The following is a 230,686-nucleotide window of genomic DNA, read 5'->3' on the forward strand; positions in this document are numbered from 1 at the left end:
GGCCCACCTTCCCGATGCTCGCCGGACTCCAGTTCGCGCATCCCGCCCGCAGCGCCAATCCACCCGCCTTCGACACCGTGCTCGACCTGCTGCGCGAGCGCGGCCTCGACACCGGCACCCTCAGCGCGCCCGACGACCGCGCGGTGCTGGCCGCGGTCGCCGCGGGCACCTGTTTCGGCCTCACCGCCACCCCGCCCACGCCGACGCCGGGCGTGGCCTGGCTGACGCTCGCGCCACAGTCGGTGGCTTTGCGGGTCAGGATCATTCGCCGCCCCGACGCCGCCGACCACGCCGACGCCCTGGACCGGGTGCTCTACCGCGAGCGCCTGCGATGAGCGTCACCGACCGGATCCGCGCCGTGTTCGCCGACGCGGGCTGCACCGGATGGCTGCATGCCCGCCGCTGCGACGACTCCCCCGCCGAGCTGTCGGTCGGCGGCCGTGAGCGGGTGGTCACCGCGTCGGTGTACAAACTGCTGCTGTTCGTCGCGTTCTGCCGGCAGGTCGACGACGGGCTGCTCGACCCCACCGCGCCGATCACCGTCGACCCCGCCGAGTGCACCCCCGGCCCGACCGGCCTCGCGGCGCTGCACGACCCGGTCACCCTGAGCCGCCGCGACCTGGCCACGTCCATGATGACGGTGTCCGACAACGCCGCCGCCGACGTGCTGCTCGGCGAACTGGGCTTGGCCGCGGTGACCGATCTCGTCGACGCGCTCGGCCTCACCGAGACCCGCGTCCTCGGCGGCACCGCCGATCAGCACCGCAGTCTCGTGCGCGATACCGACACCCACACCACCGCCGAGGCTTTCGCCGCGCTCGCCGACAACGACGAGGCCTGGACGGTCTCGGCCTACGACCCCGCCTACGCCAGCGCCACCACGCCCGAGGAGATGACCCGCTTCCTGCGCCTGCTCTGGCGCGGCGACGTGTTGTCCACGGCGAGTACCGAATTCACTCGTACCGTGATGAGCAGGCAGATCTGGCCGCACCGGATCGCGGCCGCCTTCCCGCATCGCGGGGTCGTCGTCGCGGGCAAGACCGGCACCATCGGCATCATCCGCAACGAGGTCGCCGTCGTCGAGTTCCCCGGCGAAACCCCCGTCGCGGTAGCGGTTTTCACCCGCGCCGCCCGCGCCGACCCGACCCTGCCCGTCGTCGACGCCGCCATCGGCGAAGCCGCCCGCCTCGCCGTCACCGAACTCCGCCGCCCCCACTGACCGACCCCGACGCGGCCGGATATGGCTAGCATCGTCGGTCGTGGGTGGAGATTCTTCCGGTGTCGGCCGGGTGCGGATGGTCGGGATCGTTGCGGGGGTCGTCGGGGTGGCGCTGGCGGTGGCGGCTCCGCTGCTGCCGGTGCGACAGGAGCGGGCGAGCCTGGACTGGCCGCAGCCGCAGTCGATGCAGCTGAGCGCGCCGCTGGTGGACTATGTGCCGTTGTCGCTGGAGCTCAGCGTGCCGTGCACGGCACTGCGGGACCTGACCGGGGCGACGGTGCTGGCGACGGTTCCGCCGCAGGCCCCGCGCGCGGGGTCGAAGGGACTGGTGGCGCGGATCGAGGACCGCCCGGAAACCGGCCGCACCCTCGCGGTCGTCCTGCGCGATCGACTGCTGCTGAGCGCGTCGCTGGCGGAGATCGCCGGTGGTGCGCCGCTCAGCGGTGGACCGGGCTCGTCCGAGAGCCGACCGTCGGGTACCGACCCCTCCGGCAGCACTCCCCCTTCCGGCACCGCCCCACCACCCGGCACCTCGCCTCCCCCCGGCGCGACACCGCCACCCCCCGGGGCAGCACGGTCGGATGCTCCGGCCGGACCCGCAGCCGGTTCGCAGAACGACGCGCCTGCCGGATCGACACCGACCGGCCAGGGCACACCCACCGGGCCTGCTGCACCCGTGCCCAACGCTCCGCAGTCCGGCGCTCCCTCCGGGTCCGGCCCCGGCGCAACGAACGGACCGACCGGGTCGACACCTCCACCGGCCGGGGCGCCGGGTGGTGGAAACCCGAGCGGCGCACCGCAGAACGGGCAGACGGCCGGGTGCGGTGCATTGACGGTCGTGTCGACGGCGACGAGGACGACCGCCGAACTCACCGGGCTGACAAAGCCCGACGGGTCGCCGCTGCGGACCACCATCGATGCCGATGTGCGCCCGCAGCTGGTCGGGGTCTATACCGAGCTGGACCGGGCGCGGGCGGGCGATGCGCGCCTGCACGCCGAGATCGATGCGCGGTTCTCGTCGAGTCCGAGCGGCTGGAAGCTGGCGGCGATCCTCGGTGCGGTGTTGTGCACGCTGATCGCGCTGATCTGCCTGCATCGCGGTGACATCCGCGACCGGCGGCGCGCACGACGCGTCCTGCCCGCGCGCTGGTGGCGCGTCACCGGCCTGGACGCGACGGTCGCGGGCACGCTGATGGTCTGGCATGTGATCGGCGCGAACAGCTCCGACGACGGCTACATCCTGACCATGGCGCGCGCCGCCAGGGAAGCCGGCTACACCGCCAACTATTACCGATGGTTCCAGGTCGCCGAGGCGCCGTTCGGCTGGCCCTACGAGGTCCTCGCCCAGCTCACCCGGATCAGCGACGCCGGACTGTGGATGCGCGTGCCCGCGCTGCTGGCCGCCCTGGTGTGCTGGCTGGTGCTGAGCCGGGAAGTGCTGCCACGCCTGGGTTCCCGCGTCGCCGCGAGCGCACCCGCCCGCTGGAGCGCCGCCCTGCTGTTCCTGGCCCTGTGGCTGCCCTACAACAACGGCCTGCGCCCGGAACCGCTGATCGCGGTCGGCGCGCTGCTCACCTGGTGCTCGATGGAGCGGGCGATCGCCACCCGCCGGCTGCTGCCCGCCGCCGTCGCGGTGCTGATCGCGGCGTTCTCCCTCGCCGCCGGTCCCACCGGTCTCATCTGCCTGGCCGCCCTGCTGGCCGGATCACGGCCGGTGCTGCGCACGATCATCGCCCGCGCGAGGACGGGCTCGGGACCGGCGCTGCCGCGCTACGCCGCGGTGCTGGCGCCGATCGCCGCCGCGGGCACACTCGTGCTCGTCGTCGTCTTCGCCGACCAGACCTTCGCGACGGTGCTGGAGGCCACCCGGGTCCGCCAGCTGGTCGGCCCCGACATGTCCTGGTTCGAGGAACGCACCCGCTGGGATTCGCTGCTCTCGGTGAATCCCGACGGCTCGCTGGCCCGGCGCTTCGGCGTGCTGGCCATGCTGCTGTGCCTGGCCGTCGGTGTCCTGGTGACCCTGCGTCGCGGCGGGCGCATCCCGTCCACCGCCCGTGGCCCGGTCACCCGCATGCTCGCGGTGACCTTCCTGGCCCTGCTTCTGATGATGTTCACCCCCACCAAGTGGACCCACCACTTCGGTGTCTACGCGGGTCTGGCGGGCGCGCTGGCCGCGGTGACCGCTGTCGCGCTGAGCCGCAGCGTCCTTCGGGCGGCCTACCTGCGCACCGTGTTCGCGGCGGCGGTGCTGTTCCTGCTCGCCGTCTGCTGCACCGGCTCCAACGGATACTGGTACGTCTCCGGCTACGGCGTCCCGTGGCCGGACCGGGCCCCGACCGTCGGCGGCATCGAGGTCTCCACCCTCTTCCTCGTGGCCACCGCCCTCACCCTGCTGGTCGCCCTGTGGCAGTACTACCGTGCCGCGCCCGAAGGAACCGAAACGAGCTCGCGCAGCTCCACACCCAGCGTTGCCGGCTCGCCGCACCCAACGGCCGACGACGCGGCCACCGCCACCGCATCCACGGGCGAGCCCGCGACGCTGCCCGGAACCGATGCCGGGGCCGCGAGCACGCCCAGGGCCGCCGGGCGATTCCGACTGCCGGTGATCGCGCCGCTCACCGTCGCCGCGGCGGCGATCGTGCTGTTCGACGTGGGATCGCTGGCTACCGCGGCCCTCGCGCAGTACCCCGCCTATTCGGTCGGTCTGTCGAATCTGCGGACGATGACCGGCGACTCCTGCGCGCTGGCCGACGCCGTACTGGTGGAAACCGATACGGCCGACTCGCTGCTGACTCCCTACACCGGCACCGTCGCCGACGGACTGTCCGCCGAGAACATCGGCTTCACCCCGAACGGCCTCGGCAGTCTCGCCCCCGACCCGGGCCCCGGCCAATCCTCCGCGCCCCCTTCGGGTTCGGGTCCGACCCCCGGCGGCCCTGGCGACGCAGGACCGGGCATCGCGGGTCCGGGCGGCAGCTCGGGGCCGGGTGGCGCAGCTCCCGGCGGAGCTGGGCCCGGCGGCTCAGGCGCAGACCCAGGCGGCGCGGCACCCGGCGGTCCCGGTGGGCCCGCGGGCGGTCCCGGCGCCACCCCCGGCGTGAACGGCAGCACCGTCGCCCTCCCGTTCGGCCTCGTCCCCGAACGCACCCCGGTCCTGGGCAGCTACTCCACCGGCGCGCCCCAACGCACTCAGCTGACCACCCAGTGGTATCGCTTGGACCTCGCTGCCGCACAACAGGATTCGGCGTACCGGGTGTTGATCCTCACCGTGGCGGGCCGCATCGAATCCGTGGCCCCCGACGGCAGCCCCCTGCCGGGACAGCGCTTGCGGGTCGAGTTCGCACGCCGCGCGGACGACGGAACCGTCACGCCCACCGGCGAACTCACCCCGCCCACGGTCGGCGGCGCGCCCGGCTGGCGGAACCTGCCGATCGACCTGGACGAGATTCCCGTCGGCACCACGGCGGTCCGGCTCGTCGCCGCGGCGGGCGAACCCGATCCGATGCAGTGGCTGGCGGTCACGCCCCCGCGCCTGCCGAAACTCTCGTCGCTGAACACCGTGGTCGGCACCACGGCTCCGGTGCTCGGGGATTTCCAGGTGGGACTGGCCTTCCCGTGCCAGCGGCCGTTCGATCACCGCAGCGGTGTCGCGGAGATGCCGATCTGGCGGATCCTGCCGGACAAGCTCAACGCGCAGGTCTCCGAGACCTGGCAGGGCGACACCGGCGGCGGCCCGCTGGGCTGGACGGGGCTGCTCATGCAGTCGCGCACCCTCCCGGCTTACCTCGCCGAGGACTGGACCAGGGACTGGGGCGAACTCCAGCGCCTCACCCGCCTGATCGCCGCACCGACGGCGGAGATCACGGTCCGCGCCGACGACCGGTGGGGCTGGACGAACGAAAGCCCCATCAGGACAAGCTGATTCGGTGAAAAAGAAACCGCCGTTGCCTCCATGGAGACAACGGCGGTTTCGCGCAGGAAAGACTACTTCGGCGGCTCACCCGCGGGCGGCTGGCCACCGGCGGGCGGCTGCCCCGGCGCACCGGCCGGCGGCTCCCCACCGGCGGGCGGCGCACCGGCGGGCAGCGGCTTGCCGATATTGCGCGCCATGTCCGGCATCAACCGGATGGCGACCTGCTCCCAGGTGCCCCAGTTGTGGATGCCGATGTCGGGGAAGTCGTAGCTGACGTTGGTGTATCCCAGTGCGGTGAGCCGCTTCTCGAACGAGCGGGTGTTGGCCAGCGCGATCGCCTCGAGCGGCATGCCCTGGGTGATCGCGTCGATCGAGGACAGGTCCTGATCGGCCGGCTTGGCGCTGCCCGCGGAGATGTAGAGGCGGGTGTTGTTGGCGATCAGTTTCTCGGCGAACCCGTAGGGGTCCATCCGCTTCCACTTCTCGCTGCCCGCGGGCGCCATCGCCTCGATGTTGTAGCCACCACTGGCGATCATCGCGCCGGCCAGCGCCTCACGCATGCCCGGCATGGACATGTGCAGGTAGCCCGACAGCGAGCCGGCGTAGGTGAACTGCTCGGGGTGGTAGGCCGCCATCAACAGTGCCGCGCTGCCACCGCTGGACAGCCCGACCACGCCGTTGCGGCTGTTGCTGAAGCCCAGCCGGGACTTCAGCGCGTCCGGCAGGGTCTTGGTGATGAAGGTTTCCCACTGATAGGTGTTGGTCTTGCCCTGGGTGTCCTCCCAGCCGCCGATGGCCGAACCGGAGTCGGCGCTGGGCAGCAGGGACCCGTCGGGGTTGACGCCGTTGAAGCTGCTCGGCTGGTCCCAGTCGGCGTAGAAGCTGGACTGACCGCCGACCGGCATCACCACGTTGATGTTGAACTTGGCGATCTGGGCGGGGATGGAGGTGTGCTTCTCCCAGCCGTTCAGGTCGTCCTCGGCGCGTTCACCGTCGAGCAGGTAGACCACCCGGTCGGTGTTGCCGTCGGCCGCCCGCAGGATGCGGGTGTTGATGGTGCCCATCGAGGAGTCGACCGGGAAGTCGATCGCCGCCGGGTCGGCGTCGGCTGCCGCCGGAGCGACCGTGGCCACCGACGCGCCGAACGGCAGCAACGCGGCCACCGCGGCACTCGCCAGGAGTCTGCTCGTGCGGTGTCGGCGCTCCTGCGCCCCTCCCACAGTTACGCCACGCATGATCGTGTTCGGACCTTTCCGTTGTGCGGCCGAGCCGCTCCCCACTCCATCCGGCCGCGGCGAGACAGCCTGCGGACGGATCCTGCCGGGCAGCATAGCGCGCCCCCGATCCGAGGGGCATATCGAAAACCGATGTGACGCAGTTCTCTTCGGCGCGCGCGCTCACCCGGTCGCGTCGACGCGGGAGACACAGAATCCGTCGGTGCCGTGGTCGAGGGTGAGATACACCTGCTTCGAGACGCCATCGGCGCTGGTCACCGGCGCGCTGACGGTGACGGCCGAACCGGTCGAGCCACGCACCGTGAGCGCCTTGTCGTCGAAGCGCTTCGCCCCCGACAACGCGGTGCCCAGCTGGGCGCCGGTGCACAGCAGCGGATAGTCGGGTTCCACGTCGGCCGGATTCACCGGATACCCGACCACCCGGCTCAGATACCGCTCGGCGGTGTAGCGGGCCTGTTCGTCGGTGAGCCGCGTCGCCGACCGGTCGCTGACGATCGGGCAGCCGTAGCCGGACCGCAACTCGCTGGGGCGCAGGCTCACCTTCAGCACGTCGTTCTGCCAGTACGGACCGAACTGGCCGAGGACGCCGGGGCGGCGCACCGCGTCGGTGATCTGTTCCACGTCGCCGTACATCCGGGGGATCTCGACCGGCGACTGGGTCCAGCACTTGCGGATCAACGCGGCGATGTCACCGGCGCGGACGTCGTCGAGCCAGGGCCGCAGCACCGTCGCCGCGGTCGGGCTGTCGGGAACCGCGCCGATCTGCGCCGCCTGTGCCGGTCCCGGCGCGTTCGAATTACCGGGCGAGACAAAATCTTTGGCGGTGAGCACGGCGATCGCGGTAAGTCCGGCGACGGCGGCGGCCGCGCCGACGCCGACCAGGATCGACCGTGTCCGCGACCGGGGCCTGTCCGCGGGTCCCGGCAGCTCGGCCGACCGGGACACCAGCGTCTGGGCCGACAGCGCGGTGTCCGGCATGGTGCCCGCCAGCGCCGCGACCGCCGCGTCGGCGAGCTCGCCGCACGAAGCGAACCGGTCGCGCGGATTCTTCGCCATGGCCCGCGCGATCACCGCGTCCATGGCGGGCGGCAGCGCCGGGTTGCCCGCCGACGGACGTGGCGGCGCTTCGATCAGGTGCGCGCTGATCATCGCGGCCGGGCTGTCGCGCTGGAACGGCACGAAGCCGGTGAGCAGCTCGTAGAGGGTGCCGCCGAGCGCGTACACATCGGTGCGGACGTCGAGCGGTTCGCCTTCGAGCTGCTCGGGCGCCGCGTAGGCCAGGGTGCCGAGCACCGAGCCTGCCGAGGTGAGGCTGGTCGTCTCGCCCATGCTGCGGGCGATCCCGAAATCGGTGACCAGCACCTCGTCGGCGCCGTCGTCGGTGCGGGCGATCAGCAGGTTCGCCGGCTTGATGTCGCGATGCAGCAGCCCCTGCCGGTGCGCGTAGTCCAGACCCTTGGCCGCCTCGGCGACGATCCGCACCGCCCGCTCGGGGGTGAGGATCGCCAGGCCGTGGCGCAGCAGCTGAGCCGCGTCGAGGCCGTCCACGAACTGCATGGCGATCCACAACCGGTCGCCGTCGACGCCACGGTCGAAGATCTGCACCACGTTCGGATGCCGCAGCCGCGCGGCCAGATCCGCCTCCCGCTCGAAGCGGGCGCGGAAGGTCGGTTCCACCGCGAGCCGCGCGTCGAGCACCTTCAGCGCGTCCCGGCGCGGCAGCCGGGGATGTCGCGCCAGATACACCGCGCCCATGCCCCCGCCGCCGAGCCTGCGTTCGATGCGGTATCCCGCAAGGCTCGCCCCTGGCCCGAACTCCATCACCCGGTCAGGCTAACGGCTGTCTTCCGGCGCCGCCGCCGGCTGGATCGGACTGCGCCGGTTCATCGGTGGTGGGCGGCGAAGAAGTCCCAGATCAGCCTGGTCGCGTCGAGGGGGCCGCGCTGGTCGGCGCCGGGCCATTCGTGTCCCGCACCGGCCACCGTGACGAGGTCGACCGCACGGCCGTCCCGGCAGGTCGCGCGCAGGGTCGTCACCCGATCGCCGGCCGTGGCGACCGGTGCCGCGCAGGCGTCGACCATCCGCCAGAACGCGTTCAGCTCCGGCACCGCCGGCCCGTCGATTCGCGCTGCGCCGCTGCCGGGCGCACCGTCGTAGCGAATGTTCTCGTCGTCGGTGCCGTGCACATGGATCACCGAAGCGGGCGCCGGATGCTCGCAGTCGCCGAGCTGGGTACCCGCGACCGCACCGACGGCGGCGGCGAGCGCGGTGCGGCACGCCATCGCGTAGGCCATCATGGCGCCGTTGCTCATGCCGGTGAAGTAGATCCGCTCGTGGTCGATCGGCAGGGCGCGGGCGATCTCCGCGAGCATTCCGGTCAGGAAGCCGACGTCGTCCACGCCGGTCCGGCCGGGAGTACCGCAGCAGTCACCGCCGGCGTTCCAGGCCCGGCCGATTCCGTCGGGATAGGCGACGACGAAACCGGCGTCGTCGGCGGCGGCGTCCCAGCCGTAGGCGCGCTGCGCCTGCGCACCGGAGCCGAGGCCGCCGTGCAGCACGACCACCAGCGGCGCACGCGCCGGCAGCACTGCGGGCCGGTAGACACGGTAGCTCCTGGTGCGGCCGTCGTGCGCGAGCTCGTGCGACGAGGTCACGGCGCCGACCGGCGTCGCGCTCCCCGGATCCTCCCGGAGTACGACGATGCCCGCGACGAGCAGCACCGCGGCGACAGCCGCCGCGGTGAGCGTAGCGATCCGCATGGCACCAGTGAACCGGCCCACGCGCCGCCGGGCAACAGGGCGGCAGATCCGGCGGCGCTAGGCTGGATGATCTATTCGTGGCCGCGACCTCACCCGGCGGCCCTGCGCAGGACGGGACCCCGTGAGACTCGCTGTACGCCTGATGTTGATGCTGTTGATTCCGGCGGTGCTGTTCGCGCTGCCCTGGTGGACGCTGGTCGCGGCACCGTCCGGCGGCACCGGCACGCTGTTCTGGGTCGGGACCGCGGTGTGCGTCCTCGGGTATCTGTGCCTGCCCGCCACGATGTTCCTCGGCCACGGTCCGGCCCAGTCCGATCCGGCGGTGATCGTCGGCGACACCCTGCTCGGGGTGCTGTGGGTGGTGTTCTCGTGGTCGGTGCTCGGCGTATTCGTGCGCGGTGGACTGGCCGTCGCCGGGGTACAGGGCCTGCTCGCCGCGCGGATCGTGGCGCTCGGGGTACTGATCGTCTCGGTCGCGCTGATCGCCTGGGGTGTCTACGAGGCGCGCCGGGTGCCGCGGGTCCGCACCGTCGACGTCGCCCTCCGCGGCCTGGCCGCGGGCCTGGACGGACTGCGCGTCGTGGTCGTCACCGACACCCACTTCGCCGCGCTCGACCGGCAGCGCTGGTCGGAGCGCGTGGTCGACGTGGTCAATGCCCAGCGCCCCGATATCGCCTGCCACGCCGGCGATCTCGCGGACGGCTCGGTGGTGAAGCGGCGCGCCCAGGTCGACCCGCTGGCCCGTGTCGAAGCCCCGCTGGGCCGGTTCTACATCACCGGCAACCACGAGTACTTCGGTGACGCGCAGGGCTGGATCGACCACATGGCCTCGATCGGCTGGCAGCCGCTGCACAACGCGCACCGAACCGTCGACCGGGACGGCGACCGCCTGGTCGTCGCCGGGATCGACGATCCCACCGGCGCGGGCCTGCCCGGCCACGGCCCCGACCTGCCCGCCGCGCTCGCCGGCGCCGACCCCGCGCTGCCGGTGATGCTGCTGGCCCATCAGCCCAAGCAGATCACCGACAGCGTCGCGGCCGGGGTGGCGCTGCAGATCTCCGGACACACCCACGGCGGGCAGATCTGGCCCTTCCACTACCTGGTGCGCCTGGACCAGCCGGTGGTCGCCGGCCTGAGCAGGCACGCGAACCACACTCAGCTCTACACCAGCCGCGGCACCGGCTTCTGGGGTCCGCAACTGCGGGTGTTCGCGCCCAGCGAGATCACCGTGCTGGTGCTGCACCCGGAGCCGGTCTAGCGGTGCGGCTGGGTCACTTCCGCCGGAAGCGGCCCGCTCATCACGACCTTCGAGCCGTTCCAGGTGTAATGGATCGCCACCGGGCCGCCCTGCGGGGCGGCGAACGGCTCGTCGCCGGCCAGCCACTTGTACTCGACGGTCACGGTGGTGTCGGTGTAGCCCACCACCGAGGTGAAGGCGTAGGCCTCGGACGTGGCTGTGCCCAACCACTTCCCGTCGTGGAAGAACAGCACATGGATCGGCGCGCCGGCGGAGTTGCCGCCGACCGCGCGCACCCACAGCAGCTGGGCGCACTGGCCCGGTAGGTCCGCCGAGGCCTGCTGGGCGACCCAGCTGCCGTCGAGGCGAGCCAGCGCGTTGCGCACACCGGCCGAGCCGGGGTCGATGCAGCGTCCCGGACCGCTGATGTCGTTGGCCGGCTGCGGTTTCGTGGTCGCCTGCGTCGTGCCGGGCGCCACGGTCACGTCGGGTGCCTCGGTGACGGCGGGGACCTCGGTGCCCGCGGGCGCCCCGGTGCCGCCGGGAGCCTCGGTCGCCTGCGGCTGCTCCCCCGGAGTCCGCGGCGCGCTCGCCGCGACCGTGGTCGTCGCCCGGCTCGTCGACGGCGAGGTGGCCGAACCGTTTTCCGCGTCGCACCCCGCCACCGCCACCGCCGCCGCGGCGACGGCGATCAGCGCACTCATCCGAACTGCGTTCTTCATGATCCCTCGACTCCTGTCCGCCGCGCCGGTAGCGCGTTCTGCTGACTCCATCGGGACCCTGAACAGCCCTGTTAGGCGTACATCGGCGATCATCACCCTAGGGTGCGAAATCATCACCCTTGCTGAGGAAATCCCCTGCGGGGTAGAGCGATCCGCGACACGGACACCCGAAGAGCCTGCCGCACACACAGATCCGGCCGAGGGCGCACCCTCGGCCGGATCGTGGGCGATCAGACGATGTCGGTGGTCCCCGAGCAGGTCACGACCGGCACCGGCACGGGGCCGGTGTTGACGACCGACAGGTCGATCCGCACCGGCCCGGTCCCGGTCGGCACATCGGTGAAGTACACCGTGCCGCCGGTGCCGAAGAACGAGGAGATGTTCGTGTGCCCGGTGAGCGAGCCCGATGCCCCGGTGGCCAGATTGGTCCAGGTGAGCGTGGGGTGGGTCTGGTAGCCCCAGATGCTGGCCCCGGAATGCACGGTGAACGACGGCAATCCCGACTGGTCGTACAGGTAGGAGACGATCACCTGGTTGCTGTAGGGCACATCGACGATATTGGGGCTCAGCCCGAGGCAGTTGATGCCGACCAGGCTGCTCGGCAGCGCGTTCGCCGCCCCCGCTCCGGCGACCATCGTCCCCGCCACCACCGCGGCGCCCGCCGCGAGACCGGCGATCGTGGACCTCACTCGCATAGTCATACAGATCCTTCCACTCGTGTCGTTTCACCCCGCGTATCCCACCGGGACGCCACATTGTTACCGAACGAAAGCATCCTTCGAGGTCCGACACACCCCATACCTAGGTCTGCTAGGTTATGACCTAGCGGTTCTAGGTATAGGAGTGCGATGCGGATAGACAAAGACCTGGTGGCGGCCTCGGCGACCCCGCTGGTGCTCGGCATTCTCGCCGAGGGCGAGTCGTACGGGTACGCGATTCTGGAGCAGGTCAACGCCCTGTCGCGGGGCCGGATGCAGTGGACCGACGGCATGCTCTACCCCCTGCTGCACCGCCTGGAACGGCAGGGCCACGTGACCTCGACCTGGCGCACCGCCGACAGCGGACGACGGCGCAAGCACTACCTGATCACCGACTCCGGCCGGGCGGCCCTCGCCGAGCGCCGCGCGCAGTGGGCCGTCGTGGCCGAGGCGCTCGACCAGGTCTGGCGCGACGCCACGACACCACCCATCGTGACGAAAGGATGGGCGTGATGGACGCCGAGACGCAGTTGCAGACCAACATCGAGCAGTGGCGCGGATACGTCCAGCGCCACCGCGCGATCTCGGTCGCCGACGTCGACGAGATGGAAGATCATCTGCGCGAACAGGTCTCGTCCCTCCAAGACGCGGGACTGTCGGCCGACGAGGCGTTCCTGGTCGCGGTGAAGCGGATGGGTAGCCTGGACGCGCTGTCGCGCGAGTTCGCGATCGAGCACTCCGAAAGGCTCTGGAAGCAGCTGGTTCTGCTGCCCGCCGAGTCCGACGAGACCGGGCGGCAGAGCAATCGGGAACTGGTGGTCGTCCTGTCGCTGGCAATCGGCGCCGCCCTGTCGCTGAAGGCCGGCTTCGCCTGGCTGCGCGGTTCGGCCGTGGGCGTGAACGCGGCCCTGCTCGTCCTTCCGTTCCTCGCCGCCTATTTCGCCTGGAAACGACAGGTGACCGCGAAGGTCGCCGCCACGCTGATCGTGCCGTTCGTGCTCGTGGCACTGGTGCTGAATCTCTTTCCCTTCGAGCCCGACGGCGCGACCGAGGTGATCGCCGCGATCCACGCGCCGATCGCGCTGTGGTTCGTGATCGGCCTGGCCTATGTCGGCGGCGACTGGCGATCGGACCGGCGCCGGATGGACTTCATCCGGTTCACCGGCGAGTGGTTCGTCTATCTCACCCTGCTGGCGCTGGGCGGCGGCGTCCTGATCGGGTTGACGGTCGGCGCGTTCGGCACGCTCGATCTGAACATCGAGCCGTTCATCGAGGACTGGGTGCTGCCGTTCGGCGTCGCGGGCGCGGTGATCGTCGCCGCCTGGCTCGTCGAGGCCAAGCAGAACGTCGTGGAGAACATCGCGCCCGTGCTCACCCGGGTGTTCACGCCGCTGACCATCCTCATGCTGCTGGCCCTGCTCGCCGCGTTCGCCACGACTCCCAGCGTGATCGACGTCGACCGCACCCTGCTCATCCAGATGGACCTGATCCTGGTGCTGGTCCTGGGCCTGCTGCTGTATTCGATCTCCGCGCGCGACCCGCTGGCCCCGCCCGGCTTCTTCGACCGGGTCCAGCTGGTCCTGGTGCTCAGTGCCCTCGCGGTCGATGTGGTGATGCTGACCGCCATGCTCACCCGCATCGCGGAGTTCGGATGGTCGCCGAACAAGATCGTCGCCCTCGGCCTGAACGTCGTGCTGCTGGTGAACCTGGTGTGGTCGGTCCGGCTGGGCATCGGATTCCTGCGCGGCCGTCAGGGATTCGCCGAGCTGGAACGGTGGCAGACCCACTATCTGCCCGTGTACGGGATCTGGGCCGCCGCCGTCGTGATCGCCGTTCCGCCCGCGTTCGACTTCGTCTGAGCCCGAACCAGCGCGAGTAGACTCGGGGGATGCACGCGGCGTCGGCGTGCCCGGCGCCGCGGTCCACGGGAGTGGCGGATGAGCGCTGGTGACGGGTCGGAGCGGATACCCCGGACGTGGCGACTGCTACTGACGGCAGTCGTGGTGCTCTTCCTGTCCCTGCTCGTCGTACCCCGGCTGATCGGCCTGTACGTCAACTGGTTGTGGTTCGGCGAGGTCGGCTACCGCGGCGTCTGGTCGACGGTGCTGCTCACCCGGCTGACGCTGTTCGCGGTGATCGCGACGATCCTCGGCGCCGCCCTGTTCACGGCCATGTGGCTGGCCTACCGATCGCGCCCGGCCTTCTTCCCCGGCGGGCGCGACGACGACCCGATCACCCCCTATCGCACGGCGGTGAGCCGGTGGCCGTTGCGGTTCGGGCTCGGCATCGCCGCGGCCTTCGGTCTGCTCTGTGGCCTGGCCGGGCAGTCGCGCTGGCAGACGGTACAGCTGTTCCTGCGGGGCGGCTCCTTCGGCGAACGTGACCCCCAGTTCGATCTCGACGTGGGCTTCTACGTCTTCGACCTGCCGTTCTACCGGCTCGTGCTCAGCTGGCTGTTCGTCGTCGTGTTCGTCGCCTTCCTGGCCTGCCTGGCGACCCACTATCTGTTCGGCGGAGTGCGGCTGTCCGGGAAGTCGATCGGCATCACCGCGGCGGCGCGCTGTCACCTCGCGGTGCTGGTCGGCGTGTTCTTCGTGCTGAAGGCGGGCGCGTACTGGCTGGACCGCTACGCGCTGCTGTCGAGCGGGCGGCGCGAGCCCACCTTCGCCGGCGCGGGCTACACCGACATCAACGCCGTGCTGCCCGCCCGCTTCATCATGTTCGCCATCGCGCTGATCTGCGCCGCCGCGGTGTTCTCGGCGGTCGTGGTGCGTGATCTGCGGGTGCCCGCCATGGCCGCGGCTCTGCTGTTGCTGTCGTCGATCGTGGCGGGCGGGGTGTGGCCGCTGGTCGTCGAGCAGTTCTCGGTGCGCCCGAACGCCGCCGACCTGGAGAGCCCCTACATCGAGCGCAATATCGCCGCGACCAGGCAGGCCTATGGGATCGGCGCGGATCGGGTCCACTACCAGCCCTATCCCGGTGTCGGCACCGCGCCGCCACCGGAAGTCCCCGCGGACGCGACCACGATCGCCAACCTGCGCCTGCTCGACCCGCACGTGCTCTCGCGCACCTTCACCCAGCAGCAACAGCTCAAGAACTTCTACAGCTTCCCCGACAACCTGGACCTGGATCGCTACCGGGTCGACGGGCAGCTGCGCGACTACGTCGTCACCGCCAGGGAACTGACCCCCGCCGCGCTCAGCGGCAACCAGGGGCACTGGGTCAACCGGCACACCGTCTACACCCACGGTGACGGGTTCGTCGCCGCCCCCGCCAACCGGGTCAACGCGGCGGTCGTCGACGCCGCGAGCGACAGCGCCGCGGGCAACAGCGGATACCCGATCTACGCGGTCAGCGATATCGCCACCCAGCACACCGGGCACCAGGTGATCCCGGTCGACCAGCCCCGCGTCTACTACGGCGAGGTGATCGCCAGGGGCGAGCCCGACTACGCCATCGTCGGCGGCGGCACCGAACCCCGCGAATACGACACCGACAGCACCAAATACACCTACGCGGGCAAAGGCGGTGTGCCGATCGGGAACTGGCTGAACCGGCTCGCCTTCGCCACCGTCTACACCGAGCGCAACATCGTGTTCTCGACCGCGATCGGCGCCGATTCCAAGATCATTTTCCACCGTGCTCCCGGTGAGCGGGTCGAGCTGGTCGCGCCGTGGCTGACCACCGACGGCAATCCCTATCCCGCCGTCGTGGGCGGGCGCATCGTCTGGATCGTGGACGCCTACACCACGATCGACGGCTACCCCTACGCCGCGCGCAGCTCGCTCGCGCCGCTCGGCGCGGTCGAGGACCAGGGGTTGCGCGAACCCGGCGAGATCTCCTACATCCGCAACTCGGTCAAGGCCACCGTCGACGCCTACGACGGCACGGTCACGCTGTATCAGGTCGACGAGCAGGACCCGATCCTGGCCGCCTGGATGCGCGTGTTCCCCGGCACCGTCGAACCGCCGTCGGCGATCAGCGACGAGCTGCGCGCCCACTTCCGCTATCCCGAAGACCTTTTCGTCATCCAGCGCGACATGCTCGCCCGCTACCACGTCGACGAACCACGAGAGTTCTTCACCAACAACGCGTTCTGGTCGGTACCCAGCGACCCGACCGTCGAGACCAACCCGCACCAGGCCCCGTTCTACGTGCTGGTCGGCGATCCCCGGACCGCCGAGGCCTCGTTCCGGCTGGCCGGCGCGATGGTCGGCTTCCGCCGGGAGTTCCTGTCGGCCTACATCTCCGTGCATTCCGACCCCGAGAACTACGGCGAGTTCAGCATTCTCCAACTGCCCACCGACACCCTCACCCAGGGACCACAGCAGATCCAGAATTCGATGATCTCCGACACCAGGGTGGCCTCCGAACGCACGCTGCTGGAACGCTCCAACCGCATCCAGTACGGCAACCTGCTCACCCTGCCGATCGCCGACGGCGGCGTGCTGTACGTGGAACCGCTGTTCACCGAACGGATTTCGACCGCTCCCAACGGGTCGACCTTCCCGCAGCTGGCCCGCGTGCTGGTCAGCTACCGCGAACCCGGTACCGGCGGTGTCCGGGTCGGGTACGCGCCGACGCTGGCCGAGGCCCTCGACCAGGTGTACGGCCCGGCCACCGGCGATCTCGCCACCGCCCCCGGCGGCAGCCCCGGCGCCCCGCCACCCCCGGGCCGACGTCCACCGGCGCAGGCCCCGCCGCCGTCGGCCACTCAGGCACCGCTGGACGAGGACGCGATCGCCCGCATCGAAGCCGAACTCGACGCGGCCAGGGCCGCCCTGGAACGGCTCGAACAACAGCTGGGCATTCTGCGCGGCCCGGACAAGTGAGCCTCACCGATCACACGCGACTCAGAGCTGGGCGAGCACCAGCGCGACACCACCGATCAGCGGCGGAACCAGCTGGATCGATGCCGCCCGCGCCTTGTCCGGCGAGGACACCAGCAGCACCACCCCCGCCGCCACCATCGACCCGGCACCCGCCAGCACCAGCGACACGCCGATCCCGGTGTCGCCGAACACGGTGAACCCCATGCCGACCGCCGCGACGACGGCCAGGAACAGGTTGTAGAACCCCTGATTGAACGCCATCTCCCGGGTCGCCTCGGCCTGCTCCGCCGAGATCCCGAACGTCGCCCTCGTTCGCGGACGCGTCCATTGCAGCGACTCCAGCACGAAGATGTACCCGTGCAACAGCACGGCGATCCCGACGAACACCAACGCCACGACCGTCATCGCGCCACCTCCAGAAGGGCAGGGCCCGCACCGGGCTTGCCGCGATTATCACCCACCACCCCGCCGCGCACGCCCTCGCCGGGCCGGGTTCTCGCCCCGGAAAACCGCTGGCCCGCCATCGACGGCCGCCGAATCGCTCCCTTCGCTGTCGGCGGCGGGGAGCACGAGTTGCGCGGGCGTGGCGTGGCCGCCCGCGCCGATCGAGGTGCGGGTGGCTAGCCGACGGGTGCGGGTGCGCGGACCTGGCGGCCGACCTCGTCGAGATGGCCCAGGGCCTGGGCGTAGGACTCGAGCAGCGACGTCTCGCAGTAGGGGACCCCGATTTCGGCGCAGAAGTCCGCGACGATGGGCTGGGCCCGACGCAGGTTGGGGCGGGGCATGGACGGGAACAGGTGGTGCTCGATCTGGTAGTTCAGGCCGCCCAGGGCCGTGTCGACGAGGAAGCTGCCGCGGACATTGCGGGAGGTGAGCACCTGACGGCGGAGGAAGTCGGTGTTGTCGCCCTCGGGCAGCACCTCCATCCCCTTGTGATTGGGGGCGAAGGTCGATCCCATGTAGAGGCCGAACAAGCCCTGCTGAACAGCGATGAACACCAACGCTTTCCCCGGCGACAGCACCAGGAACACCGTGCCCAGATAGGCGCAGGCGTGCGCGGCGAGCGTCAGGCCTTCGACGAGCCGGTTCGGGATCGGCCAGCGCAGCACCGCTCGCACGCTGGCGAAGTGCAGGCTGCCGCCCTCGAGCAGCAGCATCGGGAAGAACAGCCAGGCCTGGTAGCGGAAAATGAAGCGCCGCCATCCTTTTCCGGCCCGGGCCCGCTCCGCCGAGAACGCCAGGACGCCCATGGCATCGGGATCGGCGCCCTCGGTGTTGGGGTGGGCGTGGTGGCGATTGTGATTGCTGGTCCACCAGCCGATACTCAGCCCGATCGCGAGATTGCCCGCGATCAGCCCGTAGAGGTAGTTGGCGCGCCGGGACACGAAGATCTGCTTGTGTCCCGCGTCGTGCCCGAGGAACGCGATCTGCGAGAACACCGCGGCCAGGAACACCCCGAGCCCCACCGCCCACCACGAATCCCCGAGAGCGATCAACGCGACCCACCCGCCGAGGAACGCCGTCGCGGTGAGCGCGCTCTTCCACCCGTAGTACGGCAGGTCACGGTCCAACAGGCCCGCCGCCCTGATCCGGCGCAACAAGATCGAATACTCGCTGCCGCGCACCGGGGCGACATCAGACACGACTACCACCGCACCAGCATGACGGATGCAGGCCACCACCAGGTGAACTCGGCGCATCTGCGCGAGATCGCCCTACGGCGCGTCGCTTCGAGAACGCTCCGTGTCCAACGCCGTGAAGGCCGCGGCGGCGAGAATCAGCACCGCCGACACCACCAGAGCCACGTCGAGCCCGTGATGGAACGCCACCTTGCCCTCGTCGAGCACCTCCGACACCTTCGACAGGTACTTCAGATAGGGCCCGATGTCGACGCCCTCGGGGATGCGGCCACGTTCCACCGCTTGAATCGCGTCGGGCTGCAACGTGGTGGGCAGCCCCAATTCGTCCATCTTCTGCTTCAGGTCGGCCGAGAGGAACGAGCTCACCAGGACACCGAGCACGGCGACACCGAACGCCGAACCGACCTGGCGCATCGTATTGGTCACCGCGGCCGCCATGCCCGAATGCTCGGCCGGGACGCCCGACATCACCGCCGAGGTCAACGGCACCACCGCGATGCCGAAGCCGAGCCCGGCCACGCCCATCGCGGCGGCGATCCACGGATCGTGCAACGTCCCCGACAGCGCCTGGCGGGTCAGCAGGATGCCACCCGCGCCGAGCACGCACCCGAGGATCATCGGCACCCGCGCGCCGCGACGCGACACCCAGTAGCCCGCCACCAGGGAGCCGATCACGATCGCGACGGCCATCGGGACGAAGACCGCGGCCGTGCGCGCGGCCGAATACGACTGCATCACTTGCAGATACAGCGCCGTGAAGAAGAAGATCGAGAAGATGCCGAAGTAGACCGCGAAGGCGACCACCAGCGCCCCGCGCACGGCCCGCAGGCGCAAATAGCGGAAGTCGAGCATCGGTGCGCGCGCCCGCTTCTCGACGACGACGAACGCGGCGAACGCGATCGCCCCCAGCGCGAACAGCCCCAGCACCGACGGTGCCGTGTAACCCCGATCCTGGCCGACGGTCGCGGCGTAGATCACCGCGCCGAACGCCGTGGCGCCGAGCACCGCGCCGGCCCAGTCGACCGGCGCCTGCTGCGGGTCCGCGCTCTCCGGCACCGACCACCACGCGACGACCATCGCCACCGCGCCGATCACCAGGTTGAACCAGAAGATCGAACGCCACCCGTACAGATCGACCAGCACACCGCCGAGCACCGGCCCCGCCGCCAGCGCCAGCCCCGACACCGCCGCCCACACACCGAGCGCCTTGGCTCGCGCGCGCTCACCCGGGAAGATGTGGCGCAGCACCGACAGGGTGCCCGGCTCCGACGCCGCGGCACCGAGTCCCATGATCGCGCGGCCCGCGATGAGCAGCGCGACGCTGCTCGCGAGCGCGGAGACCACCGATCCGGCGCAGAAGATCACCAACCCGACGATCATGACCTTCTTGCGTCCCCACCGGTCACCGAGCGATCCGCCCGCCAACATCAGCCCGGCGAAGACCACCGTGTAGGCGTTGACCACCCACTGCAGCAGGGTCACATCGGTACTCAACTCACGTCGGATATCGCCGAGCGCAACGCTGACCACGGTGGTGTCCAAGAAGGTCACGAATACCACTGCCACGACTGCTGCCAGAGCGACACCCGGCCGCGCCGGTGTGCCCGGCGCTGTGTCCATCGGTCTCACGGGCACAGGTTACTGGCGAGTTCCCCCGGACGCCGACCCAACCTCACCGCCTGAGCGAACACACCGGAGTTCGACGGTTCCCGTTGGGCGAGCCGACGTCTCGCCGTCACCAGTCGTAGTACGAGCGGACCGACGGCTGCCCCGTGTATCCCGGCCCGGCGGCGTCGTCGGCCCCCAGGTAGGTCGCGGGGAACCGGGGCGAGCGTGGACCCTCGCCGCGCACGCGACGCGTGCGCCGGTCGAAGCTCATCCCGCTCGCCCGCAGGGCCGCGAGGACGGCGGCGCTCGCGGCGGACCCGTCGGCGCGGCGGATCTCGTCGGGATCGAAGTCCGCGGTGAATCGGCCGCCCGGCGCGACCCAACCGGCCATGGCGGTGATCGCGGCGAGTTTGTCGCCGAGATAGTGCAGCCCGTGGACGCAGGTGACCAGGTCGGATTCCGTGGTCACCCCACCATTCTGGTCCGCCTACGACGCGTTCAGCTCGACAGCCGCCCGCACCAGCCTCTTGAATCCCTCTTCATCGAGCGCGTCCCCCTCGCGCAGATCGATCACCCGCCGGGTATTGCCCTCCAGCCCGGAGTTGAAAACCCCACGCGGATCGGGCAATCGAGCCCCTTTGGCAAAGGTGACCTTCACGATCTCCTGGTACGTCTCCCCCGTACACACCATCCCGTCGTGGTACCACACCGGGACCCCGCGCCATTTCCACTCTTCGACGATCCCCGGATCCGCCTCGTGCACGAGCTCCCGAATCCGCGCCAGCAACTCCCCGCGCCAATCCCCCAACTCCGCGATCCGCTCATCGATCCGCCGTGCAGCCGAACCCTGATCACCCGTCACAGTCATCACCGGTCGCTCTCGTCGTCGCGCGCCTGAACCCCGAGTATCCCCCGCGCCCCGGGCAAACTCCGTCAGGCTTGCTCGAGCATGTCGAACGGTACCGTCACCACGATCGGCGAAAGACGATCCTGCCGACTCGGGTGGGGATGACGATGGGCCCGCAGGAGTTGGCTCGCACGGCGCACCCGATCGCGGTGAACAGGGACCGAACGAGCGCGGCGAAGCCGGTACCCAACGAACCGCTGCCCGAACCCGCAGTGGCCTCCGCGGCGGCGGGACCAGCGGCGACGGCGAGTCCGGCGGTCACCGCGAGGGCTACGGCACCGGTGCGCGATACCCGACGGGCCCTCCTCACGCAGGGCGGGCGAAGCGGCGCCGACCACGTGCGCCGATCACCCGCATGATCGCGTACACCGCGCGAAAGCTGGTTTTCGAATAGGGGAACCAGATCAGGGGCGGCATGGGCAGTCGCGGCTCGGTGATCGCTTGTGCCCGGCAGTATTTGCGCAACCCCGCGGCACCACCGAAGCGGGTACCGACGCCGGATTGTTTCCAGCCGCCCATCGGCAGCGCGAAGCTGAACAGGTTCGCGATGGCGTCGTTGATGTTCACCGCGCCTGCCTCCAGTCGCGCGGCGATTCGCCTGCCACGCGCGAGATCACCGGTCCACACCGTGGCGGAAAGGCCGTAGACGCTGTCGTTGGCCAGCGCGACGGCCTCGTTCTCATCGCGCACCTTGATCACCGGCAGCACGGGTCCGAAGGTCTCCTCGGTGACCACCGCCATGGTGTGGTCCACGTCCACGAGCACGGTGGGTTCGAAGAAGGTTCCGGTACCGGTGGGCTTGCCGCCGGTGAGTGCCCGCGCGCCCGCGCCGACGGCGGCCTCGACATGCCGGGCGACCAGATCGCGTTGCGCGGCGGTGGCCATTGCCCCGATGTCGAACCGGTAGTCCCGATCGTCGTGCCCCTGCCGAAGCTCGCGCACGTGCGCGACGAGCTTGCTCACGAACTCGTCGTAGACGGACTCCTCGACATACACCCGCTCGATGGCCACGCAGGTCTGCCCGGAGTTGAACAGCCCGCCCCACGCGATGCCGCGCGCGGCGTGGTCCAGGTCGGCGTCGGCCAGCACGATCGCCGGGTCCTTGCCGCCGAGTTCCAGGCTGTAGGGCGTCCACGTCCGAACACACTGGGCGGCGACGGCCGCACCGGTCCGCGTGGACCCGGTGAACTGCACGTAGTCGGCGGCCTCGACCACCGCGCTGCCGACCGCGCCGGCCCCGGTGGCCACCGCGAACACCGGCGGCGCGCCGATCTCGGCCCACCCGCGCGCCAGGGCGAGCGCCGAGAGCGGCGTCACCTCGGAAGGTTTGTGCAGCACGGCGGCTCCCGCCAGCAGCGCGGCCGGAATGTCGAGCGCGCCCATGGCCAGCGGATAGTTCCACGGGGTGATCACGCCGACCAGCGGGTACGGCCGGTAGGTCACGCTCAGCCGCTTCACCGCACCGAGTGGGCTGTGCGGCGCGGGGTGCTGCTCGGCGAGGAACTTCGCCGCGTTGCCGGCGTAGTAGTTGATGACATCGATCCAGGCGGCGGGCTCCAGCTCCGCCTCGGGCCGGGCCTTTCCGCTCTCGGACTGCACGATGTCGGCCAGCTCGGCACGGTGATCGACGACCCAATCCTGCAGGGCGAACAGCCATTCGGCGCGCTCGCCGGGCCCCGCGGCGGCCCACGCCGGTTGCGCGGCCCGCAGCGATGTGGCCAGCGCGGCCACCTCGGCGGCGGATTGCTCGGCCGCCGTGCCGACCGATCGGCCGTCCGCGGGGTTGCGTACCTCGAAATACCCTGCGGGTAGGGAGGTTTCGTCGATCATCGCGTGTCCTCATCCTGGTCGGCTCCGGCCGGGACGAAGGCAGTGCCCGCCGTCGCCACGCCGTCGACGTGGTCGGCCACGCCGCCCTCGACTGTAGGCAGCCGAATTCGCTTCCCGCCGTGACCGAATCTCTCGGCTCGTTGACCGAAACGCTCAGCCGTCGATGAGGCGGACGAGCTCGGCGCGCGTACTCGGCCAGCGATCGCGGGCACGGTCGGCCCGATGTGGCTCGAACCGCGCGGCCAGGGCCAAGCCGCGCATCGTGTCGATGGCCACACCCAGTCTGCGCGACCACGTTCGGTCGCCGGCCAGGTGTGGCGTGAGGTCGGCGACCACGGCGGCGATCGCGGTGGACAGCTGTTCCTCGTTCGGGGCCAGGGCGGCGTAGAGCTCGGGATCGTCCGCGGCGGCCGACCACACCTTGACCCACACCTGAAAGAGGTTTCCGTCGAAGAGCTGCCACAGCAGGTCGAGCAGCTGGGCGGTCCGCGGCGGCCCGTCGTCGCCGAGGGCGGCCGCGCGCCGGGCCAGCTCGGTCACCGCTCGCCGGCCGACCTCGTCGAGGGCGGCGGCGATCAGCTCGTTCCGGCCGGCGAACTGATGCGACATCGCGCCGAGCGAGGCGCCCGCGCGGTCCACGATGGCGCGATTGGTGGCCGCGTGGAAACCCGAGTGCTCGATCGTCGCGATGGTCGCCTCGATCAACGCGGAGCGCGTCTGTTCCCGGCGCTGGCTCTGGGTTCGCCGGACGGGCCGGTCGGTGGCTGTCACGGAGTTCACCCTACACATACAGATCACTTGTTCTGTATGCTGAATTTACAGATCACTTGATCTGCAAATAGGAAGGTTTCTCCATGTCGACATCTCCGCCCGCGCTCGCCGAACTGACCGAGCAGCAGCTGATCGAGGTGATCAACGCGGGTATCGAGCACACGATCCCGCCGATGCACGGCCTCGGCATCCATGTCGTCGAGCTGACCGCGCGCCGGGCGGTCGCCGCCGCGCCGCTGGCAGGCAACGCCAACCACCTCGGCACCATGTACGCGGCGACGATCTTCGGCACGGCCGAAATGCTGGGCGGGGCATTGTTCTTCCCGACCTTCGACCCGCAGCGGTACTACCCGACGGTCAAGTCTCTCCAGATCGACTACCACCGCCCGGCCACCTCCGACATCCGTGCGACCGCCGAGTTCGACGACGCCACCTGGGCGCGGCTGCCAGTGGAACTCGCCGCCGCGGGCAAGGTGGAATTCGTGCTGGCCGCGAAGGTCACCGACGACACCGGCACCGTCGTGGCGACGACCAGCGGGATCTACCAGATCCGGTCGCGCTGACGCCTCGGCCGTGACGGCCTGGCGTGATCCGACGATCGGCGGGGTGCCCGACACCGGGCGGCCCGCCGATCCGGCCGGGACCGACGGGCGGTCCGCAGCGGACCGGCGGCCGGACTACTTGATCGGCAGCGCGCCGTTCATGCCGCCGACGTCGGTGATCTTCCAATCCGCGCCGCGATCCACCGACACGGTGTAGGTGACGGTGCTCTGGCCGCCCTCCGGCGCCTGGGCGCTGGTGGAGGTGACATTGACGAACACGTTCACCTGATAGAGGCCGTTCGCCTCCGACATCACCTTGGCGGTGATGGGAGTGGAGTTGGAGGTCCACTTCAGCGGGACCAGGATCTCCCGCAACGCCGGGGCCGTGGCGTCGAATTTGTTCGCCAGCGCGGGGGCGGTATTCGACTTCAGCTCGGCGAACCAGGGATTGAGATCCTGATAGTTGATGGTGGAGGCGCCGACCGCGTAATCAGCGGCGATCTGTTCGGCCCGCCGCTGATCGTCGGCCGTCGCCCGCTGGGCCGCGAGCTCGGCCCGAGCCGACCACAGCAGCCCGCCGAGCGTCACCATGATCGCCACGGCGGCCACCGCGGCGGCCACGCCGATCACGGCGTTGAGCGAGAAGGACACGCTGCGTGGTCTACGCCTCGGTTCGGTGGCGGGCCTGGTGGGCGCGTCGGCGGCGGTCGTGGTCTGCTCGGGGGTTTCGACGGACATGGTGACTCCTGCAAGCTCGAGGGTGAAGGGCGTTACTTGACGTGGATCTGCACGCGCAGCCTCCCGTCCTCGCCGACAGCCTCCAGCGCCTGCGAGATCAAACTGCCCAGGTCGATCCGGCGCAGCGCCGACGTCGAGTTCTGGGCCAGCGGAGCGAGCACGGGAACCAGCGCCGACAATTCGGGGCCGACGCGGTCGACCCGGTCCCGTAGCTGGTCGAGGAACGGCACCAGTCCGGTCCCGGTGGTGTAGTCGGCGGGAACGTCGCCGATGTTCGCCCAGGCCGCGACAGCCTCGGCCGCATCGTCGAAAGTGCCGCCGAGCGCGCCCCATTCGGGCCCGGCGTCGGCCAGCGCGGCTCCGGTCCAGTCCATCTCGCCGCCGAGGGTCTGCAGGTCGGTGAGCAGGGCGCGGATCTTGTGGGTGCGGCTGAGCAAGGTGGCGGCGAGCAAACTGGTCGACCGCGCCAACTGGGGCATGATCGCTTCGGTGCCCGCCAAGCCCTGGCTGAACGTGTCGATGAGGGAGCGAATCGTGCTGGGGTCGAGTTGGTTCAGCAGTTCGGTCACCCGGCGGGCGACCTCGGGAAGAGAGGTCGGGGTGCGCACCGCGCGGGTCTCGATGGTCTGGCCGTCGGCCAGGTAGGGCGCGACCGCCCGGGTCGGGACGAACTGGACGTAGGGCTCGCCGAGCGCCGACAGGTTCTCGATGACGGCGGTGCTGGCCACCGGAATCCGGTACTCGTCGTCGACGCGCAGGGCCACCTCCACGCCCGTGGCGACGGTACGTACGCCGGTGACCTCACCGACCCGGATGCCCGACAGCAGCACCGGCGACCGCGGGCCGAGGCTGCCGGAATCGGCGAGCACCATGGTCAACCGGGTGTACCGGGTGAACCAGTCCACCCCGACCACGCTGAAGGTCAGGTAGCTGATGCCGATCAGCAGCACGCCGGCGAGGGCGGCCAGGGAGGCGGTGACGCCGCGGGTCATCGTAGAAGTCCGATCATGCGCAGGGTGTCGACGATGCGGGCGGTCTGCTCGGCGCGGTCGCCGGTGGCACCGAGCACGGGCACCACGTCGACCTTCGCCCCGCGTTCGAGGAACGGCAGCAACCGATCGCGGATCAGCGACACCAGGGTGTTCAGGTTGGACGGCGCGTTCGGGTCCAGCGGCCGGTCGGTGAACAGCATCGGCAGCAGCGCCTTGGCCGCGGCGTCGCCCGCGACGACGGTCGGGCCCAGCCATTCCAGGCTGTGCGCGACGGTGCCGAGCGCCCCGAAAGCACCGAGGACCAGGATGATCGAGCGCACCGCCTCGGTGACGTGGGTCGCGCCGGTCTCGGAGAGCAGTTCGCTCAACGCGCGGCGATTGTCCACCAGCACTTGCGTATTGGCGTGCACGCCGTCGAGCAGCGCGCCGACACCGTCGAGGTGCGCGGCGGCGTCGGTGAGATCTCGGCCGAGAACCTCGGCGATGCGGGCGCTGTCGGCCGGTTCGGCGGGCAGCACCGTGTTCATCCGGTTGACGATGTCCTGGAACTGATGCACGGCACCGCCCTGCACGAACGTCGCCAGCCCGGCCAGCGCGTCCTCGACCTGCAGCGCCGGTTCACTGCGCGCCAGCGGGATGGTGCCGTTGTCGGGGAGCGACACCGCTTGGCCCGTCGGCGCGGACAGCGCGATGAACACGTCGCCGAGCAGCGTGTTCTGGCGCAGTTGCGCGCGGGTGTCCACCGGCAGGCGGACCGCGCGGCTGATCTCGACATCGGCGATCACGTAGCCCGCGCTGCTCGGCGTCGGATCGACGACCGTGACGGCGCGCAGGTCGCCGACCTGGACGCCATTGGCCACCACCTGCGCTCGGGCAGGCAGGTTCAGCGCGTCGGCGAATTCGATGTGCAGCCGGTAGGTCGGCCCGTCGACCCCGGCTCCGGGCGGGGTGAGCGCGGAGGGATCGAACGCGCAACCGGCCAGCGCCGCGGTCACCGTCAGCGCGGACAAGCTCTTGGCGACAGCGTGTCTCATCGCGCACCCCCGGCACCGAGAATCAGACGGGTCAGGTCGATATCGGCCATCGCGGCGCCGCTGTTCGCGCAGCCGCCGGGCGTGAGCGCGTTGATCGCGGCGCAGACCTGGTCGGCCTCGGGCTGCGCGACGGTGAGTTTCGGTGGCGCGTAGTCGATTGCGGTCAATCCTGTCTCGGGATCGGCGGACTTGCGAAAGGCCGCGGTGATCGGCGGGATCATGTCGACGAGCTCGTGCAGTGAGCCCACGTTGGCGCTGAGCAGACGGACCAGCGGAACCGTGGCGTCGAGGCCGTCGAGCAGGGCGCCACCGAAGGTACGGGTGAGGTCGTTGAACCAGATCAGGATCACTTTCAGGCGGTTGATGGCATCGACCACCACGGGGAGCAGCTCGCCGTTGACGTAGCGCAGGGTCTCGCCCAGCCGGGTCAGCGTCTGTTCCACCGCGCCCCAGTGGGTTCCGAGTTTCGCGGCCAGTTCGGACATCGCATCGATCAGCGCGCCGATGTTGCCGATGGCGGCGTCGGGCGAATCCAGGGCCGAGCCGAGTGCGCGGATCAGCGTGTTCAAGGAGGGGCCGGTGCCCGCGGTGGCCCGGTCGAAGGCGGCCAGGCCGCGGCCGAGTAGTTGGCGCTCGGCCGGATCCTCGCCCGCGGTGAGCGCGCCGGACAGCTTCTCCAGTGCCGCCATCGTCTGCGTCATGCTCTTGGGGGTGAGGGTGTCGGTGACGCAGGCGCGCTGGTCCCACTCGGACGCGCCGGCGCCCTCGGTGAGCACGGCCAGGTCCCGGTCGGCGACCAGGGTGTCCGACACGGTGACGGCGGAAACCGCCCCGCGCAGCGGATGATCCGCGTCTACCCGGAAGTCCACCCGCACTCCCGTGCCCTCGGGGCGCAGTGCCGACACCGCGCCCACCCGCACACCGCGCAGCGTCACGTGACTGCCCGGATACAACCCGATGGCGTCGGGCATCAGGGCACAGTAGGCGCGTGTCGGCCGTCCCGCATCGGTGGCGACGGCATACCCGCCCACGACAGCTGTGGTGACGAGTACGACACCGGAGACCGACAGGAATCCCCGGGAAGCGAAGAGTCGCCGCAACATCAGCAGGTCCTTCCCGGTACCGGAACGCACACTCCGCCGGTGCGTACGGCCGCGGTCGAATGGTCGATCGCGAGCCCGTCCGGCCCGCTGAGTTCGCCCAGCCGCGCGATCGTGTCGCGCAACGACCCGATCAGACCGTCGAACCGATCGCCCAGCGACCGCAGTTCCGGTAGCGCGCGGGCGAGTTCGGCGGCCATCGGCTTCAGGGTGTTCGCGTAGGCCGGCTCCAGCGCGGCGATGCGGGAGAAGACGTTGTCGAGCAACTGGATCGACACCGCGATCTCCGACTTCTTGTCCAGCAGCAGCGTTTCCACCAGGCTCAACTCCGCGTTGAGCCGCCCGTAGAGCTGCGAGGTGGCGTTGATCGAGGTGAGATATTCGCCGGCGATCGACAGCGCCTGGGAGACGTCCTGGTTCTGTCGATCGAGGATGTCGACGACCGCGTCGATGCTGGTACCCAGCTGCCGCAGACCGTCCGGGCTGCGATCCAGCGACTGTTGCAGGGCGGCGAAATTCTTGCGCACGGTGTCGCCGTCGACCTGGGCGATCGGTCGAGCCGCGTCCTGGAACGCCTGCCCGAGGCTGTAGGGCAATCGCACCCGATCCGCCGGAATCGGTGTGCTGCCCAGGGGTTCGGTGCCCGCCGGGGACACGGCCAGATAGTGGCCGCCCGCTACCGTGAGCATCCGAACGGCCAAGGTCGTCTTGTCGCCGAGCCGCACCGCGTCGTCGACGGTGAAGGTCATTCGCACCCGGTCATCGCGCAGTACGAGCGAGGTCACGCTGCCCACCGGGATGCCCGCGATTCGCACATCGTCGCCGGGACGGATGGCGCCGGACTCGGTCAGCTCCGCGGTGTATTCGGCGCGCCCGACCGGGGCGACGTAGAGGATCGTGCCCGCAGCGAGCAGTGTCACCACCGCCAGGGCGCCGCCGAGTCCCCAGCGCAGTTCCCGCCGCGCGAGCGTCGCCTCGTCGGGTTGTCCCGGGGCACGCCTGCGCCACTTGTCCTTCATCGGTTGCAAATCGAGATCCTCCGGCCATCGATCAGGACGGCGACGACGCCGGGAACCTCGGCTCGGCCGCGCGAGCAGGTGAGGTCGACGCCGGGGCCGGTCGCCGGGATGAGGGTGTTGAGCGACTGCAACAACCCGGGCAGCCGCCCGAGCGCCTGAACCGCCGTGTCCGGATCCGGAATGGCGGTCCGGATCAGCGCGTCGGCGTCGGCGTTGTAGCCCACGTTCAGGCCGAGCGTGGCCGCCAGACTGTCGATCGGGCCGAGTACACCGGGGGCGGTGACCGCGAAGTCGACCAACCCGTACACCTTCTGCTCCAGCACCGTGAACAAGTCGGTGAGTCCGGCGATCAACGTCTCGAGATGGGGTGATCGCCCGCCCAGCTGTCCGGCGATGTCGCCGAGATTGCGCACCAGCGCCGAGATCACGGTCTGCCGATCGGTGACGTAGCGACTGAGCCGTTCGATGGCGTCGAGCGCGGGCCCGATGCCGGTGCCGTTGCCCTCGACCACGGCCAGCACGCTCTGCGCCAGCTGATTCAGCGCGGCGGGCGAGAAGTCGGCCAGCACCGGCTGCAGTCCGTTGAACAGCGTGGTGATGTCGAAGGACGGGACCGTGTGCTCGGTGCCGATCGTGGTCCCGGTGGTCAGCCGGTGCCCGGCGACGGCGGGCTGGCGGATGTCGAGGTAGCGCTGGCCCGTCAGTGACTGGTACCGGATGACCAGGGTGCTGGTGTCGTACACCGGATGCGAGCGCTGCACGCTCATCCGCACCTCGGCCTGCCCGCCGCTGAGCCCGATCTCGCCGACCTTGCCCACCTGCACGCCGAACATGCGCACGTCGTCGCCGGTTTTCAGGCCGTTGGCGTCGGTGAACATCGCGGTGAAGGTGTCGGTGTCGCCGGGCACCGGACGGGTGATGGCGCTGATCACCCCGACCAGCAGCACCACCATGCCGACGGCGAAGAGCCCCAGCCGGACGCTCACTCCCGCAATGGATGTCATCGCTGACCACCACCCAGCACCGGCGCGAGCACCGGAATCGTGCTTACGACGACCTCGAGTCGCAGCACCGGCCCCTCGGGGGTGTCGACGAAGGAGCGATCGACACCCGCCAGCAGCGCGCGTACCTCCGCACTCGATCGTCGCGGGTCGGCGACGGTCGCGGCGGCGGCCGTGAGCAGGGGTGTCAGGATCTCGGCGTAGCCGCCCAGGTGCTGTCGCAGGCTCAGCGCGAGCTCGGAGACACCGGGCACGAAGAGCTGCTCGACGATCATCTGGATGCCGCCGTCGAAGGCCCGTCGGTCACCGCGCAGCGCCTCGATGTTGTTGATCCGGTCGAGCAGTTCGATGGTGCCCGCGCTGAATCGCGCGGCGCCGGCGAGGGTGTCGGCGTACCGGCCGATCAGGTACGAGGGGTCCAGCCGCTGGGTGTCGGCCACCGAACGCCCGAGCATGACCACCGCCTCCAGGATCGGCGTGAAGGCTTTCAGATCGCCGGCCAGGCGGGTGAGCAAATCGGTCAGCCGTGGTGTGAGCACCTGGTCGGTGGTCGCCGCGAGCGAGCGCATCAGCGCGCCCATGGTGGCGTCGGAGACCCGGTGCGCCTCGGCGCCGGCGAGATCGACCACCGCGCCGTCGCGCAGCGGCGCTCCGCCGGGCCCGCGCCGCAGCTCGACCTCGCTGATGCCGAACATGTTCGACGGCGCGTAGTCCACGAGCAGGCTGTCGGTCAGACCGGCGAGCTGGGTATCGTCCAATCGGAGCGTGAGGCGCGGCGAACCGCGCTCGTCGACGGCGATGTCGGCGATCCGGCCGACCGTGACCCCGTCGAGGCGGACGTCGGCTCCGGTGACCACGCCGTCCCCGACCAGCGGAGTGCGCAGCACCACCTCGATGCCCGCCTCCGCGCGCAGGGACTGGATGCCCAGCCCCGCCGCCGTGACCACCGCCGCGACCACGAGGGCCGCGAATCCCGCTCTGCGCGAGACCCGTTCATCGACGGCGACGCCGGGCATTCCGTATTTCGGCATCTGTCTACCCCGTGAAAGTGATCGACGAGTGGAAGCCCCACAGCATGATGCTCAGCACCATGTCGAGGGCGATGATGGCGACGAAACTGGCGCGGACGGCCCGCCCGGAGGCGATACCGACGCCCTCGGGCCCGCCGGTGGCGAAGAACCCCTGATAGCTGTGGATCAGGATCACCGCCAGCCCGAACACCAGCACCTTGCCCACCGCCGCCAGGACGTCGCCGCCGCTGACGAACTGGTCGAAGTAGTGCGCGTAGACCCCCGCCGCCTGCCCGTGCACGCTGACCACCACGGCGGCACACGACAGATACGCCAGGATCAGCGTCACCACGAAGCACGGCACCAGCACCAGCACCCCGGCGATGACCCGGGTCGTCACGACGAACGGCACCGACCGCAAGCCCAGGCATTCGATGGCATCGATCTCCTCGGAGATGCGCATGGAACCGATCTCGGCGGTCATCCGGCACCCCGCCTGCGCGGCGAAGCCGATGGCGGCGATGATGGGCGCGAGTTCGCGGGTGCTGGCGAAGGCGGACACGATGCCGGTGAGCGGTCCGAGCCCGATCATGTTCAGCGTCGCGAACGCTTCGATCCCCATGCCGGCACCGAGCACGATGCCCAACACCACCAGCATGGGCAGGGTGCCACCGCCGACGATGAGTGAGCCACGGCCCCAAGTCAATTCGGCGGTGGTGCGCAGGGTCTGCGCGCGATAGTGCCGTAGGGTCAGGGGAATCGAGGACAGCACCTGCCAGACGAAACCGAGGACGAACCCGGCCGAGTCGATCGGCGCGAGGGCCCGCTCGCGATGGCGCACGATCCGGTAGACGTGCCGTAACCCTCTGGGCGCGTAGGGAGTCGCCGCCATCACGCCAGCCTCGTCGGCGCGAACATGGTGACCAGCTGCGTGATCACCAGGTTCACCACCAGGATCGCCACCACCGACAACACGACCGAGGCGTTGACCGCGTCGGACACCCCGCGCGGCCCGCCCCGCGCCTCCAATCCGCGCTGGCAGGCGATCATCACGACGATGAACCCGAACAACACCGCCTTGAACAGCGAGATCGCGATATCGGTCACCGTGGTGAAGGAACCGAAAGTGGCCCAGTAGCTGCCGGATACCGCACCCTGGGTGCCGACCGCGACCGTGAAGCCCGCGACCACACCGGTGACGATGATCAAGATGTTGAGCAGCGGCGCGATCAGCACCATGGCCGCCATGCGCGGAATCACCAGCCGATGTACCGGACTGATGCCCATCACCCGCAGCGCGTCGACTTCCTCGCGGATGGTGCGCGCGCCGAGATCGGCCGCGATGGCCGCCGCACCCGCGCCGCCCAGCAGCAGCCCGGTGGCGATGGGCGCCCCCTGCTTGATCACCCCGAGCCCGCTGGCCGCGCCGAGCAGTGAGTCGGCGCCGAGTTGATGGATCAGGTTTCCGATCTGCACGGACACGATGACGCCGAACGGCACGGCCATGAGGACCGCGGGCAAGGTCGTGACGGTGATCAGGTACCAGGCCTGCCGCAACATCTCCTGCCAGGGGAATCGACGGCGGACGGTATCGCTCGCGGCCCCACTCACCGATTCGCTCGACAGCCGGACCAGGCGGCCCGTGGTGCGCAATCCCGACACCACGGTATCGGTGAAGTTCTTGCGCAAGACGGCCGACAGCGGCGCTTGCTCGGTGGTCGCTCCGGCCGGCGACCTTCCTACTGCTGATCGGGCCCTCATCGTGTCCTCGCCCCGATCGAGCAAGCGGACGACAGGCGTTGAGCGAGTCCGAACATGCCGACGAACATCGAATTCCCCTATCAGCAGGCAGTGCGCATAAACGTAGATTCGTGAGTGCGGGCCGACCATGATCGCGCCGCTCACACCCTTGACCCGAACGCTCGCGACATCCCTCACATGTCGTCGCGCAGCGGGATCCCGGCCAGTCCGCCCCAGCACAGCTCGGCGGTGAGCCGCACCGCGACCGCCTTGGGGATCTCGCGGTTCGATTCGACCCAGTGCGCGGCACCGGAGCGGCTGGCCCCGACCATGCCGACGGCGAGCATGCGGGCGCGGAAAGGATCGAGGTCGCCATCGTGGGCGATGAGATCGGCGGCCGCGGTCACGCAGGCGTCGATGGCGTTGCCGACGCGCCACTGGACGGAGGGTTCGATCGTGGCGTCCGATTCGAAGATCAGGTGGTAGCCCACGGAGTTGTGGTCGACGAAGTCGAAATAGGCGGCGACCACCGCGTGCACCCGCGCGCGATTGCCCGTGGTCGAACGCAGGGCGGTGCGCACCACCTCGATCAGGTCGTCGATGTGGTTCTGCAGAACCTCGAGATAGAGCGCGAGCTTGCTCGGGAATTGCACGTAGACCGTCGGTTTGCTGAAGCCGGCGCGGTGGGCGATCTCGTCCATGGTCGCCGCGTGGTAGCCCTGCCGGGCGAACACCTCGCCCGCGGCCGCGAGCAGATGCCTGCGGCGGCGGGCGCGCAGGACCGCGCGCGGTGGGTCGGCGGCGAGACTATCGATAGAGGTCATCGATGGTGGCGCGGTAGTCGGTGGCGATGGGTTTGCGCTTGAGCTTGCCGGTGGGGGTCAGGTACGCGCTGCCCGGTTCCCACGTCTCGGTCAAGACGGTGAACTTCTTGATCTGTTCCACCCGGGCGAGTTTCGCGTTCGCGGTGTCCACGCCGGCCTGCAAGGCCTTGCGGACGACGGGGTGGCCCGCCAGCGTGGCGACCGCGGTGTCCGCGAGATCGTGTTTGGCGGCGAAGGCCGCGGCGGCGTCGGGGTCCAGGCAGATCAGCGCCACGTTGTAGGGGCGTTGATCGCCGATCACGACGGCGGCGCCCACCAGCGGGCTGTTGGCGGCGAGCGTGTTCTCGATATTGGTCGGCGACATGTTCTTGCCTGCCGCGTTGATGATGAGTTCCTTCTTGCGGTCGACGATCCGCAGATAGCCGTCGGCGTCGATCTCGCCGATGTCGCCGGTGCGCAGCCAGCCGTCGGCGTCGATCGTCTCCGCCGTCTTCTCGGGATCGGCGCGGTAGCCGCGCATGACCATGGGGCCGCGGGCGAGCACCTCACCGTCCTCGGCGATGCGGATCTCGGCCCCCGGCACCGGGGTTCCCACGGTGCCGAGCTTGATGCGCTCGAGCCGGTTGACCGTGATGGCGGCCGTGCATTCACTCATTCCCCAGCCCTCACTGAGCGGAACTCCGAGTGCCAGCACGAATTCGTGCACCTCGGGCGGGATCGGCGCGGCCCCGGTGACACCGATCCGCAGTCGGTCCATGCCCAGCTTCGCCCGCACGCGCGACAGCACCACCCGATCGGCGATCGCGTACCGCACCGCGTCCAGCGCGCTCGGCGAGCGGCCCGCCGACGCCAGCCGGGCGCGGTGGCGGCCGACCTCGATCGCCCACCACGCCAACCGCCGCCGGAGCGCGCTCGGCTCCTCGTCGAGCCCGGCCTCGATCGCCGCCTTGAGCTTCACCCAGACGCGCGGAACGCCGAGGAACAGGGTGGGCCGCACCTCGGTCAGCGCGGCGAGAATCGTCTTCATGTCCGCGACCGTGGTGACCTGAGCACCGGACAGGATGCCGCCGTAGTGGGCGAACCAGCGGTTGGCGGCATGCGCGTCCGGCAGATACGAGATGGCCCGATCGGCCGCCCCGATGCCACCGAATTCCGCCATGACGCGCGCGTTCTCGATGAAGTTGCGATGGGTCAGCTCGACGCCCTTCGGCGGGCCGGTGGTGCCGGAGGTGTACACGATGGTGAGCAGGTCCTCCGGACCCACCGCCCGCCAGGCCGCGTCGAAGTCGAAACCGTCGGCCGGGGCCGCGACGAGGTCGTCGAGGGTGAGCACGCCGGCGGCGGCATCACCGGCCGGGAACTCCTCGTCGGCGTCGTCGACGCACACCACGCGCTCGACCGCGCCGCCGAGCTCGCGGGCGGCCAGCACCGTCGGCAGGAACTGGCGCTCGCAGACCACCACCCGGTTGCCCGCGTTCTCGAACAGATACGCCAGCATGTCGGCCGGGTTGGTGTTGTACATCGAGAACGGGGTCGCGCCGAGGTGCAGGACCGCGGTATCACACACGTGGAACTCGGGTCGGTTGGTGAGCATGAGCGCCACGGTGTCGCCCGGGGCGACGCCCAGCCCCGCCAGGCCCGCCGCGACCCTGCGCACCTGATCCGCGTACTGCCGCCAGGTGAGGGTGACCGCGCCACCCACCGTGCGCAGCGCGACCTCGTCCGGGTAGCGGCGCACCGTCTCTTGAAACGCCTCGCACATGGTGGCGGGCTGGGGGTCTGTGGACCGATTCGTCATTGCTGGCGTCCTCGTGTGATCGAACGATGGTGTCGTACGGGCTGATCAGTCGCCCTGCGCGCGGGCACGCTCTTCGTAGGCCCGGCGCTGCACCGGATCGACGTCATCGGTGAAGACATGCTCACCGCCCAGCAATCGGGTCAGCGCCTCGCCGACCCGGCGCGGCAGGAACTTCTGTGCCACGACCGCCGCGCCGAACACCCGGCTGACGCGCAGCTTGGGGCGCGGACGTGCGATGAGCGAGAGAATGCCCGCGGCGATGTCCTCGGGTTCGGCGTTACGAAAACCCCGGATGCCCTTGGTGCCCGCGGTCAGCTCGGTGTTCACGAACGACGGCAGCATGAGCGAGAAGTCGAGTCCGCTCCCGCGATGCTCCACGCGCACCGACTCGGTGAAACCGATCACGGCGTACTTGCTGGCGCAGTAGGTGGACAGGCCCGCCGTGTACGTCTCGCCCGCCATCGACGACACATTGATCACCTGGCCGCGGCCGCGCGGAAGCATCCGCCGCACAGCCGCTTTCGTTCCGACGATGACGCCGTAGGTGTTGATGTCGAGAATGCGCCGGGTCACCGCGTCCGGCTCGTCGGCGATCAGGCCGACGGGCATGATGCCCGCGTTGTTCACCAGCACGTCGACCGGTCCGAGCCGGGTCTGCACCTCGTCGAGGAAGGCCTCGAACGAATCCGGGTCGGTCACATCGAGTGTCGCGTACACGTCGAGTCCGAGCGACTTCCCGGACGCCCGTACCGCCTGCTCGTCGATGTCGCCGATCGCGACGTGCGCGCCCAGCCGGTGCAGGGCGGTGGCGGTCGCCAGCCCGATGCCGCGGGCGCCGCCGGTGATCGCGACAACCTTGCCGCGTACCGCGGCCGCTGTATCCGTCATGGTTGTTCCTCACTGATCGCAGATCGAAGTCACGCGGTGCCGGCGTGTGCGGTGTGCATCGGTCCCGCGAGTTCGGTCGCCAGCGCGACGATGTCGTCGGGGGCGTCCAGATGCGGGCAGTGGCCGATGCCGTCGAGCAGGACGAGACGGCTGCCCGGTGTCGCCGCGTGCAGATTGCGGCTGGCGGCCGGGGCGACCACCAGATCGCGCCGACCGTGCACCACGATGGTGGGACAGGCGATGTCGCCGGTCCGGGCGGCCGCCGACACCTCCGCCTTCAAGCGGGTGGCGAGACGGGCCAGCTCGCGTCGCCGAGTGCGGGTGGAGAACTGGTCGGCCAGCATCCGCACCATCGCCGGGTCGGCCGCGCGGGGATCGCCGTACAGCAGCCGGGCCACCAGCCGCCGCGACGCGGAGCCTTGCAGCAGCCGGGGCAGCGGCAGTCCGGCCGCCGCCGTGAAGGCCCGACCGTCGGCGACCAGCAGCGTCTTCACCAGCGGAGTCCACTGGTCGGTGGCGATATCGAGGGCCACCAGTCCGCGGACCGGCAGTCCCGGCACGGTGTCGAGCATGCGCACCGCCGTGGCGGCACCGAGCGAATTGCCCACCAGCACCACGGGCGCGCTCGCCCCCTGGGCGGTGACGACGGCCTCGAGAAAGCGAACCAGCTGGGGCAGCGCCGGTCCGGGCGCCAGCGGGTCCGCCAGCCCGAAGCCGGGCAGATCGATCGCGACGGCCGGCCGGTGGGCACGGGCGCAGCGCTCCAGGACCGGCCGCCAACAGGGTGCGGGGTGGCCGAAGCCGTGCACCAGCACCAGCTTCGGCCCCGCGCCTTCGACAAACAGCTCACGGGTGCGATATCCGGCGTAACCCGCACGCCGTTCGCCGATCACTACTCGGCCTTGGACCAGTGGTTCAGCTGCGCGGGCAGCTTGTCCAGCAGCCAGGGCCCGTCGGTCTCCACCGTCTCCTTGGTGGTCCAGCCCTGCAGCAGCGAGATGGCGCCACCCTGCACCGCCAGCACCTTGCCGGTGAGCGGGCAGTCGGTGCCGGCCAGGTAGGCGACGACCGGCGCGATGTTGGCCGGGCTGAACGCGTCGAACTCGCCCTCGTCCACTTCCTCGGCGAAGATCGCGCCCATGCCGGGGGTGGCCAGGGTGAGCCGGGTCCGCGCGACCGGCGCGATGGCGTTCACCCGCACGCCGTAGCGCTCCAGCTCCACCGCGGCGACCTCGGTGAGCGCGGCGATGCCCGCCTTGGCGGCGCCGTAGTTCGCCTGTCCCGGGTTGGGCATGAAGGTGCCCGACGCGGAGGCGGTGTTGATCACCGCGGCGTTGACCGGCGTGCCCGCCTTGCTCTGGTCCTTCCAGTAGGCGGCGGCGTGGTGGAGCACCGCGAAGTGTCCCTTGAGATGGACCGCGATGACCGAATCCCATTGCGCCTCATCCATACCCGCGACGAAGCCATCGCGCAGGATGCCCGCGTTGTTCACCACGATGTCGAGGCCGCCGAATTCCGAGATCGCCTGCTGCACCAGATTCTGCGCGCCGGCCCAGGTCGCGATGTTGTCGGTGTTGGCGACGGCCGACCCACCCGCGGCGCGGATCTCGGCCACCACCTCCTGGGCCGGACCGGTGTCGGTGCCGCTGCCGTCGTTTCCGCCGCCGAGATCGTTGACGACCACGCTCGCGCCCTCGCGGGCGAGCAGCAGGGCGTGCTCACGGCCGATGCCGCGTCCCGCGCCGGTGACCACGGCGACACGGTTCTCCATTGAACCCATGGGTTTCTCCGTCTGTGTAGAAGGTGCGGGGACTCAGCCGACGAGCGCGGCGAGCTTGTCCAGCGAGGCGGTCAGTTCCTTGGTGGTGGCGCGCTCGATCGCGCCGCCGATCGCGCCGACCATCATCTGGCTGATGAACTCGGCGTCGATGGTGGCGGTGGACGCGTCGGCGCCGTCGGCCGCCACGGACAGGGTGAAGCTGATCTTCGCGCCCGCCATCCCGGTGCCGGAGAACTTCGTGGTGTGGGGAGCGTCGTAGGTCTCGACCGTGAAATCGATGGTGTTGGCCATCCCCATGATGGTCAGCACCTCGGCCATGGTCGCGCCCTGCGAGAGCTGGGCCGGCGGCTCGGACTTCCACTTGGTGTGCACCGTCAGCCATTCCTCGAACCGGCGCGGGTCGGAGATCGCCGCCCACAGCTTGTCCTGTGCGACGGGGAATTCCTTGGAAACGTTGGCCTTGGCCATGATCTTTTCTCCTGATGCGTTGTGATGGAACGGATCTGTGGTGCCGCGACCGCGCGTCAGCGGTTCGCGGGGCGGTAGGCGGTGACGAAGGACGCGCCACCGAGCCCGATGTTGTGCGCCAGCGCGACACCGGAGGCGGCGGCGGCCGAGACCACCTGCCGCTGTTCGGCCTCACCGCGCAACTGCCAGGTCATCTCGGCGCACTGCGCCAGGCCGGTCGCGCCGAGCGGGTGGCCCTTCGAGATCAGGCCGCCGGAGGGATTGACCACCCAGCGACCGCCGTAGGTGGTGTCGCCGTTGTCGATGAGCTTGTGGCCCTCGCCCTCGGCCGCCAGCCCCAGCGCCTCGTAGGTGAGCAGTTCGTTGGGCGCGAAGCAGTCGTGCAGTTCGATGACGTCGACGTCCTCGGGCCCGATTCCGGCCTGCTCGTACACCTGGCGCGCGGCGGCCGCGGTCATGTCGATGCCGACCAGCGCGCGGGCGGTCTTGGCGGTGAAACTGGATTCCAGGTCGGTGACCACGGCCTGGCCGACGATCTCGACCGCCCGATCGCCGAGCCCGTGCTCGTCGACGAAACGCTCACTGGCGAGCACGGCGGCGGCGGAGCCGTCGGAGGTCGGTGAGCACATCAACCGGGTCATCCCCAGCGGCTCGTAGACCATCTTCGCCTCGCGCACCTCGTCGAGGGTGTACACGTCCTGGAACTGCGCGTACGGATTGTTGGCCGAGTGCCGGTGGTTCTTCTCGGCGATCTTGGCGTAGTGCTCGGGCGTTGAGCCGTAGGTTTCCATATGCTCGACACCCGCCGCGCCGAACATCCACGGCGCCACCGGCATGGCGAAGTCCCGCAGTTCGGCCAGCGCCTGGATGTGGTTCATGAGCGGCTGTTCACGGTCGTTCCACTGCGACTCCAGGGAACCGGTCTGCATCTTCTCGAAGCCGATGGCCAGCGAGCAGTCCACGAAACCGCCCCGGATGGCCCTGGCCGCGAGGTAGAGCGCGGTGGATCCGGTGGAACAGTTGTTGTTGACGTTCACGATCGGGATGCCGGTCATCCCGAGTTCGTAGATCGCGCGCTGGCCGCTGGTCGAGTCGCCGTAGCAATAGCCCGCGGCGGCCTCGCCCACCGCGCGGTACTCGATTCCGGCGTCCGCGAGCGCCTTGGTGCCGGATTCCTTGGCCATGGCCGGGTAGTCCCAGCCCTCCCGGCGGCCCGGCTTCTCGAACTTCGTCATGCCGACGCCGACGACGAACACTCTGTTGGACATGATCACTCCTGAAAGTTGGCGCGGCTCAGGCGGTGGCGAACTCGGCCAGGCCGTCGGTGATGAGGAACTTGCCCGGCTTCTCGTCGCCCGCCGTCTCGTAGGCGTAGACCTCGCGGTCGCCCACCACTCCCTTGCGCCACACGCTGGTGGTGATGGTCTCCAGCGGCAGACCGGGTTTGGTCAGTCGCACCGCCAGACGCTTGAGCCGCGTCGGGTCCTGCGGGCTGATCTCGGTGATCAGCGCGTGCGAGGTGAACGCGATCGTGCACAGACCGTGAATGATGATGCCGGGCAACCCCATCGCCCGCGCGAAGTCGTCGTCGAGGTGGATCGGCATCGGATCCTCGGCGGGCCCGGAGTAGCGGAAGGTCTGGTCCTCGTCGAACTTCTGCACCGTGGTGAAGTCGGCCTCGCGGGCGCGCAGTGATTCGTCGAAGGCGTGGTCCGGACTGGCTGTTCCGACAGACCCCTCGAACTGTCCGCCCCGGAAGAACCCGATGAAGTACTGCTCGTTGACCAGATCACCGCTTTCGCCGCGGGTCTCCATCAGCGTGGTCACCACGACGCCCGACGACTTGCCCTCCACGCCGATCGGCTTGGCGCGCACCGTCAGGGTCTCGCCGGGCACGATCGGCCGGTGGAGCCGGAAGTCGTGCTCCCCGTGCAGGATTCGCATCATCAGTTCGTCGGGGACCACCGACATGGTGGCGTCGGCCATCATGACCATCGCGGGAACCACCGCGAAGACCGGCGGCGCGTAGGTACCGTCCAGGTGCTGCGCGATGGGGTCGTTGGTGGCTTCGGCGTACGCGATGGTCTGCTCGGCGTCGACCTTGAACCGCTGTTCCTCGCCCCAAGTGTCTAGGTGATCGAGGTTGAAACCCTCGTTGTCGGCCACGGCTGTCTCTCCTGTGCGCGTCGTTGGGCAGTGCCTGACTCGACGGTAGGGAGCGCGCACCCCTGGCTGCGATGACCGAATCTCTCTGCGCGTTGACCGAAACGCTCGACCTGACCGTCGCGCCCGGATTCGATTGATACGGTCTGGCCCGTGCCCTCCTCCGACGCCCAGAACACCCTGCCCATCGGCCGGGTGCGCGCCATGGTCGACCTGGCCGCGCACCGCGGCTGGGACGTGGACGCGCTCCTGGCGCAGGCCGGTATCCCGCCCACCCTGCTGTCGGAGGAACGCTCCCGGGTCACCTGGGAACAGGGCGCCGAGCTGGTGCGGCGGGTGTGGTTGGCCACCGATGACGACCTGCTCGGTCTCGGCCTGCAGCCCGTCCCGCGCGGAATGTTCCGGGTGGTGTGCTTCGGCTTGATCAGCGCGCCCACCCTCGGCGCGGGCATCCGCCGCTTCGAGAGCTTCGAACGGTCGCTGCCCGGGTTCCCGGCGATCGTGTTCACCGAGGCCGAGGACGAAGCGCGGCTGGCCTTCGATATCAGCGCCATCGCCCACCCGATCGCCATTCTCGTCGACACCATGCTGGCCACCACGCACCGCTTCCTCGGCTGGATGATCGGCAGGCGGTTACGGCTGCTGCGGGTGGAGCTCCCGTATCCGCAGGACCCCGAGATCGACGACTACGACATCATCTTCGGTGCGCCCGTGGTCTTTTCGGCGGGGGCGCCGACACTCGTCTTCGACGCCGCGCAGCTGGACGCGCCGATCGTGCGCACCGAGGACGACCTGACCGCCTTCCTGCGCGACGCCCCGTCGGGTGTGATCGGTACCCGCAGCTATTCGGTATCGCTGGCCGCGCAGGTGCGGCGCATCCTCGAACGTGGCCTCTCGGGCCGATGGCCGACCGTCGACGACATCGCGCGGGAACTGCTGATGAGCCCGCAGACCCTGCGCCGCAGGCTGCAGGAGGAGCACACCACGCCGCGCGATATCCGCGAGGAGATCCTGCGCGACGCCGCGATCGCGAGCCTGGTTCGCGGCGAGGAGACCGTGGCCGCGCTCTCCCGCCGCCTCGGCTTCTCCGAACCCAGCGCGTTCTCCCGCGCTTTCCGCCGCTGGACCGGCAGCCCGCCCGGGTCGTATCAGCACCCGCCCGCCGAGTGAGCGATCTGGTCAAGCCCGCGATCGACCGGGTCATCGCCGCCGGCGCGGCACCGCCCTAGCGTCACAGCGGAGCCGACAAGAACAGAGGAGTTCACTCGTGGCCCTGCACCGATCGCCGTGGATGGATGAAGACCTGGACGCGCTGAGGGACCTCGCGCGCCGGTTCTTCGAGAAGGAATGCGCCCCCAACGAGGACCGCTGGGCGCGGCAACATCACATCGATCGCGACATCTGGAACAGGGCGGGCGAACTGGGGCTGCTGTGCCCCAGCATCCCGGAACAGTACGGCGGTGGCGGCGGCACGTTCGCCCACGAGGCCGTCATCCTGGTCGAGCAGATCCGCGCGCTGGCCCCGAGCCTGGGCAACCCCGTGCACAGCGGGATCGTCGCGCACTACCTCAACACCTACGGCACCGAGGAGCAGAAGCTCGCCTGGCTGCCCGGGATGGCCGCAGGCGAGCTCGTCGGCGCGATCGCCATGACCGAGCCCGGCACCGGCTCGGACCTGCAGAACATCAAGACCAAGGCGGTCACCGACGGTGACGACTACGTCATCACCGGGGCCAAGACCTTCATCACCAACGGCTACCTGTCCGACCTGGTGATCGTCGCCTGCAAGACCGCCGACGGCAAAGGGGCCGACTCGGTGTCGCTGATCGTGGTGGAAACCGAGCGAGACGGATTCCGGCGTGGGCGCAACCTGGAGAAGATCGGCCAGCACGGCCAGGACACCTGCGAGCTGTTCTTCGACGGCGTCCGGGTGCCGCGGTCGAATCTGCTGGGGACGACCGAGGGGCTGGGCTTCATCCAGCTCATGCAGCAGCTGCCGCAGGAACGGCTGATCATCGGTGCCATCGCCGCCGCGGCGATCGAGCAGACCGTCGAGATGACCCTCGCCTACACCAAGGAACGCGAAGCCTTCGGCAAGCCGCTGTTCGCGTTCCAGAACACCCAGTTCACCCTCGCCGAGTGCGACACCATCAAGACCATCGCGTGGTCGTTCCTGGACGACTGCATCACCAAGCACCTGCGCGGCGAACTCGACGTACCCACCGCGGCCAAGGCCAAGTGGTGGCTCACCGAGCAGCAGTGCCGGGTCGCCGACGAATGCCTCCAGATGTTCGGCGGCTACGGCTATATGGCCGAGTACCCGATCTCCCGGATGTACGCCGACGCCCGGATCCAGAAGATCTACGGCGGCGCGAACGAGGTCATGAAGCTCATCATCGGACGCTCGCTGTGAATGCCGGACCGCTGCGCGGGGTGAAGGTCGTCGAGATGGCGGGGCTGGCACCCGCTCCGTTCGGCTGCATGATCCTCGCCGACCTGGGCGCCGAGGTGCTGCGCGTCGATCGCGGCGGCGCACCCGGCGCTGGACTCACTCCGCCGGAGGGTCCGCTGGACCGCGGCAAACACTCCGTGGCGCTGAACGTCAAAGACCCCGCCGACCGCGAAACCCTCTACGCGCTGATCAACCGGGCCGATGTGTTCGTCGAAGGCTATCGACCCGGCGTCGCCGAGCGCCTCGGCATCGGGCCGGAGGATCTCGCCGCGCGCAATCCGCGGCTGGTCTACGGCCGCATGACCGGGTGGGGCCAGGACGGCCCGCTGGCGTCTCGGGCCGGACACGACATCAACTACATCGCCCTCTCCGGCGCGCTCCACCTGATCGGCCGCGCGGGCGAACGCCCGGTGCCGCCGGGCAATATCCTCGGCGACTTCGCCGGTGGCGGAATGCTTTTGGCGCTCGGTGTGATATCCGCACTCTACGAACGCGCTCGGTCCGGGCAAGGCCAGGTCGTGGACGCGGCGATGGTGGACGGCTCGGCGCTGTTCACCGCGTTCATGCACGGCATGCACCAGGCCGGCCTGTGGAACGCTCCGCGCGGGGAAAATCCGCTCGACGGCGGCGCGGCGTTCTACGACACCTACGAATGCGCCGATGGCGGGTACGTGGCGGTCGGGTGCGTCGAAACGCAGTTCTACGCGCAGCTTCTCACCATCCTCGAGATCGACGATCCAGCGCTCCCCTTCCAGCTGGACCCGACCGGATGGCCGCGTCTGAAGGAGGTCATCGGCGCGAAATTCAAGGAGCGAACCCGCGACGAATGGGCCGCCCGCTTCGCCGACTCCGACGCCTGCGTCACCCCCGTCCTCACCCCGTGGGAAGCCCACGAGCACCCCCACAACCAGGCCCGCCACGCCTTCATCGACATCGACGGCCTCCGCCAGCCCGCCCCCGCCCCGCGGTTCACCCGCACCCCCACTACCACCCCGGCGGCACTGACGAAGGATCCCGAACAGATCCGAAAGCTGCTGTCCGCCTGGGGAGTCCCGGAGGAGACGGTCTCTCGTCTCACTTAGGCCGCGATGGGCGCAGTCAGCGACTGCGCGAAAGCCGCAAGTCGTCCCCGCTCCCATTTCGATGCGCCCCGCCGAGGCCATCACTTTGCGACAACGGTTTCCGCAGGTCAGAACATTCTCGAGCCTGTGTTCTCCCGCGCGAGGCCGACGCTGAACTCAAAGTCCCAGGTGCGATGACATCGTCGCCACCGAGATCACATCCATTTCTTGCGGCGGAAGATGACGAAGAGGACGGCACCGAATGCAATCATCATGCCGATAGCGAGCGGGTATCCGAGCATCCAATGCAGCTCCGGCATGTGGTCGAAGTTCATCCCGTAAACGGAGCCGATGAGGGTGGGGGCGAACAGGATCGCCGCCCACCCGGAAATCTTCTTCATGTCCTCGTTTTGCCGCTGCGCGACCAGTGTCGCGTTGACGTTCAGGATCTGCGCGAGAGCATCGCGGTACTCCGATACTCGTATGTCGACTCGGGTGAGATGATCGGCTACGTCTTGCAGATAAGCCTGCAGCGGCTCAGGGATCCCGTAGCGGGTGAATCCTCTCCGAAGAGCGTCGAGCACTTCGCTGAGCGAGCTAGTCGTTTGCTGCAGATCGATGACTTCCTCGCTGAGCCGGTAGATCCGTTCTGCGACGGCAGCGTCACCACCGAATACCTGTCGCTCGATCTGCTCCTTGTCGACAGCGAGCCCACGAAGCACCGGAGCGTAGCCGTCGACAATGGCATCGAGCAGCCGATAGAGAATCGCTTCGGGCCCGAGGTCGAGAAGATGCTCGTCGTCGAGCAGCGTGTGACTGCTGCGGTCGGCCACGGCTGCCGCGTCGCCTAGAAGTTCGGTTGCGTCGGCGCCGTCTATCCATCGCCCGTCCTGGCATAGCACCGCCACCGCGTGCGGACGCACCAGGACATGGAACTCGGAGAAGTCGACATCCTCTGTCTCGTCGATATACCGCGCGGAGCGGACGACGAGGAACAGGACCTCGCCGTAGCGCTCGAGCTTCGGACGCTGGCCGGCATGCAGCAGGTCCTCGGCGAGCACGGGGTGCAGCGCCCACGCCTGTGCCAGTTCGTGAACATCCTTCGGAACCGGCGCGGGGAAGAGGTAGATCACCGTTCGGTCCGGGCTGTCCTGCGCGTAACTCAGCGATTCGGAGATCGTCGCGTCGTGCGGTCCATCCGAGAGGCGCCCGCTGATCACATATCTGGTTCGCCGCGTCGATACCACCGCGGAGCGGAGACCGGCGGGGTTTCGACGTTGGAACAGACCTGTCCGATGCGATGTCGAATCATCATCAGGGCGTCGAGACATGGTTTCCCTCCTCGTTCTCGAAGCCGGCATACACCGGTCGGCTACCGGCTGTTCAACCGCGCCCATCCGTCGGCTTTGCAGTCGAAACCTCTGCGTTGGACTGAGATCGGAAAGATCTATTCGGCGTCGCTGTCGGACAACGCTGCTGAGCCTGCCACCACGACGCGCGCGAGCCGCGCGGGCAGGGCGGCGTCCAGAGGAGTGCGGGTAAGCAACGTGCGGAAATGCAATGGAGCGATATACATTTCCAAGAGCAGGTCGGCATTCACCGTCTCTGGCAGTTCGCCACGTGCGATTGCGCGCGTAACCATATCGCGAGCGGCGGAAAACCGCGTGCGCCAGAAGTCGACCCGCATCCGCTCGACTTCCCCGCTGTCACTCGCCGCAGCGACCAACGCCCTATCGATCGCGATGCCGAGTGGTTGTGACAGGTTGGCCACGAGTTCAGTGCCGAAGGCGGTCAGATCGCCGAGCAAAGTCCCGGTATCCGGTATCGGCAGATGCTTGTCGCTATGACTGAGCAACGCATCGAGAATGAGCTGCTCGCGCGTCCCCCATCGTCGGCGAATAGACGTCTCGTGAACGTCGGCACGCGCGGCGATCTCGGCCAGGCTCGGCTCTCGTTCGCCATCCTCGAACAACAGAGCGAGCGTTGCGTCGAGTACTGCGCGGCGCACCCGCGCCGACCGGCCTCCTGGACGGCGACGAATCTGAGGATCGATCACACCATCATCATAAAGGCATGATTTCAAGCGTTATTGATCCTCGAACAGCTGCTCGACAACGGTTACACGCGATGATCGACAGCACCCTTCCGTTCCGGGTCCGAAGACGACCGTTGGACGGCGTGTATCTCATCAAGTTTCGGCGCACGGCCACGAATTCTGTGGCGCGGGGTGCCGTCAGCTCGCAATCCGTCCAGAGCGAGGTCGAGATAACGCCGCCACGCGTCGGGGTCGATAGGTGAGACCCGCTCGCCCACAGCGTCGATCATCACCGTCAGCACGTAGAGATCGCCGATGCCCACACCATCGCGCACAGCGCCCGCGGCACGGGCGCGCTCGATCAGTCGTACGAGCGCGGCCTCGAGCGAATCTCTAGTCTCACGCAGGTCGTCGTGAGTCACGATGAGCAGCTGCGCCAGCCCGCGATCAGGAGCGGCGTATTCGAAAGCGGCATCGAAGAACTCGACGATGCCCTGCCACGGATCCGGGTTTACGGCGGCGGCTTCGGCATGTGACACCAAGTCCGCCAGGACGTCCTCGAAGGCATCGTGGATCAGGTCTTGCTTCGTTGAGAAGTGTCGGTAGACCGTACCGACCCCGAGTGCGGCCTTATGGGCGACCTGATCGAGGCTGACGGCCAGACCGCGTTCTGCGAACAGTTCCCGGGCGGCGACCAGGATGTGACGGCGGTTGCGTAGCGCATCCGCTCGAATCGGCCTTTTGCGGGGAAGTCGATCGCGGCCCACACGTTGTGTGTACCGACTCGGTCCCTCGTCAGGTGTATCCGACGAGCGGAAAGCGCCATTGATCCTATTCTGCATGCGTCAATACTCGATTCCAGCCGTTCGGGTTACTGGTCGGACCTCCGCTGGTGGGCGAAAGATTGCCCGTACGAACCGGTTTCGCGGGGCTGTGTGCGAGATCACCGTGGGCACCGAATTGCGAGGGCATCGTTTGGTCCAGGATCGTGCACTCGACCTGATCCGGCGCGAGCCCTGCCCTGCGCAGCGCGCCGGATCAGGTCGGAACCCGATGGTCTATCAACGCCCCCGGTAGGCGTCCCACCGGATCCGCGCCCCAGCGACGATGACGGACCGGCGATCCATTGTCATTCTGCCCCTCGCAGGTCGATGATCAGGTCGGTACCGGTCGCGGCCCTCACCTGCTCGGTACTGACATCGGGTGCGAGTTGGCGCAGCACCAGGCCCTGATTCGCGACATCGATCACCGCCAGGTCGGTGATGATGCGATGCACCACTGCTTTGCCGGTGAGTGGAAGCGAGCACCGTTCAACGATCTTGGGATCACCGGCACGATCGGTGTGCTCCATGACGACGATGACGCGACGAGCACCATGCACCAGGTCCATGGCACCGCCCATCCCCTTGACCATTTTTCCCGGCACCATCCAGTTCGCGAGATCACCCGTGCGTGACACCTGCATGCCGCCGAGGACCGCGGTGTCGATGTGTCGGCCGCGGATCATTCCGAACGACAACGCCGAGTCGAAGAATGCCGCCCCAGGGTTGACGGTCACTGTCTCCTTGCCGGCATTGATCAGGTCGGGGTCGACCTCCGCCTCGGTTGGGTACGGTCCAGTGCCTAGGATCCCGTTCTCGGAGTGCAGGGTGACCTTCACGCCTGGCGGCAGGTAGTTGGGAATCAGCGTCGGCAGACCGATACCGAGGTTGACGTATTCACCGTCGATCATCTCAGCGGCAGCCCGGGTCGCCATCTGCGCTCGTGACCAGCTCATGCCGACACCGTCCGCTTCTCGATTCGCTTGTCCGGGACGCCGGTGGGCACTACCCGCTGGACGAACACACCGGGAACATGGACCTGCGCGGGATCGATGTCGCCCGGATCCACCAGGTGCTCGACCTCAGCGATGGTGATCCGCCCTGCCATCGCCGCCAGGGGGTTGAAGTTCATCGCAGTCTTGTTGAAGACGAGATTGCCCTCGGCGTCGCCGAACTCGGCGTGCACGAGAGCGAAGTCGGCCACGATCGACTCCTCGAGCACGTAGGTTCTGCCACCGAAGACGCGGGTTTCCTTGGCAGGAGACGCGACGGCGACAGATCCGTCAGTGCGATACCGCCACGGCAGACCGCCCTCGGACACCGGCGTATCGACACCGGCTGGGGTGTAGAAGGCAGGGATTCCGGTACCACCGGCCCGCAAACGCTCAGCGAGGGTACCTTGCGGGGTCAGCTCCACTTCCAATTCACCCGACAGGTATTGCCGTGCGAATTCCTTGTTCTCTCCCACATACGATGCCGTGATTCGGCGAATTCGACCGGCTGACAGCAAGACTCCCAAGCCGAAGTCATCGACACCGCAGTTGTTCGAATACACCTCGAGGTCGCTCACGCCGCCATCCAGGAGCGCGGCGATCAGCTCACTCGGGATGCCGCACAAGCCGAAACCTCCTACCGCTAAAGACGATCCATGCCCGATACAAGAAACGGCCTCGCTCGCCGTGGCGAATACTTTGTTCACGGGTGGACGCTTCCGATCGTGGGTGCCGCGATCACTTGCCCGCCTTCGTCAGCTCGGTCAGCCCGAGCATCCGGGCCGTTTGCTCAACGGTGGCGATATCGCGATCGAGACCGCGAGCCAGGGTGACGGCACGCTCGACGAGCGGATTGTTGCCGGGGCTGAGTTCGCCCTTGCGAAGGTACAGACTGTCTTCGAGACCAGCACGAGCGTTGCCGCCGAGAGCGAGACCGATGGCTGTGAGCTCGAGGTTGCGGCGGCCGATCGCGATGACTTGCCAGACCGCGTCCTCGGGCAGTCGCCGAACCAGGGTCAGTAGATTGTCCGGAGTCGCGGCCATGCCTCCGGCGACGCCGAGAACGATGGAGAACTGCATCGGCTTGTCGCTGAGCAGTCCCTCATCACGCAGGCGCAGGCAGGCGTCGAGGTGGCCGGTGTCGTAGATTTCGAGTTCAGGTTTCACACCGAGGTCGCGCATGCGCGCGGCAAGTCGACGGACATCGGCGGGCGGATTGCGGAACTCCGATGGCCCGAAGCTCATGCTGCACGGGTTCAGAGTGGCCATGGGTGGCTGGAGTTCGACGAGTGCAGCGCGTTGTTCGAACGGGACATCCAGCCCGACACCGGTCGAGAGCTGGATCAGGATCGGACAGCGATCAGCGATCAGGTCCATAGTGCGCCGGGCGATGTCGAGATCGGCGGTGGGTCGGTCTGCTCCATCCCGCAGATGGATGTGGGCGACCGAGGCTCCGGCCAGGTAGGCGCGGGCGACAGCATCGGCGATCTCCTCGGGCTGCGTCGGCAACTGCGGATTGTCGGATTTCGCGGCGATAGGTCCGGTGGGTGCCACCGTGATGACGACGCTCATGGAGTGTCTCCTTTTGTGGTGTTCAGGATTTCGCAGGGTTGCCGAGATCCGAGTCCAGTTGATCGACGGCCCGCGTCCCGCGAACGGAAGCGAGGCGTGTTGGGAGGCCCGCCACGTTTCGTCCACGTACATCCAGCGGCTCCGGTGCGCCCTGGAGTTCGAGCGCGACAACGTCGAGCCGAGGTGGAGCAGATCCAGCGGGGCGATCGCATCAGCACTGTTTGCTTCGATGACGACCCGCCGGAAAAGTGCCGGGCATTGTTACGGCTGTTGTGGCGCCGCCCGAACAGGGTCGGGCGCCGATGACCACGTCGATTTCCAGCGGCACCTCACGCCACTAACGCAAGTCAACTGCGTTTAGGTTAGCGCGGCGACTCGCCAAACGCAATACCTCAAGACTTAACACAATCTAAGCTTCGGGCAGCGACGTAGCGCGACCGGGGCGGAGACCGCAAGCTGGTGAGCGCGGTACCCGGCGACCGCGGTCGAGGGCAGTCGCGACCACCGGATGCTTCCGGCGCGTAGCCGCGACCGGCTACTCGGTGTCCGCGCCGAGCGCCTTCTGGACGACGCGCATGGCTGAGAGAGCGGCGGGCGCCCCGCAGTATCCGGCACAGTGCACGATGGCTTCGGTGATTTCCTCGTGTGTCAGGCCGTTTGCGAGGGCTCCACGCACATGCCCGGCCAGCTCTTCGTGTGCTCGCAGAGCCGTCAAGATGCCGATGGTGAGCAGGCTGCGGCTGCGCCGGTCCAGACCGGGTCGCGTCCAGACCGCACCCCAGACGTTCTCGGTGACGAACCGTTGCAGTTCGCCCGACTCGGTACCATCGGCGCGGCCGAGCGCCTGGTCGACGAACCGCTCCCCCATCACCTCCTTGCGAATGGTCAAGCCGGCGACGAAGGCCTCAGAAGGGTCTTGGTCAAAGGAATTGCGGCGCTGGGCCATGGGTCATCTCCATCCAGTCCGACGAGGACTTGTCCTCAGTGTTCGATGGTCGCGCCGCTGGGCGATCGGACAGCACGGCTGTGATACGACGCCCAGACCTGCGGATCGCACGAAATGCTGTGTGCGGCTCGCGGCCAGGGGAATCAGCGCGATGGCGTCGCAATACCGCTACTCCGCCGCTTCGGCGTCGCGGAGCGCGTACTTGACGATCTTGCCGGTCGAGGTGCGGGGCAGCTCGTCGAGGAACACGATTTCGTCGGGCAGCTTGAACTTGGCGAGGAATTCCCTTGCGTGCTCGATGAGTTCGTCCTGGCTCACTGTCGCACCGGGCCTGACGCTGACGAACGCTTTCGGTCGCTCGCCCCACCGCGTGTTCGGCACTCCTACCACTGCGACGTCGAGCACCGCCGGATGAGCGATGAGCACCTGTTCGATTTCTACCGTGGAGATGTTCTCGCCGCCGGAGATGACGATGTCCTTGGCGCGGTCTTTGATCTGGATGTAGCCGTCGGCGTGCATGACGCCCAGGTCACCGGTGTGGAACCAACCACCTGCGAAAGCTTGGGCGGTGGCATCAGGATCTCGGTAGTAGCCGCTCATCACATTGTTGCCCCGCAGAACGATCTCGCCCATGGTCTGCGCGTCGGCGGGAACATCGACCATGTCCTGATCGACGACCCGTGCGGTGTCGGACTGCGTCATGGCCACTCCTTGTCGAGACAACAGCGCGGCACGTTCGGCTGGGGGCTTGTCCGCCCAGGAATCCTGGTACTCGCAAATCGTGTAGGGCCCGTACACCTCGGTCAGTCCGTAGACGTGCACCACCTGGATTCCCAGGGCTTCCAGTGCCGCGATGACCGTCGGTGACGGCGGTGCGCCGGCGGTGGTGATGCGCAGGTTGTGTACTGGATGTGCCTGCGGAGATTCAGCGATGACCGAGCACACGGTCGGCGCACCGCACAGGTGCGTGACACCGAGCTCGTCGATCGCAGCCCAGATGGCGGCACCGCGGACCGCGCGTAGGCAGATGTGGGTACCGGAGGCCTGGGTCACCGCCCAAGTGGTGCACCAGCCGTTGCAGTGGAACATCGGCAACGTCCACAGGTACTTGGTATGTCCATCGAACCCGTTGTGGAAGGTTTCGCCGAGAGCGTTGAGATAGGTGCCACGGTGGGTGTACATGACCCCTTTCGGCTTACCGGTGGTGCCGGAGGTGTAGTTGATCGAGATCACCTGGTTCTCGTCTTCCACACCCCAGTGCAGCAGCGACTGATCGTCGTCACCAGCGGCAAGGAAGTCCGCATAGGGTTCGACGTCGGCGTCTGCCTTCCGTGGCCGCACGGGGATCGTCGAATCGACGATCTCGATCACGTCCGTCGAGTTCGGTACAGCACCCGACGGCTCGGCGACTACATCCGTCAGCTCGGAATCGACGAAGAGGATCCTCGCCTCGCAGTGGTCGAGGATGTAGTGCAGTTCGTGCCCGGCCAGCCGTGAGTTGAGCGCGACCAGCACGCCGCCTGCCAGCGGCACCGCGTAGTGGGCGAAGAGCATCTCCGGGGTGTTCGGGGACAGGAAGGCCACTCGGTCTCCCGGATCGATCCGGCTACGCAGGGCGCGCGCAAGGCGTTCGACCTCCTCGTGGAACTCTCGGTAGGTCAGTCGCTTGTCGCCGTGGATGATTGCGACCCGGTCGGGAAATACGCGGGCAGACCTTTCCAGGAACGACAGGGGGCTCAGCGGGGTGTTGTTGACTGCGAGGCGATGATCTGTGGACATGGTTGGATCTCCAGTTTTCGGCATGGTGACGAGCAGGGGGCTGAAGCCGCTCCGCAGGAGCTGATGTTGTGAGGCCGGGAAAGTGGCGATCAGATTCGACGCCAAACCCATTCCCAGACAGCTGTATTGGCAGTGCCGGTGCGGTGGTCCGCGACTGTCGGCCGGACCGGTTGTGCGCCGAAACGCAGACCAACGACCTCCCCGGCCAGCTGGAGAAGATCCAGGCGCTTGCCCGTCTCTCCGACCGGATGGCTCGATGAGAGCACGGCTTCGGTCGCACCGGGTTTTCGTTCGATCTGCCGGCTCGACCTGGAAAAGGCAGCGGCACTCGAACTCGCCGTTCGATCGCCCGTCGAGCTCGTAATACCCTGCAGCGCGGAGTGTTCAGTGGTCACAGTGCGTTTTCCCGTTGTGCCCAACGGAGGTCGAACGTGTCCCCACATCATGAAGCAGCTCGAGTTGGTCGCCTTCGTCCGGCTGTGGCGGCGGGTTCGGTCCGGAATCAGGGTGCCGGTTCTCATGTCGCCTGGTCGATGATCGCCACCGCGCGTGTCCATCCCGCTGAGGCTTGATGGATTTTCACGGGGAAGCAAGCAATGTCGAAGCCGTGCGACGGGATGCTCTCGAGGTTGCCCAGTTTCTCGATGTGGCAGTAGCCGATGTCGCGGCCTGCGCGATGCCCTTCCCACACGACTGCGGGGTCGCGGTCGACGGCATAGCGTTGAGCCGTGTAGTGGAACGGCGCATCCCAGCTCCAGGCATCGGTTCCGGTTACCCGCACGCCCTGCCGTAGCAGGTGCAGCGTCGCGTCGCGCCCCATCCCGCAGCCGGTGGTCACGTAATCGTCGGAGCCGTATCGGCTGCCTGCCCGGGTATTGACGACCACGATGTCGAGTGGAGCGAGGGTGAACCCGATTCGGTCCAGCTCTGCATCGATGTCGGCGGGGGTGACGACGTATCCGTCTGCGAAATGACGGAAATCGAGCTTGACTCCGCGACCGAAGCACCATTCCAAGGGAACCTCGTCGATGGTGATGGCACGCTTGGCGCCATCCATCGTCGCCGAGTAGTGATACGGCGCGTCGAGGTGTGTGCCGTTGTGGGTGGACACACGAACCTTCTCGATAGCCCAGCCCTCCCCGTCGGGCAAGTCGTCGACCTGCATCCCAGGAAAGAACTGCAGCAGATCGCCACGCGTGGCTTGGTGGTCGAGGTAGTCGATTTCCGGTAGATGCCCGGGCGGGTCGGAAGCTATCCCTGCTCGCAACGAGACCGACAGGTCAACAATCTTTCGCATCAGCACTCCTGATCGCGGGGCGGTAGGTAGCAGACAGCGCGACGCGCCCCGCTGTCGGCCGCAGCCGGGTCAGCATGCGGGGATAACCGGCAGCAACAGCGAGCTTCCCGCGCCCGGTCCGGTGTGCAGCGTGGTCGTTCCGTCGAACACACCAGCGGGGCGATCGTCTGGATCGTCGTGAACGAAGACACCGTTGCCGCGCTGTTCGATGCCGTACACCACCGGCCATGGGCCGTCGCCAGGTATCTGGAAGTCGCGCCCCGAAATGGTCACCCCGAGTCGGTATCCCTGTGGTACGACGATGGATGTGGGCCAGATCTCGACATCGAGATCGACGATTTGCCCGGGGGTGAGCGGCAGGGTGCGGGTATGCGGATGCCAGGGCCGATACGGCAGACTCGCGGCCTCGTCGAGTTCACGATGCGAGGCTCGCAGCCAACCCACCGCGATCACGCCATGTTCGTCGATCGCCGACACCAGTGAGATCTCCCGGTTCTCGGGATCGCGAACGCGAAGTGTCACAAACAAGTCGGCGTCGGCGGTCGAGGAGGCGACCCGAATCCGCGCCGAGGCCGGGCCGGTGATCTCGAGGGGCTCGGCCAATGGCGCGGTCCAGAATTCGGCACCGGGTCCCAGCGCTGCGAAACCGACGGTGCACTGGGCGACCGGAGGCGTCGGGGCCAACGTCGCGGAACCGGCATCGAGGTAGAAACGCGTCCACTGGGTGCGCGCAAGGGGCCATTCTCGCTCGTCGCGGCCCTCGAACGTGCCGTCGACGTGCCGAATGTTCAGCCGCACCGGCGGTTGCTCGCCCCAGCCCGTGGCCTCGTTCTTGAGGAAGTGGCCGAAGAATCGCTTCTGCAGGTCCACGCCATAGTCGGTGTAGAACTCGGCATAGTGCTCATGGCCGTGTACCTCCAGCCATTTCCGTGTGGAAGATACCTTGTCCCAGCCGTCGAAATTGCCTCGTGTGTGCAGGTGATGGGCCCAGTTGGCTGCGGAGAGGACTGGCACCTCGATCCGCGTCAGATCCGGGGTGCGCGCTCGGCTGAACTCGTCGAGCAGCACTCGGCGCTTGGTCTCTGCGATCGTCTCGACCCTGTTGGCCGCGAGCTCTTCGTCGCTCAGCGTCTCGGGACCGGCGACGAGATCACCGGTGTTGGGGTTACGGCGGCCGCGCTCTCCGACGCCGTGCTGCACGGTAAAGATCTGGTATTCCTGCCATGCCGTTCCGAATCGGCTGAATATCCCGCCGTGTCGGCTCAGATCTCGATAGAAGTCCGTGAACCCCTCCCACGGGCAGATCGCCGCCAGGTGCGGCGGACGTAGCGCCGCGACCAGCCATTGGTTGGCCGCATAGTACGAGATGCCCAGCAACCCGACCCGGCCGTTCGACCAACCCCGCGTGCCCGCCCACTCGATCGCCTCGTAGTAGTCGCGGGCCTCCTGCGGGCTCAGCATGTCCAGCAGTCCGGCTGAGCGCCCCGCTCCGCGGGAGTCGACCCTGACGCAGATGTATCCGTCGGGTATCCACTTCTCCGGATCGGGTGTTTCCCACACTTGATAGCGGTTGCTCGACCCTGCGACCGCGTCGGGGTACGCAGCGGACAAGCGCTGCCACATCGGGGCGAATCCCTCTTGGAATGCCAGCCCCTTGCCGTAGGGCCCGAAGGTCATCAGGACCGGATAGACGCCATCGTCGTCCGGCCGGAAGACGTCGGCGCGCAGCACCGCGCCATCCGTCATCGGCACTGGCACATCCCAGTCGATCCGCATCCCCTGTACAGATTCACTGCGTTCGGTGATCTGCGCACCGACACTCGACGTCATGCCCGAACCCTGCTGGAGCGAGCTTGCCGCCGACCGGACTGCGCCGTGGTCGCCCTTTGCTGAGACATCAATGTCTCCCTTCCAAACGCTAGTAAGTTGCGTTAGCAGTATGCGCCGCGTCACATCACTAACGCAAGACCCTTGCGTTAGAATCGTGGAATGGGTGAAAACGGGACTCAACGCCGCCCCGGCGGGCGCTCCACCCGCGTCCGTCGTGCCGTGCTCGAAGCCACACAGGCCTTGCTCCACACCCACGGAATGAACTCACTGTCCGTGGCCGACGTCGCCGCCCACGCCGGCGTGCACGAAACGTCGATATATCGACGCTGGGGCACCCGGGAAAACCTGATGATCGACGCGCTGCTCGAAGAGGCCGAGCAGCAACTCCCGGTACCCGACACCGGCTCGCTCCGCGAGGACCTGATCGTCTACGGCACTTCGCTCGCGACATACCTGGCCGGCCCCGCAGGCAACGCACTGGATCGCGCATTGGCCGCTGGGGGCGACGACCCCGCCACCACCCAGGCACGACAGCAGTACTGGAACACACGGTATTCGCGCTCGACCCAAATGATCACCCGCGCCATCGCCCGGGGCGAGATCCCCGCCGAGACCGACCCACGGCTGGCAGTCGAAATGCTCGGCGCGCCGCTGCATTTCAAAGTCGTGCTCACACGGGAACCACTGGACCCGAATCAAGTCCATCTCATCGTCGACCTGCTCTTGTTCGGTCTCACGAACGGTCACGGCGGAGTACGTCCCGACGCAGGCGACGGCAACCTCGCTCATCGAGCAGGTCATGCCCCGATTGCCGCAGGGGGACCGGACGGCGTTCCCAAGTGACGACACGACCGTCTCGGTACAGACGTCCGGGCGGCTATCGAGTCGGTGCTCGTGAAGTTCACCCGTGGAGAGCTGGAAGTGGTGCTGGCGGATGCGCTGAAGGTGCCCTGGACACAGGATGATTCATCGGGCCCCTCCTACTCCAAGCGCGGCCTTGTCCAGGACTACACCGATGAGGATTGACCTTCCGTCATCTGATCGCACGATGGAGAGCCAACAGTGAAGGTCCAAGAGATCGAGGCGACCAGGCGGTGGGACTGTCGCTCTACACCGCCGACTGACCGCAAGTCTCGCAGGAAACGACGCGAAGCGACTGATTTTCACCACCGACGGTGAGCAGTATGCGAAGTTCGGGTTCGGCACTCCAGGATTGATCCGCAGGTCTCCCCCGTAGGCCCACCACCGGCCAAACAGAATTCAGTAACCAAAAACGGGGGACCAGACATGAAAACAGGTCAGGCCCGGTCATTGACCGGGCCTGACCTGTCTTTTCTGTGGAGCTAAGGGGACTCGAACCCCTGACCCCCACACTGCCAGTGTGGTGCGCTACCAGCTGCGCCATAGCCCCATGTTCTTTTGTTTCAGCCGCTCTCGCTGCTGCCTGAATGAAGTTACACCATGCATCTCGGCGACAACAAATCGGCTGGTAGACGGCAGAAAAGTGGGGTTCTGGGCGGGGCGGGAGTGGCGTGGGKGGGAGGCGGGGAGGGTGGGGGCGGAGTAGAATGTGCCGAACCTCACGTAGGGGTGTCAGGGGGCCAGGTTCACAACCCAGTTCGCGTCGGTCCAGTCGATCTTGGTAGTGCCGTCGTAGATGGCGGGGGTGGCGGCCTTGTTGCCGGTGCGGGCGTCGAGGTCGTCGAGGTTCTTCTTGGCGGCGGCGCGGGCGGCGTCGAGCTGGGTGCCGTTGGTGATGCACGGGCCGACCGACTCGGGGGCGCCGGATTCGATGGCCAGGGCGGCCAGGGCGGGGTTGCTCAGGTCGTCGCCGCCCTCCTCGGGCTGCTTGGTGGTGAACAGCGCCTCGTGGAACTTGCTGTAGGTGGGGCCCGAACCGGCCTGGGCGACACAGAGATTCGCGGCGAACGCGCGGGTGGAGTAGTCCTTGCTCTTGGACTGGGGGTCGAGGAACGTCACGAAGTGGTAGTTCACCGCCAGTTTGCCCTCGTCGATCTTCTGGGCGAGTTCCTGACCGAAAGTCGTCTCCATGACGCCGCAGGCGGGGCAGATCGGGTCCTCGAAGATGTCGATCGTCTTCGTCACGTCGGGCTTGCCCAGGCGGATGACACCCTCCGGCGTGGTCGTGACCTGCACGGCGGCGTCGCGCACGGCACCGTAGCCGTCGTTGCGGACCTCGGTGGGCGCCTGCTTGGTCCACTTGAACGCGGCGAACACGAGGAGCCCGATCACGACGACAGCCACCGCGGCCAAGGCGTAGGTGGTGTTGCTGGAAACAGGACGGGGATTGTGCTGGGAACCGGCGCTACTCACCCGTCCACAATGCCTCGAGTGCTCGGCGACGCGCCGCCGGGGCGGTCGATCGTGCCGCTGACCTGGGGATCTATCGGGTCGGCGTGTCGGAGTCGAGCGGCTTGCGCAGCGGAACCAGCCCCGCGCGCACCACCGGCACGCCGTCGGGACAGCCGTCACAGCTGCATTGCGGGTCCAGGCCGTCGCCGGCGTGGTCGAGATGCTCCGGGTCCTCGGGGTGGCGGATGCGTGACGGCTCGGGCGTCAGCACCCAGACCGTCGCCGAGACCGCGAGCACACCGCCGGTGACGGCCATGCCCACCCCGAACGAGGTGTGCTCGGCGATCCAGCCGATCCCGATCGGCCCGAGCACCGTGCCCAGGTCCGCCGCCATCTGGAACGCCGCCAGCACCGGTCCGCCGCGCGAGCGGGTCCCGATCACATCGGCCAGCGCCGCCTGCTGGGCGGGGCTGAACATGCCGGACCCGACCCCGGCCACGAACGAGGCCACCAGGAACCAGGGCAGCGACGGCGCGAACCCGAGCACGCCGGTGCCGAGCGCGCAGATCGCCGACCCGGCGATCAGGAACGGCTTGCGGCCGAACCGGTCCGACAGGCGGCCCGCGACGAACAGCACGGCGGCATTGCCCGCCGCGAACACCGTCAGCGCCACGCCCGCCATGCCCGACTCCTGGTGCAGGGTCTCCACGACCAGCAGCGGGACGAAGGCCATGCGCACGCCGAACACGGCGATGCCACCGGCGAAACTCGACAGCAGGATCGCGCGGTAGGCGGGTTCGGACCACGCGTGCCGGAAGGTGAACGCCGGTGCCGCCGCGCTCTCCTCGGCCGCCAGCACCGGCGACTCCCGCAGACCGAGGAACACGATGAGGCACACGATCAGCAGGGCGGCAGCGTAGATGAGGAAGGGCGCGCGCAGCCCGAGCCCAGCCAGCGCGCCGCCGACCAGCGGACCGAGCAGCGAGCCGATCAGGAAGCTGGTGGAGTACACCCCGGAGACCCGGCCGCGCGCGGCGGGCGGGGACACCCGGATGATCAGCGCCATCGACGACACCGTGAACATCGTCGAGCCGACGCCGCCGAGCGAACGCAGCACCAGCAGTTGCCAATACGTCTGCGCCAGCGCGCACGCACCCGTCGACAGCGCGACGATCAGGATGCCCGCCAGGTACACCCTGCGCTCGCCCAGCTTCTGCACCAGCCGCCCGCTGGCCGGCGCGAACAGCAGCCGCATCAGGGCGAACGCGCTGACGATCGCCGAAGCCGCCGCGATGCCGACGCCGAACTCGCGCGCGTACTGCGGCAGCACCGGGGCGACCAGCCCGAAGCCGAGCGCGATGACGAACGCCGCCGCGATCAGGACCCAGATCTCGGCGGGTAGCCGGACCTTGGCGGGTGCGCTCACTCGCTCAGCGCCTGGGTCACCATCTCCTCGGCGGCGGCCTGCACCTGGGTGAGGTGCTCGGCGCCGAGGAAGGACTCGGCGTAGATCTTGTACTTGTCCTCGGTGCCCGACGGGCGGGCCGCGAACCAGGCGTTCTCGGTGGTCACCTTCAGCCCGCCCAGCGACGCGCCGTTGCCGCGCGCGGTGGTGAGGATGCCGGTGATCTCCTCACCCGCGATCGCGGTGCCGGTGATGGCCTCCGGGGTCAGCGCGGCGAGCTTGGCCTTCTGCGGGCCGGTGGCCGCGGCGTCGATGCGGGCATAGGCGGGGCTGCCGTACTGGCGCTCGAGCTCGCCGTAGCGGGCCGACGGGGTCTGCCCGGTGACGGCGGCGATCTCGGCGGCCAGCAGCGCCAGCAGGATGCCGTCCTTGTCGGTGGTCCACACGGTGCCGTCCATCCGCAGGAACGACGCGCCCGCGCTCTCCTCACCGCCGAACGCCAGGCTGCCGCTGAACAATCCGGGCACGAACCACTTGAAGCCGACCGGGACCTCGTAGACGTCGCGGCCGAGCACATTGACGACCCGGTCGATCATCGACGAGCTCACCACCGTCTTGCCGATCTTGGTCAGCGCGTCCCACCACATCCGGTTGGCGACCAGGTATTCGATCGCCACCGCCAGGAAGTGGTTGGGGTTCATCAGGCCACCGTCGGGGGTGACGATGCCGTGCCGGTCGGCGTCGGCGTCGTTGCCGGTGGAGATGTCGTAGTCGTCCTTGATGCCGACCAGCGCCGCCATCGCGTGCCGGGAGGACGGGTCCATCCGGATCTGGCCGTCGCTGTCGAGGGTCATGAAGCGCCAGGTCGGGTCGACGAACGGGTTGACCACCTCGAGTTCGAGATCGAACCGCTGCCCGATCTCCTCCCAGTAGTCGACGCTCGCGCCGCCCATCGGGTCGGCGCCCATCCGGATGCCCGCGCCCCGGATCGCGTCCAGGTTCAACGCGTTCGGCAGGTCGGCGACGTAGTGGTCGAGGTAGTCGTAGCGCTCGACGTGGGTGCTCAGTGCCTGCACCAGCGGCACCCGCTTGACCTCGGCCAGGCCGCCGCGCAGCAGTTCGTTGGCGCGCGCGGCGATCGCGTCGGTGGCCTTGGTGTCGGCCGGGCCGCCGTGCGGCGGGTTGTATTTGAAGCCGCCGTCGCGCGGCGGGTTGTGCGACGGGGTGACCACGATGCCGTCGGCCTGGTGCTTGGTGCCGCCCCGATTGTGGCGCAGCACAGCGTGACTGAGTGCCGGGGTCGGGGTGTAGCGGTCGCGCGCGTCGACCACCGCGGTGACGTCGTTGCCCGCGAGCACCTCGAGCGCGGTCGTCCAGGCCGGCTCCGACAGCGCGTGGGTGTCGCGCGCCAGGTAGACCGGGCCGGTGATCCCGCGGGTGGCGCGATACTCGACGATCGCCTGGGTGATCGCCATGATGTGCGCCTCGTTGAACGCGCAATCCTCGCTCGAGCCGCGGTGTCCCGAGGTGCCGAACACGACCTGCTGGCTCGGTTCGGCCGGATCGGGCACCCGGCTGTAGTACGCGGTGACCAGGTGGGCGATGTCCACCAGGTCGGTCGGGCGGGCGGGCCGTCCGGCGCGATCGTGGGCCATGGTGGGTGTTCCCTTCCGTGTCGGCTGCGCGCGGCTGGTCATGAGGATCATGCGCACAACCACTGGGTAAGGGACGCGGCGGCGTATACCGCGGCCAGGCTCGCCGCGACACTGATCACGACGTTGCCCACGGCATACACGTAGGCGCCCTCGGTCACCAGACGGATCGTCTCGTAACCGAACGTGCTGAACGTGGTCAGCGCACCACAGCAGCCGGTTCCCGCGAAGGCGAGCAGCGTACTGCCCGCACTCGCGCCGATCAGACCGCCGATCAACGCCGAACCGACAATGTTAACGGCAAGCGTGCCCCACGGCAGCCCAGTGGGAAAGCGCGCGGACACCGACCGATCGACCAGGTAACGCGCCGGTGCGCCGAGCATTCCGCCCGCCAGGACCAGTGCCGTCGTCATGCCCGGCCTCCCCGTCCCCGCGCCCACATCTCGATCATCGGATGGCACCTTCCGTCGTCGGATTCATGTGGTCCGCCCCGCCACCCACCTGGTCGCGCCCATGGCCACGACGACAGCGCCGAGCCCGGCGAGCATCGACAGCCCGAGATAGGCCACCGCCGTGGCCGCCGCGCCGGCGTCGATCAGTCTACGAAGCTCGAGGGCGAAGGTGGAGAAAGTCGTGAACCCGCCCAGCACACCGATTCCCAGGAACGGGCGCACCAGCTTCGGCGCCGCCCACAGTTCGGTGACCGTCACCATCAGCACACCGATGGCGAAGCAGCCGACCACGTTGACCGCCAGCGTCGACCACGGGAACTCCCCCGGCCGGACCGGCCACCACTGCGCGACGCCGAAACGCGCGGTCGCACCGAGGCCACCACCCACCGAGATCGCCGCCAGGACGGCCGGATCGAGCGCCGGGGGCCGCGATGCCATGCGCTGCCCTCCCCTGCCGATCCGATGATGGTCGTTGCTCATGGTATCGAGAAGCACCGACAGCCGGACGGGCGGTCGCCCGCAACGACGGCGCGAGCGCGGACTCGGGCAAACTTCCAGCACCCACGCGGCGGCACCCGCCGGGAACGCGAAACACGACGGCCCGGACCGATCTCGGTCCGGGCCGTCGTGGCGTTTCCGGCAGGTCAGTGCGCGAGCACCGGCTCGCCTTCGGCGGGCGCGGGCACCGTGTTCGGCATGAGCAGACCGATCACGATCGCGCCCAGCACGAACGTCGCTGTCGCCCACCAGAAGCTGGTGGTGTAGCTCTCGATCGCGCCCTGCGCCATGGTCAGCGGGCCGGGCTGGTGCGAGGACACGTAGTCGGTCATCGCCGAGGCCGCGATCGTGCTCAGCAGCGCGGTGCCGATGGAACCGCCGACCTGCTGGCTGGTGTTGACCATCGCCGAGGCCACGCCCGCGTCGTCGTGGTGCACACCGGCGGTCGCGCCCTGGAACGCCACCGACATCGCGCCACCGAGGCCGAGGCCCAGCAGGATCAGCGCGGGCAGGATGTGGGTGACGTAGCCGGTGTCGAGACCGATCCGGGTCAGCCACAGCATGCCCGCCGCGGCGACCAGGAAGCCGCCGCTGATGACGACCTTCGGCCCGACCTTCGGCAGCAGCAGCGAGGGCGCGGTGGTCGAGGAAGCCACCATGCCCGCGACCATCGGCAGGAACGCGACGCCGGTCATGATCGGCGAGTAGCCCAGGGTCAGCTGCATGTAGTAGGTGAGGAACAGGAAGATCGCGAACATCCCGATGCCCATGATGAACACGGTCAGGTAGGACGCGCCACGAGTGCGGTCGGCCACGATGCGCAGCGGCAGCAGCGGATGCGCGACCCGGGTCTCGATCCAGGCGAACGCGGCCAGCAGCACGGTGCCACCGATCAGGAAGGCCAGGGTCGACGGCGCGGTCCAGCCCTCGGTCTCGGCCTGCGAGAAGCCGTAGACGATGCCGAACAGCGCGGCGGTGACGGCGATCGTGCCCGGCCAGTCGAGCTTGGGCCGGGTGGTCGAGACGTGCTTGGCCAGCAACAGCACGGCACCGACCAGGGCGACCGCGGCGAAGATCAGGTTGACGTACATCGCCCAGCGCCACGACGCCCACTCGGTGAGCGCGCCGCCGAGCAGCAGGCCGATGGCGCCGCCGGCACCGGCGACCGCGCCGAAGATGCCGAAGGCCTTGGCCCGCTCACCGGGTTCGGTGAAGGTGACCGTCAGCAGCGACAGCGCGGCGGGGGCGAGCAGCGCGCCGAAGACACCCTGGCCGACACGGGCCGCGACGAGCATCTCGAAGCTGGTGGCCGCGCCACCGATGGCCGAGGCCAGCGCGAAGCCGATCAGGCCGATGATGAAGGTGTTGCGGCGGCCGAACAGGTCGCTGAGCCTGCCGCCGAGCAGCAGGAGGCTGCCGAAGGCCAGGGCGTAGCCGGTGATGACCCACTGCCGGTCACCGTCGCCGAAGCCGAGGTCGGCCTGGGCCGCGGGCAGGGCGATGTTCACGATCGTCGCGTCCAGCACGACCATCAGCTGGGCGATGCCGAGAACGGCAAGCACCCACCAGCGCAGGGCGTGGGACCCGCGGCGGCCGGTGTCCGCGGCCGCGGGACTCTTCGTCCCGGTCTCGAGTGTGGTGGTCATAACTCCCCTTGTAGGTCGGCTGGGTTCGGTGCGAGTGGCATAATCGGAGATACCGCCTCCGCTTCATTCGAAGCTACCAGATTAACGGAGAAACCACCTCCGCTTAATCCCGTCGATTGGTAGGATGTACCTGTGAATCACGCCACCACGACCGCCTCACCGCCCCGCCGACTGCGTGCCGACGCCGCCCGCAATCAGGCGCGCATCGTCGCGGCCGCGCGTGAACTATTCGCCGATCACGGCCTGGAGATCACCCTCGACGACGTCGCCGAGCGCGCCGGCGTCGGCGTCGGCACCGTCTACCGGCGCTTCGCGAACAAGAAGGAACTGATCGCCGAGGTCTTCGACCAGCACATGGTCGACTTCGCCGACGCCGCCGACGCGGCGATGAACAACCCCGATCCATGGCTGGGCCTGGTGGAGTTCTTCGAGGACGCCTGCCGGCACCTGGCGACCAATCGTGGCTTCGGCGAGGTGATGCTCGAACTCGAGGAGGACCCGGCCCGCTTCGCCGAACTGCGCGACCGGATCCGCCCCTCGGTCACCGCGATCATCGATCGCGCCCGCGACGCGGGTGCCGTGCACCCCGACGTCACCACCACCGATTTCTTCGCGCTGATCCACATGGTGAACGCCTTCGCCGAGTTCGCCGGCCCGGTGAATTCCGAAGTGTGGCAGCGCTATATGGCGATCACCCTCAATGGCGTGCGCACCGACGCGGTACCGCGCAGGCCGCTGCTCGTGGCCCCGCTGACCGATGACGAGGTCGAGCGCGCCAAGGCGGCCGGCTGCCTCGGCCGACGCCGCTGAGCAGTACTTCTTCCCGCGACGAGTAGCGCGCGTCACAGTCCATCCTCTACAGTTGGACACATGACCAAGAGCACCTGGGTGAACTGGGCGGGCGAGCAGCGCTGCTCACCCGCCGTCGTCGCCGCACCACGCGACGTCGAGGAACTGGCCGAGATCGTCACCGCGTCCGCCGCCGCGGGCCGGACCGTGCGCGTCGCCGGATCGGGCCATTCGTTCACCGATGCCGTGCTCACCGACGGCACCCTGCTCGATCTCGGCGGCCTGGACCGCGTGCTCGACGTCGACACCGCCACCGGCCGCGTCCGGGTCGAAGCGGGCTTGACCCTGCACGCGGCGAGCCCGCTGCTGCACTCGCACGGCCTGGCCTTCCCCAACCTGGGCGATATCGACACCCAGACCATCGCGGGCGCGACCGCCACCGGCACCCACGGCACCGGCGCCAAACTGCGCAATATTTCCGCCGCGCTGCACTCGGTGCAGATCCTGCGCGCCGACGGCACCACGGTCGAGCTCGACGAGGAGACCGATCCCGACGGCTGGCGCGCGGCGCGGGTCAGCATCGGCGCGCTCGGCATCGTCACCGCAGTCACCCTGCAGCTGGAGCCGTCGTTCGTGCTCGACCTCGTCGAGCGACCGGTCCCGATCGCCGACGTACTCGCGAATCTCGACGAATTCGCCGACGGCAGCGATCATTTCGAGTTCTTCGCCTTCGCGCACGCCGAGGTGGCGATGACCAAGTCGAGCAACCGCAGCGTCGAGCCCGAGCAGCCGCGCGGCAAGGCGGGCGCCTGGCTCAACGACGTCCTGCTCTCGAATCATCTGTACGACACCATGTGCAAACTGGGCAGACGGGTCCCCGCCACAGTCCCGGCGATCCACCGGCTCGCGACCAAGGCGGGCAGCAACAATCGCAAGATCGACCGGTCCTACCGCGTCTTCGCGACCCCGCGCCTGGTGAAGTTCAACGAGATGGAATACGCCATCCCGCGCGAGCACGCGCGGGCCGCGATCGGCGAGATCCTCGACGTGACCAAGCGATTCGGCACCCCGATGCCGATCGAGGTGCGCTGGGTGGCCCCCGACGACGCGCTGCTGTCCCCCGCGGGCGGACGCGAGACCTGCTACATCGCCGTGCACCAGTACGAGGGCATGGTGTGGGAACCGTATTTCCGCGCGTGCGAAGCGGTGTTCGACCGGTACCAGGGCAGGCCGCACTGGGGTAAGCGGCACTTCCAGACCGCCGAGACGCTGCGCACCCGCTACCCCGAATGGGACCGGTTCGCCGAGGTGCGCCGCCGGTTCGATCCCACCGGCGTGTTCGCCAACGACTACGTGAACCGGGTACTCGGCCCGCTGAGCTGACGCGGCCGAGGCGGACATCCGCCGGACAACAGTGTCGCCGGTCGGCCCCACACCCACCGTGACGGATGGAATGATGGTCGGCGATACCCGAAGCGCCACAAGCACTTCGCCCCTGCGCCGAAAGGGCGACCATGGCCCACACTCCCAGCGTGTTGTTCGTCTGCGTCCACAATGCGGGTAGATCGCAGATGGCGGCAGGTTTCCTACGGGCGATGGCGGGCGACCGGATCGACGTCCGGACCGCGGGCAGCGACCCGGCGGCGGCGCTGAACCCCGCCGCCGTCGCGGTGATGGCCGAGATCGGCATCGACATCGCCGGGGAACGGCCCAAGCCCCTCACCGACGACGCCGTCGGCCTGTCCGATGTGGTGGTCACCATGGGCTGCGGCGAGGTGTGTCCGTACTTCCCGGGGATCAGCTACCGGGACTGGGTGCTCGCCGATCCGGCCGGGCAGCCGATCGAGGTGGTCCGCAGTATTCGCGATCACCTGCGGATCCTGATCGGCAATCTCATCGCCGAACTGGTGCCGGTGCCTGCCCGCTGAGATCGTCGGCGGCGACGTCCGATTCGTTCAAGACGACTCCCCACGACGGTGTCTACGCTGCGGATATGACTCCTCAGCTCGATGTCGTCTCGATCGTCGTCTCCGATATGGCCGCCTCGGTGGCCTTCTACCGCAAACTGGGGCTCGTGTTCCCCGAGGGCGCCGAGTCCGAGGTCCACGCCGAGGCCCACGTCGGCAATGGCCTGCGGCTGGCATTGGACACCGAACAGGTGATCGCCTCGTTCACTCCCGGCTGGCAGCCGCCGACCGGCTCCGGCCGCAGCGGCATCGCGTTCCGCTGCGCCGACCCGGCCGAGGTCGACAAGCTCTGGGCCGAACTCGTCGACGCCGGCTACCACGGTGAACTCGCGCCGTGGGACGCCGTCTGGGGCCAGCGCTACGCCACGCTCGCCGACCCCGACGGCCAGGGCATCGACCTCTACGCCCCGTTGCCCAGCGAATAGGCCGACCAGCCGCCCGGGTCGCGCCGACGCTGCTGATAGCGGCCCAGGATCTCGCGGACCTCGTCGCTGACCGGTGGTTCGCCGGTCAGCCTGGTCCACAGGTGGGTGTCGTGGTCGGCGAGCGTCACCGGCCCGGTCGCGGCGACATCGACGACGAAGGTGAACTGGCGGGTGCGCGCGCCACCACCGGACAGATAGTCGAATTCGCCCAGGTAGTCACTGATCCCGGTGACCTCGAGACCGGTCTCCTCGAAGACCTCGCGCGCCACCGCGTCGTCGAGCGACTCCCCCGGCTCCACGACCCCACTCGGCAGTTCCCAGCGACCACTCAGCGAATCCGATCGTCGGCGGCGGAGGATGAGCACCCGGTTGTGGCGGACGACGACCGCTCCGACGACAAGTCGACGGACTTCGTCTCTTTCGGCCTCGATACGGAGCGTGGAGTACACGGATACGTCGATCATCGGGTTCACATCCTCTCGTCGGTGGTTCGGACTTGCCTGGCACATACGACGGGGCGTGCCCTCTGAGCGTAACTCGCCGGTACGACCTTGCCGAATGAGACTTTCCGGGCGCCGACGGCGCGATCACCCCGCCTGCAGCGCGCGAACTGAACATCCGGCCAGGTCACGGACCTCCCGGGACAGATGCGCCTGGTCGGCGAACCCGGTGACCGCGGCGGTCTCGGCCGCCGGAACACCAGCGCGCACCGCCGCCAGCGCCCGCTGGAACCGCAGAATACGGGCCAGCGTCTTGGGTCCGTAGCCGAAAGCGGCCAGTGAGCGCCGGTGCAGCAAACGCGCGGACATCCCCGCCGCGGCCGCCGTCCGCGCCACCGACGCGCCCGCGGCGATGGAGTCGACGATCCCGGCGAGCGCCGGATCGGGCGGTGCCGTCTCGGCGGCGAATCGCAACGCGATCGATTCCAAGGCCGCAACGCGGTCGGGCGCGTTGTCCACCCGGTCGACCAGGGTGCGGACCCGGCGGCCGGGGAACAGCTCGGCCAGGTCGACCCGTCGATCGAGCAGTTCGACGGCGGGAGTGCCGAGCAGCGCGGGCGCGATACCCGGCGCGAACCGGATACCGACGAACTCCGCGGCCCTGGCGGTGGGCACGCGGACGGCGCGACTGTCCGGACCGGCCACCATCAGCGTGCCCTCGGTCCAGATCAGGTCCATGCAGCCGTCGGGGAACACCGTGACCGGGCCGCTCGGGGCGGTCACCGCGCGCGTCCAGACCACGGCCCGATCCAGCCGCGCGGCGCGTTCCCGGTACTCCGTCACGCTTCGACGGTAACCCCGGCCACCGACGAACCGCTCCGCCGCGCGCCCGCCGTCGATACCCTGACGGCGTCGGGACAGTGAGGTCCCGTTTCGCGAAAGGACGCGGCCCATGCCCGCAGACGACTTGGTCGACACCGTCAACAGCGCCATCGAGGTGGCCGTGCCCGTGGCCGCGACCATGGGCGTCCGGGCGCTCGAGGTGCGGCGCGGTTACGCCGTCACCACCGTGCCGAGCGAGGGCAACGGCAATCACTTCGGCGCCATCTACGCGGGCGTGCAGTTCACCGTCGCCGAGGTGCTCGGCGGTGCGATCACCGCGGGCAGTTTCGACACCTCGGCGTTCTATCCGCTGGTGAAGTCGTTCGACATCGCGTTCCGGGCGATGGCCCGCAGCGATCTGCGCGCGGAGGCCACCCTGAGCGAGGACGAGATCGCGCGCGTCAGCGCCGAGGCCGCGGCCAACGGCAAAGCCGATTTCGTGCTCGAGGCCGTCGTCACCGATGCCGCGGGCACCACGGTCGCCACCTCGCGCGGGCTCTACCAGCTGCGAGCCTTCGGGCGCTGAACTCGTAGGGTCGCGGCATGACCGTGCTGCGCTCTGTCCTGCTGTTCGTGCTGGCCGCCGTCGCCGAGATCGGCGGCGCCTGGCTGATCTGGCAGGGTGTGCGCGAGCACCGGGGCGTGGCATGGATCGGTGCGGGCGTGCTGGCGCTCGGCCTGTACGGCTTCGTCGCGACCCTGCAACCCGACGCCCACTTCGGCCGCATCCTGGCGGCCTACGGCGGAGTGTTCGTCGCGGGATCGCTGCTGTGGGCGATGGCGCTGGACGGGTTCCGGCCCGACCGCTGGGATGTCCTCGGCGCGCTGGTCTGCCTGGTCGGGGTCGCCATCATCATGTACGTGCCGCGCGCGGCGAGCTAGGCGTGTCCCCGCGGCCGACCAGGCCTGACTGCCGCCCGGCGCGGAATCGGTCGTAAGATCTGGCGGCACAACGTTTCGGCTCGGCGGAGGGGTGGCTCCATGCAACCGGCAGGATCAGTGCAGCGGCCGCGCGTCGCGGGCTTTCCCGGCCCCGACATCGACGACGAACCCGACGTCTGGTCGGGCGCGGCGATCGACGACGACCGGATCAGAGCACTCGCCGTCGGCGCCTACTACGGGCGCAGCTGGGGCGCGTACTGCGACGGCGTCGCGTTCCTGCCCGAGGAGGACGACAGCACCTCGACCCGGCGCGAGACCGCGATCGAGGGCCTGCACGAATCGTGGGGCGTCGACAACGCCGACGACGCGCGCGACACCATCCGCAGGCTGCTCGCCGGCATGCACGCGCCGCTGTTCGAGCTGGTCCACCCGCTGGCGGTGGCCGCGGCCACCGAGGCCGGCCGGGTCGACCGCGCGGGCCTGGCCGACGAACATCGCGAATTTTTGCACACGCTCTCGGGTTTCCGCGGCTACCGCGGCCCCGCCGGCATCGACCGCGACTACGACGCCTGGCTGCAGGCCATCAAACTCGGCATCACCGAGAGCCTGCCGACGCCGCTGCAGACCGACGCCACCGCCTGGGACCTGGCGCGGCTGGTCTTCATCGCCCGCGCCGCCTGCACCGCCGGGTATCTCACCGAGGACGAGGCCTGGGAACACATGCTGACCGGCCTGGATCGCGCCCGGCAGCACTACCGCAACTGGCGTCAGTTCGGCGACGGTTTCCTCACCGGCGCCATCTTCTGGGCCGCCGCGCAGGATCTCTCGGCCGCCAGGACCCAGATCGCCGAACGCCGGCGGATGATCGCCGGACTGCACCTGCGCCCGTCGAGCCCGTGGCGGCGGGTGGCCCTGCACCGGGGCGCGCCGGTGTTCAGCCCGGCATCGCCAGCATGATGCCCACGGCCTGACGCCGGAACGGATCGTCGGCGACCATCCCCAGCTTGCGCCGCTCCACCAGCAGCTGCCATTCACCGAACAGATCGGCTGAGGACGGCAGCGACGGCGAGATCGACCCGTCGACGTGCTCGATCTCGCAGGCCAGCCGCAGCGCCTCGGCGACCCGGCCGAAATCCTCGGGCTCCCAATCCAGGAAGTCCAGGTCGCTGCCCGCGCCCGACACGCGCAGCGTCACCACCTGTCCCGGCACGGTGCGCACCTCGGCGCCGGTGAGCACGGCGACCGGGAACTCGTAGATCGCCCACGCCGAGACGAACAGCAACCGCAGCGTGGTGATCGCGACCAGTCCCGGCGCACCCTCGTGCCCCGCCTGAGCCAGTTCGAGCACGTATTCGTCCGGGCGTGCGCAGCTGTGCAGGATGTCGATCTCGCGGACCGAGTTGCCCGCGAAGCGCATTCGGCCCGCCGCGGCCGAGACGTCCGGGCGCCGCGGACCGTTCGGGCCGGGAACCGGGCGCGGCGGCACGAGATTCGGGCGCGGCGGGAACACCCGGCGCAAACTGATCAGATCGCGTTCGACCGCCCTGATCAGCACCTGCGCCTGCTCGCGTAGCCCGGTCTCGAGGAACACCGGCACCGGATGCCGGTCGGTCGCCGACCCGTTGACGCGAAACTCCGACGATCGGAAGAACAGCAGCATCGCCAACTGCTCGTCGTCGGTCGTCGCGAGCGCGATCCGAGCCAGCTCGGCCACGCCGACATCGAGCGCGGCCTCGTTGTCGGCCCGCAGCGGTGTCGTCACCAGCCTGCCGTCCGCGTATCGCACCGCGACGCGCGCACCCCACACCTCGATCACAGCCACATCCCTCCTGGCCCGCCCCGCCTCGCAGGATCCTACCGATGGGCTGTCGCGGCGGAAGGGGGCGGCGTAGATTCGACTGCGCTGCTCGGGTGAGTTTTCTTCCACGAAGGGATCGCCGTCATGAGCGTGTCACCCCGGTATCGGGGGCACCGCGGAGCGTCCGCGGTGCTCGCGTTCCTGCTCGTCCTGGCCGCCGCGGCGTGCGGGTCCGACAGCGAATCCGGGTCGTCGACCGCGCCGCCGGACAGTCCCGAGACCACGGCGATCACCGATATCGTGCGCGGCAAGGTAACCGAGCTCGGCGTCAGTTCCGCCGTCTACGGCGTCTGGCGGGGTGAGGAACAGCTCGCGCTCGGCGCGTTCGGCGGCTCACCGCTGGGCGTCCCCGCGACCCCCGACATGAAAGTGCGCGTCGGCCAGCCGATGGAGCCGATGCTGTCGACCGTGCTGTGGCGCCTCGACGGCGACGGCGTGCTGAAAATGGACGAACCGATCGCCCGCTGGCTGCCCGATTTCCCCCGCGCGGACAAGATCACCCCGCGCATGCTCGCCGACAGCACCTCCGGCATCGCCGACTACGTGACCGATCCGGAGTTCCTGAAGATCTTCGCCGAGAACCCGATCCGCGAGTGGACCGCGACTCAGCTGTTCGAACGCGCCAACGCCCGTCCACCGCTGTTCGAGCCCGGCACCGACTTCGGCTACGCGCACAGTGATCTCGTCGCCCTCGGCGAGGTCTTGCAGAACGCGACCGGCAAACCCCTGGGCGAGTTGATCGCCGAGCACATCCTCATCCCGCTCGGCATGCACAACAGCAAGGTCGTCCTGAATCCCGCGATCGACGAGCCGTACCTGCACGGCTACACCAACGAACGCAACGGCTTCGAGGACTCCACTTTCTGGAACCCGACCGCCTTCCTGCACAGCGGCAACATGAACGCCCCCGTCGCCGACATCGGCCGCTGGGTCCGCGCCCTGGCCACCGGCGAACGCCTCACCCCCGACCAGTTCCAGCAGATGATGGGCCCCTCCACCGCGGGCCTCGGCCCGTTCACCCCCGAGAAGTACTTCGCCTTCGGCGTGGTCCACCTCGCCGACTGGCTCTACATGAACCCCGCCTACGGCGGCTACGACGGCATCGCCCTCCACGACACCAAGACCCAGACCACGATCATCGTCTACACCACCCACGGCCCCACCTCCCCCGCCACCAACAACGCCATCCCCATCGGCACCGCACTGGCCACCCACCTCGTCCCCGACCGCCCACCCGCGATTCCCGGATGACCGCCTCGCCCTCAGCCACCGATCCGGACGAACCCCGGGGCGATCACCGTCCCCCACCGGCGGACGGGCCGTTCACTCTGAACGTCGACGACGAGATCTTCACTGTCACGATCTCGCCGGACGGTCGCTCGGGTTATGCCTGGGACTCCGGCCCCAACCCCGGCTACGGATTCGACGGCTTCGCACCGCGGTTCACCCACCCGCCCGACGGCTATCGGCCGAGTGCCGAGCCGATCCGATTCCCGACGTTCGAGGAGCACCGCCGGTCCATCCGCACTTTCCTCGACCAGGTCGACCCATCGACCGGCTACATCGAAGAATGAGCCGAGTCCCACCGAGGAACGGCGGGCGTTGCGCGGCCGGGGATTCGAAGATCACCCGGAGGTGGCAGGCTGTGCTGATGGCCGACGAACTAGAACCCGCCACCGAACACTCCGGTGGCGAAGCAACCGAGTCGCAGGAAGATGCGACCAAGCGGAAGTTCCGCGAAGCACTCGAGCGAAAGAACGGAAAGGCCGGCGTCGGCGGGGCCGCGCACAACGCCGCCAAGGTCCGCGGCACCCAGTCCGCGGCAGGTGGCAAGCGCACCTTCCGCCGCCGCGCGGGCGGCTAGCCGATACGACAAAGCCCCTCACCTGGATGCCAGGTGAGGGGCCTCGAGTGGAGCTGCCGGGAAGTTACTCGAAACACGTCGACCTCCTGCGAAGCCTTTGCGAGCTGGGCGAACGACTGCACGCATGCGGATCACGGAGTTCAACGGATCCGGAGCCTCGAACCTCCAGGGGCGCGAAGAAGCACTTGAAGCCCGAGGAAGTCGCCGAGATTGTGGCCAAGTACGAGGCCGGCGCGTCCATGACTCAGCTGATGGTCGAGCATCAGATGGCGAAGCGGACCGTAGCGAGAACGCTGCGAGAAGCTGGCGTCGCCATCAGAGCGGCAGGCGGACAGCGAGGTCGGCAACCCCGATCGCCGGAAGGGGACGGAACGACCACCTCCAACGGATACACTGCGTAAGCCTCACCGACGGTTCGCAGCCATGGGTCAACAGCCACGCCGTTAGATGGGCGTTCGAAAACCCCGATCTGGAGAATGCTTGCCAGCAACAGCGGGCGCAGGACTCTCCTCCACCTCGGTAGCACAAGATCCCAAGCCTTCAAAAAGCATTCACCGTGTACCCGCGAAACTGCGCAGCCCTCCTCTTACCGGGTCAGCTTCTCGGCGAGTGAAATTGTGAACCGGATCGTGTTCGCCAATTGCTCGTCAGTCATGGATTCTGCGGGCGACTGGCCGATTTCGAATCCCGCCACGTGGTCGTTGAGGTAGACCTCGACTCTCACCTCGGACACTTCCTGCGCGCCCGGGCGCCGGTCGTAGACCCAGGTCGGATAGCCATACCCGTCGACCTGCCTGTAACCTTGCCCGGTCTTCACGTTGGCATTGTCTGTGCGAACCCTCTCGCGTTCTGCCGGTGGCAGTTTGCTGTCTTTGTCCTCGAACAGGGACGCCGCCATACCCCCGCTGCCTGGCCAATCGAAGGTGCACGTCCTGTGACCCACGCCGCCTTTCTCCATCTTGAATCTCGGATCCTGGGTCCCACCGGTAACACCGGCTATATGGAGTTCGTTCACGAGGTAGTCGTTCCACGGAATGCACAGCTCCGACAGGGCCGTAGCGGTTGCTGGCTCCTCATCTGTAGAGCAGCCAGCGGTCAGTCCCACCGTCAGCGCAACTGCGAGGGCAGACACAGCTATCCGGTTCATCGGACCGACCCCAATCCTTGGCCGTATTGGATGTGATAGTCCTGCAAGTGGTCATGGAATATTCCGCCACGATGGTTGTTCAGCACATTCGTCAGGTTGCCATTGACCGTGTGATGGTCGCCGCCCTTGGCTGCGAGAAGTTCGTCGTAGCTTTTCAATGTGCCATCGCCGTTGAACATGTAATTGTATGTCGGGCTATGGTCGAGCGCCCCGTGGGATTGGAGCGCTTGCGCGATCTGATAATTCTGACGCGAGGCGTCGTAGGTGTCGTAGCTGACGGTCGTCGCCGGAGTATCGGGCGGCAGATACACGCCGACGATACTGTTCTTGGCAACGGTGTTGTAAGCATCAACCGCTGGCGCCCACACATCTTTGACGACTGGCGTATATTTCATTCCGGTACTCAGTGCAGACTTTATTCCGTCATAGGCCTCACCCTTGTTGGCGAAGCTGTTGGCACCGTGCGCTTTTGCGTCTTTTCCTCGCTCTTCGGCTTCGGCCGTGAGGCCCTGGTCGATCAGCCCCCGGATCACCCCAGCACGACTGGCGAGCTCGCCATTCGGTTCCTCCGGATTGGCGACTGCCGAATTGGCCCACGCCTGCTGCAGCTCCGACGTTGTCATGAATGCCTGGGCATTGAAATAGGTCGCCGTGTCCTTGTCGGTATCCATGACCGTGAAGACACTCAGAGCTTTGGAGTGATCGTCGTCAGTACCCCAGTAGAAGTTGCGAGTTGCCGTCTTATCGTCAGCAACCCCGGCCATATCAGCGATATACGGACTGAGCGCCGAGGCGATGCCTTGCGTTGCGCGTGGGTTGGCGGCACCGATCGATTCCGAATACGGGCCGTTGACGTTGAGTAGTTCGTCCTTGTGGCCCGCGACGTAGTTGGCCAAACCGGACGCCGCCGCACCGGCGCGATCGGCAACGGCCGTGTCGGGCGACGTGGCGTCGCCCTCTATCCAGCTGAGCATGTCTTGGACTGCGGCACCGTCATCCTTGCTGTACTCGTTCGTCAGCAGCGGGCCGAAAATGTCTTCTCGCTTACCCGGGTCAGCCAGCACCTCGGTGACGGCGATCTTGTCTTCCCCGGCCGTTTCGACCATCGACTGGACAAGATCACTCACGAGACCGTCTTCGGTTTCTCTGGTGACGTTGTGCCCACTCTTGTCAACGAGATCACCGGCAGTATTGAGGAGCTCGCGGTTGATGTCGCTGCCAGGCGCGGTCATCTTGTCGCCGAGCGCCAGCATCGACGTAACCTGCTTGAGCTCGCCACCGTCGATGTTCGAGTGGTGGGTGCGGTTGCCATCTCGAAGTGAGTAGTCACGGGTCAAGACGTTGGAGATCCCGGACGGGATCTGGTTGAGGCCGCCTTGCAGTTGCATCGGGTTCCCGGTGGGACCGATACCGGTGGCACCGACGTTGGGGTTGGCCAGCGTATTGAGTCCATTGACCACGCTCGCGGCATGCACGGTATCGCCGCCGGTGCTCATCTGCTCGGTCATCCAGACCAACCCGTCCTTACCTGCGGTGTTGTAGAACGAATGCAGGTAGGCGAACTGGGCCTCGGTCAGATCGACCTTCTTGCCGGAGTTGATATCCGCGATGTCCTGTGCCGTGAGTCCGGCCTCGGCGAGGCGATCTGCGATGAGCCGCATCTGAGCCGGAGTCGCATTGCGGTCGGCGACAAGCAGACCGTCCTGCACTCCGGTGTTGCCGGAGTCGATGGTGTCCATCGTCCAGGACCCGAGCCCTGCCTCACCCGCGGCTTTCTGCACCATGTCGAGCAGTTCCTGCCCGGCAGCCTGGGCCAGAGCGAGGTCTTCAGCGTTGAATTGGTTGACCAGACCTTTCACCCTGGTCGATGCCTCGACCGCGTAGGTGGCGAGCTGCTCAGCGCTCATCGGGATCGTCTGTCCGGGCGCAGCGCCAGGAATGTCTTTCTTACCCGCCGGGACGGTCACCGTGCCGTCGTCGGCGACATCGAAGCCTTGCCGCAGATAGTCGTCGGCCGCCTTGACCGCGGCCGAGCAGTAGCCATCCATCGCCGAGCCGTGCTTGCGGTAGGCCGCGGCGATGTCGTCGAGTTCGCCGATCAAGGTGTTGCCGGCCACCCGCTCGCCGAGCGCTCGCTGGTTCGCCGCTGTCGCCGCAGCTCCTTTCCAGTTGTCCTGGCTGGCATCGACTTTGACGTACATGTCGTTCATGTGCGTGCTGAACGTAGCGACGAGCGCGTCGATCGCACCGGCCACAGCGTGTGTAGTGGCTTCGGGATGGAAGCCGCGCATGGCGGCCAGACCGACGGTCACGAGTACACGCCTTCCCCAAGATTGCCCAGCAGACCGGCGAACGCCTTGTCGGCTTCCTCGTAGTTCATGCAGCACCTGATTGCCGCGCCGCCCATCGCATTGATCCGCGAGGCGACCGAGGTCAGGGCCGTCTTGACCTGATCACTGGCTGCTGCCGAAACAGCTGCGGTCGCTGTGCCTTTCAGATCGTCGACCCCGACCCGAAAGGGTTCCGTGGTGTCCATTCCCTCGACGGCAGCACCGACGCGCGATAGCTCCATACCGAGTGTGATGAGCACTTCTTTGTTGACATCCAGACCGGTCATAACTCCTGGCCCCTCCCTGATTCAGCAACTCGCTACATGACGTGTCATACGGTGCCGCTTCTAGCTCACCGGTGGCAGTGCGGCTTCTACGGCTCGGGCTGCCTCTTCGCGCGTCTTACTCAGCACTGCTGTCACGCTCCCCGCCTGCCATCCCGCCAGCCTCCGCCGTCATCACACCCATTCACTTCGTAGGACGCATCTCGGCCCGGATCGGTTCCCCCATCTTCAGAAAGTCGGCGGACCATGGTGGACGGGCGAATGATGCTCCGTCCGCCGATTGCTAAGGGTTGTCCCGTAAGTCCGGGAGAGCTACGTCAGACCCAGTACCCCGTGTCCGCGCTAGGCAGTGTCCTCAAAGCCACATGACCCAGCGTGGCCAGATCCAGCATGCCGTGGAACGAGAGGGACTGCTCCAGGACCCCTACTACGCGGGATGGGTCATCGTCGACGAACAGCTCCGACCGGGTAGGCCGACGCTATCGTCACCCAAGAATTGTTCGATCGGGTTCAGGATGTCCGAGACGTGCGAAGCCGCCGCGGGCAGCGGGATCGCGTGCTTCAGCACTATCTCGAGGGCGACCTGTCTGTGGTCGCTGTCGAGGCGACGGCAGGACCTCGCGATTCATCTACACCGAAGCTCGTGGGCGCAATGGCAAGCGGTACAGCTACTTCTTGTGCCGGGGTCGCCAGGAAGGCGTGTGCGATTTGCCTCACCTCCCCGCTGATCGCGTCGAAGATGCCATCGTCGAGCACTACGGGACGCTCCGCATCCCAGAGGGGTTCCAGACGACGGCGCGTGAGCTCCTCGGCCAGGTCATGACAGACGAACAGGCCAGCGTCCGTCAGATGCACAGCAGTATGACCAAGCAGCTCAAAGACCTCGACGCCAAGGAAGAGCGACTGCTCGACCTGGCCGCCGACGGCACGCTGCCACAAACCAAGATCAAAGATCGCCTGCGGAAGATTCACGCCGATCGGGCGGCTGTCGAAGCCGGTCTCACCGCGACGAACGCTGAACTCGCTGTTGGGTGGAGATCCTCGAACGAGGGCTCGACCTCCTGGCCGATCCGTGGGATCTGTACCGAACCCGCACCGATGAGGTCCGACGCCACCTCAACAGGGCGTTCTTCGAACGCCTCTACCTCGACATCGACGGGGTCGTCGCCGACGAGCTGCAGCAACCATTCGCCGACCTTCATACTGTGGCCGGAGCCAGGATGACCTGCGGAAATCCTTCGATACGACCAGCGCCCAGGAACGGGAAAAGCGGCCCTACTCTCGGCGGGGTCCTTTCGGACCCCGTCTCGAGTAAGACCGCTCTTGTGGAGCTGCCGGGAATCGAACCCGGGTCCTCCGCCGCGTCTTCAGGGCTTCTCCGTGTGCAGTTCGCTAGGTCTCTGCTCGGATCTCCGAGTCTCGCGAACAAGCCCGGATGACGATCCCAGTCGCTGTTGGATGTCCCGTCCGACTCCGCGACCGAGCCGAACGGTAATTCCCTCTAGCTGATGCCAGGGTCCGGGTCGAGGGACGAACCCGGTCTGACAGAGACGACCTGCTACTTAGGCAGCGAGGGCGTACTCGCGCTGATTGGAATCGGCGCTTAATTGGTTGCAGCGACGCTTACGGTGGTCTCTTGCCTGCACCGACACGCTTCCCCTGAATCAACGTACGCAGTCGAAACCGTTCAGCCCCGTACGTGCCCGCACCGTGCGGGCTAGTCATGTTAACACTGCCGTCGCCGGGAATCTTCCCGATATTTCTGCCAGCGCGCGGTGTCGCCGATGTGACTCGTCAGCGAACCACACTTATTCGCACCGCCGATCCGGGGAGATGCGCCGGTCGACCGGGGTACTGTTCTCGATCGGCTGGACCGGGACGCGCGAGATCCCGTGTGCGGCTGGAACAAGGAGTTACCTCATGGCATTCACCAGCCGGCTGCGCCGGTCGGCCGCCGTGCCCGTCGTGGCCGGCCTCCTCCTCGCCGCGGCGTGCTCCGCCGGCGATTCGACCGCCGGGCCGGGAGTCACCAGCGCACCGTGTCCCGGATCGACGCACAAGGACCGCGGGTGCATCTATCTCGGCGTCCTGTCGGACCTGGCGAACGGCCCGTTCTCCGCCCTCGGCTCGTCGATGAACGAAGGCCAGCTGGCGTTCTGGAACCAGGTGAACCAGGCGGGCGGCATCGGCGGCTACGACATCGACATCACCACCAACGCCCGCAACACCTCCCTCGACCCACGCACGCATCGCACCGCCTACGCCGAGATCGAGCCGCACGTGCTCGCGCTGGCGATGAGCTTCGGCACCGCCCAGACCATCGCGATGCTCAATCAGATGGACGCCGACGACATGGTCAGCGTGGCGGCCACCCAGTGGTCAGGCTGGAACTATCGCAGCGCCGACCGCAATCTGGTGCTCAGCGCGGGCTATTCCTACTGCACGGAGGCGGTGACCGGCCTGGACTGGTTCACCCGCACCCACTACGCCCCGCGCAATATCGCCATCGTCGCCTACCGCGGCAATTACGGCGGCGACTACGCCAGCGGCGCGCTGAAGTGGGCGGTCGCCAACGGTGCCACCATCGCCGACCGGGTCGACACCGGCCCCAACGGCGAGGTCGGCAACCAGGACGGACCGGTCGAGGAGGTCCTGGCCGCCGATCCCGACCTGGTCATGCTGGCCACCGGTCCCGCCGAGACCGCCGAGATCGTCGGCAAGCTGGTGAAGTCGGGCTACACCGGCCGCTTCCTCGGCTCGCTGCCGACCTGGAACGCCGCGCTGTTGCAGACCGCCGCGGCCCCCGCGCTGACGGCGCTCTACAACTACACGACCCCGGTCGACAGCTGGAACGGCGACAGCGTCGGCGCCCGGCACGCCCGCGCCGCCGTCGATCGCGCACCGGCGAACTTCGGCTATTCGCTGGGCTGGGCGATCTCCTATCCGCTCAAGGCCCTGCTCATCGCCGCGGCCGAAGAGGGCGAGCTGACCCGGGCCGGGTTGCGCCGCACGATCGAGGACCTGCGACCCGATGGCGAGGGCATGGTCGTCATCCATCCGGCGGGCGCGGTCCAACCCGATCTGAGCGGTGAGTGGACCTCGGTGTTCGAACCGGACAAGGCCGCGCCGATGGGCGCCAGGGCGATCGAGGTCGGCTATCAGGGCGAGACCCTGGGCAAGCTGGACCTGCACGAGCCCTGCACCCGGCTGTAGTGGCCTCAGCTCGCGGCGATCATGGCGACCGCCGCGAGCGCGAGCACCATGCCCACCTTCTGCGTCCCGCTGATCCGTTCGCCGAGCAGCACCATCGCCAGCAGCACGGTCGCGGCCGGATACAGCGAGCCGATCACGCTGACCACCGACAGCAGCGACCCGTGGAAGGCGTACAGCAGCGCCGCGTTGGCGATCACATCGAGGACGCCGACCGCCAGCGCCAGCCGCAAGGGTTCCCCGCGCAGGCCGCGGAACTGGCCCGCGGCCAGCGCGGAGGTCCACACGACGGCCGTCGCGGCGGCGCGCTGACCGAGCAATGGCCACAGCCCGGCGCTCGCGCTGGTCTCGTGCAGGAAGAAGAACGCGAAGCCGAACGCGGCGCCCGAGCCGACGGTGAGCAGCGCGACCCGACGGGTGAAACGCAGTTCCCGGCCGCCGATGATCTCCTCGGTCGTCTCGTCCGGCGCTTCCCGGCTGACCAGCACCACCGCGACCAGCGCGAGCGCGATTCCCGCGATCGCGGCGGGCCCCGGTCGCTCGCCGAGGAAGAACCCGGCGATCACCGGGATGCCGGCGACCAGCACCGCGGTCACCGGCGACACCACCGACATCGGACCGTCGGCGAGCGCGGCGTAGAACCACCACACCGCCAGTCCGCTGGCCACGCCCGCGGCCAGGCCCCACAGCATCGATGCCGCGTCCGCGTGCCCACCGACCAGCGGCGCGATCAGCAGGACCAGCAGCACCGACCACGGGTAGGACACGACGACCACCCGCAACGCGGTGACCCGCCGGGCGGCGATCCCGCCGAAGAAATCGCTGACTCCGTACCCCGCCGCCGCCACGAGGGCGAGCAGGACGGAGATCAACGCATGCCTTTGACCCGCCGACCGATCTCGCGCGTGACCTCACGCTCGGCCTGCCTGCGGGCGAGGTCCTGACGCTTGTCGTAGTCCTGCTTGCCCTTGGCGAGCGCGAGCTCGACCTTCACCTTGCCGTCGGAGAAGTACATCGACAGCGGCACCAGCGTCTGGTTGCCCTCCCTGGACTTGCCGACCAGGTGCTCGATCTCGCGCTTGTGCAGCAGCAGCTTGCGGGTGCGCCGCGGCGAATGGTTGGTCCACGTGCCGTGGCTGAACTCCGGAATGTGCAGGCCGCGCAGCCAGACCTCGCCGTTGTCGACGGTCGCGAAGGCGTCGACGAGAGACGCCTTGCCTTCGCGCAAGCTCTTGACTTCGGTGCCGACCAGCGCGATCCCCGCCTCATAGGTGTCGAGGATCGTGTAGTTGTGCCGCGCCCGGCGGTTGGTCGCGATGACCTTCCTGCCCTTTTCCTTCATAACGGTCAACTCTAAGTGACCGCGCCAGCCGTTTCTTCCAAGGTCCGTCCCACCCTCAGCTCGCCGCGCGCTCGAGGGCGCGGGCCAGGGCCCGGTCGCGTTGTTCCTCGAATCGGGTCGCCTTGGCCTCGAGGTCGAGCAGGTAGGCGTGCAGCTCGTCGCGGGCGCGTTCGCCCTCGTCGCCGAGATCGGTGCGGTCGAAGACCTTCCAGGTGCGCAGCACCGGCTCGAGCACGACGTCGAGGTGCTGGCGCAGGTCGTAGACGCCGTGCTTGGCCAGCATGACCGCGTTGCGACGGAAGTTCGGCTGGTTCAGGCCGGGCATCTGGAAGCGCACGACGACGTCGGTGATGGCGCGCATCGTCGCGTCGGGGGTGAGGTCGAGGGCGGCCGCGCACAGCTTGCGATAGAAGATCATGTGCAGGTTCTCGTCGGTCGCGATGCGCGCGAGCATGCGGTCGGCGATCGGGTCGTCGCACAGCCTGCCGGTGTTGCGGTGGCTGATCCTGGTCGCCAGTTCCTGGAAGGTGACGTAGGCGACGCCCTTGAGGAACTGCGAACCCTTCTCCGGCTTGGCGATGCCGGCGGTCATGTGCGCCATCCTGGCTTCCTCGAGCGCGACCGGGTCGACCGCGCGGGTCACCACCAGGTAGTCGCGCATGACGATGCCGTGGCGGTTCTCCTCGGCGGTCCAGCGCCCGACCCAGGTGCCCCAGGCGTTGTCGAAGCCGAAGGTGTCGGCGAGCTCGCGGTGGTAGGAGGGCAGGTTGTCCTCGGTGAGCAGGTTGGTGATCATGGCCGCCTTGGCCACCTCGCTGAGTCGCGACTGCTCCGGGTCCCAGTCGATCCCGCCCATCGCGGCGAAGTTGCGGCCCTCGTCCCACGGCACGTAGTCGTGCGGGTGCCAGTCCTTGGCCTTGGCCAAGTGGTCGTTCAGGTTCGCTTCGGCGGTCGGTTCGAGCTCGGCCAGGATGTCGCTGTCGGAGAGCTGGAGCGTCAAGATGTCACCTCGGAGTTGGCGGGCGGGAAAGGCGGACCCCCCTGCGCCCACCATGCTGTGTGGACGCGTCCGCGGCGGTCACATGACGAAACACTGTGTTCGCTCACAGGAACCGACCCGTCCGGGCTAGGCGGGCGGTAGTGCCGGACCGAACTGATCGATACGCAGGGGCAGGGCGGGCCACGGGGTGCGGTCGGGGGTCAGCTCGCCGACGACCAGCACGCCCGCGGCGTCGAAGGCGGCCCTGGCCCGGTCGAGGTGGTCACCCGAGGTCACCAGCACCGCGGCGCGCAGCTGGTGCTCGGCCATCAGCGCCGCCGTGAAGCGGGCATTGGCCACGGTCGAATCGGCCTGCGGCTCACGCAGGATCCGCGCCGGGTCGATGCCCGCCGCCACCAGCCAATCGGCCATCGCGTCCGCCTCGCTCAGCCCGGCCCGTGGATTGCCGCCCGTAACGATGATCGGCGACCACGGCGCGAACACCGCCTGCACGAGGCCGGCCCGTAACCGCCGGACCAGTTCCGGGCGCACGGTGCCCTCTGGCGTCAGGCCGTAGCCCAGGATCACCACGGCGGTGTCCTCGCCGTAGGTGCCGGGCAGCGACGGCGTCAGAAGGCGGGGCAGGTCTCGCACGCCGATCGGCGACGAGGGCTCCGCGCTGCCCGATGGTGCTGCCGCACAGACGATTCCGGTCGCGGTCAGGACCGCGCACACCCCTCGCGTCACCCAGGCCACCCACACCGTTCCCGTCGCCTCCTCGGGCCGGGACCGATCGCCGCGATCGGTCGAGGAGGCCTACAGTGCGCCGGGAAGCGGGCCGCAGGCAGGGCTATGACCTGCGGCTACCACAGGTCACAGCGCTCGGCGTCATCCACTGGTCCGCAGCATCGCAAACATTCCGGAACCGCTCGGGTACCGAAACGCCGTGGGCGGGCGCGTGGATGAGAGGTCAGCCGCCGGGGCGCAGGGCCAGATAGAGCGCCAGCGCCGAGGCGAAGAGGAGGAGCAGCGCGACGGTCGACCAGCGCGGCCTGCCCCGGTGGACCACCGGCTGGTGACCGCCGAGCAGGCTCGGCGCGACGACCGGGTCGATGTGCCGGTGCGGCAGCGGCGGCAGCGGAGCGTCGGCGCCGCCCGAGCTCGTGCCGCCCGACGAGTCGCTGTCGGAGCCTTCACCGTTCGCCATGGCTCGACAGTATCGCGCGCCACCCCGGTTCGTCGCGCGTTCCTTTTCCGCTCACTGTTCGGCGAGCGCGGCCAGCACCCCCTCGCCGTAGCGGGCCAGTTTGTTCTCGCCGACGCCGCCGACGGTACCGAGTTCGGCGAGCGAACCCGGTTTGCGCGCAACGATTTCGCGCAGTGTCGCGTCGTGGAAGACCACGTAGGCGGGCACGCCCTGCTCCTTGGCGGTGGCCGCGCGCCAGGCCCGCAGCCGCTCGAACAGCGGCAGATCGGTCGCGGGCAGATCGACGGCCGCCTTGGCCGATTTCGCGCTGCGCGCGGGCCGGGCGGCGCGTTCGGGCTCGCGGCGCATCGGCACCTTCTTACCCTCGAACAGCACCTCGTTGCTGGCGTCGGTGAGGGTGAGCACGCCGTACTCCCCCCGCACCGCGAGCAGTCCGCCGGCGAGCAACTGCCGCGTCACGCCCCGCCATTCGGTGTCGCGCAGGTCGGTGCCGATCCCGAACACCGACAGCTCGTTGTGCCGGTGCTGGGTGATCTTCGGATTCGTCTTGCCCAGCAGGATGTCGATCAGGTGGCCCGCGCCGAAGGCCTGTCCGCGTTCCCGCTCGAGCCGCAGCACCGTGGAGAGCAGCTTCTGTGCCGGGACCGTGCCGTCCCAGGTCTCCGGCGGGTTCAGGCACACATCGCAGTTGCCGCAGGGTTGGCCGGGCTGCCCGAAATAGTTCAGCAGCCGCACGCGACGGCAGCCCACCGTCTCGCACAGCGCGAGCATGGCGTCCAGATGCAGTTGCAGCTGTCTGCGGTGCGCGGCGTCGCCTTCGCTCGAGTCGATCATCTTGCGCTGCTGGACGACATCGGCGAGGCCGTAGACCATCCACGCGGTCGACGGCTGGCCGTCGCGGCCGGCGCGACCGGTCTCCTGGTAGTAGCCCTCCACCGACTTGGGCAGGTCCAGATGGGCGACGAACCGCACGTCGGGCTTGTCGATGCCCATGCCGAAGGCGATGGTGGCCACCACGATCAGGCCGTCCTCCCGCAGGAACCTGGCCTGGTTCTCGGCGCGGGTCCGGTTGTCCAGGCCCGCGTGATAGGGCACCGCGCGCACGCCGTTCTCGTTGAGCATCGCGGCGGTCTTCTCCACCGAATTGCGCGACAGGCAGTAGACGATGCCCGCGTCGCCGGCGTGCTCGGCGCGGATGAAGTCGAGCAGCTGCCGGTCGGCGCGGTTCTTCGACTCGATCCGGTACTGGATGTTGGGGCGGTCGAAGCTGGAGACGAACTGCTTCGCCGCACCCAGGTCGAGCCGCTCGACGATCTCGGCGCGGGTCTTCTCGGTGGCGGTCGCGGTGAGCGCGATGCGCGGGACATCGGGCCAGCGCTCGTGCAGCAGCGACAGCGCGAGATAGTCGGGCCGGAAGTCGTGGCCCCACTGCGACACGCAGTGCGCCTCGTCGATCGCGAACAGCGCCACCGTGCCGCGGTCGAGCAGCCGCAGCGTGGACTCCAGGCGCAAGCGTTCGGGCGCGAGATAGAGCAGGTCGAGATCACCGGCGACGAACTGCGCCTCCACCGTGCGCCGCTGATCCGGGGACTGGGTGGAGTTGAGGAACCCGGCCCGCACGCCGAGCGCGCTGAGCGCGTCGACCTGGTCCTGCATGAGCGCGATCAGCGGGGAGACGACCACGCCGACGCCGGGCCGCACCAGCGACGGCACCTGGTAGCACAGCGATTTACCGCCACCGGTCGGCATCAGGACCAGCGCGTCACCGCCGCCGACGACCTGCTCGACGATGGCGGCCTGGTCGCCGCGGAAGGCGTCGTAGCCGAAGACCCGGCGCAGGACCTCCTCGGCGGTCTCCGGGCGAGCGGGGGCCGCCGCGCGGCCGGGCGTGGCCGGAGCGAGGTCGTCGAAGTGGAAGCCGCCGGTGTCGTCGAAATCGTGCTCGGAGACATAGCCACCGTCGGACGGGTACGCGTCGTCGGGCGGGAAGTCTTCGGGCGGGAAGTCGTCGACATCGGGGGCCGTGGCGCCGGAATTGCTCACCGGGCCATCCTACGAGCGTGGGCCGGGACGGCAGCCCGTCCGCCGGGCCCGACGACGTGGTTCACCGGCCCCCGCTCACATGTGGATAACCCCGATCAGCCGCGCAAACGGGCGAGGACCTCGTCCTGGAGCAGGCTGTTGCTGGCCACCGCGTCACCGCCGTGCGGACCGGATCGGCCGTCCAGGGAGGTGAACGCGCCACCTGCCTCACGGACCAGGATGTCGAGCGCGGCCAGGTCCCACAGCGACACCTCCGGCTCGGCGGCGATGTCGACCGCACCCTCGGCGACCAGGCAGTAGTTGAAGAAATCGCCGTAGCCGCGAACCCGCCAGACCGCGTCGGTGAGATCGATGAATCGCTCCCGCAGCCCGCGCTCGTGCCAGCCCGACAGGCTGGAGAAGGCCAGACTGGCCGAGTCGAGAGCGCCCACCGCCGACACGGTGATCGGCTTCGGCGCGCCGGGGTGCACCTGCGCCCACGCGCCCGAGCCCGCGGCCGCCCACCAGCGCCTGCCCAGCGCGGGCGCGCTGACCACGCCGACCACCGGCACACCGTCGACGAGCAGCGCGATCAGGCTGGCCCAGACCGGCACGCCACGGACGAAGTTCTTGGTGCCGTCGATCGGGTCGACCACCCACTGCCTGCCGGTGAACTCCGCGTCGCCGCCGAATTCCTCGCCGAGCACGGCGTCGTCGGGGCGTTCGGCGGCGAGCACGCGCCGGATGACCTGCTCGACCGCCAGGTCGGCATCCGAGACCGGCGTCAGGTCCGGCTTCGAGTCGACCTTCAGATCGACGGCGCCGAAACGCACCCGCGAGATCGCGTCGGCCTCGTCGGCCAGTCGGAGGGCAAGGTCCAGGTCAACGGAGTAGGCAGCCACACAGCCAGTGTATTTGGGTGCGCGGGGGCTCCCGACGCCGCGGCCCGCGGATGTGCCGTTCGGCCGTGAGCACGCGTGCTCACGGTGGCCGCCGGGTGCGCAGCGCGGCCTCACCGCTGGGCCGAGCACACGCTCAGGCCGCGACCTGCGCCGCCCGCGCCGCGACCAGAGCGCTCGCCCACCAGTGCACCTGGTCGAGCAGCGCCTGCGCCGCGGCCTCGAACTCCTGCGGCTCCCGCAGCCGCCCGTCCTCGTCGAAGAGCAGGTAGTAGCGCGGGAAGGAGACGTAGTTGCGCACGGTGTGGGCGTTGAGCTCGTTGAACACCTGGCGCAGGTGCTCGATCGCCAGCAGTCCGCCGGAGCCACCGCTGTAGCCGACGAAGCCGATCGCCTTGGCGTCCCACTGGGTGTAGTGCCAGTCGATGGCCGACTTCAGCGCGGCCGGGTAGCTGCGGTTGTAGTCGGGCGTGACGACGACATAGGCGTCGGCGGCGGCCAGCCGTTCGGTGAACTCGGCCATTCCCGCCGGACGCGGCATGTCGGGGTCCACCGCGGGCGGCACCGGCGGCAGCGCGGCGGGCAACTCGGCCTCGGCCAGATCGATGATGTCGACGTCGAAGCGGTCGTCGACCTGCTGGGCGAACCAGCGCGCGACCACCGGCCCGAACCGGCCCTCGCGGACGCTGCCGATGATGATCGCGAGCTTCAGTGGCTGTGTGGACACCGTGTTCTCCTCTGTCGTCTGCCCGGCCCGATCGGCCGGTGTGTCCACCGTCGCCGTTCGCGACGCTGTCAGGGAGACCACGCTGAGAGTGGTAGTGGCACGGCCACTCTCCGGGCCGCACCGGTGGGTACCGTCGATCGGGTGAGCGACAACGAACTCGGTCTGTTCCTGCGGACCCGCCGCGAGGCCGTCACACCCGCCGAGGTCGGGCTGCCCGCCGGGCCGCGCAGGCGCACGCCGGGGCTGCGCCGCGCGGAGGTCGCGATGCTGGCGGGGGTCAGCGTGGAGTACCTGATCCGGCTCGAGCAGGGTCGCGACCGGCACCCCTCGCCGCCGGTGCTGTCCGCGCTGGCCGAGACGCTGCGGCTGAGCCCGCGCGAACGGGTGCACCTGCACCAGCTCACCAAGGGCATGTCCGGTTTCAGCTGCGGCGCCGCCGAGAACGGCCCGAACCGCACGGTCCGGCCGACGATCCGCGCGATCCTCGACCAGCTCGAGCCTGCGCCCGCCGCGATCACCAACCGGTTCACCGAAGTGCTGGCCTGCACCGCCGGCTACCGCACGCTGATGGCGCCCAGCGGCCTGTTCGAGCAGGGCGAACCGGCCAATGTCGCGCGGTTCGTCTTCACCCATCCCGGCGCGCGCGAGCTGTATCCGGACTGGGACGAGGCCGCCGACAAGCTCGTCGCCTCGCTCAAGCAGGGCCCGTTCCGCGCCGACCCGATGGTGGCGGCGCTGGTCGACGAGCTGACCGTGACCGCGGGCGCCCCGTTCACCGACCGGCTGGCCGCGCTGCCGGGACTGCCGCCCTCGGGCGGGATCAACCGGATCAGTCATCCCGAGGCGGGCACGCTGCGGCTGGCCTACGAATCGCTGGATCTGTCCATCGACGACGACCAGTCGCTGTATGTCCTGCTGCCCGCCGACGAGGCCAGCGCGACGGCACTGGATCGACTGCTCGGGCGACGTCCCGGCGGCCTGCGCGCCATCGCGAGCTGACCCGCGCGGGTGCGCGTGTTTCACCGTGTCGGAGCCGACCGGTAACCTTGGGAATCGTGCATCCTGACGTTATCGCCGACCTCGCCGAACTCGACACCACGCTCAAGACGGTCGAGTCGGTCCTCGATGTCGAGGAGCTACGCCGTCGTATCGACGAGCTCGAGCACCAGGCGGCCGATCCCGAGCTGTGGAACAACCAGGACCACGCCCAGCAGGTGACCAGCGAGCTGTCGCACGCCCAGAGCGAGCTGCGCCGCGTGGAGGAACTGCGTCAGCGCCTCGAAGACCTGCCGGTGCTCTACGAACTGGCCGAGTCCGAGGAGGGCTCCGCGGCCGAGGAAGCCACCGCCGACGCCGACAACGAGCGCGCCGCGCTGCGGGTCGACATCGAGGCGATGGAGGTGCGCACCCTGCTCTCGGGCGAGTACGACAAGCGCGACGCGCTGGTCAACATCCGTTCCGGCGCCGGTGGCGTCGACGCCGCGGACTGGGCGCAGATGCTGATGCGCATGTACATCCGCTGGGCCGAGCGGCACAAGTACGTCGTCGAGGTCTACGACACCTCCTACGCCGAGGAGGCGGGCATCAAGAGCGCCACCTTCGCGGTGAAGTCGCCCTACGCCTACGGCACCCTCTCGGTGGAGATGGGCACGCACCGGCTCGTCCGGATCAGCCCGTTCGACAACCAGGGCCGTCGCCAGACCTCCTTCGCCGAGGTCGAGGTGCTGCCGGTGGTCGAGACCACCGACCACATCGAGATCCCCGAGGGCGAGGTCCGCGTCGATGTGTACCGCTCCTCGGGCCCGGGTGGGCAGAGCGTCAACACCACCGACTCCGCGGTGCGCCTGACCCACATCCCCACCGGCATCGTGGTGACCTGTCAGAATGAGAAGTCGCAGCTGCAGAACAAGATCTCGGCCATGCGCGTGCTGCAGGCCAAGCTGCTCGAGCGCAAGCGCCAGGAGGAGCGCGCGCAGATGGACGCGCTCAAGACCAACGAGGGCGCCTCGTGGGGCAACCAGATGCGTTCGTACGTGCTGCACCCGTACCAGATGGTCAAGGACCTGCGCACCAACTATGAGGTGAACAACCCCTCGGCGGTGCTCGACGGCGACATCGACGGCTTCATCGAATCCGGAATCCGTTGGCGCATGCGGGAACAGGCCGACGCGTAGCCACCTGTTCGCTCGGCCGGTGTGACGCTGTTCGCGTTTGACCGGGCACCGTGACCCCGCTGTAACCTTTCGGGTGTGTGTTCGAGCGAACCGGAACTGTGCCAGCGCAAGCCCCGTCGACTCTCGGCCGGGGCGAGGCGATGAGCGGCGTCCTGGCGATCAACACGGCACCGGAGATCACCGCGTGGCTGCGGTCCAGCGGGCTCGAGATCGTCCTGCTGGTGGTCGGCGCGATGCTGTTCGGCCGGTTCGCGGCGTTCGTGCGCGACCGGGTGACCACCAAGATCGACGCGGGTTTCCACTCGAGCGACGCGCTGGTCCGCACCGAGGCCGCCAAGCACCGGCACGCCCTGGCCCAGGTGATCACCTGGGTGGTGCTGACCATCGTCTACGTGCTGGTCGGCATGGAGGTGCTGCGCAGGCTCGGCTTCGCGGTGACGGGTCTGGTGGCGCCGGCGGCGGTGCTCGGCGCGGCGCTGGGTTTCGGCGCGCAGCGGATCGTCCAGGACATCCTGGCCGGGTTCTTCCTGATCACCGAGCGTCAGTACGGCTTCGGTGACGTGGTGCGGATCGCGGTCACCGGATCGGCCGACGCGGCCGAGGGCACCGTGGAGGACGTGACGTTGCGCATCACCACGCTGCGCAACTCCGACGGCGAGGTCATCACCGTCCCCAACGGGCAGATCGTGAAGGTGACCAACCTGTCCAAGGACTGGGCACGCGCCGCGATCGACGTGCCGGTGTCGGCGCAGGCCGACATCACCAAGATCAACGAAATCCTGCACGAGGTGTGCACCAAGGCCTACCAGGACCGTCGCCTCAAGCCGCTGCTGCTCGACGAACCGTCCGTGATGGGTGTGGAAGATCTCTCGCTCGACGAGATGAACATCCGGATGGTTGCCCGCACATTGCCGGGCAAACAATTCGAGGTGGGGCGCGAGCTGCGCGTGCGCGTCGCGGCCGCCCTGCGTAAGGAAGGAATCAGTGAAACCACGTAAGTCGACGGCGATCCTCATGGCCACCTGGGTGTCCACGTTCGTCGTCTATCTGTTCGTCAAGCCCGCCGACACCACCAGCACCGGACCGGTCTCGCTCCTCAACGCCGTCCCCACCTGGGTCGATCAGACGCCATAGGGTTGCTCGACGCCTCGCCGAGGCCGTCGGGGCCCGGTCACCGGGGAGGTCGCTGGCTACACTGGCTCCCCGTGATCACCATGCGCAACGTCACCAAGTCGTACAAGACCTCGACGCGGCCGGCGCTGGACAACGTCTCCGTCGAGGTGGACAAGGGCGAATTCGTCTTCATCATCGGCCCGTCCGGTTCGGGGAAGTCGACCTTCATGCGACTGCTGCTCAAGGAGGAGTCGCCGACCGCGGGCGAGATACGGGTGGCCGATTTCCGGGTCGACCGGTTGCCGGGGCGCAAGGTGCCCAAGTTGCGCCAGCGGATCGGCTGCGTCTTCCAGGATTTCCGGCTGCTCCAGCAGAAGACCGTGGAGCAGAACGTGGCCTTCGCGCTCGAGGTGATCGGCAAGCGGCGTCAGTTCATCGAACGCACCGTGCCCGAGGTGCTCGACATGGTCGGGCTCGGCGGCAAGGGCAATCGGCTGCCCTCGGAGCTGTCCGGTGGTGAGCAGCAGCGCGTGGCGATCGCGCGCGCGTTCGTCAACCGGCCGCTGGTGCTGCTCGCCGACGAGCCCACCGGCAACCTCGACCCCGACACCAGCGCCGACATCATGGCGCTGCTGGAACGGATCAACCGCACCGGCACGACCGTGTTGATGGCCACCCACGACAACCACATCGTCGACGCGATGCGCAGGCGGGTGGTGGAGCTCGACCACGGCAGACTCGTGCGTGACGAAGCGACCGGTGTCTACGGGGTGGGGCGATAATGCGACTGAGTTTCCTGTTCACCGAGGTCGCCGACGGTCTGCGCCGCAACCTGACGATGACCATCGCGATGATCCTGACCACCGCGGTCTCGCTGATGATGCTCGGCGGCGGCATGCTGTCAGTGCGGATGGCCGACAAGACCGAGAACTTCTTCATCGGCAGGCTCGAGGTGCGGTTCTATCTCGACGACGCCGTCTCCGACACCGACCCGGACTGCGCCGCCGACCCGTGCAAGTCGCTGCTCGCGGATCTGAAGGGCACCTCCGGCGTGGAGAGCGTGCAGTTCCTCAACCGCGCCGACGCGCTCGAGGAGGCCAAGAAGCTGTTCGCCGATCAGCCCGAGATGGTGCAGTACATCGCCGACTCACCGCTGCCCGCCTCGCTGCGGGTGAAGATGACCGACGCCGATCAGTACCAGCACATCTACGACAGCTTCGCGACCAGGCCGGGCGTGCGGATCGTCGCCAACGACAAGGAGTTCGTCGACCGGCTGGTCAGCCTGTTCGACGGCCTGCGCAATGCCGCGTTCGGTCTGGCGCTGGTGATGGCGCTGGCGGCGATGCTGCTGGTGCTGAACATGGTGCAGATCGCCGCGTACACGCGGCGCACGGAAGTCGGCATCATGCGCCTGGTCGGCGCGACCCGCTGGTATACCCAGCTGCCGTTCCTCTTGGAGGCGGTGGCGGCCGCGTTCGTCGGCTCGGTGCTGGCGATCCTCGGGCTGGTCATCGCCCGGCCGCTGGTCATCGACCGCGCGCTGGGCCCGCTGTTCGACAGCAATGTGTTCCCGCGCATCACCGGCGACGACATCGCCGTGGTCGCGCTGACCATCGCCCCGATCGGCATCGTGTTCGCCGCCGTGACGGCCTATCTCACCCTGCGCTTCTACGTCAGGGAGTAGTCCCGACACCGCGCTGGCGGGGACCTGTTATCGGGTCCCCGCCAGCGGCGTCTGTACGCCGAGTGAGGCGTCGAGTTGCGCGGTGAGTTCGGTGCGCTGACGGTCCAGGTCGGCGATGCGCCGGTCCAGCTCGGCGGTGCGCTCGGACATGATCCGCACCGACATCTCGCATGCCTGCACCGGTCCGTCCGGTTCGGCGCACGGCATCAGCTGAGCGATGTCCTCGGTGGTGAGGCCTGCCGCGAGCAGCTCGCGGATCTTCGCCACGGCCGCCACCGCCGATTCCGGATAGCTGCGATAGCCGTTCGGGTCGCGGTGCGGATGCAGCAGCGACTGCTCCTCGTAGTAGCGCAGCAGCCGCGTGCTGACCCCGGTCCGGTGCGCGAGCTCGCCGATCAGCATGTGATCGCCCGCACGTTCGCCTTGACCTTCACACCCATGTGAATCCCTAACCTCCGGCGCATGACAACGATTCCCCTGCGGACCACCGTCCACGGCTCCGGCCCCGGTCTCGTGCTCGCCCACGGCGCCGGTGGCGCGATCGCGAGCAACTTCGGCGTCGTGCTCGCCGACCTGGCCGCCGAGCACACGGTGGTCGCCTCCGACTATCCCGACGACGACACCCCGCTCGACCTCGATGCCCTCGCCGACGCACTGGTGGCGGCCGCGGTCGAGGCGGGCGTGCCGACCTTCACCGTCATCGGTTTCTCCCTCGGCACCGCCGTCGCCGTGCGCGCGGCCGCCCGGCATCCGCAGCGGGTCACCGGTCTGATCCTCACCGCCGGGTTCGCCGCCCCGGACAACCGCGCCCGGCTGGCCGTGCGGGCCTGGCAGGAGCTGCTCGCGCGCGACGCCTCCGACAGCTTCGCCCGGCTGGTCCTGCTGACCGGGTTCTCGCCGGAGTTCGTCAACGCGCTGCCCGCGGCCGCGGTCGACGAGCTGGTCGCCCAGACCGCCGCCTCGATCCCGGGCGGGACCAGGCAGCAGGCCGCGCTCATCGAGACCGTCGACACCACCGCGGACCTGGCGGGCATCACCGTGCCGACGCTGATCGTGAACACCACCGCCGATCTCCTCGTCGACCCGGCCAATTCCCGTGCCCTGGCGGCCGCGATTCCCGATGCCGAGTACACCGAGATCGACGCGGGTCATGTGGTGATGGCCGAGCAGCCCGACGAATGGCGCAAGGTGCTGCTGGAGTTCCTGACGCGACACGGTCGGTAGTCCGCGGTCAGCCGAGGGCGCGCAGCCGCGGCCACACCTGCGACCACGGCCGCACCGGCTCGCGGCAGGCGAACAGCGGTGCGCCCTGCTCGTCGTTGTCGAGGCCGAGTCCGTTGTCGAGCACGCCCGCCGGTTCGACGACCGCGCACAGGCCGTCGAGCCGGTCGCGCTCGATGCCGACGGTGAGCACCGTGGTCGCGGTGTCCGGCGGCGGGCCCCACCACCAGTAGGCGTTGTGGCCCGAATACGGTGTCGGCAGACCGTATTCGGCGCCGTAGCGTTCGATGGCACCCGCTTCGCCGTAGTTCGCGGTGAGCACGGCGGCCCCCGGTGGCCGGGCGGCCGCGATCTGAGCGACGTAGCCGGGCCAGCCGACGGTCTCCCCCGCGTCGTAGTTCACCGCGCGCACCGGCGAGTCCGGCAGCTGCTCGACCGGGTACACCGGCAGGAACAGCACCGCCGACAGCACCGCGTTCACCGCGACCACCGAACCGACTGCCGCCCAGCGCTTTCGCGAGTCCCCGAGCGCCGTGGCGAGCCCGACCGAACCGGCGGCGAGCAGCACCGGATACATCCCACCGAGGTAGTACGCCTTGCCACCCGCGACCAGGAACAGCACGAACAGCAGGCCGTAGGCGAGGGCGAACGCCCGATACCGCGAGCGCCACAGCCGCCACAGTCCGTATCCCCACAGCGGCACCAGCAGCGGGCCGAACAGCCCGAACTGCAAGAGCACGAACATGATCGGCGAATCCGAGGTCCCCGACGACCCGCCCGCGATCGCCCGGCTCAATGCCCACTGCGGCCAGCCGTTGTCGGCCTGCCACCACAGATACGGCGCCGCGAGCACCGCCGAGATCCCGAGCGCGACCGCGAAATACCCGGTGGCGAAGACTTTTCGCCGACCGGTCAGCAGCAGGGCGATGACGAGCGCGCCGACGGGCACGACGATCAGCACCTTGTTCTGCACCGCGAGCCCGGTCACCGCGCCGACCGCGAGCCACCATCGCGGATCGGCTCCGCGCACCAGCTTCAGCACCAGCAGGCAGATCAGCGACCAGCCCGCCAGGTCGAACACCGTGGTTCCGAACAGATGCCCGGCCGCCTGCACCATGGCCGCGCTCGCCACCGCCGCGGCCGCCAGCGCCCGCGCGCCGCGTCCGCCGCCCAGTTCTTTCGCCATGAGCCCGGCGCAGACCACGACGAAGGTCGCGGCGGCCACCGCTGGCAGCCGCAATACCCACAGCGCATCGGGGTCGATCGTGGCCATGAGCCGGGCGAGCGCGGGTGTCAGTGGGGGCTGATCGGGATATCCCCAGTCCAGCCGGCGGCCCGCCGCCAGGAAGTACATCTCGTCACGGTGGTAGCCGTAGCGCGTCGTGGTGATCAACAGAACAAGGGCGAAAACCGACGCGATCACGGTCACTCGTCCAGACTGACACGAAATCCCCGATTTCGCGGACATCGACGAGCTTCTTACTCCAGAGTAAGATAGTCTTACCGAGGAGTAAGATAGCTGGGGTCCACAGCGCCCCGACAGCCGAGGAAATCAGGTGATGATGAGCACTCGAGACAGCGCGACGAAGCGACGTCCGAACGACACGTCCGCGGTCGGCCTCAGCCAGCCCAAGCGGGACTGGATGGGCGCCGCCATGCGCGCTTTGACGACCATTACCGGGTCGGAGCTCGCCGAGAAGTACAACCTGCGCAAGCCCATCGAACGCGTCACCTACGAGGGCACCAAGACCGGGTTCCGCACCCTGGGCGCGGCGACCCGGACCTTCGCCAAGGTCACCGGCGGCGGCCAGCCCAAGCGGCTGCCCGACAACGAGGCCAAGACGAAGGACTACTTCGACCTCACCCCCTCCGACGAGCAGCAGATGATCGTCGAGACGGTGAAGGACTTCGCCGGTGAGATCCTGCGCCCGGCCGCCTACGAGGCCGACAACGCGGCCAAGGCGCCGCGCGATCTGCTCGAGCGCGCCGCCGAACTCGGCATCACCCTGATCAACGTGCCCGAGGAGCTCGAAGGCGCGGCCAGCGAGCGTGGCGCCGTCACCAACGCCCTGGTGGCCGAGGCCCTCGCGCACGGCGACATGGGTCTGGCGCTGCCGATCCTGGCGCCCAGCGGCGTGGCCGTCGCGCTGTCCCAGTGGGGCACCGACGCCCAGCAGCAGACCTATCTGCCCGCCTTCACCGGCGAGAACGTGCCGCAGGCGTCCGTGGTGATCAACGAGCCGCGCGCGCTGTTCGACCCGTTCGCCCTGCAGACCAAGGCCACCCGCTCCCCCAGCGGCTTCCGCCTCTCCGGCGTGAAGAGCCTGGTCCCGGCCGCCGCCGATGCCGAACTGTTCATCGTGGCCGCCGAGCTCGACGGGCGCCCCGCGCTGTTCATCGTCGAGTCCGACACCGCCGGTCTGTCCGTCGAGGCCGACCCGAGCATGGGTCTGCGCGCCGCGGGCCTGGGTCGCCTGGTGCTCGACAACGTGGCCGTCGGCGCCGACGCCGTGCTCGGCGACGGCGACGCCAAGGCACGCGCCGAGGAGTACGCCGACGCGGTGCAGCTGGCTCGCCTGGGTTGGTCGTCGCTGGCGATCGGCACCGGCCAGGCCGTGCTGGACTACGTGATCCCCTACGTGAACGAGCGCGAAGCGTTCGGTGAGCCGATCTCGCACCGTCAGGCGGTCGCGTTCATGGTCGCCAACATGGCCATCGAGCTCGACGGTCTGCGGCTGGTGACCCTGCGTGGCGCCTCGCGCGCGGAGCAGGGTCTGTCGTTCGCCCGCGAGGCGGCGCTGGCGCGCAAGCTGGCCACCGACAAGGGCATGCAGATCGGCCTGGACGGCGTGCAGCTGCTCGGCGGTCACGGCTTCACCAAGGAACACCCGGTCGAGCGGTGGTACCGCGACCTGCGAGCCGTCGGCGTTGCCGAGGGCGTGGTGCTGGTCTAGTCGGTCCGTCTTCGATACCCAGGAGAATTCCATGATCAATCTCGAACTCCCCAAGAAGCTGAAGGCGAGCGCCAACCAGGCCCACCAGGTCGCCTCCCAGATCTTCCGTCCCATCTCCCGCAAGTACGACCTCGCCGAGCACGAGTACCCGGTCGAGCTCGACACCATGGCCGCCATGATCGAGGGCCTGTCGGACTCCGGCACCCAGAAGATCGGTGGCGCCGCCGGCGGTCGCGGTGACGAGGCCGACGCCGACGTGGTCGCCAACGCCAACGGCGGCAACATGTCCGCGCTGCTCAACGCGCTGGAGACGTCGTGGGGCGATGTCGGCCTGATGCTGACCATCCCCTACCAGGGTCTGGGCAACGCCGCGATCGCCGCGGTCGCCACCGACGAACAGCTGGAGCGCTTCGGCAAGGTGTGGGCCGCGATGGCCATCACCGAGCCGTCCTTCGGTTCCGACTCCGCCGCCGTCACCACCACCGCCGTCCTCGACGGTGACGAGTGGGTGCTCAACGGCGAGAAGATCTTCGTCACCTGCGGTCAGCGCGCCACCCACATCGTGGTGTGGGCCTCGGTCGACAAGAGCCTGGGTCGCGCGGCGATCAAGTCCTTCGTCGTCCCGCGCGACGCTCCGGGCCTGTCGGTGGCGCGGCTCGAGCACAAGCTCGGCATCAAGGCCTCCGACACCGCGGTGCTGCTGCTGCAGGACTGCCGCATCCCGGCCGACAACATCCTCGGCTCGCCGGAAGTCAACGTGGAGAAGGGCTTTGCCGGGGTCATGCAGACCTTCGACAACACCCGCCCGCTGGTGGCCGCGATGGCCGTCGGTGTCGCCCGCGCCGCGCTCGAGGAACTGCGCACCATCCTCACCGAGGCCGGTGTCGAGATCTCCTACGACACCCCCGCGATCAATCAGCACGCCGCCGCCGCTGAATTCCTGCGCCTGGAAGCCGATTACGAGTCGGCCTACCTGCTCTCGCTGCGCGCGGCGTGGATGGCCGACAACAAGAAGCCGAACTCGCTCGAGGCTTCCATGTCCAAGGCCAAGGCGGGCCGCACCGGCACCGACGTCACCCTCAAGGCCGTCGAACTGGCGGGCACCCTTGGCTACTCCCAGCGCCTGCTCCTGGAGAAGTGGGGCCGCGACTCGAAGATTCTCGACATCTTCGAAGGCACCCAGCAGATCCAGCAGCTGATCGTGGCTCGCCGCGTGCTCGGAAAGACCAGCGCCGAGCTCAAGTGAGCCGGTAGACGGCGCGAAACCGGTGCGAGCCGCGATGACTCGCACCGGTTTCGCGTTGCGGGAAGTTGTCGGGGCGGCTGACTAGGGTGACACCGTCGCGTGCCGCGGGGCAGGCAGAAGCGAGGGTGGCATGGGCTGGACAGCGAACGGACTGCTCGTCGAAGGGGCGGTCGATCCGACGCGGTTGCCGGGGCACCCCGGCGGTAGCGGCGAGACCGTCGATCTGGCGCAGGCGTTCTCGCGTCCGGTCGACTACGCGGTCGCCGAGGTGGACGGCTGGACGTCGATTCTGGATCCGCACATCCTGGTGACCTTCGACGACGACGTGGTCCTCGCGCTCGCGGAAACTCGCCGCGCACTGGCCTATGTCGCCCACAGCGTGTCGGACGTCTACGGATTCACTTGGTACTCCGGCGGTCAGCCGATTCGGCGAATCATCTACTCTGCCGGCGAGCTCGCCGACGAATCCGGCGAGGTACTGCCCGACGAAGCCCGGCTCGAAGCCGCCATCGACGAGGACTTCACCTTCGACATCATCGCCGGGCTGACCGGACTCGGCTGGGGCAAGATCGCCGACGCCACCTATCGCGTGTGGACGGCCTGAAGACGGATCGACCAACGCCGCGGGGCCGTGTGGATCAGCCGAACCGGACATCAACCCCGAGCAGTCGCCGAACCCTTCAGCCCTGGTTGACCGGACATCTCCGTCTTGGGATGATCTGACGATGACTTCTCTTTGCCGAAAGGCCGATGGCGCGTAGGCCGCCGGGCCGGATGCGGGCCGTACCACTGGCGCATCCGCCGATCTCTCCAATCAGGAACAGACGTGTCGTCGCCGGGGTTTCCGCGCGGACGCAGCACGAAATCGCGCAGTTCGAGGATGCCCGGTGGTGGCCGGGCGCGGTCGACGAAGCGTTGACGAGTTGGGTTGCCAGGGTGCACGGGCCACGGCGGTGGTTGCTCGAGCTCAGTCGCGGGCCAGGGTGTGGTGTACCGGAATGTTGTCCCGCGGTGAACAATTCACGAGAAGTCCTCGAGCAGGCCTTGTGCGCGCTGCCCCGCGCGGCGGCACGGGAACTCCGCGTTCTCGTCCGCCCGCTCGACGAGCGTTTCCTCTCCCGCACGCACCCCGATCCGACCGCCGCGCCGGATAGTCCCTGGTGGCAGCGGCGCTGCTGAGCCTGCCCCGTCGAGACCCGATCCGCTCCCCGCTCAGAGGGCTGTCTGGTCGTCGAGGTGCAGGCGGCGGTCGAGGCGGTGGGGGTCGACGTCGAGGAGTTTGCGGTCCCAGTGGGCGAGGTCGGCGGCGGCGGCGTAGGTGGTGTCGAGGAAGTGCAGGAGGGTGGCGTCGGGGTCGTCGGACTTGCGGACGACGTCGTACGGGAGGACGAATTCGCCCAGGGTGGAATCCCATTCGGCGCCGTCGGGGCCCGCGGGCTTGGTGGAGTAGCCGTCGGGCGCCGGGTAGGCGTAGGCGTAGAAGGTGCCCTCGGTGCCGCCCGCCCAGAAGCCGGCGCTGGCGCACTCGCGGGAGTAGGCCTCCTCCATGACCCAGTCGGCGCAGTTGGGCGCGCCGCCGGGGTGCGGCGGCGCGGTGCGGCCGGAGAAGCGGGTGCAGGCCAGGTCCAGGGAACCCCAGAACACGTGCACCGGACTGGTTTTCCCGGCGAAGCCGGCGCGCCAGAGCTGGAAGACCCGCTCGGCCTGGACCAGCTGCTGCCAGAACAGGTGCACGGCGTCGCCGTCGTAGGAGTGATGGGTGGTGTCCTCGGCGAACGGGATCGCGGGGTCGACCTCGTTGGGTGAGGCCTCGATGTCGACGACGATGTCGAGCCGGCCGAGGACATGGCCCAGCTCGGCGTAGAAGTCGGCGACGGTGCGCGGGCGCAGCGCGATCATGGCGCGGCGGCCGTCGCTGGTGCGCAGGACGAGTTCGTGGTCGACGAAGTCGAATTCGATGTCGAGCAGGCGGCCGTCGACGGGGATCGCGCCGGTCGCGAGTCCGCGCGCGGAAACCGCGAAGGTGACGTTCCACCAGTGGTTCACCAGCGGCGTGCCCGCCATCTTCAGCTTGCCGATGATCTGGGTCCACATGTGCAGGGTGTCGCGGGTGTCGCTCCAGGAGTCGACCCGCAGGGTCGGCCACACGGCTTTGGCGGGAGTCAGGGTCATCGTCGGTCCTCGCTCTCTCGGTGCCCGACCGGCGCGGGCGCACCGTTCACTGACAGCCAGGGAGCTGGCTGACTGGTCAACCGTCCGACATGTTCTGCGATGCCCCATCGTACGTCGGCGCAGGTAACGGGCACGGAAAGAGCGAATCACGGACCCGCACAGTTGCCTGAGACTCGGAGTCCCATATAAAGTGAGAGCTGGGCCACCCCGAAGGAGACACCGCTGATGCTGTCCACCACGCTCAAGAACACCGCGACCGATCCCGAGTACCACGAGATCCTGCGCAACCTGTCCGACGGTTCGGTGAACCGGCACTTCGACCCGTATGTCGATATCGACTGGGAGTCGCCGGAGTTCGCCGTCCATTCCGACGATCCGCGCTGGATCATGCCCGACGAGGACCCCCTGGGCCGTCACCCCTGGTACAAGGCGCAACCCGTCGACAAGCAGATCGCGATGGGGATGTGGCGGCAGGCCGGGATCGCCAAGGTCGGCCTGGACTTCGAGCAGCTGCTGATCCGCGGGCTGATGCAGTACCTGATCTCGGTGCCCAACGGTGACCCGGAGTTCCGGTACGTCACCCACGAGGCGGCCGAAGAGTGCAACCACACGATGATGTTCCAGGAGATGATCAACCGCATCGGCTACCGCGATGTGGTCGGCATGGGCACCATCGACCGCAAGCTGACGATGATCATCTGGCCCGCGGTGAAGTACTTCCCCGAGCTGTTCTTCACCATGATCCTCGGCGGCGAGGAGCCGATCGATCACCTGCAGAAGTCGCTGCTGCGCGCCGGGGTCGACCTGCATCCGATGGTGCAGCGGGTGATGCAGATCCACGTCGCCGAAGAGGCGCGCCACATCTCGTTCGCGCACGAGTACCTGCGCCGCAATGTGCCGGGGATGAACCCGATCACCAAAACCGCGCTGTCGGTGCTGTTCCCGATCGCGATGCGGATCATGCTGGACATGATCATGACGCCGCCGAAGGAGTTCGTCGACAAGTTCGACATCCCCGCCGAGGTCATGCGCGAGGCGTACTGGGGCGGCGAGGAATCGCAGGTCACGATGCGCAACATCTTCGGCGACGTGCGCGCGCTGGCCACCAACAGCGGACTGATGAACCCGGTGGCCAAGCTCGCCTGGCGCCTGCTCGGCATCGACGGCCCGGTCACCAGGTACCGCAGCGAGCCCGCACGCAAGGTCGCTTGAGCGAGATCGGCCCGCCGCGTACCGGCGGGCCGACGGCGTCCCCGCCGTCGGACGTCACCACTGTACACAGCGATGTACAGTGGGATATGGCCGATTACGAAACTGTGCCGTTGACCGAATTGCGGGGGCAGCTCGGTAGTGTTTTCGACGGGGTGTCCGCCAGCGGACGACCGGTGATCGTGACGCGGGAGGGGAAAGAATTGGTCGCGGTGGTTCCTGCCGAAGTGTTGCGCCACGGGGCCCTGCCCCCCGCGTACTTCAACGACGACCTGCGCGAGCAGATCCTGGGCGGCCTCGACGACCGCATCCAGCAGCACTCCGCCGCCGACATCGCCGACGCGCAGGCCAAACTCGACGTACTCATGAGCGCACTGGACGGCACCGGCGCGGGCCTGCGGTGAGCGTCGCCGACCACACCGCCCTCACCTCGCTCGCCCTGTCCCCGCTGTTCGGGCAGGTCATCATGCGCCAGTTCACCCAGCAGCGCCGGATCATGGTGGTCCCGGCGGTGAGCCTGATGGCCGCCATGCGCGCCGTCGACAATATCGACGAACTCGGTCGCCTGCTCGACAATCGGGTCGCCGTGCGCTGGGCCGAACTGGACGCGGCCACCGCGATCCGCATCGGCACCACCGTCCCGATGGCCGACGACCACACCGAATGGCCGCTGGTCGCGCCCGTCGTCTTCACCGCGCAGAACCTCGATATGCCGGTGCTGACCGCCAAACCGGAGCTGTATCGCGGCTACAAGGTGCAGGTCGCCCCGATGCCGTGAGGCCGGGCCAGTGACCGCGGCCACAGTGCGCGTCGGTTACGGTGCACGAGCGAACGATCCACCAGGGAAAGCAGTACCAGGAACACTCGAGGAGAGCTGGTTATGCATCAACTGAGTTTCATGCGTCGCTTCACCACCGCGGTCGCCGCCACTTCGGCCGCCGTCGCCGTCGTCTTCGCCGCCCCCGCCTCCGCCGACCCCGCCCCGCAGGCCACGGTCGACGTGGCCGCGGCCGTCGCGCAGCTGCGCACCACGGTCGCGGGCAACCCGGGCGCGCTCGCCGCCCTGGACAAGCTGGTCGACAAGGGCACCGTCGACGTCGCGCTGCCCGCGCAGCCCTTCCAGATCCCCGCGACCTCCGACATCGGCCAGAACGGCGGTGGCCCCGGCGTATACGGCTCGGGCATCGCCCTCGACATCGACGGCTTCCGGATGGGCTTCTTCGGCGGGCCCGGCACCATCTCCCCCAATCAGGGTGGCGCGAAGCTCGAGGTCATGTGGCTGAACCTGTCCAACGGCCAGAGCGGCACCGCGGTGCTGACCGAGCACCAGGACGTGCCGGTCGACACCACGATCCGCACCGCTCCGCTGAACACCGGCGGCGGGCTCGTCGTGGCCGCGGTGTACGGCAACCTGTGGCACCGCTGGTCGGTGCCGGTCGACGAGGCGCACCCGGACGGCTACGCCTACCAGCTGGGCACCATCCAGCAGCCGACCTTCGGCGCGGTCACCCGGTAGTCCACTCCCGCACGCACCCCGGAATCGCCACGTTTCCGGGGTGCGTGCACGGTCGGCGGGCAGCATTGCCGCGCAACAGGTCCGGTGTGGCGTAGGTTTGCCGCGTGGATCTGGTCGACCGACTCGAAGAACTGGAACGACGGGTAGCCGCCCTGGAGCAGTCCGGCGGCGGTGACCCGCAACTGCCGTGGGCGGTCGCGCGCCTGCGGCAGGAGTTCGACGCCGCCGGCGTACGCAACGGCGGCGTCCTCCTGGCGGGCGCGCTGCAATTGCCGACCGGCGAGCGGCTGGACTGGCAGGCACAGTTCGCCACCGATGCCATCGTGGGTGACGTGTGGACCATCGAGGCCGCCAATTGCCTCGCGGTCCTGGCCAATCCGGTACGCCTGCGGCTGCTGCGCGAGATCGTCTACGGTCGCCGCACCGCGGCCGACCTGGCCGCCATCGAGGAACTGGGCACCTCGGCCGAGATCTACCAGCACCTGCGCCAGTTGGCCGCGGTCGGCTGGCTGCAGACCGCCGGGCTCGGCCGGTTCGAGGTACCGGAGGGCAGGCTCGTCCCGTTGCTCGCGGCGCTGGCCAGCGCGCAACGCTGATTGATAAATGTCCTAATTGTCCGGTTGGAATACTGTGATGCAGGGCACATCGACTGCTACCGTGAGCATCCAGGGATCGATGCTGTGGAGGTAGCCGAGTGAACGTGACCCATCTGCTCGAAAGCGTGAAGGCGCTCGGGGTGCTGCGTTCGCGCGGCGTCTCCGACCCGACCAAACCGCTCGAGACCTTGCGGACCATGAAGGAATCCAAGATCTACGGCCCCCAGGCCACCTTGGTCCGGCACTCCGCCCGCGTCGCGCCCGAGCAGGTCGCGCTGGCCGACGAGCGGGGCGAGCTCACCTACCGTGAGCTCGACGAGCAGTCCACGGCGATCGCCCGCGGCCTGCACGACGCCGGCATCAAGCAGGGCATGGTGATCGCGGTGCTGGCGCGCGATCATCGCGGGCTGCTCATGTCGATGATCGCGGCGGGCAAGCTGGGCGCGCGCATCGCGCTGATGAACACCGGCTTCGCCAAGCCGCAGTTCGCCGAGGTGTGCGAGCGCGAGCAGGTCCGCGCCGTGCTGCACGACAGCGAGTTCATCGGACTGCTCGACGCACTGCCCGCCGAGCTGCCGCGCTTCCTCACCTGGGTCGACGAGGGCGCCGAACTGCCCGCGGGCGCGACGACCTTCGACGACCTCATCGCCGGCAACTCCACCGAGCCGCTGCCCCCGCCGAGCAAGCCGGGCGGGTTCATCATCCTCACCAGCGGCACGACCGGCCTGCCCAAGGGCGCGCCGCGCACCAAGGTCACCCCGATGGCGACCGCGCAGTTCGTCGACCGGGTGCCCTTCCCCAAGCGCGGCACCATGATGATCGTCTCGCCGATCTTCCACAGCACGGGTCTGGGCACCTGGCTGGTCGGCACCATCCTGTCGAACAAGATCGTGGTGCGCCGCCGCTTCGACGCCGAGGCCACCCTGGCCGCGATCGCCGAGCACAAGGTGGAGATGCTGGTCGCGGTGCCGACCATGCTGCACCGGCTGACCGAGCTGCCCGCCGAGGTCAGGGCGAAGTACGACCTGTCCTCGCTGAAGGTGATCCTGTTCGCCGGGTCCGCGCTCTCCCCCGAGCTGTGCATCAAGGCCACCGAGGCGTTCGGACCGGTGCTCTACAACCTCTACGGCTCGACCGAGGTGGCCATCGCGACCATCGCCACCCCGGCCGAGCTCGCCGAGGCGCCGGGCACCTGTGGGCGCTCCCCGATCACCTGCGAGGTCCGCCTCTACGACGAGAACGACCAGCGAGTCGAGACGCCGGAGACCACGGGCCGGATCTTCGTGCGCAGCGGCGCGCCCTTCGAGGGCTACACCGACGGCCGGAACAAGCAGATCATCGACGGTTTCATGTCCAGCGGCGACCTCGGGCACTTCACCGCCAGCGGCCTGCTCATGGTCGACGGCCGCGACGACGACATGATCGTCTCCGGCGGCGAGAACGTCTTCCCACAGGAGGTGGAGAACCTGCTGGTGGAGCGCGTCGACGTGTTCGACGTCGCGGTGGTCGGCGTGGACGACGTCGAATTCGGCAAGCGACTGCGCGCCTTCGTGGTGCTCGAAGAGGGCCACAACACCGGCGCCGCCGAGATCCAGGCGCACGTCAAGGAGAATCTGGCCCGCTACAAGGTGCCGCGCGAAGTGGTCTTCGTCGACGAACTCCCCCGGAACGCGACCGGCAAGATCCTGCGCCGTGTCCTCATCGATTATGAGGTGTCACAGTGAGGTCGGCGGACTGAGAGACAGAGCACAACCGGACCGCGTTGCTTGCTATTGTTAGCACCAGCACTGGATCTCGATGACGCGGTCCGGCCCCACGGGGGTTCGTCGTGGGATCGGTCTGCCGGAAGGCTGTTCGATGTCTCTGTCTCTGCCCGCGCTCGGCGGAACCGCCCGGCGCGCCGGTGATTTCGCGCTCGGCGTCAAAGTGATGATGGATCGCAAGCTGTTCAATCCGCTGCGCCTGGATCACGCCGCCCGCTCGTTCTTCAACGTCTCCAAGTTCGGCCCGTTCGCCGGTGTGGTCATGCACGCCGCCCAGACCAGGCCGGACGCGGGCGCCATCGTCGACGAGCGCGGCGAACTCACCTTCGGGATGCTCGACGAGCAGTCCAACGCGCTGGCCCGCGGCCTGCGGGCGAGCGGCATCGCCGAGGGCGACGTGATCGCCGTGCTGGCCCGCGATCATCGCGGCATGGTGCTCAGCCTGCTCGCCGCGGGCAAGCTCGGCGTGCGCGCGGTGCTGATGAACACCGGCTTCGCCAAGCCACAGTTCGCCGACGTGGCCGCGCGCGAGAAGGTCAAGGCGGTGCTGCACGACAGCGAGTTCGTCGACCTGATGAGCGCCATCCCCGCCGACATCCCGCGCGTGCTCACCTGGGTCGACGAGGCGCACGGCGTCGACCCGGCGATCCCGACCGTCGAGTCGGTCTCGGCAGGCCGTTCGGTGTCGCCGCTGACCCCGCCGAGCAAGCCGGGCGGCATGGTCATCCTGACCAGCGGCACCACCGGAACCCCGAAGGGCGCCCCGCGCGACAAGGTGAGCCCGTTCGCCTCCGCCCAGTTCATCGACCGGGTGCCGCTGCCCAACAACGGCACCATGATCATGGCGGCGCCGATCTTCCACGGCACCGGGCTGTCGCAGTTCACCCTCGGCCTGGCGCTGGGCAACCGGGTGATCTTCCAGCAGCGCCGGTTCGATCCGGAGAAGACGCTGGCCAATATCGTGAAGTACCAGGCGGATTCGCTGATCGTGGTGCCGACCATGCTGCAGCGCATCCTCGATCTGGACGAGCAGATCCTGGCGAAGTACGACCCGAAGACGATCAAGGTCATCTTCGCGGCCGGCTCGGCCATCGCGCCCGACGTGGTGACCCGCACGCTGGACTACTTCAACGACAGCCTCTACAACCTCTACGGCTCCACCGAGTGCGCGGTGATGACGGTGGCGACCCCCGAGGACCTGCGCAAGGCGCCGACCACCGCGGGCAAGGCCCCGGTCGGCATCCGGATCGTGCTGCTCGACGAGAACCGCAAGCCGATCACGGCGCCGAACGTCACCGGAACCATCTTCGTGGACAACGGTTTCGCCTTCACCGGCTACACCGACGGCCGCACCAAGGAGATCGTCGACGGGATGATGTCCAGCGGTGACGTCGGCCATTTCGATGCCGACGGGCTGCTCTACATCGACGGCCGCGACGACGACATGATCGTCTCCGGCGGCGAGAACGTCTTCCCGCTCGAGGTGGAGAACCTCATTGCAGGCCGGGCGGACGTGTTCGAGGCGGCCGTGGTCGGCGTCGACGACCGCGACTACGGCAAGCGGCTGCGCGCGATCGTCGTCCCCGGCCCGGAGTCGGCGCGCGACGCGCAGGAGATCAAGGACTACGTCCGCGAGAACCTGGCCCGCTACAAGGTCCCGCGCGAGGTCATCTTCGTCGACGAGTTGCCCCGCAACGCCACCGGCAAGCTGCTGCGCAAGCCGCTGATCGAGATGGACGCCGAACAGGCGTGAGTCCGGCCGTGCGATGGCGGTCGGTCGGCCCATACCGGTCGACTATCATCAGCGCGTGATCATCGAGTTCGCGCGGACCGCCGCGCCGTCGCGTGCCGTCGGCGCGCGGCTGCGCGGCGCCTGCGCGGGCTCGATGTCGGGAGCGTTGTCGCTGGCCGCCCACGGGCTGGCCTCGGGCGGCGCGCTGCCGGGCAGCACCACCGTCGTGCTGCTGGCGGCGGTCTCGGCCGTGGTCGGCGCGGTGGTCGCAGGCATCGGCCCGCTCCGGGACGGCGCGGTCGGGCTGGCCGCGGTGCTGCTGGGCGGTCAGCTGCTCGGCCACACGACCATGAGCTGGTCCGGGCACGCCCACCACGGCGACGACACACTCGGCCTGGGCATGCTCACCGCGCACGCCGTCGCCGCCGTCCTCGCCGCCGCGATCATCCTCGGCGCCGAGGCCGCCTACCGGATCGGCAGCGCCGTGCTGGCGCGGATCCTGCCGCTGTGCTACCGCGCACCCCGCATTCCCGACCCGGCGCCGCTGCGCCTGGTCCACCGTGACCGCGTCATCCTGCGGATCTTCGCCGCGCGCTCACTGCGCACCCGCGCTCCGCCGCTCGCGATTCCTTTCTGAGCCTTCCTCCACCCGGTGCACGAGCGATTTCGCCGTGCGCTCTTCGCGCGTGCGCACCGGGTTTCCGCACTCCAGAAATGAATCACCATGAGCATCACGGACACCCGTCCGGCCGAGGAGCAGCCCACCTCGTCACCACCGGCTTCCGCTGGACGGCCCCGCTCCGGCACCCGCCGGGGCGCGCGCCTCTATCCCCTGGCCCTGCGCCTGCACTTCTACGCGGGGATCTTCGTCGCCCCGTTCATCCTGATCGCCGCGCTCACCGGCGCGCTGTACGCGATCGCGCCGACCATCGAGGGGATCGTCTCCCGCGATCTGCTCCAGGTCGACACCTCCGGCCCCGACCAGGCCCTCTCGGCGCAGGTCGGCGCGGCGGTCGCGGCCCGGCCCGACCTGACCCTCGTCGCCGTCGCGCCCGCGCCGGGCGACGGCGAGTCCACCCGGGTGCTGTTCAACGACCCGACCCTCGGTGATTCCGAGCGGCTCGCGGTGTTCGTCGACCCGCATACCGCGCGGCCGGTCGGCGAGGCCGTGGTCTACGGCAGCGCAGGCGCACTGCCGTTGCGGAGCTGGCTCAGCGAGTTCCATCGCAGCCTGCACCTGGGTGAGCCCGGCCGGCTCTACAGCGAGCTGGCGGCGTCGTGGCTGTGGGTGATCGCCCTGTTCGGCCTCGTGCTGTGGGTGCATCGGGTGCGCAAGCGCCGGGCCAAGCGCTCGGCGCGGTGGCTGCTGGCGCCGGATCTGTCCGAGCCAAGGCGGCGCAAGCTGAACTGGCACGGCGCGATCGGCTTCTGGATCCTGCCGGTGGTGCTGCTGCTCTCGGCGACCGGCATGACCTGGTCGACGTATGCCGGCGACAATGTCACGAAGCTGCGCGAGGAACTGAGCTGGACCACCCCCGCGGTGAACGTGAAGCTGCCCGGCGCCGTCGGTCCCGCGCAGTCCCCTGGCGGCGATCACCACAGCGCCGGCCACACCGCGCCCGCCCCGGTCGACCCGGCCGCCCGGATCGCCCAGCTCGACAGTGTGTGGGCGATCGCGCGGGCCAACGGCATCACCCAGGCCGCCGAGATCGCGATCCCGGCCACGCCGGAGAAGGCCTTCGGCGTCAAGGAGCTGCGCAAGTCCGGCACCTACACCATCGACTCCGTCGCGATCGACGGCGCGACGGGCACGGTCACCGACCGGCTCGCCTTCGCCGACTGGCCGCTGATGGCCAAGCTGACCAACTGGGGCATCGCCTTCCACATGGGTCTGTTGTTCGGCATCGCCAATCAGCTGCTCTTGCTCGCGGTGGCGCTCGGCCTGTGCGCGCTGATCGTGCTCGGCTACCTGATGTGGTGGCAGCGGCGCCCGACCAAGGCGACGGGCAAGTTCGCGGCCGGCGTGCCTCCGCGCCGGGGCGTGCTGCGCCGGACCTCGCTGTGGCTGACCGTCCCGCTGGTCGCCGCGGCGGTCCTGGTCGGCTGGTTCATCCCGCTGATCGGGCTGAGTCTGCTCGGCTTCCTGATCGTGGACGTCGCGCTCGGCCTCGCCGCGCGCGCCCACCCCACGGCCTGACCGCACACCCTCCGATCGCGAGGCGAAAGCTCCTCGCCCCCAAACCTTTCCCGTGCTCGGGTGCCGTCGCGATGACGCGTGCCCGGAGCCGCTCCATTCGATGAAGGATGCACCGATTCCATGAAGACCACCAAGATCGCCCTCGCCGCTGCCGCCCTGCTGACCGCGGGCACCGTCGCCGCGGGCACCGTGCACGCGGCGCCGACCGCGCGGGCTCCGATCGGCTTCACCGCCGAAACGATCGACAGCACCGCGCGGATCACCACCGACGCGGGATCGCTGATCGTCGAGGACGGTGTGTTCGCGGTGCGGGCCGCCGACGGCACCACCGTCGCCACCACTGCCCTGCGGTTCCAGCTCGACGATTTCGAGTTCCCGATCGCCGCCGAGATCACCGGCCGCACCGCCACCCTCACCCCCCAGCTGAGCATGGACAAGGCCGTCTACAAACCGGTCGCACTGCCCTTCGAGGACAAAGCGCCCTGGAAGTCGGAGTACGACCGCGAACAGGCCGCCTGGTCACGCATGACCAGCACCATCTCCCTCGGCGCCGCTGTCGGCACCCTGGTCGGCGGACTCGGCGGCGCCGCCGTCGGCTGCGTGCTCGGCGGGATCGTCGGCGCGACGGTCGCCTCGGCCACCATCGTCGGCCTGTTCGGCCCGTTCCTGCCCGCGGCGGCGGTCGGCTGCCTCGGCGGCATCCTCGCCATCGGCGCCCTCGGCACCGTGGCGGGACAGATCCTGGTGACCGCGCCGGTCGCCCTCGGCGCGGCCATCCAGTACTTCACCACGATCAACCAGCCGTTCCAGGGGAAATGATCCGGCGCTGCTGACCGCAGTGCCCAGTTCGACCCGCGTCGACCGGCTGCGTGCGCAGCCGGTCACGGTGCGGCCGTCGCCTCGCTGACGAGCACGGCGGCGACGCGGCCCGCGTAGTCGATGACGGTGGCCGGGTCGTCGCCCGCGTCGACCCGGCGCACGCACGCGTCGACCAGCGCCTGGAGTGACTCCGTCACCAGGGCGGGATTCGTCACCGCCGCCGCGGACAGTTCCCCGCGCAGGAGGTCGGCCAGTTCGGTGTGCAACGCGATCACCCGGGCCCGCGCGGGCGCCGAGAGGTTCATCCGCGAGAGCGCGGTGCGCCAGGCGTGATCCCCGTCGACGGCCTGCTCGACGTTGACGCGGACGTAGGCCACCACGCCGGCGGCGGGTGTCGGTGCGGCCTCGATCGCGTCGCGGACCGCGCTCGTCCACCGTGGGAAGCCGCGGGTGGCCACCATCTCGATCAGATCGTCGATCGAGTCGACGTAGCGGTAGATGCTGTTGCGGGCGATTCCTGCGCGGGCCGCCACCGCCCCGGCGGTCAGGGTTGTCTCGCTGTCCTGGGCCAGGAGGAACTCGGCGCTGTCGATCAGCGCCGCGAGTACTTGGGCGCGATGCTCGCGGACGCTGTCCGCGTTGATCTTGGGCATGGACCTCGGCTGCTTTCTCTTCCCCGTGTCCGGTTCCAGTTCGGGTACGTGCTAGCGTGCCGTCGAGCTTTTGGAGACACCGTGTCTCCAAGAGCGATTCATGTGCGTCCCGGACCTGGTCGGGCCTGCGCCGCGCACCGACGACACGGAGCTATTGCGATGAACGACCTTAGTGGGATCGACGGCTTCCTCGGCACGAGGGCGTCGATCGCCATGGACATGATGGTGACGTCGATGGTGCTGGTGGTGCTCGCGCTCGGATGGAGTGTGTACCGGGTCAAGGTCGGCAGGCGGTTCCGGCTCCACCGCGGGATCCAGCTCGGACTGGGTGTCGCGCTACTGGTCGCCGTCGTGCTGTTCGAACTGGATGTGCGCTTCAATGGCTGGCAGGAACGCTCCGCGGGAGTCGTGGGCGGCACGGCCTCCACCGCGGTGTGGACGTCGCTGGCGATCCACCTGGTGTTCGCCGTCACCTCGGTACTGCTGTGGCCGGTGGTGATCGTGCGGGCGGTGCGCAATTTCGGCAATCCGCCGCTGCCGGGCGCGCACGCTGCGTGGCACCGCCGGTGGGCCGGGGTCGCGGCGATCGATATGACGCTCACCGCGCTGTCCTGCTGGGTCTTCTACTGGCTCGCTTTCGCCGCCTGATCGGCCGTCTCGTTCGCGTGTCGGGGCCGGGCCGGACAGAATCGGAGGGGAACTCCGCATTCGGTGACGGTGAAAGGACGACAGGCGATGACGCTGTCCCGTCGGCAACTCCTGCGCTTCGGCGTGACCGGTTCGGTCGCGGCCGCGGTCGGCGTGTCGGCGGTGAGCAGCGCCCGCTTCGCCGCGCCGCGCACACTCGGCGAACCGTTCTCCCTCGGTGTCGCTTCCGGGGAGCCGACCGCCGACGGCGTAGTGCTGTGGACGCGGCTCGCACCCGATCCGCTGGCGCCCGACGGGTACGGCGGGATGCCGATCGACCCGGTGACCGTCGACTACGAGGTCGCCGAGGACGAGCGCTTCACCAGGGTGGTGGCCAGGGGCGCGGCGGTGGCCACCCGCGCGCTCGGCCACAGCGTGCATCCCGAGGTCGGCGGGCTGGCGCCGGATCGGTGGTACTTCTATCGATTCCGTGCGGGCTCGGCGATCTCCCCCGTCGGTCGCACCCGCACCGCGCCGGTGGCGGGCAGCCCGACCGCTCGGATGCGCTTCGCCTTCGCCTCGTGCCAGTCCTGGAGCTCCGGCTACTACACCGCCTACGAGCATCTCGGCGCCGAGGATCTGGACCTGGTGGTGCACCTGGGCGACTACATCTACGAGTCGTCCTGGGTGCTCGCGCGGCAGGGCGCGAGCCTGCCGCCCCAGCTGGAGGGCGAGGCGGTGAACCTGACGGGGTACCGCCTCAAGTACGCCCAGGCCAAGACCGAACCGCCGCTGCAACGCGCGCACGCGGCCTTTCCCTGGCTGGTCACCCTCGACGACCACGAACTCGACAACAACTGGGCCGGGGCGCAGCCGGGACTCGGTCTCGACGTGTACCGGCTGCCGCCGCTGTACCGGCGCCGCAAGGCCGCCGCCTTCCAGGCCATGTACGAGCATCAACCCCTGCGCCTGGCCCAGCTGCCCGCCGGGCCGAGCGCGCACCTGCACCGGCGCTACCGTTTCGGCGATCTGGCCGAGTTCACCATGATCGACACCAGGCAGTACCGCTCCCCGCAGGCCTGTGGCGACGGCACCGCGGTCACCGGCTGCGCCGACCGCTTCGCCACCGACCGCACGATCCTCGGTGCGGCGCAACGGGACTGGCTCGTCGACGGCCTGTCCACCTCGCCCACGCGCTGGCAGGTGCTCGGCAACCAGGTCGCGATGGCACAGTCCGACTACGACCCGGGACCGGAGCTGTTGCTGGGCACCGACGCCTGGGACGGCTACATCGCCGACCGCAACACGGTGCTCGGCGCCGCCGCCGCACGCGCCGCGGGCAATCTCGTCGTGATCACCGGCGACCGCCACGAGAACTACGTCGCCGACCTGCGCGGCGACTACGCCGATCCCGAATCACCCGTGGTGGCCACGGAATTCACGGGCACCTCGATCACCACCGGCGGTGACGGCGCCGACTTCCCCGATAGCGGGCGGGCGCTGCTCGCGGCCAATCCGGACATGAAGTTCTACAACCGGCAGCGCGGCTATGCCCGGGTCGAGCTGGATCACCGGCTGTGGCGCACCGACTTCCGGGTGCTGCCCTATGTCACCCGGCCGGGAGCACCGATCAGCACCCGCGCCGGTTTCGTCGTCCAGGACGGTATTCCGGGAGCCGCTCCGGCGTGAGAACGGCGGCAGGTCCTCCTGCGCCGACGTCGGATGCCCGACAGGCCCCGAGACTCACGGCACGGAGACAGGACGCAGGCAGCTCTGCAAGGGAGTGACGATCGAACACAGCGCGGGTCGGCGGGTCGGACGATAGTCCGCCGGGACGCCGTTCGCGGAGGTGATCGCACGCAGGGCGGCCACCGCGTCGGTGGGGCGGCGGGTCAGGCCGGGGTCGGTCACATCGACGGTGTAGAGCCCGAAACGCGGTGCGTAGCTGCCCCATTCGTAGTTGTCGGTGAGGCTCCAGTAGTTGTAGCCGATGACGTCGATGCCGTCGAGCTCGGCACGCTGGAGCCAGTACACGGTGTCGCGCAGATGGTCGGCGCGGGTATAGCCGTCGTGGCGGGGCGCGCCGTGCTCGGTCGGCAGCCCGTTCTCCACCACATAGATCGGCAGGCCGGGGAACTTCTCGGCGTAGGTGCGCAGGTCGTAGTAGATGCCCTCGGGCTCGATCGCGTTCTTCCACAGCTCGTCACCCACCAGCGCGGTGGTCGGCGGATGCTGGAGCGAGACACCGTAATAGAAGTCGATGCCGAGGTAATCGAGCTTGCCCCGCACCCGGTCGACGAACAGCAGATCCGTGAGATTCTGCACGATCGGATACTGCGCGACATTGCTGGTCACCTTCGCGCCCGGCTGCCGCTGGTGGATGTAGTCGTAGATCGCTCCGTGTGCCTGCACCAGCCGGTCGAACATCGGCACGGCGTCGAGCGGTCCGATGTCACCGATCTTGATCGACTGGGCCACGTACCCCATCGGCTCGTTGATGGTCACCCACAGCGGATCGAACGCCGCGTACCGATCGACCACGCGGCGCATATTGGCCAGCCAGTCCGCGACCATGCCCTGGTTCGTCCAGCCGCCCCGGTCGGCCGCCCAGCCGGGGATGACCCAGTGATCGAGGGTGAGCATGGGCCGCATCCCCGCCGCCCGGATCCTCGCCAGGACCGCGTCGTAGAACCGGAAGTCGTCGTCGTTCCAGACATCCGCGCGCGGCTGCACCCGCGCCCACTCGATGCTGAGCCGGAAGACCCGTACCCCCAGCCCGGCCGCCAGTTCGATGTCTTCGGCGTAGCGGGTGTAGAAGTCGACCGAGTCGCCGTACGGATCTCGCGCCTTCCCCGAACCGGCGTAGCGGCTCCAGTTGCTGTCCGGCGCATGACCTTCGGACTGGAACCCGGACATGGACACGCCCCACTGGAAGTCCGCGCCGAGGGCGGGCACACGCGTCGGCGCGGCCGCCGCACTGCCGGTGCCGGACCCGCTGGGCGCCGCGAAGACCGTGCCGCTCCCGCCGAGCACGAGCGCGATCGTCGACAGAATCGTGCACAGGATGCGCGTGCGTCTCATATCGGCAGGATCTCCCCAGGTGGTCGAGCGGTGGTGATGTCAGCAGCCCGGACTTTACTGGTCACATGTCCAATATGTGGCGGATTCCGGGAGCTACTGATCGGGAGTGAAGTCCTCCAGGGTGAGTGGGGACGTCTCGGGCACCCGGACCGGGCGCAGGAACGCCCAGCCGACGAACACGACGGTCACCCCGAGCATGCCAAGACCCGCCCACAGGTTCACGTCGATCCCTCCGGTCTTGGCCTCCTGCGCGGCCGGGTCCTGCACCAGCGAGGTGATCACCAGGACGACGCCGTAGCAACCGAGCAACGCGCCGATGATGGTGCGGATATCGAAAAGCATGGCCCTGTCTCCCTATCCGACGACGATGTTGAGGGCGATCACCAGCACGAGCGCGATCCCGGCGAGCAGTACCGGGCGCTGGTACCAGGGCAGTGAGTCCGCGTCGGGGTCGGTGCGCAGCGCCTTGGGGGTCTCGGAGTAGACCAGGCCGACCAGTTCCGCGGCGGGCTTGGGCCGGGTGACCAGCGTGACCGCGACGCTGACGGTGATATCGACGACGAAGGCGGCGCCCGCGGCGACGAAGCTCGCGCCTTGCCCGGACAGGTTCGTCACCCCGGTCTCGTTGAGCAGGAACACCGATACCGCGGCCAGCGTGCCACTGACCAGGCCGACCCAGCCCGCGGCGGGTGTCATCCGCTTCCACAGCATGCCGAGGATGAAGGTCGCGAACAGCGGCGCGTTGAAGAAGCTGAACAGCGTCTGCAGGTAGTCCATCATGTTGCTGAACCCGCCCGCGATGAACGCGGTGAAGATCGCCGCGACGGTCGCGCCGACCGTCGCCAGCCTGCCGACCTTCAGGTAGTAGCCGTCTGGCCTGCCCTTGCGGACGTACTGCTGCCACAGGTCGAAGCTGAACACGGTGTTGAACGCGGAGACATTGGCCGCCATGCCCGCCATGAACGCCGCGAGCAGACCGGCCAGGCCCACCCCCAGCAGCCCGTTCGGCAGCACCTCTTTCATCAGGAACAGCAGCGCCTGGTTGTAGGTGACGTCGCCCTCGAAATCCGGATTCGCGGTGACCTGCTGCTTGTACTCGATCATCTGCGGCACCAGCACCGCGCTGATCATGCCGGGGATGACCACGATCAGCGGGATGAACATCTTCGGGTAGGCGCCGATGATGGGCGTGCGCCGCGCGGCCGAGATCGAGTGTGTCGCCAGGGCGCGCTGCACCTCGACGAAATTGGTCGTCCAGTAGCCGAAGGAGAGCACGAAGCCCAGGCCGAACACGATGCCCATGATCGAGGCGAAGTCGTCGGTGAACCCGCTCATCGCGTTGCCCGGCCAGGTGCTCAGCTGGGCGGCACCGCCCGGCGAGGCGGTCACCTTGTCCTGCAATCCTTCCCAGCCGCCGACCCGGTGCAGACCGACCAGGGTCAGCGGCAGCAGCGCCGCCACGATGACGAAGAACTGCAGCACCTCGTTGTAGATCGCGGCCGAGAGCCCGCCCAGGGTGACATAGGACAGCACGATCGCCGCCGCCACGATCACCGAGATCCACAGCGGCCAGCCCAGCAGCACATTGACGATGGTGCCGAGCAGGTAGAGGTTCACCCCGGCGATGAGCACCTGGGCCAGCGCGAAACTCAGCGCGTTCACCAGGTGCGCGCCGGTGCCGAAGCGCCTGCGCATGAACTCGGGCACCGAGCGGACCCTGGAGCCGTAGTAGAACGGCATCATCACCACGCCCAGAAAGAGCATGGCGGGCACGGCGCCGATCCAGAAGTAGTTGAACGTCGGGAAGCCGTACTGGGCGCCGTTGGCCGACATGCCCATGATCTCCACCGCGCCCAGATTGGCGGAGATGAAGGCGAGCCCGGTGACCCAGGCCGGCAGCGATCGGCCGGAGAGGAAGAAGTCGACGCTGGAGGACACCCGGCGCCGGGCGATCAGCCCGATGCCGAGCACGAAGACGAAATACAAAGCGACGAGCGCGTAGTCGACGGGAGCGGCGTCCAGACGCAGGGTCGACGACGCGTCGAGCGTGGTGGTGGAAACGGCAAGCGGCACAGCGTGTCCCTCCTGGCCTGGAACCGGGCGGCGCAGGGGCGTCGTTGGCGACGGCGCGGGCCGCGTCGCCCGCCGAACATTCTCGGATGGATTTACTGTGCGCGATGGTGCTGCGCGTCACAGGCCGAATCGGGTTCAGCGAACTTTTGTTCAGGCCACTCGGTGAGCCCCGGCGGCCGGTTCGACGGTGAAGACCCGGGGCGCGGCCAGACCCGCCGTCAGGAAGCGCTGCTCGATCCGCGCGGCCACCCGGTCGCCGTCCGCACGGTCGACCAGCGCCAGCACGCTGCCGCCGAAACCGCCGCCGACCAGCCGCGCGCCGTGCGCGCCCGCCGCCAGGGCCGCGTCGACCGCGAGGTCGAGCGCGGGGGCCGACACCTCGAAATCGTCCCGCAGCGACCGGTGCGACGCGGTGAGCAGTCCACCGATCGTCCGCGGGTCGGCACCCGAACGCAGACGGTCGACGACAGCGAGCACCCGCGCGTTCTCGGTGACCACATGCCTGGCCCGCCGCCGCAGCAGCGGATCGGCGAGCCGGGGCAGGTCGGCCTCGGTGGCATCGCGCAGGGCGCGCACCCCCAGCACGGCGGCGGCCGCCTCGCACTGCGCCCGGCGCTCGGCATACGCGCCGTCGGCCAGGTCGTGCGGATGGCCGGTGTCGGCGACGATCAGTGCCAGCCCCGCCGCCGCGAGATCGAACGGAATCTGCTCCACCGCAGCGGGTTCGGGGCCGTCGGGCGCCGTGAAGGCGCGCACGTCGAGGAACAGCGCGTGACCCGCCGTGCACAGGATCGACGCGGACTGGTCGAGCAGCCCGGTCGGCACCCCGGCGAAACCGTTCTCCGCGGCGCGCGCGATCTCGACGACGGCGCGATCGGCGAGTTCGGGCGCGAACAACTCGCGCAGCGCCACCGTCACCGCGCAGCACAGCGCCGCCGAGGACGACAATCCCGCCCCGATCGGCACCGCGCCGTCGACCTCGAGCCGCACCCCCTCGATCGGATGCCCCCGGCGCGTGAACTCGACCACCACCCCGAGCGGATACCGCGCCCACCCGGGCACCCGATCACGCTGCGCCGCAAGCTCTCGCACCGCGACCACGACGACCTCGCCCGGCCGCTGCGCCGAGGTGAGCCGGACCCGGCCGTCCGCGGTGGGCCCGGCCGCGCAGACCACGCCCAGCGGCAAGGCGATGGGCAGTACGAACCCGTCGTTGTAGTCGGTGTGCTCACCGATGATGTTGACCCGGCCGGGTGCGATCCAGCTGTCCATCTTTCGGCTCCTCTACACTCGTCGACGCTGCGGCGATCCCACCACACACCCTGTCGGCCGGGTGCCGCGCACCGGGTACCGAATCGGTATCCGGCAATGCGCGCAAGGGCACGACAACCGGGTGCCGAACGTGTCATGATCGACTGAGTTGTAAAGGTTTTGAGCGTCTCTTACGTTCGATCGGCGCTCGTCGCGTGCGCAGCAGGATCGAGGGGGGCTGATGACCATCAGCGAGACATGCCGGCGGAACCCGCGCTGGTACGCGATCGTCCTCGGGGCGGCCGGGGCCGCGCTGCTCGCGCCGCTGCTCGGCACGCGGTCACTGTCGTTCCTGCTGCTGGTCGCGATTGTCGCGGGCAGTCTGGCGATGATCGGCTACGGCCTCTACAGTCACCGGCCGGCGCACCGGACGCCCTGGTACCTGCTGGCCACCTCGGTCCCGCTGTTCGCTGCGGGGACCGCGATACGCGAACTCGGTTTGCACAGCGCGTGGCGCCCCGTCGATGATCTGTGCACCGTGGCCGCCTACCTGTGCCTCGGGCTGGCGGCGGTGGGCTGGCTGCAACCGCGCCGCGTGGCGGGCGCCCGCGATCTGTGGCTCGACTCGATGCTGATCGGGCTCAGCGCCCTGCTGGCCTCGTGGACGTTCCTGATCTCGCCGATCCTGCGCCACCCCACCGGTTTCGACACCGTGCTGGCCGCGAGCTACCCGGTGATCGACGCGCTGCTGCTGACCGTGCTCGCGCACTCGCTGGCCACCGTGGTCCGCAGCGAGACCGCGTTGCGGCTGCTGCAGGCCGCGCTGATCGCGGTGCTCGTCGGCGGGCTGCTCGAAAGCCTCACCGCCGCGGGCACCGTCCTCGTCGACAGCGGTTTCGCGCTGGTGCCGCAACAGTGGGCGTACCTGCTGGCGGGGCTGGCCGCGCTGCACCCGACGATGGGCGTGGCGCACGTGGCCGACGACGCGCACCCGCACCGATCGCGCAGACGCGCGGGCGCGATCGCGGTGGCGCTGGTCGCCGCCTCGCTGGTGAGCGTCGTCGGCGCCGACCTCGGCTCGGGCGACCGGGTGGTGATCTGCCTGCTGCTCACCCTGCTGCTGGTCGGGGTGCTGGTGCGCAGCGAACGCGCGATCGCCCGGAGCCTGCGCAGCGAGCGCCGCGCCCAGTACCAGGCCGACCACGATCTGCTCACCGGCCTGTTCAACCGGGGCGCGCTGCTGCGGGCGCCGCACCGGCATCGCCGGGAGTGGGCCGGAAAACCGTTGTGCCTGTTGTTCATCGACCTCGACGGCTTCAAGATGGTCAACGACAGCTACGGGCACGCCGTCGGCGACGAACTGATCGCCGAGGCCGCCGCCCGCATCCGCCGCACCGCCCGGCGCAGCGACGTCACCGCCCGCTACGGCGGTGACGAGTTCGTCGTGCTCGCCGCCCGCAGCCGGGCCGAGGCGGCGGTACTCGCCCAACAGCTGCTCGGCGCGTTCGTGCGGCCGTTCGATCTGAGCTGCGGCGAGATTCCCATCACCGCCAGCATCGGCGTCGCCTGTGTGGCCACCCGGCCGACCGACTCCACGGTCTTCGACCTGATCCGCGCCGCCGACGCCGCGATGTACCACGCCAAGGAATACCGCCTCGGCCTCGCCTTCCACGACAGCCTGCGCCAGAACACCGGGCCCCGGGTCCTGCGCAGTACCGGAAGTCCCACCAGCACAGCGGTATAGCCGTGCGGGTGGGGACGGCGCTCAGTCTCCTAGTTCGGCAAGGAGCCTTTTGGCCGCCTCCAGTTCGGCCTGCAGCTGGGCGACCTTGGCCTGCTGCGCGCCCCGCGCGGCCTCCAGGATCCCGGCCACGACTTCCTCGACCTCCGGGTGCAGGATCTTGGCGGCCTGGGCGACGGCGCCACTGCTCACCGCCAGCCCCTTCACACTGCGCTTCTTGCCGTTGACCACGTCGACGGTCCACTCACCGTCGGACGTGCCGGTGAGGGTGACGGTCACCTCGGGCGCCTTGGGCTTGCGCGCCGCCGTGGTCTTCGCCGCCGGACGCGGTGTCGCCGGCTTGGGCGCGGCGGACTCGTCGGGGACGGGCGCGAGCGACCGAGGAGCGGGCGGCGTCGGTGCGGCGCTCGGCAGGGTCGACGGCTGGGTCACAGTGTGGTCCTTTCGATTGCTCGGCTCGGGGACACTCTCCGGGCGGGTCCGCGAGGATCCGCCCGGCGCTACGGTAGTCGCGCGGGCCGGCTTGGTCAGCGTCACCTCGCTCGGTCCGAACGACAGCACATCTTTGGAACCGGTGGGCTTCACCTGCAGGAAGTCGCCGTCGGCCGGGTCGCCGAGGGCGACGACCTTGCCCGACTTGCCCTCCGCGACGCCGACGGCGGCGGCGGTGAACCACACCATCGGCGGTTTGCCGTCGGCCAGCTCACCCGCGATGCGCGCGAGCTCGGCCTCGGACAGTACCTGCGGGGCGGATCGGCGGGATGCGGACTTGGTGCTCGGCGAGGACATCGTGGACTCCGGAGGTTGGTGCGTTCTACAGCGTGGTGTGCTGGAGATGATGCCGCACGCCACCGACATGTTCCGGGCGAGCCCACCGTCACGGCCCGAAAACCCGTCCGATGACGGGCTTCCCGGCCGTCCGCGGATCAGTCGCGGGCGGCGTTGCCCGCGGTCGTCGGGCGGATGTTGGCGCGCACCGCGGCGACATCGGGATACCCGTTGACGGCCATCAGCAGATCGGCCTCGGCGGCGTAGCTGCGCAGCAGGTGCACCAGTCCGCGCACCCCGCCCAGCGCCAGCCCGTACACGTACGGCCTGCCGAGCCCGACCATGGTCGCGCCCAGACCCAGCGCCTTGACGACGTCGGCGCCGGAGCGGACGCCGGAGTCGAACAGCACCGGCACCCGGTCGCCACACGCGGCGACGACAGCGGGCAGCGTCTCGAGCGCGCTGAGCCCGCCGTTGGCCTGGCGCCCACCGTGATTGGAGCAGTAGATGCCGTCGGCGCCGAAGTCGATCGCCTTGCGCGCGTCCTCGGGGTGCGAGATGCCCTTGAGAATGATCGGCAGCTCGGTCAGCGAGCGGAGCCAGGTCAGGTCGTCCCAGGTCAGCGAGTTGCCGAAGGTCGCGATCCAATGCAGGACAATCAGCTTCGGATCATCGGAGCCGACCATCGCCTGGAACACCGGGTCGCTGGTGTAGTTCTTCAGCACGTGCCCGCGCAGCTGCGGGAAGTTGCCGCTGGACAGGTCGCGCGGACGCCAGCCGGGGACCCAGGTGTCGAGGGTGACGGTGATGCCCGCGTAGCCGGCCGCCTCGGCGCGGCGAACCAGGCTCTCGGCCAGCTCCCGGTTCTTCGGCGTGTACAGCTGGAAGAACGCCGGTGTGTCGCCCGCGTGCGGACGGACGTCCTCGAGCGGGTCCTCCATCAGCGTCGAGAACATCGCGGGCACACCGGTTTTCGCCGATGCCTGGGCCACCGCGATGTCACCGTGCCCGTGCTCGCCGACCAGGCCGATCACGCCGACCGGGGCCAGGAACAGCGGACTGGCGAAGGTGTGCCCGAAGGCGGTGACGGTGAGATCGCGCTCGGTCGCCCCGACCAGCATCCGGGGCACCAGCCCCCAGTCGGCGAAGGCCTCGGCATTGCGGCGCTGGGTGAGCTCGTCGCCCGCCCCACCGGCGATGTAGTTCAGCAGCGTGTCGGGCAGCGCGGCGGTCGCCTTGCGCTCGAGCGTCGCGTAGTCCATGGGAAATTCGGGCAGATTCCCACCGAGCGCGGCCAGGTAGATCTCGTTCTGATAGTCGGCGAACTGACTCATCGCTGAACTTTCGCATGCGAGCCGGGGTTCACAGACCCCAGGGGGGATGTAAGGTGCGTCATACTCGTAAGTAGACAGCAGCGTACCCAGCAGCACGTTCCGAGATTGTGAGTGCCCCTGTCGTGACCCTCGTCGAACACTCGGCCGCACCCGCCGACCCGGACGTTCTCCTCGCTCGGCGCATCACCCACGGTGCGATCCGCTACCTCACCCTCCTCGCCTGTGGCCTCTCCCAGGATTCGATGGACCTGCTCACCTCGGTGACCGACCGACTACGCGCCGCCGAGGGCGCGCTACGCGATCCGCTCACCGCCGATCTCGGCTTCGACTGATCACCGCAGCCGGGCGGTGAGCGCGGCCAGGTCGGCCAGCCGATGCGCCCGCGCGATCTCGGCCGGCGTGAACGGTTCGTCGGGACGCACGAATCCCCAGCGATCGTCGTCGCGTTCGAGTTCCAGCACGGTGCCCTCGCCCACATCGCCCGCCGCGGGCGTGCCGGGCGCGAGATAGCGCGCGCCGAGCAATTCGGCGACGGCCAAGGGCAATTCGTCCGGATCGCCCACGATCCGGGCCGCGATGGCCAGCGCCTTGGTCTGACCGTCGATCAACGACAGCACCGTCGCGGGCCAGACCCGCACCCCTGAACCACCCGCCTGCACCACCGCCGAGGTGAGACTGTGCACGGTGACCCCCTCGGGCGCGGCGACGACGAGTTCGTCGAGCACCGCGTCCTCGAGTTGATGCACGTGCACCGTGAGGATGTTGGCCCCGCGCTGCGCCAGGTGTTTGGCCAGCGTCTCCAGCGCGCCCGGCCGGTCCGCCAGCCTGACCCGGATCCGCCACAGTGCCTGCGCCTCGTCGATCCGGTCGCGGTGGCGTAGCTCCGGGCCGTGCAGCCAGCCGCCCAGCATGCGCATCGCCCCCGGCTCGACCACCCAGATCACCAGGATCGTGGTGGTGATCGTCAGCAGGGCGACGGTGAGCAGATAGGGCGGGTGCAGGTGGATCACCAGCGCGTGCAGCGCCAGCTCCACCGGGAACACCGCCGCCAGTTTGGCCAGCGCCAGCCGGGTTCGGCGCGGGTGCGGCAGCCGCCCGCACACCTCGCAGGCCAGGGCCGTGACACGGGGTCGCACTGCGATTCGCCACATGCGGCTCAGCGTCACCCGCGCACGTGTCGATCATCGACGAGACACGTAAACGGGGCGTGACAGTCGCACCGAAACCGCTTGACCTGCACCGCCTTCCACGGTGACACCCGCCACGCGCACCGCGCGGATGTGACCGCGAGCACCCGGGACCGAATGGTGACCGACGATAGCGCCGCGCAACGATTGTGACTCGTCTCACCATAATTGATTGACAAAGCAACACAAACGGGCATAAAACAATATGAGTACACATTCAGCGCATCGGAGGAACCCATGTACGCCGAGGAACGGCAGCAGGCCATCGCGACCCTCATCGGGCATCGCGGACGGGTCTCCGTCGCCGAACTGGCCGATCAGTACGGGGTCACCACCGAGACCGTGCGGCGCGATCTCGCCGTCCTGGACCGGCTCGGCCTGATCCGGCGGGTACACGGCGGCGCGGTCGGCGCGGGCGCGCTGACCACCATCGAGCTGGGTACCGCCGAACGCGACAACACCCGCGCCGCCGAGAAGGACCGCATCGCCGTGCTGGCCCAGCGCCACCTGCCCGCTTCCGGCGGCAGCGTGCTGTTCGACGCGGGCACGACGACGGCCAGGGTGGCCGCCGAGCTGCCGACCGACCTGGACCTCGTCGCGGTCACGAACTCACTGCCGATCGCCACCCGGCTCACCGGTTTCGCCGGGGTGCGGGTGCACCTGCTCGGCGGGCGGGTGCGCGGGGTCACCCAGGCGGCCGTCGGCGCCGAGACACTGCGAATGCTCGGCGAGCTGCGGGTCGACGTCGCCTTCGTCGGCACCAACGCGCTCACCGTCCGGCACGGCCTGTCCACGCCCGATCCCGAGGAGGCCGCGGTGAAGCGCGCGATGATCGCCGCCGCGGACCGGGTCGTCGTGGTCGCCGACGCGGGCAAGGTCGGCCGGGAGGATTTCGTCCGCTTCGGCAGCACCGACGACATCGATGTGCTGGTCACCGATACCGACATCCCGGCCGGCGCGCACGCGGACCTGGTCGCGGCGGGCATCGAGGTGGTCCTCGCATGATCGTCACCCTGACCGCGAACCCGAGCGTGGACCGCACGGTCACCCTCACCGGACCGCTGCGACGCGGGCAGGTGCATCGCGCCGCCGGGGTCACCGCGCAACCCGGCGGCAAGGGCGTGAACGTCGCGCGCGTCGTCGCGGCGGGTGGCGCGCCGGTCCTGGCGGTGCTGCCGGGGGCCGAGGACGATCCGGTGGTGCACGGATTGCGCACGGCGGGGATCGGTTTCCGTACCGTGCCGGTGCCGGGTGAACCACGCATCAACCTGACCATCGCCGAGACCGACGGCACCACCACCAAGATCAACGCGCCCGGCCGTCCGCTGACCGGCCGCGAGCTGGCCGAGCTGACGGCGGTGCTCGTCGAGCTGGCCGCCGGGGCCGACTGGATCGTGCTGTCCGGTTCGCTGCCGCCCGCGGTGCCGGTCGACTGGTACGCCGAGCTGGTCGCGCGGTTGTCGCCCCTCGGCGCGTCCGCGAACGGCGCTACCCGCACCCGCATCGCGGTCGACACCTCCGACGCGCCCCTGCTGGCGCTGTTCGCCGAATCTGTCGGCGTCGCACCCGATCTCATCAAGCCCAACGCCGAGGAACTCGCCCAGCTGACCGGGCTCGACCCGGTCGACCTCGACGACCCCGTGGCCGCCGCCGTGGCCGCCGCCCGCCTGGTCGATCGGGGCGTCGGCGCGGTCCTGGCGACCCTCGGCGCGGCCGGTGCGGTGCTGGTCACCGCCGAGGACGCCTGGTTCGCCGCGGCCCCGCCGATCGTGCCGCGCAGCACCGTCGGCGCAGGCGACTCCGCCCTGGCGGGATATCTGCTCGCCGACGCGGCGGGCGCGGGCCCCGCCGACCGGCTGCGCGCCGCCGTCGCCTACGGCAGCGCGGCCACCGCGCTGCCCGGGACCGAACTGCCCGGTCCGGCCGATGTCGACCTCGACGCGGTCACCGCCCGCCCGCTCCGAACGGCCTCCGATCGCCCACCGGGCTCGGCATGAGTACCGCGCGCCGACCCCCTGACGACCGCCGTCCGCCGCGGCACCCCGGCCGACAACGCACCGCGGCCCGGCTGCCGCACTGCGCCCGGCCCCGCCCGTCGACTCCCGTTCGCCCCACCCGCCCCCCACTGCCGACCTGCTGACCCGCTCCACCCCCACTCGCGAAAGACACCACGATGGCCGATTCGATCATCACCACCGACCTGATCACGCTCGACACCGATCTCGGCGCCGACAAGGACACGGTGATCACCGCGCTCGCGGGCAGGCTCGCCGCCGCGGGCCGCGCGAGTGACGCCGACGCGGTGAGCCGGGCGGCGCTGGACCGGGAAGCGCAGTCGGCCACCGGGCTCCCCGGCGGCATCGCCATCCCGCACTGCCGCGCGGCCGCCGTCACCACCGCGTCCCTGGCCTTCGCCCGCCTCTCCCCCGGCGTCGACTTCGGCGCCCCCGACGGCCCCGCCGACCTGGTGTTCCTGATCGCCGCGCCCGAGGGAGCGGGCGCCGAGCACATGAAACTGCTGTCGTCGCTGGCCCGCGCCCTCGTCCGCCCGGCCTTCGTCGCCGACCTGCGAGCAGCCGCGACACCCGCCGACATCGTCGCCCGGGTCGACGGTGTCATCAACCCACCGCCCGCCCCGGCGCCGGGCACCACCATCGCGACGGGCGCCACCGCGCCACAGACACCCGATGCCCGTAACTCCACCAGTGGCTCCCCGGCCGCGAGCACCGCCCCTGGCACTGCCACCGCAGCCGGCACAGGCGCGCCGACCGCCGAAACATCCTCGGCCACAGCCATCGCCGCTCCGACGGGCGAATCGGTCTCGGCCGCAACGACTGGCACTGCGACTGCCGGAACAGTCGGCGCCGCACAGACTTCCGCCGGGAGCGCGGCCGAGGGGGCGCGGCCGAGGATCGTCGCGGTCACCGCCTGTCCGACCGGCATCGCCCACACCTACATGGCCGCCGACTCCCTCGTCGCCGCGGGCGAGCGCGCCGGGGTCGATGTGGCCGTGGAGACCCAGGGCTCCAGCGGCGGCGACAAGCTGGACCCCGCCACCATCGCGGCGGCCGACGCGGTCATCTTCGCGACCGACGTGGGCGTGAAGGATCGAGGCAGGTTCGCGGGCAAGCCGGTCGTCGAGTCCGGCGTCAAGCGGGCCATCAACGAACCGGACACGATGATCGCGGAGGCGGTGGCGGCGAGCGCCACGCCGGGCGCGGCCACGGTCGGCGGGTCGGCACCGGCGGCGGCCGCGGCGGCCAAGGGGATCGGCTGGGGTACCCGGCTGCGGCAGATCCTGCTCACCGGCGTCAGCTACATGATCCCGTTCGTCGCGGCGGGCGGTCTGCTGATCGCGCTGAGCTTCCTGCTCGGCGGGTACGAGATCTCCGACAGCGCGAAGGACATCGTGCTGAACAACTCGATCACCGACCTGCCCGACGGCGGCCTGGCCACCTATTTCGGCGCGGTCCTGTTCCAGATCGGCGCACTCGCCTTCGGCTTCCTGGTGCCCGCGCTGGCCGGCTACATCGCCTTCGCGATCGCCGACCGGCCCGGGCTCGCACCGGGTTTCACCGCGGGTGCCATCGCGGTGTTCGTCGGGGCCGGGTTCCTCGGTGGTCTGGTCGGCGGTCTGGTCGCCGGTTTCGCGGCCCTGTGGGTCGGCAAGCTGCCGGTACCGACGTGGGCGCGCGGCCTGATGCCCGTGGTCGTGATCCCGCTGCTCGCCTCGCTGATCGTCGGCGTCGCGATGTTCGTCCTGCTCGGCAAGCCGCTGGCCGCCGTGACCAACGGACTCACCGATTGGCTCAACGGCCTGTCCGGCACCTCGGCGATCGCGCTCGGTGTCATCCTGGGCGTGATGATGTGCTTCGACCTCGGTGGGCCCGTCAACAAGGCGGCCTATTCCTTCGCGGCCGCGGGCCTGTCGGTGACCGACACCGCGACGCTGCGGATCATGGCCGCGGTCATGGCGGCGGGCATGGTCCCGCCGCTGGCGATGGCGCTGTCGACCACCGTGCGCCCGCGCCTCTACACCGAGGCCGAGCGGGAGAACGGCAAGGCCGCCTGGCTGCTGGGCGCCTCGTTCATCTCCGAGGGCGCGATCCCGTTCGCCGCGGCCGACCCGCTGCGCGTGCTGCCCTCGATGATGCTCGGCGGCGCGGTCACCGGCGGCCTGGTGATGGCGACCGGGGTGACGCTGAGCGCACCCCACGGCGGCATCTTCGTGTTCTTCGCGATCGGGCACCTGGCCTGGTTCGTGCTCGCGCTGCTGGCGGGCACCGTGGTCGCCGCGCTCAGCGTCACCCTCGCCAAGGAGTTCACCCGCAAGCAGTCCGTGTCCCCCGTCCTCACCACCGCGTAACCCGTTCACCCACAAGGAGATATCCCATGGCCAGCACCACCGTCACCGTCGGCTCCTCGGTCGGCCTGCACGCCCGTCCCGCCGCCCTGATCGCCGAAGCGGTCGGCGCGGCCGGGGTTCCGGTCACCCTCGCGCTGGTCGGCGGCGACCCGGTCGACGCGGGTTCGGCGCTGATGATCATGACCCTCGGCGCGGGCCAGGGCGCCGAAGTGGTGATCACCAGCGACGACCAGCCGACCCTGGACAAGATCGCCGAGATGGTCGCCAGCGACCTCGACGCCTGACCGTCCGGCAGCCGCGCGGCCACCCGTCGACCGGGTGGCCGCGCCGCGTTCGGCCGCCGCCGCCGACAGGCGTACCGGCGTTACTCCCGGGTACATTCGAGGAGCTCGTACTTCGGTTCTCTCGAAAGGCCCTCTGCCCTATGGGTACTCGCTGGCTGCGTCGCCTGTCCCCCGCCCCGGGCGCGGAATCCCGGAAGCTGGTCTGCTTTCCGCACGCCGGCGGTTCCGCCCTCGCGTACGGGCCGCTGGCCAAGTCGCTCGGCACGGACTACGACGTGCTCGCCGTGCAGTACCCCGGTCGCCAGGACCGGCGGCAGGAACCGCTCGTCGACAGCATCTCGGGCCTGGTCGACGGGTTGGCGCCCGAGCTGATCGAAGCCGTCGACGGCGACGAGAACTTCTTCGTCTTCGGCCACAGCATGGGTTCGGTGGTCGCGTTCGAGGCATGCCGTCGGCTGGAGCGGGCGGGCGCGACCGCGCGCGTGCTGTTCGCCTCCGGTCGCCGCGCCCCCTCGGCTCCGCAGCCGGGAACCGTGCATCTGCTGGGCGATCGGGAACTGGCCGCCCAGCTGCTGGACTTCGGCGGCACCCCGCCTGCCTTGCTCGCCGATCCCGAGTTCCGCCGGTTGATCCTGTCGATCACGCGCAACGACTACCGCGCCATCGAGACCTACACGTGCCCGCCCGAGACCACCGTCGCGAGCCCGATCGTCGCGCTCGCGGGCGTGAGCGACGCCGACGCGCAGCTCGCCGACATCCAGGCGTGGGGTACCCACACCACGGGCGACTTCGTCGCGACGACCTTTCCCGGCGGCCACTTCTACCTCGACGCGAATCTCGACGGCATCGGCCGCCTGATCCGCGAGCACAGCGCCCGCGCCTTGTCGCGGTAGCCGCGTGGCCGGGTGCGCCGCTCGCGCACCCGGCCACGCGGTTCAGGACCCCAGCCAGTCCTCGATGGCGGCGGCGGTATCGGCGGACCCGCTCTCCAGGACGGTGAAGTGGTCGGCCTCGACCGGCACCACCGTGTGCGCCGGATCCCAGGCCCTGGCCTGCCAGTCCGGCCGCTCCGCCGTGCTCGCCAGGAACGACTGCGCGCACTGGATGAGCAGGGCCGGGGTGGCGACCGTTCCAGGCACCATCTCCTGCATCAGCTGGACGTACCAGCCCATACCGGAGAGCCGGGCACTGTCGAATCGGCCGAACTCGGCCTCCCGCGACACCATGTGCTCGGCCATCTCCCGCAGCAGCCATTCGCCACCGTCGTGCACCCGGTAGGTGTCGATCATCGCGACGCCCTCGGGCACCGGACCCTGCGCCGCCTCCAGGTACTCGGTCACGAGGTAGGCCAGCAGCCCACCCGAGGAGTACCCGAGCAGGACGAACGGCTCGCCCTGCGCCGCGTCGAGGACACCGCAGGCCAGCGTCTCCAGTGCCGCCTCCGGGGTCGCGGGCAGGGGCTCGTCGGCCGCGAAGCCGATCGGCGGCAGCACCACGACCTCGCGACCGGCCCGCAATTGCGCGGTGACCCTGGCGTACTGGTGCGCGCCGCCGGTGGCCAGCGGCGGGTTGATGCAGATGATCCGCGGAAGATCCGAACCCGCCGCCAGCCGGGTCGGCGCCGGGAGTTCGTCCAGGTCCGCCGCCGAGGCGAACCGCTCCCGCAGCTGCGCGGCGACCCGCAGCAGGGCGAAGCCGGTGCGGGCCCGACCGCCCTGCACCGCGCCACGGAACATCCCGTACAGCGATTCGTCGGTGCCCGATCGCTGCCCCGGCTGCGCGACCGCGGCCAGTTCCGCGCGCAGGAAGCGGGCCAGCCCCGCCGGTGTCTTCTGGTCGAAGATCGCGGCGGTCGGCAGCGTCAGCCCGGTGGAAGCGTTGAGGGTGGTGCGCAGTTCCATCGCGGCCAGCGAGTCGAAGCCGGACTCGAGGAAGTCCCGCTCGGCGTCGAGCGCGTCGGCGCTCTCGTGCCCGAGCAGTCGGGCGGCGGTCTCGAGAATGTGCTTCTGGAGCCACTGTTCCTGCTCGGCCTCGGACAGGTGCGCCAGCTGTGCGCGCACCGCGCCCGCGTCGGGTGCGCCGCCGCTGGGCCTGCGCCCGGCCCGCCGGACCAGGTCGCCGAGCACCGGCGGCACCGTCGCCCTGGTCCGCAGGACGGCCGGGTCGATCTCGACCAGCACCTGCGCCGGTCGGTCGGCCGCCACCGCGGCATCGAACAGGGCGAGCGCCTTGTCCGCGGCCAGCGGCGGTAGACCCTGGCGACGCATCCGCTGCCGGTCGGCCTCGCCGAGCCACTGCGCCATGCCCGTATCGATGCCCCACAGACCGTAGGCGAGCGAGGTGGCGGGCAGCCCGGCGCCGTGCCGGTGCGCGGCGAGCGCGTCGAGGAACACATTGGCCGCCGCGTAGCCGCCCTGGCCCGCGGGCAGGATCGACCCGGCCACCGACGAGATCAGCACGAAGGCCGACAGCGCGGTATCGCGAGTGAGCTCGTGCAGGTGCCACGCGGCGTCGGCCTTGGCGCCGAGGGAGACGTCGATCTGCTCCGGTGTCAGGGTGTCGACGAGGCCGTTGTAGGCCGTGCCCGCCGCGTGGACGATCGCGCCGAGCGGATGGGCGACGGGGATCGAGGCGAGCAGCTCGGCCACGGCGTCCCGGTCGGCGACATCGCAGGCGGCGATGCGGGCCTGGGCACCGAGCGCCGCCAGCTCGTCGACGAGCCCCGGCGCGGCGTCCGGACCGCGCCTGCCGACCAGCAGCAGGTGCCGCACCCCGTGTTCCACCACCAGGTGCTCGGCGAGGAGACGGCCGATCCCGCCGGTGCCACCGGTGATCAGGACGGTGCGGTCGGGATCCCACGGCGTCGCGCGGTCGGTGGTCGCGACCGCGCGGACGAGCCGCGGCACCCAGGTCCCATCCGCCCGCACAGCCACTTCGGGTTCGCCGGTCAGCGCGGCGGCGACCAGCTGGTCCGTCGGCTGATCCGCGGCGGCCTCGACCAGCACGATCCGGCCGGGGTTCTCGGCTTGCGCCGCTCGCACCAGCCCCCAGACCGCCGCGGCGGCCGGGTCGTTCGCGCTGTCGGTGACCATCGCCAACGTGCTCGCCGCGTAACGCTGTTCCTCCAGGAAGTCCTGGAGGACGCCGAGGGTCCCGTGCAGCGCGGCCCGCAGCCGGTCGGGCGTCTCGGCACCGTCGACCGCTACCCGGTGGACGACGACCGAGGCCGCCGCCTGCGCGTCCCACTCGACCCAGGACGCCGTGGCCGGGGTGAGCGCCGGCCCGGGCCGCCAGCTCATCTCGTACCGCGCGTCCCGCGCGGACCGGGCAGGCGCGGACAGCAGTTCGGCCGACATCGGTCGCAGCGCCAGCGACCCGACCGACAGCAGCGGCGCGCCGGCGGCGTCGGCCATCGTCAGAGTGACGGTGCCCTGGTTGAGCCAGCTCAACCGAACCCGCACCCGCCGAGCGCCTTCGGCGTGCACCCGCACCGACGACCACGCGAAGGGCACGAGCGTTGGCCGCTCGGCGGTCTCGTCGACGCCGTCCGGCAGCCCGAAGGACAGCGCGTGCATGGCCGCGTCGAGCAGTGCCGGGTGCACGCCGTAGCCCTGTGCCGAGGTCTGTTCGGGCAGGGCGACCTCGGCGAAGAGGTCCTCGCCGCGCCGCCACAGCGACCGCAGTCCCTGGAAGGCGGGGCCGTAGTTGTACCCGTGGTCGGCGAGTTCGGCGTAAGCGCCGTCCAGCCGCACCTCGACGGCGTCGGCGGGCGGCCAGTGCGCGAAGTCGGCCCAGGCCGTGGCGTCGGACGCCGCGGCGGGGCGCACGGTGCCCTCCGCGTGGTGGGTCCACGGGATCGACGGATCGTCGTCGTCGCCGCGCGAGTAGATGTCGAGCCTGCGATGACCGTTGTCGTCGCCGTCGCCCACGATGACCTGCAGGTGCGCGCCCGCGTGCCCATCGAAGACGAGCGGCGCCAGCAGCGTGAGTTCCGCCAGCTCCGGGCAGTCGACGAGTTCCGCCGCGTAGGTGGCCAATTCGACGAATCCGGTGCCGGGCAGCAGCACTACACCGAGCACGTCGTGGTCGGCCAGCCACGGATGGGTCGCCGTGGACAGGCGGCCGGTGAGCCGCACTCCGCCGCTCTCGGGCTGCGCCACCAGCGCACCCACCATGGGGTGTTCGGTGGCGCGCAGGCCGAGGGTGTTGGCCTCGCCGGTGCCCAGCGGGCTGGTGGCCCAGAACCGGCGGTGCTGGAAGTCGTAGGTGGGCAGCTCCGTTCGGGTGGCCCCGGTTCCGTCGAGATAACGCACCCAGTCGACGGTCCCGCCCGCGACGTGGAGCCGGGCCAGGCCCGTCACCAGGGTCGTGGGGTCGGCCTTGTCGCGTCGGGTCAGCGGGAGGACGGTGGCGGTGTCCAGGGTCTGCGCCACCATCGGCGTCAGGACGGCGTCGGGTCCGGCCTCGGCGAACCGGGTCACCCCCAGCTCCGCCATCGCGGTGACGGCATCGGCGAAGCGCACCGTGGCCGCGACCTGGCGCACCCAGTACGCCGGATCGGACATCTCGTGCTCGACGCGAGTTCCGGTGACCGTCGACACCAGCGGGATGCCGGGCCGCTGGAAGGTCAAACCTTCGACCACCGAGGCGAAGTCGGCCAGCATCGGCTCCATCAGCGCCGAATGGAAGGCATGCGACACCCGCAGCCGGTGTGTCCGCCAGCCGTTCTCCGCACACACCGCGACCACGGCCAGGACCGCGTCCTCGACACCGGAGAGCACCACCGAGGACGGACCGTTGACCGCCGCGATCGACACCCCGTCCGTCAGCAACGGCAGCACATCGGCTTCCGGTGCACCCACCGCGACCATCGCCCCACCCGCGGGCAACGCCTGCATCAACCGGCCACGCGCGGCGACGAGCACACACGCGTCGGCGAGCGAGAGCACACCCGCCACCTGCGCGGCCGCGATCTCACCGATCGAATGACCGGCCACCACATCGGCGTGCACGCCCCAGGATTCGAGCAGCCGGAACAACGCCACCTCGAACGCGAACAACCCCGCCTGCGCGAACACCGTGTCATCGACCAGTGCGTCGTCGGCCAGGGCCTCGCCCAGCGAAACCGACTGTCCCAGCAGCGGTTCCAAGCGATCGACGATGCCGTCGAAATGCTCGGCGAACACCGGATACACCCGGAGTCCGGCGGCCATGCCCGCCCACTGCGCACCCTGCCCGGAGAACACCAGACCGGTCGATCCCGCGACCACCCGGCCGCTCACCACACCGGGAGCACCCTCGGCTACCGCCCGTGCCCCCGCGAGCAGACCGTCGCGTCCGTCGGCGAGGACCACCGCGCGATGCTCGAACGCTCCGCGCGTGGCGACCAGCGAGAACGCGACGTCGAGCGGATCCTGACCGTGCTCGGCCACATGGTCGGCCAGGCGGGCAGCCTGACCGGCGAGCGCCGCCCCACCGCGAGCGGAGACCACCCACGGTACGACGCCACCGGCCGGAGCGGCCTTCACCGCCAGAGCCGAATCCGCCACCGGCGGGGCCTGTTCCACGATGACATGCGCGTTCGTACCACTGATACCGAAGGACGACACCCCCGCGCGTCGGGGCCGATCCGCGTCCGGCCAGTCGACGGCCTCGGTCAGCAACCGCACGTTCCCCTGCGACCAATCCACCTTGGTGCTGGGCTGATCCGCGTGCAGGGTGCGCGGCAGCACCCCGTGCCGCATCGCCATGATCATCTTGATCACGCCACCCACACCAGCCGCCGCCTGCGCGTGACCGATATTGGATTTCAGCGAACCCAGCCACAACGGACGATCCTCGGCCCGATCCTGACCGTAGGTCGCCAGCAACGCCTGCGCCTCGATCGGATCACCCAACGTCGTTCCGGTGCCATGGGCTTCGACGATGTCGACCTCGGCCGGCGACACCCCCGCATTGGCGAGCGCCTGCCGGATCACCCGGCGCTGCGAGGGACCGTTCGGCGCGGTGAACCCGTTGGACGCACCGTCCTGATTCACCGCCGAACCCGCGAGCACCGCCAGCACCTGATGACCCCGGCGACGCGCATCGGAGAGCCGCTCCAGCACGAGCACACCCGCGCCCTCGGACCAGCCGACACCATCGGCGCTGTCCGCGAACGATTTACACCGCCCGTCCGGCGACAATCCACGCTGACGGCTGAACTCCACGAATGTCTCCGGCGTCGCCATGACGGCCACACCACCGGCCAGCGCCAGATCACACTCCCCCGACCGCAGCGACTGGGCCGCGAGGTGCATGGCCACCAGCGACGACGAGCACGCCGTATCCACCGACACCGCGGGGCCTTCCAACCCGAGCGTGTAGGAGATCCGGCCCGAGACCAGGCTGCCGGTGGCATTGCCGCCGTTGCCCTGCGCGTAGTCGTGGTACATGACGCCGGTGAACACGCCGGTCGAACTCCCGCGCAGCACAGCGGGATCGACACCGGCCCGTTCGAGGGCCTCCCAGGTCGTCTCCAGGAGCTGGCGCTGCTGCGGGTCCATCATCGTCGCTTCGTTGGGGCCGATTCCGAAGAAGTCGGCGTCGAAGTCGGCGGCGGTGTGCAGGAAGCCGCCCTCGCGGGTGTAGGACTTGCCCGCCCGACCGGGTTCCGGATCGTAGAGGCCCGCGATGTCCCAGCCACGGTCGGTGGGCAGCGGCGTGATCGCGTCCCCACCGCGACGGACCAGGTCCCAGAGATCCTCGGGCGAGGCGACGCCACCGGGGTAGCGGCACGCCATGCCGACGACGGCGATCGGGTCACCGTCGGCGGACCTACTCGCAGTGACCGCGACATCCTGACCGGTCCCGGCGAACTCGGCGGCCAGGTAGTCGGCCAGTGCCTGCGGGGTCGGGTAGTCGAACACCAGAGTGGCGGGCAGCGGCAGACCTGTCACCGCCTTGAGCGAGTTGCGGAACTCGATCGCGGTGATCGAGTCGAAACCCAGTTCGCTGAACGCCTTGTCGGCCGCGACCGCGTTCAGGTCCTGATGCCCCAGCACCGTCGCGACCTGGCCGCGCACGATCTCCACGAGCACACCCGGACGTTCACCGTCGGGCGTGCCCGCCAACCGGGTGCGCAGCGCGGTCGCGGCGCCGGAGGCCGCCTTGCGGCGGTGCGGAATCAGGCCGGTGAACAGGGCGGGCGTGGCGAGTCCGGCACCGCGCAGGGCATCGAGATCCATCCGCGCGAGCACCAGTGTGGCCGTGTCGATCCGGGTGGCGGCGTCGAAGAGGGCCAGGCCCTGTTCCGGTGACAGCGGCAGCAGGCCCGAGCGGGCGATCCGCTGTCGGTCGACGTCACCGAGCTCGCCCGCCATGCCGGCGTCCCACATGCCCCACGCCAGCGATGTCGCGGCCAGACCGACGGCGCGGCGGCGCGCGGCCAGCGCGTCGAGCGTGGCATTGGCGGCGGCGTAGTTGCCCTGGCCGGGGTTGCCGAAGGCACCCGCGACCGAACTGAACAGCACGAACGCCTTGAGGGCGAGATCGGTGGTCAGCTCGTGCAGATACACGGCCGCGTCGACCTTCGGCCGCAGGACGGTCGACAGCCGGTCCGGGGTCAGCGAGCCGATGGCACCGTCGTCGAGGACACCCGCGAGGTGGTACACGCCGGACAGTGGCCGCGCCGCGGGGATATCGGCGAGCACGGCCGCCAGCGCCGCGCGATCGGACACGTCACAGGCGGCGAACACGACCTCGGCACCCGAATCCACCAGCGCCGCACGCAATTCGGCAGCCTCCGGACCGGTCTCGCCCCGCCTGCTCACCAGCAGCAGACGACGGACGCCGTGCGCGGCGACCAGGTGCCGGGCGAACAGACCACCCAGCGCCCCACTCGCACCGGTGACGAGCACGGTCTCGTCCGGACCGAACAGCGTCTCCTCGGCGGACGCGCCCGCCGTGGCGGCGGACCGGACGAGGCGCGCGGCGTACACCGCACCGTCGCGCACCGCCACCAGCGGTTCACCGGCGACCAGCAGTCCGCCGATCACGGTGTCCAGCAGTGCATCCGGGGCGGCGTCGACCAGGATGATCCGGCCCGGGTTCTCCGACTGCGCGGAGCGCACCAGACCGCCGATCGCGGCACCGGCCAGGTTCGAGAGGGGCTCGCCCGCCACCGAGACCGCGCCGCTGGTCCGGACGATCAGCACCGATTCCGCGTAGGCGGGCTCGGTGATCCAGGACTGGAGCACGCCGAGGACGTCGCGGGTCGCGGCGTGAACGGCGGCCGGGTCATCACCCGCCGGACAGTCCAGGATCACCGCCGGCGGTACCTGCGCACCCAGGTCCGGCCACGCGACCGTGGCGATCTCGTTGTCCGGCAGCGTGATCGGTGTCCAGTCGATCCCGAACAGCGCCGAGGCGGTGATGTCGGTCCCGGTGGTGAGCTGCGCGGGGTCGATCGGCCGGGAGGCCAGGTGTCGCACGGTCGCGACCGGCGCGCCGGTCGCGTCGGCGAGGTCGATGGCGACCCCGCTCGCGCCGACCCGGACGAGCCGAACACGCAGGGCGTCGGCCCCGGTCGCGTGGACGGTGACGCCCGACCATTCGAACGGCAGCGCGATGCCCGCGCCGTCCGAAGGCAGATCACCGGCGACCCGCAGCGCGTGCAGGGCGGCGTCGAGCAAGGCCGGGTGCAGGCCGAACCGCTGCGCGTCCACGCGGGCCTGATCGGGCAGCGCGAGCTCGGCGTAGACGGCATCGCTGTCGCGCCAGACCGCGCTCAGCCCACGGAAGACCGGTCCGTAGTGGTAGCCCTGCCCGTCGAGGGTGTCGTAGACGCCGTCGAGGTCGACCACGGTGGCACCGGCGGGCGGCCACTGGGTGAGATCCACCGGCACGGTGTCGCTGCCCGCCGCGAGCACGCCTTCGGCGTTGACGGTCCACGTGGCCGTCGCGCCGTCGGGACGCGAGAAGATCCGCACGGCGCGTCGGCCCGGCTCGTCCTCGGCACCGACGACGACGCGCACCGCGACACCCGCGGCGTCCGGCAGCGTCAGCGGAGCCCGCAGGATCAGCTCCGCCAGGGTCGGGCAGCCGACCTCGGCGCCGGCCTGCAAGGCGAGCTCGACGAACCCGGTGCCGGGGAACAGCACCGTGTCCAGCACGGCGTGGTCGCCCAGCCAGGGCTGGGTCCGCGTCGACAGCCGTCCGCTCAACGCGACGGCGTCGGTCTCCGGCTGCGCGACCACCGCCGATACCAGCGGATGAGCACTGGCGACGAAGCCGAGCGCGCGGGCATCACCACCGGGCGAACTGTCGGTCAGCCAATAGCGTTGACGCTGGAAGGCATAGGTGGGCAGGTCGACGCGGCGCGCGCCGGTCCCGGCGAACATCGCCGCCCAGTCGACCTCGGCACCGGACACGTACAGCCCGGCCAGTCCGGCCGACAGGGTGACCGCGTCGGCGTGGTCGCGGCGGGCCAGGGCCACCATCGTGGTGGTTGTCTCGACGATCTGGCCGATCATCGGCACGAGCACGGCGTCCGGCCCGACCTCGGCGAACCGGGTGACCCCCGCGTCGATCATCGTGGCGACCGCGTCGGCGAAGCGCACCGTGTCACGGACCTGGCCGACCCAGTAGGCCGGATCGGACATCTCCTCGCCGACCCGATCGCCGGTCACGGTCGACACCAGCGGCAGGCTCGGGCTCGCGAAAGTCAAACCCTCGACCACCGAGGCGAAGTCGGCCAGCATCGGCTCCATCAGCGCCGAATGAAACGCGTGCGAGACTCGCAGACGGTGTGTGCGCCAACCGTTCTCACCGCATGCCTCGACCACCGCGCGTACCGCAGTGTCGACACCGGAGAGCACAACGGACGACGGGCCGTTCACCGCGGCGATCGACACCCCGTCGATCAGCAACGGCACCACGGCGGCTTCCGGCGCGCCCACCGCGACCATCGCCCCACCCGCGGGCAACGCCTGCATCAACCGGCCACGCGCCGCCACCAACGCACACGCGTCAGCGAGCGACAGCACCCCCGCCACGTGCGCGGCCGCGATCTCACCGATCGAATGACCGGCCACCACATCGATTCGCACACCCCAGGACTCGAGCAGCCGGAACAACGCCACCTCGAACGCGAACAACCCCGCCTGCGCGAACACCGTGTCGTCGACCCGATCGGGATCGGCGAGCGCGTCCGAGAGCGAAACCGGCTGCGCCAGTAGCGGGTCCAGCTGCGCGACGATTCCATCGAATTGCTCGGCGAAGACCGGGTAGACGCGCAATCCGGCGGCCATGCCCGCCCACTGCGCACCCTGGCCGGAGAACACCACACCCGTCGAACCGGACACCACGCGACCGGTCACCACAACCGCGAACGCTTCGCCACGGCCCAGCGCGGCCGCACCGGCCAGCAGATCTTCCCGCTCGGCGGCCAGCAGCACGGCGCGATGGTCGAATCCGACGCGCGAGGTCACCAGCGAGAACCCGATATCCACCGCCGCCGCGTCCCGCCCGGTCACCTGCGATGCCAGGCGGCTCGCCTGCTCCGCGAGCGCCGCGTCGCTGCGCGCCGACAGCACCCACGGCAGCACACCGCCGACGGGCGCGACCGGTTCCGCGGGCACGGGCGCCCCCGGCGCGGCCTCGACGATGACGTGGGCATTGGTCCCGCTGATCCCGAACGACGACACACCCGCGCGCCGCGGCCGATCCACCTGCGGCCACGCGACCGACTCGGTCAGCAACCGCACCTCGCCCTCGGACCAATCCACCTTCGTGGAGGGCTGATCCACGTGCAGGGTCCGGGGCAGCACGCCGTGGCGCATCGCCATGATCATCTTGATCACGCCACCCACACCGGCGGCGGCCTGGGCATGGCCGATGTTCGACTTCAACGAGCCCAGCCACAGCGGACGATCCTCGGCCCGATCCTGGCCGTAGGTCGCCAGTAGCGCCTGGGCCTCGATCGGGTCACCCAACGTCGTTCCGGTGCCATGGGCTTCGACCGCGTCGACCTCGGCCGGGGAGACGCCCGCATTGGCCAGCGCCTGCCGGATCACCCGGCGCTGCGACGGGCCGTTCGGGGCCATCAAGCCGTTGGACGCGCCGTCCTGGTTCACCGCCGAACCCGCGAGCACCGCCAGCACCTGGTGCCCGTTGCGGCGGGCGTCGGACAGCCGCTCCAGCACCAGCACGCCCGCGCCCTCGGACCAGGCCACACCGTCGGCCGCCTCGGCGAACGACTTGCAGCGTCCGTCCGGGGACAACCCGCGCTGACGGCTGAACTCGATCAGCGTCTCCGGCGTCGCCATCACCGCGACACCACCGGCCAGCGCCAGGTCACACTCCCCCGACCGCAGCGACTGCGCCGCCAGATGCATCGCCACCAGCGACGACGAGCACGCCGTATCCACCGACACCGCAGGGCCTTCCAGCCCCAGGGTGTAGGCGATCCGGCCCGACACCAGCGAGCCGGTGACATTGCCGCCGTTGCCCTGCGCGTAGTCGTGGTACATCACGCCGGTGAACACACCGGTCGAACTCCCGCGCAGCTCCGGCGGATTCACCCCGGCGCGTTCCAGCGCCTCCCACGACACCTCCAGCAGCAGACGCTGCTGCGGGTCCATGGCGATGGCCTCGTTCGGACTGATCCCGAAGAACTCGGCGTCGAACTCGGCCGCCGAGTACAGGAACCCGCCACGGCGGGCGTAAGTCTTGCCGGGCGTGCCGGGAACGGGGTCGTAGATGCCGTCGATGTCCCAGCCACGATCGTCGGGCAGGTCACCGCTGGTGTCGGTACCCGAGGTGACCAGGTCCCACAGGTCCTCGGGCGAGGCGACGCCGCCCGGGTAGCGGCAGCTCATCGCGACCACGGCGATCGGGTCGTCACCGGCCGACCGGCTGGCGGTGACCACGACGTCCCGGCCGGTTCCGGTGAACTCCTCGGCCAGGTACTGGGCGAGGGCCTGCGGGGTCGGGTAGTCGAAGACGAGGGTGGCGGGCAGCGGCAGCCCGGTCACGGCCTTGAGGCCGTTGCGGAACTCGATCGCGGTGATCGAGTCGAAACCGAGTTCGCTGAACGCCTTGTCGGCCGCGACCGCGTTCATGTTCTGGTGCCCGAGGATCGCGGCGACCTGGCCGCGCACGATCTCGACCAGCACGCCCAGCCGTTCGCTGTCGGGCGTGCTCGCCAACCGGGTACGCAGCGCGGTCGCCGTGCCGGTGACGGCCTTGCGACGCTGCGCGATCAGACCGGAGAACAGCGCGGGCAGGGCGAGACCGTGACCGCGCAGCACCTCCAGATCGAGGCGGGCGACCAGCGGCGCGGCGACCTCGGTACCGGCCACCGCGTCGAACAGGGCCAGACCCTGCTCGTCCGACATCGCCAGCATGCCCGAGCGAGCCATCCGCTGTCGCTCGACCGCACCGAGCTCGGCCGCCATGCCGCCGTCCCACATGCCCCACGCCACCGAGGTACCGGGCAGACCGGTGGCCCGGCGATGGGTGGCGAGCGCGTCCAGGAAGGCGTTCGCGGCGCCGTAGTTGCCCTGACCGGCATTGCCGAACGCACCGGCCACCGAGCTGAACAGGACGAACGCCTTGAGCGGGAGGCCGGCGGTGAGCTCGTGCAGGTGCGCGGCGGCGTCGACCTTGGGGCGCAGGACGGTGTCCATACGGTCCGGGGTCAGCGCGGCGATCGCACCGTCGTCGAGGACACCGGCGAGATGGAAGACGCCGGACAAGGGCTGTGCCGCGGGGATATCGGCGAGCACGGCGGCCAGCGCCGCGCGGTCGGCGACATCGCAGGCGACGAACTCTACCTCGGCACCCGAATCCTCGAGCGCCGCGCGCAATTCGGCGGCACCCGGGCCGGACTCGCCCCGCCTGCTGAGCAACAGCAGGCGCCGGACACCGTGCCGCGCCACCAGGTGCCGGGCGAACAACCCGCCCAGCGCACCGCCGGCACCGGTGAGCAGCACGGTCTCCTCGGCACCGAAGAGCTCGGCGTCCGCCGAAGTGTGTGCCGCAGTGGCGATTCGAGTGAGCCGGGCGACGTGGACCACACCCTCACGCAGCGCGACCTGCGGCTCGGCCGTGTCCAGAATCCCGCCCAGGGACGCGTCGGTGTCGGCCGAATCGGCGTCGAGCAGGACGATCCGGCCCGGGTTCTCGGCCTGGGCTGCGCGCACCAGGCCACCGACCGCGGCGCCGGCGAGGTTCGTGATGTCCTCGCCCGCCACCGACACCGCGCCCACGGTCCGGACCACCAGGACCGCGTCGGCGAAGCGCGCCTCGGCGCCCCAGTCCCGCAGCACCGCGAGCACCTGATGCGTGGCGGCGCGCACAGCGGCGGGATCATTGCCGCTCGGGCTGTCGAGCACGACCGCGGCAGGCACCTGCTCGCCGAGGTCGGCCCACGACACCGCACCGATCTCGGCGTCGGACACCGTGATCGGGGACCACACGACCTGGAACAGCGCGGAGGAGACAACGGACGCACCCGTGGTGAGCTGCGCCGGATCGATCGGCCGTGCTGCCAGGTGCCGCACGGTCGCGACGGGCGCGCCGGTCGGGTCGGTCAGATCCAGCGCGACCCCGTGGTCGCCGACCCGGGTGAGGCGGACGCGCAGCGCGTCGGCGCCGCTCGCGTGCGCGGTCACCCCGGACCACTCGAACGGCAGGGCCAGCTCGCCGCCCGCCACGGTGGCATCGCCGGCCAGCCGCAGGGCGTGCAGGGCGGCATCCAGCAGGGCCGGGTGCAGGCCGAAGCGCTGGGCCTCGGCCCTGGCCTCCTCGGGCAGCTCGACCTCGGCGTAGAGCAGACCGTCGGCGCCCCGCCAAGCCGCGCGCAGAGCCTGGAACGTCGGGCCGTAGTGGTAGCCCTCCTCGTCGAGCGCGTCGTAGACGCCCTCGACGGGGAGCGCGGTGGCGTCGGCGGGCGGCCACTGAGCGAACTCCGCCGGGGCGCTGTCGGTGTCGGCCGCCAGGACGCCTTCGGCATTGAGGGTCCAGGCCTCCGCGTCGGCGTCGTCGTCGGGGCGGGAGAAGATCCGCACCGCCCGACGGCCCGCCGGGTCCTGCGCGTCGACGACGACGCGCACCGCGAGTCCACCGGAGTCCGGCAGCGCCAGTGGCGCCCGCAGCGCCAGTTCCGCCAGAGTCGCGCAGCCGACCTGATCGCCCGCGTGCAGGGCGAGTTCGACGAATCCGGTGCCGGGGAACAGCACCGTGTCCATGACCCGGTGATCAGCGATCCACGGCTGCGATTCGGTCGAGAGGCGGCCGGTGAGGGTCACCGCGTCGGAGTCCGGCTGCGAGACGACGACCGAGGCGAGGGGATGCCCGGTGGCGACGAGACCCAGGGCCTTGGCGCTGGTCCCGGTCGTGCCTTCGGTCAGCCAGTAACGGCGCCGTTGGAAGGCGTAGGTGGGCAAGTCGACTCGGCGTGCACCGGTACCGGCGTAGAGCGCGGCCCAGTCCACCTCGCCGCCGACGACGTACAGCCCGGCGACCGCGCTCAGCACGCCCGCGGCGTCGGCGCTGCCGCGGCGGGCCGTCGCCACGACGGACGCGTCCTCGACGATCTGCGTGATCATCGGCACGAGGACAGCATCGGGCCCGACCTCGGCGAACCGGGTCACCCCCGACGCGGCCATGGTGGCGACGGCGTCGGCGAAGCGCACCGTGTCACGGACCTGGCCGACCCAGTACGCCGGATCGGACATCTCCTCGCCGACCCGATCGCCGGTCACGGTCGACACCAGCGCGATACTCGGCGCGGCGAAGGTCAAACCCTCCACGACCGAGGCGAAGTCGGCCAGCATCGGCTCCATCAGCGCCGAATGGAAGGCATGCGAGACCCGCAGCCGATGGGTACGCCACCCACGTTCGGCACACACTTCGGCCACCGCAGCTACCGCAGTGTCGACACCGGAGAGCACCACCGCCGACGGTCCGTTCACCGCCGCGATCGACACCCCGTCGACCAGCAACGGCAGCACATCGGCTTCCGGTGCGCCCACCGCGACCATCCCGCCACCCGTGGGCAACGTCTGCATCAACCGGCCACGCGCCGCCACCAACGCACACGCGTCAGCGAGCGACAGCACCCCGGCCACCTGCGCGGCCGCGATCTCACCGATCGAATGACCGGCCACCACATCGATTCGCACACCCCAGGACTCGAGCAGCCGGAACAACGCCACCTCGAAGGCGAACAGACCCGCCTGCGCGAAGACGGTCGCGTCGATCCGCGACTCGTCGTCCATGGCCTCGCTCAGCGGAACCCGCTGTCCGAGAAAAGGTTCCAGCTGGGCGACGATCCCGTCGAACTGCTCGGCGAAGACCGGGAAGGCTCGCAGTCCGGCCGCCATGCCCGCCCACTGCGCACCCTGGCCGGAGAACACCACACCCGTCTTGCCCGCCACCGCCCGGCCGGTCACCACACCCGGCAGGATGTCGGCACGACCCAGCGCCTGCGCGCCGGCCAGCAGACCCGCCCGATCGGACGCGAGTACCACGGCCCGATGATCGAACGCGACGCGTGCCGTCACCAGCGACAGGCCGACATCGACCGCGTCCGAATCGTGCTCGGCCACATGGGCGACCAGATTGACCGCCTGATCGCCGAGCGCCGCGCCGGTGCGCGCCGACAGCACCCACGGCAGCACGCCACCGGCCGGGACAGCGGTCTCCACCGGGGCGGCCTGCGCCGCGTCGGGTGCCTGCTCGAGGATGAGGTGCGCGTTGGTGCCGCTGAGCCCGAAGGAGGACACACCGGCACGACGCGGCCGATCCAGCGCGGGCCACGGTGTCGGTTCGGTCAGCAGCCGAATGTGGCCCTCGGACCAATCGACCTTCGTGCTCGGCCGATCCACGTGCAGCGTCTGCGGCAGTACCCCGTGCCGCATCGCCATGATCATCTTGATCACGCCACCCACACCGGCGGCGGCCTGCGCGTGACCGATGTTGGACTTGAGCGAACCCAACCACAGCGGACGATCCTCGGCGCGATCCTGGCCGTAGGTCGCCAACAGGGCCTGCGCCTCGATCGGATCACCCAACGTCGTTCCGGTGCCATGCGCTTCGACCGCGTCGACCTCGACGGGCGAGACTCCGGCATTGGCCAGGGCCTGCCGGATGACCCGGCGCTGCGACGGGCCGTTGGGCGCGGTCCAGCCGTTCGAGGCACCGTCCTGGTTGACCGCCGACCCGGTGATCACGCCGAGCACCTGGTGCCCGTTGCGCTGCGCGTCCGACAACCGTTCGAGCACCAGTACGCCGGCGCCTTCGGCCCAGGCGACCCCGTCGGCCCCGTCGGCGAACGACCGGCACCGCCCGTCCGGCGACAGCCCGCGCTGACGGCTGAACTCGAGGAACATGTCCGGTGTCGACATCACCGCCACACCACCGGCCAGCGCCAGATCACACTCCCCCGACCGCAGCGACTGCGCGGCCAGATGCAGCGCGACCAGCGACGACGAGCATGCCGTATCGACCGTGACGGCAGGCCCTTCCAGGCCGAACACATACGACACCCGGCCGGAGACCAGGCTGCCGCCCGCGCTGTTACCGGTGCCCGCACCCTGCGCGTAGTCGTGGTACATCACGCCGGTGAACACACCGGTGGCGCTGCCCCGCAGGCCCGCCGGGTCCAGCCCGGCCCGCTCGAGCGCCTCCCAGGACACCTCGAGCAGCACGCGCTGCTGCGGGTCCATCGTCAGCGCCTCGTTCGGGCTGATGCCGAAGAATTCGGCGTCGAATTCCCCTGCGGAATAGAGGAATCCGCCCTGCCGGGTGTAGGTCTTCCCGGCCTTGCCCGGTTCGGGGTCGTAGATGTCGTCCAGGTCCCAGCCGCGATCGGTGGGCAGACCTCCGGTGGCGTGGCCGCCCGAGACGACCAGTCGCCACAGGTCTTCCGGCGAGGTGACCGCACCCGGGTAGCGGCAGCCCATCGCGACCACCGCGATCGGCTCGGCGTCGACCGTCCTGGTCGCGGTGACCGCGACCTCCGCCACCGTGCCGGAGAGCTGGGAGTCGACGAACTCGGCGACCGCCTGCGGGGTGGGGTGATCGAAGATGAGGGTGGCGGGCAGCCGCAGGCCGGTCGCCGCGTTGAGCTTGTTGCGGAACTCCACCGCGCCGAGTGAGTCGAAACCGAGTTGCTGGAAGGCGTGGTGCGATTCCACCGCCTCGGCCGTGGCATGCCCGAGGACCTCGGCCGCCACCGTCTGGACGAGGGCGAGCAGGGTGCTGTGCCGGTCGGCGTCGGACAGCCCGGCCAGTTTCTGCGCGAAGGCGCGGCCCGCGCCGCTGCGGGCGCTGGTGCGGCGCACGGGAATCGGCGCGATGCCGCGGAGCAGGGCGGGCAGCTGCTCGCCCCGGGACCGCAGCACGGCCGGGTCGACGCGCAGGGCCACCAGCTGGGCGGTCTCGGTCGCGACGGCCGCGTCGAACAGGGCCAGGCCGTCGGCCTCGGACAGCGGCGGGAACCCCTGCCTGCGCATCCGGTCGAAGTCGTCCGCGGACAGCTCCGCGCCCAGCCCGCTGGTGCGTACCCACAGGCCGTAGTCCACCGAGGTCGCGGGGAGCCCGGCGGCGCGGCGGTGGGCCGCCAGCGCGTCGAGGAAGACGTTCGCGGCGGCGTAGTTGGCCTGGCCCGCGGTCAGGACCAGCCCGCCGACGGAGCCCAGCAGGACGAACAGCGACAGCGGCTGATCGCGGGTGAGTTCGTGCAGGTGCCAGGCCGCGTCGACCTTGGGCCGGAACACCCGGTCGAACCGTTCCGGTGTCATCGCCTCGATCACGCCGTGGTCCGCGGTGGCGGCCGAATGCACCACGCCCACCAGCGGCTGTTCGGCGGGAACCGACGCGAGCAGCGCGGCCAGCGCGTCACGGTCGGACACGTCGCACGCGGCGACGGTGACCTGGGCGCCGAGCTCGACCAGTTCGGCGCTCAGCTCGGCGACACCGGGCGCGTCCCGGCCGCGCCGCGAGGTCAGCAGCAGGTGGCGGACACCGTGCACGGCCACCAGGTGCCGGGCGATCACCGCGCCGATGCCGCTGGTGCCGCCGGTGACCAGCACCGTGCCGGACTCGATCGGGCGCGCGACCGCACCGGGCGCGTGGCGGGTCATCCTGGGCACGAGCAGGGTGGTGCCGCGCAGGGCAGCTTCCGGTTCGCCGGCCGCGCTCGCCGCCGCGACGGCCGACGGCTCGTAGTCGCCGTCGAGATCGAGCAGCTGGAATCGTCCCGGGTGTTCGGCTTGCGCGGCCCGCAGCAGGCCCCACACCGGCGCCTGGGCCAGGTTCACCCGATCGGTCGCACCGATCGTGACGGCATTGCGGGTGAGCACCACCAGGCGAGCGGCGACCAGGCGCGGGTCCGCCAGCCAGCGCTGCACCGTGTCGAGGGCGGCGGTGATCGCCGCGCGCACGGCCGCGGGCGGCGCGCCGTCGTGGTCGGCGCAGTCGTACAGCACGACCTCGGGAACCGCCGGATCCTCGGCGGCGTCCAGGTCGGCGAGCAAGGCGTCGACATCGGCGAAAGCCGCTGTTGTGTCGGCACTTCCGGTGCCGAGCACAGCCACCCGACCCGGCTCGGTCGCGGGCAGCGGGACGCCGACCCAGTCGATGCCGAACAGGGCCTCCGAGATCTGGTCGGCGCCGAGGCGTTCGGCCGACACCGGCCGCGAGACCAGGGCGCCCACCGACAGCACCGGCAGGCCGTGCTCGTCGGCGACCTGCATCGAGTGGCTACCGGTGCCCCGCACGATGCGCACCCGCACCGACGCCGCGCCGCTCGCGTGCGACACCACCCGGTTCCAGGTGAACGGCAGTTCCGGCGCGGCGACTTCACCCCGGCGCCGGGCTTCGACGATGCCGACGTGCAGTGCCGAGTCGAACAGCGCCGGATGGATCAGGAACCCGTCGGCATCGCGGCGATCGGGCAGCGCGACCTCGGCGAACAATTCGTCACCACGCTGCCACGCCGCCTGCAAGCCCTGGAAGAACGGCCCGTATTCGTAACCCGCTTCGAGCAGTTCGTCGTAGGCGCCGTCGATGACCAGCGGCTGGGCGCCCGCGGGCGGCCAGGCGATGAGGTCGAAATCGACGTCGGACTCCTCCGGGGCCAGAACGCCCTCGGCGTGGATCGACCACGGCCCGCCCGCGATCTGACGCGAGTGCACACTCAGGCGTCGGCGTCCGGCCGCGTCGGCGTCGGACACCACCACCTGCACCGAGACACTCCCCTGCGCGGGCAGGGTGAGCGGAGTGTGCAGGACGAGTTCGTCCACCACCGGGCAGCCGACCAGACCGCCCACATAGCAAGCCAATTCGACGTAGCCGGTACCCGGCAGCAGCATCACGCCGAACACGCTGTGGTCGGCCAGCCACCGCACCGAGTCCACCGACCAGCGGCCGGTGAAACTCACCGCGCCCGATTCCGGATGGGCCACCACGGCACCGAGCAGCGGGTGCTCGGCGATCTCGAGCCCGACCGAGGTGGCGCCGCTGAGGTCGGCGCCCAGCCACGACTCGGCGATCACCCGCTTGGCGTCGAGCCAGAACCGCTCGTGCTGAAAAGCGTAGGTGGGCAAGTCGACTCGCCTGCCGCTGGCGACCGGGCCGGCCCACGCCAGCTCCCCGCCGGACACGAACAGCGCGGCCACGCCGGCCAGCACCGACGACGCGTCGGCCTGGCCCTTGCGCGCCAACGGAACCATCACCGTGGCCTCGGCATCGGCGGCCGCATCGTCGAGGGTCTGCGACACCATCGGGGTCAGCACCGCGTCGGGCCCGACCTCGGCGAACCGGGATACCCCCAGCGCCGACATGGTGGCGACCGCGTCCGCGAAGCGCACCGTGCCCCGGACCTGGCCGGGCCAGTACGCCGGGTCCGACATCTCGTCGGTGACTCGCGCGCCGGTCACTGACGACACCAGCGCGATGGTGGGCCGCGAGAACGTCAATCCCTGGACCACCGCCCCGAATTCGGCCAGCATCGGATCCATCAGCGCCGAGTGCGACGCGATCGAGATCCGCAGCCGGTGCGTGCGCCACCCGCGCTCGGCACAGGCGTCCTTGGCGGCGAGGACCGCCTCCTCGACACCGGAGAGCACCACCGACGCCGGACCGTTGACCGCCGCGATCGACACCCCGTCGGTCAGCAAGGGCAGCACGTCGGCTTCCGGCGCCCCCACCGCGACCATCGCCCCACCCGGGGGCACCGCCTGCATCATCCGGGCGCGCGCGGCCACCAGCACGCACGCGTCGTCGAGCGACATGACCCCGGCGACATGCGCGGCGGCCACCTCACCGATCGAGTGACCGGCCACCACATCGGCCCGCAGGCCCCACGATTCGAGCAGCCGGAACAGCGCCACCTCGAACGCGAAGACACCGGCCTGGGTGAACACCGTGTGGTCGAGCAGGGTGTCGTCGTGCAGGGCCGCGCGCAGCGACTCCGGTTGGGCCAGCAGCGGTTCCAGCCGGGCGACGATCGCGTCGAAGTGCTCGGCGAAGACCGGGTAGACCCGGAGTCCGTCGGCCATGCCCGCCCACTGCGAGCCCTGCCCGGTGAACAGCACGCCGGTGGTGCCGGGGACGGCCCGGCCGGTCACCACGCCGGGAACCCGGGTGTCCGCGGCCAGGGCCCGGACACCGGCCAGCAGGGCGGCGCTGTTCTCGCCGAGGACCACGGCGCGGTGGTCGAAGACGCCACGGGTCGAGGTCAGTGAGAAGGCGACATCGCGCGGATCCAGCGCGGGCGCCACGGCCGCCAGGCGGGCCGCCTGATCGCCCAGCGCCGCGCCGCTGCGGGCCGACAGCACCCACGGCAGCACCCCGGGGACCGGGGCCGGTTCGGGCTGCTCCGGCGCAGGCGGAGCCTGTTCCAGGACGAGGTGCACGTTGGTGCCCGCGACACCGAACGAGGACACCCCCGCTCGACGCGGCCGGTCCAGCGCGGGCCAGGGCACGGCCTCGGTCAGCAACCGCACGTGCCCGGCCGTCCAATCGACCTTGGTGCTGGGCTGATCCACGTGCAGCGTCTTGGGCAGCACACCGTGCCGCATGGCCATGACCATCTTGATCACGCCACCCACACCGGCGGCGGCCTGCGAGTGCCCGATGTTGGATTTCAGCGAGCCCAGCCACAGCGGGCGGTCGGCGTCGTGGTCCTGACCGTAGGTCGCCAGCAGCGCCTGTGCCTCGATCGGATCGCCCAACGTCGTTCCGGTGCCGTGCGCTTCGACGACGTCGACCTCGCTCGCCGTGACGCCCGCGTTGGTCAGCGCCTGGCGGATGACCCGCCGCTGCGAGGGACCGTTCGGGGCGGTCAGACCGTTGGAGGCGCCGTCCTGGTTCACCGCCGACCCGGCGATCACCGCGAGCACCTGATGACCGTGGCGCTGAGCGTCCGACAGCCGCTCCAGCACCAGCATGCCCGCGCCCTCGGCCCAGCCGACGCCGTCGGCGGCCTCGGCGAACGCCTTGCAGCGCCCGTCCGGGGAGATGCCGCGCTGCCTGCTGAACTCGATCAGTGTCTCGGGGGTGGCCATCACCGCGACGCCACCGGCGAGGGCCAGATCGCACTCGCCCGACCGCAGGGCCTGGGCGGCCGAGTGCATCGCCACCAGCGACGACGAGCACGCGGTGTCGACGGTGACCGACGGCCCTTCCAGGCCGAGGACATAGGAGATCCGCCCCGACGCGACGGCGCCGGCGTTCGCGTTGGCCGGATAGTCGTGATACATCATGCCGACGTAGACGCCGGTGCTGCTCCCGCGCAGCGCGGCGGGATCGAGCCCGGCCCGTTCGAAGGCCTCCCACGAGGTCTCCAGCAGCAGGAACTGCTGCGGGTCCATCGTCGCGGCCTCCTTCGGGCTGATCCCGAAGAACGCCGGGTCGAATTCGCCCGCGGCATGCAGGAACCCGCCCTCGCGGGTGTAGACGCTGTTCGGCCGCTCGCCGGTGTGGTCGTAGAGGCGCTCGGCGTCCCAGCCACGGTTCACCGGGAACTCCGAGGCGGCGTCCACCCCGTCGGCGACCAGCCGCCAGAGGTCCTCGGGCGAGGCGACGCCGCCCGGGTAGCGGCAGGCCATGCCGACGATCGCGATCGGCTCGCGCAGGGCGGCGTCGAGCTTGCGGTTGCGGGCGCGCAGCCGCTCGGTCTCCTTGAGCGAGACCCGAAGGGCGTCGGCGAGTTTCTGAATGTTGGTGTCGGGCTTCGTCATCGCCGTCAGTCCTCTGAGGAGTTGTGGTAAGCCAGATCGATCAGGTCATCGATGTCGAGGTCGTCGATCGACTCCTCGGTGATGGGCTGATCGGGCTCGTCGTGGCTGTGCTGACCCTGGGCAAGATGCAGGAGCGCGTCCAGCAGGCCCGCGTCGCGCAGCCGCGCGAGGGGGATGGTCTGCAGGGCCCGGCGGATCTCGGCATCGGGGTGATCGGCGTGCGGTTGCCGGTCGGTCAGCTCGTCGTGGAGGTACTCGGCGAGCGCCGCGGGTGTCGGGTAGTCGAACACCAGCGTCGCGGGCAGTGCCAGACCGGTGGCGGTCTTGAGGGCGTTGCGGAACTCGATCGCGGTGATCGAGTCGAAGCCGAGTTCGTTGAAGGCCCGATCCGCGTCGACGGCGTGGGCGTCGCGGTGGCCCAGGGTCGCGGCGACCTGACCGCGGACGATCTCGACCAGCACGCCGTGTCGCTCGCCGTCCGGGGTCTCGGCCAACCGGGCGCGCAGCCCGGCGCTCGCGTCCACGGCTGCGGTCCGGCGTGGCGCGGTCAGCCCGGCCAGCAGGGCGGGGGCGAAGCCCGCGTCGCGCATGGTGGCCAGGTCGAGCCGGGCCAGGATCGGGGCCGCCGTGTCGAGGCGCGTCGCGGCGTCGAACAGGGCCAGGCCCTGCGCTCGCGACAACGGCAGCATGCCCGTGCGGGTCATGCGCAGCCGATCGACCTCGCCGAGTTCGCCTGCCATGCCGCCGTCCCACAGCCCCCAGGCCAGGGACTGACCCGGTCGGCCGGTGGCCCTGCGGTGCGCCGCGAGCGCGTCGAGGGTGGCGTTGGCCGCGCCGTAGTTGCCCTGCCCGGTATTGCCGAACGCGCCTGCCGCCGAACTGAACAGCACGAAGGCTTTCAACGGCAGGTCGCTGGTCAGCGCGTGCAGGTGCAGCGCGGCGTCGACCTTGGGGGCGAGGACGGTGTCCATCCGGTCCGCGGTGAGCGAGGCGACGGCGCCGTCGTCGAGGACGCCCGCGAGGTGGAACACCGCGACGAGCGGGTGCTCGGCGGGGATGTCGGCCAGGACGCGGGCGAGCGCGTCGCGGTCGGCGACGTCGCACGCGTCGATGTCGACGTGCGCGCCCGCGCCCTCGAGCTCCGCCCGCAACTCGGCGGTGCCGGGCGCGGATTCGCCCCGGCGGCTGAGCAACCGGAGTCGGCGGACCCCGTGCGCATCCACGAGATGCCGGGCGAACATCCGACCCAGTAGGCCACCGGCACCGGTGATCAGCACGGTCTCCGCCGGCGCGACAGCGGGACTCGCGACCGTGCCGCTCGCTGCGGCACCGAGGCGGGCCAGCCGTGCGGCGGTGACCTGCCCGTCGCGCACCGCGACCTGCGGTTCACCCGTGGCCAGGATCCCGCCCAGCAGCCCGTCGAGATCGGCGTCCGCGTCGATCGAGACGACCCGGCCGGGGCTCTCGGACTGCGCCGAGCGCACCAGGCCACCGACCGCCGCGCCGGCGAGATTCGTGATGTCCTCCCCGGCGACGGAGACCGCTCCCTCGGTCCGGACGACGAGCACCGAATCCGCGAACCGTTCGTCGCCGAGCCAGGTGTGCAGCGCCGACAGGACGAGATGGGTCGCGGCGCGGATATCGGCGGGTTCGTTGCCCGCCGGGCAGTCCAGGACCGCGACCGCCGGCACCTCGACACCGAGGTCGGTCCACGCGACAGCGTCGATCTCGGTGCGCGACACCGCGATCGGCGTCCACTCGACCCGGAACAGCGCGTTACCCACGGTGGCCGCGCCCGCCGTGAGCTGGGCGGGATCCATGGGCCGGGACGCCAGGTGACGCACGGTGGCCACCGGCGCGCCCCACTGGTCGGCCAGCTCGAGCGTGGCGCCGTGGTCGCCGACCCGGGTGAGCCGGACCCGGACGGCGGTCGCTCCGGCCGCGTGCACGGTGACACCCGACCATTCGAACGGCAGCGCGATGCCGTCCGTGGGCAGGTCGGCAGCGGCGAGGAGCGCGTGCAGGGCCGAGTCGAACAGCGCCGGGTGGATGCCGAAGCCGTCGGCGCCGACCGATTCGGGCAGCGCGACCTCCGCGAACACCTCGTCCCCGCGCTGCCATACCGCGCGCAGGCCCTGGAAGAACGGGCCGTATCCGTAGCCCGCGTCCAGCAGGTCGTCGTAGACCGTGTCGAGCGGCAGGGGCTGGGCGCCGGCGGGCGGCCACGCGGTGAGCGCGGTGGTGGGGACCTGCGCGTCGGTCGCGAGAAGGCCCTCGGCGTTCAGGGTCCACGCCGCGTCGCCGTCGTCCGGACGGGAGAAGATCCGCACCGCACGCTGTCCGGCGGGGTCCTGGTCACCGACCACGAGGCGCAGTGCGAGACCACCGGTCTCGGTGAGCACCAGCGGTGCCTGCAGGACCAGCTCGGCCACCGTCGAGCAGCCGACCTGCTCGGCGGCGTGCAGCGCGAGTTCGACCAGCCCGGTGCCGGGGAACACGACGGTGTCGAGCACCCGGTGGTCGGTCAGCCACGGCTGCGCCTGCGCCGACAGGCGACCCGTGAGGGTGACCGCGTCGGAATCGGGGTGCGTGATGACCGCCGACACCAGGGGGTGGCCGGTCGCCAGCAGTCCCATGGATCGGGCGTCGCCCGCGGCGGCGCCTTCGGTCATCCAGTAACGGCGACGCTGGAAAGCGTAGGTGGGCAGGTCGATTCGCCGTGCGCCGGACCCGGCGTACAGGGCGGACCAGTCCACCGGCGTGCCGGCGACGTGCAGCCGGGCCAACCCGGTCAGCAGGGTCGACGGATCGGCGTGCTCGCGGGCGCACAGCGCGACCGTCGTCGCGGTGTCGAGAGCTTGCGCGACCATCGGCGTGAGCGCCGCGTCGGGCCCGATCTCGGCGAACCGGGTGACCCCCAGCTCGGCCATCGTGGCGACCGCGGCGGCGAAGCGCACCGTGTCGCGGACCTGCCCGACCCAGTAGGCCGGGTCCGACATCTCGTCGCCGATCCGGGCACCGGTGACGGTGGAGACCACGGGCACGTTCGGTCGGCCGAACGTCAAACCTTCGATTACCGAGGCGAAGTCGGCCAGCATCGGCTCCATCAGCGCCGAATGGAACGCGTGCGAGACCCGCAGCCGGTGGGTCCGCCAACCGTTTTCGGCACAGCGCTGCACCACCGCGGAGACCTCGGCGTCGATGCCGGAGAGCACGATCGAGGACGGGCCGTTGACCGCGGCGATCGACACCCCGTCGGTCAGCAACGGCAGCACATCGGCTTCCGGCGCGCCCACCGCGACCATCGCGCCGCCGGTGGGCAGCGCCTGCATCAACCGGCCACGCGCCGCGACCAGCACGCACGCGTCGTCGAGCGACAACACCCCGGCCACGTGCGCGGCCGCGATCTCACCGATCGAATGACCGGCCACCACCTCGGCCCGCACACCCCACGACTCCAGCAGCCGGAACAACGCCACCTCGAAGGCGAACAGGCCCGCCTGGGTGAATACCGTCCGGCCGCTCAGCTCCTCGTCACCCAGGGCGACAGTCAGCGAATCAGGCTGTCCCAGCAGTTGTTCCAGTCGAGCGGCGATGCCGTCGAAGTGCTCGGCGAAGATCGGGTAGCCGCGCAGTCCGTCGGCCATGCCCGCCCACTGCGCACCCTGCCCGGAGAACACGAAGCCTGTCGAACCCGACACCACCCGGCCGCGCACCACCCGCGTGGGCTCGGTGCCGTCGGCCAAGGCCCGCAGCTCCGCAGACCGGTCGGCGCGATCTCCGGCCAGCACGACGGCCCGATGCTCGAAGACGCCGCGCGTCACGGCCAGCGAGTAGCCGACGTCGATCGGGTCGAGATCGTCCATTCGGGCGACGAGCCGAGCGGCCTGATCGGCCAGCGCCGCACCGCTGCGCGCGGACAGCACCCACGGCGTCGGGCCGTCGGGCCGGTCGGTCGGCGTGGTCGAATCCGCCACCGGCGGCGCCTGTTCCACGATGACGTGTGCGTTCGTGCCGCTGATGCCGAACGAGGACACCCCCGCGCGCCGCGGCCGATCCAGCGCGGGCCACTCGACAGATTCGGTCAGCAGGCGGACATGTCCTTCGGACCAATCCACCTTGGTACTGGGCTGATCCGCGTGCAGAGTGCGCGGCAGCACCCCGTGCCGCATCGCCATGATCATCTTGATCACGCCACCCACACCGGCCGCCGCCTGCGCATGACCGATGTTCGATTTCAGCGAGCCCAGCCACAACGGACGATCCTCGGCGCGATCCTGGCCGTAGGTGGCCAACAGGGCTTGCGCTTCGATCGGATCACCCAACGTCGTTCCGGTGCCATGGGCTTCGACGACGTCGACCTCGACGGCCGAGACTCCCGCATTGGCGAGCGCCTGGCGGATCACCCGCTGCTGCGAGGGACCGTTGGGCGCGGTGAACCCATTGGACGCACCGTCCTGGTTGACCGCCGAACCCGCGAGCACCGCCAGCACCTGATGGCCGTTGCGGCGAGCGTCGGACAGCCGCTCCAGCACGAGCACGCCCGCGCCCTCGGACCAGCCGACACCATCGGCGTCGTCGGCGAACGACTTGCATCGCCCGTCCGGTGACAGCCCGCGCTGACGGCCGAACTCCAGGAACATGTCCGGGGTCGCCATCACGGCCACACCACCGGCCAAGGCGAGTTCACACTCTCCCGACCGCAGCGACTGCGCCGCCAGATGCAGCGCGACCAGCGACGACGAGCACGCCGTGTCCACCGTGACCGACGGCCCCTCCAGCCCGAACACGTAGGAGACCCGGCCCGAGACCAGGCTGCCCGCGGCGCTGCTGCCGGTACCGGAGCCCTGCGCGTAGTCGTGGTACATCACGCCGGTGAACACCCCGGTCGCGCTGCCCCGCAGCACCGCCGGATCCAGACCGGCGCGCTCGAGCGCCTCCCACGAGACCTCGAGCAGTACCCGCTGCTGCGGGTCCATGACGGTGGCCTCGTTCGGGCTGATCCCGAAGAAGTCCGCATCGAATTCCGCGGCGTCGTAGAGGAATCCGCCGCGGCGGGTGTAGGTCTTGCCCGGCTTGCCGGGTTCGGGGTCGTAGATGCCGTCGAGGTCCCAGCCGCGATCGAGCGGCATGTCCCCGGTGGTGTCGCCGCCGGCGGTCACCAGCTGCCACAGGTCCTCGGGTGAGGCGACGCCGCCCGGGTAGCGGCAGCTCATGGCCACCACCGCGATCGGCTCGTCGTCGGCGCGGACCCGGCCGACCACGCGTTCCTCGGCCGCCCCCGTGCCGGTGAGCTGGGAATCGAGGAACTCCGCGACGATCCCCGGAGTGGGGTAGTCGAAGATGAGCGTGGCGGGCAGGTGCAGACCGGTCGCCGCGTTGAGCTTGTTGCGGAACTCCACCGCGCCGAGCGAGTCGAAGCCGAGCTGCTGGAACGGCCGATCGGCGACGACGGCCTCGGCCGAGGCGTGCCCGAGGATGTCGGCGGCCACCGACCGGACCAGGTCGAGCAGGGCGCCGCCGCGATCGGCATCGGAGAGCCCGGCGAGCTTGCGCAGGAACGCCTGGCCCGCCGCCGTGCGGGTGGGACGACGTGCCGGGGCCGGTGCGATCGCGCGCAACAGCGCCGGGATCTGTTCGCCCCTGGTGCGCAGCACGGCCGGATCGACGCGCAGGGGTACCAGCTGGGCGGTGTCGGAGGCGATGGCCGCGTCGAACAGCGCCAGCCCCTCCGCCTCGGTCAGCGGCGGGAAGCCCTGCCTGCGCATCCGGTCGAAGTCGGCCTCGGACAGTTCGGCGCCGAGCCCGGTGGCGCGTGCCCACATGCCGTAGTCGAGCGCGATCGCGGGCAGGCCGAGCCGGTGCCGGTGCGCGGCGAGGGCGTCGAGGAAGACGTTGGCCGCCGCGTAGTTCGCCTGCCCGGCGGGCAGGACCAGGCCGCCGGCCGAGGACACCAGGACGAACAGCGACAGCGCGCGCTCGGCGGTGAGTTCGTGCAGATACCAGGCGGCGTCGGCCTTGGGCCGGAACACCCGCTCGATCCGCTCCGGAGTGAGCGCCTCGATCAGCCCGTTGTCGGCGGTGCCCGCCGCGTGCACCACACCGACCAGCGGATGCTCGGCGGGCACCGAGTCGAGCAGGGCGGCCAGGGCGGCGCGGTCGGCCACATCGCACGCGGCGATGGTGACCTCGGCGCCGAGTTCGACCAGTTCGGAACGCAACTCGGCCGCACCGGCCGCGGTCGCACCGCGCCGCGAGGTCAGCAGCAGGTGCCGAATACCGTGCGCGGTGACCAGGTGCCGCGCGAACACCGCGCCCAAACCGCCGGTGCCACCGGTGATCAGGACCGTGCCGGTATCGAGCGACCGCGTGATCGTGCCGGCGGTGTGGCGGGTCAGGCGCGGGACGAGCAGCGTCGTCGCGCGCAGTGCCGCCTCGGGCTCCCCGGCCGCGACGGCCGCCGCGATCCGGACGGGGTCGGGATCGGCATCCAGGTCGAGGAGCTGGAAGCGGCCGGGGTGTTCGGCCTGCGCGGCGCGCAGCAACCCCCACACCGGCGCCTGCACCGGGTTCACCTCGTCGGTATGGACCGCGTGTGTGGTGAGCACGACCAACCGCGCATCGTCGCAGCGGGGATCGGCGAGCCACCGCTGCACGGTGTCGAGGACACCGGCCAGGGCCGCGCGAGCCGCCTCCGGCACCGCGCCCTCGGGGTCCGGCGCGACGAGCAGCACGAGCTCGGGGATCACCGGCTCTTGCGTCGCGTCGAGATCGGCGAGCAGGGCCGGGAGATCCGGGTACCCGCGTACCTCGCCCGTGCTCGAGGCACCGAGCACAGCGATGCGCTGCGGTGCGACCGTCGCCGTCGGCATGGCATACGGCACCCAGTCGACGGCGAACAGCGATTCCGCGATCCGGTCCGCACCGAGTCGTTCGGCCGAGACCGGGCGCGAGATCAAGGCGCCCACCGACAGCACCGGCTGTCCCTGGTCGTCGGCGATCTGCAGGGCATACCTGGTGCCGTCCAGCACGATGCGAACGCGCACCGCGGCGGCACCCGCCGCGTGCACGACGACCTGGTTCCAGGTGAACGGCAGTGCCGGGAAGCCCTCGACGCCGCCGCGCAGCCCGTGGATGATCCCCGCGTGCAGCGCCGAGTCGAAGAGCGCGGGATGGATGCCGAAGCCCGCGGCATCGCGCGGATCGGACAGCGACACTTCGGCGAACAGCTCGTCGCCACGCTGCCAGGCGGCCTGCAAGCCCTGGAAGAACGGGCCGTATCCGTAACCGACATCGAGCAATTCGTCGTAGGCGCGGTCGACGTCGATCGGCCGCGCGCCGGCCGGGGGCCAGGCGGTCAGCTCGAAATCGGCGGTCGTGTCCGCCGGTGCCAGCACGCCTTCGGCGTGGCGGGCCCACGGACCGTCGACGCTGTGCCGTGAGTACACACCGAGCCGTCGGCGGCCGGTGTCATCGGCGGCGGCCACGACGACCTGCACCGCGACACTGCCGTCGGCCGGTACCGTCAACGGGGTGTGCAGGACGAGTTCGTCCACCATCGGACAGCCGAGCAGTCCGCCGACATAGCCGGCCAGCTCCACGAAGCCGGTGCCCGGTAGCAGCACGACACCGAGCACGCTGTGATCGGCCAGCCACGGCACGGTCGCCGGGGACCAGCGGCCGGTGAAACTGATTCCGCCCGACTCCGGATGTGCCACCACGGCGCCGAGCAGCGGATGATCCACCGTGTCGAGACCGACGGAGGTGACCCCACCCAGCTCGGCGCCCAGCCACGATGTCGCCAGCGCCTGCTTGGCATCGAGCCAGAACCGCTCGTGCTGGAAGGCGTAGGTGGGCAGGTCGACGCGGCGCGCACCGGTACCGGCGAACACCCCGGCCCAGTCCACGACCCCGCCGGAGACGAACAGACCCGCGACGCCGTTCAGCACCGACGACGCGTCTGCGCGGTCGCGGCGCGCCAGCGCCACCACCGTCGCGGCGGTGTCGTCGACGATCTGGGTGACCATCGGGGTGAGCACGGCATCGGGTCCCACCTCGGCGAACCGCGTGACCCCCAGCTCGGCCATGGTGGCGACCGCGTCGGCGAACCGCACCGTCGCCCGGACCTGCTCGACCCAGTAGGCCGGGTCCGACAGCTCGTCCTCGACCCGGCGTCCGGTCACGGTCGACACGAGCTCGATGCTCGGCCGCGAGAACCGCAATTCCCCGACCACCGCGGCGAATTCGGCGAGCATCGGCTCCATCAGCGTCGAGTGGAAGGCGTGCGAGACCCGCAGCCGATGGGTACGCCACCCGCGCTCGGCACACACCTCGGCCACGGCCGCGACGGCATCCCCTGGACCGGACAGCACGACCGCGCCGGGGGCGTTGACCGCGGCGAGGGATACCGACTCGCCCAGCAGGGGCGACACCTCGGCTTCCGGCGCACCCACCGCGACCATCGCCCCGCCCGTGGGCAGCGCCTGCATCAACCGGCCGCGGGCCGCCACCAGGGCGCAGGCGTCGCCGAGGGACAACACGCCCGCCACGTGTGCGGCGGCGATCTCACCGATCGAATGACCGGCCACCACATCCGGGCGAACGCCCCAGGATTCGAGCAGACGGAACAGGGCCACCTCGAAGGCGAACAGGCCCGCCTGCGCGAACACCGTCCGGTCGACCGCCTCGTCGTCCGCGAGCGCGTCCACCAGCGAAACCGACTGTTCCAGCAGCGGATTAACGCCGGTGACGATCTCGTCGAAAGTCCGCGCGAACACCGGATACGCGGCACACAGCTCGGCCGCCATGCCCGCCCACTGCGCGCCCTGACCGGAGAACACCAGACCTGTGGCGCCCGCCACCGCCCGGCCGGTCACCACACCGGCGGCGGCCGAACCGGTTGCCAGCGCCGCGATTCCCGCCCGGAGACCAGCCGCGCCCTCGGCCAGGACCACGGCGCGATGCTCGAACACACCGCGCGTGCCGACCAGCGAGAACCCGACATCCTGTGGAGTGAAACCGAATTCATCCACCTGTGCACCCAGCCGCGCGGCCTGCGCGGCGAGGGCATCGTCACCGCGCGCCGACAGCACCCACGGCAGCAGCCCCGCGGCAGCGCCGGGCGACACCGAATCCGCCACCGCCGGAGCCTGTTCCACGATCACGTGCGCGTTGGTGCCACTGATGCCGAACGAGGACACGCCCGCGCGACGTGGCCGATCGACCTGCGGCCACTCGACCGCCTCGGTCAGCAGTCGCAGGTTTCCCGCGGACCAGTCCACCTTGGTGCTGGGCTGATCCACGTGCAGCGTCCTGGGCAGCACACCGTGCCGCATGGCCATGACCATCTTGATCACGCCACCCACACCGGCGGCGGCCTGCGAGTGCCCGATGTTGGATTTCAGCGAGCCCAGCCACAGTGGACGATCCTCGGGGCGGTCCCGGCCATAGGTGGCCAGCAGGGCCTGCGCCTCGATCGGATCACCCAGCGTCGTCCCGGTGCCGTGCGCTTCGACCACATCGACCTCGACCGGCGAGACCCCGGCATTGGCCAGCGCCTGCCGGATCACCCGCCGTTGCGACGGACCGTTCGGCGCGGTCAGACCGTTCGACGCGCCGTCCTGGTTCACCGCCGACCCGGCGACCACCGCCAGCACCGGATGACCGTTGCGGCGCGCGTCCGACAGCCGCTCCAGCACGAGGACCCCGACACCCTCGGACCAGGCGACACCGTCGGCGGCATCGGCGAAGGACTTGCTCCGCCCGTCCGGCGCCAGCCCCCGCTGACGGCTGAACTCCACGAACGTCTCCGGCGTGGCCATCACCGCGACACCACCGGCGAGCGCGAGATCGCACTCCCCCGAGCGCAGCGACTGCGCCGCCAGGTGCAGCGCGACCAGCGACGACGAGCACGCGGTGTCGACGGTGACCGACGGCCCTTCCAGGCCGAACACATACGACACCCGGCCGGAGGCGAGGGAACCGGAGTTCGCGTTGACCGGATAGTCGTGATACATCATGCCGGTGAAGACGCCGGTCGCGCTGCCGCGCAGTACCGCCGGATCCACCCCGGCCCGCTCGAAGGCCTCCCACGAGCTCTCCAGCAGCAGGAACTGCTGCGGGTCCATCGCCGCGGCCTCGTTGGGGCTGATGCCGAAGAAGGCGGGGTCGAATTCGCCCGCGCCGTGCAGGAATCCGCCCTCGCGGGTGTAGGTGGTGTTGGGCGTCTCACCGGTGGGGTCGTAGATCCGCGCGGTGTCCCACCCGCGATTCACCGGGAACTCCGTGACCGCGTCGACGCCGTCGGCGACCAGTCGCCACAGCTGCTCGGGCGTGCTGACGCCGCCCGGGTAGCGGCAGGCCATACCCACGATCGCGATCGGATCGCCGTCGACGGCCCGGTCCGCGACGACCGCGATCTCGGTGGCCGTGCCCAGGAATTCCTCGGCCAGGTGCTCGGCCAGCGCCTGCGGTGTCGGGTAATCGAAGACGACCGTGGCGGGCAGGGCGAGACCGGTGACGGTCTTGAGCCGGTTGCGCAGCTCGACCGCGCTCAGCGAATCGAACCCGAGATCCTGGAAGGCCCGGCCGGGATCGATCGCGGCCACGCTGTCGTGACCGAGCACGGCCGCGATGTGCGTGCGCACGGTGTCGAGCACCAGCTGTCGTTGCCGGTCGATGTCCGCCCCGGCCAACCGAATCCGCAAGTCCGACACCATTGTCGAGGTGGCGGCGCGGCGCGGCGCGGGCGCCAGGTCGCGCAGGAGCGGGGGCAACAGCCCGGCCTCGGCCTGGGCCCGGATCGCGGCGGTGTCGAGGACGGCGATCACCGCATGCGGTGCGCCGTGGGCGATGGCCGCGTCCCATCCGGCCAGCGCCTGCGCGTCCGGCATGGCGGTGAATCCGCTGCGGCTCATCCTGGCCACGTCGGTGTCACCGAGTTGCCCGGACATCCCGCTCGAGCGGGCCCACAGCCCCCACGCCAACGACTGCCCCGCCAGCCCGGCGGCCCGGCGATGCGCCACCAGCGCGTCGAGGAAGGTATTGGCGGCGGCGTAGTTGCCCTGCCCGGGTCCGCCGACGGTGCCCGAGGCCGAGGAGAACACCACGAACGCGGACAGGTCCAGGTCCGCGGTCGCCTCGTGCAGATACCAGGCGGCATCCGCCTTCGGCGCCAGAACGGTGTCGATCCGCTCGCCGGTCAACGAGGCGATGACCCCGTCGTCGAGGACACCGGCGGCATGGATCACCCCGGTCAACGGCCACTGCTCGGGCACCTCACCCGGCAGCGCGGCCACGGCGGCGGCATCGGTGACATCACATGCCACCACCCGCACCTGGACGCCGGACTCGGCCAGCTCGGCACACAGCGCCGCCGCGCCGTCCGCCCGCGGACCCCGACGGCTGACCAGCAGCAGCGACCGCACCCCGTGCTCGGCCACGAGGTGGCGCGCGATCACGCCACCGACACCACCGGTGCCACCGGTGATCAGCACCGTTCCCTCGCCGAAGGCGGTGGTAGCGGCGGTACTCGTAGTGTTCACGCCGGTGCGCCGGGTGAGTCGGGCGGTGTGGGTGACGCCCGCCCGGACGACGACCTGGGGTTCGCCCACGGCCAGGACGGTGGCCGCGAGATGCTCGTCGACGACGGTGTCCGCGTCGACCAGCACGATCCGGCCGGGATCCTCCGACTGCGCGGAGCGCACCAGGCCCCATACAGCGGCACCGGGGAGGTCGAGGAGGTCTTCGCCGGGAAGCGCGATCGCGCCGCGCGTGACGATCAGCAGGGTGCTCGTGGCGAAACGGTCCTGTGCCGGCCACTGCTGGATCACGGTGAGGATCCGGGCGAGTTCGGTGTGGGTGGTCGCCACCGTGTCCGCGCCGGTGCTCCCGGTCCCGCCGGCTCCGGCGTCGACGACGACCACCGGCGGGACCGGCGACGCCGCGTCGAGCCGCTCCCATCGGCCGATGGTCGCGGGTGTCGTGGCGGGTTCGGCCGTGACCGGTGACCAGGTCAGTTCCAGCAGCGGCGCGGCGGGTTTGCCCACGCCGGCGGTCAGCTCGTCGAGCGGCGTCCGCCGGGTGGTCAGCGTTCCCGACAGCACGGGCAGGCCCTGCTCGTCGGTCGCGGTGAAGGCCACCGATGATCCCGTCGAGGCCAGCCGCACGCGCAGCACGGACGCGCCGGCCGCGTGCAGCGAGACCGACTCCCACGAGAAGGGCAGCACCACCTGTCCGGCGGGGATCGCGAACGGCGACCGTGCCGCATCGGCAGCGCTGTCCATTACCCCGGCGAGCAGACCGGCCTGCATAGCCGCGTCCAGCAGCGCGGGATGGATACCGAATCCTTCCGCGCGGGCGCCGGTCTCGGCGTCGACGGCGACCTCGGCGAAGACCTCGGCACCGTGGCGCCACAGCGCGCGCACGCCCTGGAAGGCCGGACCGTACTCGTATCCCCGCACCAGCAGCGCGGCGTACGCGGACTCGACGTCGATCTCGGTCGCGGCGGGTGGCCAGGTCGGCGCGGCGGTCAGGCTCGCCGCGGGCTCCCCGGCGAGCAGACCGCGCGCGTGCAGCAGCCACTGTCCGTCGCGGTCGTGCTCGCCACGCGAGTAGATCGAGACCGACCGGTGCGGGGCGTCGTCGTCGGCCCCGCCGACCACCACCTGGACCTGCACCCCACCCGCGGCGGGCAGCAGCAGCGGGGCCTGCAAGGTCAGTTCCTCGACCACCGGATATCCGGCCTCGGCACCGGCGCGCAGCGCCAGCTCCACGAATCCGGTACCCGGCAGCAGGACCGAGCCGGCGACCACGTGGTCGGCCAGCCACGGCTGGGTCGCGACCGACAACCGCCCGGTCAGCAGGACACCGCCGGATTCCGGTTCCGACACCACCGCGCCCAGCAGCGGATGGCGCACGGCACCCAGCCCGGCCCACGCGACGTCGGCGGCACCGGCCGAGGTCTCGAGCCAGTAGCGACGGCGCTGGAAGGCATAGGTGGGCAACGAGACCCGCGCGACCGGCCGCGCGGCGAAGAACGCCGCCCAGTCGACGTCGACGCCGACCGTGTCGACACTCACCGCGCAGCGCACGAACTGTTCGACCTCGGCCTGTCCGCGCCGCGCGCCCGCGACCACCAGTGACCGCGCCTCGATCTCGTCCGGCAGGCACTGCCGGGTCATCGCGGACAGCACCGCGTCCGGGCCGATCTCCACGAACCGGCGCACGCCCGAGGCCACGAGCGTGTCCACGCCGCGGGCGAACCGCACGGCCTCGCGCACCTGCCGGACCCAGTAGGCGGGCTCGAGCACCTCGTCACCGGCGAGCTCGCCGGACAGGTTCGAGACCAGGGGAACCTGCGGACGCCGATAGGTCACGCCCCGGGCGACGGACTCGAATTCGGCCAGCATCGGGTCCATCCGAGCCGAGTGGAACGCGTGCGACACCGTCAGCCGCGAGGTCTTGCGGCCGCGCTCGGCGAACAGCCGCTCGAGCGCGGTCACCGCGTCTTCGTCACCGGAAACCACCACGGCGGTCGGCGAATTCACCGCCGCGACGGACACCGTGTCCACAGAGGCGGTCAACGCCTCGGCGACCTCGGCCTCGCTCGTCGCGACGGCCAGCATGGCGCCGCCTTCCGGCAGCCGCCCCATGAGACGGCCACGCGCCGCCACCACCCGGCACGCGTCCGGCAGCGACCACACGCCGGCCAGGTACGCGGCGGTCAGCTCACCGATCGAATGACCGAGCAGCACATCCGGTGTCACCCCGACGGATTCCCACAGGCGGTACTGCGCGACTTCGTAGGCGAACAGGGCGGGCTGGGTGTACTCGGTGCGATGCAGCGAGCCGTCGGCGCCGTCGAACATCAGCTGCCGCAGCGAGACTCCCAGCAGCGGATCGAACTGCGCGCACACCTCGTCCAGCGCGGCCGCGAACACCGGGAACGCCGCATACAGCGCACGTCCCATCCCGTCCTGCTGCGCGCCCTGGCCGGTGCACAGGAACGCGGTCTTGCGCAGCACCGCCTGGCCCGTGGCCACCCCGGGCGCGGGCGAGGACTCCGCCAGGGCGGTCAGTCCGGCGAGCATCCCGTCCCGGTCGGCGGCCACGAACGCACCGCGCCACTCCAGCCGGGCACGCGTGGTCGACAGCGAGTATCCGAGATCGTCGACCCGCAGTGCGGGCTGCTCGGTTACCCATCGCAGCAGCTTGGCGGCCTGATCACGCAGGGCCGGAGCGGATTTCGCGGACAGCAGCAGCGGGGTGACACCGAGCGCCACGGCGGGCGGCGGGTCCTCGTCCGACGGCTCGACGGCGATCTCGACCGGAGCGGGCGCCTCTTCCAGGATGACGTGGGTGTTGGTGCCGCTGGCGCCGAACGAGGACACACCCGCACGCCGCACCCGCTCGCCGGCGGGCCACGGCTCCGCCTCGGTGAGCAGCCGGACCGTCGCGGGCGACCATTCCACCTGCGGGGTGGGCGCGTCGACATGCAGTGTCGGGGGCAGCATCTCGTGCCGCATCGCCTGCACCATCTTGATCACGCCGCCGACGCCCGCCGCGGCGGAGGTGTGGCCGATGTTCGACTTGAGCGAACCGATGCGCAACGGTTCGCCGGTGCGATCGCGGCCGTAGGCGGCGATCAGGGCCTGCGCCTCGATCGGGTCGCCGAGGGTGGTGCCGGTGCCGTGCGCTTCGACGGCGTCGATGTCGGCGGGCGTCAGCCCGGCGTTGGCCAGGGCCTGGGCGATCACCATCTCCTGCGAGGGACCGTTCGGCGCGGTCAGCCTGCTGCTGGCGCCGTCCTGATTGACCGCCGTACCGCGCACGACCGCGAGGATCGGGTGGCCGTGGCGGCGGGCGTCGGAGAGCCGCTCGACCACGAGCATGCCCAGGCCCTCGGAGAACCCGGTGCCGTTCGCCCCGGCCGCGAACGCCTTGCAGCGCGCGTCCGGTGACAGCGCCCGCTGGCGGCCGAAGGCGATGAGCAGGGTGGGATCCGACATCACGGTCACGCCACCGACCAGCGCGAGCGATGTATCGCCCTGCCGCAGCGCCTGGCACGCGAGGTGCAGGGCGACCAGTGAGGACGAGCAGGCGGTGTCCACCGACAGCGCCGGACCCTTGAGGCCGAAGGTGAACGACACCCGCCCGGACAGCACGCTGGCCGAAACACCGGGATAGGCATGACCTTCCGCCTCGGCCGTCAGGCCGGGCGAACCCACGCGCGGACCGTAGTCCTGATGGATCACACCGGCGAACACGCCGGTGTCGCTGCCGCGCAACGACACCGGGTCGATGCCCGCGTCCTCGAGCGCCTCCCACGCGGCTTCGAGGAACAGCCGCTGCTGCGGGTCCATCGCTTCGGCCGCGCGCGGGCCGATCCCGAAGAAGGCGGCGTCGAAGTCGCCCGCCGCGTCCAGGAACCCGCCCTCGCGGGTGTAGATGCTGCCCGCCGCGTCGGGGTCGGGGTCGAACAGGCGCTCGAGGTCCCAGCCGCGATCGGCCGGGAACGGGCCGACCGCGTCGGTGCCGGTCGCGACGAGGTCCCACAGCTGGTCCGGGGTCTCGACACCGCCGGGATACCGGCAGCTCATGCCCACGATCGCGATCGGTTCGGCGGCCCGTTCCTCGAGCTGGTCGATGTGCTTCTTGGCGGCGCGGAGGTCTCCGGTGAGCTTGCGCAGATACCGGCTGAGTCGTTCCTCGTTGCTGGTGCCGGGGTTGCTCATGCTGGGCCAAACTCCTCGTCGATCAAATCCAAGAGCTCACTGCCGGACGGCAGGTCGAGATCGTCGTACTCGGTGTCCGGCCAGCGGCCGGACAGGTAGGTGCGCAGGCGGTTGTTGACACCGCGCAGACCGGCGACGGTCTCGTCGTCGTCGCCCGCGGTAGCCAGGATCCGGTCGAGCAGCGACTCGAGCCGGGCGATGTCGTCGGGCGCCGCCGTTGGCGCGGCCGGTGCGGTCACCGTGGTCCGAGACAGCAGGTAGTCGGCGAGGTCTGCGGCGGTCGGGTAGTCGAACGCCAGGGTCGACGGCAGCGACAGACCCGTCAGGTTCGCCAGCCGGTTGCGGAACTCGACGGCGCCGAGCGAGTCGAATCCGAGTTCGTCGAACCCGCGATCGGGGGCGATCTCGTCGGCCGAGGCGTAGCCGAGCACGGCGGCGACGGTCTCGCGCACCAGATCCAGGACGAGTCCGCGGCGCTTGGCCTCCGCCACCCCGTGCAGGCGCTCCCCGAGCGTGGGTTCGGTGCTCGTGGTCGCTGCGGCGCGGTCCCTGGTGCGGACGAAGCCGCGCAGGGCGCCGGGCACCGGGCCGGTGTGCGCTTCGATGCGGAGCTTGTCGGTGTCCAGGTGGACCAGGGCCTGCACCGGTTCGGCGGTGGTCAGCGCCTCGTCGAACAGGCGCAGGCCGTCGGCGCGGTCCAGCGGGGCCAGGCCGAGGCGTTCCATCCGGCTCAGGGCGAGCCGGTCCAGGGTGCCGGTCATGCCGAGGTCCGGCTGCCACGGCCCCCACGCCAGCGACAGCGCGGGCAGCCCCTCGGCCCGGCGCCGGATGGCGAGAGCGTCCAGGAAGCTGTTCGCCGCGGCGTAGTTGGCCTGCCCCGCCGAGCCGAGCACGCCGGCGATCGAGGAGAACAGGACGAACGCGGACAGCTCCAGGTCCCGGGTGAGTTCGTGCAGGTGCCAGGCCGCGTCGGCCTTCGGCGCGAACACCCGATCGACCTGATCGGCGGTCAGGGCGTGGAACGTGCTGTCCGCCAACAGGCCCGCGGTGTGGACGACGCCGGTGAGCGGATGCTCGGCGGGCAGGTCGTGGAGCAGCTTCGCCAGCGCGTCGCGGTCGGTGACATCGCACGCGGCGATGCGCACCTCGGCGCCCAGCCCGGCCAGTGTCCGCGCGAGTTCTGCCGCGCCCTCGGCATTTTCACCGCGCCGCGACACCAGCAGCAGCCGCCGCACACCGTGTTCGGTGACCAGGTGCCGGGCCAGCAACGCACCCAATCCTCCGGTGCCGCCGGTGATCAGCACGGTGCCCGGACCGAAGGAGACCGGCGCGGTGGCCGGTGCGGTCACCGGTTCCAGTCGCGGCGCCAGGACGCGATCGCCGCGCACCGCGATCTGCGGTTCGCCGGTCGCGACCGCGGCCAGGATCGCGTCGGCCGAGACCGGTGCCGCGTCGGCGTCGACCAGGACGATCCGCCCCGGGTACTCGGTCTGCGCGCTGCGGATCAGGCCCGTGACCGCGGCCGCCGCGATCTCGGGCGTCTCCTCGGGCAGCCCGGCCGCCCGCCGGGTGACGACCACCAGCCGTGATCGGGCGAACCGGTCGTCCGCCAGCCAGCCGCGCACCGTGTCCAGCGCGGCCCGTACCCGGTCCCCCGTCAGCGCGTCCTGCGGCGCCGCCGCCGCTTCGGACCAGACGACGAGGTCGGGCACCGCTGCCGCCGCGGCGAGTGCCGCCAGATCCGGGTAGCGCTCGTCGACACCGAGGATCGGTGCGACACCGAGCACGGCGGCGCTGCCGGGCGGTGCGAGGCCGTCCGGCGTCGCGGCCGCGGTCCAGCGCACTCCGTATCGGCCTGCCCGGCCACCGGCCAGGTTGGCGCGGAACTGCTGGACGTCGTAGGAACGCATGACCACTTCGTCGATGGAGACGACCGGGTTGCCGTCCTGGTCGACGGCGACGACGGTGATGGTCTCGCTGTCGCGCTGGATGGCCATCACCCGCAGCGACGTCACCGTCGCGGTGGTGTGGAAGCGGGTCGCGCCCCAGCGGAACAGCAGTTTGCCCTCGGCGGGGTTGTTCGCTTCCGCGGACCAGATCAGGCAGACCAGTCCGGCGTGCATCACCATGTCGAACAGTGCCGGATGCAGCCGGAACCGGTCGACCGGGACCTCCGGGCTCAGGGTGACCTCGGAGAAGATGGTGTCCCCGGTGCGCCACGCGCCGTCGATCCCGTAGAACGACGGCCCGTATTCCAGGCCGGCCACCCGGCCCACCTGGGCCGGAATCCAGGCGGGATCGACCGGTGTGGCCCCGACCGGCGGCCACGGTTCGGCGCGCAGCATCGCCATCAGCCCGATGTCGGTGAGCTGATGACCGCTCAGCACGCCGCTGGCATTGCGCGTCCATGCGGTGTCGGCCGCGTCGGCGAGGCGGTAGTGGAAGGTGAACGACCGGCGGCCCGCCGAATCCGGTTCCCGCACCAGGACCTGGAGCTCCACGGCGCCCTCTGGCGGCGGCAGGATCGGCGCCTCGAGGGTCAGTTCCTCGACCGCGCCGCACCCGATGCGAGCCCCGGCGACCAGCAGCATCTCCATGAGCGCGGCACTCGGCACGAGCACGACGCCGTAGGTCATGTGGTCGGCGATCCAGGGATGGGTGCGCAGCGACAAGCGGCCGGTGAACAGCCACTCGTCGCGATCGGCCACCCGCACCACGTCGGTGAGCAGCGGGTGGTCCGCCGACCCCGTGCCGGAATCGCCCGGCGCTGGGTCGAGCCAGAACCGCCGATGCTCGAAGGCATAGGTGGGCAGGGTGACTCGGGCTGCGTGGCCCGCGGTGAACAGTGCGTTCCACTCCACCTTCGCGCCGGCGGTGTGGGCCTGGGCGAGCATGGTCAGGAACTGCTCGACCTCGTCGTGCTCGCGCCGGGCCGCCGCGGCCACCACCGCGCGCTGCTCGAGCTCGGCGGGCAGGCTCTGGCGGGTCATCGCCGCGAGGACGGCGTCGGGGCCGATCTCGAGGAATCGGCGCACCCCCGAGGTCACCAGGGTCTCGACGCCCGGCGCGAACCGCACCGCGCCGCGCACCTGCGCGGCCCAGTACGCGGGAGCCAGGATCTCATCGCCGGCGAGCGCGCCGGAGACGTTGGACACCAGCGGAATCCGCGGCGAGTGGTAGGTGACACCCGCCGCGACCGTCACGAATTCGGCCAGCATCGGCTCCATCCGCGCCGAATGGAACGCGTGCGAGACCCGCAGCCCGCTGGTCTTGCGCCCCTGCTCGGTGAACCGCCGATCGAGGGTGTCGACGACGTCTTCGTCGCCGGAGATCACCACGGCGGCAGGCCCGTTGACCGCGGCGATCGACACCCGATCACCGAATTCCGCGATGGCCGTGGCGACTTCGGCTTCGGTCGCGGCGACGGCCAGCATCGCCCCGCCCTCGGGCAGCGCGTCCATCAGCGCGCCGCGGGCCGCGACGAGCGCGCAGGCGTCGTCGAGCGACCACACCCCCGCGACGTGCGCCGCGGCCAATTCCCCGATCGAGTGTCCGATCACCAGGTCCGGGACGAGCCCGAACGACGCCACCAGCCGGTACAGCGCCACTTCGAAGGCGAACAGCGCGGGCTGGGTCAGCCGGGTCCGGTCCAGGACCCCGCTCGCCGCGGCGACGCCCTGATCGTCGACCAGGCCTCCGGTGAACATCGCCTGCTTCAGCGAGCACCCCAGCAGCGGGTCGAAACGGGCGCACACCTCGTCGAGGGCGGTCGCGAAGACCGGGAACGCCTCGGCCAGACCCGCGCCCATGCCGACCCGCTGCGCGCCCTGACCGGTGAACAGGAACGCGGTCTTCCCGGCGCCGACCGTGCCGGACAGCACGCCGGTCGCGGCGGTACCGGCGGCCAGCTTGCCCAGGCGGTCCAGCAGGTCGTCGCGGTCACGGCCGAGGACCGCCGCGCGGTACTCGTGCTGCGCGCGGCCCGTCGCGAGCGAGTACGCGACGTCGACCGGATCGGTGTCGGGATGCTCGAGCAGCCAGGTCCGCAGGCGCGCCGCCTGGGCCGCCAGCGCGGTCCGGCTCTTGGCCGACACCAGCAGCGGCACCGTGCGCGGACCGTCGGCGGCGCGCGCGGCGACGCTCGACCGGGTGGCGGGTGCTTCCTCGAGGATGGCGTGGGCGTTGGTCCCGCTGACACCGAACGACGACACACCGGCCCGGCGCACCGGCCCGCCCGCACGCCACGGTTCCGGCGCGGTCAGCAGGCGCACCGACCCTGCCGACCAATCCACATGCGGAGAGGGCACGTCCGCGTGCAGGGTGGCGGGCAGCGTTTCGTGCCGCAGCGCCTGCACCATCTTGATCACGCCGCCGACACCGGCCGCCGCGACCGTGTGCCCGATATTCGATTTGATGGAGCCGATGCGCAGCGGTTCGCGCTCGCCGCGGTCCTGGCCGTAGGCGGCGATCAGCGCGTTGGCCTCGATCGGGTCGCCCAGCGGGGTGCCGGTGCCGTGCGCTTCCACCGCGTCCACGTCGGCGGGGGTGAGTCCGGCACTGGCCAGCGCTTGGGCGATCACCCGCTCCTGGGAGGGGCCGTTCGGCGCGGTCAGCCCGTTGCTGGCGCCGTCCTGGTTGACGGCCGTGCCGCGCACCAGGGCGAGGACATCGTGGCCGAGGCGCCGGGCGTCGGAGAGCCGTTCCAGCACCAGCACGCCGACGCCTTCGGAGAACGCGACGCCGTCGGCCGCGTCGGAGAACGCCTTGCACCGCCCGTCCGGCGAGAGGCCGCGTTGCCGGGCGAAATCGACGTAGAGGTAGGGGGTCGCCGCGACGGTCACGCCGCTGGCCAGCGCCAGCGAGCTCTCGCCCTGGCGCAGCGCCTGGCAGGCCAGATGCAGGGAGACCAGCGACGACGAGCACGCGGTGTCCACGGTGACCGCGGGCCCTTCGAGTCCGAGGACGTAGGCCACGCGCCCGGAGATCACACTGCTGGTGGTGCCGGTGAGCCGGTAGCCCTCCAGCTCGCCGACCACCCGGTCGACGTAGCCCGAGGCTCCCGCGCCGGCGAACACGCCGGTATCGCTGCCGCGCAGGGAGATCGGGTCGATTCCCGCGTCCTCGAGCGCCTCCCAGGAGACCTCGAGCAGCAGTCGCTGCTGCGGGTCCATCGCGGACGCCTCGCGCGGGCTGATCCCGAAGAAGCCGGGATCGAAATCGCCCGCGTCGTAAAGGAATCCGCCGCGATTGGTATAGACGGTCCCGGGCTTGTCGGGGTCGGCGTCGAGCAGGCGCGGCAGATCCCAGCTGCGATCGGCGGGGAATTCGCCGGTGGCGTCGATGCCGGACGCGACGAGATCCCAGAGCTGCTGCGGTGATTCGACACCGCCGGGGAAGCGGCAGGCCATGCCGACGATCGCGATCGGCTCGTCGGCCCGTACCCGGCGCACGGTCTTGGCGGTGGGACCGCCGGTCGCCGGGGTGACGCGAGACCGCACCAGCTCGGCCACCGCCGTCGGGGTCGGGTGGTCGAACACCAGGGTCGACGGCAGTTGCAGGCCGGTGGCCTTGCCGAGCCGGTTGCGGAACTCCACGCCGCCGAGGGAGTCGAAGCCGATCTCGTCGAAGCGCTGGTCCGGCCGGATATCGCCGCCCGACTCGTGGCCGAGTACCGCGGCGGCCTGGGTCAGCACGACATCGAGGATCAGTTCGCCGCGACGCGCCTCGGGGACCTCGGCCAGCTGGGCAGCCAGGGCGCCGACCGGCGCTGCCGCCGCGTGCGCCGGGCGGGTCGAGCGTCGCACGTAGCCGCGCAGGACGGCGGGCACGGCGGCGGGGTCGGTCTCGCGGCGCAATGCCGCGGCGTCGAACCGGATCGGTGCCGGCCGCGCCTCGGTGTGCGCGAGCGCCTCGTCGAACAGACGCACGCCGTCGACGTCGGCGAGCGGGCTCAGGCCCAGCCGATCCCACCGCGCGAGGGCGGCCTCGTCCAGACCACCGGTCATCCCGCTGCCCTGGTTCCACGGCCCCCACGCCAGTGACGTGGCGGCCAGACCCGCGGTCCGTCGCCGCTGTGCCAGGGCGTCGAGGACGCCGTTCGCGGCGGCGTAGTTGCCCTGCCCGGCCGAGCCGAGCACCGTCGCGATCGAGGAGAACAGCACGAACGCCGCCAGAGTCCGGTCCCGGGTCAGCTCGTGCAGATGCCAGGCGCCGTCGACCTTGGGGGCCAGTACCCGGTCCACCTGGTCGTCGGTCAGCGTCGCCACCGTGCCGTCCGCGAGCACGCCCGCGGTGTGCACCACACCGGTCAGCCCGGTGCCGATGCTGTCGAGCAGGTCGCGCACCGCGTCCCGATCGGTCACATCGCAGGCGACGATCCGCGTCTGGGCGCCCAGGCGCGCCAGCTCGGCCACCAGGGCGGCGGCACCCGCGGCCGCGGGGCCGCGACGGGAGGTCAGCACCAGGTCACCGACACCGTGCGCGGTGACGAGGTGGCGGGCGAACAGGGCGCCCAGCCCCCCGGTCCCGCCGGTGATCAACACGGTCCCGTCGCCGAAGGACACCGGTGCCGCGTCCGTGGTGGCCGCGCGCACCAGTCGCGGTGTCAGCAGCCGACCACCACGCACCGCGACCTGCGGTTCGCCGGAGCGCACCACGGCCGCGATCCGGTCCGCGTCGACAGGGGTGGCCGGGTCCTCGTCGACCAGGACGAAGCGGTCCGGGTTCTCCGACTGCGCACTCCGCAGCAGGCCCCACAGCGCGGCCGCGGCGAGGTCGGGTGTCTCACCGGTCAGTCCCGCGCCGCCGGTCGTCACGACGACCAGCCGGGTGTCGGACAGCCGGTCCTCGGCGAGCCAGCGTCGCAGCGTCGCCAAGGTGTCGCGGACGCTCGCCCGCACCGCTGCCGGGTCGTCGGAGACCTGTGCCCCGAGAGCCCGCCACACCACGACAGCCGGAACAGGTTCAGCCGCAGCGAGATCCGCGATCGAGGCGGCCGCGTCGAGCCCCGGGACAGCGGTGCCCGCGAGCGTGACCATCGCGGGCACGGGCGCCGGGCCCGCGCTGTCCGCCTGCTCCCATCGCACCTGGTACAGCTCGGCTTCGGCACCGGCGACCGTGCTCCGGAATTCCTTGACGTCGTAGGGACGCATCACCACCGCGTCGACCGAGACGATCGGTGCGCCTTCGGGATCGATCGCCGCGACGGAGATGGTCTCCGGCCCGGACGCGACCGCGATGACGCGCAGCGAGGTCACCGCCGCGGGCCAGGGCCCCGACTTGTGGAATCGCGCGCCGCCCCACCGGAACAGCAATCGGCCGGTGTCGGGATCGGGATTCCCCTCGTCCCAGAGCAATCGGGAGAACCCGGCGTGCATGACCATGTCCAGCAGGGCCGGATGCAGGTCGTGGCGGCCCGCCTCGGGTGCCGCGTCGAGGTTCAGTGCGATCTCGGAGAAGACCGTGTCGTCACGCTGCCACGCGGCGCGCACACCGAGGAAGGCGGGACCGTACTCGAGCCCGGCGTCCCGGGAGATCCGCGCCGGAAGTCCCGCGCTGTCCACGATGTCGGCGTCGGCGGGCGGCCAGTCCTCGTCGCGCAGGCGCTGCGCCAAGGCCGAGTCGCCGTCCCAGCGGGCGGCCAGCACGCCGGTGGCGTTGTGCACCCAGTCCGACTCCGGCGAGGTGCGGAAGTAGAACTCGAACGGGCGGCGCCCCGAGTCGTCGGCGGCCTGCACCAGGACCTGCAGCTCGATCTCGGTGTCGTCGGTCGGCAGGATCGGTGCCTGCAAGGTGAGTTCGTCGACGACCTCGCAACCGATCCGCGCCCCGGCGGCGAGCAGGAACTCGATCAGGGTCGCGCTCGGCACGACGACCACGCCGTAGGTCATATGATCGGCGATCCACGGATGGGTGCGCAGCGAGAGCCTGCCGGTGAGCAGCCACTCGTCGGTACCCGCCACCCCGACCACACCGGTCAGGATCGGATGATCCGACGCGCCCGCCGCAGCGCCCTGGTCCGGCTGTAGCCAGTAGCGCCGACGCTGGAAGGCGTAGGTGGGCAACGACATCCGTGGCACCGGCCGGCCCGCGAACAGCGGAGCCCACGTCACCGGCACACCCGCGACCTGCAATCGCGCCAGCGCCGTGACGAACTGCGCCACCTCGTCGGCGGACCGACGCGATGTCGCCGCCGCGGTCGCGACCGACTCGACCTCGGGAACCTCGGCCAGGCACTCCCGGGTCATCGCCGTGAGCACCGCGTCCGGGCCCAGCTCCACGAAGCGCCGCGCGCCCGCCGCGACCAGCGCGTCCACGCCCGGCGCGAACCGCACGCAGCCGCGCACCTGCCGCACCCAGTACTCCGGATCGGTCACCGCGGCGTCGGCGAGCGCACCGGACTCGTTCGACACGATCGGCACCCGCGGCGTCGCGTACGCGACGCCCTCGGCCACCGCGCGGAATTCGGCAAGCATCGGCTCCATGCGCGCCGAGTGGAAGGCATGGCTGACCCGCAACCGGCTGGTCCGCACCCCGTCGGTGCCGAGCCGCCGCTCGATCTCCGCGATCGCGTCGGCCTCCCCGGACAACACCGACGACGTCGGCCCGTTCACCGCCGCGATCGACACCCGGTCACCGAGACCGGCGACGATCTCGCCCGCCCGGTCGGCGGTGACCGCTACCGCGAGCATCGCCCCACCCACGGGCAACGCGCCCATCAGCCGACCCCGCGCCGCCACCAGCGCGCACGCGTCCGGCAACGTCCACACCCCGGCGACGAACGCGGCCGCCAGCTCACCGATCGAGTGACCGATCAGGAAATCTGGTGTCACACCGAAGGATTCGACCAGCCGATACATCGCGACCTCGAAGGCGAACAGCGCGGGCTGGGTGAATTCGGTCCGGTCGAGCACGCCGTCGGTGTCGGTGAACATCACCTCGCGCAACGACCGCCCGAGCAGCGGATCGAATGCCGCGCAGAGCTCGTCGAGCGCCGCCGCGAACACCGGGAACGCCCGATACAGCTCCGCGCCCATACCGATTCGCTGCGCGCCCTGACCGGTGCACAGGAAGGCGGTGCGCTCCGGGGCGGCCTTCGCCTCGAGCACGCCGGGCGCGCCAGCCGCCAGCTCGGCCAGCCCGGCCAGCACGTCGTCGCGGTCGCGGCCGACGACCGCGCCCCGCCACTCCAGCAGCGCCCGCGAGGTCGTCAGCGCGTGCGCGACGTCGCGGACGTCCCGGTCGGGATCGTTGATCAGCCACTGCCGCAGGCGATCCGCCTGGGCGCGCAGGGCGTCGGGAGACTTGGCCGACAGCACCAGCGGAACGATCTCCGTCTCGGTGGGTGTCGCGAGTGGCTCGGTGTCGTCGACGACCGGCTCGGCGGGCGCCTCCTCGAGGATCAGGTGCGCGTTGGTGCCGCTGGCCCCGAACGAGGACACCCCCGCCCGCCGGGTCCGCTCCCCCGCAGGCCACGGCTCGTTGTCCCGCAACAGCCGCACCGTGCCCGCCGACCAATCCACATGCGGCGTCGGCGCGTCCACGTGCAGGGTCTTCGGCAGCACCTCGTGGCGCAGCGCCTGCACCATCTTGATCACGCCGCCGACGCCCGCCGCCGCCGAGGTGTGGCCGACGTTCGACTTGAGCGAGCCCAGCCGCAGTGGCGCACCCGCGCGCCGCGCGCCGTAGACGCTGATCAGCGCCCGTGCCTCGATCGGATCACCGAGCATCGTGCCGGTCCCGTGCGCCTCGACAGCGTCGATGTCGGTGGGCTCGAGCCCCGCGTTGGCCAACGCCTGCGCGATGACGCGCTCCTGGGACGGACCGTTCGGCGCGGTCAGGCCGTTGCTCGCGCCGTCCTGGTTGACCGCGCTGCCGCGCACCACCGCCAGCACGGGGTGGCCGAGCCGCCGCGCGTCCGACAGCCGCTCCAGCACCAGCACGCCGAGCCCCTCGGAGAACCCGGTTCCGTCCGCCGCGGCCGCGAACGCCTTGCAGCGGGCGTCCGGGGACAGGGCCCGCTGCCGCGCGAACGCGATCAGCAGGGAGGGATCCGACATCACGGTGACGCCACCGGCCAGCGCGAGCGTGGCGTCGCCCTGACGCAGGGCCTGGCAGGCCAGATGCAGGGCCACCAGCGAGGACGAGCATGCGGTGTCGACCGAGATCGCCGGGCCCTTGAACCCGAACGAATAGGCGATCCGCCCGGACAGCACGCTGTTCGACACACCCAGGTAGGCATGGCCTTCCGTCTCGGCGCCGATGGTCGCCGAGCCGATGCGCGGACCGTAGTGCTGGTGGATGACACCGGCGAACACGCCGGTGTCGCTGCCGCGCAACGACACCGGGTCGATGCCCGCGTCCTCGAGCGCCTCCCAGGAGGCTTCGAGCATCAGCCGCTGCTGCGGGTCCATCGCGGCCGCCTCGCGCGGGCCGATCCCGAAGAACGCCGCGTCGAATTCGCCGACGGCGTCGAGGAATCCGCCGTCGCGCGTGTAGACGGTGCCCGGCGCGTCGGGGTCCTCGTCGAAGAGCCGGTCCAGGTCCCAGCCACGATCGGCCGGGTAGGCCCCGACCGCGTCCACCCCGTCGGCGGTCACCCGCCACAGGTCCTCGGGTGACCGCACGCCGCCGGGGTACCGGCAGGCCATGCCGACGATGGCGATCGGCTCCTGCGACCGGTCGGTGAGCTCACGAAGCTGCTGCTTGGTCTCGTACAGCTCTTTCGCGGTCTTCTTGAGGTACCGGCGTAGCTCGTCGTTGTCGGCCATCGGTGGAACTCCTGCTCGTTCAGCTCAGCTGAGGTTGTCGATGAAGTCGAATAGCTCGCGGTCGTCGGCGGCATCGAGGCCGGCGATGTCGACCTCGCCGGGGTCTCTGCCTTCGAGCCTGCGCACCAGCGCGGCCAGCTTGTCGGCGATCCCGGACCGGTCGGCGGCGGACAGGTCGGCGGTGTCGAAGCTGCGGGCGAGTGCGTCGACCTCGTCGGTGATCCGCTGCGCGGGGTCGTCGACGGGGGCGATCTCCCGGCGGACGAATCCGGCCAGCGCTTCCGGGGTCGGGTAGTCGAACATGGCGGTCGCGGGCAACTGCAGGCCGACAGCGGTTTTCAGCCGGTTGCGGAATTCCATGACGCCGAGCGAGTCGAATCCGAGATCGCTGAACGGCTTGTCCGGGGCCGTCGCGTCCGCGCTCGCGTGACCGAGCACGGCCGCGGCCTGGGCACGGATGACGTCGAGGACGAGCCGGTCCTGTTCGGCGACACCGCGGCCGAGCAGCCGCGCCGCCAACGACGCCGCGTCGTTCGACGCCGCCCGCGACCCGGTGGCGTCGCCGACCCTGCGCCGGGTCGGCCGGGCCAGGGCGCGCATGACCGGCCGGACCTCGCCGGGATCGACCGCACCGAACGCGCCCGGGTCGATCCGGACCGCGACGAACGCGGACCTGCCGCCCGCCAGGGCCGCGTCGAACAACGCCATGCCGTCGTCGGTGCCCAGCGGGAGCAGACCTTCGCGCCGCAACCGGACGAGGTCGGCCTCGCCGAGGCCGCTGGTCATGCCGCTGCTCTGCTGCCACGGACCCCACGCCACCGAGGTCGCGGGCAGCCCGCGCACCTGGCGGTACCGGGCCAGCGCGTCGAGGAAGACGTTGGCTGCGGCGTAGTTGGCCTGCCCCGGATTGCCGATGACACCGGAGACGGACGAATACAGCACGAACGCCGACAGGTCCAGGTGCGCGGTCGCCTCGTGCAGGTTCCACGCGGCGTCGACCTTCGGCCGCAGCACTCGGGCGATCCGGTCGGCGGTCATGGTGGCGAGCAGGCCGTCGGCCAGCACGCCCGCGCAGTGGACGACGGCGGTCAGCGGATGCTCCGCCGGGATCGCCGCCAGCACCGCGTCCAGGGCGGCGCGGTCGGCCGCGTCACAGGCGACCACGTCGACCTGTGCGCCGAGTTCGGTGAGCTCGGCGACGAGTTCGGCCGCACCGGGAGCCGCCGGACCCCGCCTGCCCGCCAGGACGAGTCGCCGCGCGCCGTGCGCGGTGACCAGGTGGCGCGCGGCCACGGCGCCGAGCCCGCCGGTGCCGCCGGTGATCAGCACAGTGCCCTCGGGCCGCAACGGTGTCGGCACGGTGAGGACGTTCTTGCCGATCCCCCTGGCCTGGCTGAGGTGCCGGAATGCCTCGGGCGCCCGGCGCAGGTCCCACGCCGTGGTCGCGCTCGGCGTGAGCGCACCGCGCTCGAACAGGTCGACGAGCGCGGCCAGGATCTCCCGGAGCCGGTCCGGGCCCGCCTCCATCAGCATGAAACTCGCGTACCGCACACCCGGGTGGGCGGCCGCCACGGCGGCGGGATCGCGGCGGTCGATCATGCCCATCTCGACGAACCGGCCACCGCGCGGAAGCAGCCGCAACGACGCGTCCACGAAATCGCCTGCCAGCGAATCGAGCACGATGTCGACGCCGCGACCGCCGGTGCCGGCATGGAACTTCCGCTCGAAGTCCAGGGTCCGCGAGTCACCGATCTGATCGTCGTCGAAGCCCATCTCCCGCAGCACATTCCACTTCGGAGTGCTGGCGGTGACCAGCAGACGCAGATCCCAGTGCCGGGCGAGCTGGACAGCCGCCATGCCGACGCCACCGGTGGCCGCGTGCAGCAGCAGGGTCTCGCCGGGTCGCGCGGCGGCCAGGTCGACGAGGCCGTAGTAGGCCGTCGCGTACACGATCGGCACGGCCGCGGCCTGGGTGAACGACCAGCCGCGCGGCATCCGCGCGAGCAGCCGGTGATCGGTCACCGCGACCGAGGCGACGCCGGGGGTGAAGCCGAACACCCGGTCACCCGGCGCGAATTCGGTGACGTCGGGCGCGACCTCGAGCACGATGCCCGCGCCCTCGCCGCCGATGCGGCCGTTCGGATCGGGATAGGTACCCAAGGCCATGAGCACATCACGGAAGTTGAGCCCGGCCGCCCGCATGCTCACCCGCACCTGTCCCGGGGCGAGAGCGGTGCGCGGGCGCTCGACCAGCGCGAAGTTGTCGCTGGACAACGTGCCCTTGTCGAGCGGGGTCAGCGCCCACTCCACCGCGTCCGGCACCTCGAGCGCGCCCCCGCCGGGGTGCAGTCGGGGCAGGTACGCGCTGCCCCGCCGCACGGCCAGCTGGGATTCGCCGTCGGTCGCCACAGCCAGGGCCACGGCGGCGCGGTAGTCGGCCCAGGAGTCGACATCGACGAGCAGTATCCGGTCCGGGTTCTCGCTCTGCGCGGTGCGCAGCAGCCCCCAGGCCGCCGCGACGGCCAAGGCCACCTGCTCGCCGGGGTGCACGGCGACGGCCCGGCTGGTCACGACGACGATGCGTCCGTCGTCGGCCAGCAGGCGCTGGACCCGCACGGACAGCTCCGTCATCGCAGCACGCACGGTGGCGGGCAGATCGGTGCCGGTCGACGCGCCGTCGAGGCGCACCACCGTGGCGGTTCGACCGTCGATCGTGACGGTCTCGGCGTCGTCGGAGGTGGTCCAGTCGCCCAGGCCGAGGGCGACGGTGGGCCCGGGGGCGGCGACCCAGTCCAGCTCGTAGCCGACGCTGTCCGCGCGGCGGGTGACCGTGCCGAGCGCGTCGGTCGACAGGGACCGCAGGGTCAGCAGGCCGACCTCGGCGACCGCCGAACCCGCCTGGTCGGCGAAGGTCAACGTGATCCGCGCACCGCCCGGACCGGTCCCGGCCGAGGTCGCGCGCACGCGCAGCGTGGTCGCTCCCGTGGCACGCAGAACGACGTTCTCCCAGGTGAACGGGACGGCGACGGTGCCGGTGGGCTGGTCGGGAACCAGGCCACCGAGCAGGATCGCGTGCAGGGCCGCGTCGAGCAGTGCCGGATGCAGGCCGAAGGCGGCGGCGTCCGCGCGCACCGACTCCGGCAGGCCGACCTCGGCGAACACCTCGCCCTCGCCACCCCACAGCGCGGTGAGCCCGCGGAAGGCCGGACCGTACTCGTAGCCGCGCTCGGCCAGGCCCGCGTAGGCGTCCGCGAGCGCGATCGGGGCGGTGTTCGGGGGCGGCCAGGTCACCAGGTCGGATCCGGCGGCGGAGGTCGGCGCGGCGGTCACCGTCGCGACGGCGTGCCGGACCCACCGGTCCGAATCCTCTTCTGCCGCCCGCGAATACATCGACACCGTCCTGGCGCCCGTGTCGTCCGGGCCGCCCGCCACCACACGCAGTTCGGCGGCGGACTCGGCCGCGATGGGCAGCGGCGCCTCGATCACCAGCTCGGTGAGCAGCGGGCACTCCACCACGGTGCCCACGTGCAGAGCCAGCTCCACCAGCGCGGCGCCGGGCAGCAGCGCCACCCCGGCGACGGCGTGATCGGCCAGCCAGGGATGACCGGCCTGCGAGAGCCTGCCGGTGAACACCACGTCCGGGGAATCCGGCAGCCGCACCATCGCGCTCAGCAGCGGATGGGCCGCGTCGTCGAGGCCCGACTGCCGGACATCCGAGGCCTCGACCGGCCGCACCCAGTACCGCTGATGCTGGAAGGCATAGGTGGGCAGGGTCACTCGTCGTGCGGCCCGGCCGGCGAACACCGGCGTCCAGTCCACCGGCAGCCCCACGGTGTGCGCCTGGGCCAGCGCCGTGACGAACCCGGCCGTCTCCGCGACCGAGCGCCGCGACGATGCCAGCACCGCCGACTTCGCCTCCAGCTCGGGGTGTTCGGCCAGGCACGACCGGGTCATCGCGGTGAGCACCGCGTCCGGGCCCACCTCCACGAACCGGCGCACTCCGGACTCGACCAGCGCGTCCACCCCGGGCGCGAAGCGCACGCAGCCGCGCACCTGGGCCACCCAGTACTCCGGGTCGAGTACCGTGTCGCCCGCCGCGGCGCCGGTCACATTGGACACGATCGGCAGCAGCGGGGCGCGATAGGTCAGACCCTGGGCGACCGTGCGGAATTCGGCCAGCATCGGATCCATCCGGGCCGAATGGAACGCATGACTGACCCGCAACCGGTGCGTGCGGCCGCCACGTTCGGCGAACAGCCGGGCGAGCTCGTCGACCGCGTCCTCGTCGCCCGAGAACACCACCGCCTCCGGGCCGTTCACCGCGGCCACCGCCAGCCGGTCACCGTATCCGGCCACCAGTTCCATCGCCTCGTTCTCGGACACCGCCGCGGCCAGCATCGCCCCGCCCTCGGGCAGCGCGCCCATGAGCCGGCCTCGGGCCGCCACCAGCGCGCACGCGTCGGCGAGCGACCAGACACCGGCGACATAGGCGGCCGCCAGCTCGCCGATCGAATGACCGGCGACGACATCCGGGAGCACACCGCACGATTCGAGCAGCCGGAACATCGCCACCTCGAAGGCGAACAACGCGGGCTGGGTGAACTCGGTGCGGCTCAGCCCCGCCTCGGGGGCGTCGAACATCACCGCGCGCAACGATCCGCCGAGGTGGCGATCGAGCTCGGCGCAGACCTCGTCCAGCGCGGCCGCGAACACCGGGAAGTCCCGGGACAATTCGGCGCCCATGCCGGGGCGCTGCGCGCCCTGCCCGGTGAACAGGAAGGCCGTCTTGCCCTGTCCCACAACACCTGCGACCGACCTGGACGATCCCGTCCCGGCCGCGAGGTCGGCGAGCCCGTCCAGGAGCTCCTGGCGGTCGACGCCCAGCGCGCCACCGCGCCACTCCAGCAGCGCCCTGGTGTCGAGCAGGGCCGACGCCACGTCCCGCAGGTCGGCGTCCGGGCGCTCGATCAGCCACTGCCGCAGCCGATCCGCCTGCGCCCGCATTGCCTGCTCGGACTTCGCCGACACCAGCAGCGGGACGATCCCGGAGGGGGCGGCCGACGCTCGCGCGGCGAGCGGAACCACCGGCGGTTCCTCGAGGATGACGTGCGCGTTCGTGCCGCTGATCCCGAACGAGGACACCCCCGCCCGCCGCGGCCGCGCACCGGCGGGCCACCGTTCGGCCTCCGCCAGCACCCGCACCGACCCGGCCGACCAGTCCACATGCGGCGACAACGCGTCCACGTGCAGGGTCTTGGGCAGGGTGTCGTGGCGCATAGCCTGCACCATCTTGATCACGCCACCCACGCCGGACGCGGCCTGCGAGTGTCCGATATTCGACTTGAGCGAGCCGATGCGCAGCGGCTCGTCGCGGTCCTGCCCGTAGGCCGCGATCAGGGCCTGCGCCTCGATCGGATCGCCCAGGGTGGTGCCGGTGCCGTGCGCTTCGACCACATCCACGTCCGCCGGCGTCAGGCCCGCGTCGGCCAGCGCCGCCGCGATCACCCGTTCCTGCGACGGTCCGTTGGGCGCGGTCAGGCCGTTGCTCGCGCCGTCCTGGTTGACGCCGGTGCCCCGCACGACCGCGAGCACGTTGTGGCCGAGCCGCCGCGCGTCCGAAAGCCGCTCCACGACCAGCACGGCCGCGCCCTCCGACCACGAAACGCCGTCGGCCGCCGCCGAGAAGGACTTGCACCGACCGTCCGAGGCCAGCCCCCGATTCCGGGAGAACTCCAGGAACACCATCGGCGTCGCCATCACGGTCGCGCCGCCGACCAGCGCGAGGGAACTCTCCCCCTGGCGCAGGGCCCGGCAGGCTACATGCAAGGCCACCAGCGACGAGGAGCACGCGGTGTCCACCGTCATCGCGGGGCCCTCCAACCCCAGCGCGTAGGACACCCGCCCGGACGCCACACTGCCCACGGCCCCGGTCACGACGTAGCCCTCGACCTCGGGGGTCTGCCGGGTCAGCGTCTCGTAGTCCTGGTACATCACGCCCGAGTACACCCCGGTATCGGTGCCGCGCAACGACATCGGATCGATGCCCGCGTGCTCGAGCGCTTCCCACGACACCTCGAGCAGCAGTCGTTGCTGCGGGTCCATCGCGATCGCCTCGCGGGGCGCGATCCCGAAGAAGTCCGCGTCGAAGTCGGCCGCCCTGGTCAGGAAGCCGCCCTTCCCGGAGTAGGTCGTGCCCACGTGATCGGGGTCGGGATCGATCAGCCGATCCAGCGCCCAGCCGCGATCCGCCGGGAAGTCGCCGATGGCGTCGGTGCCCGTGGACACCAGCTCCCACAGCTCGTCCGCGGAGGCGACCCCACCCGGGTACCGGCACGCCATGCCGACGATGGCGATCGGTTCGTCCGCCCGCGCCCGCCGACCCGGCCGCGCGGCCGGGTCGCTCGCCGCCTTCGGCTCGACCCGCGACTGCACCAGCTTCGCCACGGCCGCCGGGGTCGGATGATCGAAGACCAAGGTCGACGGCAAGGTCAGGCCGGTCGCCTTGCCCAGCCGGTTGCGGAACTCCACCGCACCGAGCGAGTCGAAACCCAGCTCGCGGAACGGTTTACCCGCGTCGACCGCCTCACCCGAATCGTGGCCGAGTACCGCGGCCACCTGGTCGCGGACCACCGCCAGCACCACGGCGGGGCGCTGCGCCTCGGGCACGCCCGCCAGGCGCGCGCCCAGCGAACCCACCGCGTGGAGGGTGGGCGTGGGGGCCACGGCCGGGCGGCGGACGAAACCGCGCAGGACGGCGGGGACGGTGTCGGGGTCGGACTCGCGACGCAGGACGGTCGCGTCGAACCGGATCGGGACGAGGCGGGCGTCCGGGCGAGCGAGCGCGGCGTCGAACAGGCGCAGTCCCTCGTCGTCACCGAGCTGTCCCAGGCCCAGCCGGTCCCAGCGCGCGACGGCGACGCGATCCAGCGCGCCGGTCATCCCGCCCGCCTGGTTCCACGGACCCCAGGCCAGCGCGGTCGCGGGCAGACCGGCGGCGCGACGCTGTTCGGCCAAGGCGTCCAGGACACCGTTGGCCGCCGCGTAGTTGCCCTGTCCGGCCGTGCCGAGCAGCCCGGACACCGAGGAGAACACGAGGAACGCCGACAGCTCGTGGGTCTGCTCGTGCAGGTGCCACGCGCCGTCGACCTTCGGCGCCAGGACCCGGTCGATCTGGTCGTCGGTCATCGCCTCGACGACGCCGTCGTCGAGGACGCCCGCGGCGTGCACGACGGCGGTCAGCCGCCCGTCGGCGGCGATGGTGTCGAGCAGGGACCGGATGTCGTCGGCGTCGGCGACATCGCAGGCCACGACGCGGACGTCGGCGCCCGCGCGCCGCAGCTCGTCGACCAGGTCGGCGGCGCCGGGAGCCGCGGGACCCCGGCGCGAGGTCAGCACCAGGCTGCGGACCTCGTGCGCGGTGACGAGGTGGCGGGCGAACAGGGCGCCCAGTCCGCCGGTGCCGCCGGTGATCAGCACCGTGCCGTCGCCGAACGACGTGGCGCCGGTGTCCGCCGACGCGGACGTGCGCGTCAGCCTGGGTACCAGGAGCTCCGCGCCGCGGACCGCGACCTGGGGCTCCCCCGACCGGGTGACGGCCGCGATCCGCTCCGCGTCCAGCGGCGCGGCGGGATCTTCGTCGACGAGGACGAAGCGCCCCGGGTGCTCCGACTGCGCGCTGCGCACGAGGCCCCACACGGCGGCCGCGCCCAGATCTGGCGTTTCGCCGGGAAGGGTGGCGCCCGCGGTAGTGACCACGACGAGGCGAGGCGATCGCTCGTGGGCGAGCCAGGACTTCAGCGTCGCGAGGGTGGTCAGGACGCCGTCGCGGACCGCCGCCGGCGTCTCACCGCTGGGCGCCCGCCACACCACCGCATCCGGAAGCTGTTCAGCGGCAGCCAGATCGGTCACGGTGACGGAGACGTCGATCCCCCGCACCACCGTGCCCGCGAGCGCCGCCATCGACGGCGTGGACCCACCGGTGACCACGACGGGCTCCCAGCGCACCTCGTACAGCTGTGCGTCGTCGTCGGCCAGTGCGCTCCGGAAGGCGTTCACGTCGTAGGGACGCATCACCACCGCCTCGACCGACACGATCGGCGTGCCGTCCGGATCGACGGCGGCGACGGATACGGTCTCCGGGCCGGTCGCCACGGCGATGACCCGCAGCGAGGTGACCTCGGCCGTCGGCGCGTGGAAGTGGACCCCGCCCCAGCGGAAGAGCAGCTTGCCGGTGGCCGCGTCGGCGGCGGCGTCACGCCACACCAGCTGGGCGAGTCCGGCGTGCAGGGTCATATCCAGCAGCGTGGGATGCAGGCCGTAGCGGCCCGAGTCCCCCGCCGTGTCGGTGACGAGGGCGAGGTCGGCGAAGACCACGTCGTCTCGTCGCCACGCGGCGCGCACGCCGGTGAACGCCGGGCCGTACTCGAGGCCGGAGCCGTTCGACATCAGCGCCGGAATCTCCTCGGCGGCGATCGGTTCGGCATCCACCGGCGGCCACTGCTCGCCGCGCAGGCGCGCGAGCAGGGCCGAATCGCCGGCTCGCGCCGACAGCGCACCGGTCGCGTTGCGCGTCCATGCCCCCTCCGGCGAGGTCCGGAAGGAGAACTCGAACTGGCGCGATCCCGACGCGTCGGGCGCCCGCACCAGTACCTGCAATTCGACCTCGTCCGTGCCGGACGGCAGGATCGGCGCCTGGAGCGTGAGCTCCTCCAGCACACCGCAACCGATTCGATCACCGGCCGCGAGCAGGAACTCGGCCAGGGCCGCGCTGGGCACGACCACCACGCCGTAGGAGGCGTGATCGGTGATCCACGGCTGCGCACGCAACGACAGACGGCCGGTGACCAGCCACTCGTCGGTACCCGCCAGGCCCACCACCTCGGTGAGGATCGGGTGACCCGAGGTCGAATGCGGCGCGTCCTGCACCGGCGGCAACCAGAACCGGCGATGCTGGAACGCGTAGGTGGGCAGCGGAATCCGTCGCGCCGCGCGATCCGCGAACAGCGCAGTCCAGTCGACCCGAACACCGGCGACATGTGCCTGCGCGAGACCGGTGACGAACTGCGTCACCTCCTCGGCCGACCGTCGCGCGGTGGCGACCACCGTCGACTCCGGTTCGACCTCCGGGTGCTCGGCCAGGCAGTTCCGGGTCAGCGCCGACAGCACCGCGTCGGGACCCACCTCGACGAACCGGCGCACGCCGCCCGCGGCGAGCGCGTCCACGCCCGGGGCGAACCGCACACAGCCCCGCACCTGGCGGACCCAGTACTCCGGGTCGACGATCTCGTTCCCGGCGAGCTCACCGGTCAGGTTCGACACGATCGGCACCCGGGGCGATGAGTAGGCGATAGCTGTTGCTACAGAACGGAATTCGTTCAGCATAGGGTCCATGCGCGCCGAGTGGAAGGCATGGCTGACGCGCAATCGGCTGGTCTTGACGCCGGCCGCCACGAGTCGCTGCTCGATCTCCTCGATCGCGTCGGCATCGCCGGACAGCACCGTCGAGGACGGGCCGTTCACGGCCGCGACCGCGACGCGATCGCCGACGGCGGCGACGATCTCGACCGCGCGCGCTTCGTCGATCGCGACGGCGAGCATCGCGCCGCCCGTGGGCAGGGCGCCCATCAACCGACCCCGCGCCGCCACCAGCGCACACGCGTCCGGCAGCGACCACACTCCCGCCACATAGGCCGCGGCCAGCTCACCGATCGAATGGCCGATCACCGCATCCGGTGTCACACCGAAGGATTCGAGCAGCCGGTACAGCGCCACCTCGACGGCGAACAAGGCGGGCTGGGTGAACTCGGTCCGGTCCAGCACCGCGCTGTCGCCGTGGAACATCACCTCGCGAAGCGACTGGCCCAGCACGGGATCGAAGTGCTCGCACAGCGCGTCGAGTGCGGTCGCGAACACCGGGAACGCCGCGTACAGATCGGCGCCCATGCCGATCCGCTGTGCGCCCTGACCGGTGAACAGGAAGGCCGTGCGTCCCGCACCGGCGCTGCCGTCGACGACACCGGCTCCGGTTCCCCCAGCGGCGAGGTCGGCCAACCGCGCGAGGATCTCATCGCGATCGCGACCGAGCACGACACCGCGCGCATCCAGGTGCGCGCGGGTGCTGACCAGTGAATAGGCGGCGTCGGCGACCTCCACCTCGGGGTGGTCCGACAGCCACGCGTGCAGTCGCGCGGCCTGCGCGCGCAAACCCGGCTCGCCCTTCCCGGACACCAGCAGCGGCGTGATCGTCGCCGTCCGCGCGGGCGCGTCCTCGGTGACCGGTGCGGCCGGCGCTTCCTCGAGAATGACATGCGCGTTGGTGCCGCTGATACCGAACGACGAGACACCCGCTCGCCGGAGCCGCTCCCCGGCGGTCCACGCTTCGGGTTCGGTCAGCAGACGCACCGCGCCCGCCGACCAATCCACATGCGGCGACGGCGAATCGAGATGCAGGGTGTGCGGCAACCGCTCGTGCCGCATCGACTGCACCATCTTGATCACCCCGGCCACACCCGCGGCGGCCACGGTATGGCCGATGTTCGACTTCAGCGAACCGATGCGCAGCGGCTCGCGGTCCGCGCGACCCTGGCCGTAGGTGGCGATCAGGGCCTGCGCCTCGATCGGGTCACCGAGGGCGGTTCCGGTCCCGTGCGCCTCGACGACATCCACGTCGGCCGCCGTGATTCCCGCGTTGGCCAGCGCCTGCGCGATCACCCGTTCCTGGGAGGGACCGTTCGGCGCGGTCAGGCCGTTGCTCGCGCCGTCCTGGTTCACGGCACTGCCGCGGACAACGGCCAGCACCTGGTGGCCGGATCGCTGCGCGTCCGAGAGCCGTTCCAGCACCAGCACGCCGGAGCCCTCGGACCAGGCCACGCCGTCGGCGGCGGCCGAGAAGGGCTTGCACCGGCCGTCCGGAGCCAGGCCGCGCTGGCGGGCGAAGTCGACGTGCAGGTACGGGCTGGCCGCGACGGTGACGCCACCGGCGAGGACCAGCGAACTGTCCCCTTGACGCAGCGCTTGGCACGCCAGATGCAGCGCCACCAGCGAGGACGAACACGCCGTATCCACCGTGACCGCGGGCCCTTCCAGGCCGAACACGTACGCGATCCGGCCGGAGATGACGCTGTGCGAGGTACCGGTGAGCCGGAACCCCTCCAGGTCACCGGTCACCCGGCGCGCGTACCCCGAGGAGCAGGCGCCGACGAACACGCCGGTGTCGCCGCCCCGCAGTGAGGTCGGGTCGATGCCCGCGTCCTCCAGCGCTTCCCAGGCGGTTTCCAGCAGCACGCGCTGCTGCGGGTCCATCGCCAAGGCCTCGCGCGGGCTGATGCCGAAGAAGCCGGGATCGAAATCGCCCGCACCGTCGAGGAATCCGCCGTGGCGGGTGTACACGGTGCCCGGGGTACCAGGATCAGGGTTGTAGAGGCGGTCGAGGTCCCACCCGCGATCGGTGGGGAATTCACCGATGGCGTCGCGTCCCGCGATCATCAGGTCCCACAGATCCTCCGCGGAGGCCACCCCACCGGGGAAACGCGCGCCGATGCCGACGATCGCGATCGGTTCGTCGGTGGTCGTGCGCCGCGAGACCCGGTGCCGGTCCTGCCCGCGCCCGGCGACACGGGCCCGCAGCAGCCCCGCCACCGCTGTCGCGGTCGGATAGTCGAAGACGAGGGTGTCGGGCAGCGGCACACCGGTGGCCGTGGTCAACCGATTGCGCAGCTCCACACCGCTGATCGAGTCGAAGCCGCTCTCGGTGAACGGCAGGTCGGGGTGGATCGCCGTCGGCGACTCGTGGCCGAGGACCGCGGCGGCCTGCTGCCGCACAATGTCGAGAACCAGTGCGTCGCGCTGGAATTCGGGTGCGGCGGCGAGAGTCCGCGCCAGGTCGGTGTCGTCCCGAGCATCTACCCGGACCTGATCACCTTGCTCCCCAGCACCATTCGCCGTGGTCGTCGGCTGCGCGCCGTTGTGGCCCGCCACTCCGAATGCCGGATCTTCGTGGCCCAGAGCCCCCCGCCCTGAGGCGCTGAACCGGGTGCCGTCGCGCTCCGGGTCGTCGAGCTGCGTTGCCGGGACCCCTGCGGTGCCGTCACCCACTCCGCTGAGATCCGGTGCCCTGAGTCCTGCGGCATCGCGCTCGGTGGGGGAATAGACGCCCGGGGGAAGGGTCCTCGGGGTTCCGGACCAGAAGTTCCGGCGCTGGAATGCGTACGGCGGCAGATCGACTCGCGATCCGCCGGTGACGAGTGCGTCCGGTCGGACCGGCAGGCCTGCACAGTAGGCCTGGGCGAGCAGGGCGACGAACCAGTCCGGACCGTCCTCACCCAACCGCCGCGAACCGAGCACCGCGACGGTGTCGGAGGCCACGTCGGCGAGATCGGAGGTGAGGGACGGGTGTGGGCTCATCTCGACGAATCCGGTGATGCCGTCGGCGATCAGCGCGGATACCACCTCGGCGAACCGGCCCGGGGCTGGCTGCGATCGGAGCCAGTACTCGGCATCCAGGTCCGCGGTGTCGACCGGGTCGGTCGAGGCCGTGGAGCGGAACGGGACCGCCCCCGAGCGTGGTCGGATCGACGCCAGGTCTCGCCGCTGTCGGGCGGCGTCCTCGGTCCGCGACCGGACGACCACCACACGCGCCGCGTCGTCCAGCGACAGCCCACCGGCGATGTGCGCGGCGGCGATCTCGCCCAGCCCGTCGCCGAGCACCAGATCCGGCGCAACGCCCGACGCCTGCCACCGCCGAGCCATCGACACCATGACCGCGAACAACACCGGCTGCGCCACGTCCGGGCGATCCGCCGACGGCGCGCCCTCGTCGCCGCGCAGCACCGCGCGCAGCGACCAGCCCACGTACGGCGCCAGCGCCGCTTCACAATCCGCGATCGACTCGGCGAACGCCGGGTCCGACGCCAACAGCCCCAGCGCCAGACCGGCCCACCTGCTGCCCTGCCCGGGGAAAACGAACGCGACCTTTCGCGGCGCCGCCTCGACGATCGTCGCCCCGGACCCCGCCACAGCCGCCAACGAGGCCAGCAACTCCGCACGATCCCGGCCGACCGCGTACCCGCGCCACTCCATCGCGACCCGGGTGGTCACCAGCGAATGCGCGACATCGACCACATCCAGCTCGGGACGGCCGCCCAACCACTTCCGCAACCGCTCCGCCTGGGCCCGCACACCGGTTTCGGTGCGCGCGGACAACACCCACGGCACCACCCCGACGTCGACCCCACCGCGTGCAGTGCGCGCGGTGGCGAATTGCCCACGGTGAGTGGTAGAAGGGGCGACAGCTGTCCCGTGGTGAGGGATGACCGCCGGGGCTTCCTCCAGGATCACGTGGGCGTTCGTACCGCCCATGCCGAACGAGGACACTCCGGCCCGGCGCACGGTGTCGGTCGACCAGCCCTCGTTGGCGGTCACTACGCGCAAGCCCAAGTCGTTCAAGGGAATTCGTGGATTGGGTGAGTCGAAGTTCAGGCTGGGTACCAGGTCTGCGCGACTCAGGCAGAGGGCGGTCTTGATCAGGCCCGCGATGCCGGCGGCGCCTTCCAGATGGCCGATGTTGGTCTTGACCGAGCCCACGGCCAGCGGTGCGTCCGGTGCCCGGTCCGCGCCGTAGATGTCACCCAGGGCCGCAGCCTCCACCGGATCGCCCGCCGGTGTTCCGGTGCCGTGCAATTCGACGTACTGCACCGAGGACGCGTCGACCCCGGCCGCGCGCAATGCGGCGCTGATCGCCGCCGCCTGCCCCGCCCGGCTCGGGGCACTCAGTACCCTGCGTTCGTTGCCGGTGTTCACCGCGCTGCCGCGGATCACGGCGTGGATGCGGTCGCCGTCGGCGATCGCCCGGTCCAGCGGTTTCAGCACCACGATGCCGCCGCCCTCGCCGCGCACGAACCCGTCGGCCCTGGCGTCGAAGGTGTAGCAGGCGCCCCGCGTCGACTGCGCGCCGAACTGCTCGATCCGCGCGCCGCTGGACGGTGACAGGATCAGGTTCAGGCCGCCGGCCAGCGCCACCTCGCTCTCGCCGCTGCGCAGGCTCTCACAGGCCAGGTGGACCGCGACCAGCGACGATGCCTGGGCGCTGTCGACCACGAGACTCGGTCCGCCGAAACCGAAGTGGTTCGAGATCCGGTTGGCCATGATGCCGCGCCCGGTCCCCCACAGCGCGTGTCTGCTGACGCCGGGACCGCCGCGCAGGGCCATGACCTCGGCGAAATCGCTGCCGGTGCTGCCGAGGAACACGCCATAGGGCCGCGACCGGTGCCCCGGCGCCGCCAGCCCGGCGTCCTCGAGCGCCTCCCAGCTCAGCTCCAGCGCCAGCAGCTGCTGGGGATCGACCGCACGTGCCTCGTTGGGCGAGACACCGAAGAAGTCGGCATCGAAATCACCTACGGTGTCGAGGAATCCGGCCCGCTCGGTGATCGCGTCCCGCCCGGCGGGCGCGGTCCCGATCGCGGCCCGCCCCTGACTGAGCAGCTGCCAGAACCCCTCGAGATCAGCGGCGCCCGGCAATCTGCAGGACATACCGACAATCGCGACGTCGAACGTCGAACCGGTCACCTCTGAACATCCTTCCGCGAAACACGCTAATTCCCCCGAGCCCCCTGCCGAGTATGTGTGGGGGCTACCAGATCGCGGAGCGGGTCATGTCACCATCGATTCGTAGTACTAACTAATGAGTTCGACGACTCAGACGATTCGTGCGTCGACACAACGAATCTCGATGCGGTCGAGCAGAAGGGGCGCGGAGATCGTCCGCGGATTGCCGTGGTCGCGCAGTGGGTGCGGGCCCGGCTGGAGTCGGCCGTTCGGCCGGAAAGCTGACGCGCTACGTCGCCATTCCGGCGGCCCGAGGCGCGGGTCTGAGGGCGTCTCGGCCGGGCGAACCGGCGCGCTGATCCCTCTCGAAAGGTTCGAACGGCAGAACAGGACTCATTGAACTGCACAGTATTTGGGGTATCTCGAGCTTGTCAACCGTCCGGTTTCTTCCCGTTCATCGCGCTGATTACTCACAAAGCTTCCCACGATCCGAGCCGCTTCGCAGTGTTCGGTGGCTGGAATGTTGCCCGGCACTGGTACCGCTCGACCGTTCCGCGCCGATCGCGCGACGGACCGGCCGCCCGCGCTCGCGCTCCGCCGGGCCTCACCGGCCCATCATTACCGGATTGCCCTGCGCACCTCGGGATTCGGACCCGAGGAACTCGGGGACTGGTGGCAGCGCCACCGGCCACGGCGAACGTCGCCGGGAACGGTCCCGCCGTGACCGACGGACGGGGGTCTTCCGACGTCCCGCCCGCAGGCTCGACTGTGCGGCACGCACCCTGCCCGACAAGGGTTCCCGGCCGCCACTCGAACGGCCGGGATCGGTTTGCTGACGATGCTGTTCACACCCGCCGGTGCCGTCGACCGGCTCCCGGCCGTCCGAATCGGGGACCCCGGCCGGGCTCGATTGCCGGTGCGCACTTTTCGACGCGTACACCGTGGGCCGCGCAGCCATGCCGGTAGTCACGGTAAGGCCGACCGATGGGAGGCGGCGCCGGGCGAGAACGGCCGCCGTAGGGGGTCGTCAGTACGCGGGCGGTCGCGGCGCCTCCAAGCGAAGGGCCGCGACCGGGCAGGTGTCGACCGCGAGTCGGATGGTGTCGAGTTGGTCCTCGCTGACCGGACCCAGCACGGTCGCCTTGCCTTCGTCGTCGGTCCCGTAGACGTCGGGCGCCAACGCGACACAGAGCGCGTGGCCCTCGCATCGGTTCCGGTCGACGCTGATCCTGGGCGTCATACGGCCGAGGACGATTCGGTCGCGCGGGCGTGCCGTGGCCGGAGGTCGATCGGCAGGCCGTCGTCGGGAGTGGGCCCGGTGCCCCAGGTCAACGGTGGCTGATAGCCGACGGGAACACTCCACTCGTATCGAAGCAGCATTCGGTGCATGATGGATTTCACGGTCATCCCGCCGAAGTACAGACCGATACACTTGTGCGCCCCGCCGCCGAAGGGGGACCAGGCATAGCGGTGCACCTTGTCCTCGCGCCGATCCGCGGCGAACCGTTCCGGGTCGAACTCGTCCGGTCGCGGCCACCACCGCGCCAGCCGCATCGACGGATACGCGCCGAGGAGGATGTCGGTACCCGCCGGGATGTAGTGACCGAGGATCTCGGTGTCCTCGATCGCCTGGCGAATCAGCATTCCCGCCGGGGCGTACATGCGCAGTGTTTCCTTGAACGCGAGATCCAGCGACGGCAGGCGATCGAGGTCGTCGTAGTCGAGCGAGGCTTTCCCCAGCGCGAGCGATTCCGCGCGCAGCCGCTCCTGCCAGTGCGGATCGGCGCCGAGCAGATAGGTGAGCATGGAGGCCGTGACGGCGGTGGTGTCGTGCGCGGCCATCAGGACGAAGATCATGTGGTTGACGACGTCGGCGTCGGAGAACACCTCCCCGTCCTCGCTCCTCGCGCGACACAGCACGCTGAACAGATCGTTCCCCTCCCCGGCGCGTTTGGCGGGCAGTCGGGCACGGAAGTACTCCTCGAGGACCCGGCGGCCACGTAACCCCCGCGACCACGTACCGCCCGGCACCTGTGCCCGGATCAACGCCTGGCCGCCGACCACTGTGTGCTCGAACGCGCGCTCCAACTGTTCGGCGCGCGAACCCATTTCCTCGCCGACGAAAACCTCGGTCGCCAGGTTCAGCATCATCTGCTTGACGGCGTCGTACAGCCGAAAGCCGTTGCCGGGCCGCCACGATGCGAGGTCCCGATCGATGCCCGGCCCCATCAGGTCGAGGTAGCTGATCAGTCGAGGCCGCGTGAACGCCTGCTGCATGATGCGCCGGTGATACATGTGCTCATCGAAGTCGAGCAGCATGATGCCACGTCGAAAGAACGGCCCGATCCAGAATTCCCAGCCCTTCTCGCTGGAGAAGGCCTTGTTCCGGTCGGCCCAGACGGTCTCCAGCGCGGCCGGGCCCAGCGCGCAGACGGCGCGGTGGCCGAACACCTGCGTCCAGGAGACCTCGCCGTACTTGTCGAAGGTGCTGCGCGCCCATGCGAGCGGGTCGGTGTAGACCCGCAACGACTGGCCGATCAGAGGTAACCCCGCGTTGCCCGGCACCGGAAGCAGACCGCTCCCAGCCGGTGGCTCGGCGAGCGGCATGGTTCTCGACGGATACAGGTCGGCCAAGTCGGCGGCACGCTGTTGAATCCTGCGGCGAATGTCGTGGTGCATGTGGTGTCCTTTCGCGACGCTGCGAAGGTTCGACGGAGGCCCGGTGACAGCCACCAAATTGGTGACACTCCGTCACCAATTAGCTCTCTTGCCGCCCGCCTTTGTCAAGATGGAGCCATGACCACCTCCCAGACCTGGGGCGGGCGCACTGCCCAGGCGCGCCGTGCCGCGCGCCGCCAGCAGCTGATCGACGCCGCCATCGACATCTGGGCCGACAGCGGCTGGGCGGCGGTGAGCCTGCGCAGCGTATGCGCCAGGGCAGGGCTGAACGATCGATACTTCCGGGAGAGCTTCGCCGATCGAGACACGTTGCTTGCCGCGGCATGGGACCAGGTGCGCGACGAAACGACGGCCACCCTGGCCACGGCGATCAGTGATCGCGGGAGTTCACCACCGCTCGAAGTGCTGCGTCGCGCAGTCGAAGCCGTGGTCACCAGCTTCGCTACCGACCAACGCCGCACCCAGGTCCTGTTCGGCGACCACGCGGGCAGCGAAGTACTCGAGCGCCGTCGCCGCGACCTGATATTCCTCGTCACCGATATGCTCGCGACGGGCATGCGGCCGTCGCTACGAAACGGCGTGAACTACGACGAGTTCCACCGCACCGTGCTGATGGCCGTCGGCGGTTTCGTGGAGTTGACGACCGCGTGGCGTGCGGGCACCATCGCCATCGACCCCGCCGGGATAGTCGCCCAGACAACCCGCTTCGGCGAGATCCTCGCCGGCCACTACCTCGAGCCCGACCCGCCGTCACATCGGGCAGACCCGCGCGACGCCGGTACCGACTCCACCCTGGTTCGATTGCCCACTACCGCATCCGACGACTGAGGACCGGACTACCGGCCCCTAGCCAGGACCGCGAGGCGCGGAGATCGCGTGCCGCATCCACGCAGTCAGTCGACGAAAATGCCTCAGGCCGGAAGATCTTTCGATCTTCCGGCCTGAGGCGCTTGTAGCGGGGACAGGATTTGAACCTGCGACCTCTGGGTTATGAGCCCAGCGAGCTACCGAGCTGCTCCACCCCGCGTCGGTGAATACAACATTACACACGGGTTAGCGCGGATGCCAAATCGTGAGGTCAGGGCAGGTTTTCCCGGCGCTGCACGCGATCTTCGACGAGCTGCCGGGCCGCGCGGAACCGCACATTGTGACCGACGTCATATTCTCGCTCGACTCGACGAGCGGCGCGTGCGGAGAGCCGGATTCGCGTGACCGGGGTCACCATTTCGGCGTGATCTCACGCACATAACGGACCAATAACAGACCGACCGGGATCTAGGTATTCCCCCACGCTATGCAGCGTAAACATTGGTAAGACAGCTATTTCATTCATACAATTGTCTCGTTATCAAGATGTGATCGTCATGGATTTCTTGGTTAGCGTCTCCCCCATGACTGAGACCCGGAAATTCCGCACCCGTGCCCTTGGCGTCGCCGCCATCACCGGCGCCCTGGTTGCCGTTCCGTTCAGCCTGGCCACCGGCACCGCCTCCGCCGCGACCCACAACTGGGACGGTGTCGCGCAGTGCGAGAGCGGTGGCAACTGGGGTATCAACACCGGTAACGGCTACTACGGTGGCCTGCAGTTCTCGCAGAGCACCTGGGCCGCCAACGGCGGTCAGGGTTCGGCGCACAACGCCAGCAAGGAAGAGCAGATCCGCGTCGCGGAGAACGTGCTCGCCAGCCAGGGTGTCGGCGCGTGGCCGCACTGCGGCCGCTACCTGCAGGCAGGCACCTCCGAGCCCGAGCCCGCCGTCGAGGAGCCCGCCGCGGAGCTCCCGGTCGAGCTGCCCGCCCAGACCAAGACCGACGTCCAGAACGCCGTCGACCAGGCCAAGGCCGCGGGTCAGGCCCTGGCCGACCAGTACGGCGTCGCCGGTCAGTACCAGGACCTGCTCAACGCCGGCGCCCCGCTGATCGCCTCGATCGGCGGCTGATCCACCGTTCCCCCTGCACGAGAAAGGCCCCGCCATCCGGCGGGGCCTTTCTCGCTCTCGCTACCGACGACTACCGGCCGCCGGCATCCTGGTACGCCTTCACCGCGGCGTCCAGTTCCTCGAGCGCCTTACCGAAATCGGTGAAGTTGCCCGTGCGCATCGCCGTGCGCACCGCCTCGATCTTGCGGCTGAGCTCGGCGGCCGCGGCCTCCTGGGCGGTCGACCCCGGCGGGGTCGTCGTCCCGGGCGGCGGGGTCGTGCCGCCGTTCGGCGGAGTGGTGGTGCCCTGGTCCACCGGCGGCGTGACGCCCGGTTTCGGCTTCACGGCCGGATCGCCGCCGAACGGCGTCGCCAGCGAACCGGCGCCCGGCATGACCTGGTTGAGCGCCTCGGCCAGCGTCGCCGCGTAGCCGACCTTCACGCTGCCCGCCGCGTCGCGGTAGCTCACCAGCACGCGCAGCAGCTGCGGGAACGTCGAGGATCCGGTGTTGCGTTCGTTGTAGAACGGCTCCACGTAGAGGATGCCGCCGTCGGCCACCGGCAGCGTGAGCAGATTGCCGTAGCGGATCTTGTTGGAGTTCGACAGCAGGGTCTTCTCACGAGACACCGCGTCGGCGGTGGTCATCGAGTTCTGGGTCTGCTGCGGACCCTGGGTCTGGGTCTCGACCGGCAACTGCAGCACGGTGAACTTGCCGTACCCGTCGGGGTCGGAGCGCACCGAGATGTAGGCGGAGAGGAACTGACGGTTGTAGCCGACCATCGCCGAGGTCAGGTTGAACACCGGCTTGTTCGTCTTCGGATCGCCGAGCAACACGTAGTACGGCGGCTGGTTGAAGGTGCCGCCCTCGATCGTGGGATCGCTGGGGACCGACCAGAACGCGTTGTTGGTGAAGAACTCACGCGGGTTGTCCACGTGGTACTTGGTCAGCATGTCGCGCTGGACCTTGAACAGATCCTCCGGGTAACGGAAGTGCGCCCGCAGCTCCGGCGAGATCTCGCTCTGCGGCTTCACCGCGTTCGGGAACACTCCGCGCCAGGCCTTGAGGACCGGGTCGGTGGAGTCGGTCTCGTACAGGGTGACGGTGCCGTCGTAGGCGTCGACGGTGGCCTTCACCGAGTTGCGGATGTAGCTGACCTCCTTGCGCGGGATGACGCGCCCGGTCTTCTTGTCGATGCTGTCCTCGACCGCGCCGTCGAGCGAAGTCGACTGGGCGTAGGGGTACTTGTCCAGCGTGGTGTAGGCGTCGACGATCCAGACGATGCGCTTGTCGACGACCGCCGGGTAGGCGTTGCCGTCGGTGGTCAGCCACGGGGCGACCTTCTGCACCCGGTCACGCGGACCACGGTTGAACAGGATCTTGGAATCGTCGCTGATCGCCGAGGAGAACAGGATGTTGCGCTCGGCGTACTTGGCGGCGAAGGCCAGCCGGTTGAACCAGTTGCCGATCGGCACGCCGCCGCTGCCCTCATAGGTGTAGGAGGCCTGGTCGGAGTCGTATTCGCGAGGGGCCTGGCCCTCGGCGGTGCCGACGATCGCGTAGTCGGGATCGGTCTGGGCGATCAGCTCGCCGTAGTAGATCCGCGGCTGCTCGACCTTGATCTGCTGATCGTCCATCTTGGTGAACAGATCGCTCACCATGAACAGCGGATAGCCGGAATCGCTGCCGCCCACCACGCTCGGCGCGTCGGACTGCGGCTTGTTCACCCGGTTGGCCGGCGCGGCGACGAAACCGTTGCCGTGGGTGTAGACGGTGTGCTGGTTGATCCAGTCCTTCTGGTTGCCCGAGAGCGCGGCCGGATGCAGCTCACGCGCGGCGACGATGTAGTCCTGGGTGTCGCCGTTGAGGGTGTATCGGTCGATGTCGAGCGACTCGGGGAAGCCGTAGAAGTTCTTCCGCTGCTGGAGCTGGGTGAACGTGGGCGAGAGGATGTTCGGGTCGAGCAGGCGGGCGTTGCCGATGGTGGCCGCGTCCGCGGGAACCTCGAGCGGGCTCTTCTTGCTCTCGCCCTGATAGTCCTGGTATTCGACCCTGTCGTCGGTGATGCCGTACGCCTGGCGCGTCGCCATGATGTTGCGCTCGATGTACGGGCTCTCCTTGTCGGCGGCGTTCGGGCGCACCGAGAACTGCTCGACCACCATCGGCCACACCGCGCCGACCAGGATCGACGAGAGCACCAGCAGGGCGGCCGCCATCGCGGGCACCCGCAGATCGCGCAGCACGATGCCGGCGAAGAACGCGATCGCGCAGATCACCGCGATCGAGAGCAGGATCAGCTTGGCCGGCAGCACCGCGTTGATGTCGGTGAACGACGGACCGCCGAAGGTCGGCTCCTTGCGGGTGCTCGACAACAGGTCGTAGCGGTCGAACCAGTACGCGACCGCCTTGAGCAGCACGAAGATACCGGCGATCACGGCCAGCTGCACGCGCGCGGCCCGGGTCAGCGTGCCCTCGCGACCGGCCAGGCGCAGGCCGCCGAAGACGTAGTGGGTCACCAGGTTCGCGAAGAAGGCGATCACCACGGCGACGAACAGCCAGTTCAGCACCATCCGGTAGAACGGCAGATCGAAGGTGTAGAAGCCGATGTCGAGATGGAACTGCGGGTCCTGCTGGCCGAACTCACCACCGTGCAGGAACAGCTGCACGGTCGCCCAGTTCGACTGCGCCACCAGTCCCGACAGCAGACCCAGCAGCACCGGGATGCCGATGCCGAACAGCCGCAGCCTGCCCATCACGGTGGTGCGGTAGCGCGCGATCGGATCGTTGGGCCCGGCGACGGGCACGAAGACCGGCCGCGACCGGTAGGCCAGCAGCAGCGCGGCCCAGACCACCAGGCCGACGAACAACGCGACCACGACGAACAGGAGCAACCGCGTGCGCAGCACACCCAGATACACACTGCGATAGCCGACCTCGCCGAACCACAACCAGTTGGTGTAGGCGTCGGTGAGCCGGGGCCCGAGCAGCAGTAACGCCGCGAGGACGACTGCTGTCACCAGCAGCACTCGGCTGCGTCGGGACAACGAAGGTAAACCGGTGGGGGGCCGCATGCCCACGGTGCCACTCTCCAAGGGTCCGGCGGCAACCGCGCCGCTGATCGGCGCAGCACCGCAGTCCGATGTTGCGGATGGTCCGTTGCCGGACCGTTGGCGCCCACTCTACGGAAATCGGACACCGTGCAAGCGCCTGGGCCGAAAATGATTGGATGGGCGGGTGACCGATGACCAGCACGCCGAAGTCGTCCTCGCCCGTTGTGTGCGCGAGGTCGTCGAGTTCGCCGACGCCGAGGGCTGGGGTAACCCGCCGCAGATGTTCGCCCTGGTGCCGACCGCCGACCTCGCCGCGGCCGAACCCGATCTCCAGGATCAGCTCGACGACGGCAGCGAACTCACCCCGATCGCGCAGGAAGCCTTTCCCGACGACATCACCGGCGGGTCGATGGCGCTCGACGAATTCCTCGCGACCACCACCTGGCCGCCCGCCGTCGAGGGCTGCGTGCTGGTCCAGGAGATCGTGGTGCTCCCGCCCGACGCCGAGAGCGACCTCGACGAGGCGCTCGTTCCGCTGCTGGCCGACGATGAAGCCGCCGACGCGGCCGGGCGCGCCGCGGCGCACGCCCATCCCGGCCGCCGGGACGCGCGGCTCATCGCCGGCGTGCTGCGCCAGGGCACCTCGCTGTGCCTGCTGCAGATCCGCCCCGAGGACGACGACGGTTTCGGCGACCTCGACCTGCGCACTTACCCGAATCTGGCGCCGGGCCTGGTCGAGGCCCTGCACCACACGCTGGAGTGATCAGCCGCAGCTGACGGCCTCGCGGCCGGCGTCGATGTCGGCCAGCGAGGTCACCGCGCTGTCGAGCGTGTCGACCTTCACCAGGCGCAGCCCCTCCGGGGCGCGCTGCCTGGCCTCGTTGCAGTTGTCGGCCGGGACCAGGAACGTCTCGGCACCCGCCTCCCGGGCGGCGATCATCTTGTACTGGATGCCGCCGATCGGACCGACCTTGCCCTCCTGGTCGATGGTGCCGGTCCCGGCGACGAACCGGCCGCCGTTGAGCTCACCGGGCGAGAGCTTGTCGATCAGCGCCAGGCTGAACATCAGCCCGGCCGAGGGTCCGCCGATGTCGGCGAGGTTGAACTCGACCTGCAGCGGCGGGCGGCCGCCCTCCCCCGGCGTGATGCCGAGGTAGCCCTTCGTCGAGTCGTCGGGACGAGGCGCGAGGGTGATCGGCGTGGTCTGCTGGGCGTCACCGCGGCGGTAGACGACGGTGATGGTGGTGCCGGGGCCCTTGGTGGAGACCAGGTCGACGACGTCCTTGGGCGCGGTGATCGGCGTGCCGTCGATGCTGATCAGCTCGTCGCCGACCTGCAGCACGTCCTTGGCCGGGCCCTCGTCCCCGAGTCCGCGCACCAGCACGACCGTCGGCATCTTCAGGTAGTGCAGCGCGGCGACCTCGGCGTTGCTCTCGGAGTCCTTGAAGTCCTGCTGATTGGACTTGTCGACCTCCTCGCGCGACACCCCGGGCGGGTACACCTCCGCGCGTGGGACCAGTCCGTGCTCGCCGCTGACCCAGAAGCCGAACGCCTCGAACAGGTTGAGTCCGTCGCGGACGGACACCGTGGTCATATTGAGGTGCCCGCTCGTCGGATCCAGCGGCGCGCCCGTGACGTCGACCACCTGCTTGCCCTCGACCTCGCCGAGGGTGTCGAAGGTCGGCCCGGGTCCGAGCGCGACGAACGGCACGGTGACCACGCTGCCGACCACACCGAGGACGAGCACGGGTACCAGGGCCACGATCAGGGTGAGGATCCGACGATTCACTCGGACCACAGTAGTGATCACCGGCCGTGACCGACGGGAGTGGCACGCTTTTGCCGGGTACCCGGTGCCATCGATTTCGCGATGCGCGAACACCGTGGCCCCCTGGTGTCCGCGTAACGTATGAGGTATGAGCGATCTCCCCTTCGGCTTCTCGAACCGCGACGACGACGAATCGGGCAAGCGTCGCGACGAGGCGAACGGCCCCGGCGGAAACGATCCGTTCGGGTTCGGAGCTGCGGGCGCGGGCGGCTTCGACCCGTCGCAGCTGGGACAGATGCTGACCCAGCTCGGGCAGATGATCAGCGGCATGGGCCAGGCGGGCGGCCCCGGCGGCGCGCAGGCCGGGCCGGTCAACTACGACGTGGCCAAGCGCCTGGCCCGCCAGCAACTCGGCGCCACCGTCGCCCCGATCGCGGCGAAGACGACCTCCGCGGTGACCGACGCGGCGCACCTGGCCGAGCTGTGGCTCGACGGCGCCACCGTGCTGCCCGCGGGCGCGAGCAAAACCGTCGCCTGGACGGCCAACGACTGGATCGAAGAGACCCTGCCGACCTGGAAGCGCCTGTGCGATCCGGTGGCCGAGCAGATCTCGGGCATGTGGACCGCGCAGCTGCCCGAGGAGGCCAAGCAGTTCGCCGGGCCGATGGTCGGCATGCTCGGGCAGATGGGCGGGCTGGCGTTCGGTTCCCAGCTCGGTCAGGCCCTCGGCCAGCTGGCCAAGGAGGTGCTGACCTCCACCGATATCGGTCTGCCGCTGGGCCCGGCCGGTACCGCCGCGCTGCTGCCGACAGCGATCTCGGCGTTCAGCGAGGGCCTCGAGCAGCCCGAAAGCGAGATCATGGTCTTCCTGGCGGCCAGGGAGGCCGCCCACCAGCGACTGTTCGCGCACGTGCCGTGGCTGCGTCAGCAGGTGCTCGGCGCGGTGGAGGACTACGCGCGCGGCATCAAGATGGACTTCTCCGCGCTGGAGGAAGCCGCGCAGAACATCGACCCGATGTCGCTGAGCGATCCGTCCAAGCTCGAGGAACTGCTCTCGCAGGGCACCTTCGAGCCGCAGACCACCCCCGAGCAGAAGCAGGCGCTCGAGCGCCTGGAGACCCTGCTCGCGCTGATCGAGGGCTGGGTCGACGTGGTGGTCACCGACGCCGTCGGCGAGCGACTGCCCGGCGCGAGCGCGCTCTCGGAGACGCTGCGCCGCCGCCGCGCGACCGGCGGACCCGCCGAGCAGACCTTCGCCACCCTGGTCGGCCTGGAACTGCGTCCGCGCAAGGTCCGCGAGGCCGCCGCGCTGTGGCGCCGTCTCACCACCGATGTGGGCATGGACCGCCGTGACGGCGTGTGGGCGCACCCCGACCTGCTGCCCGACTCCAGCGACCTGGACTCCCCCGCCGGCTTCATCGACTCCGTGATCGGCGGCGGCACCGGCGCTTTCGACGATCCGCTGGCCCAGCTGGCCGAGACCGAGGCGCGCGAACGCGACGAGGCCGAGCGCGGCAAGACCGATCCCGACACCGACCAGTCCTGAGCTGAGCCGACGCGCCACCACGACCGCCGAAAAATCTGCGGATCATGGTGGCGCGACACGGTTTCCGGGGTGACACCCGCCCAAAAACGCCGTCACGACCGGCCGGACACGAGTTGTCCACAGGCTGACCGTCCGAGCACGACACGCCGAAAGCCTGTGGATAACCGCACTTTTCGCGCACCGTCGGACCCGGGCCCGCGCCGATACTTGCGCCATGACGACCACGGCGCCACTGCGCGGACCGATGTTGCACCCGCGGGTGATCACCCTGGTTCGGCCCTCCGGGACCGTGCAGCTGGGGTGGGACCCGGAACGAGCGCTGCTGCTCGAGACCACCGAGCTCGACACCGGCACCGTCCTCGCGTTCCTGCGCCTGCTCGACGGCCTGCAATCGCTACCCCAGATCGTCTGGCGCGCCGGTGAATTCGGCATCGCGCCGGCGCGTACGGTCGCACTCGTCAGCGCGATCGACGAGGCCGGGCTGCTGCTGCAACCGGAGCGCAAACAGGGCACGGTGCGCGGTGTCACCGTGCACGGTCTCGGGCCGCTGTCGGACGCGGTGACGATCGGGTTGCGGCGCATGGGCATCCGGCCGACCCGCTCGCGGGAGTACCGCCCGGGCACGGCGGTCGGGGCCGGCGGCAATCTGGTGGTGCTCACCGACGCGCTGATGGTCGATCCACGGCTGTCGGTGGACCTGGTGCTGCGCCGAATACCGCACCTGCAGGTCCGGATCCGGGACGGTATCGGCGTGGTCGGTCCACTCGTGCTGCCGGGCGAGACCAGCTGCCTGCGCTGCGCCGATCTGACCCGCACCGGGTTCGACGCCGACTGGCCGCACCTGGCGGCGCAGCTGCTCGGCCGCACCGGGCACGCCTCACCGGCCGGGATCGCGGCGACCACCGCCCTCGCACTGGGCGAGTTGGAGACCATCGTCGCCTGTTCACCCCGCCAGGATCCGGGCACGCTCGACGCCACCATGGAACTCAATCTCGACACCCACGAGGTGCAGCGACGCCCCTGGCCACCGCATCCGGACTGCGGCTGCCGCACCCTGTCCACGACCGAGCCGGGAACGGGCCTATGAGGGCTCCCACAGTGCGGTGTGAGCATTCTTATGGCACACCACCGGCAAGTTCGGCCATGATGGGTAGCGTGTCCGAGATCGTGCGCCGCAGTTCCAGCCGCAATGCCAAGTTGGCCAAAATTCCGCTCGGCATCGCCGGACGAGCCGCCGTCGGCTTCGGCAAGAAGCTCGTGGGTGGTGACAAGCAGCAGATCAACGCCACGTTGAACCAGAAGGCCGCCGAGCAGCTGTTCACCGTGCTCGGCGAGCTCAAGGGCGGGGCGATGAAGTTCGGCCAGGCGCTGAGCGTGATGGAGGCCGCGGTCCCGGAGGAGTTCGGCGAGCACTATCGCGAGGCGCTCACCAAGCTGCAGGCCGCCGCACCGCCGATGCCTGCCGAGACGGTGCACCGGGTGCTGGACCAGCAGCTGGGCACCAAGTGGCGCGAGCGCTTCCAGTCCTTCGACGACACCCCCGCCGCTTCGGCCAGCATCGGCCAGGTACACCGGGCGGTGTGGTCGGACGGGCGCGCCGTCGCAGTGAAGGTGCAGTACCCCGGCGCCGACGAGGCGCTGCGCGCCGATCTGAAGACCTTGTCGCGAATGACCGGCCTGCTGTCCTCGGTCATCCCCGGCGCCGATGTGAAGCCGCTGCTGGCCGAGATCACCGAGCGCACCGAGGAGGAGCTCGACTACCGCATCGAGGCCGCCAACCAGCGCCGTTTCGCCGCCGCCTTCGAGGGCCACCCGCAGATCGTGGTGCCGCGGGTGGTGGCAGGCGCCCCGAAGGTGATCGTCACCGAATGGCTCGACGGCACCCCCGTCTCCGCGCTCATCGCCGCGGGCGCGGCCGACCCGGAAGGCACACGGGCGCAGCGCAACCGGATCGCCGAGCTGATGGGCACCTTCCATTTCTCCTCCCCGGAGCGAGTGGGCCTGCTGCACGGCGACCCGCACCCTGGCAACTTCCTGGTGCTCACCGACGGCAGGCTGGCCGTGCTCGATTTCGGCGCCTGCGCGCCGATGCCGGACGGCTTCCCCGAGATCCTGGGGCGGATGCTCGCCCTGGCCGTCGCGGAGGACCACGCCGCGCTCACCGAACTGCTCTACGAGCACGGCTGGGTGATCCCGGGCCGCACGGTCACCCACGAGGAGATCGAGGCGTACCTTCGCCCGTTCAGCGACCCGATCCGCACCGACACCTTCCACTTCACCCGTTCCTGGATGCAGCGGGTCGCGGGCAAGGCCTCGGAGTTCACCAGCCCGGAGATGAAGACCGCGCGTGCCCTGCAGCTTCCGGCCGAATACCTGACGATCTTCCGGGTGCTCGGCGGTTCGGTCGGCATCCTGGCCCAGCTCGACGCGGAACTCGGGTTCATGAACCTGGTTCGCACCTGGGTCCCGGGTTTCCGCGCCGAACGCGCCTCCTAGTCCGTCACGCGGGGCCGGCGTCACCCACCGGTGGTGGGCGCACTCCCCGGACACCACCACCCTGGTCGTCGCTGTCGCCGACGACCGCACGGTCACACGTACCGGCCGCCGATGACAAACGAACCGCTCACCAGGACTCGGTGAGCGGTTCGTTTGCGGTACAGGCCTTTTCCGGGGTTCATGCCGGGATCGCGACCTTGCGCGGACGGCCACGCGGGCGCTTGCGGGCGATCACGACACCCTGGTCGAAGATCTCGCCACCCCAGACACCCCACGGCTCGGCGCGGTCGATGGCCGCGGTCAGGCAGCCCTTACGGATCGGGCAGGACGCGCACAGTTGCTTGGCCTGCTCGAGGTCGTTCGGGCTCTCGGCGAACCACAGATCAGGGTTTCCGGCCCGGCAGGGCAGGGACGCCACGTTTCGGCATGTCACGTCAGCAGTGGCCGTCGGCCATTCCTGGGCGGTGAACACGTCGTTCTCCTTCAGCTCGTTTGCAGCGGTTGTTCGTTCGGTGTGCGAACCCGGTGCCAACGGCTGAAGAGCCGAATGAAAAAGGCCACGGATTTCGCTTCTCGCGATCCGTGGCCAGGAGGTCTGGGAGGAGTTCCCTACCTAGTTCGACATTTCTGCCGAGACCTGATCACGGTCGCTGGGTGGACACGGAGGCGGATTGCGCCGGCGAACTCGGGTGCGTATCCGAATTCAACGGCCGGAGCTGCCGGTGCCTCGAAGGCCGCCGGCTGCCAACCCACGCTGGGCTTGTCCTGGAGACGAATCGGGGTGTGCTGATGGACGACAGTCATCGGCACAGCTTTGGTATCGACGCCGGACAGACCGGTCCCCTGCAGAGCGAGGACCCCCCGGGAGGCCGACACCATGGATGCGTTCACCAGGACGCGATTGCCCATCGCGTCGAACGTGGTGTTGCTGTTCATCTGACTGCCTCCCTCCTGAACTCGTGTGCTGATAGAAACTCGCGCCGAGATCACTCTCGGTGCGTGTTCTCCACCATAGGCAATGATCGAGAACCGAACAACCTATTTTCTACCTGCGGTTTTGTGTCGTGGCCCGCATTCGGGACGCGACGATGGCGAGCACATCCGCGCCGTACTGCTCGATCTTCTTCGCGCCGATGCCGGCGATCGCGGCCAGGGCCGCGTCGTCGGCGGGCAGCTGCTCGGCGATCGCGGTGAGCGTCGTGTCGGTGAAGACCACGAAGTCGCGCACCCGCAAGACCTCGGCCTTCTCGGCCCGCCACTCCTTGAGCGCGTCCAAGAGCTGGGGGTCGAGTTCGGCCGGGCAGCGGCGACAGCGGCCCAGCATGGTGGCGTAGGTGCCGATCAGCGGTTTCGCGCAGACCCGGCACAGCGGGCGCTTGCCGTCGGCGTCCTTCGGGCCGGTCGCGGTGGCGGCGATGCGGGAGGCGGGCGAGTCGTCGGGAACAAGGCCGTTGAGGAACCGCGAGCGCCTGCGCACCCGCCTGCCGCCCTCGGTGCGGGCCAGCGCCCAGGACACGGCGAGGTGTTCGCGCGCCCGGGTGACGCCGACGTAGAGCAGCCTGCGTTCCTCTTCGAGCGCCGCCTGATCGGACGGACTGCCGTCGTCGCCGAGGACGTGCTGGATCGGCAGGGTGCCGTCGGCGACGCCGACCAGGAACACGGCGTCCCACTCCAGGCCCTTGGCCGCGTGCAGTGAGGCCAGGGTGACGCCGTCGACGGTCGGCGGATGCTTCGCCTCGGCCCTGGTCGCGAGCTCGCGCAGCAGTCCGGTGAGGTCGATCTCCTCGTCGTGGCCGACCAGTTCCTCGGTGAGCTGCACCAGCGCCAGCAGCGAGGACCAGCGTTCCTTGGCCTGCGCGCCCGCCGGTTCCTCGGCGGTGAGCCCGACCGGGGCGAGCACGGCGCGGACCAGTGTGATCAGCTCGGCGCCGCTGCGCGACTCGTCGGGCAGGTCGTCGCGCGCGTCGGCCTGCCGCAGCGCCTGCACCGCCTGGCGCACCTCCTGGCGCTGGAAGAAACCCTCGCCGCCGCGCACCTGGAACGGGATGTCGCGCGCGCTCAGTGCCTGCTCGAACGGTTCGGACTGGGCGTTGATCCGGTAGAGCACGGCGATCTCGGCGGCCGGGGTGCCCGCCGCGATCAGCTTCTTGATCCGGCCCGCGACGGCCGCCGCCTCGGCGGGCACGTCGGGATATTCGGCGAACTCGGGTTCGGGACCGTCGGGCCGCTGGCCGATCAGGGCCAGCCTGGTCCCGGCGATGCGCCCGCGCGCGGCGCCGATCACCCGGTTGGCCAGCGATACCACCTGCGGGGTGGAGCGGTAGTCGCGTTCGAGCCGGATGACGGTGGCGTCGGGGAAGCGACGGGAGAAGTCGAGCAGGTAGTTCGGGGTGGCGCCGGTGAAGGAGTAGATGGTCTGGTTGGCGTCGCCGACGACGGTGAGGTCGTCGCGTTCGCCGAGCCAGGCGTCGAGCACCCGCTGCTGTAGCGGGGTGACGTCCTGGTATTCGTCGACCACGAAACTGCGGTAGCGGCCGCGGAATTCGTCGGCGACGGCCGGGTAGTCCTCGAGCGCGGCGGCGGTGTGCAGCAGCAGATCGTCGAAGTCCAGCAGCAGACCGTCGGCGGAGGTCTTCATCGATTCGTAGCCCGCGTAGACCTGGGCCACCCTGGTGACCTCGACCGGCGCGTCCCGATGGTGCCTGGCCGCGGCGGCGGGATAGTCCTCCGGCGCGATCAGCGAGGCCTTGGCCCATTCGATCTCGCTGAGCAGGTCGCGGATCAGTTCGGTCGAGGTTCCCAGGCCGGCGCGGTGCGCGGCCTGCGACACCACCGGGAACTTGCTGTCGAGCAGGCGCCACGGCACGTCACCGACGACCTGCGGCCAGAAGTACCGCAACTGCCGCAGCGCGGCGGCGTGGAAGGTGCGGGCCTGGACCTGTCCGGCGTCGCCGCCGAGCCCCATCGAGCGCAGCCGGTTGCGCATCTCCCCCGCCGCCCTGGCGGTGAAGGTCACCGCCAGCACCTGGTCGGCCTTCACGTGCCCGCCCGCGATCAGATGCGCGATGCGGTGGGTGATCGTCCTGGTCTTGCCGGTCCCCGCGCCGGCTAGCACGCACACCGGGCCTCGTGGCGCCCGCACCGCGGCGGCCTGTTCCGGGTCGAGGGCGGTGAGATCGAGTGCTGGCACGGGCACCATCATGACAGCGCCCGCCGACAACCGGGCCCGACGGCCGCCGACCTGCGCCTACGGCGTGCCGTCGCGCAACGTGCGCTGGGCACCGGCGAAGCCGCCGACGCCCGCCCGGCGGCCCGAAAAGGCTCCGGTCGCAGTTCTCCACGGCCACGAGCGCCCGGTTGGCCAGCGCGACGCCGGCCCGCGGTGGCACCAGCGGAACACCACGCCCACCTCAGACGTTGCACATCCCGTGACTGAAGCAACCACTGATCTGACGATGTACTCGACCACCTGGTGCGGCTACTGCCGTCGCCTCAAGACCCAGCTCGACGAGGCGGGCATCACCTACACCGTGATCGACATCGAGGACGACCCCGCTTCGGCCGAATTCGTCGGCAGCGTGAACAACGGCAACCACGTCGTCCCGACCATCAAGTACCGGGACGGCTCGACGGCGACCAACCCGTCACTGTCGCAGGTCAAGCAGGCCCTGGCCGCCCTGGCCTGAGCGCCGCGCGCCGGCTACTCGGCCCAGGATTCGATGATCGTGCGAGCGATCGAGATGGAACCGGGCACCAGTAGCCGCGCGCCCTGCTCGCGCGCCGCGGTCCAATCTCCGGCCCGCAGCGCCGCGCGGACCTCGTCGCGGGTGAACCAGTGCGCCTCGGCGATCTCGCCGTCGGAGAACACCAGCTCCTGCTCTGGATCGCCGACCGCGGCGAAGCCGACCATCAGCGAGCGCGGGAAGGGCCACGGCTGACTGCCGAGGTAGGTGACCTCGCGCACGTCGACGCCCACTTCCTCGCGGATCTCCCGCTCGACGCAGTGCTCGAGCGATTCGCCCGCCTCCACGAATCCGGCCAGCAGCGAGAACATGGTCGCGGGCCAAGCGTGCTGGCGGGCCAGCAGCACCCGGTCGGCGCCGTCGTGCACCAGGCAGATGATGGCGGGGTCGATCCGGGGGAATTCCTCCTCGCCGGTGGCGGTCAGCCGGGACCAGCCCGCCCGCGCCGAGGTCGTCGAGGTGCCGTCGCCACCGTGGTAGCCCGCCCGGTCGTGCCAGTTGAGCAGCGCGTAGGCGGTGGCGAGCAGGTCGGCGGTGAAGTCGTCCACAGCGCCGAGGGCCCGGAGGTCCTTGAGCGTCCCGTCGAGCTCGGGCTCGCGCACGGCCCACAGGTGACTGTCCTCGGCGACACCGAGGAACACCGCGCCTGCGCCTGGCTCGTCGGCGATCGTGATCGCCGCGTCCAGGACGACGCCCGCGCTCTCCACCCGCACCCGTCCCCGCGCGTCGACGCGCAGGACCTTGGCCTTGCCCCACCCCTCCCGCAGCGCATCGGGGTCGAGCCGGACGTGCTCGGCTCGATCGATCGTGGAACGCGACAGCAGCGGAACGTCTTTCAACCGGAACGACACACGTCCGAGCCTAGCCGGTCGCGCGGTCCCGGATCACTTGCCGGTGTGCCGGATGTAGAGCAGCTTGTCGCTCGCCTCGAGCGCGTCGACCTCGGGCTCGCCCACCCGGATCAGGTTCCCGTCCCGCACCACGCCGAGCACGATGTCACTGAGATGGCGCGGCGAGCCACCGACCTCGGCCGGTTCGACCTCGCGTTCGGCCACGGCGAAGCCCTGCTCGGGCGTGAGCAGATCCTCCATCATCTCCACGACGGTGGGCGTGGTGGTGGCGATGCCGAGCAACCGGCCCGCGGTCTCCGAGGACACCACGACCGAGTCCGCGCCGGACTGGCGCACCAGGTGGGTGTTCTCCGCCTCACGGATGGCGACCACGATCTTGGCGGTCTTGTTCAGTTCCCGGGCGGTGAGCGTCACCAGCGTCGCGGTGTCGTCCCGGTTGGTGGCGACGATGACCGAGGCGGCCCGCTGGACGCCGGTCAGCCGCAGCACATCGGATTTGGTCGCCGAGCCGTGCACGGTGACCAGTCCCGCGCTCGCCGCCGCTTCCAGCGCCACCGCGTCGGTGTCGACGACCACGATGTCGGCCTGCTGCACCCCGTCGGCGAGCATGGCGTCGATCGCGGTGCGTCCCTTGGTGCCGTAGCCGACGACGACGGTGTGATTGCGCACGGTGTGCCTCCATCGCTGAATCTTGAACGCCTGCCGGGACCGTTCGGTGAGCACGCTGAGGGTGGTGCCGACCAGCACGATCAGGAACAGGACGCGCAGTGGCGTGATGACGATCGTGTTGATCAGTCGCGCCGAGGGAGTGATCGGGGCGATGTCGCCGTACCCGGTCGTCGAGAGCGAGACGGTCGCGTAGTACATCGCGTCCAGGAACGACAGTTCGTCGCCGGAGTTGTCACGGTAGCCGTCCCGGCCGATGTACACCACGGTCGCCGCGGCGAACAGCAGCGCGATCGCGAACAGGACGCGGCGGGTGAGCGACACCCACGGACTGGTCTGCACGGCGGGAATCCGCAAGAGACCGACCAGCGCGTAGTCCGGGCTGCTGCTGAGCCCGATCGGGCCACGTTTGTCGCCTAGCATCGCCCCCTCCTTTCGCTCGGCCCGTCACCGCTGGGCTCCGGCACAACCCGGGAGCCTACTGCGTGCGGGCGTCTCGGGCTCATTCGACATCAGGGACCGGCGCCGCGTCGCGGATGAGCTGTGCCAGTTCGCGCGGACCGGCCAGGTCGGTGGGCGCGATGGTGCGCCCGGACCGGACGTAATGGAATGCCGCGCCGACCCGTTCGAGCATCGTCGCCTCGTCGGCACCGGTGCGCGCGGCCATCAGCCGCGCCCAGGCGAGCCGGTAGACGGCCAGCTGCACCGCGACGGCGGCTTCGTCGGCGGGGCCGGGCTCGGCGCCGGTCTTCCAGTCGACCACCACCCAGCGGCCGCCGGGTTCGGCGAACACCGCGTCCATCCGCCCCCGGATGACGGTGCCGGCGATGCTGGTCTCGAACGGCACCTCGACATCGATCGGATTGCGGTGCGCCCACGGTGAGCGACGGAACGCGGCCTGCATGGCGGCGAGTTCGCGGTCGGCCCGGCCCAGTTCGGTGCCGCTGTCGGCGGCACCCGGCAGTTCGTCGAGACCCAGCAGCTGTTCGGTGCCGAACCAGGACTGCACCCAGGCGTGGAACGCGGTGCCGCGCCTGGCCATCGGGTTCGGCGGATACGGCAGGGGGCGGCGCAGCCGGGCCGCCAGGCGGGTCGGGTCGGCGCGCAGTTCCACCAGCGCGGTCGCGGGCAGCTGGCCGGGCAGCTCCACCTGCTGGTCGGCGAGTTCGGCCGCGGTGAACTCGGCGAGCAGCGCGTCGACGTCGGTGGCCCAGCCCTCCGGATCGTCCTCGTCGTCGGTCGGCTCGGGATCGGCCGGGCGGGAACGCAACCGCTCGAGTGCCGCGCGCACCAGCTCCGCGCCCTGTTCGATCGGATCGCGCCGGCCGCCGAGCGGATCGCGCGGCCAGGGGGCGGTGGGCGGATTGTCGGCGAACGGGTTGACGGCGTCGGGCGCGGGCTGGTCGTCCCAGCGGGCGATGGTGGCGACACCGAAGGCGGCGCTGCCGGGGTCCTCGTTCGCCTGCTTCAGTTCGAGCAGGAAGTCCGACGGACCCTTCTGCGCGGTACCGGTCTCGGGCCAGTAGTAGGCCGAAACCAGCAGGACCCGTTCGGTTCTGGTGAGGGCCACATAGAACAGCCGACGTTCCTCGTCGAGGCGGCGGCTCTTGAGCGCGTCCTTGTGGTCGGCGATGGCGCGTTCGAGTTCGGCGCGGTCCCCGACCCGGCTCAGGTCCAGCACCGGCACGCCCTCGGACGCGTCGGGCTGGGCGCGGTCGCCGCGCAGGGTGGTAGGCAGTTCGGTGAGCGCGCCGAGCCAGGTGCTCAGCGCGGTCGTCGAGGGGAACACCGACGCGCTCACGTGCGGCACCGCGACGACCTCCCATTCCAGCCCCTTGGCCGCGTGCACGGTGAGCACCTGCACCCGATCACGGGCGACCTCCACTTCGCCCGGTTCCAAGCCGTTCTCGACCGATTCCGCCGCGGTGAAGAAGGCGAGCAGACCGCTGAGCGAGGCGCGCGAGTCGGCCGCGTAGCCGGCCACCACCTCGGCGAACGCGTCGAGGTGCTCACGGCCCGCGCCACCGCCCGCGATGGCCCGTCTGGCCTGGGTCTCCACGCCGACGCCGATGGTGCGCTCGACATCGGCGACGAGCTCGACCAGTGGCTGCCCGCTGCGTTCGCGCAGGGCGCTCAGTTCCGCACCGAGCGCGACGATGCGGGCGAACCCCGCCTCCGAATACTGATCGGGCGCACCGGGATCGGCGATGGCGTCGGCCAGGCCCGCTTGTTCGGTGGGTTCCGGCGCCACTTCCCGCAACGCGCTCGCCAGTCCGGCGGCGTCGGTGATGGCGGCGGACGCGTCGCCGGACAGGCTGCCGATCGACAGCATCCGCGCCCGCCGGGCCAGGGCGGCGAGATCGGCGACGCCGAGCCGCCAGCGGGCGCCGGTGAGGATGCGCACGGCGGCGCTGCCGGTGCCGGGTTCGGCGATCAGCCGCAGGGTGGCGACGATGTCGGCGACCTCCGGTGTCGCGAGCAGCCCACCGAGACCGACGATTTCGACCGGAAGTCCTTGCTCGCGCAGCGCCTCGGCCAGCGCCGCGGCGTCGGCGTTGCGCCGGATCAGCACCGCCGAGGTCGGTGGCGGCTGGTCGGCCGCCCTGGCGTTCGCCCATTCGTGGGCGATCCGTTCGGCGATCCAGTCCCGTTCCTGGGCAACGGTTTCGGTGAGCGCCAGTTCGACGACACCGGGCTGCGCCTCGGGTTTGGCCCGCAGCGCGTCGACGGTCGCCCCGCCCGCGGCCTTGGCCCGCAGGCGCAGCGGATCGGCGACCAGGTTCGCCAGGGCGAGGGCTTGCGGCGGGTTTCGCCAGCTGGTCAGCAGCGGCAGGATCGGCGCGGGGGCACCGGAAGCTTCGGGGAAGTCGGTCGCGAAACGGGGCAGGTTGGCCGCCGACGCGCCACGCCAGCCGTAGATCGACTGCATCGGGTCACCGACCGCGGTGACGGCGAGAGACCTATCGGTTCCGCTCGACGCGTGGCCGCCCGCCGACCCGCTCTCCGGCCGACCACCCTCGCGGCTCGCCGATACAGCCGCAGCCCCGGTGACACCGAAATCACCCGCCGCCGCGAGCGAGTGATCCGCGGGGTCGACGGGTCCGGTGCCGAGGAGATCGGGCTCTCCCGCACCGAGATGATCCGGGCCCCAGAGCGTCTCGGGTCCCGGTGCCGGGGCTGTCGACGAACCGCCGCGAACCCGCACCGGACGCGGCCGATCCTGGCGCACGGCGTCGGCATCGCCGAACAGCGCCGACAGCAGAACCCGCTGGGCGTGCCCGGTGTCCTGGTATTCGTCGAGCAGCACCAGCTTGAACCGGGCGCGTTCGGCGGCCGCCACCTCTGGATGGTCGACGGCCAGCTGCGCGGCCAGCGACATCTGGGAGCCGAAATCGAGGGCGCCACGGCGGTTCAGCGCCTCGGCGAGCTGACGGACCAAGGGCAGCAGCGCGACCCGCTCCCGCTGCGCGTCGACCACGGCGGTCAGCGTCTTGCTCGGCCCGCCGCGCTGCCGCGGCCCGGCGGGCAGGGTGTACACCAGTTTCTCCAGCTCGGCGTGTGCCTCGGCGAGCTGCTCCGGTTCCACCAGGTGCTCGGCGAGCTGGCCGGACAGCGCCAGCACCGCCTCGGTCACCGAGACCGGGGTGCGGTCGGTGTCGAGGTCGCCGTCCCAGGACCGCACCACCTCGTGCGCGAGCTGCCACAGCTGGGTCTGGGTGAGCAGCGCGGCCGACGGCTCGACGGGCAGCAGCAGGCCGTGCGCGGTGAGCAGCCTGCCCGCGTACGAGTGGTAGGTACTGATCTCCGGTTCGGCGCCGGAGATCAGCGTGCGCAGCGCACCGGTCGGGTCGATCTCACGCACCAGCGGCGCGCCGGCCAGGCGGGCCAGGCGGGTGCGGATACGCGAGGTCAGCTGCTGGGCGGCCTTGCGGGTGAAGGTGAGGCCGAGCACCTCGTCCGGGGCGACGAGCTGGTTGGCCACCATCCACACCACGCGCGCGGCCATGGTCTCGGTCTTGCCCGCGCCCGCCCCCGCCACGACCAGTGTCGGGCCCGGCGGCGCGGCGATGACCGCCGCCTGCTCGGCGGTCGGTGGCGGCAGCCCGAGCGCGTCGGCCAACCGCTGCGGGGTGACGCGCACGCCGCTCACTCGTCGGTCACCTGCCGTCCGGTGTCCTGCACCGGGCAACTGCCCGCGACCGGACAGTGCCTGCACCCGTCGTTGCGCACGGCCAGGTAGCCGGGCCCACGCGTGGCGGCCGCCGCGTCGTGGATCGTCTCGCGCCAGGTGTCGAGCCCCTCGGCGTCCAGCGCGGTCTGCGCGCGTTCGGTGGCACCGGTCTTGTGATGTGGCTTGGCGACATAGACCAGCCTGGCCCCACCGGGATCGGCGGGCGCGGCCGATTCCGCCTCGTCGAGCGCGCCGTGCGCGGCGGCGACCTGGTAGGTCGCCAGCTGGGCGTGCTCGGCGACGGCCTTCGCGCTGACCGGTGTCTTGCCGGTCTTCACATCGACGATCACGAAGCGCCCCTGCGCGTCCCGCTCCAGACGGTCGATCCGGCCACGGATCCGCACCGCGCGTTCGTCGTCCGACCGCGCGGGCAGCACGCAGTCCACGGGCACCTCGACACCCGCCTGGGTGAGCTCGCCGCGGGTGGTCCTGACCCAGGCCAGGAAGGTCTCCAGCATCGCCTCGGTGCGGCGCAGCTCCTGCCGGGAGTGCCAGCCGGTGGCCGGGTCGACCGACTTCCACGCCTGGTCCAGCGCCGCGCGGACCTGTGCCTCCGGCACGTCACCGGCCAGCGCCTGCACCAGGGTATGCACGAGATTGCCCTTGACGGCGTGCGGATTGTCGCCGTCGGTGCCGCCGTGGCGTTCCAGCGCCCAGCGCAGCGGGCAGGTGCGCAGCAGTTCGACCGTCGACGGGGACAGGCCGATCGGGGAATCGTCGTCGTCCCACAGTCCCTTGTCCGAGCTGAGCTCGGCGGTGCCGTACCAGTCGCCGGGATCGGTACCGGGGACACCGGCGTCGGCGAGCCGGGCCAGCTGGTGGGCGGCCCGGTCCCGCCGGTCCGGGGCGGTGGTGGGATCGCAGACCACGCCGCGCAGTTCGGCGACCAGGGCGTGCATCACCAGCGCGCGACCGGGATCGGCGACGGGCAGCGCGCCGGGTTCGCCGGTGTCGTCGTCGCCGAGCAGTTCGGTGAGGAAGCGCGAGGGCACCAGATCCTGGTCGCCCGCCGCGGATTCGACGGCGGTGACCAGCAGCGATCGCCGGGCCCGGCTGCACGCGACGAGCAGCAGCCTGCGTTCCTCGGCCAGGATCGGCGCGGCCCGGCTCGTGGTCGCCCCGAGGTCGACACCGGCGACCAGGTCGACGAGATCCTCGGTGTGCAGCAGCGTTCCCCTGGCGCGCGGGTTGGGCCAGATCCCCTCCTGCACCGCGGCCACCGCCACCACATCCCACTCCCGGCCCGCCGCCGCGTGCGCGCTGAGCAGCGACACGGCCTCACCCTCGGCGGTCAGCGGCCTGCCCTGCTGGGGAATCTGCTGGTGCAGCAAGTATTCGACGAAACCGTCGATGCTCGCCTTGGGCAGCCGGTCGACGTAACCCGCCGCGGCGTCGAACAATTCGACGGCGGCGTCGAGGTCGCGGTCGGCCTGCATGCCCGCCGCGCCGCCGCGCCGGGACTGGCGGAACCAGCGCCGTTCCAGGCGGGAACTGGTCCACAGTGTCCACAGCACGTCCTCGACGCCCTGGCCTCTGGCCTGGGTCTCCCTCGCCTTGCGCACCGCCCGCAGCACCCGCTGCAGCGGCGCGGCCTCCACTTCGGTGAGTCCGTCGAGCAGCCGCTCCTCGCCGCTGCCGACGATCAGGTCGCGCAGGACCTCCGCCGAGGACTGGTCGATGAGCGGCACCGCCGGGGGTTCGGGTTCGGGCCGGGGCGGGCCGACGACGGGCGGCGTTGCGGCGGGCGGGTTTTCGGCGTCGAGCAGGTCGATGTCGTCGGGCAGGCGTTCGGCGATGTCCCAGTCCGGTTCGGGTTCCGGGCGCAGCGGATCGTCCGGGTCGGCCTGCGGCGGCAGCCATTCGCCGTCGATCGGATCCGGTTCCGGTTCGGGCGCTTCCGGTGGGGGCGGCGGTGTTTCGCCCCAGAGCAGGAATTGGTCGGCGTCGGCGTAGGGGTCGGCGGCGGCCAGTGCCCCGGCGCGCTCCAGGTCCAGGACCGTGCGGCGGATACCGCGGCGCAGCCGCCGCAGGGCGATCTGATCGGCGCCGCCGAGCGGGCCGGACAGCAGATCCATGGCGTCCTCGGGCGAGAACATGGCATCGATCGCGCGCCGCGAACCAGGTCGTGACGAGTCACCGGCCAGCAGCACACGCAGCGCCAGCACCATCCACGCCGCACCGCGCCTGCGGGCGAGCGGTTCGGCCACCGCCGGTCGGCGCACCGGAACACCCGCGGCCAGCAGTGCGCGCCGCAGCGGTGCGAGCGAGAGCGGGACCGAGCGCACGATCACGGCCATGGCGGACCACGGGATGCCATCGGTCAGATGCGCCCGGCGCAGGTGGTCGGCGATCAGCGCCGCCTCCTTGGCCGCGGTCGACAACACCCGGACCCGCACGCTCGACTCGACCTCGTGGTCGGGCACCTCGTCGGCCCGGCCCGGTGCCGCCGTCGAACCACCGCCGAAGTCGCCGGACCGATCCGGTCCCGCGTCGTCGGTGTCGCTGGACGTCGATGGCCGGGACTCACCGCGGCGCCTGGACTCGGCGTGGCCCCTCGTGTCGAACAACTCCGGCATCGGCCGATGACCAACCGAATCCCCTTCGGTACCACCGTGCTCGGTGGATTCCGGCGGAGCGGCCTGCCCGGGTAGCACGCGGTGACGCGCACTTCCCGGCAGTCGCGCCGCGATCCGCGCGGTGGCCAGGCGGATGGGTTCGCCGCTGCGGTGGTTGTGCCGCAAGATGATTCGCCGCTGCGGCACCGTGTCGATATCGATCAGGAAGCGGGAGTCCGCCCCGCGGAAGGTGAACACGCTCTGGTCCGGGTCACCGGTGACGACCGTGCTCGCGCTGCCGCTGCCGATGGCGCGCACCAGGGTCGCGGCCTGCGGGTCGAGGTGCTGGGCGTCGTCGACGAGCAGGTAGCGGATCCGATCGCGTTCGGCGGCGAGCAGATTCCGGTCACCGGCCAGCGCGTCGAGGGCCGCGCCGACGAGTTCGGCGGCGTCGAGGGCGGGCGCTGTCGCCTCGGGGGCCGCGACACCGACCGACCAGCGCAGCATCGACGCCTGTTCGTAGCGCTGGAAGAACCGCCCCGCCGCCACCCAGGCGTCGTTGTCGTGTTCCCGGCCCAGCGCCATCAGATCCTCGGGGCCGAGCCCGCGTTCGGTGGCCCGCAGCATCAGGTCGCGCAGTTGTTCGGCGAATCCGCCCAGCGCGAGCGCGGGGTGCAGCCGGGGCGGCCACAGTCCGCGCGCGCCCGCCTCGATGTCGGCGAGGTCGCCGCGCAGCATCTCGCGCAGCACGGCGTCCTGTTCGGCGCCGGTGAGCAGTCTCGGCGGCGGGTTGCCGTGCAGCTCGGCGTGGCGGCGCAGGACCGAGAACGCGTAGGAGTGCAGCGTGCGCACCATCGGTTCCCGGCTCGCGCCCGGGATGCCGCCCGCGTGCGGTCCGAGCTGGACGGTGATCGCGTCGCGCAGCGCGGCGGCGGCCTGCTTGGTGTGGGTGAGGACCAGCACCGACGAGGGGTCGGCGCCGTCGGTGATCCGCGCGGTCACCAGGTCGACCAGCAGCGCGGTCTTGCCGGTACCGGGGCCGCCGAGGACCTGCCAGGGCAGCCAGCCGGGGCGCGACGGCGCGGGCTGGGCCTGCTCGGCGAACAGCGCGCGAACAGCGGCGCCCCAGGCTCGCGGCCGGGGCGCCCGCGTCGTCCGGCGCACGAGTCGCACCGAGCTATCCGATCGCACCACGTCGGCTATTGCAACAGACCAGTACGACACGCCAGCACTCCCCTGCCGGGGGGACACGCTGCGCGATGGTGCGCGACCGGCCAGAATGGCTGTCGTGTCCTCGCTTCATGTGTACCGTTTCGGTCCCGCCGACGGCCCTGCCGTCCTCGCCCTGCACGGTCTCACCGGCCACGGCAACCGCTGGGAAACCCTGGCCACCGAGCACCTGCCCCAGGCCCGGGTCATCGCTCCCGACCTGCGCGGACACGGCCGCTCGACCTCGCTGCCACCGTGGGACTTCGAGACGATCGTCGACGATCTGGCGGCCCTCGTGCGGGCGGAGACCGACGGTCCGGTGGTCGTCGTCGGCCACTCCTTCGGCGGCGCGGCCGGCATCCACCTGGCCCGCCGTCATCGCGACCTGGTGCGGTCGCTGATCCTGCTCGACCCCGCGATCGGCATCGATCCGAAGCTCATCGAACAGGTCGCCCTCGCCAACCTCGCCTCCCCCGACTACACCGACCTCGCCGAGGCCAGGTCCGACAAGCAGCACAGCGCGTGGAGCCCCGACGAGGTCGACCCGGCGCTGCTCGAACGCGAGCTGGCCGAGCATCTGGTGCCCACCGAGGGCGGCCGGGTGGGCTGGCGCATCTTCCAGCCCGCGATCACCTCGTACTGGGGTCAGCTCGCGCGTCCGTTCGTGCTGCCGCCCGCCGACCTGACCACCGTGCTGGTCCGCGCGGCCAAGGTGCAGCCGCCCTATGTCACCGCCGAGTTCCTGGCCGCGCTGTCCGCTCACCTCCGCGACCGGCTCACCGTCGAGGTGTGGGAGTGCGATCACATGATCGCCCAGGCCCGCCCCGCCGAGGCGGCCGCGCTGATCGCCGCGGCACTGTAGCGGCGATGGCGGCGACGACGGAGGAGCAGGTCGAACGAGTCCGCGCACTGGTCGCGGCCATCCCGCCCGGCCGGGTGTCGACCTACGGCGATATCGCCCAGGGTGCGGGTCTGTCCTCGGCGCGCACCGTCGGCTGGATCATGCGCACCGACTCCGCCGACCTCCCCTGGCACCGGGTGATCGGCGCGTCCGGCCGCCCCGCCGCCCACCTCGCCGCCCGGCAGTTGCGTCTGCTCGCCGAAGAAGGGGTGCCGATCGTCGACGGTCGCGTCGACCTCCGCACAGCCCGGCTCTGAGCGTTACCCGGCCGTCGGTTCGCGCTCGATCACGCAATGCCCGCCGGTCGTGCTCGATCCGCGACCGATCCGACCCGCCCCGAAGCGATGGCCGTCGGCCGGGCGGCGACTCAGTGCTCGTCCGGAAAGGACTGCTGCACAGTCGGATCCGAGGGCGCTACCGGTCTAGCCGGAGGTGTGACCGGGGAGGAGCGGCGAGCCGGGTCCTCCGCGTAGGTATCCGCCGAGGGCGAGTGCACCGGGGGCCGGTCCCCCGGCCGCACCGGCGGCGGCGTCAACGGCGCACCGACATCGGAGCGCCGCACGGGCCCCGCTGTTTTGGTCGGCGCCGAGTGCCGTTCGTCTACAGCAGGTTTCGATGCATTCGGCGCACCGGTTCGCGCGTCCGGGGCGCTGGGTCTCGTGTCCGGGGCGCTGGGCCTCAGGTCAGGACCGCCGGGCCTCGTTTCCGGGGCGCCGGGCCTCAGGTCAGGACCGCCAGGCCTCAGGCCCGAGGCGCCGGGCCCCGTGTCAGGACCGCCGGGCCTCAGGTCAGGATTGCTGGGCCGCACCGCAGTGCCGTTGGGCCGCACGGCAGGACCGTTGGGCCGCGAATCGAGACCACCGGGCGGCGCGCTCAGCTCACCAGGTCGCGCCGCCGCTCCGCTGGGCGCGTCCTGCGGTCGCCGTGCTCCCGCATCTGGGCGCTTCGGCGTCCGCTCGGGGTGGGGCCCACTCCCCGATGCCGCGGGCCCACCCCGCCAGTTCCCGGGCGTCTGCGCCCCACCGAACTGCTCACGCCCGGGCGTCTGCACCCCACCGGACTGTTGAGGTGCGAGTGGATGCGCCCCACCCGACGGTTGAGGCACGGGCGGCTGCACCATGCCCGACTGTTGAGGCACGAGCGGATGCACCCCACCCGACTGTTGATATCCGGGTGGCTGCGCCATGCCGGGCTGCTGGATCACGGGCGACTGCGCTCGGCCGGGCTGCTCGTACGCCGCCGGAGTGTGCGAAGGACTCACTCCCGCCTGTGCGCTCCCCGGCGGATACGCCGACAATCGCCCCGCACCGACACCACGTTTCGTCGGCGACCGCGAGGACTTGATCCACCAGAACACCAGCGCACCGAGGATCGCGAACACCACCGACCACACGAGGTAGACGACCAGGATTCCCATATCGCGTTCGACGAGTCCGACCACCACCCCGAGCGCGCCGAACAACCCGCCGAGTGTGACGACCACGAACAGGAATCCGCGGATCACGTCGCCGAGCATCGTCGGCTGACCCGGTCCACCTGCACCGGACATCCCCACCCCCTTGCCGGACCGCGACGCGACGCCGCCGTCGGGCGCTCGAGCATCGACGTCACGCCCCGCTAGCATGACTTTCGTGCCGATTACCCTACGCCGGATCAGCCGATGACCGCCGCCGATGCGATCGTGCTCGCGGGCGGACGCGCGAGCCGGATGGGCGGGGTGGACAAACCCGCGATCGTGATCGGCGGCCGATCGATGCTCGACGCCGCGCTGGCCGCGGTGGCCGACTGCGGCCGGGTCGTGGTGGTCGGTCCACATCGGCCCGCGCTGGATCCCGGGGTGCAGCAGGTCAGGGAGGTCCCACCGGGTTCCGGCCCGGTCGCGGCGATCGGCACCGGGTTCAGCGCGCTCGGCCCCGACCCGGCGCCGTGGATCGTGGTCCTCGCCGCGGACATGCCGTTCCTCACTCCCGACACCGTGCGCGAATTACTGCGCCGCGCAGCCGAATCGACCACCGACGCGGTCTTCGCGATCGACGCCTCCGGCCGACCCCAATACCTCGTCGGGGTCTGGCGTCGCACCGCCCTGGCCGCGGCACTGGCCGGGCTGGACGCGCTGGAGAACCAGCCGATGAAGGCGATCGTCCCCACCGAGACCACCCTGATCGAACTGCCCGGCACCGGCGACTGCGACACCGAGGAGGAGGTCCGCCGCGCCCGCGAGACGATCGCCGACCGCGCCGCCACCCGCCTCGACCTCACCGCGGCCAGGGCCCGCATCGCCGCCGAGCTGACCCCGCTGGTCGCCTACGAGGCCGAGCTGGGCGAAGTGAGCGGCGCCGCCCTCGCCGCCCCGATCGTCGCCGCCGGCGCGCTGCCCCGCTTCGACGTCTCCGCGATGGACGGCTACGCCGTGTGTGGCGACGGGCCATGGCAGTTGCGCCGCGATATCGGTTTCGCGGGCGGCGCCCGCCCGGTCGGCCTGCTGCCCGGCGAAGCGGTGCGCATCGCCACCGGCGCGCACGTCCCCGACGGCACCACCTCCGTCCTGCGTGACGAGTTCGCCGACGTCACCGGCGACGAGCTCACCCGCCGCCCCGACACCCCGATCCGCAGCGATATCCGCACCCGCGGCGAGGATCAGATGGTCGGCGATCTCCTCGCTCCCGCAGGCACGCGCGTCACCGCCGCCCTGCGCTCGGCGGCCGCCTCCGTGGAGGTCACCGCGGGCCTGGTCCGTGGGCCCGTCCGGGCCCGCATCGTCATGACCGGCGACGAGATCCGCAGCAGCGGCCCGCTGCAAGCCGGTCAGACCCGCGACTCGATCGGCCCCGTCCTGCCCGACCTGCTCGCCGGCCTCGGCGTCACCGTGCTCGACCGCGTCCACCTGCGCGACACCGACCACGGCTTCGACGACATGCTCACCGCCACCGCCGGTTTCGATCTCCTGGTGGTGGTCGGCGCCACCGGCGGCGGCGCCGCCGACCAGCTCCGCTCCGCCATCGCCCGCGCCGAGGCTCGTGTCGTCGTCCCGCGACTGGCCATGCGCCCCGGCGGCTCCACCATCGTCGCCGAACTCCCTACCGGCCCCACGGTTCTCGGCCTCCCCGGCAATCCCTTCGCCGCGATCGCCGTCCTGCTCGCCCTGACCCCCGCCATCGTCGCCGCCCGCACCGCCGCACCCCCACCCCGCCCGGCCTACGGCCCCCTCCACAACGCCGCCGAAACAGCGGGCCCCGTCCAGCGCATCACCCCCGCCCGCTACACCCCCGAAGGCGGCTGGACCGCCGACACCTCCGTCCGCACCGCCCACTTGGCCGGCCTCATCGACCGCGACGGCCTCGTCATCGTCCCGCCGGATGCCCCCGACGGCACCATCGTCGAATTCCTCCCACTGCCCCATTGAGCGGGCGAGCGGTCATCGTCACCGGACGTCGCCACCGCCGACCCGCTGTCACCTGACGACCTTGCGGGACAAGCGGATAGTCGCGGCCGACCTCCCGCCGTCGAACGCCACCGACACCAAGAACAAGCGCTACCGAATCACCGACTCCTACCTGCGTTTCTGGCCGGCCTTCCTGGAACGCGGCATTCCCCTCGTCGAACGCGGCCGTGGCGACCTCGCCCTAGCGGTCCTGGACGTCATGGCGCGGCCGAGCGGTCGAACCCCTCGTCCGCGCATCCCTGCTCCGCCTGCCGCCCAACCAGGACTGGCCTGACACCGAGGAGATCGGCGGCTGGTGGAACCGCGCCAAGCACACCGCCCGCGACACCGCGCCCGAGCCGTGTGCGGAGGTTCGGCGCGCATTGGCCGATGTGCTCGGCGCGATCCAAGCCCGAGACGACTACGACACTGGGCAAGACACCGGTCTCGGGGGGAACTGATGACCGACACAGCACTTAGCGCAGCTCTCGACCATCGTCGCGGGCGAAACCCCGCCGAACCAGGTCGGTTGAGCTGGGACGACGGTCCGGTAGAGTCGTCGCGATAGTCGGCGCCGGGGATCCGGCGGGGAGAATCGAACCATTCGGGGGAATCATGCACAGGTGGCGAAAGGCTGTCCCAGCTGTCGCGATCGTGGTCGGAGCGCTGGTCAGCGGGTGTGATGAGGCCGAGCCGGTCCAGACGGCACCGCCCGCCACTACCGCAGCAGCGGCTACGACGAGTGTCGATCCGAGTGCCGGGCTCTGGGACCCCTGCACCCTGCCCGACTCAGCACTGTCCGCCGCCGGACTGAACACCGCCACCAAGGAAAAAGATGTCGCGGGAGTGGCGTTCGAGGGGTGGAAGGTCTGCGCCTGGCAGGATTCGGCGAAGACGTACTCGTTCACCATCTACGCGAGTAGCCACACTTTGGACGAGGTCCGCTCACGTGCCGACCGGACCGATTTCGTGACCGTCCGAGTCGGCCCGTACGAAGGTCTCCAATATCGCCCGTCAGGATCTGCGCATGACGCCGGGTGCTTCATCAGCCTGCCGATCGGCAGCCAGATGGTCGACTTCAGCGTCCTGAACCGACATAGTGCGCGCGCTGTCGCCAAGGAAGCCTGCCAGGAGACACGACGGCTCGCCGATGCCCTGGTTCAGAACGTTCCTGCACACTGAGGCGGACCGATGCTGTCGAACATCGACCCGGCCGAATGGACGAAGCTGGACGCGCAGGCTGCCGCGGGCCAATTGTCCATCGATCCAGCAGTCGGCACGAACCTCGCACGGGTGTGCGACGACCATCTCGATGCGCTGGAGACAGTGCTGACGCGACTCCTGCAGATCGAACAGATCACCGGATTCGGCTCGTTCAACTCCAGCAAGATCCTCGAAAACAAGTTCTCGCAGACGGCAGCAGGCGGTGACCGGTCGCTCCGCGACACCATCACGCAGCACATCGAGGCCGTCACAACCGCCAAAGAAGTTGTCCTCAAGGCGATCGCCAACTTCCAAGCCCAAGACGACGACAACGCTGGGCAATACACCGGTCTCGAGGGGAACTGATGACCTATGAGGAGTACAAAGCGCGGGTGATCGCCGCGCAGGAGCAATGGAACCAGGAGCGCAGCGTCATCTATCTGACGCAGAACCTGGCGAACTTCTCCCAGATCTTCGCGGGCGAGACCCAGCCGAACCATCTCGTCGGAACGGTGGACAGCTACGACCACATGCAGCTGCCGGAGATTCTGAGCGCGGTGTCCGCGATGAAACCGGCTGTGGTGCACAGCGCTTCGGAGGTGTGGAGCAAGATCGGCGCCGATCTGTCGACGACCATCGTCGCGTTCAACAAGGCGTTCGAGGCGACGACGAACGGGCCGAACGGATGGGTCGGCGAAGCGGCGACGGCAGCGGTCACGGCGGTGAAGAACTACGCCGCGCAGTCGGCCACGCTGCCCGCCGCCGCGACGGCGGTCAGCCTCAAACTCGCCGAGATGAAGACGGGTCTGGAGCAGACGCAGGCGCTGATGCCGGGGCTCACCGAGCGTCCGACCGTCGCGGGCAAGACCCTGCCTGCCGACGGCGAGATGAAACTGGATCAGTTCGAGGGAGACGAGGCGTTACAGGAAGCGCGTCGCATCCTGCGCACCGTGTACAGCCAGGTCGCGGTGCAATCCGATACCGGTGTCCCGTTCATGCCGACCGCGCCGAAGGTCGTCGGCGGCGACGGCGGCGACCCGTCGATTCCGGGCGGCGGCGGCAGCGACCAGGGCACGCAGTCCGGTGGCACCACCGGGGATACGGCGGGCACGGACGGGCAGACCACGGCGGGGACCGAGGACGGGCAGGCGTCGGAGAACACCGGGACCGAGGGCACGACGACCACCGACGACGGCGGCACGGCCGACGACTCGACCACGTCGTCGTCGACCGACGACACCACGGCGGCCTCGACCACGTCGCCGACGACGACCTCACCCACGACCACCACCCCGTCGGGATCGCCGACGGGCACGAATCCGTCCACACCGGGGACCACCACACCGATCGGCACGACTCCCGGCGGCGACCGGGGTGGGAGCAGTGGGTCGACCGGCGGGCGCGGCGGGGCGACCGCGCCGGGCGCTGGCCGATCCGTCACCGCCGCCCCGGTGGGCGCGACCACCGCTGCCGCCGCCGGGCGCGCGGCGGCGGGCGCCGCGGGCCGCGCGGGTATGCCGGGGATGGGCGGCATGGGCGCGGGCGCGGGCCGCGGTGGGCAGAACGACGACGAAACCCACACCGCCCCCGACTATCTCGTCAATCAGGAGAACGGGGAGATCCTCACCGGGCTCGGCGACATCAGGACGGTGCCGCCGGTGATCGGAGCGGACAACGACAGTGCCCAGCAGTAGGTTCACCGGGCAGGAGTTCGAGATCCTGTGGGCCGCCTACGGCCGGGACCGACTGCCGTATCCGCTGCGATTCCGTACGCGCATCAGCGATTTCGACGAGTTGAAACGCGACCGGGAGCTGGCCGTGCGCTCGCTGCTCGACAAGTACGACCCGATGGTCGAGCGCGCCATCGATACCCTGCTGCATCCCGATGCCCGGCTGGAGTCGAAAGGATATGCGGGGCAGGATAGTCCGCAGATCATTCGATTCCACGGCGCCATCCGGGGTGCGTCGGGCGCCACGCTGACCCAGGAGCCGGACGACGGCGACGACACCGGCGGCGACGTGGTCCTCACCTGGTGCGGTATCGACGAGGTCGCCGAGACCGCGGTGGCGGCCCTGCCGGAACGCGGGCCGGGCAGGCTCGCGCCGATCGAGATCCCGCGCGCGCGGATCGCCGACGAGGACGAGCATTTCGAGTACCGCAGGGGCGCGGTCAGCGCGGCGGATCAGATCTCCCGGGTGTTCCGGCGGCCACGTTCGGGACACGGCGAGATCGCCGCCTACGCCGGGGGCGCGGTGGACGCTCGCCCGTCGACACCGGAGCGCACGTTCTGGTGGATGGACTTCCCGGACGGGCGCTACTACGCCAGGACGGGCGATCCGATCATCGCCGAGCCGTTGGACCGCACCCGGATGATCGCGGGAATTCGCCAGATGCTGCTGCGCGCGCAACGTCGTTACCGTGCCGAAGAAAATTGACCGGAAAACCGCCGTCCAGGCGGCGAATTGCCACGATTAATGCGTCGGCAAATAATGTTCGAGAATTCTCCCGAACAATCGACACGCCGGGAATTCCCCTGGTCGGACCATCATTTTGCGCACACCTCTACCGAAGTGCATTTGCGCTGGCTATCGTTGGCGCGTTAGGCGAAACACTATCCCTCGGAAAGGACCGTGTGGAGATGGCTGACAAGTCCAAGAAAACGCCTAAGAAAATGCCCAAGCAGATGCCGCGGCAGCAGCAGCAACAGCGGCAGGAGCAGATGGGCGAGAACTCGCAAGGTATGACGCGAGCAGGTCAGGACGATCGGCGTGAACCGCGCCGCCCCGACCATCGCTGATCCACGTGTGTCGACGAGCCGCCGGTTCCCCTTCCGGCGGCTCGTCCACGTCAGGCCCCGATGCGCTGGAGCGCGCTCGCCGCGGATCCGTCCCGGCCACGGCGAGCCGTCGACGGGTCGGGAGCCGGCACCGCGTCGAGCAGGCGGCGGGTGTACTCCTGGGCCGGTGCGGCGAAGACGGCACCGACCTCGCCGGTTTCGACGATCCGGCCCTGCCGCAACACCACCACCCGGTCGGCGACCTGGTGCACTACCGCCAGATCGTGGCTGATGAACAGGCTGGCGAAGCCGTATTCGGCGCGCAGGTCGGCGAAGAGGTCGAGCACCTGGGCCTGCACCGAGACATCGAGCGCGCTGGTCGGTTCGTCGGCCACCAGTAGCCGTGGCGCCAGCGCCAGCGCACGGGCCAGTGCCACCCGCTGACGCTGACCGCCCGAGAGCTCGCCCGGCCGCCGCTGCGCGTAATCCCGTGGTAGCCGCACCGATTCGAGCAGGTCCCCGACCTTGGCCCGCAGCAGCGCGCCCGAGGCGGCGCGATGCACCTGCAGCGGTTCCGCGATCGCGTCGGCGACGCTGCGCCGCGGGTCGAGCGAGGCGCTCACGTCCTGATGCACCAGCGCGACGTTCTTGCGCAGGCCCCGTAGTTCGCGTCGTGACAGCCCGGCCAGGGAGACACCCTGCAGTTCCACGGTGCCCGATGTCGCGGGCACCAGTCCGAGCGCGGTGCGGCCCAGTGTGCTCTTGCCCGAGCCGGATTCGCCGACCAAGCCCAGCACTTCGCGCGGGCCCAGCGTCAGCGTGATGTCGCGCAGCGCGGGGAAAGGTGCCGCGCCGTGGCGTCCCGGGTAGGTCACCGACAGGTCGTCGATGTGCAACACGTCGCGATAGTCGGGTTCGTCGGTACCGCCGCCCTTCTCGGCGACAACAGCCGGACCGCGCACGACGACTCGTCGCAGGATCCGGCGGGCAGCCGGTTCCGGCTCCTCGGCATCACCGGCCGTCGCTCCCTCGGACGAACCATCGTCCGCGGAGTTCACGCCCTCACCCGCAGCCGATCCCACGACATCGCCACCCGCAGCACCGACGCCATCGCCCGCACTACGCTCGCCACCGTCGCCCGCAGCACGCTCGTCCCCATCACCCGCAGCACGCTCGTCGCCGTCGATCCCGGCGCGCTCGGCGTCGCCGTCACTCGCGGTACCGCTCACTCCGGTGGGATCGGGCTGCGCCGCGTCGACTTCACTCGCGGCGCCGACGATCTCACCCGGACGGGCCCCGGCCCCACGCTCGGACACCGCGGGCAGCCGCGGCACCGACGCCAGCAGGGTCCGCGTGTACTCCGCCTCCGGTGCGCCGAACAGCCCGAACACCGTCTGTTCTTCGACGACCCGCCCGGCCCGCATCACCACCACCCGGTCGGCGATCTCGGCGACCACGCCGAGGTTGTGGGTGATGAACAGGATCGCCGTGCCCCGCTCGCGCCGCAGGGTCCGCAGCAGGTCGAGGATCTCCGCCTGGACAGTGACGTCGAGCGCGGTGGTGGGCTCGTCGGCGATGAGCAGGTCCGGGTCGCCGGACAGGGCCAGCGCGATCACCACGCGTTGCTTCTGCCCGCCGGAGAGCTGGTGGGGATACCAGTCCAGCCGCTTCGCCGGCTCCGGGATGTCCACGGCGGCAAGCAGTTCGATCGCGCGGGCCTTGGCGGCGGCCTTGTCGGTGACGCCGTGGGCTCGCAGCGCCTGCCGGATCTGGGTACCGATCTTCTGCACCGGGTTGAGCGCGGTCTGCGGCTCCTGGAACACCATGGCGGCCTTGGTGCCGCGCAGTTCTCGCAGGGCCGTCTCGGACGCGTCGATGACCTCGGTGCCCGCCAGCCGGAGGGAACCCGTGGCGTGCGCGGTGCCGGGCAGCAGGCCGAGCACCGACCGCGCGGTGAGCGACTTCCCGGAGCCGGATTCGCCGACGAGGGCGACGACCTCGCCGCGGCGGACCCGCAGGCTCACCCGGTCGACCACGGTTCGATCGCCGAAACCGACAGTCAAGCCGTCGATATCGAGCACCAGCTCGTCGGTCATGCCAGTCTCCTTGCCCGGCCCAGTGCCTGGGCGATCAACAGGAAGCCGAGCGTCAGCCCGGCCACGACGGTCAGCGGGCCGATCGCCATCCACGGGTTGGCGTCGAGGTTGGCGATGGACTCGCCGATCAGCGAGCCGAGCGAGGGTTCCGGCGGACGCACCCCGATGCCGATGAAGCTCATCGCGCCCTCGATGAACACCGCCAGCGACAGCGACAGCGCCAGCTGCACGCCGAGCGGTTCGATCACGTTGGGCAGCACATGCTTACGCAGCGTCCACCAGGTGTCGGCGCCGATCACCTCGGACGCCTCGACGAACGGCTGCTCGCGCACCGCCAGGACGGCGGTGCGGATCTGGCGACCGAAGATCGGGATCTCGGTGGCGATGATGACGATGACGACCGCGTGCCAGCCGGGTCCGGTGACGGCGGCGAGCGCGATCGCGAAGATCAGCGCCGGGAACGCCAGGATCAGGTCGAACACCCGCTGCACGGTGACATCGGCCCAGGGATTCACGGTGGCGGCGAGCCCGGCCAGCGACCCGATCAGCGCGCCGATCGGCACCGCGAGCAGCACGATCAGCAGGTCGACGCGGATGCCTGCGAGCACCCGCGCCGCGACATCCCGATTCAGGTGATCGGTGCCGAGCCAGTGCTCCCCGCTCGGGCCGAGCAGATTGGCGCCGGGGATCTGGGCGAGCGGGTCGTAGGAACTGAGCACACCGGCGAACACACCCGCCAGCGCGATCACCGCGATCAGCGCGACACCGGCGAGCCCCTGCCCCGTGCCCAGCGCCGCGAGCGCACCGGCGCGACGAGGCGACTCCTCGTGGGCGGCAGCCGGTTTCTCGATGGTCGCGGTCATGACCGTCCTCCGATCCGGATGCGGGGATCCAGCCAGGCGTGCGCGATATCGGTCACCAGCTGGATCACCACGAACACCGCCACCGACAGCAGCAACAGCACCTGCACCAGCGGGTAGTCGCGACGACTGATGCCCTGTTCGATGAGCTGGCCGATGCCCGGCCAGACGAAGGCCGCCTCCACCAGCACGGCACCGCCGAGCAACTGCCCGGTCTGCAGGCCGAGCACGGTGAGCAGGGTCGGCAGCGCGTTGCGCAGCGCGCCTCGGGTGACGATCTCGCGGTGCGGGACGCCGAGTGAACGCGCGGTCAGCACATACGGTTTCGTGAGTTCGGTGCGCAGCGACTCGGTGAGGAACCGGGTCAGTGCCGCCGCCACCGGCAGCGCGAGGCAGATCGCGGGCAGCAGCAGATACTGCACGGCGATGTCGGGCCGGGCGATGAAGCCGTCCGGCGGCACACCACCGGCGGGCAGCACCGGGACCGCGACCGCGAAGACCAGCACCAGCAGCGGCCCGACGACGAAGGTCGGCAGGGCCACCGCGACCGTATTGGCCGCGGCGACAACGGCGCTCAGCCACCGGCTCGGCCACAGCACCGACGCCAGCGAGACCGCCAGACTCGCCACGACGGCCAGGATCAGCGCGGTCACCGTCAGGACCAGGGTGTTGGTGAGACCGCGGCCGACCAGATCGGTGATCTGCCCGCCGACGATGTAGGAACGCCCGAGATCGAGGGTGAACAGGTCAGCGAGCCAGTTCAGGTACTGCACCGGGATGGACCGGTCCAGGCCCAGCTGATGGCGGATCGCCGCGATCGATTGCGGCGTCGCGTCGTTGCCCGCCAGGATCGTGGCCGGATCACCGGGCACCAGGCGCAGCAGCAGGAAGATCAGCACCGAGGCGCCGAACAGCACGAGCAGTGCCGACGGCAGCCGGTGCAGCAGATAGCGGGTCATGACAGGAAGGTGTCGGTGAGCACGGGCTCACGGCGCTTGGTCCAGGCGAGCTCGTGCACCTTGTTCGCCGTGGCGTACTGCTGGAAACGCACGCCGATCTCGATCAGGAACAGTCCTTCCAGCAGTTGGTCGCTGACGGTGTGGAAGGCGCGCACCGCGTCCGGGCCGGTGCCCTGGGGCAGCTGCCAGGCCGCGTCGGCCGCCGCGGTGTAGGCGGGCGATTCGTAGCGGGAGGCGTTGCGGCGGGCGTTGAACGGGTAGGCGCTCACGGTCAGCGTCGACGGCACGAACTGCGCCCACGAGTGATCGGTCACCCACAGGCCACGGAACTGCTGACCGGTGAGCTGCTTGACGAAGGTGGCGGCGTCGACCGGGTCCAGGGTCACCTCGATACCGACCTCGGCGAGGTTGGCCTGCACGATCTGGGCCGTCTCCTCGTAGCCGGGCGCGAAGGTGAGCGGCAGCTTCGGCGGCTTGCCCGCCTGGGTGAGCAGCTCCTTGGCCTTGGCGACATCGCGGCTGTACTTGGTGTTGCGCGACTCGTCGAAGGCGGGCGAGGTCTTGGGCCACGGCACGTTCAGCGGATAGCCCGCGCCGCGGAAGACCTCGGCGATGATCCGCTCACGGTCCAGGGCGTAGGCGATGGCTTGGCGCACCCGCACATCGGCCAGCGCCGGTTCGGTGACGTTGACGCCGACGTAGGCCTGCAGTTCCGCGCCCTCGAGGTCGAGCACCCGGTAGCCGCCCGCCTCGGCGAGGTTCTCGGCGTCGCGGTAGCCGAGTTCCCTGGCCACCGCGATCTGCCCGGACTTGAGCGCGTTCAGCAGCGCCTGCGGGTCCTGGATGATCGAGACCTCGACACGGTCGAGGTAGGGGCGCTCGGGGACCCAGTAGTTCGGGTTCTTCTCGAAGACGATCTGCGAATTCGGTACGCGCTGGACGTATTCGAACGGCCCGGTGCCGATGTAGGTGTCGCCGGTGCCCAGCTGGTCGATGGTCTCGCTGTCGAGGATGGGCACGGTGTCGAGCAGGTCGTAGATGTTGCTCAGCGGATGGGCCAGCTGCAACACGATGCGGGTGGGCGAGACGATGTCGAAGCCGGTGACCGCGGCCGCGGTGCTGCGCAGCTGGGCCGACCACTTGGCGTCGGCGTAGGTGCGGATGGAGAACTCCACGTCCTCGGCGGTGAACGGCCTGCCGGAGTGGAACTTCACGTCGTCGCGCAGGTCGAGCGCGATCGAGCGGCCGTCGGCGGCGAGCTGCCACGACTTCGCCAGCAGCGGTCGCGGTTCCAGCGTGTCGTTCGGGTAGCGGATCAGCGATTCGTAGACCAGGCCGATGACGACCGGCGTCGCGGCGGTGTTGGTCAGCAGGTTGGCGGGCACCAGGTCCTCGCGGATACCCACCTTCAGGGTGCCGCCGCGCACCGGAGTCGCGTTGTCACCGCCGGCCTTCTGCTCCGAGACGGCCGAGGTGCAGGCCGCCAGCGCCGTGCCACCGAAGATGGCCGCCGCGGCGATGCCGCCGACGCGCAGGAAGTTGCGGCGATCGAGGCCGCCGGGGGTAAAGCTCATCGTGGGATTCCTCGAGGACACGTCGACCCGCGCTGCGGGCCGAACGGCGCGCAGCACAGGAGCGCACCGGGGAAAGGGGACACATCGGCTCGTTCGGCCGCGTACGTCAGCAGACGTACGTCAGCCACGCAGGACGCGACACGAACAGCAGCGAGAGGGCTGATTCGTGGGCACGGCAGTGACGCTAACAAGTTGCGCCGCAGGGGTCACCGATTCCGCGCAAGATGCATATAACCCTGGTGACCAGGGAATATGTCACCTTTACTGCCAGAATGCCTGTTCCACCCCACGCTCGCGGCTACGAATCCTTCGGTGGTTCGGCCGGTCGCACCTCGGCCGATTCGACCCCGGAATGGACCTCTCCCCCGACCGCGCCCGCCGGCGCGCCCAATATCGTCGTCGTGCTCGTCGACGATATGGGCTACAGCGATATCGGCCCGTTCGGCTCCGAGATCGAGACGCCGACGCTGGACCGGCTGGCCGCGCAGGGCGTGCGCCTGTCGAATTACCACACCACGCCGCTGTGCTCACCCTCGCGCGCGGCCTTGCTGACCGGAATCAATTCCCACCGCGCGGGTTTCGGCTTCGTCGCCAATGCCGATCCCGGCTATCCCGGACTGCGCCTGGAACTGGCCGACGACGTGCTCACGCTGCCGGAGATCCTGCGCGGCAACGG

162 protein-coding genes, 2 tRNA genes and 1 other RNA gene (2 of these 165 running past the window's edge) are annotated in these 230,686 nt (G+C 70.2%); 71 read left to right on the top strand and 94 right to left on the bottom strand.

The genetic code is table 11. The features are described 5' to 3' along the window. The 3 genes in view from Q7X29_RS26955 to Q7X29_RS26965 are tightly spaced (at most 40 nt apart) and all read left to right on the top strand, a layout consistent with a single transcriptional unit that may run on beyond the window. On the top strand, window positions 1–335 hold the 3' portion of the coding sequence (locus Q7X29_RS26955; protein ID WP_218716990.1) for a LysR family transcriptional regulator. It extends 541 nt beyond the left edge of the window; only the last 335 of its 876 coding nucleotides appear in the window; the start codon falls outside the window, past its left edge; its stop codon occupies window positions 333–335. After that, the gene (locus Q7X29_RS26960; RefSeq protein WP_218716989.1) at window positions 332–1,219 is read left to right on the top strand and encodes a serine hydrolase; all 888 of its coding nucleotides are present in this window, start codon (window positions 332–334) and stop codon (window positions 1,217–1,219) included. The genes Q7X29_RS26955 and Q7X29_RS26960 overlap by 4 nt, the downstream gene beginning before the upstream one ends. A 40-nt stretch (window positions 1,220–1,259) precedes the next feature. Further along, window positions 1,260–5,141 carry an arabinosyltransferase domain-containing protein gene (locus Q7X29_RS26965; RefSeq protein ID WP_316575744.1) on the top strand — a complete coding sequence of 1,294 codons (3,882 nt, stop codon included), beginning with the start codon at window positions 1,260–1,262 and terminating at the stop codon, window positions 5,139–5,141. 62 nt (window positions 5,142–5,203) lie between these two features. On the opposite strand, the gene Q7X29_RS26970 is transcribed toward Q7X29_RS26965, so the two are convergent. The 3 genes from Q7X29_RS26970 to Q7X29_RS26980 form a co-directional block, all read right to left on the bottom strand. Further along, window positions 5,204–6,367 (bottom strand): alpha/beta hydrolase, encoded by a 1,164-nt coding sequence (locus Q7X29_RS26970; RefSeq protein ID WP_255587472.1) that lies wholly within the window; start codon window positions 6,365–6,367, stop codon window positions 5,204–5,206. A 162-nt stretch (window positions 6,368–6,529) separates the two neighbouring features. Then, window positions 6,530–8,188: a serine/threonine-protein kinase gene (locus Q7X29_RS26975; RefSeq protein ID WP_316576348.1), complete on the bottom strand. Its 1,659-nt coding sequence runs from the start codon at window positions 8,186–8,188 to the stop codon at window positions 6,530–6,532. A 62-nt stretch (window positions 8,189–8,250) separates the two neighbouring features. Then, window positions 8,251–9,126 carry an extracellular catalytic domain type 1 short-chain-length polyhydroxyalkanoate depolymerase gene (locus Q7X29_RS26980; RefSeq protein WP_316575746.1) on the bottom strand — a complete coding sequence of 292 codons (876 nt, stop codon included), beginning with the start codon at window positions 9,124–9,126 and terminating at the stop codon, window positions 8,251–8,253. A 142-nt stretch (window positions 9,127–9,268) separates the two neighbouring features. Here Q7X29_RS26980 and Q7X29_RS26985 point away from each other — a divergent pair, with 142 nt between their 5' ends. Next, a complete protein-coding gene (locus Q7X29_RS26985; RefSeq protein WP_394358757.1) occupies window positions 9,269–10,384 on the top strand; it encodes a metallophosphoesterase in 1,116 nt (371 codons plus the stop codon). On the opposite strand, the gene Q7X29_RS26990 is transcribed toward Q7X29_RS26985, so the two are convergent. After that, a complete protein-coding gene (locus Q7X29_RS26990; protein WP_316575748.1) occupies window positions 10,381–11,085 on the bottom strand; it encodes an LppP/LprE family lipoprotein in 705 nt (234 codons plus the stop codon). The genes Q7X29_RS26985 and Q7X29_RS26990 overlap by 4 nt on opposite strands. A 230-nt stretch (window positions 11,086–11,315) precedes the next feature. Then, the gene (locus Q7X29_RS26995; RefSeq protein ID WP_218717589.1) at window positions 11,316–11,786 is read right to left on the bottom strand and encodes a hypothetical protein; all 471 of its coding nucleotides are present in this window, start codon (window positions 11,784–11,786) and stop codon (window positions 11,316–11,318) included. Window positions 11,787–11,933: 147 nt separating this feature from the next. Between Q7X29_RS26995 and Q7X29_RS27000 the strand changes: the two genes are divergently transcribed. From Q7X29_RS27000 to Q7X29_RS27010, 3 genes are all read left to right on the top strand, one after another. Then, window positions 11,934–12,296 carry a PadR family transcriptional regulator gene (locus tag Q7X29_RS27000; protein ID WP_316575749.1) on the top strand — a complete coding sequence of 121 codons (363 nt, stop codon included), beginning with the start codon at window positions 11,934–11,936 and terminating at the stop codon, window positions 12,294–12,296. Further along, window positions 12,287–13,642 carry a permease prefix domain 1-containing protein gene (locus Q7X29_RS27005; RefSeq protein ID WP_394358742.1) on the top strand — a complete coding sequence of 452 codons (1,356 nt, stop codon included), beginning with the start codon at window positions 12,287–12,289 and terminating at the stop codon, window positions 13,640–13,642. The genes Q7X29_RS27000 and Q7X29_RS27005 overlap by 10 nt, the downstream gene beginning before the upstream one ends. A gap of 78 nt (window positions 13,643–13,720) precedes the next feature. Then, complete coding sequence (locus tag Q7X29_RS27010) at window positions 13,721–16,615, top strand: UPF0182 family protein (protein WP_316575751.1); 2,895 nt, start codon at window positions 13,721–13,723, stop codon at window positions 16,613–16,615. Between the two features lie 21 nt (window positions 16,616–16,636). Here the strand turns inward: Q7X29_RS27010 and Q7X29_RS27015 are convergent, their stop codons facing one another. From Q7X29_RS27015 to Q7X29_RS27045, 7 genes are all read right to left on the bottom strand, one after another. Then, window positions 16,637–17,020, bottom strand: coding sequence for a DUF1304 domain-containing protein (locus tag Q7X29_RS27015; RefSeq protein ID WP_316575752.1), 384 nt, complete (start codon window positions 17,018–17,020; stop codon window positions 16,637–16,639). Between the two features lie 215 nt (window positions 17,021–17,235). Then, a complete protein-coding gene (locus Q7X29_RS27020) occupies window positions 17,236–18,267 on the bottom strand; it encodes a fatty acid desaturase family protein (protein WP_316575753.1) in 1,032 nt (343 codons plus the stop codon). A 63-nt stretch (window positions 18,268–18,330) separates the two neighbouring features. Beyond that, window positions 18,331–19,875 (bottom strand): MFS transporter, encoded by a 1,545-nt coding sequence (locus Q7X29_RS27025; RefSeq protein WP_316576349.1) that lies wholly within the window; start codon window positions 19,873–19,875, stop codon window positions 18,331–18,333. A gap of 115 nt (window positions 19,876–19,990) precedes the next feature. Then, window positions 19,991–20,332, bottom strand: a complete 342-nt coding sequence (locus Q7X29_RS27030) for a class I SAM-dependent methyltransferase (RefSeq protein ID WP_316575754.1) — start codon at window positions 20,330–20,332, stop codon at window positions 19,991–19,993. 18 nt (window positions 20,333–20,350) lie between these two features. Then, window positions 20,351–20,731 carry a DUF1801 domain-containing protein gene (locus Q7X29_RS27035; protein ID WP_316576350.1) on the bottom strand — a complete coding sequence of 127 codons (381 nt, stop codon included), beginning with the start codon at window positions 20,729–20,731 and terminating at the stop codon, window positions 20,351–20,353. A gap of 345 nt (window positions 20,732–21,076) precedes the next feature. After that, a complete protein-coding gene (locus tag Q7X29_RS27040) occupies window positions 21,077–22,600 on the bottom strand; it encodes an aldehyde dehydrogenase family protein (RefSeq protein ID WP_316575755.1) in 1,524 nt (507 codons plus the stop codon). A 153-nt stretch (window positions 22,601–22,753) separates the two neighbouring features. Then, window positions 22,754–23,371: a TetR/AcrR family transcriptional regulator gene (locus Q7X29_RS27045; RefSeq protein ID WP_316575756.1), complete on the bottom strand. Its 618-nt coding sequence runs from the start codon at window positions 23,369–23,371 to the stop codon at window positions 22,754–22,756. Window positions 23,372–23,454: 83 nt separating this feature from the next. Between Q7X29_RS27045 and Q7X29_RS27050 the strand changes: the two genes are divergently transcribed. After that, window positions 23,455–23,934, top strand: coding sequence for a YiiD C-terminal domain-containing protein (locus Q7X29_RS27050; protein WP_316575757.1), 480 nt, complete (start codon window positions 23,455–23,457; stop codon window positions 23,932–23,934). 114 nt (window positions 23,935–24,048) lie between these two features. Here Q7X29_RS27050 and Q7X29_RS27055 read toward each other — a convergent pair whose 3' ends face one another. The 17 genes from Q7X29_RS27055 to Q7X29_RS27135 all read right to left on the bottom strand — a co-directional run bounded on the left by Q7X29_RS27055 (window position 24,049) and on the right by Q7X29_RS27135 (window position 40,471). Next, window positions 24,049–24,651, bottom strand: a complete 603-nt coding sequence (locus Q7X29_RS27055) for a hypothetical protein (RefSeq protein ID WP_316575758.1) — start codon at window positions 24,649–24,651, stop codon at window positions 24,049–24,051. 32 nt (window positions 24,652–24,683) lie between these two features. After that, complete coding sequence (locus Q7X29_RS27060) at window positions 24,684–25,643, bottom strand: MlaD family protein (RefSeq protein ID WP_316575759.1); 960 nt, start codon at window positions 25,641–25,643, stop codon at window positions 24,684–24,686. Then, on the bottom strand, window positions 25,640–26,677 hold the full coding sequence (locus tag Q7X29_RS27065) for an MlaD family protein (protein ID WP_316575760.1): 1,038 nt from the start codon (window positions 26,675–26,677) through the stop codon (window positions 25,640–25,642). The genes Q7X29_RS27060 and Q7X29_RS27065 overlap by 4 nt, the downstream gene beginning before the upstream one ends. Then, window positions 26,674–27,780 (bottom strand): MlaD family protein, encoded by a 1,107-nt coding sequence (locus Q7X29_RS27070; protein WP_394358743.1) that lies wholly within the window; start codon window positions 27,778–27,780, stop codon window positions 26,674–26,676. The genes Q7X29_RS27065 and Q7X29_RS27070 overlap by 4 nt, the downstream gene beginning before the upstream one ends. Next, entirely contained in the window at window positions 27,780–28,796 is a 1,017-nt protein-coding gene (locus Q7X29_RS27075) for an MlaD family protein (RefSeq protein WP_316576351.1), read from the bottom strand. Before Q7X29_RS27075 ends, Q7X29_RS27070 begins: the two co-directional genes overlap by 1 nt. After that, window positions 28,793–29,800, bottom strand: coding sequence for an MlaD family protein (locus tag Q7X29_RS27080; RefSeq protein WP_316575762.1), 1,008 nt, complete (start codon window positions 29,798–29,800; stop codon window positions 28,793–28,795). Before Q7X29_RS27080 ends, Q7X29_RS27075 begins: the two co-directional genes overlap by 4 nt. Further along, window positions 29,797–30,828 carry an MlaD family protein gene (locus Q7X29_RS27085; protein WP_316575763.1) on the bottom strand — a complete coding sequence of 344 codons (1,032 nt, stop codon included), beginning with the start codon at window positions 30,826–30,828 and terminating at the stop codon, window positions 29,797–29,799. Before Q7X29_RS27085 ends, Q7X29_RS27080 begins: the two co-directional genes overlap by 4 nt. Before the next feature lie 4 nt (window positions 30,829–30,832). Beyond that, the gene (locus Q7X29_RS27090) at window positions 30,833–31,699 is read right to left on the bottom strand and encodes an ABC transporter permease (protein ID WP_316575764.1); all 867 of its coding nucleotides are present in this window, start codon (window positions 31,697–31,699) and stop codon (window positions 30,833–30,835) included. Then, entirely contained in the window at window positions 31,699–32,568 is an 870-nt protein-coding gene (locus Q7X29_RS27095; protein WP_316575765.1) for an MlaE family ABC transporter permease, read from the bottom strand. The genes Q7X29_RS27090 and Q7X29_RS27095 overlap by 1 nt, the downstream gene beginning before the upstream one ends. A 173-nt stretch (window positions 32,569–32,741) precedes the next feature. Then, on the bottom strand, window positions 32,742–33,371 hold the full coding sequence (locus Q7X29_RS27100) for a TetR/AcrR family transcriptional regulator (protein ID WP_316575766.1): 630 nt from the start codon (window positions 33,369–33,371) through the stop codon (window positions 32,742–32,744). Continuing rightward, window positions 33,355–35,169: an AMP-dependent synthetase/ligase gene (locus Q7X29_RS27105; protein ID WP_316575767.1), complete on the bottom strand. Its 1,815-nt coding sequence runs from the start codon at window positions 35,167–35,169 to the stop codon at window positions 33,355–33,357. Before Q7X29_RS27105 ends, Q7X29_RS27100 begins: the two co-directional genes overlap by 17 nt. Window positions 35,170–35,214: 45 nt before the next feature. Further along, on the bottom strand, window positions 35,215–36,057 hold the full coding sequence (locus Q7X29_RS27110; protein ID WP_316575768.1) for an SDR family oxidoreductase: 843 nt from the start codon (window positions 36,055–36,057) through the stop codon (window positions 35,215–35,217). Between the two features lie 29 nt (window positions 36,058–36,086). Then, window positions 36,087–36,950 carry an alpha/beta fold hydrolase gene (locus tag Q7X29_RS27115; protein ID WP_316575769.1) on the bottom strand — a complete coding sequence of 288 codons (864 nt, stop codon included), beginning with the start codon at window positions 36,948–36,950 and terminating at the stop codon, window positions 36,087–36,089. Next, window positions 36,950–37,837: an SDR family oxidoreductase gene (locus Q7X29_RS27120; protein ID WP_316575770.1), complete on the bottom strand. Its 888-nt coding sequence runs from the start codon at window positions 37,835–37,837 to the stop codon at window positions 36,950–36,952. Before Q7X29_RS27120 ends, Q7X29_RS27115 begins: the two co-directional genes overlap by 1 nt. A gap of 33 nt (window positions 37,838–37,870) precedes the next feature. Continuing rightward, entirely contained in the window at window positions 37,871–38,305 is a 435-nt protein-coding gene (locus Q7X29_RS27125; RefSeq protein WP_280347141.1) for a type II toxin-antitoxin system Rv0910 family toxin, read from the bottom strand. A 56-nt stretch (window positions 38,306–38,361) separates the two neighbouring features. Beyond that, window positions 38,362–39,573, bottom strand: a complete 1,212-nt coding sequence (locus tag Q7X29_RS27130) for a lipid-transfer protein (RefSeq protein ID WP_316575771.1) — start codon at window positions 39,571–39,573, stop codon at window positions 38,362–38,364. Window positions 39,574–39,598: 25 nt separating this feature from the next. Then, window positions 39,599–40,471: a MaoC/PaaZ C-terminal domain-containing protein gene (locus Q7X29_RS27135; RefSeq protein ID WP_316575772.1), complete on the bottom strand. Its 873-nt coding sequence runs from the start codon at window positions 40,469–40,471 to the stop codon at window positions 39,599–39,601. Window positions 40,472–40,621: 150 nt separating this feature from the next. Between Q7X29_RS27135 and Q7X29_RS27140 the strand changes: the two genes are divergently transcribed. From Q7X29_RS27140 to Q7X29_RS27150, 3 genes are all read left to right on the top strand, one after another. Next, window positions 40,622–41,638: an AraC family transcriptional regulator gene (locus Q7X29_RS27140; protein WP_316575773.1), complete on the top strand. Its 1,017-nt coding sequence runs from the start codon at window positions 40,622–40,624 to the stop codon at window positions 41,636–41,638. A gap of 121 nt (window positions 41,639–41,759) precedes the next feature. Further along, window positions 41,760–42,881, top strand: a complete 1,122-nt coding sequence (locus tag Q7X29_RS27145; protein WP_316575774.1) for an acyl-CoA dehydrogenase family protein — start codon at window positions 41,760–41,762, stop codon at window positions 42,879–42,881. Next, window positions 42,878–44,002 carry a CaiB/BaiF CoA transferase family protein gene (locus Q7X29_RS27150; RefSeq protein ID WP_316575775.1) on the top strand — a complete coding sequence of 375 codons (1,125 nt, stop codon included), beginning with the start codon at window positions 42,878–42,880 and terminating at the stop codon, window positions 44,000–44,002. Before Q7X29_RS27145 ends, Q7X29_RS27150 begins: the two co-directional genes overlap by 4 nt. A 194-nt stretch (window positions 44,003–44,196) precedes the next feature. On the opposite strand, the gene Q7X29_RS27155 is transcribed toward Q7X29_RS27150, so the two are convergent. From Q7X29_RS27155 to Q7X29_RS27200, 10 genes are all read right to left on the bottom strand, one after another. Beyond that, window positions 44,197–45,201 carry a magnesium and cobalt transport protein CorA gene (locus Q7X29_RS27155; RefSeq protein ID WP_316575776.1) on the bottom strand — a complete coding sequence of 335 codons (1,005 nt, stop codon included), beginning with the start codon at window positions 45,199–45,201 and terminating at the stop codon, window positions 44,197–44,199. A gap of 227 nt (window positions 45,202–45,428) precedes the next feature. Next, complete coding sequence (locus Q7X29_RS27160; RefSeq protein ID WP_316575777.1) at window positions 45,429–46,037, bottom strand: TetR/AcrR family transcriptional regulator C-terminal ligand-binding domain-containing protein; 609 nt, start codon at window positions 46,035–46,037, stop codon at window positions 45,429–45,431. Window positions 46,038–46,099: 62 nt separating this feature from the next. Next, entirely contained in the window at window positions 46,100–46,783 is a 684-nt protein-coding gene (locus Q7X29_RS27165) for a TetR/AcrR family transcriptional regulator (RefSeq protein WP_316575778.1), read from the bottom strand. A gap of 362 nt (window positions 46,784–47,145) precedes the next feature. Continuing rightward, window positions 47,146–47,793: a CoA transferase subunit B gene (locus Q7X29_RS27170; protein ID WP_316575779.1), complete on the bottom strand. Its 648-nt coding sequence runs from the start codon at window positions 47,791–47,793 to the stop codon at window positions 47,146–47,148. Continuing rightward, the gene (locus tag Q7X29_RS27175) at window positions 47,790–48,536 is read right to left on the bottom strand and encodes a CoA transferase subunit A (RefSeq protein ID WP_316575780.1); all 747 of its coding nucleotides are present in this window, start codon (window positions 48,534–48,536) and stop codon (window positions 47,790–47,792) included. Before Q7X29_RS27175 ends, Q7X29_RS27170 begins: the two co-directional genes overlap by 4 nt. 31 nt (window positions 48,537–48,567) lie before the next feature. Then, window positions 48,568–49,401, bottom strand: a complete 834-nt coding sequence (locus tag Q7X29_RS27180) for a BKACE family enzyme (protein ID WP_316575781.1) — start codon at window positions 49,399–49,401, stop codon at window positions 48,568–48,570. 535 nt (window positions 49,402–49,936) lie between these two features. After that, entirely contained in the window at window positions 49,937–50,347 is a 411-nt protein-coding gene (locus Q7X29_RS27185; protein ID WP_316575782.1) for a carboxymuconolactone decarboxylase family protein, read from the bottom strand. A gap of 168 nt (window positions 50,348–50,515) precedes the next feature. Continuing rightward, window positions 50,516–52,126, bottom strand: coding sequence for an acyl--CoA ligase family protein (locus Q7X29_RS27190; RefSeq protein WP_316576352.1), 1,611 nt, complete (start codon window positions 52,124–52,126; stop codon window positions 50,516–50,518). Window positions 52,127–52,643: 517 nt separating this feature from the next. Continuing rightward, window positions 52,644–53,423 carry a cyclase family protein gene (locus Q7X29_RS27195; RefSeq protein WP_316575783.1) on the bottom strand — a complete coding sequence of 260 codons (780 nt, stop codon included), beginning with the start codon at window positions 53,421–53,423 and terminating at the stop codon, window positions 52,644–52,646. A 69-nt stretch (window positions 53,424–53,492) separates the two neighbouring features. Then, window positions 53,493–55,253 (bottom strand): CocE/NonD family hydrolase, encoded by a 1,761-nt coding sequence (locus Q7X29_RS27200; RefSeq protein WP_316575784.1) that lies wholly within the window; start codon window positions 55,251–55,253, stop codon window positions 53,493–53,495. A 159-nt stretch (window positions 55,254–55,412) separates the two neighbouring features. On the opposite strand from Q7X29_RS27200, the gene Q7X29_RS27205 reads away from it, so the two are divergent. Next, a complete protein-coding gene (locus tag Q7X29_RS27205; protein ID WP_316575785.1) occupies window positions 55,413–56,096 on the top strand; it encodes a TetR/AcrR family transcriptional regulator in 684 nt (227 codons plus the stop codon). A gap of 51 nt (window positions 56,097–56,147) precedes the next feature. Further along, entirely contained in the window at window positions 56,148–56,279 is a 132-nt protein-coding gene (locus Q7X29_RS27210) for a hypothetical protein (RefSeq protein ID WP_316575786.1), read from the top strand. Window positions 56,280–56,591: 312 nt separating this feature from the next. On the opposite strand, the gene Q7X29_RS27215 is transcribed toward Q7X29_RS27210, so the two are convergent. From Q7X29_RS27215 to Q7X29_RS27245, 7 genes are all read right to left on the bottom strand, one after another. Further along, window positions 56,592–56,664, bottom strand: a tRNA-Ala gene (locus Q7X29_RS27215). 182 nt (window positions 56,665–56,846) lie between these two features. Then, window positions 56,847–57,587, bottom strand: coding sequence for a DsbA family protein (locus tag Q7X29_RS27220; RefSeq protein ID WP_316575787.1), 741 nt, complete (start codon window positions 57,585–57,587; stop codon window positions 56,847–56,849). Window positions 57,588–57,657: 70 nt separating this feature from the next. Continuing rightward, window positions 57,658–58,992 (bottom strand): MFS transporter, encoded by a 1,335-nt coding sequence (locus Q7X29_RS27225; RefSeq protein ID WP_316575788.1) that lies wholly within the window; start codon window positions 58,990–58,992, stop codon window positions 57,658–57,660. Beyond that, window positions 58,989–60,626 carry a phosphoglucomutase (alpha-D-glucose-1,6-bisphosphate-dependent) gene (pgm, locus tag Q7X29_RS27230; RefSeq protein ID WP_316575789.1) on the bottom strand — a complete coding sequence of 546 codons (1,638 nt, stop codon included), beginning with the start codon at window positions 60,624–60,626 and terminating at the stop codon, window positions 58,989–58,991. Before pgm ends, Q7X29_RS27225 begins: the two co-directional genes overlap by 4 nt. Before the next feature lie 47 nt (window positions 60,627–60,673). Continuing rightward, window positions 60,674–61,036: a fluoride efflux transporter FluC gene (locus Q7X29_RS27235; protein WP_316575790.1), complete on the bottom strand. Its 363-nt coding sequence runs from the start codon at window positions 61,034–61,036 to the stop codon at window positions 60,674–60,676. 63 nt (window positions 61,037–61,099) lie between these two features. After that, window positions 61,100–61,513: a fluoride efflux transporter CrcB gene (gene crcB, locus Q7X29_RS27240; protein ID WP_218717604.1), complete on the bottom strand. Its 414-nt coding sequence runs from the start codon at window positions 61,511–61,513 to the stop codon at window positions 61,100–61,102. Between the two features lie 206 nt (window positions 61,514–61,719). Continuing rightward, window positions 61,720–63,219, bottom strand: a complete 1,500-nt coding sequence (locus Q7X29_RS27245; protein ID WP_218717605.1) for an MFS transporter — start codon at window positions 63,217–63,219, stop codon at window positions 61,720–61,722. A 132-nt stretch (window positions 63,220–63,351) separates the two neighbouring features. Between Q7X29_RS27245 and Q7X29_RS27250 the strand changes: the two genes are divergently transcribed. From Q7X29_RS27250 to Q7X29_RS27265, 4 genes are all read left to right on the top strand, one after another. After that, on the top strand, window positions 63,352–64,029 hold the full coding sequence (locus Q7X29_RS27250) for a TetR/AcrR family transcriptional regulator (RefSeq protein ID WP_316575791.1): 678 nt from the start codon (window positions 63,352–63,354) through the stop codon (window positions 64,027–64,029). A gap of 60 nt (window positions 64,030–64,089) precedes the next feature. Then, window positions 64,090–65,391 carry a D-arabinono-1,4-lactone oxidase gene (locus Q7X29_RS27255; protein ID WP_316575792.1) on the top strand — a complete coding sequence of 434 codons (1,302 nt, stop codon included), beginning with the start codon at window positions 64,090–64,092 and terminating at the stop codon, window positions 65,389–65,391. A gap of 131 nt (window positions 65,392–65,522) precedes the next feature. Continuing rightward, window positions 65,523–65,936: an arsenate reductase/protein-tyrosine-phosphatase family protein gene (locus Q7X29_RS27260; RefSeq protein ID WP_218717608.1), complete on the top strand. Its 414-nt coding sequence runs from the start codon at window positions 65,523–65,525 to the stop codon at window positions 65,934–65,936. A 65-nt stretch (window positions 65,937–66,001) separates the two neighbouring features. After that, window positions 66,002–66,400, top strand: a complete 399-nt coding sequence (locus Q7X29_RS27265) for a VOC family protein (protein ID WP_316575793.1) — start codon at window positions 66,002–66,004, stop codon at window positions 66,398–66,400. Here Q7X29_RS27265 and Q7X29_RS27270 read toward each other — a convergent pair. Both Q7X29_RS27270 and Q7X29_RS27275 read right to left on the bottom strand, forming a co-directional pair. Further along, window positions 66,376–66,864, bottom strand: coding sequence for an NUDIX hydrolase (locus tag Q7X29_RS27270; protein ID WP_218717610.1), 489 nt, complete (start codon window positions 66,862–66,864; stop codon window positions 66,376–66,378). The genes Q7X29_RS27265 and Q7X29_RS27270 overlap by 25 nt on opposite strands. Before the next feature lie 123 nt (window positions 66,865–66,987). After that, a complete protein-coding gene (locus Q7X29_RS27275; protein ID WP_316575794.1) occupies window positions 66,988–67,683 on the bottom strand; it encodes a helix-turn-helix domain-containing protein in 696 nt (231 codons plus the stop codon). Window positions 67,684–67,792: 109 nt separating this feature from the next. Here Q7X29_RS27275 and Q7X29_RS27280 point away from each other — a divergent pair, with 109 nt between their 5' ends. The 3 genes from Q7X29_RS27280 (at window position 67,793) to Q7X29_RS27290 (ending at window position 69,561) form a co-directional block, all read left to right on the top strand. Then, complete coding sequence (locus Q7X29_RS27280; protein WP_316575795.1) at window positions 67,793–68,248, top strand: DUF4442 domain-containing protein; 456 nt, start codon at window positions 67,793–67,795, stop codon at window positions 68,246–68,248. A 17-nt stretch (window positions 68,249–68,265) separates the two neighbouring features. Next, the gene (locus Q7X29_RS27285) at window positions 68,266–68,604 is read left to right on the top strand and encodes a YnfA family protein (RefSeq protein ID WP_316575796.1); all 339 of its coding nucleotides are present in this window, start codon (window positions 68,266–68,268) and stop codon (window positions 68,602–68,604) included. 117 nt (window positions 68,605–68,721) lie between these two features. Next, entirely contained in the window at window positions 68,722–69,561 is an 840-nt protein-coding gene (locus tag Q7X29_RS27290; protein ID WP_218717614.1) for a DUF1266 domain-containing protein, read from the top strand. On the opposite strand, the gene Q7X29_RS27295 is transcribed toward Q7X29_RS27290, so the two are convergent. Beyond that, on the bottom strand, window positions 69,539–70,426 hold the full coding sequence (locus Q7X29_RS27295) for a hypothetical protein (protein WP_316575797.1): 888 nt from the start codon (window positions 70,424–70,426) through the stop codon (window positions 69,539–69,541). The two genes, Q7X29_RS27290 and Q7X29_RS27295, sit on opposite strands and share 23 nt — an antisense overlap. Window positions 70,427–70,546: 120 nt before the next feature. Here Q7X29_RS27295 and Q7X29_RS27300 point away from each other — a divergent pair, with 120 nt between their 5' ends. The 3 genes from Q7X29_RS27300 (at window position 70,547) to Q7X29_RS27310 (ending at window position 72,326) form a co-directional block, all read left to right on the top strand. Continuing rightward, window positions 70,547–71,713: a serine hydrolase domain-containing protein gene (locus tag Q7X29_RS27300; protein ID WP_316575798.1), complete on the top strand. Its 1,167-nt coding sequence runs from the start codon at window positions 70,547–70,549 to the stop codon at window positions 71,711–71,713. Further along, window positions 71,710–72,036 carry a hypothetical protein gene (locus tag Q7X29_RS27305; RefSeq protein ID WP_316575799.1) on the top strand — a complete coding sequence of 109 codons (327 nt, stop codon included), beginning with the start codon at window positions 71,710–71,712 and terminating at the stop codon, window positions 72,034–72,036. The genes Q7X29_RS27300 and Q7X29_RS27305 overlap by 4 nt, the downstream gene beginning before the upstream one ends. 77 nt (window positions 72,037–72,113) lie before the next feature. Next, on the top strand, window positions 72,114–72,326 hold the full coding sequence (locus Q7X29_RS27310) for a DUF5302 domain-containing protein (protein WP_218717618.1): 213 nt from the start codon (window positions 72,114–72,116) through the stop codon (window positions 72,324–72,326). Between the two features lie 586 nt (window positions 72,327–72,912). Here the strand turns inward: Q7X29_RS27310 and Q7X29_RS27315 are convergent. The 6 genes from Q7X29_RS27315 to ssrA all read right to left on the bottom strand — a co-directional run bounded on the left by Q7X29_RS27315 (window position 72,913) and on the right by ssrA (window position 77,782). Beyond that, window positions 72,913–73,473: a hypothetical protein gene (locus Q7X29_RS27315; protein WP_316575800.1), complete on the bottom strand. Its 561-nt coding sequence runs from the start codon at window positions 73,471–73,473 to the stop codon at window positions 72,913–72,915. Further along, window positions 73,470–75,785 carry a TPR repeat region-containing protein gene (locus tag Q7X29_RS27320; protein WP_316575801.1) on the bottom strand — a complete coding sequence of 772 codons (2,316 nt, stop codon included), beginning with the start codon at window positions 75,783–75,785 and terminating at the stop codon, window positions 73,470–73,472. The genes Q7X29_RS27315 and Q7X29_RS27320 overlap by 4 nt, the downstream gene beginning before the upstream one ends. Continuing rightward, complete coding sequence (locus Q7X29_RS27325; protein WP_316575802.1) at window positions 75,782–76,090, bottom strand: hypothetical protein; 309 nt, start codon at window positions 76,088–76,090, stop codon at window positions 75,782–75,784. Before Q7X29_RS27325 ends, Q7X29_RS27320 begins: the two co-directional genes overlap by 4 nt. A 564-nt stretch (window positions 76,091–76,654) precedes the next feature. Next, window positions 76,655–77,059, bottom strand: coding sequence for a hypothetical protein (locus Q7X29_RS27330; RefSeq protein WP_316575803.1), 405 nt, complete (start codon window positions 77,057–77,059; stop codon window positions 76,655–76,657). Beyond that, complete coding sequence (locus tag Q7X29_RS27335; RefSeq protein WP_316575804.1) at window positions 77,056–77,289, bottom strand: hypothetical protein; 234 nt, start codon at window positions 77,287–77,289, stop codon at window positions 77,056–77,058. The genes Q7X29_RS27330 and Q7X29_RS27335 overlap by 4 nt, the downstream gene beginning before the upstream one ends. A gap of 121 nt (window positions 77,290–77,410) precedes the next feature. After that, window positions 77,411–77,782: a transfer-messenger RNA gene (gene ssrA / locus Q7X29_RS27340) on the bottom strand. A 225-nt stretch (window positions 77,783–78,007) separates the two neighbouring features. Between ssrA and Q7X29_RS27345 the strand changes: the two genes are divergently transcribed. After that, window positions 78,008–79,300 (top strand): ABC transporter substrate-binding protein, encoded by a 1,293-nt coding sequence (locus Q7X29_RS27345; RefSeq protein WP_316575805.1) that lies wholly within the window; start codon window positions 78,008–78,010, stop codon window positions 79,298–79,300. 5 nt (window positions 79,301–79,305) lie between these two features. On the opposite strand, the gene Q7X29_RS27350 is transcribed toward Q7X29_RS27345, so the two are convergent. The 8 genes from Q7X29_RS27350 to Q7X29_RS27385 all read right to left on the bottom strand — a co-directional run bounded on the left by Q7X29_RS27350 (window position 79,306) and on the right by Q7X29_RS27385 (window position 86,473). Then, window positions 79,306–80,169: an EamA family transporter gene (locus Q7X29_RS27350; RefSeq protein ID WP_218717619.1), complete on the bottom strand. Its 864-nt coding sequence runs from the start codon at window positions 80,167–80,169 to the stop codon at window positions 79,306–79,308. Then, a complete protein-coding gene (gene smpB, locus Q7X29_RS27355; protein WP_110036321.1) occupies window positions 80,166–80,639 on the bottom strand; it encodes an SsrA-binding protein SmpB in 474 nt (157 codons plus the stop codon). The genes Q7X29_RS27350 and smpB overlap by 4 nt, the downstream gene beginning before the upstream one ends. 55 nt (window positions 80,640–80,694) lie before the next feature. Beyond that, window positions 80,695–81,639, bottom strand: a complete 945-nt coding sequence (locus Q7X29_RS27360) for an acyl-ACP desaturase (RefSeq protein WP_218717620.1) — start codon at window positions 81,637–81,639, stop codon at window positions 80,695–80,697. A 126-nt stretch (window positions 81,640–81,765) separates the two neighbouring features. Beyond that, window positions 81,766–82,365, bottom strand: coding sequence for a YdcF family protein (locus Q7X29_RS27365; RefSeq protein ID WP_218717621.1), 600 nt, complete (start codon window positions 82,363–82,365; stop codon window positions 81,766–81,768). 223 nt (window positions 82,366–82,588) lie between these two features. After that, window positions 82,589–82,825 (bottom strand): hypothetical protein, encoded by a 237-nt coding sequence (locus tag Q7X29_RS27370; RefSeq protein ID WP_218717622.1) that lies wholly within the window; start codon window positions 82,823–82,825, stop codon window positions 82,589–82,591. Between the two features lie 51 nt (window positions 82,826–82,876). After that, entirely contained in the window at window positions 82,877–84,868 is a 1,992-nt protein-coding gene (gene recQ, locus Q7X29_RS27375; protein WP_394358744.1) for a DNA helicase RecQ, read from the bottom strand. Window positions 84,869–84,963: 95 nt separating this feature from the next. Beyond that, window positions 84,964–85,749, bottom strand: coding sequence for a histidinol-phosphatase (gene hisN, locus Q7X29_RS27380; protein WP_316575806.1), 786 nt, complete (start codon window positions 85,747–85,749; stop codon window positions 84,964–84,966). 133 nt (window positions 85,750–85,882) lie between these two features. Continuing rightward, window positions 85,883–86,473, bottom strand: a complete 591-nt coding sequence (locus Q7X29_RS27385) for an NADPH-dependent FMN reductase (protein WP_316575807.1) — start codon at window positions 86,471–86,473, stop codon at window positions 85,883–85,885. A 141-nt stretch (window positions 86,474–86,614) separates the two neighbouring features. Between Q7X29_RS27385 and Q7X29_RS27390 the strand changes: the two genes are divergently transcribed. The 6 genes from Q7X29_RS27390 to ftsX all read left to right on the top strand — a co-directional run bounded on the left by Q7X29_RS27390 (window position 86,615) and on the right by ftsX (window position 91,444). Then, on the top strand, window positions 86,615–87,472 hold the full coding sequence (locus Q7X29_RS27390; protein ID WP_218717626.1) for a helix-turn-helix transcriptional regulator: 858 nt from the start codon (window positions 86,615–86,617) through the stop codon (window positions 87,470–87,472). Window positions 87,473–87,528: 56 nt separating this feature from the next. Further along, the gene (gene prfB / locus Q7X29_RS27395; RefSeq protein ID WP_316575808.1) at window positions 87,529–88,647 is read left to right on the top strand and encodes a peptide chain release factor 2; all 1,119 of its coding nucleotides are present in this window, start codon (window positions 87,529–87,531) and stop codon (window positions 88,645–88,647) included. Window positions 88,648–88,787: 140 nt separating this feature from the next. Then, window positions 88,788–89,645, top strand: a complete 858-nt coding sequence (locus tag Q7X29_RS27400) for a mechanosensitive ion channel family protein (RefSeq protein ID WP_218717628.1) — start codon at window positions 88,788–88,790, stop codon at window positions 89,643–89,645. Beyond that, window positions 89,632–89,781, top strand: coding sequence for a hypothetical protein (locus Q7X29_RS27405; RefSeq protein WP_218717629.1), 150 nt, complete (start codon window positions 89,632–89,634; stop codon window positions 89,779–89,781). Before Q7X29_RS27400 ends, Q7X29_RS27405 begins: the two co-directional genes overlap by 14 nt. Window positions 89,782–89,852: 71 nt before the next feature. Next, window positions 89,853–90,542 (top strand): cell division ATP-binding protein FtsE, encoded by a 690-nt coding sequence (gene ftsE / locus Q7X29_RS27410; RefSeq protein WP_218717630.1) that lies wholly within the window; start codon window positions 89,853–89,855, stop codon window positions 90,540–90,542. Beyond that, a complete protein-coding gene (gene ftsX / locus Q7X29_RS27415; RefSeq protein WP_218717631.1) occupies window positions 90,542–91,444 on the top strand; it encodes a permease-like cell division protein FtsX in 903 nt (300 codons plus the stop codon). The genes ftsE and ftsX overlap by 1 nt, the downstream gene beginning before the upstream one ends. A gap of 27 nt (window positions 91,445–91,471) precedes the next feature. On the opposite strand, the gene Q7X29_RS27420 is transcribed toward ftsX, so the two are convergent. Next, window positions 91,472–91,846, bottom strand: a complete 375-nt coding sequence (locus tag Q7X29_RS27420) for a MerR family transcriptional regulator (RefSeq protein WP_218717632.1) — start codon at window positions 91,844–91,846, stop codon at window positions 91,472–91,474. 60 nt (window positions 91,847–91,906) lie between these two features. Here Q7X29_RS27420 and Q7X29_RS27425 point away from each other — a divergent pair, with 60 nt between their 5' ends. Further along, window positions 91,907–92,668 (top strand): alpha/beta fold hydrolase, encoded by a 762-nt coding sequence (locus Q7X29_RS27425; protein ID WP_316575809.1) that lies wholly within the window; start codon window positions 91,907–91,909, stop codon window positions 92,666–92,668. Between the two features lie 7 nt (window positions 92,669–92,675). On the opposite strand, the gene Q7X29_RS27430 is transcribed toward Q7X29_RS27425, so the two are convergent. Continuing rightward, entirely contained in the window at window positions 92,676–94,094 is a 1,419-nt protein-coding gene (locus Q7X29_RS27430) for a glycosyltransferase family 39 protein (RefSeq protein ID WP_316575810.1), read from the bottom strand. Between the two features lie 130 nt (window positions 94,095–94,224). Between Q7X29_RS27430 and Q7X29_RS27435 the strand changes: the two genes are divergently transcribed. The 4 genes from Q7X29_RS27435 to Q7X29_RS27450 all read left to right on the top strand — a co-directional run bounded on the left by Q7X29_RS27435 (window position 94,225) and on the right by Q7X29_RS27450 (window position 98,044). Beyond that, window positions 94,225–95,619 (top strand): acyl-CoA dehydrogenase family protein, encoded by a 1,395-nt coding sequence (locus Q7X29_RS27435; protein ID WP_218717635.1) that lies wholly within the window; start codon window positions 94,225–94,227, stop codon window positions 95,617–95,619. Between the two features lie 31 nt (window positions 95,620–95,650). Beyond that, a complete protein-coding gene (locus Q7X29_RS27440; RefSeq protein WP_218717636.1) occupies window positions 95,651–96,865 on the top strand; it encodes an acyl-CoA dehydrogenase family protein in 1,215 nt (404 codons plus the stop codon). A 130-nt stretch (window positions 96,866–96,995) separates the two neighbouring features. Then, entirely contained in the window at window positions 96,996–97,469 is a 474-nt protein-coding gene (locus Q7X29_RS27445; protein WP_218717637.1) for a hypothetical protein, read from the top strand. Between the two features lie 407 nt (window positions 97,470–97,876). Beyond that, window positions 97,877–98,044 carry a hypothetical protein gene (locus tag Q7X29_RS27450; protein ID WP_218717638.1) on the top strand — a complete coding sequence of 56 codons (168 nt, stop codon included), beginning with the start codon at window positions 97,877–97,879 and terminating at the stop codon, window positions 98,042–98,044. A gap of 33 nt (window positions 98,045–98,077) precedes the next feature. Here Q7X29_RS27450 and Q7X29_RS27455 read toward each other — a convergent pair whose 3' ends face one another. Beyond that, window positions 98,078–99,037, bottom strand: a complete 960-nt coding sequence (locus Q7X29_RS27455) for a DUF5996 family protein (RefSeq protein WP_316575811.1) — start codon at window positions 99,035–99,037, stop codon at window positions 98,078–98,080. Window positions 99,038–99,262: 225 nt separating this feature from the next. Here Q7X29_RS27455 and Q7X29_RS27460 point away from each other — a divergent pair, with 225 nt between their 5' ends. The 10 genes from Q7X29_RS27460 to Q7X29_RS27505 all read left to right on the top strand — a co-directional run bounded on the left by Q7X29_RS27460 (window position 99,263) and on the right by Q7X29_RS27505 (window position 108,869). After that, window positions 99,263–100,249, top strand: coding sequence for an AurF N-oxygenase family protein (locus tag Q7X29_RS27460; protein ID WP_316575812.1), 987 nt, complete (start codon window positions 99,263–99,265; stop codon window positions 100,247–100,249). Further along, a complete protein-coding gene (locus Q7X29_RS27465) occupies window positions 100,246–100,650 on the top strand; it encodes a type II toxin-antitoxin system Phd/YefM family antitoxin (protein WP_218720979.1) in 405 nt (134 codons plus the stop codon). Before Q7X29_RS27460 ends, Q7X29_RS27465 begins: the two co-directional genes overlap by 4 nt. Continuing rightward, the gene (locus tag Q7X29_RS27470) at window positions 100,647–101,024 is read left to right on the top strand and encodes a PIN domain-containing protein (RefSeq protein WP_218720980.1); all 378 of its coding nucleotides are present in this window, start codon (window positions 100,647–100,649) and stop codon (window positions 101,022–101,024) included. The genes Q7X29_RS27465 and Q7X29_RS27470 overlap by 4 nt, the downstream gene beginning before the upstream one ends. A 102-nt stretch (window positions 101,025–101,126) precedes the next feature. After that, window positions 101,127–101,762, top strand: coding sequence for a hypothetical protein (locus Q7X29_RS27475; protein WP_218720981.1), 636 nt, complete (start codon window positions 101,127–101,129; stop codon window positions 101,760–101,762). Window positions 101,763–101,866: 104 nt separating this feature from the next. Continuing rightward, the gene (locus tag Q7X29_RS27480; RefSeq protein ID WP_218720982.1) at window positions 101,867–102,358 is read left to right on the top strand and encodes an ArsR/SmtB family transcription factor; all 492 of its coding nucleotides are present in this window, start codon (window positions 101,867–101,869) and stop codon (window positions 102,356–102,358) included. A 98-nt stretch (window positions 102,359–102,456) separates the two neighbouring features. Further along, window positions 102,457–104,082, top strand: coding sequence for an acyl-CoA synthetase (locus Q7X29_RS27485; protein WP_316575813.1), 1,626 nt, complete (start codon window positions 102,457–102,459; stop codon window positions 104,080–104,082). 133 nt (window positions 104,083–104,215) lie between these two features. After that, entirely contained in the window at window positions 104,216–105,874 is a 1,659-nt protein-coding gene (locus Q7X29_RS27490) for an acyl-CoA synthetase (RefSeq protein WP_218720984.1), read from the top strand. 55 nt (window positions 105,875–105,929) lie between these two features. Beyond that, on the top strand, window positions 105,930–106,490 hold the full coding sequence (locus Q7X29_RS27495) for a hypothetical protein (protein ID WP_218720985.1): 561 nt from the start codon (window positions 105,930–105,932) through the stop codon (window positions 106,488–106,490). Between the two features lie 87 nt (window positions 106,491–106,577). After that, on the top strand, window positions 106,578–108,050 hold the full coding sequence (locus Q7X29_RS27500; RefSeq protein ID WP_316575814.1) for a PepSY-associated TM helix domain-containing protein: 1,473 nt from the start codon (window positions 106,578–106,580) through the stop codon (window positions 108,048–108,050). 120 nt (window positions 108,051–108,170) lie between these two features. Then, on the top strand, window positions 108,171–108,869 hold the full coding sequence (locus Q7X29_RS27505; protein ID WP_316575815.1) for a hypothetical protein: 699 nt from the start codon (window positions 108,171–108,173) through the stop codon (window positions 108,867–108,869). Between the two features lie 62 nt (window positions 108,870–108,931). On the opposite strand, the gene Q7X29_RS27510 is transcribed toward Q7X29_RS27505, so the two are convergent. Further along, on the bottom strand, window positions 108,932–109,522 hold the full coding sequence (locus tag Q7X29_RS27510; protein WP_316575816.1) for a TetR/AcrR family transcriptional regulator: 591 nt from the start codon (window positions 109,520–109,522) through the stop codon (window positions 108,932–108,934). Window positions 109,523–109,681: 159 nt separating this feature from the next. Here Q7X29_RS27510 and Q7X29_RS27515 point away from each other — a divergent pair, with 159 nt between their 5' ends. Further along, entirely contained in the window at window positions 109,682–110,170 is a 489-nt protein-coding gene (locus Q7X29_RS27515; protein WP_218720988.1) for a DUF420 domain-containing protein, read from the top strand. 87 nt (window positions 110,171–110,257) lie between these two features. After that, window positions 110,258–111,838 (top strand): alkaline phosphatase D family protein, encoded by a 1,581-nt coding sequence (locus Q7X29_RS27520; protein WP_316575817.1) that lies wholly within the window; start codon window positions 110,258–110,260, stop codon window positions 111,836–111,838. A 54-nt stretch (window positions 111,839–111,892) separates the two neighbouring features. Here the strand turns inward: Q7X29_RS27520 and Q7X29_RS27525 are convergent, their stop codons facing one another. The 4 genes from Q7X29_RS27525 to galK form a co-directional block, all read right to left on the bottom strand. Continuing rightward, on the bottom strand, window positions 111,893–113,230 hold the full coding sequence (locus tag Q7X29_RS27525; protein ID WP_316575818.1) for a family 1 glycosylhydrolase: 1,338 nt from the start codon (window positions 113,228–113,230) through the stop codon (window positions 111,893–111,895). A 93-nt stretch (window positions 113,231–113,323) separates the two neighbouring features. Then, window positions 113,324–113,572: a hypothetical protein gene (locus Q7X29_RS27530; protein WP_316575819.1), complete on the bottom strand. Its 249-nt coding sequence runs from the start codon at window positions 113,570–113,572 to the stop codon at window positions 113,324–113,326. Window positions 113,573–113,584: 12 nt separating this feature from the next. Next, window positions 113,585–115,303, bottom strand: coding sequence for a sodium:solute symporter family protein (locus Q7X29_RS27535; RefSeq protein WP_316575820.1), 1,719 nt, complete (start codon window positions 115,301–115,303; stop codon window positions 113,585–113,587). Between the two features lie 150 nt (window positions 115,304–115,453). Continuing rightward, window positions 115,454–116,575 (bottom strand): galactokinase, encoded by a 1,122-nt coding sequence (galK, locus tag Q7X29_RS27540; protein ID WP_316575821.1) that lies wholly within the window; start codon window positions 116,573–116,575, stop codon window positions 115,454–115,456. 220 nt (window positions 116,576–116,795) lie between these two features. Here galK and Q7X29_RS27545 point away from each other — a divergent pair, with 220 nt between their 5' ends. Beyond that, complete coding sequence (locus Q7X29_RS27545) at window positions 116,796–118,298, top strand: GGDEF domain-containing protein (RefSeq protein ID WP_316575822.1); 1,503 nt, start codon at window positions 116,796–116,798, stop codon at window positions 118,296–118,298. A gap of 21 nt (window positions 118,299–118,319) precedes the next feature. On the opposite strand, the gene Q7X29_RS27550 is transcribed toward Q7X29_RS27545, so the two are convergent. Both Q7X29_RS27550 and Q7X29_RS27555 read right to left on the bottom strand, forming a co-directional pair. Next, window positions 118,320–119,084, bottom strand: coding sequence for a DUF6319 family protein (locus tag Q7X29_RS27550; RefSeq protein ID WP_316575823.1), 765 nt, complete (start codon window positions 119,082–119,084; stop codon window positions 118,320–118,322). A gap of 137 nt (window positions 119,085–119,221) precedes the next feature. Next, window positions 119,222–120,397 (bottom strand): alpha-hydroxy-acid oxidizing protein, encoded by a 1,176-nt coding sequence (locus Q7X29_RS27555; protein ID WP_316575824.1) that lies wholly within the window; start codon window positions 120,395–120,397, stop codon window positions 119,222–119,224. Between the two features lie 107 nt (window positions 120,398–120,504). On the opposite strand from Q7X29_RS27555, the gene Q7X29_RS27560 reads away from it, so the two are divergent. After that, on the top strand, window positions 120,505–120,729 hold the full coding sequence (locus Q7X29_RS27560; protein WP_218720997.1) for a hypothetical protein: 225 nt from the start codon (window positions 120,505–120,507) through the stop codon (window positions 120,727–120,729). On the opposite strand, the gene Q7X29_RS27565 is transcribed toward Q7X29_RS27560, so the two are convergent. Further along, a complete protein-coding gene (locus Q7X29_RS27565) occupies window positions 120,730–121,548 on the bottom strand; it encodes an amino acid-binding protein (protein ID WP_218720998.1) in 819 nt (272 codons plus the stop codon). 273 nt (window positions 121,549–121,821) lie between these two features. Here Q7X29_RS27565 and Q7X29_RS27570 point away from each other — a divergent pair, with 273 nt between their 5' ends. The 5 genes from Q7X29_RS27570 to Q7X29_RS27590 all read left to right on the top strand — a co-directional run bounded on the left by Q7X29_RS27570 (window position 121,822) and on the right by Q7X29_RS27590 (window position 127,127). After that, window positions 121,822–122,589: a DeoR/GlpR family DNA-binding transcription regulator gene (locus tag Q7X29_RS27570; protein ID WP_218720999.1), complete on the top strand. Its 768-nt coding sequence runs from the start codon at window positions 121,822–121,824 to the stop codon at window positions 122,587–122,589. Beyond that, entirely contained in the window at window positions 122,586–123,581 is a 996-nt protein-coding gene (locus Q7X29_RS27575) for a 1-phosphofructokinase family hexose kinase (RefSeq protein ID WP_316575825.1), read from the top strand. The genes Q7X29_RS27570 and Q7X29_RS27575 overlap by 4 nt, the downstream gene beginning before the upstream one ends. Before the next feature lie 176 nt (window positions 123,582–123,757). After that, complete coding sequence (locus Q7X29_RS27580; protein ID WP_316575826.1) at window positions 123,758–125,950, top strand: PTS fructose transporter subunit IIABC; 2,193 nt, start codon at window positions 123,758–123,760, stop codon at window positions 125,948–125,950. Window positions 125,951–125,976: 26 nt separating this feature from the next. Further along, window positions 125,977–126,234 (top strand): HPr family phosphocarrier protein, encoded by a 258-nt coding sequence (locus Q7X29_RS27585; RefSeq protein WP_218721954.1) that lies wholly within the window; start codon window positions 125,977–125,979, stop codon window positions 126,232–126,234. A 140-nt stretch (window positions 126,235–126,374) separates the two neighbouring features. Further along, window positions 126,375–127,127 carry a thioesterase II family protein gene (locus tag Q7X29_RS27590; protein ID WP_316575827.1) on the top strand — a complete coding sequence of 251 codons (753 nt, stop codon included), beginning with the start codon at window positions 126,375–126,377 and terminating at the stop codon, window positions 127,125–127,127. Window positions 127,128–127,169: 42 nt separating this feature from the next. On the opposite strand, the gene Q7X29_RS27595 is transcribed toward Q7X29_RS27590, so the two are convergent. From Q7X29_RS27595 to Q7X29_RS27620, 6 genes are all read right to left on the bottom strand, one after another. Next, the gene (locus Q7X29_RS27595) at window positions 127,170–148,466 is read right to left on the bottom strand and encodes an SDR family NAD(P)-dependent oxidoreductase (protein WP_316575828.1); all 21,297 of its coding nucleotides are present in this window, start codon (window positions 148,464–148,466) and stop codon (window positions 127,170–127,172) included. 5 nt (window positions 148,467–148,471) lie between these two features. After that, entirely contained in the window at window positions 148,472–164,200 is a 15,729-nt protein-coding gene (locus tag Q7X29_RS27600; RefSeq protein WP_316575829.1) for a type I polyketide synthase, read from the bottom strand. Continuing rightward, window positions 164,197–174,969 carry a type I polyketide synthase gene (locus tag Q7X29_RS27605; protein ID WP_316575830.1) on the bottom strand — a complete coding sequence of 3,591 codons (10,773 nt, stop codon included), beginning with the start codon at window positions 174,967–174,969 and terminating at the stop codon, window positions 164,197–164,199. The genes Q7X29_RS27600 and Q7X29_RS27605 overlap by 4 nt, the downstream gene beginning before the upstream one ends. Before the next feature lie 24 nt (window positions 174,970–174,993). After that, a complete protein-coding gene (locus Q7X29_RS27610; protein WP_316575831.1) occupies window positions 174,994–189,531 on the bottom strand; it encodes an SDR family NAD(P)-dependent oxidoreductase in 14,538 nt (4,845 codons plus the stop codon). A gap of 1,006 nt (window positions 189,532–190,537) precedes the next feature. Beyond that, a complete protein-coding gene (locus tag Q7X29_RS27615) occupies window positions 190,538–190,750 on the bottom strand; it encodes a ferredoxin (protein WP_316575832.1) in 213 nt (70 codons plus the stop codon). Further along, window positions 190,747–192,189 carry a cytochrome P450 gene (locus Q7X29_RS27620; protein ID WP_316575833.1) on the bottom strand — a complete coding sequence of 481 codons (1,443 nt, stop codon included), beginning with the start codon at window positions 192,187–192,189 and terminating at the stop codon, window positions 190,747–190,749. The genes Q7X29_RS27615 and Q7X29_RS27620 overlap by 4 nt, the downstream gene beginning before the upstream one ends. A gap of 117 nt (window positions 192,190–192,306) precedes the next feature. Here Q7X29_RS27620 and Q7X29_RS27625 point away from each other — a divergent pair, with 117 nt between their 5' ends. Continuing rightward, window positions 192,307–193,017 (top strand): TetR/AcrR family transcriptional regulator, encoded by a 711-nt coding sequence (locus Q7X29_RS27625; protein WP_218721961.1) that lies wholly within the window; start codon window positions 192,307–192,309, stop codon window positions 193,015–193,017. A gap of 125 nt (window positions 193,018–193,142) precedes the next feature. Here the strand turns inward: Q7X29_RS27625 and Q7X29_RS27630 are convergent. After that, window positions 193,143–193,216, bottom strand: a tRNA-Met gene (locus Q7X29_RS27630). A gap of 364 nt (window positions 193,217–193,580) precedes the next feature. Here Q7X29_RS27630 and Q7X29_RS27635 point away from each other — a divergent pair. After that, on the top strand, window positions 193,581–194,126 hold the full coding sequence (locus tag Q7X29_RS27635) for a transglycosylase family protein (protein ID WP_316575834.1): 546 nt from the start codon (window positions 193,581–193,583) through the stop codon (window positions 194,124–194,126). Window positions 194,127–194,196: 70 nt separating this feature from the next. Here Q7X29_RS27635 and Q7X29_RS27640 read toward each other — a convergent pair whose 3' ends face one another. Next, complete coding sequence (locus tag Q7X29_RS27640) at window positions 194,197–197,181, bottom strand: UPF0182 family protein (protein ID WP_218721963.1); 2,985 nt, start codon at window positions 197,179–197,181, stop codon at window positions 194,197–194,199. Between the two features lie 157 nt (window positions 197,182–197,338). Here Q7X29_RS27640 and Q7X29_RS27645 point away from each other — a divergent pair, with 157 nt between their 5' ends. After that, window positions 197,339–197,917 carry a PPA1309 family protein gene (locus Q7X29_RS27645; protein WP_218721964.1) on the top strand — a complete coding sequence of 193 codons (579 nt, stop codon included), beginning with the start codon at window positions 197,339–197,341 and terminating at the stop codon, window positions 197,915–197,917. On the opposite strand, the gene Q7X29_RS27650 is transcribed toward Q7X29_RS27645, so the two are convergent. After that, entirely contained in the window at window positions 197,918–198,943 is a 1,026-nt protein-coding gene (locus Q7X29_RS27650) for a YlbL family protein (RefSeq protein ID WP_218721965.1), read from the bottom strand. Between the two features lie 127 nt (window positions 198,944–199,070). Here Q7X29_RS27650 and Q7X29_RS27655 point away from each other — a divergent pair, with 127 nt between their 5' ends. The 3 genes from Q7X29_RS27655 to Q7X29_RS27665 all read left to right on the top strand — a co-directional run bounded on the left by Q7X29_RS27655 (window position 199,071) and on the right by Q7X29_RS27665 (window position 202,964). Then, window positions 199,071–200,468, top strand: coding sequence for a zinc-dependent metalloprotease (locus Q7X29_RS27655; protein WP_218721966.1), 1,398 nt, complete (start codon window positions 199,071–199,073; stop codon window positions 200,466–200,468). A gap of 214 nt (window positions 200,469–200,682) precedes the next feature. Continuing rightward, the gene (locus tag Q7X29_RS27660) at window positions 200,683–201,555 is read left to right on the top strand and encodes a TOMM precursor leader peptide-binding protein (protein WP_316575835.1); all 873 of its coding nucleotides are present in this window, start codon (window positions 200,683–200,685) and stop codon (window positions 201,553–201,555) included. A 59-nt stretch (window positions 201,556–201,614) separates the two neighbouring features. Further along, the gene (locus Q7X29_RS27665) at window positions 201,615–202,964 is read left to right on the top strand and encodes an ABC1 kinase family protein (protein ID WP_374104927.1); all 1,350 of its coding nucleotides are present in this window, start codon (window positions 201,615–201,617) and stop codon (window positions 202,962–202,964) included. A 178-nt stretch (window positions 202,965–203,142) separates the two neighbouring features. Here the strand turns inward: Q7X29_RS27665 and Q7X29_RS27670 are convergent, their stop codons facing one another. From Q7X29_RS27670 to Q7X29_RS27680, 3 genes are all read right to left on the bottom strand, one after another. Beyond that, a complete protein-coding gene (locus tag Q7X29_RS27670; RefSeq protein ID WP_218721980.1) occupies window positions 203,143–203,397 on the bottom strand; it encodes a WhiB family transcriptional regulator in 255 nt (84 codons plus the stop codon). A 176-nt stretch (window positions 203,398–203,573) separates the two neighbouring features. Continuing rightward, window positions 203,574–203,900: a hypothetical protein gene (locus tag Q7X29_RS27675; RefSeq protein WP_218721969.1), complete on the bottom strand. Its 327-nt coding sequence runs from the start codon at window positions 203,898–203,900 to the stop codon at window positions 203,574–203,576. A gap of 109 nt (window positions 203,901–204,009) precedes the next feature. After that, complete coding sequence (locus tag Q7X29_RS27680) at window positions 204,010–206,166, bottom strand: ATP-dependent DNA helicase UvrD2 (protein WP_218721970.1); 2,157 nt, start codon at window positions 206,164–206,166, stop codon at window positions 204,010–204,012. Between the two features lie 253 nt (window positions 206,167–206,419). Between Q7X29_RS27680 and Q7X29_RS27685 the strand changes: the two genes are divergently transcribed. Further along, complete coding sequence (locus Q7X29_RS27685) at window positions 206,420–206,650, top strand: mycoredoxin (RefSeq protein ID WP_218721981.1); 231 nt, start codon at window positions 206,420–206,422, stop codon at window positions 206,648–206,650. Between the two features lie 14 nt (window positions 206,651–206,664). On the opposite strand, the gene nudC is transcribed toward Q7X29_RS27685, so the two are convergent. The 4 genes from nudC to Q7X29_RS27705 all read right to left on the bottom strand — a co-directional run bounded on the left by nudC (window position 206,665) and on the right by Q7X29_RS27705 (window position 216,174). Further along, entirely contained in the window at window positions 206,665–207,558 is an 894-nt protein-coding gene (gene nudC / locus Q7X29_RS27690; RefSeq protein WP_218721971.1) for an NAD(+) diphosphatase, read from the bottom strand. 33 nt (window positions 207,559–207,591) lie between these two features. Continuing rightward, the gene (locus tag Q7X29_RS27695; RefSeq protein WP_218721972.1) at window positions 207,592–208,647 is read right to left on the bottom strand and encodes a potassium channel family protein; all 1,056 of its coding nucleotides are present in this window, start codon (window positions 208,645–208,647) and stop codon (window positions 207,592–207,594) included. Between the two features lie 79 nt (window positions 208,648–208,726). Continuing rightward, window positions 208,727–212,374 carry an ATP-dependent helicase gene (locus tag Q7X29_RS27700; RefSeq protein ID WP_316575836.1) on the bottom strand — a complete coding sequence of 1,216 codons (3,648 nt, stop codon included), beginning with the start codon at window positions 212,372–212,374 and terminating at the stop codon, window positions 208,727–208,729. Continuing rightward, window positions 212,371–216,174 carry an ATP-dependent helicase gene (locus Q7X29_RS27705; RefSeq protein WP_316576354.1) on the bottom strand — a complete coding sequence of 1,268 codons (3,804 nt, stop codon included), beginning with the start codon at window positions 216,172–216,174 and terminating at the stop codon, window positions 212,371–212,373. The genes Q7X29_RS27700 and Q7X29_RS27705 overlap by 4 nt, the downstream gene beginning before the upstream one ends. 115 nt (window positions 216,175–216,289) lie before the next feature. Here Q7X29_RS27705 and Q7X29_RS27710 point away from each other — a divergent pair, with 115 nt between their 5' ends. The 9 genes from Q7X29_RS27710 (at window position 216,290) to Q7X29_RS27750 (ending at window position 224,542) form a co-directional block, all read left to right on the top strand. Continuing rightward, window positions 216,290–217,081: an alpha/beta fold hydrolase gene (locus tag Q7X29_RS27710; RefSeq protein WP_316575837.1), complete on the top strand. Its 792-nt coding sequence runs from the start codon at window positions 216,290–216,292 to the stop codon at window positions 217,079–217,081. A gap of 5 nt (window positions 217,082–217,086) precedes the next feature. Then, window positions 217,087–217,377, top strand: a complete 291-nt coding sequence (locus Q7X29_RS27715; RefSeq protein WP_218721975.1) for an MGMT family protein — start codon at window positions 217,087–217,089, stop codon at window positions 217,375–217,377. 1,403 nt (window positions 217,378–218,780) lie between these two features. Then, entirely contained in the window at window positions 218,781–220,523 is a 1,743-nt protein-coding gene (locus Q7X29_RS27720) for an NTP transferase domain-containing protein (RefSeq protein WP_316575838.1), read from the top strand. A 61-nt stretch (window positions 220,524–220,584) separates the two neighbouring features. Continuing rightward, window positions 220,585–220,836, top strand: a complete 252-nt coding sequence (locus Q7X29_RS27725) for a hypothetical protein (protein WP_316575839.1) — start codon at window positions 220,585–220,587, stop codon at window positions 220,834–220,836. A gap of 359 nt (window positions 220,837–221,195) precedes the next feature. Beyond that, complete coding sequence (locus Q7X29_RS27730) at window positions 221,196–221,723, top strand: DUF3558 domain-containing protein (protein WP_316575840.1); 528 nt, start codon at window positions 221,196–221,198, stop codon at window positions 221,721–221,723. Between the two features lie 9 nt (window positions 221,724–221,732). Then, window positions 221,733–222,110: a hypothetical protein gene (locus Q7X29_RS27735; protein WP_316575841.1), complete on the top strand. Its 378-nt coding sequence runs from the start codon at window positions 221,733–221,735 to the stop codon at window positions 222,108–222,110. Further along, window positions 222,110–223,438 (top strand): hypothetical protein, encoded by a 1,329-nt coding sequence (locus Q7X29_RS27740; RefSeq protein WP_316575842.1) that lies wholly within the window; start codon window positions 222,110–222,112, stop codon window positions 223,436–223,438. The genes Q7X29_RS27735 and Q7X29_RS27740 overlap by 1 nt, the downstream gene beginning before the upstream one ends. Next, complete coding sequence (locus Q7X29_RS27745) at window positions 223,425–224,180, top strand: ESX secretion-associated protein EspG (RefSeq protein ID WP_316575843.1); 756 nt, start codon at window positions 223,425–223,427, stop codon at window positions 224,178–224,180. Before Q7X29_RS27740 ends, Q7X29_RS27745 begins: the two co-directional genes overlap by 14 nt. A gap of 203 nt (window positions 224,181–224,383) precedes the next feature. Then, on the top strand, window positions 224,384–224,542 hold the full coding sequence (locus Q7X29_RS27750; protein WP_218717989.1) for a hypothetical protein: 159 nt from the start codon (window positions 224,384–224,386) through the stop codon (window positions 224,540–224,542). A 50-nt stretch (window positions 224,543–224,592) separates the two neighbouring features. Here the strand turns inward: Q7X29_RS27750 and Q7X29_RS27755 are convergent, their stop codons facing one another. The 4 genes from Q7X29_RS27755 to Q7X29_RS27770 are packed head-to-tail and all read right to left on the bottom strand — an operon-like array spanning window position 224,593 to window position 230,010. Beyond that, window positions 224,593–226,617, bottom strand: coding sequence for an ABC transporter ATP-binding protein (locus Q7X29_RS27755; protein WP_316575844.1), 2,025 nt, complete (start codon window positions 226,615–226,617; stop codon window positions 224,593–224,595). After that, window positions 226,614–227,480 (bottom strand): ABC transporter permease, encoded by an 867-nt coding sequence (locus Q7X29_RS27760; RefSeq protein ID WP_218717990.1) that lies wholly within the window; start codon window positions 227,478–227,480, stop codon window positions 226,614–226,616. The genes Q7X29_RS27755 and Q7X29_RS27760 overlap by 4 nt, the downstream gene beginning before the upstream one ends. Then, on the bottom strand, window positions 227,477–228,436 hold the full coding sequence (locus tag Q7X29_RS27765; protein WP_316575845.1) for an ABC transporter permease: 960 nt from the start codon (window positions 228,434–228,436) through the stop codon (window positions 227,477–227,479). The genes Q7X29_RS27760 and Q7X29_RS27765 overlap by 4 nt, the downstream gene beginning before the upstream one ends. Then, on the bottom strand, window positions 228,433–230,010 hold the full coding sequence (locus Q7X29_RS27770; RefSeq protein WP_316575846.1) for an ABC transporter substrate-binding protein: 1,578 nt from the start codon (window positions 230,008–230,010) through the stop codon (window positions 228,433–228,435). Before Q7X29_RS27770 ends, Q7X29_RS27765 begins: the two co-directional genes overlap by 4 nt. A 272-nt stretch (window positions 230,011–230,282) precedes the next feature. Here Q7X29_RS27770 and Q7X29_RS27775 point away from each other — a divergent pair, with 272 nt between their 5' ends. Further along, window positions 230,283–230,686, top strand: partial view of an arylsulfatase gene (locus Q7X29_RS27775; protein ID WP_316575847.1) — the 5' portion only. Its footprint extends 1,957 nt past the window's final position; only the first 404 of its 2,361 coding nucleotides appear in the window; its start codon is at window positions 230,283–230,285; its stop codon lies beyond the right edge, outside the window.

The organism is Nocardia canadensis (genome assembly GCF_032656385.1).
Taxonomy (GTDB): Bacteria; Actinomycetota; Actinomycetes; order Mycobacteriales; family Mycobacteriaceae; genus Nocardia; species Nocardia canadensis.

What these genes read in the sequence shown, in the direction of transcription:
- Q7X29_RS27260 (WP_218717608.1), top strand. Translation starts at nt 65,523, where the DNA reads ATGGCCCACACTCCCAGCGTGTTGTTCGTCTGCGTCCACAATGCGGGT.
- Q7X29_RS27010 (WP_316575751.1), top strand. Translation starts at nt 13,721, where the DNA reads ATGAGCGCTGGTGACGGGTCGGAGCGGATACCCCGGACGTGGCGACTG.
- Q7X29_RS27715 (WP_218721975.1), top strand. Translation starts at nt 217,087, where the DNA reads ATGGCGGCGACGACGGAGGAGCAGGTCGAACGAGTCCGCGCACTGGTC.
- Q7X29_RS27110 (WP_316575768.1), bottom strand. Translation starts at nt 36,057, where the DNA reads ATGACGGATACAGCGGCCGCGGTACGCGGCAAGGTTGTCGCGATCACC.
- Q7X29_RS27180 (WP_316575781.1), bottom strand. Translation starts at nt 49,401, where the DNA reads ATGAGCGTCGTCATCACGGTGGCACCCACCGGACCTATCGCCGCGAAA.
- Q7X29_RS27145 (WP_316575774.1), top strand. Translation starts at nt 41,760, where the DNA reads ATGGATGAAGACCTGGACGCGCTGAGGGACCTCGCGCGCCGGTTCTTC.
- Q7X29_RS27015 (WP_316575752.1), bottom strand. Translation starts at nt 17,020, where the DNA reads ATGACGGTCGTGGCGTTGGTGTTCGTCGGGATCGCCGTGCTGTTGCAC.
- Q7X29_RS27025 (WP_316576349.1), bottom strand. Translation starts at nt 19,875, where the DNA reads ATGGACACAGCGCCGGGCACACCGGCGCGGCCGGGTGTCGCTCTGGCA.
- Q7X29_RS27075 (WP_316576351.1), bottom strand. Translation starts at nt 28,796, where the DNA reads ATGAAGGACAAGTGGCGCAGGCGTGCCCCGGGACAACCCGACGAGGCG.
- Q7X29_RS27085 (WP_316575763.1), bottom strand. Translation starts at nt 30,828, where the DNA reads ATGCCGAAATACGGAATGCCCGGCGTCGCCGTCGATGAACGGGTCTCG.
- Q7X29_RS27070 (WP_394358743.1), bottom strand. Translation starts at nt 27,780, where the DNA reads ATGTTGCGGCGACTCTTCGCTTCCCGGGGATTCCTGTCGGTCTCCGGT.
- Q7X29_RS27625 (WP_218721961.1), top strand. Translation starts at nt 192,307, where the DNA reads ATGACCACCTCCCAGACCTGGGGCGGGCGCACTGCCCAGGCGCGCCGT.
- Q7X29_RS27710 (WP_316575837.1), top strand. Translation starts at nt 216,290, where the DNA reads ATGGCTGTCGTGTCCTCGCTTCATGTGTACCGTTTCGGTCCCGCCGAC.
- Q7X29_RS27050 (WP_316575757.1), top strand. Translation starts at nt 23,455, where the DNA reads ATGTCGACATCTCCGCCCGCGCTCGCCGAACTGACCGAGCAGCAGCTG.
- Q7X29_RS27285 (WP_316575796.1), top strand. Translation starts at nt 68,266, where the DNA reads ATGACCGTGCTGCGCTCTGTCCTGCTGTTCGTGCTGGCCGCCGTCGCC.
- Q7X29_RS27345 (WP_316575805.1), top strand. Translation starts at nt 78,008, where the DNA reads ATGGCATTCACCAGCCGGCTGCGCCGGTCGGCCGCCGTGCCCGTCGTG.
- Q7X29_RS27760 (WP_218717990.1), bottom strand. Translation starts at nt 227,480, where the DNA reads ATGACCGCGACCATCGAGAAACCGGCTGCCGCCCACGAGGAGTCGCCT.
- Q7X29_RS27195 (WP_316575783.1), bottom strand. Translation starts at nt 53,423, where the DNA reads ATGCGAAAGATTGTTGACCTGTCGGTCTCGTTGCGAGCAGGGATAGCT.
- Q7X29_RS27500 (WP_316575814.1), top strand. Translation starts at nt 106,578, where the DNA reads ATGAGCATCACGGACACCCGTCCGGCCGAGGAGCAGCCCACCTCGTCA.
- galK (WP_316575821.1), bottom strand. Translation starts at nt 116,575, where the DNA reads ATGGACAGCTGGATCGCACCCGGCCGGGTCAACATCATCGGTGAGCAC.
- Q7X29_RS27435 (WP_218717635.1), top strand. Translation starts at nt 94,225, where the DNA reads ATGATGAGCACTCGAGACAGCGCGACGAAGCGACGTCCGAACGACACG.
- Q7X29_RS27005 (WP_394358742.1), top strand. Translation starts at nt 12,287, where the DNA reads ATGGGCGTGATGGACGCCGAGACGCAGTTGCAGACCAACATCGAGCAG.
- Q7X29_RS27580 (WP_316575826.1), top strand. Translation starts at nt 123,758, where the DNA reads ATGGCCGATTCGATCATCACCACCGACCTGATCACGCTCGACACCGAT.
- Q7X29_RS27550 (WP_316575823.1), bottom strand. Translation starts at nt 119,084, where the DNA reads ATGTCCTCGCCGAGCACCAAGTCCGCATCCCGCCGATCCGCCCCGCAG.
- Q7X29_RS27685 (WP_218721981.1), top strand. Translation starts at nt 206,420, where the DNA reads ATGTACTCGACCACCTGGTGCGGCTACTGCCGTCGCCTCAAGACCCAG.
- Q7X29_RS27325 (WP_316575802.1), bottom strand. Translation starts at nt 76,090, where the DNA reads ATGACCGGTCTGGATGTCAACAAAGAAGTGCTCATCACACTCGGTATG.
- Q7X29_RS27245 (WP_218717605.1), bottom strand. Translation starts at nt 63,219, where the DNA reads ATGACCACCACACTCGAGACCGGGACGAAGAGTCCCGCGGCCGCGGAC.
- ftsX (WP_218717631.1), top strand. Translation starts at nt 90,542, where the DNA reads ATGCGACTGAGTTTCCTGTTCACCGAGGTCGCCGACGGTCTGCGCCGC.
- Q7X29_RS27615 (WP_316575832.1), bottom strand. Translation starts at nt 190,750, where the DNA reads ATGACGCCCAGGATCAGCGTCGACCGGAACCGATGCGAGGGCCACGCG.
- Q7X29_RS27595 (WP_316575828.1), bottom strand. Translation starts at nt 148,466, where the DNA reads ATGACGAAGCCCGACACCAACATTCAGAAACTCGCCGACGCCCTTCGG.
- Q7X29_RS27680 (WP_218721970.1), bottom strand. Translation starts at nt 206,166, where the DNA reads ATGATGGTGCCCGTGCCAGCACTCGATCTCACCGCCCTCGACCCGGAA.
- Q7X29_RS27400 (WP_218717628.1), top strand. Translation starts at nt 88,788, where the DNA reads ATGAGCGGCGTCCTGGCGATCAACACGGCACCGGAGATCACCGCGTGG.
- Q7X29_RS27255 (WP_316575792.1), top strand. Translation starts at nt 64,090, where the DNA reads ATGACCAAGAGCACCTGGGTGAACTGGGCGGGCGAGCAGCGCTGCTCA.
- Q7X29_RS27755 (WP_316575844.1), bottom strand. Translation starts at nt 226,617, where the DNA reads ATGACCGACGAGCTGGTGCTCGATATCGACGGCTTGACTGTCGGTTTC.
- Q7X29_RS27055 (WP_316575758.1), bottom strand. Translation starts at nt 24,651, where the DNA reads ATGTCCGTCGAAACCCCCGAGCAGACCACGACCGCCGCCGACGCGCCC.
- Q7X29_RS27660 (WP_316575835.1), top strand. Translation starts at nt 200,683, where the DNA reads ATGACGACCACGGCGCCACTGCGCGGACCGATGTTGCACCCGCGGGTG.
- Q7X29_RS27770 (WP_316575846.1), bottom strand. Translation starts at nt 230,010, where the DNA reads ATGAGCTTTACCCCCGGCGGCCTCGATCGCCGCAACTTCCTGCGCGTC.
- Q7X29_RS27280 (WP_316575795.1), top strand. Translation starts at nt 67,793, where the DNA reads ATGCCCGCAGACGACTTGGTCGACACCGTCAACAGCGCCATCGAGGTG.
- Q7X29_RS27575 (WP_316575825.1), top strand. Translation starts at nt 122,586, where the DNA reads ATGATCGTCACCCTGACCGCGAACCCGAGCGTGGACCGCACGGTCACC.
- Q7X29_RS27100 (WP_316575766.1), bottom strand. Translation starts at nt 33,371, where the DNA reads ATGACCTCTATCGATAGTCTCGCCGCCGACCCACCGCGCGCGGTCCTG.
- Q7X29_RS27675 (WP_218721969.1), bottom strand. Translation starts at nt 203,900, where the DNA reads ATGAACAGCAACACCACGTTCGACGCGATGGGCAATCGCGTCCTGGTG.
- Q7X29_RS27315 (WP_316575800.1), bottom strand. Translation starts at nt 73,473, where the DNA reads ATGAACCGGATAGCTGTGTCTGCCCTCGCAGTTGCGCTGACGGTGGGA.
- Q7X29_RS27605 (WP_316575830.1), bottom strand. Translation starts at nt 174,969, where the DNA reads ATGGCCGACAACGACGAGCTACGCCGGTACCTCAAGAAGACCGCGAAA.
- Q7X29_RS27695 (WP_218721972.1), bottom strand. Translation starts at nt 208,647, where the DNA reads ATGCTAGGCGACAAACGTGGCCCGATCGGGCTCAGCAGCAGCCCGGAC.
- Q7X29_RS27515 (WP_218720988.1), top strand. Translation starts at nt 109,682, where the DNA reads ATGAACGACCTTAGTGGGATCGACGGCTTCCTCGGCACGAGGGCGTCG.
- Q7X29_RS27620 (WP_316575833.1), bottom strand. Translation starts at nt 192,189, where the DNA reads ATGCACCACGACATTCGCCGCAGGATTCAACAGCGTGCCGCCGACTTG.
- Q7X29_RS27655 (WP_218721966.1), top strand. Translation starts at nt 199,071, where the DNA reads ATGAGCGATCTCCCCTTCGGCTTCTCGAACCGCGACGACGACGAATCG.
- Q7X29_RS27090 (WP_316575764.1), bottom strand. Translation starts at nt 31,699, where the DNA reads ATGGCGGCGACTCCCTACGCGCCCAGAGGGTTACGGCACGTCTACCGG.
- Q7X29_RS27600 (WP_316575829.1), bottom strand. Translation starts at nt 164,200, where the DNA reads ATGAGCAACCCCGGCACCAGCAACGAGGAACGACTCAGCCGGTATCTG.
- Q7X29_RS26990 (WP_316575748.1), bottom strand. Translation starts at nt 11,085, where the DNA reads ATGAAGAACGCAGTTCGGATGAGTGCGCTGATCGCCGTCGCCGCGGCG.
- Q7X29_RS27525 (WP_316575818.1), bottom strand. Translation starts at nt 113,230, where the DNA reads ATGAGACGCACGCGCATCCTGTGCACGATTCTGTCGACGATCGCGCTC.
- Q7X29_RS27735 (WP_316575841.1), top strand. Translation starts at nt 221,733, where the DNA reads ATGCTGTCGAACATCGACCCGGCCGAATGGACGAAGCTGGACGCGCAG.
- Q7X29_RS27740 (WP_316575842.1), top strand. Translation starts at nt 222,110, where the DNA reads ATGACCTATGAGGAGTACAAAGCGCGGGTGATCGCCGCGCAGGAGCAA.
- Q7X29_RS27065 (WP_316575760.1), bottom strand. Translation starts at nt 26,677, where the DNA reads ATGAGACACGCTGTCGCCAAGAGCTTGTCCGCGCTGACGGTGACCGCG.
- Q7X29_RS27420 (WP_218717632.1), bottom strand. Translation starts at nt 91,846, where the DNA reads ATGCTGATCGGCGAGCTCGCGCACCGGACCGGGGTCAGCACGCGGCTG.
- Q7X29_RS27720 (WP_316575838.1), top strand. Translation starts at nt 218,781, where the DNA reads ATGACCGCCGCCGATGCGATCGTGCTCGCGGGCGGACGCGCGAGCCGG.
- Q7X29_RS27125 (WP_280347141.1), bottom strand. Translation starts at nt 38,305, where the DNA reads ATGGCCAAGGCCAACGTTTCCAAGGAATTCCCCGTCGCACAGGACAAG.
- Q7X29_RS27445 (WP_218717637.1), top strand. Translation starts at nt 96,996, where the DNA reads ATGGGCTGGACAGCGAACGGACTGCTCGTCGAAGGGGCGGTCGATCCG.
- Q7X29_RS27035 (WP_316576350.1), bottom strand. Translation starts at nt 20,731, where the DNA reads ATGACTGTGACGGGTGATCAGGGTTCGGCTGCACGGCGGATCGATGAG.
- Q7X29_RS27585 (WP_218721954.1), top strand. Translation starts at nt 125,977, where the DNA reads ATGGCCAGCACCACCGTCACCGTCGGCTCCTCGGTCGGCCTGCACGCC.
- Q7X29_RS27570 (WP_218720999.1), top strand. Translation starts at nt 121,822, where the DNA reads ATGTACGCCGAGGAACGGCAGCAGGCCATCGCGACCCTCATCGGGCAT.
- Q7X29_RS27235 (WP_316575790.1), bottom strand. Translation starts at nt 61,036, where the DNA reads ATGACGACGGCACTGGTCCTGGCGGGCGGAATGCTCGGCGCACCGGCG.
- Q7X29_RS27270 (WP_218717610.1), bottom strand. Translation starts at nt 66,864, where the DNA reads ATGATCGACGTATCCGTGTACTCCACGCTCCGTATCGAGGCCGAAAGA.
- Q7X29_RS27505 (WP_316575815.1), top strand. Translation starts at nt 108,171, where the DNA reads ATGAAGACCACCAAGATCGCCCTCGCCGCTGCCGCCCTGCTGACCGCG.
- Q7X29_RS27060 (WP_316575759.1), bottom strand. Translation starts at nt 25,643, where the DNA reads ATGACCCGCGGCGTCACCGCCTCCCTGGCCGCCCTCGCCGGCGTGCTG.
- Q7X29_RS27590 (WP_316575827.1), top strand. Translation starts at nt 126,375, where the DNA reads ATGGGTACTCGCTGGCTGCGTCGCCTGTCCCCCGCCCCGGGCGCGGAA.
- crcB (WP_218717604.1), bottom strand. Translation starts at nt 61,513, where the DNA reads ATGGCATCGCGGCCCCCGGCGCTCGATCCGGCCGTCCTGGCGGCGATC.
- Q7X29_RS27335 (WP_316575804.1), bottom strand. Translation starts at nt 77,289, where the DNA reads ATGAAGGTCGGCGAATGGTTGCTGCAGCTCGTCGGCGACGACCCCGTC.
- Q7X29_RS27300 (WP_316575798.1), top strand. Translation starts at nt 70,547, where the DNA reads ATGAGCGTGTCACCCCGGTATCGGGGGCACCGCGGAGCGTCCGCGGTG.
- Q7X29_RS27425 (WP_316575809.1), top strand. Translation starts at nt 91,907, where the DNA reads ATGACAACGATTCCCCTGCGGACCACCGTCCACGGCTCCGGCCCCGGT.
- Q7X29_RS27305 (WP_316575799.1), top strand. Translation starts at nt 71,710, where the DNA reads ATGACCGCCTCGCCCTCAGCCACCGATCCGGACGAACCCCGGGGCGAT.
- Q7X29_RS27040 (WP_316575755.1), bottom strand. Translation starts at nt 22,600, where the DNA reads ATGATCGACGAAACCTCCCTACCCGCAGGGTATTTCGAGGTACGCAAC.
- Q7X29_RS27095 (WP_316575765.1), bottom strand. Translation starts at nt 32,568, where the DNA reads ATGAGGGCCCGATCAGCAGTAGGAAGGTCGCCGGCCGGAGCGACCACC.
- Q7X29_RS26980 (WP_316575746.1), bottom strand. Translation starts at nt 9,126, where the DNA reads ATGCGGATCGCTACGCTCACCGCGGCGGCTGTCGCCGCGGTGCTGCTC.
- Q7X29_RS27120 (WP_316575770.1), bottom strand. Translation starts at nt 37,837, where the DNA reads ATGGGTTCAATGGAGAACCGTGTCGCCGTGGTCACCGGCGCGGGACGC.
- Q7X29_RS27310 (WP_218717618.1), top strand. Translation starts at nt 72,114, where the DNA reads ATGGCCGACGAACTAGAACCCGCCACCGAACACTCCGGTGGCGAAGCA.
- Q7X29_RS27190 (WP_316576352.1), bottom strand. Translation starts at nt 52,126, where the DNA reads ATGTCCACAGATCATCGCCTCGCAGTCAACAACACCCCGCTGAGCCCC.
- Q7X29_RS26970 (WP_255587472.1), bottom strand. Translation starts at nt 6,367, where the DNA reads ATGCGTGGCGTAACTGTGGGAGGGGCGCAGGAGCGCCGACACCGCACG.
- Q7X29_RS27455 (WP_316575811.1), bottom strand. Translation starts at nt 99,037, where the DNA reads ATGACCCTGACTCCCGCCAAAGCCGTGTGGCCGACCCTGCGGGTCGAC.
- Q7X29_RS27565 (WP_218720998.1), bottom strand. Translation starts at nt 121,548, where the DNA reads ATGTGGCGAATCGCAGTGCGACCCCGTGTCACGGCCCTGGCCTGCGAG.
- Q7X29_RS27185 (WP_316575782.1), bottom strand. Translation starts at nt 50,347, where the DNA reads ATGGCCCAGCGCCGCAATTCCTTTGACCAAGACCCTTCTGAGGCCTTC.
- Q7X29_RS27750 (WP_218717989.1), top strand. Translation starts at nt 224,384, where the DNA reads ATGGCTGACAAGTCCAAGAAAACGCCTAAGAAAATGCCCAAGCAGATG.
- Q7X29_RS27530 (WP_316575819.1), bottom strand. Translation starts at nt 113,572, where the DNA reads ATGCTTTTCGATATCCGCACCATCATCGGCGCGTTGCTCGGTTGCTAC.
- Q7X29_RS26985 (WP_394358757.1), top strand. Translation starts at nt 9,269, where the DNA reads ATGTTGATGCTGTTGATTCCGGCGGTGCTGTTCGCGCTGCCCTGGTGG.
- Q7X29_RS27555 (WP_316575824.1), bottom strand. Translation starts at nt 120,397, where the DNA reads ATGAGTCAGTTCGCCGACTATCAGAACGAGATCTACCTGGCCGCGCTC.
- Q7X29_RS27635 (WP_316575834.1), top strand. Translation starts at nt 193,581, where the DNA reads ATGACTGAGACCCGGAAATTCCGCACCCGTGCCCTTGGCGTCGCCGCC.
- Q7X29_RS27510 (WP_316575816.1), bottom strand. Translation starts at nt 109,522, where the DNA reads ATGCCCAAGATCAACGCGGACAGCGTCCGCGAGCATCGCGCCCAAGTA.
- Q7X29_RS27545 (WP_316575822.1), top strand. Translation starts at nt 116,796, where the DNA reads ATGACCATCAGCGAGACATGCCGGCGGAACCCGCGCTGGTACGCGATC.
- smpB (WP_110036321.1), bottom strand. Translation starts at nt 80,639, where the DNA reads ATGAAGGAAAAGGGCAGGAAGGTCATCGCGACCAACCGCCGGGCGCGG.
- Q7X29_RS27265 (WP_316575793.1), top strand. Translation starts at nt 66,002, where the DNA reads ATGACTCCTCAGCTCGATGTCGTCTCGATCGTCGTCTCCGATATGGCC.
- Q7X29_RS27205 (WP_316575785.1), top strand. Translation starts at nt 55,413, where the DNA reads ATGGGTGAAAACGGGACTCAACGCCGCCCCGGCGGGCGCTCCACCCGC.
- Q7X29_RS27520 (WP_316575817.1), top strand. Translation starts at nt 110,258, where the DNA reads ATGACGCTGTCCCGTCGGCAACTCCTGCGCTTCGGCGTGACCGGTTCG.
- Q7X29_RS27370 (WP_218717622.1), bottom strand. Translation starts at nt 82,825, where the DNA reads ATGGCGAACGGTGAAGGCTCCGACAGCGACTCGTCGGGCGGCACGAGC.
- Q7X29_RS27490 (WP_218720984.1), top strand. Translation starts at nt 104,216, where the DNA reads ATGTCTCTGTCTCTGCCCGCGCTCGGCGGAACCGCCCGGCGCGCCGGT.
- Q7X29_RS26975 (WP_316576348.1), bottom strand. Translation starts at nt 8,188, where the DNA reads ATGGAGTTCGGGCCAGGGGCGAGCCTTGCGGGATACCGCATCGAACGC.
- Q7X29_RS26995 (WP_218717589.1), bottom strand. Translation starts at nt 11,786, where the DNA reads ATGACTATGCGAGTGAGGTCCACGATCGCCGGTCTCGCGGCGGGCGCC.
- Q7X29_RS27170 (WP_316575779.1), bottom strand. Translation starts at nt 47,793, where the DNA reads ATGAGCTGGTCACGAGCGCAGATGGCGACCCGGGCTGCCGCTGAGATG.
- Q7X29_RS27080 (WP_316575762.1), bottom strand. Translation starts at nt 29,800, where the DNA reads ATGACATCCATTGCGGGAGTGAGCGTCCGGCTGGGGCTCTTCGCCGTC.
- Q7X29_RS27475 (WP_218720981.1), top strand. Translation starts at nt 101,127, where the DNA reads ATGCATCAACTGAGTTTCATGCGTCGCTTCACCACCGCGGTCGCCGCC.
- Q7X29_RS27105 (WP_316575767.1), bottom strand. Translation starts at nt 35,169, where the DNA reads ATGACGAATCGGTCCACAGACCCCCAGCCCGCCACCATGTGCGAGGCG.
- Q7X29_RS27440 (WP_218717636.1), top strand. Translation starts at nt 95,651, where the DNA reads ATGATCAATCTCGAACTCCCCAAGAAGCTGAAGGCGAGCGCCAACCAG.
- pgm (WP_316575789.1), bottom strand. Translation starts at nt 60,626, where the DNA reads ATGGCCCACGATCGCGCCGGACGGCCCGCCCGCCCGACCGACCTGGTG.
- Q7X29_RS27460 (WP_316575812.1), top strand. Translation starts at nt 99,263, where the DNA reads ATGCTGTCCACCACGCTCAAGAACACCGCGACCGATCCCGAGTACCAC.
- Q7X29_RS26960 (WP_218716989.1), top strand. Translation starts at nt 332, where the DNA reads ATGAGCGTCACCGACCGGATCCGCGCCGTGTTCGCCGACGCGGGCTGC.
- Q7X29_RS27765 (WP_316575845.1), bottom strand. Translation starts at nt 228,436, where the DNA reads ATGACCCGCTATCTGCTGCACCGGCTGCCGTCGGCACTGCTCGTGCTG.
- Q7X29_RS27200 (WP_316575784.1), bottom strand. Translation starts at nt 55,253, where the DNA reads ATGACGTCGAGTGTCGGTGCGCAGATCACCGAACGCAGTGAATCTGTA.
- Q7X29_RS27130 (WP_316575771.1), bottom strand. Translation starts at nt 39,573, where the DNA reads ATGTCCAACAGAGTGTTCGTCGTCGGCGTCGGCATGACGAAGTTCGAG.
- Q7X29_RS27000 (WP_316575749.1), top strand. Translation starts at nt 11,934, where the DNA reads ATGCGGATAGACAAAGACCTGGTGGCGGCCTCGGCGACCCCGCTGGTG.
- Q7X29_RS27665 (WP_374104927.1), top strand. Translation starts at nt 201,615, where the DNA reads ATGGGTAGCGTGTCCGAGATCGTGCGCCGCAGTTCCAGCCGCAATGCC.